The 230686-nt window shown below is 61.3% G+C and carries 204 protein-coding genes, 2 tRNA genes and 1 pseudogene (2 of these 207 running past the window's edge); 67 read left to right on the forward strand and 140 right to left on the reverse strand.

What is annotated here, in order from left to right:
• Together LJE98_RS01910 and LJE98_RS01915 are read right to left on the reverse strand one after the other, a co-directional pair.
• Positions 1-419 carry the beginning of a polyamine ABC transporter substrate-binding protein gene (locus LJE98_RS01910; protein ID WP_229573035.1) on the reverse strand. The gene continues 682 nt to the left of window position 1, outside the view, so only the first 419 of its 1101 coding nucleotides appear in the window; its start codon is at positions 417-419; the stop codon falls past the left edge of the window.
• Between the two features lie 139 nt (positions 420-558).
• Positions 559-1986 carry a helix-turn-helix domain-containing protein gene (locus LJE98_RS01915; protein ID WP_229573036.1) on the reverse strand — a complete coding sequence of 476 codons (1428 nt, stop codon included), beginning with the start codon at positions 1984-1986 and terminating at the stop codon, positions 559-561.
• A gap of 238 nt (positions 1987-2224) precedes the next feature.
• Between LJE98_RS01915 and aceA the strand changes: the two genes are divergently transcribed.
• Positions 2225-3514, forward strand: coding sequence for an isocitrate lyase (gene aceA, locus LJE98_RS01920; RefSeq protein WP_229573037.1), 1290 nt, complete (start codon positions 2225-2227; stop codon positions 3512-3514).
• Between the two features lie 202 nt (positions 3515-3716).
• Complete coding sequence (locus tag LJE98_RS01925; RefSeq protein WP_203019758.1) at positions 3717-3965, forward strand: hypothetical protein; 249 nt, start codon at positions 3717-3719, stop codon at positions 3963-3965.
• Between the two features lie 113 nt (positions 3966-4078).
• Here LJE98_RS01925 and LJE98_RS01930 read toward each other — a convergent pair whose 3' ends face one another.
• From LJE98_RS01930 to LJE98_RS01945, 4 genes are all read right to left on the reverse strand, one after another.
• Positions 4079-4954 (reverse strand): LysR family transcriptional regulator, encoded by an 876-nt coding sequence (locus LJE98_RS01930; protein ID WP_229573038.1) that lies wholly within the window; start codon positions 4952-4954, stop codon positions 4079-4081.
• Between the two features lie 366 nt (positions 4955-5320).
• The gene (locus LJE98_RS01935) at positions 5321-7849 is read right to left on the reverse strand and encodes a methyl-accepting chemotaxis protein (RefSeq protein WP_229573039.1); all 2529 of its coding nucleotides are present in this window, start codon (positions 7847-7849) and stop codon (positions 5321-5323) included.
• A gap of 289 nt (positions 7850-8138) precedes the next feature.
• Positions 8139-8288 (reverse strand): hypothetical protein, encoded by a 150-nt coding sequence (locus LJE98_RS01940; protein ID WP_229573040.1) that lies wholly within the window; start codon positions 8286-8288, stop codon positions 8139-8141.
• Between the two features lie 171 nt (positions 8289-8459).
• Positions 8460-9641, reverse strand: a complete 1182-nt coding sequence (locus tag LJE98_RS01945; protein ID WP_229573041.1) for an NAD(P)/FAD-dependent oxidoreductase — start codon at positions 9639-9641, stop codon at positions 8460-8462.
• 121 nt (positions 9642-9762) lie between these two features.
• Here LJE98_RS01945 and LJE98_RS01950 point away from each other — a divergent pair, with 121 nt between their 5' ends.
• The 5 genes from LJE98_RS01950 to edd all read left to right on the forward strand — a co-directional run bounded on the left by LJE98_RS01950 (position 9763) and on the right by edd (position 16940).
• Positions 9763-11199 (forward strand): glutamine synthetase family protein, encoded by a 1437-nt coding sequence (locus tag LJE98_RS01950; RefSeq protein WP_229573042.1) that lies wholly within the window; start codon positions 9763-9765, stop codon positions 11197-11199.
• A gap of 13 nt (positions 11200-11212) precedes the next feature.
• Positions 11213-12499 carry an NAD(P)/FAD-dependent oxidoreductase gene (locus tag LJE98_RS01955; protein WP_229573043.1) on the forward strand — a complete coding sequence of 429 codons (1287 nt, stop codon included), beginning with the start codon at positions 11213-11215 and terminating at the stop codon, positions 12497-12499.
• Between the two features lie 318 nt (positions 12500-12817).
• Entirely contained in the window at positions 12818-14290 is a 1473-nt protein-coding gene (gene zwf / locus LJE98_RS01960) for a glucose-6-phosphate dehydrogenase (RefSeq protein WP_229573044.1), read from the forward strand.
• Between the two features lie 11 nt (positions 14291-14301).
• Complete coding sequence (pgl, locus tag LJE98_RS01965; RefSeq protein WP_229573045.1) at positions 14302-15000, forward strand: 6-phosphogluconolactonase; 699 nt, start codon at positions 14302-14304, stop codon at positions 14998-15000.
• Between the two features lie 122 nt (positions 15001-15122).
• Positions 15123-16940 carry a phosphogluconate dehydratase gene (edd, locus tag LJE98_RS01970; protein ID WP_229573046.1) on the forward strand — a complete coding sequence of 606 codons (1818 nt, stop codon included), beginning with the start codon at positions 15123-15125 and terminating at the stop codon, positions 16938-16940.
• 173 nt (positions 16941-17113) lie between these two features.
• On the opposite strand, the gene LJE98_RS01975 is transcribed toward edd, so the two are convergent.
• Both LJE98_RS01975 and LJE98_RS01980 read right to left on the reverse strand, forming a co-directional pair.
• Positions 17114-17821, reverse strand: a complete 708-nt coding sequence (locus LJE98_RS01975; RefSeq protein ID WP_229573047.1) for an anti-sigma factor — start codon at positions 17819-17821, stop codon at positions 17114-17116.
• A complete protein-coding gene (locus LJE98_RS01980) occupies positions 17818-18369 on the reverse strand; it encodes a sigma-70 family RNA polymerase sigma factor (RefSeq protein ID WP_229573048.1) in 552 nt (183 codons plus the stop codon). The genes LJE98_RS01975 and LJE98_RS01980 overlap by 4 nt, the downstream gene beginning before the upstream one ends.
• A gap of 267 nt (positions 18370-18636) precedes the next feature.
• Here LJE98_RS01980 and LJE98_RS01985 point away from each other — a divergent pair, with 267 nt between their 5' ends.
• Positions 18637-19422 carry a DUF4394 domain-containing protein gene (locus LJE98_RS01985; RefSeq protein WP_229573049.1) on the forward strand — a complete coding sequence of 262 codons (786 nt, stop codon included), beginning with the start codon at positions 18637-18639 and terminating at the stop codon, positions 19420-19422.
• 111 nt (positions 19423-19533) lie between these two features.
• Here the strand turns inward: LJE98_RS01985 and LJE98_RS01990 are convergent, their stop codons facing one another.
• The 7 genes from LJE98_RS01990 to LJE98_RS02020 all read right to left on the reverse strand — a co-directional run bounded on the left by LJE98_RS01990 (position 19534) and on the right by LJE98_RS02020 (position 28610).
• Positions 19534-20862, reverse strand: coding sequence for a DUF2778 domain-containing protein (locus LJE98_RS01990; RefSeq protein WP_229573050.1), 1329 nt, complete (start codon positions 20860-20862; stop codon positions 19534-19536).
• 518 nt (positions 20863-21380) lie between these two features.
• Positions 21381-21788, reverse strand: coding sequence for a hypothetical protein (locus LJE98_RS01995; protein WP_229573051.1), 408 nt, complete (start codon positions 21786-21788; stop codon positions 21381-21383).
• Between the two features lie 157 nt (positions 21789-21945).
• Positions 21946-23034 carry an ABC transporter ATP-binding protein gene (locus tag LJE98_RS02000; RefSeq protein WP_229573052.1) on the reverse strand — a complete coding sequence of 363 codons (1089 nt, stop codon included), beginning with the start codon at positions 23032-23034 and terminating at the stop codon, positions 21946-21948.
• A 14-nt stretch (positions 23035-23048) separates the two neighbouring features.
• Positions 23049-24704 carry an alpha-glucosidase family protein gene (locus LJE98_RS02005; RefSeq protein ID WP_229573053.1) on the reverse strand — a complete coding sequence of 552 codons (1656 nt, stop codon included), beginning with the start codon at positions 24702-24704 and terminating at the stop codon, positions 23049-23051.
• A 37-nt stretch (positions 24705-24741) separates the two neighbouring features.
• The gene (locus tag LJE98_RS02010; protein ID WP_229573054.1) at positions 24742-25905 is read right to left on the reverse strand and encodes a carbohydrate ABC transporter permease; all 1164 of its coding nucleotides are present in this window, start codon (positions 25903-25905) and stop codon (positions 24742-24744) included.
• 14 nt (positions 25906-25919) lie between these two features.
• The gene (locus LJE98_RS02015; protein ID WP_229573055.1) at positions 25920-27161 is read right to left on the reverse strand and encodes a carbohydrate ABC transporter permease; all 1242 of its coding nucleotides are present in this window, start codon (positions 27159-27161) and stop codon (positions 25920-25922) included.
• A gap of 96 nt (positions 27162-27257) precedes the next feature.
• On the reverse strand, positions 27258-28610 hold the full coding sequence (locus LJE98_RS02020; protein ID WP_229573056.1) for an ABC transporter substrate-binding protein: 1353 nt from the start codon (positions 28608-28610) through the stop codon (positions 27258-27260).
• 279 nt (positions 28611-28889) lie between these two features.
• On the opposite strand from LJE98_RS02020, the gene LJE98_RS02025 reads away from it, so the two are divergent.
• Positions 28890-29915, forward strand: a complete 1026-nt coding sequence (locus tag LJE98_RS02025; RefSeq protein ID WP_229573057.1) for a LacI family DNA-binding transcriptional regulator — start codon at positions 28890-28892, stop codon at positions 29913-29915.
• Positions 29916-29938: 23 nt separating this feature from the next.
• Here the strand turns inward: LJE98_RS02025 and folD are convergent, their stop codons facing one another.
• The 38 genes from folD to flgF form a co-directional block, all read right to left on the reverse strand.
• Positions 29939-30838, reverse strand: a complete 900-nt coding sequence (gene folD, locus LJE98_RS02030; RefSeq protein ID WP_229573058.1) for a bifunctional methylenetetrahydrofolate dehydrogenase/methenyltetrahydrofolate cyclohydrolase FolD — start codon at positions 30836-30838, stop codon at positions 29939-29941.
• Between the two features lie 123 nt (positions 30839-30961).
• Entirely contained in the window at positions 30962-31783 is an 822-nt protein-coding gene (locus tag LJE98_RS02035) for a WecB/TagA/CpsF family glycosyltransferase (RefSeq protein WP_229573059.1), read from the reverse strand.
• A 138-nt stretch (positions 31784-31921) separates the two neighbouring features.
• Positions 31922-32461, reverse strand: coding sequence for a flagellar basal body-associated FliL family protein (locus LJE98_RS02040; RefSeq protein ID WP_229573060.1), 540 nt, complete (start codon positions 32459-32461; stop codon positions 31922-31924).
• Positions 32461-32826 carry a hypothetical protein gene (locus LJE98_RS02045; protein ID WP_112240379.1) on the reverse strand — a complete coding sequence of 122 codons (366 nt, stop codon included), beginning with the start codon at positions 32824-32826 and terminating at the stop codon, positions 32461-32463. The genes LJE98_RS02040 and LJE98_RS02045 overlap by 1 nt, the downstream gene beginning before the upstream one ends.
• Before the next feature lie 29 nt (positions 32827-32855).
• Positions 32856-33410 carry a rod-binding protein gene (locus tag LJE98_RS02050; RefSeq protein ID WP_229573061.1) on the reverse strand — a complete coding sequence of 185 codons (555 nt, stop codon included), beginning with the start codon at positions 33408-33410 and terminating at the stop codon, positions 32856-32858.
• A gap of 33 nt (positions 33411-33443) precedes the next feature.
• The gene (locus LJE98_RS02055; protein WP_370660373.1) at positions 33444-33797 is read right to left on the reverse strand and encodes a hypothetical protein; all 354 of its coding nucleotides are present in this window, start codon (positions 33795-33797) and stop codon (positions 33444-33446) included.
• Between the two features lie 67 nt (positions 33798-33864).
• Positions 33865-34614 (reverse strand): flagellar biosynthetic protein FliR, encoded by a 750-nt coding sequence (gene fliR / locus LJE98_RS02060; protein ID WP_229573063.1) that lies wholly within the window; start codon positions 34612-34614, stop codon positions 33865-33867.
• On the reverse strand, positions 34611-36698 hold the full coding sequence (flhA, locus tag LJE98_RS02065) for a flagellar biosynthesis protein FlhA (protein ID WP_229573064.1): 2088 nt from the start codon (positions 36696-36698) through the stop codon (positions 34611-34613). The genes fliR and flhA overlap by 4 nt, the downstream gene beginning before the upstream one ends.
• Before the next feature lie 108 nt (positions 36699-36806).
• Positions 36807-37073, reverse strand: a complete 267-nt coding sequence (locus tag LJE98_RS02070) for a flagellar biosynthetic protein FliQ (protein ID WP_229573065.1) — start codon at positions 37071-37073, stop codon at positions 36807-36809.
• A gap of 58 nt (positions 37074-37131) precedes the next feature.
• On the reverse strand, positions 37132-37578 hold the full coding sequence (gene flgD / locus LJE98_RS02075; RefSeq protein WP_229573066.1) for a flagellar hook assembly protein FlgD: 447 nt from the start codon (positions 37576-37578) through the stop codon (positions 37132-37134).
• Positions 37569-38018 (reverse strand): flagellar biosynthesis repressor FlbT, encoded by a 450-nt coding sequence (gene flbT / locus LJE98_RS02080; RefSeq protein WP_006726382.1) that lies wholly within the window; start codon positions 38016-38018, stop codon positions 37569-37571. The genes flgD and flbT overlap by 10 nt, the downstream gene beginning before the upstream one ends.
• Positions 38015-38362: a flagellar biosynthesis regulator FlaF gene (gene flaF / locus LJE98_RS02085; RefSeq protein ID WP_229573067.1), complete on the reverse strand. Its 348-nt coding sequence runs from the start codon at positions 38360-38362 to the stop codon at positions 38015-38017. The genes flbT and flaF overlap by 4 nt, the downstream gene beginning before the upstream one ends.
• 36 nt (positions 38363-38398) lie before the next feature.
• A complete protein-coding gene (locus LJE98_RS02090) occupies positions 38399-39463 on the reverse strand; it encodes a flagellar hook-associated family protein (protein ID WP_229573068.1) in 1065 nt (354 codons plus the stop codon).
• A 6-nt stretch (positions 39464-39469) separates the two neighbouring features.
• Positions 39470-40924, reverse strand: a complete 1455-nt coding sequence (gene flgK / locus LJE98_RS02095; RefSeq protein ID WP_229573069.1) for a flagellar hook-associated protein FlgK — start codon at positions 40922-40924, stop codon at positions 39470-39472.
• 21 nt (positions 40925-40945) lie between these two features.
• Positions 40946-42151: a flagellar hook protein FlgE gene (locus LJE98_RS02100; protein ID WP_229573070.1), complete on the reverse strand. Its 1206-nt coding sequence runs from the start codon at positions 42149-42151 to the stop codon at positions 40946-40948.
• A gap of 142 nt (positions 42152-42293) precedes the next feature.
• Positions 42294-42965, reverse strand: coding sequence for a transcriptional activator Rem (gene rem / locus LJE98_RS02105; protein WP_229573071.1), 672 nt, complete (start codon positions 42963-42965; stop codon positions 42294-42296).
• Positions 42966-43245: 280 nt separating this feature from the next.
• A complete protein-coding gene (locus tag LJE98_RS02110) occupies positions 43246-43827 on the reverse strand; it encodes a transglycosylase SLT domain-containing protein (RefSeq protein WP_229573072.1) in 582 nt (193 codons plus the stop codon).
• Positions 43751-45136 (reverse strand): flagellar hook-length control protein FliK, encoded by a 1386-nt coding sequence (locus LJE98_RS02115; protein ID WP_229573073.1) that lies wholly within the window; start codon positions 45134-45136, stop codon positions 43751-43753. The genes LJE98_RS02110 and LJE98_RS02115 overlap by 77 nt, the downstream gene beginning before the upstream one ends.
• The gene (motC, locus tag LJE98_RS02120; RefSeq protein WP_229573074.1) at positions 45133-46449 is read right to left on the reverse strand and encodes a chemotaxis protein MotC; all 1317 of its coding nucleotides are present in this window, start codon (positions 46447-46449) and stop codon (positions 45133-45135) included. The genes LJE98_RS02115 and motC overlap by 4 nt, the downstream gene beginning before the upstream one ends.
• Before the next feature lie 3 nt (positions 46450-46452).
• Positions 46453-47808, reverse strand: coding sequence for a MotB family protein (locus LJE98_RS02125; protein WP_229573075.1), 1356 nt, complete (start codon positions 47806-47808; stop codon positions 46453-46455).
• Positions 47805-48452 carry a GTPase gene (locus LJE98_RS02130; RefSeq protein WP_229573076.1) on the reverse strand — a complete coding sequence of 216 codons (648 nt, stop codon included), beginning with the start codon at positions 48450-48452 and terminating at the stop codon, positions 47805-47807. Before LJE98_RS02130 ends, LJE98_RS02125 begins: the two co-directional genes overlap by 4 nt.
• 264 nt (positions 48453-48716) lie before the next feature.
• Positions 48717-49676, reverse strand: coding sequence for a flagellin (locus LJE98_RS02135; protein ID WP_229573077.1), 960 nt, complete (start codon positions 49674-49676; stop codon positions 48717-48719).
• 305 nt (positions 49677-49981) lie between these two features.
• Positions 49982-50980 carry a flagellin gene (locus LJE98_RS02140; RefSeq protein ID WP_229573078.1) on the reverse strand — a complete coding sequence of 333 codons (999 nt, stop codon included), beginning with the start codon at positions 50978-50980 and terminating at the stop codon, positions 49982-49984.
• Between the two features lie 222 nt (positions 50981-51202).
• Entirely contained in the window at positions 51203-52198 is a 996-nt protein-coding gene (locus LJE98_RS02145; RefSeq protein ID WP_229573079.1) for a flagellin, read from the reverse strand.
• A gap of 402 nt (positions 52199-52600) precedes the next feature.
• Positions 52601-53521 (reverse strand): flagellin, encoded by a 921-nt coding sequence (locus LJE98_RS02150; RefSeq protein WP_229573080.1) that lies wholly within the window; start codon positions 53519-53521, stop codon positions 52601-52603.
• Between the two features lie 237 nt (positions 53522-53758).
• Positions 53759-54496, reverse strand: coding sequence for a flagellar type III secretion system pore protein FliP (fliP, locus tag LJE98_RS02155; protein ID WP_229573081.1), 738 nt, complete (start codon positions 54494-54496; stop codon positions 53759-53761).
• Positions 54493-55008 carry a flagellar basal body-associated FliL family protein gene (locus LJE98_RS02160; RefSeq protein ID WP_229573082.1) on the reverse strand — a complete coding sequence of 172 codons (516 nt, stop codon included), beginning with the start codon at positions 55006-55008 and terminating at the stop codon, positions 54493-54495. The genes fliP and LJE98_RS02160 overlap by 4 nt, the downstream gene beginning before the upstream one ends.
• Positions 55009-55028: 20 nt before the next feature.
• Positions 55029-55748 (reverse strand): flagellar basal body L-ring protein FlgH, encoded by a 720-nt coding sequence (gene flgH / locus LJE98_RS02165; RefSeq protein WP_229573083.1) that lies wholly within the window; start codon positions 55746-55748, stop codon positions 55029-55031.
• Positions 55745-56278 carry a MotE family protein gene (locus LJE98_RS02170; protein WP_370660372.1) on the reverse strand — a complete coding sequence of 178 codons (534 nt, stop codon included), beginning with the start codon at positions 56276-56278 and terminating at the stop codon, positions 55745-55747. Before LJE98_RS02170 ends, flgH begins: the two co-directional genes overlap by 4 nt.
• Positions 56278-57399, reverse strand: coding sequence for a flagellar basal body P-ring protein FlgI (locus LJE98_RS02175; RefSeq protein ID WP_420710080.1), 1122 nt, complete (start codon positions 57397-57399; stop codon positions 56278-56280). Before LJE98_RS02175 ends, LJE98_RS02170 begins: the two co-directional genes overlap by 1 nt.
• The gene (gene flgA, locus LJE98_RS02180; RefSeq protein ID WP_229573085.1) at positions 57396-57872 is read right to left on the reverse strand and encodes a flagellar basal body P-ring formation chaperone FlgA; all 477 of its coding nucleotides are present in this window, start codon (positions 57870-57872) and stop codon (positions 57396-57398) included. The genes LJE98_RS02175 and flgA overlap by 4 nt, the downstream gene beginning before the upstream one ends.
• Positions 57873-57889: 17 nt before the next feature.
• Positions 57890-58678, reverse strand: a complete 789-nt coding sequence (flgG, locus tag LJE98_RS02185; protein ID WP_112240329.1) for a flagellar basal-body rod protein FlgG — start codon at positions 58676-58678, stop codon at positions 57890-57892.
• A gap of 15 nt (positions 58679-58693) precedes the next feature.
• Entirely contained in the window at positions 58694-59032 is a 339-nt protein-coding gene (locus LJE98_RS02190) for a flagellar hook-basal body complex protein FliE (protein WP_229573086.1), read from the reverse strand.
• Positions 59029-59451, reverse strand: a complete 423-nt coding sequence (flgC, locus tag LJE98_RS02195; RefSeq protein WP_229573087.1) for a flagellar basal body rod protein FlgC — start codon at positions 59449-59451, stop codon at positions 59029-59031. The genes LJE98_RS02190 and flgC overlap by 4 nt, the downstream gene beginning before the upstream one ends.
• Positions 59451-59846 (reverse strand): flagellar basal body rod protein FlgB, encoded by a 396-nt coding sequence (flgB, locus tag LJE98_RS02200; protein WP_229573088.1) that lies wholly within the window; start codon positions 59844-59846, stop codon positions 59451-59453. The genes flgC and flgB overlap by 1 nt, the downstream gene beginning before the upstream one ends.
• 75 nt (positions 59847-59921) lie before the next feature.
• Positions 59922-60494: a flagellar protein gene (locus tag LJE98_RS02205; RefSeq protein WP_229573089.1), complete on the reverse strand. Its 573-nt coding sequence runs from the start codon at positions 60492-60494 to the stop codon at positions 59922-59924.
• Positions 60495-60496: 2 nt separating this feature from the next.
• Positions 60497-61888 carry a flagellar protein export ATPase FliI gene (fliI, locus tag LJE98_RS02210; protein ID WP_229573090.1) on the reverse strand — a complete coding sequence of 464 codons (1392 nt, stop codon included), beginning with the start codon at positions 61886-61888 and terminating at the stop codon, positions 60497-60499.
• Positions 61889-61906: 18 nt separating this feature from the next.
• A complete protein-coding gene (gene flgF, locus LJE98_RS02215) occupies positions 61907-62641 on the reverse strand; it encodes a flagellar basal-body rod protein FlgF (RefSeq protein ID WP_229573091.1) in 735 nt (244 codons plus the stop codon).
• A gap of 224 nt (positions 62642-62865) precedes the next feature.
• Between flgF and motA the strand changes: the two genes are divergently transcribed.
• The 6 genes from motA (at position 62866) to LJE98_RS02245 (ending at position 68152) form a co-directional block, all read left to right on the forward strand.
• Entirely contained in the window at positions 62866-63744 is an 879-nt protein-coding gene (gene motA, locus LJE98_RS02220; RefSeq protein WP_229573092.1) for a flagellar motor stator protein MotA, read from the forward strand.
• Positions 63741-64694, forward strand: coding sequence for a FliM/FliN family flagellar motor switch protein (locus tag LJE98_RS02225; RefSeq protein ID WP_229573876.1), 954 nt, complete (start codon positions 63741-63743; stop codon positions 64692-64694). The genes motA and LJE98_RS02225 overlap by 4 nt, the downstream gene beginning before the upstream one ends.
• 60 nt (positions 64695-64754) lie before the next feature.
• Positions 64755-65378, forward strand: coding sequence for a flagellar motor switch protein FliN (fliN, locus tag LJE98_RS02230; RefSeq protein ID WP_229573093.1), 624 nt, complete (start codon positions 64755-64757; stop codon positions 65376-65378).
• Positions 65379-65406: 28 nt separating this feature from the next.
• Positions 65407-66444 carry a flagellar motor switch protein FliG gene (gene fliG, locus LJE98_RS02235; protein ID WP_229573094.1) on the forward strand — a complete coding sequence of 346 codons (1038 nt, stop codon included), beginning with the start codon at positions 65407-65409 and terminating at the stop codon, positions 66442-66444.
• A gap of 179 nt (positions 66445-66623) precedes the next feature.
• Positions 66624-67706, forward strand: coding sequence for a flagellar biosynthesis protein FlhB (flhB, locus tag LJE98_RS02240; protein ID WP_229573095.1), 1083 nt, complete (start codon positions 66624-66626; stop codon positions 67704-67706).
• Positions 67707-67711: 5 nt separating this feature from the next.
• Positions 67712-68152 (forward strand): hypothetical protein, encoded by a 441-nt coding sequence (locus LJE98_RS02245; protein ID WP_229573096.1) that lies wholly within the window; start codon positions 67712-67714, stop codon positions 68150-68152.
• A 7-nt stretch (positions 68153-68159) separates the two neighbouring features.
• On the opposite strand, the gene visR is transcribed toward LJE98_RS02245, so the two are convergent.
• The 13 genes from visR to LJE98_RS02310 all read right to left on the reverse strand — a co-directional run bounded on the left by visR (position 68160) and on the right by LJE98_RS02310 (position 80231).
• On the reverse strand, positions 68160-68909 hold the full coding sequence (gene visR / locus LJE98_RS02250; protein ID WP_229573097.1) for a transcriptional regulator VisR: 750 nt from the start codon (positions 68907-68909) through the stop codon (positions 68160-68162).
• Positions 68910-68919: 10 nt separating this feature from the next.
• On the reverse strand, positions 68920-69669 hold the full coding sequence (gene visN, locus LJE98_RS02255) for a transcriptional regulator VisN (RefSeq protein WP_229573098.1): 750 nt from the start codon (positions 69667-69669) through the stop codon (positions 68920-68922).
• Between the two features lie 267 nt (positions 69670-69936).
• Positions 69937-71631: a flagellar basal-body MS-ring/collar protein FliF gene (fliF, locus tag LJE98_RS02260; RefSeq protein ID WP_229573099.1), complete on the reverse strand. Its 1695-nt coding sequence runs from the start codon at positions 71629-71631 to the stop codon at positions 69937-69939.
• A gap of 159 nt (positions 71632-71790) precedes the next feature.
• Complete coding sequence (gene cheT, locus LJE98_RS02265) at positions 71791-72180, reverse strand: chemotaxis protein CheT (protein WP_229573100.1); 390 nt, start codon at positions 72178-72180, stop codon at positions 71791-71793.
• A 13-nt stretch (positions 72181-72193) separates the two neighbouring features.
• On the reverse strand, positions 72194-72748 hold the full coding sequence (gene cheD, locus LJE98_RS02270) for a chemoreceptor glutamine deamidase CheD (RefSeq protein WP_229573101.1): 555 nt from the start codon (positions 72746-72748) through the stop codon (positions 72194-72196).
• Positions 72745-73134: a response regulator gene (locus tag LJE98_RS02275; RefSeq protein WP_006726293.1), complete on the reverse strand. Its 390-nt coding sequence runs from the start codon at positions 73132-73134 to the stop codon at positions 72745-72747. Before LJE98_RS02275 ends, cheD begins: the two co-directional genes overlap by 4 nt.
• Positions 73134-74180 (reverse strand): protein-glutamate O-methylesterase CheB, encoded by a 1047-nt coding sequence (cheB, locus tag LJE98_RS02280; protein ID WP_229573102.1) that lies wholly within the window; start codon positions 74178-74180, stop codon positions 73134-73136. The genes LJE98_RS02275 and cheB overlap by 1 nt, the downstream gene beginning before the upstream one ends.
• A complete protein-coding gene (cheR, locus tag LJE98_RS02285; protein ID WP_229573103.1) occupies positions 74180-75082 on the reverse strand; it encodes a protein-glutamate O-methyltransferase in 903 nt (300 codons plus the stop codon). Before cheR ends, cheB begins: the two co-directional genes overlap by 1 nt.
• Positions 75079-75549 (reverse strand): chemotaxis protein CheW, encoded by a 471-nt coding sequence (locus LJE98_RS02290; RefSeq protein ID WP_229573104.1) that lies wholly within the window; start codon positions 75547-75549, stop codon positions 75079-75081. Before LJE98_RS02290 ends, cheR begins: the two co-directional genes overlap by 4 nt.
• 4 nt (positions 75550-75553) lie before the next feature.
• The gene (locus LJE98_RS02295; protein WP_229573105.1) at positions 75554-77788 is read right to left on the reverse strand and encodes a chemotaxis protein CheA; all 2235 of its coding nucleotides are present in this window, start codon (positions 77786-77788) and stop codon (positions 75554-75556) included.
• A gap of 16 nt (positions 77789-77804) precedes the next feature.
• Positions 77805-78170 (reverse strand): chemotaxis response regulator CheY1, encoded by a 366-nt coding sequence (cheY1, locus tag LJE98_RS02300; RefSeq protein WP_075641521.1) that lies wholly within the window; start codon positions 78168-78170, stop codon positions 77805-77807.
• Positions 78167-78466, reverse strand: a complete 300-nt coding sequence (locus LJE98_RS02305) for an STAS domain-containing protein (protein WP_113459914.1) — start codon at positions 78464-78466, stop codon at positions 78167-78169. Before LJE98_RS02305 ends, cheY1 begins: the two co-directional genes overlap by 4 nt.
• Before the next feature lie 136 nt (positions 78467-78602).
• Positions 78603-80231, reverse strand: coding sequence for a globin-coupled sensor protein (locus LJE98_RS02310; RefSeq protein ID WP_229573106.1), 1629 nt, complete (start codon positions 80229-80231; stop codon positions 78603-78605).
• 416 nt (positions 80232-80647) lie between these two features.
• On the opposite strand from LJE98_RS02310, the gene LJE98_RS02315 reads away from it, so the two are divergent.
• On the forward strand, positions 80648-81490 hold the full coding sequence (locus LJE98_RS02315) for a Ku protein (RefSeq protein ID WP_229573107.1): 843 nt from the start codon (positions 80648-80650) through the stop codon (positions 81488-81490).
• Positions 81491-81492: 2 nt separating this feature from the next.
• Positions 81493-84087: a DNA ligase D gene (gene ligD / locus LJE98_RS02320; RefSeq protein WP_229573108.1), complete on the forward strand. Its 2595-nt coding sequence runs from the start codon at positions 81493-81495 to the stop codon at positions 84085-84087.
• 9 nt (positions 84088-84096) lie between these two features.
• Here the strand turns inward: ligD and LJE98_RS02325 are convergent, their stop codons facing one another.
• Positions 84097-84903: a Ku protein gene (locus LJE98_RS02325; RefSeq protein ID WP_229573109.1), complete on the reverse strand. Its 807-nt coding sequence runs from the start codon at positions 84901-84903 to the stop codon at positions 84097-84099.
• Positions 84904-85188: 285 nt separating this feature from the next.
• On the opposite strand from LJE98_RS02325, the gene LJE98_RS02330 reads away from it, so the two are divergent.
• Together LJE98_RS02330 and glgA are read left to right on the forward strand one after the other, a co-directional pair.
• Positions 85189-85452: a DUF2934 domain-containing protein gene (locus LJE98_RS02330; protein WP_229573110.1), complete on the forward strand. Its 264-nt coding sequence runs from the start codon at positions 85189-85191 to the stop codon at positions 85450-85452.
• A gap of 128 nt (positions 85453-85580) precedes the next feature.
• Positions 85581-87032 (forward strand): glycogen synthase GlgA, encoded by a 1452-nt coding sequence (glgA, locus tag LJE98_RS02335; protein WP_229573879.1) that lies wholly within the window; start codon positions 85581-85583, stop codon positions 87030-87032.
• A 267-nt stretch (positions 87033-87299) separates the two neighbouring features.
• On the opposite strand, the gene LJE98_RS02340 is transcribed toward glgA, so the two are convergent.
• Positions 87300-87578 (reverse strand): hypothetical protein, encoded by a 279-nt coding sequence (locus LJE98_RS02340; RefSeq protein ID WP_229573111.1) that lies wholly within the window; start codon positions 87576-87578, stop codon positions 87300-87302.
• A 111-nt stretch (positions 87579-87689) separates the two neighbouring features.
• Here LJE98_RS02340 and LJE98_RS02345 point away from each other — a divergent pair, with 111 nt between their 5' ends.
• Complete coding sequence (locus tag LJE98_RS02345) at positions 87690-87998, forward strand: hypothetical protein (RefSeq protein WP_229573112.1); 309 nt, start codon at positions 87690-87692, stop codon at positions 87996-87998.
• 202 nt (positions 87999-88200) lie between these two features.
• Here the strand turns inward: LJE98_RS02345 and LJE98_RS02350 are convergent, their stop codons facing one another.
• Together LJE98_RS02350 and LJE98_RS02355 are read right to left on the reverse strand one after the other, a co-directional pair.
• Complete coding sequence (locus tag LJE98_RS02350; protein ID WP_229573113.1) at positions 88201-88428, reverse strand: hypothetical protein; 228 nt, start codon at positions 88426-88428, stop codon at positions 88201-88203.
• A 63-nt stretch (positions 88429-88491) separates the two neighbouring features.
• Complete coding sequence (locus LJE98_RS02355; RefSeq protein WP_229573114.1) at positions 88492-90183, reverse strand: sensor histidine kinase; 1692 nt, start codon at positions 90181-90183, stop codon at positions 88492-88494.
• A gap of 101 nt (positions 90184-90284) precedes the next feature.
• Between LJE98_RS02355 and LJE98_RS02360 the strand changes: the two genes are divergently transcribed.
• Positions 90285-90560: a BON domain-containing protein gene (locus LJE98_RS02360; RefSeq protein WP_229573115.1), complete on the forward strand. Its 276-nt coding sequence runs from the start codon at positions 90285-90287 to the stop codon at positions 90558-90560.
• Positions 90561-90711: 151 nt separating this feature from the next.
• Here LJE98_RS02360 and LJE98_RS02365 read toward each other — a convergent pair whose 3' ends face one another.
• Positions 90712-90966: a hypothetical protein gene (locus tag LJE98_RS02365; protein ID WP_229573116.1), complete on the reverse strand. Its 255-nt coding sequence runs from the start codon at positions 90964-90966 to the stop codon at positions 90712-90714.
• A gap of 76 nt (positions 90967-91042) precedes the next feature.
• Positions 91043-92887: a malto-oligosyltrehalose trehalohydrolase gene (gene treZ, locus LJE98_RS02370; protein WP_229573117.1), complete on the reverse strand. Its 1845-nt coding sequence runs from the start codon at positions 92885-92887 to the stop codon at positions 91043-91045.
• 196 nt (positions 92888-93083) lie between these two features.
• Between treZ and LJE98_RS02375 the strand changes: the two genes are divergently transcribed.
• Positions 93084-93263: a hypothetical protein gene (locus tag LJE98_RS02375; RefSeq protein WP_229573118.1), complete on the forward strand. Its 180-nt coding sequence runs from the start codon at positions 93084-93086 to the stop codon at positions 93261-93263.
• A gap of 18 nt (positions 93264-93281) precedes the next feature.
• Here LJE98_RS02375 and LJE98_RS02380 read toward each other — a convergent pair whose 3' ends face one another.
• Positions 93282-94376, reverse strand: a complete 1095-nt coding sequence (locus LJE98_RS02380; RefSeq protein ID WP_229573119.1) for a GH25 family lysozyme — start codon at positions 94374-94376, stop codon at positions 93282-93284.
• 235 nt (positions 94377-94611) lie between these two features.
• On the opposite strand from LJE98_RS02380, the gene LJE98_RS02385 reads away from it, so the two are divergent.
• A complete protein-coding gene (locus tag LJE98_RS02385) occupies positions 94612-95175 on the forward strand; it encodes a histidine phosphatase family protein (protein ID WP_229573120.1) in 564 nt (187 codons plus the stop codon).
• Positions 95176-95499: 324 nt separating this feature from the next.
• Entirely contained in the window at positions 95500-96003 is a 504-nt protein-coding gene (locus LJE98_RS02390; RefSeq protein ID WP_229573121.1) for an acyl-CoA thioesterase, read from the forward strand.
• A 55-nt stretch (positions 96004-96058) separates the two neighbouring features.
• Here the strand turns inward: LJE98_RS02390 and LJE98_RS02395 are convergent, their stop codons facing one another.
• Complete coding sequence (locus LJE98_RS02395; RefSeq protein ID WP_229573122.1) at positions 96059-96709, reverse strand: GntR family transcriptional regulator; 651 nt, start codon at positions 96707-96709, stop codon at positions 96059-96061.
• A 323-nt stretch (positions 96710-97032) separates the two neighbouring features.
• On the opposite strand from LJE98_RS02395, the gene LJE98_RS02400 reads away from it, so the two are divergent.
• Genes LJE98_RS02400 through LJE98_RS02420 form a run of 5 tightly spaced genes read left to right on the forward strand, consistent with a single transcriptional unit; the run spans position 97033 to position 103303 of the window.
• Entirely contained in the window at positions 97033-98292 is a 1260-nt protein-coding gene (locus LJE98_RS02400) for an NRAMP family divalent metal transporter (protein WP_229573123.1), read from the forward strand.
• Positions 98293-98314: 22 nt separating this feature from the next.
• A complete protein-coding gene (locus LJE98_RS02405; RefSeq protein ID WP_229573124.1) occupies positions 98315-99079 on the forward strand; it encodes a LamB/YcsF family protein in 765 nt (254 codons plus the stop codon).
• Between the two features lie 22 nt (positions 99080-99101).
• Positions 99102-99908 (forward strand): putative hydro-lyase, encoded by an 807-nt coding sequence (locus LJE98_RS02410; protein WP_229573125.1) that lies wholly within the window; start codon positions 99102-99104, stop codon positions 99906-99908.
• Between the two features lie 7 nt (positions 99909-99915).
• On the forward strand, positions 99916-101517 hold the full coding sequence (locus LJE98_RS02415) for a 5-oxoprolinase/urea amidolyase family protein (RefSeq protein ID WP_229573126.1): 1602 nt from the start codon (positions 99916-99918) through the stop codon (positions 101515-101517).
• Between the two features lie 49 nt (positions 101518-101566).
• Positions 101567-103303, forward strand: a complete 1737-nt coding sequence (locus LJE98_RS02420; protein ID WP_229573127.1) for an acetyl/propionyl/methylcrotonyl-CoA carboxylase subunit alpha — start codon at positions 101567-101569, stop codon at positions 103301-103303.
• A 134-nt stretch (positions 103304-103437) separates the two neighbouring features.
• Here LJE98_RS02420 and LJE98_RS02425 read toward each other — a convergent pair whose 3' ends face one another.
• The 3 genes from LJE98_RS02425 to LJE98_RS02435 form a co-directional block, all read right to left on the reverse strand.
• Positions 103438-103629 carry a CsbD family protein gene (locus LJE98_RS02425; protein ID WP_229573128.1) on the reverse strand — a complete coding sequence of 64 codons (192 nt, stop codon included), beginning with the start codon at positions 103627-103629 and terminating at the stop codon, positions 103438-103440.
• A gap of 175 nt (positions 103630-103804) precedes the next feature.
• Positions 103805-104632, reverse strand: coding sequence for a p-hydroxycinnamoyl CoA hydratase/lyase (locus LJE98_RS02430; RefSeq protein ID WP_147887647.1), 828 nt, complete (start codon positions 104630-104632; stop codon positions 103805-103807).
• A gap of 50 nt (positions 104633-104682) precedes the next feature.
• Positions 104683-106239: an AMP-binding protein gene (locus tag LJE98_RS02435; protein WP_229573129.1), complete on the reverse strand. Its 1557-nt coding sequence runs from the start codon at positions 106237-106239 to the stop codon at positions 104683-104685.
• Between the two features lie 162 nt (positions 106240-106401).
• On the opposite strand from LJE98_RS02435, the gene LJE98_RS02440 reads away from it, so the two are divergent.
• Entirely contained in the window at positions 106402-106914 is a 513-nt protein-coding gene (locus LJE98_RS02440) for a MarR family winged helix-turn-helix transcriptional regulator (RefSeq protein WP_229573130.1), read from the forward strand.
• 64 nt (positions 106915-106978) lie between these two features.
• Here LJE98_RS02440 and LJE98_RS02445 read toward each other — a convergent pair whose 3' ends face one another.
• Positions 106979-108424 (reverse strand): aldehyde dehydrogenase, encoded by a 1446-nt coding sequence (locus LJE98_RS02445; protein ID WP_229573880.1) that lies wholly within the window; start codon positions 108422-108424, stop codon positions 106979-106981.
• 211 nt (positions 108425-108635) lie between these two features.
• Positions 108636-109808 (reverse strand): 4-hydroxybenzoate 3-monooxygenase, encoded by a 1173-nt coding sequence (gene pobA, locus LJE98_RS02450; RefSeq protein ID WP_229573131.1) that lies wholly within the window; start codon positions 109806-109808, stop codon positions 108636-108638.
• A 103-nt stretch (positions 109809-109911) separates the two neighbouring features.
• Between pobA and LJE98_RS02455 the strand changes: the two genes are divergently transcribed.
• Entirely contained in the window at positions 109912-110853 is a 942-nt protein-coding gene (locus tag LJE98_RS02455; protein WP_420710083.1) for a helix-turn-helix domain-containing protein, read from the forward strand.
• Here LJE98_RS02455 and LJE98_RS02460 read toward each other — a convergent pair.
• A complete protein-coding gene (locus LJE98_RS02460; RefSeq protein WP_229573132.1) occupies positions 110840-112444 on the reverse strand; it encodes a sulfatase in 1605 nt (534 codons plus the stop codon). The two genes, LJE98_RS02455 and LJE98_RS02460, sit on opposite strands and share 14 nt — an antisense overlap.
• 131 nt (positions 112445-112575) lie before the next feature.
• Between LJE98_RS02460 and LJE98_RS02465 the strand changes: the two genes are divergently transcribed.
• Positions 112576-113496 (forward strand): lysylphosphatidylglycerol synthase transmembrane domain-containing protein, encoded by a 921-nt coding sequence (locus LJE98_RS02465; protein WP_229573133.1) that lies wholly within the window; start codon positions 112576-112578, stop codon positions 113494-113496.
• Between the two features lie 8 nt (positions 113497-113504).
• Here LJE98_RS02465 and LJE98_RS02470 read toward each other — a convergent pair whose 3' ends face one another.
• Genes LJE98_RS02470 through ribA form a run of 3 tightly spaced genes read right to left on the reverse strand, consistent with a single transcriptional unit; the run spans position 113505 to position 116206 of the window.
• Positions 113505-114263, reverse strand: a complete 759-nt coding sequence (locus LJE98_RS02470; RefSeq protein ID WP_229573134.1) for an FkbM family methyltransferase — start codon at positions 114261-114263, stop codon at positions 113505-113507.
• Positions 114260-115072, reverse strand: a complete 813-nt coding sequence (locus LJE98_RS02475; protein ID WP_229573135.1) for a CDP-alcohol phosphatidyltransferase family protein — start codon at positions 115070-115072, stop codon at positions 114260-114262. The genes LJE98_RS02470 and LJE98_RS02475 overlap by 4 nt, the downstream gene beginning before the upstream one ends.
• A gap of 27 nt (positions 115073-115099) precedes the next feature.
• Complete coding sequence (gene ribA / locus LJE98_RS02480; RefSeq protein ID WP_229573136.1) at positions 115100-116206, reverse strand: GTP cyclohydrolase II RibA; 1107 nt, start codon at positions 116204-116206, stop codon at positions 115100-115102.
• Between the two features lie 161 nt (positions 116207-116367).
• Here ribA and LJE98_RS02485 point away from each other — a divergent pair, with 161 nt between their 5' ends.
• From LJE98_RS02485 to LJE98_RS02500, 4 genes are read left to right on the forward strand one after another with little or no spacing between them, the layout of a single operon-like run.
• Entirely contained in the window at positions 116368-117369 is a 1002-nt protein-coding gene (locus LJE98_RS02485) for a zinc-dependent alcohol dehydrogenase (RefSeq protein WP_229573137.1), read from the forward strand.
• 14 nt (positions 117370-117383) lie between these two features.
• Positions 117384-117782 (forward strand): 6-pyruvoyl trahydropterin synthase family protein, encoded by a 399-nt coding sequence (locus LJE98_RS02490; RefSeq protein WP_229573138.1) that lies wholly within the window; start codon positions 117384-117386, stop codon positions 117780-117782.
• A complete protein-coding gene (locus tag LJE98_RS02495; protein WP_229573139.1) occupies positions 117779-118822 on the forward strand; it encodes a glycosyltransferase family 4 protein in 1044 nt (347 codons plus the stop codon). Before LJE98_RS02490 ends, LJE98_RS02495 begins: the two co-directional genes overlap by 4 nt.
• A complete protein-coding gene (locus LJE98_RS02500) occupies positions 118819-119616 on the forward strand; it encodes a class I SAM-dependent methyltransferase (protein ID WP_229573140.1) in 798 nt (265 codons plus the stop codon). Before LJE98_RS02495 ends, LJE98_RS02500 begins: the two co-directional genes overlap by 4 nt.
• Here LJE98_RS02500 and LJE98_RS02505 read toward each other — a convergent pair.
• The 3 genes from LJE98_RS02505 to LJE98_RS02515 all read right to left on the reverse strand — a co-directional run bounded on the left by LJE98_RS02505 (position 119569) and on the right by LJE98_RS02515 (position 122197).
• Positions 119569-120378, reverse strand: a complete 810-nt coding sequence (locus tag LJE98_RS02505) for a RibD family protein (protein WP_229573142.1) — start codon at positions 120376-120378, stop codon at positions 119569-119571. The two genes, LJE98_RS02500 and LJE98_RS02505, sit on opposite strands and share 48 nt — an antisense overlap.
• A 20-nt stretch (positions 120379-120398) precedes the next feature.
• Positions 120399-120935: a cytochrome b gene (locus tag LJE98_RS02510; RefSeq protein ID WP_229573143.1), complete on the reverse strand. Its 537-nt coding sequence runs from the start codon at positions 120933-120935 to the stop codon at positions 120399-120401.
• 143 nt (positions 120936-121078) lie between these two features.
• Entirely contained in the window at positions 121079-122197 is a 1119-nt protein-coding gene (locus LJE98_RS02515) for a hypothetical protein (RefSeq protein WP_229573884.1), read from the reverse strand.
• Between the two features lie 378 nt (positions 122198-122575).
• On the opposite strand from LJE98_RS02515, the gene LJE98_RS02520 reads away from it, so the two are divergent.
• Positions 122576-123538, forward strand: coding sequence for a transglutaminase-like cysteine peptidase (locus LJE98_RS02520; RefSeq protein WP_229573145.1), 963 nt, complete (start codon positions 122576-122578; stop codon positions 123536-123538).
• Positions 123539-123570: 32 nt separating this feature from the next.
• On the opposite strand, the gene LJE98_RS02525 is transcribed toward LJE98_RS02520, so the two are convergent.
• From LJE98_RS02525 to LJE98_RS02550, 6 genes are all read right to left on the reverse strand, one after another.
• Positions 123571-124227 (reverse strand): ribbon-helix-helix domain-containing protein, encoded by a 657-nt coding sequence (locus LJE98_RS02525; RefSeq protein WP_229573147.1) that lies wholly within the window; start codon positions 124225-124227, stop codon positions 123571-123573.
• 3 nt (positions 124228-124230) lie between these two features.
• A complete protein-coding gene (locus tag LJE98_RS02530) occupies positions 124231-125523 on the reverse strand; it encodes an HlyD family type I secretion periplasmic adaptor subunit (RefSeq protein WP_229573149.1) in 1293 nt (430 codons plus the stop codon).
• On the reverse strand, positions 125520-127673 hold the full coding sequence (locus tag LJE98_RS02535) for a type I secretion system permease/ATPase (RefSeq protein WP_229573151.1): 2154 nt from the start codon (positions 127671-127673) through the stop codon (positions 125520-125522). Before LJE98_RS02535 ends, LJE98_RS02530 begins: the two co-directional genes overlap by 4 nt.
• A gap of 21 nt (positions 127674-127694) precedes the next feature.
• Entirely contained in the window at positions 127695-129047 is a 1353-nt protein-coding gene (locus LJE98_RS02540; RefSeq protein ID WP_306424863.1) for a TolC family outer membrane protein, read from the reverse strand.
• A 538-nt stretch (positions 129048-129585) separates the two neighbouring features.
• On the reverse strand, positions 129586-140769 hold the full coding sequence (locus LJE98_RS02545) for a DUF5801 repeats-in-toxin domain-containing protein (protein ID WP_229573155.1): 11184 nt from the start codon (positions 140767-140769) through the stop codon (positions 129586-129588).
• 319 nt (positions 140770-141088) lie between these two features.
• Positions 141089-141886, reverse strand: coding sequence for an NAD-dependent epimerase/dehydratase family protein (locus LJE98_RS02550; RefSeq protein ID WP_229573157.1), 798 nt, complete (start codon positions 141884-141886; stop codon positions 141089-141091).
• A gap of 147 nt (positions 141887-142033) precedes the next feature.
• On the opposite strand from LJE98_RS02550, the gene LJE98_RS02555 reads away from it, so the two are divergent.
• The 8 genes from LJE98_RS02555 (at position 142034) to LJE98_RS02590 (ending at position 149934) form a co-directional block, all read left to right on the forward strand.
• Positions 142034-142777 (forward strand): FadR/GntR family transcriptional regulator, encoded by a 744-nt coding sequence (locus LJE98_RS02555; protein WP_229573159.1) that lies wholly within the window; start codon positions 142034-142036, stop codon positions 142775-142777.
• Between the two features lie 69 nt (positions 142778-142846).
• On the forward strand, positions 142847-143752 hold the full coding sequence (gene kdgD / locus LJE98_RS02560) for a 5-dehydro-4-deoxyglucarate dehydratase (RefSeq protein WP_229573168.1): 906 nt from the start codon (positions 142847-142849) through the stop codon (positions 143750-143752).
• Between the two features lie 15 nt (positions 143753-143767).
• Positions 143768-144904: a mandelate racemase/muconate lactonizing enzyme family protein gene (locus LJE98_RS02565; protein ID WP_229573169.1), complete on the forward strand. Its 1137-nt coding sequence runs from the start codon at positions 143768-143770 to the stop codon at positions 144902-144904.
• Positions 144904-145782 carry an amidohydrolase family protein gene (locus tag LJE98_RS02570; protein WP_324255812.1) on the forward strand — a complete coding sequence of 293 codons (879 nt, stop codon included), beginning with the start codon at positions 144904-144906 and terminating at the stop codon, positions 145780-145782. The genes LJE98_RS02565 and LJE98_RS02570 overlap by 1 nt, the downstream gene beginning before the upstream one ends.
• 61 nt (positions 145783-145843) lie before the next feature.
• Positions 145844-146818 (forward strand): TRAP transporter substrate-binding protein, encoded by a 975-nt coding sequence (locus LJE98_RS02575; RefSeq protein ID WP_229573172.1) that lies wholly within the window; start codon positions 145844-145846, stop codon positions 146816-146818.
• Between the two features lie 64 nt (positions 146819-146882).
• The gene (locus tag LJE98_RS02580) at positions 146883-147410 is read left to right on the forward strand and encodes a TRAP transporter small permease (RefSeq protein ID WP_229573174.1); all 528 of its coding nucleotides are present in this window, start codon (positions 146883-146885) and stop codon (positions 147408-147410) included.
• Positions 147411-148691 carry a TRAP transporter large permease gene (locus tag LJE98_RS02585; RefSeq protein ID WP_229573176.1) on the forward strand — a complete coding sequence of 427 codons (1281 nt, stop codon included), beginning with the start codon at positions 147411-147413 and terminating at the stop codon, positions 148689-148691. It begins immediately after the preceding gene.
• Between the two features lie 190 nt (positions 148692-148881).
• Entirely contained in the window at positions 148882-149934 is a 1053-nt protein-coding gene (locus LJE98_RS02590; protein WP_229573178.1) for an ornithine cyclodeaminase, read from the forward strand.
• Positions 149935-149950: 16 nt separating this feature from the next.
• Here the strand turns inward: LJE98_RS02590 and LJE98_RS02595 are convergent, their stop codons facing one another.
• Genes LJE98_RS02595 through LJE98_RS02605 form a run of 3 tightly spaced genes read right to left on the reverse strand, consistent with a single transcriptional unit; the run spans position 149951 to position 152532 of the window.
• On the reverse strand, positions 149951-150508 hold the full coding sequence (locus LJE98_RS02595; RefSeq protein WP_229573179.1) for a regulatory protein RecX: 558 nt from the start codon (positions 150506-150508) through the stop codon (positions 149951-149953).
• A gap of 60 nt (positions 150509-150568) precedes the next feature.
• Entirely contained in the window at positions 150569-151291 is a 723-nt protein-coding gene (locus tag LJE98_RS02600) for a response regulator (protein WP_229573181.1), read from the reverse strand.
• Complete coding sequence (locus tag LJE98_RS02605; RefSeq protein ID WP_229573182.1) at positions 151288-152532, reverse strand: GAF domain-containing sensor histidine kinase; 1245 nt, start codon at positions 152530-152532, stop codon at positions 151288-151290. The genes LJE98_RS02600 and LJE98_RS02605 overlap by 4 nt, the downstream gene beginning before the upstream one ends.
• 258 nt (positions 152533-152790) lie before the next feature.
• Between LJE98_RS02605 and LJE98_RS02610 the strand changes: the two genes are divergently transcribed.
• The 6 genes from LJE98_RS02610 (at position 152791) to LJE98_RS02635 (ending at position 158760) form a co-directional block, all read left to right on the forward strand.
• A complete protein-coding gene (locus tag LJE98_RS02610) occupies positions 152791-153807 on the forward strand; it encodes an ABC transporter substrate-binding protein (RefSeq protein WP_229573184.1) in 1017 nt (338 codons plus the stop codon).
• 98 nt (positions 153808-153905) lie between these two features.
• Complete coding sequence (locus LJE98_RS02615; protein WP_420710097.1) at positions 153906-155363, forward strand: ATP-binding cassette domain-containing protein; 1458 nt, start codon at positions 153906-153908, stop codon at positions 155361-155363.
• Entirely contained in the window at positions 155360-156307 is a 948-nt protein-coding gene (locus LJE98_RS02620) for an ABC transporter permease (protein ID WP_229573187.1), read from the forward strand. Before LJE98_RS02615 ends, LJE98_RS02620 begins: the two co-directional genes overlap by 4 nt.
• Positions 156304-157257, forward strand: coding sequence for an ABC transporter permease (locus LJE98_RS02625; protein ID WP_229573189.1), 954 nt, complete (start codon positions 156304-156306; stop codon positions 157255-157257). The genes LJE98_RS02620 and LJE98_RS02625 overlap by 4 nt, the downstream gene beginning before the upstream one ends.
• 21 nt (positions 157258-157278) lie before the next feature.
• The gene (locus LJE98_RS02630) at positions 157279-158190 is read left to right on the forward strand and encodes an SMP-30/gluconolactonase/LRE family protein (protein ID WP_229573191.1); all 912 of its coding nucleotides are present in this window, start codon (positions 157279-157281) and stop codon (positions 158188-158190) included.
• A 399-nt stretch (positions 158191-158589) separates the two neighbouring features.
• A complete protein-coding gene (locus LJE98_RS02635) occupies positions 158590-158760 on the forward strand; it encodes a hypothetical protein (protein WP_229573193.1) in 171 nt (56 codons plus the stop codon).
• Positions 158761-158786: 26 nt separating this feature from the next.
• Here the strand turns inward: LJE98_RS02635 and LJE98_RS02640 are convergent, their stop codons facing one another.
• Positions 158787-159701 carry a sugar kinase gene (locus tag LJE98_RS02640; protein ID WP_229573194.1) on the reverse strand — a complete coding sequence of 305 codons (915 nt, stop codon included), beginning with the start codon at positions 159699-159701 and terminating at the stop codon, positions 158787-158789.
• 194 nt (positions 159702-159895) lie between these two features.
• Positions 159896-160699, reverse strand: a complete 804-nt coding sequence (locus LJE98_RS02645; protein ID WP_229573200.1) for a class I SAM-dependent methyltransferase — start codon at positions 160697-160699, stop codon at positions 159896-159898.
• Between the two features lie 125 nt (positions 160700-160824).
• Here LJE98_RS02645 and LJE98_RS02650 point away from each other — a divergent pair, with 125 nt between their 5' ends.
• From LJE98_RS02650 to LJE98_RS02660, 3 genes are all read left to right on the forward strand, one after another.
• Positions 160825-161955 carry an ABC transporter substrate-binding protein gene (locus tag LJE98_RS02650; RefSeq protein WP_229573886.1) on the forward strand — a complete coding sequence of 377 codons (1131 nt, stop codon included), beginning with the start codon at positions 160825-160827 and terminating at the stop codon, positions 161953-161955.
• A 67-nt stretch (positions 161956-162022) separates the two neighbouring features.
• Complete coding sequence (locus tag LJE98_RS02655) at positions 162023-163087, forward strand: FecCD family ABC transporter permease (RefSeq protein ID WP_229573202.1); 1065 nt, start codon at positions 162023-162025, stop codon at positions 163085-163087.
• Positions 163081-163833: an ABC transporter ATP-binding protein gene (locus LJE98_RS02660; RefSeq protein WP_229573203.1), complete on the forward strand. Its 753-nt coding sequence runs from the start codon at positions 163081-163083 to the stop codon at positions 163831-163833. Before LJE98_RS02655 ends, LJE98_RS02660 begins: the two co-directional genes overlap by 7 nt.
• Positions 163834-163849: 16 nt before the next feature.
• Here the strand turns inward: LJE98_RS02660 and LJE98_RS02665 are convergent, their stop codons facing one another.
• Positions 163850-164476, reverse strand: a complete 627-nt coding sequence (locus LJE98_RS02665) for a YitT family protein (RefSeq protein ID WP_229573205.1) — start codon at positions 164474-164476, stop codon at positions 163850-163852.
• A 4-nt stretch (positions 164477-164480) separates the two neighbouring features.
• Positions 164481-165653 (reverse strand): amino acid aminotransferase, encoded by a 1173-nt coding sequence (locus tag LJE98_RS02670; protein WP_229573207.1) that lies wholly within the window; start codon positions 165651-165653, stop codon positions 164481-164483.
• Between the two features lie 166 nt (positions 165654-165819).
• On the opposite strand from LJE98_RS02670, the gene LJE98_RS02675 reads away from it, so the two are divergent.
• Together LJE98_RS02675 and LJE98_RS02680 are read left to right on the forward strand one after the other, a co-directional pair.
• The gene (locus LJE98_RS02675; RefSeq protein ID WP_229573209.1) at positions 165820-166290 is read left to right on the forward strand and encodes an Lrp/AsnC family transcriptional regulator; all 471 of its coding nucleotides are present in this window, start codon (positions 165820-165822) and stop codon (positions 166288-166290) included.
• Positions 166291-166421: 131 nt separating this feature from the next.
• Positions 166422-168215, forward strand: a complete 1794-nt coding sequence (locus tag LJE98_RS02680) for an alpha/beta hydrolase (RefSeq protein WP_229573210.1) — start codon at positions 166422-166424, stop codon at positions 168213-168215.
• Between the two features lie 47 nt (positions 168216-168262).
• On the opposite strand, the gene LJE98_RS02685 is transcribed toward LJE98_RS02680, so the two are convergent.
• The 8 genes from LJE98_RS02685 to LJE98_RS02720 all read right to left on the reverse strand — a co-directional run bounded on the left by LJE98_RS02685 (position 168263) and on the right by LJE98_RS02720 (position 179097).
• A complete protein-coding gene (locus LJE98_RS02685) occupies positions 168263-169114 on the reverse strand; it encodes a dipeptide ABC transporter ATP-binding protein (protein WP_229573212.1) in 852 nt (283 codons plus the stop codon).
• Positions 169111-169959 (reverse strand): ABC transporter ATP-binding protein, encoded by an 849-nt coding sequence (locus LJE98_RS02690; RefSeq protein WP_229573213.1) that lies wholly within the window; start codon positions 169957-169959, stop codon positions 169111-169113. Before LJE98_RS02690 ends, LJE98_RS02685 begins: the two co-directional genes overlap by 4 nt.
• Before the next feature lie 2 nt (positions 169960-169961).
• Positions 169962-170870 carry an ABC transporter permease subunit gene (locus LJE98_RS02695; protein ID WP_229573215.1) on the reverse strand — a complete coding sequence of 303 codons (909 nt, stop codon included), beginning with the start codon at positions 170868-170870 and terminating at the stop codon, positions 169962-169964.
• Between the two features lie 14 nt (positions 170871-170884).
• Positions 170885-171889 (reverse strand): ABC transporter permease subunit, encoded by a 1005-nt coding sequence (locus tag LJE98_RS02700; protein ID WP_229573216.1) that lies wholly within the window; start codon positions 171887-171889, stop codon positions 170885-170887.
• 165 nt (positions 171890-172054) lie between these two features.
• On the reverse strand, positions 172055-173653 hold the full coding sequence (locus LJE98_RS02705) for an ABC transporter substrate-binding protein (protein ID WP_229573218.1): 1599 nt from the start codon (positions 173651-173653) through the stop codon (positions 172055-172057).
• Between the two features lie 559 nt (positions 173654-174212).
• The gene (locus LJE98_RS02710) at positions 174213-177284 is read right to left on the reverse strand and encodes an efflux RND transporter permease subunit (RefSeq protein ID WP_229573219.1); all 3072 of its coding nucleotides are present in this window, start codon (positions 177282-177284) and stop codon (positions 174213-174215) included.
• A gap of 34 nt (positions 177285-177318) precedes the next feature.
• Positions 177319-178470: an efflux RND transporter periplasmic adaptor subunit gene (locus LJE98_RS02715; protein ID WP_229573221.1), complete on the reverse strand. Its 1152-nt coding sequence runs from the start codon at positions 178468-178470 to the stop codon at positions 177319-177321.
• 24 nt (positions 178471-178494) lie between these two features.
• Positions 178495-179097, reverse strand: coding sequence for a TetR family transcriptional regulator (locus tag LJE98_RS02720; RefSeq protein WP_229573888.1), 603 nt, complete (start codon positions 179095-179097; stop codon positions 178495-178497).
• 191 nt (positions 179098-179288) lie between these two features.
• Between LJE98_RS02720 and LJE98_RS02725 the strand changes: the two are divergent.
• A pseudogene (locus LJE98_RS02725) lies at positions 179289-179532 on the forward strand (transposase); the annotation flags it as partial.
• A gap of 314 nt (positions 179533-179846) precedes the next feature.
• On the opposite strand, the gene LJE98_RS02730 reads toward LJE98_RS02725, so the two are convergent.
• The 6 genes from LJE98_RS02730 to LJE98_RS02755 are packed head-to-tail and all read right to left on the reverse strand — an operon-like array spanning position 179847 to position 187054.
• Entirely contained in the window at positions 179847-181136 is a 1290-nt protein-coding gene (locus LJE98_RS02730; protein WP_229573223.1) for an amidohydrolase family protein, read from the reverse strand.
• 16 nt (positions 181137-181152) lie between these two features.
• Positions 181153-182097 (reverse strand): ABC transporter permease, encoded by a 945-nt coding sequence (locus tag LJE98_RS02735; protein WP_229573224.1) that lies wholly within the window; start codon positions 182095-182097, stop codon positions 181153-181155.
• Positions 182094-183143, reverse strand: coding sequence for an ABC transporter permease (locus LJE98_RS02740; protein WP_229573226.1), 1050 nt, complete (start codon positions 183141-183143; stop codon positions 182094-182096). Before LJE98_RS02740 ends, LJE98_RS02735 begins: the two co-directional genes overlap by 4 nt.
• Positions 183133-184653: an ABC transporter ATP-binding protein gene (locus LJE98_RS02745; RefSeq protein WP_229573228.1), complete on the reverse strand. Its 1521-nt coding sequence runs from the start codon at positions 184651-184653 to the stop codon at positions 183133-183135. The genes LJE98_RS02740 and LJE98_RS02745 overlap by 11 nt, the downstream gene beginning before the upstream one ends.
• On the reverse strand, positions 184650-186059 hold the full coding sequence (locus LJE98_RS02750; protein ID WP_229573230.1) for an amidase: 1410 nt from the start codon (positions 186057-186059) through the stop codon (positions 184650-184652). Before LJE98_RS02750 ends, LJE98_RS02745 begins: the two co-directional genes overlap by 4 nt.
• 8 nt (positions 186060-186067) lie before the next feature.
• Positions 186068-187054, reverse strand: coding sequence for a BMP family protein (locus tag LJE98_RS02755; protein ID WP_229573232.1), 987 nt, complete (start codon positions 187052-187054; stop codon positions 186068-186070).
• 239 nt (positions 187055-187293) lie between these two features.
• Between LJE98_RS02755 and LJE98_RS02760 the strand changes: the two genes are divergently transcribed.
• Together LJE98_RS02760 and LJE98_RS02765 are read left to right on the forward strand one after the other, a co-directional pair.
• Positions 187294-187521 carry a hypothetical protein gene (locus tag LJE98_RS02760; protein ID WP_229573234.1) on the forward strand — a complete coding sequence of 76 codons (228 nt, stop codon included), beginning with the start codon at positions 187294-187296 and terminating at the stop codon, positions 187519-187521.
• Entirely contained in the window at positions 187472-187810 is a 339-nt protein-coding gene (locus LJE98_RS02765) for a tyrosine-type recombinase/integrase (protein WP_229573236.1), read from the forward strand. Before LJE98_RS02760 ends, LJE98_RS02765 begins: the two co-directional genes overlap by 50 nt.
• A gap of 70 nt (positions 187811-187880) precedes the next feature.
• On the opposite strand, the gene LJE98_RS02770 is transcribed toward LJE98_RS02765, so the two are convergent.
• The 10 genes from LJE98_RS02770 to LJE98_RS02815 all read right to left on the reverse strand — a co-directional run bounded on the left by LJE98_RS02770 (position 187881) and on the right by LJE98_RS02815 (position 194007).
• Positions 187881-187956, reverse strand: a tRNA-Phe gene (locus LJE98_RS02770).
• Between the two features lie 195 nt (positions 187957-188151).
• Entirely contained in the window at positions 188152-188364 is a 213-nt protein-coding gene (gene yacG / locus LJE98_RS02775; RefSeq protein WP_229573237.1) for a DNA gyrase inhibitor YacG, read from the reverse strand.
• A 2-nt stretch (positions 188365-188366) separates the two neighbouring features.
• Complete coding sequence (locus tag LJE98_RS02780) at positions 188367-188987, reverse strand: Maf-like protein (protein ID WP_229573239.1); 621 nt, start codon at positions 188985-188987, stop codon at positions 188367-188369.
• A gap of 39 nt (positions 188988-189026) precedes the next feature.
• Positions 189027-189245, reverse strand: a complete 219-nt coding sequence (infA, locus tag LJE98_RS02785; protein ID WP_004435948.1) for a translation initiation factor IF-1 — start codon at positions 189243-189245, stop codon at positions 189027-189029.
• A gap of 143 nt (positions 189246-189388) precedes the next feature.
• Positions 189389-189838, reverse strand: coding sequence for a low molecular weight phosphatase family protein (locus LJE98_RS02790; protein WP_420710098.1), 450 nt, complete (start codon positions 189836-189838; stop codon positions 189389-189391).
• Positions 189839-189855: 17 nt separating this feature from the next.
• Positions 189856-190329, reverse strand: coding sequence for a UPF0262 family protein (locus LJE98_RS02795; protein WP_229573246.1), 474 nt, complete (start codon positions 190327-190329; stop codon positions 189856-189858).
• 4 nt (positions 190330-190333) lie between these two features.
• Positions 190334-191632: a histidinol dehydrogenase gene (gene hisD / locus LJE98_RS02800; protein WP_229573248.1), complete on the reverse strand. Its 1299-nt coding sequence runs from the start codon at positions 191630-191632 to the stop codon at positions 190334-190336.
• 67 nt (positions 191633-191699) lie between these two features.
• A complete protein-coding gene (locus LJE98_RS02805) occupies positions 191700-192137 on the reverse strand; it encodes a DUF2948 family protein (RefSeq protein WP_229573250.1) in 438 nt (145 codons plus the stop codon).
• Positions 192138-192273: 136 nt separating this feature from the next.
• Positions 192274-193566 (reverse strand): UDP-N-acetylglucosamine 1-carboxyvinyltransferase, encoded by a 1293-nt coding sequence (murA, locus tag LJE98_RS02810; protein WP_229573251.1) that lies wholly within the window; start codon positions 193564-193566, stop codon positions 192274-192276.
• Between the two features lie 126 nt (positions 193567-193692).
• Positions 193693-194007 (reverse strand): hypothetical protein, encoded by a 315-nt coding sequence (locus tag LJE98_RS02815; protein WP_229573252.1) that lies wholly within the window; start codon positions 194005-194007, stop codon positions 193693-193695.
• Positions 194008-194161: 154 nt separating this feature from the next.
• On the opposite strand from LJE98_RS02815, the gene LJE98_RS02820 reads away from it, so the two are divergent.
• A tRNA-Thr gene (locus LJE98_RS02820) sits at positions 194162-194236 on the forward strand.
• Positions 194237-194320: 84 nt separating this feature from the next.
• On the opposite strand, the gene LJE98_RS02825 is transcribed toward LJE98_RS02820, so the two are convergent.
• Together LJE98_RS02825 and LJE98_RS02830 are read right to left on the reverse strand one after the other, a co-directional pair.
• Positions 194321-194944 (reverse strand): hypothetical protein, encoded by a 624-nt coding sequence (locus LJE98_RS02825; protein ID WP_229573253.1) that lies wholly within the window; start codon positions 194942-194944, stop codon positions 194321-194323.
• Between the two features lie 51 nt (positions 194945-194995).
• On the reverse strand, positions 194996-195922 hold the full coding sequence (locus tag LJE98_RS02830) for a hydrogen peroxide-inducible genes activator (RefSeq protein ID WP_229573254.1): 927 nt from the start codon (positions 195920-195922) through the stop codon (positions 194996-194998).
• A gap of 263 nt (positions 195923-196185) precedes the next feature.
• Here LJE98_RS02830 and katG point away from each other — a divergent pair, with 263 nt between their 5' ends.
• Entirely contained in the window at positions 196186-198363 is a 2178-nt protein-coding gene (gene katG / locus LJE98_RS02835) for a catalase/peroxidase HPI (protein WP_229573255.1), read from the forward strand.
• Between the two features lie 102 nt (positions 198364-198465).
• Here the strand turns inward: katG and LJE98_RS02840 are convergent, their stop codons facing one another.
• The 6 genes from LJE98_RS02840 to mscL all read right to left on the reverse strand — a co-directional run bounded on the left by LJE98_RS02840 (position 198466) and on the right by mscL (position 206545).
• On the reverse strand, positions 198466-199578 hold the full coding sequence (locus LJE98_RS02840; protein ID WP_229573256.1) for an ABC transporter permease: 1113 nt from the start codon (positions 199576-199578) through the stop codon (positions 198466-198468).
• A gap of 3 nt (positions 199579-199581) precedes the next feature.
• The gene (gene rbbA / locus LJE98_RS02845) at positions 199582-202359 is read right to left on the reverse strand and encodes a ribosome-associated ATPase/putative transporter RbbA (protein ID WP_229573257.1); all 2778 of its coding nucleotides are present in this window, start codon (positions 202357-202359) and stop codon (positions 199582-199584) included.
• A gap of 1 nt (position 202360) precedes the next feature.
• Positions 202361-203431, reverse strand: coding sequence for an HlyD family secretion protein (locus LJE98_RS02850; RefSeq protein ID WP_229573259.1), 1071 nt, complete (start codon positions 203429-203431; stop codon positions 202361-202363).
• A 191-nt stretch (positions 203432-203622) separates the two neighbouring features.
• The gene (gene galE, locus LJE98_RS02855; RefSeq protein ID WP_229573261.1) at positions 203623-204654 is read right to left on the reverse strand and encodes a UDP-glucose 4-epimerase GalE; all 1032 of its coding nucleotides are present in this window, start codon (positions 204652-204654) and stop codon (positions 203623-203625) included.
• A gap of 163 nt (positions 204655-204817) precedes the next feature.
• The gene (locus LJE98_RS02860) at positions 204818-205987 is read right to left on the reverse strand and encodes a pyridoxal phosphate-dependent aminotransferase (protein WP_229573263.1); all 1170 of its coding nucleotides are present in this window, start codon (positions 205985-205987) and stop codon (positions 204818-204820) included.
• A 132-nt stretch (positions 205988-206119) separates the two neighbouring features.
• Positions 206120-206545, reverse strand: a complete 426-nt coding sequence (gene mscL / locus LJE98_RS02865; RefSeq protein ID WP_229573264.1) for a large conductance mechanosensitive channel protein MscL — start codon at positions 206543-206545, stop codon at positions 206120-206122.
• 197 nt (positions 206546-206742) lie between these two features.
• Between mscL and LJE98_RS02870 the strand changes: the two genes are divergently transcribed.
• Positions 206743-210249, forward strand: a complete 3507-nt coding sequence (locus tag LJE98_RS02870) for a PAS domain-containing hybrid sensor histidine kinase/response regulator (protein ID WP_229573266.1) — start codon at positions 206743-206745, stop codon at positions 210247-210249.
• Between the two features lie 101 nt (positions 210250-210350).
• On the opposite strand, the gene LJE98_RS02875 is transcribed toward LJE98_RS02870, so the two are convergent.
• Positions 210351-212066, reverse strand: a complete 1716-nt coding sequence (locus LJE98_RS02875) for a GH32 C-terminal domain-containing protein (protein ID WP_229573267.1) — start codon at positions 212064-212066, stop codon at positions 210351-210353.
• A gap of 160 nt (positions 212067-212226) precedes the next feature.
• Here LJE98_RS02875 and LJE98_RS02880 point away from each other — a divergent pair, with 160 nt between their 5' ends.
• Positions 212227-213258 carry a glycerophosphodiester phosphodiesterase family protein gene (locus LJE98_RS02880; RefSeq protein ID WP_229573269.1) on the forward strand — a complete coding sequence of 344 codons (1032 nt, stop codon included), beginning with the start codon at positions 212227-212229 and terminating at the stop codon, positions 213256-213258.
• Between the two features lie 73 nt (positions 213259-213331).
• On the opposite strand, the gene LJE98_RS02885 is transcribed toward LJE98_RS02880, so the two are convergent.
• The 3 genes from LJE98_RS02885 to LJE98_RS02895 form a co-directional block, all read right to left on the reverse strand.
• On the reverse strand, positions 213332-215545 hold the full coding sequence (locus tag LJE98_RS02885; protein ID WP_229573270.1) for an FAD-dependent oxidoreductase: 2214 nt from the start codon (positions 215543-215545) through the stop codon (positions 213332-213334).
• Positions 215546-215564: 19 nt separating this feature from the next.
• A complete protein-coding gene (locus tag LJE98_RS02890; protein ID WP_229573272.1) occupies positions 215565-216773 on the reverse strand; it encodes an acetyl-CoA C-acetyltransferase in 1209 nt (402 codons plus the stop codon).
• A 192-nt stretch (positions 216774-216965) separates the two neighbouring features.
• Positions 216966-218759: an acyl-CoA dehydrogenase C-terminal domain-containing protein gene (locus LJE98_RS02895; RefSeq protein WP_229573279.1), complete on the reverse strand. Its 1794-nt coding sequence runs from the start codon at positions 218757-218759 to the stop codon at positions 216966-216968.
• Positions 218760-219155: 396 nt separating this feature from the next.
• Between LJE98_RS02895 and LJE98_RS02900 the strand changes: the two genes are divergently transcribed.
• The 3 genes from LJE98_RS02900 to LJE98_RS02910 all read left to right on the forward strand — a co-directional run bounded on the left by LJE98_RS02900 (position 219156) and on the right by LJE98_RS02910 (position 224901).
• The gene (locus LJE98_RS02900) at positions 219156-222974 is read left to right on the forward strand and encodes a peptidoglycan-binding protein (protein ID WP_229573280.1); all 3819 of its coding nucleotides are present in this window, start codon (positions 219156-219158) and stop codon (positions 222972-222974) included.
• Between the two features lie 204 nt (positions 222975-223178).
• A complete protein-coding gene (locus tag LJE98_RS02905) occupies positions 223179-224096 on the forward strand; it encodes a sulfite exporter TauE/SafE family protein (RefSeq protein WP_229573282.1) in 918 nt (305 codons plus the stop codon).
• Position 224097: 1 nt separating this feature from the next.
• On the forward strand, positions 224098-224901 hold the full coding sequence (locus tag LJE98_RS02910; RefSeq protein WP_229573283.1) for a TIGR02186 family protein: 804 nt from the start codon (positions 224098-224100) through the stop codon (positions 224899-224901).
• A gap of 4 nt (positions 224902-224905) precedes the next feature.
• Here the strand turns inward: LJE98_RS02910 and LJE98_RS02915 are convergent, their stop codons facing one another.
• Positions 224906-225406: a winged helix-turn-helix transcriptional regulator gene (locus LJE98_RS02915; protein WP_229573285.1), complete on the reverse strand. Its 501-nt coding sequence runs from the start codon at positions 225404-225406 to the stop codon at positions 224906-224908.
• A 90-nt stretch (positions 225407-225496) separates the two neighbouring features.
• Here LJE98_RS02915 and LJE98_RS02920 point away from each other — a divergent pair, with 90 nt between their 5' ends.
• Complete coding sequence (locus tag LJE98_RS02920) at positions 225497-226051, forward strand: dihydrofolate reductase family protein (protein WP_229573291.1); 555 nt, start codon at positions 225497-225499, stop codon at positions 226049-226051.
• 9 nt (positions 226052-226060) lie between these two features.
• Here LJE98_RS02920 and pdeM read toward each other — a convergent pair whose 3' ends face one another.
• The 4 genes from pdeM to LJE98_RS02940 all read right to left on the reverse strand — a co-directional run.
• Positions 226061-226777 (reverse strand): ligase-associated DNA damage response endonuclease PdeM, encoded by a 717-nt coding sequence (pdeM, locus tag LJE98_RS02925; protein WP_229573890.1) that lies wholly within the window; start codon positions 226775-226777, stop codon positions 226061-226063.
• Positions 226778-226833: 56 nt separating this feature from the next.
• Positions 226834-229353, reverse strand: a complete 2520-nt coding sequence (locus LJE98_RS02930; protein WP_229573293.1) for a ligase-associated DNA damage response DEXH box helicase — start codon at positions 229351-229353, stop codon at positions 226834-226836.
• A gap of 58 nt (positions 229354-229411) precedes the next feature.
• A complete protein-coding gene (locus LJE98_RS02935; protein WP_229573294.1) occupies positions 229412-230050 on the reverse strand; it encodes a YitT family protein in 639 nt (212 codons plus the stop codon).
• Between the two features lie 114 nt (positions 230051-230164).
• A protein-coding gene (locus tag LJE98_RS02940; RefSeq protein ID WP_229573301.1) for a methyltransferase domain-containing protein crosses the window boundary here: on the reverse strand, positions 230165-230686 show its 3' portion. Its footprint extends 417 nt past the window's final position; the window shows 522 of its 939 coding nt (coding positions 418-939); its start codon lies beyond the right edge, outside the window; the stop codon is at positions 230165-230167.

Below are 230686 nucleotides of genomic sequence, written 5' to 3' on the forward strand. Positions count from 1 at the left end.
TTGTAGCCAATGCCCGTCGTGCCCCACATGTAGTTGACGGCATATTCGTTGCCGGGATCATATTTCGACAGACGTTCGCTGACCATCGGCCAGAGATTGGTCAGGTTCGACAGCTTCGACTTGTCGAGCTTCTGGAAAACGCCGGCCTGGATCTGACGAGCAAGGAAAGGCGCCGTTGGCACGACGACGTCATAGCCCGAGCCACCGGCGAGCAGTTTCGTCTCGAGCAATTCGTTCGAATCGAAAACGTCATAAACGACCTTGATACCCGTTTCCTTGGTAAAATCTGCGAGGACGGATTCGTCGATATAGTCGGACCAATTGTAGACGTTGACGACGCGTTCCTGCGCCTGGACAGCCGATGCGATGAAGATCGTCGCCAGGGCCACCGACGCCGTACGGATGAAATGAGCCTTCATTTTTTCTCCTGTTCCAGCTGGGGGAGCGAGGTGCTCCCGATGCCATTCCCGTTGTTTTTTTAAGAGACTAGAAAGGAATTGGACGGGCGACAAGCGAAATCCTTCGCAGTCGCGAATGCTTTTGTCGGCGCGCGCCCGCTCACTGAAAATCGAACGCGGAGAGGCCTGTGACCATCTCGTCGAGGCCGAGCGGGCGGGTCAGCGGGGGCTCCGCTCGAGCAAGACAGCCTGACCGTTCGCAGAGGCGACAGGCCGGGCCGATCGCGATCGGGGCCACCGAGCGGTCGGGAAGCGCGGCCGCATAGGCGACCTCGTCCCGGCTCGATGCGTCGCAGCCGATCAGCAGCGCGGTGCGGCGGATGCGCTCTCCGAAACTGGCCTGTGGGCCCTCCAGCGTGCGCGACAGGGTGAGAAATGCGCTGCCGTCAGGCATTTCGACCTGCTCGACCAGGATCTGCCCCGGCTGAGCGAAAGCGGCGTGAACATTGAGCTTGGGACAGCCGCCGCCGAACTTCGCCTGCGGGAAGCCCGTCGCGCCTGCGCGGCGGAAACGGTTTCCGGCATTGTCGATCTCCATCATGAAGAAGGAGACGCCTGTTGCACCCGGGCGCTGAAGCATGGTCAGCCGGTTGGCCACCTGCTCGAAGGAGACGTTGAAGCGGGCACGCAATACGTCGATGTCGTAGCGGGCGCGGATGGCTGCCGAGAGAAAGGCTCCATAGGGCATCATCAGGGCATGTGCGGTATAGCGCGCCAGTTCGAAGCGAGCGATGCGACGCGCCTCGCCCGAGGAGAGTTCAAGCCCTTCGAGTTCGGCCTGCACGTCTTCGCCGAGAGCAAGCAGCACCACCTCCATCGACACCTCGCGCAACTGGTCGAAGGGCGACAAACGCTCCGAGAGGAAGAGGCGCATGGAGTGGCGGTCGTAGCGGCGACGCAGCGAGGGCATGGCCTGCACGGGAAGCGCGCGCACCACAATGCCGTGGGTCGAACGCAGCCATGTCTTGAGGGCGACCGTGAGATCATCTCCGGCCGACAGGCCAAGGCCGGCATGAAAGGCCTCTGCAGCCTCGTCGAGCCGGGCGAAATAATTCGGCCGGCGTTCGAAGACTTCGCGCACCTCGTCGATCGGCAGGCGCGCACCCGATAGAGACGTCTCATGCCCCTCCCGCGCCAGGAGATCGGCGAGATCCGACAGACGCGCAGCCTGTTCACGATAGGCGCGGTAGAGCTTGATGATGCCGCTCGCGGCATTCGGGGCAGCTTCGGCGACTTCGATCAGTTCCTGATCGCCGGGCAATTCCCCCGAAAGCAGCGGATCGGCGAAGATCTCGCGCAACTGGCTCGTCGAACCACCAGCCTCGCCTTGCAGCTCGTCAAGATCGACCTTGTACACGGAAGACAGCTTGAGCAGCAGCTGGACCGTCAGGGGGCGCTGGTTGCGCTCGATCAGGTTGAGATAGGAGGGCGAAATTTCCAGCGCCTCGGCCATGGCCGTCTGGGTGAGGCCGAGGCCATTGCGAATGCGACGGACACGAGGCCCCGCAAAGATCTTGCGCTCTGCCATTTACAGCTCCTTTACAAGATTTGCCGAAATCAACGCACCGCCCTCTTTGACTGAATTTACAAATTTACACGCTCGCTTTGTCAAAGACAATACAGCGTAACCTCTTTCATCTCCCTGTTTTACCGAATTTTCTGGCCGCATTTTGCGGCGCGATGTAAATATAGTCACACCAGAAGCGGCCAAGCCAACATGAAGAACTTCACTTGGTCAGCACCTAGCAGTGACAGGGAGACACGACATGACTGAATTTTACAACATCGTTCCGAATGCCCCCAAGGGCCGTTATGACGGCATCGATCGCCCCTACACTGCAGCGGACGTACAGCGCCTGCGCGGCTCGGTCGAGATCAAGCATACACTGGCCGAAATGGGTGCAAACCGTCTGTGGCAGCTGATCAACGAAGAGCCTTTCATCAATGCGCTCGGCGCGCTCTCCGGCAATCAGGCCATGCAGATGGTCCGGGCAGGCCTGAAGGCGATCTACCTCTCCGGCTGGCAGGTCGCCGCCGACGCCAACACGGCCTCTTCCATGTATCCCGACCAGTCGCTCTATCCGGCGAATGCCGCACCTGAGCTTGCCAAGCGCATCAACCGCACGCTGCAGCGCGCCGACCAGATCGAGACCGCGGAAGGCAAGGGCCTCTCGGTCGACACATGGTTCGCGCCGATCGTTGCGGACGCGGAAGCCGGCTTCGGCGGACCGCTGAATGCCTTCGAGATCATGAAGGCCTTCATCGAAGCGGGTGCTGCGGGCGTTCACTTCGAAGACCAGCTCGCGTCTGAAAAGAAGTGCGGCCATCTGGGCGGCAAGGTCCTTATCCCGACGGCCGCCCATATCCGCAACCTGACGGCTGCGCGGCTGGCCGCCGACATCATGGGCGTTCCGACGCTGATCATTGCCCGCACCGATGCGGAAGCGGCAAAGCTGCTCACCTCCGACATCGACGAGCGCGACCAGCCCTTCGTCGACTATGATGCCGGCCGCACGGCGGAGGGTTTCTACCAGGTCAAGAACGGCATCGAGCCCTGCATCGCACGTGCGATTGCTTATGCGCCCCATTGCGACATGATCTGGATGGAGACCGGGAAGCCGGATCTCGAGCAGGCGCGCAAGTTCGCCGAAGCCGTGCACAAGGCCCATCCGGGCAAAAAACTCGCATACAACTGCTCGCCGTCGTTCAACTGGAAGAAGCATCTCGACGACGCAACGATCGCCAAGTTCCAGCGCGAGCTCGGTGCGATGGGCTACAAGTTCCAGTTCATCACGCTCGCCGGCTTCCACCAGCTGAACTACGGCATGTTCGAACTGGCCCGCGGCTACAAGGATCGTCAGATGGCGGCCTATTCGGAACTGCAGGAGGCGGAATTCGCAGCCGAGGTCAACGGCTACACCGCGACCAAGCATCAGCGCGAAGTCGGCACCGGCTATTTCGACGCCGTCTCTCTCGCGATCACCGCTGGCCAGTCCTCGACGACTGCAATGAAGGAATCGACGGAAACCGAGCAGTTCCGCCCGGCCGCCGAATAAACCTGGGCAACTGCCCCTCATCTTGATCCTCTCCCCGCTGGCGGGGAGAGGGAGCCCCGAGACCGAGGCACCTGGCAGCGTTTGTCCCCGGCAGCGGGGCGAAGGCGGCAACAGCTCAGGCGTAAAGCGTTGGGCCGGCACGAAGGGCTTTGTTCTCGCATATCAACGTTCAAGAACCCCAGACACCAAGAGGAGAAATGCCATGACACCCCAGACCCGAGTCAAGGAACGCGCCGAAGAACAGTCCTCGGCCATGAGCACCGATCAGCAGGCGATGATCCGCATGTTGGCAAACGACCTGCACCGGCTCAACCATTCGATCATGAAGGCCGTCGATGCCGGCGTCTCCGTCGAGCTCGTCCGCTCAGCCCGCCACCATGGCGGTGACGGCAACTGGGGTGATCTCCTGATCCCCGTCATCGTGACCCAGGGCAGCCATCAGGCGGCCTGATCACGATCTTGTCCCCCGGCCGGCCCCTGACCTCCGGACCGGTTCCCGCACGATGACGGCCTCTGGGGAGGAGTGCCAGTCGTCGTGCGGGTTTTTTCTATCTTCGGGACGTGTCAGCTGCGCGTGCTCGGCCGCTTGCCGGCCAGTATGTCCCGGTGGGACTTGAGGAGTTTTTCCAGCCGGTTCGCGACCACACGGATGTCGGATCTGTGGCGATCATCGTTGTTCATCACGATCCATTGCCGGTGGCGCAGCTCGGGCATGTCCTCGCCGACCCGCTCCAGCGTCGGATCGAGGTCTCCGACGAAACAAGGCAGTACACCGAGGCCCGCACCGGCGCGGACGAGATCGCGCAGGGATCTCGGCCGGTTGACGGTCGCCACAATCCGCTCGGCGGCATTCTGGCGCGGCCAGCGAAGATAGGCTGAAACCGCATTTTCATCGTCCACCGCAATCCACGGCTCCGGGCCGATCCACTCTCTGTTGCGCGCCCGATAGGCGGCATAGGCGACCTCCCCCACCGGGATGGCTGCCAGGTTGGGCTCCTCCGGCTCGAAGGCACGCAGGCCGATGTCGTTTTCCCGATGCGAAAGCCGTGATCTTTGCTCCGCGACATGGAGGTCGATGCGGAACTCGTCGCGCGGCGTGCGGATCATCTGCATGTTCTGGCAGAGAAGCCAGGCGATCCATGTCCCAAGACTGATCCGCACCAGCGACTGCCCGGCCTTGCCGCGGCGCCACTCCTCCACACGCTGGCTGCCAGCCTCCAGTTCGACCAGGTGCTCCAGCAACTGGCTGCCATCGCTGGTGAGGCGATAGCCCGTCTGGCTGCGCAGGAAGAGCTCACGCCCCAGCGCCTGTTCGAGTTCGACCATGCGGCGACCGAGCGTTGCGGCGCTGAGCCCCGTTGTTTCAGCAGCGGCCGAAAGCCCACCCTGTCGGGCGACCGAGAGGAAAAGCTGATAGGAATCCCAGGCAACATCTTTCATGGATGAACGACATAGCACATCATTGGCTGTTCATACATCCAGAAATGGCGAATAGAAAAGGTGACGGCATCAATCTCAGGAGATCCGTCATGCAAGAAGTCTACGCAGCCTTGGCCGTCATCGCGCTGAAAAGAAAGTTGGGTCAGAACGACCAATTGTCGGAAGACGAGTTCTACGCTCAATTTGGCGAAGCTCCCTGGAGCCGCGTCTCGCGGCTCAGCCGCTCCTTGGTCGAGCGGCTGCGGTGGAGACGTGGAACACAGGCGGCATGTCGCCCTGCCCCCGATCCGACCTGCCGTTCGCCCCAAACCTGACGCAACAAAGCCCGGCGCGATGTCCGGGCTTTGTCATTTTGCGAGAGAGAAATCAGGCCGCGCGGCTGGCCGGACGCTGGCGATCTGCCTCGATCCTGAACTGTTGCAGAAGATCCCGCAGCTGATCCGTCTGCGCGGAAAGATCCTGGGTGGCGGCGGTTGCCTCTTCCACCATGGCTGCATTCTGCTGCGTCATCTGATCCATGCGACCCACGGCGCCGTTGACCTCCTGCAGGGCACCTGACTGCTCGCGGCTGGTCTCGGCAATCATCTCAATGTGCTCGCTGATCGTCGCGATCTGGCCGCCGATGCGGGAGAGCACCGTTCCCGTTTGCTGGACATGGTTTGAGCCGCTGGCCACTTCTTCCGCAGAGCGATTGATGAGAGCCTTGATCTCCTTTGCAGCACCGGCCGAGCGCTGGGCGAGTTCGCGGACTTCCTGCGCAACCACGGCAAACCCCTTGCCGGCGTCGCCGGCACGGGCCGCCTCGACCCCGGCATTCAGGGCCAGCAGGTTGGTCTGGAAGGCGATCTCATCGATGACACCGATGATGTTGGAGATCTGGCGCGAGGCGTCCTCGATGCGGCCCATGGCCGAGATCGCGCTGCCAACGACGATGGCGGATTCATCCGCATTCTTCTTGGCTTCGCGGACGACACCGTTGACCGTTTCTGCGCGCTCCGAAGACGACCGCACGGCGGCGGTGATTTCGTCGACGGCGGCGGCGGTCTCTTCGAGCGAGGCGGCCTGCTGTTCGGTGCGGCGCGCGAGATCGAGGGCGGACTGAGCCATCTGGCGGCCGTTGTTCTGGATCTGGTCGACGTTGCCGGCGATCTGTTGCATCGTATCGCGCAGGCGGGAGAGCGACAGGTTGAAATCGTTGCGCAGCTGTTCGAGACGGCCGTGGAAGCGGCCTTCGATCTCGAAGGAAATGTCACCATTGGCGAGACGTTCGAGTGCCTGGGCGAGCTTGCCGACTGCGTGTTCAATCTCCTGGTCGAGCGCCTGTTTTTCCTCATCATTGCGGCGGCGTTCGGATTCCGCCTCCATCTGCTCGCGCTGGCGCTCGGATTCAATTTCGAGCTTCGTATGGGCATTGGTCTTGAAGACGGCGAGTGCCCGGGCCATGGCACCGATCTCATCGCCGCGCTTGTCTCCGACGATCCCAGCCTCGAGATCCCCTTCGGCCAGGCGCTGCATCGACGAGGTGATGCGTGCGATCGGTCGCTGCAGGGTAACGACGAGAGCGATGCCGCCGATGACGGCGAGAAGCACGCCAGCGATGGTGGTGCCGATGGAGATGCGGTTCGCCTCCTGGCGTTCCGTGCCGGCAACATCCTTCTGCAGGTCGGCGAAGGCGGTCAGTGACATCCAGATGCCATCCATGGTGCGGCTGGCTTCGGCAAAGCTTGCATTGCGATCGGCGCTTGCCTTCACCAGTGCACCGGTATCGGCTGTGAGGGAGGCCAGAAGCGGCGTGATGGCGCCTGCCAGGCTATCGTAAAAGGCCTTGTCAGAAATGCTGCCGCCGAGCACAGCGAGATTGTCGCCGATCAGCTTGATCTGGCGCAGAATCGGCTCGCGGGTCTTGTCGTTCTTCACGTTGAGGAAGGTCGCCGTCAGAATGCGCAGGTCGTAGACATCGGCGACAAGCTTGCGGCTGCCGATCAGGATATCGGCGGCCTGTACGGCTCCGGTCTCGACGGCGGCGAACTTCTGGACGGATTCGCTATATTTGGTTGCGGCGCCTGCAGTCAGGACGTCCTGGAAGCCGCGGAAGCGTGAAAGGACTGAGCCTACGGCGCGGCCATTCTCGAGGCTTAGGTCGCCGGTTGCGACCAGCTTCTTGATCTCGTTGATCGATGCGAGGAAGGTCTTGCCCATATCCTTGTGCTCGGACGGCAGGGCGTTGGCGATCTTGCGCTGGGTCTTCACGAGTTCCGGCAACTGCTTCTGCAGGTAGGGGAACTGCTCTTCCGGCAATCCTGCCGCAAAATAGCCCTTGGTCACTTCGGCCAGATGCTTGGCGCCGGCCGAAAGACGCTCGGCCTCCTTCAAGACACCCTTCGCCTCGTTTTCGCCGCCAAGCACGGCACGCTGCAGCTTCTGGGCTTCGTCGGCGACGCGGATCTGCTGCGCCATCAGCCCTTTCAGGTGTTCCTGGATGGAGGCATCCAGCGCCACTTCGGATTGGTAGAGCTGCCAGAGGACATCGATCTTCTCATTGACCGCACCCGTGCCTGCGATCGCCTCGTCGAGAAAGTTGCGCCCCATGCCGTCGGCACCGATCTCGGACAAGTTCTGGGTAAGGGTTGCCTGTTGCGTCGACAGTTCGCCGACGACCGCGCCGCGCGTCTCCTCCGAGGTCTCGTCAAGGAAGCGCGTCATTGCGGCATTCACGTTGCGGAAGCCGTTCAGCGACCGCATCGTGCCATTGGAAATTTCCATGCGCTGCTGGAGGAGGCCCGAGGCGTAGAGGCCCATGAGACCGACCGCAGTAATCGACAGAACAAATGGGAGAACGAAGGCCATGACCTTGGTCGAAATCGAAAACCGCGACAGAATATGATCGATCAACATTGTCCCTCCAAAAGAAGGCAGAGCATCGCTGCTCCACCTCTTAAAAAACTGGACGGCTGCGATTGTTGTCGTCGCCGTCTGCACTCCACTCCGAGAACAAGAGTTGCAGTAAAAGTCTCAAGACCGAGTTAAAGGGCGCCACAGGCGTGGGCGGCCTTGAACAAGCTCATGCACGAGGACAAAAGTGCAGCAGGCACAGCAGATCATCAGACCAGGCGCGGCGGCGGCAGGGCCACAGGAAGACCGGCGGCGATCCGCTTCACCAAGAGGGGGCATCAGGCGATTGAGGTCAGGCGAAGAAGCCGATCGCCAGAGCTGCAAGCGCGCTGACGGCACAAAGGCAGACGATGCTCAGATGGCGAAGGCGGGCACGCTCTTCGTCACGGACGCGGGTGATGGCGATTGCTATGGCGCGAGGCTTGCGGGTCTGACGGTTCATGGGGCGCGGTCCTTGATGCGGCCGGGGAAGGTCATGCCCTTGCGGGCTGTCGCCGGCCAGACCTCATGTCGCGACATTTGAGGATGTCGCACCGGCATTCAGGCAGGATGACCGACGCATGTTAACAAGTCCTGAATTACCAAGGGCAGCTTGTCCGAAACGGGAGCTTTTTCAGAGGCTTTCGCCAACGACATGACCGGAGGCCCAGGCCCACTGAAAGTTATAGCCGCCGAGCCAACCGGTCACATCGACGCATTCGCCGATAAAGTAGAGCCCCGGCACTGTCTTGGCCTGCATCGTGCGGCCGTCCAGCGCGGCGGTGTCTACGCCACCGAGTGTCACTTCGGCCGTTCGATACCCCTCCGAACCTGCAGGCTTGATGGGCCAGCGACGGATACGCTCAGCAAGCGATGACAGCGCCTTGTCGGGCAGGTCGGCGAGTGGCCGCTCCAGCTTGGCCGCATCGGTCAGATATTGGGCAAGCCGCTTCGGGAGTTGCTGGGAAAGTACCGTCTGGACCTGCTGGCGGCCATTCTCGCGCTTGGCCGCCTTCAACGTCCCCAGGAAATCCACATCCGGCTGGAGCGTGAGCAGGATCTCGTCGCCCTCGCGCCAGAAGCTGGAGATCTGCAGGATCGAGGGGCCGGAAAGCCCACGATGGGTGAAGAGCAGCGCCTCCCTGAAGCGGGTCTTGCCGCAGCTGACATCGGCATCGACGGCAACGCCCGCGAGTTCCGACAGTTCGCCCAAGAGATTGGGTTCAAGGGTCAGCGGCACCAGCGCCGGCCGGGTCTCGGTGACGGGCAAGCCGAACTGTTCAGCGAGGCGATAGGCAAATCCTGTCGCGCCCATCTTCGGGATCGACTTGCCGCCACAGGCGACCACGAGGCTTGTCGCGAGGATCGGACCTTCGGTCGTCGCCAGTCGGAAGCCATCCGCCCCCTTTTTCACCTCGGTGATCTCGCAGGAGAGTTTCATCTCGACATGGACCGCCCGCATTTCTTCGAGCAGCATGCGGATGATGTCCCTGGCGCTATCGTCGCAGAAGAGCTGGCCGAGGGTCTTTTCGTGCCAGGCGATCTTGTGGCGGTCGACCATGGCGATGAAATCGGCCGGTGTGTAGCGGGCGAGCGCCGACTTGGCGAAATGCGGATTCTCAGAGAGGTAGTTTTTCGGCCCGGCATGAATATTGGTAAAGTTGCAACGCCCGCCGCCGGAGATACGGATCTTTTCGCCAGGCGCCTTGGCATGGTCGAGCACGACGACAGAGCGGCCGCGCCGACCGGCTGTGAATGCCGCCATCATGCCGGCGGCACCGGCTCCGATGATGGCGACGTCATACTTCCTGGACATACTGCTCTCCCGGGGATCCGCTGTCTGTCTCGACAAACTTATGATCAAAGTCAACGCGTCCCCCTCGCCAAAGGCCAAAGTCTGGCTATGATGGCGAGCATCAACAGCCAACCGGTGAGACATGCCCGCGAAGAAATCCATGATGAGACCCCAGAACGCTGCTTCCAAAAAGGCGACTGTCCCGCCAGATCCCGGATCGAAGCGTGGCGTCTCGAACTGGAAGGAAGCAGCGACCTGGCTCCAGGCCCGCGGCATCGAAGACATCGAATGCATCACGCCCGACCTTGCCGGCGTTCCGCGCGGCAAAATGATGCCCTCGTCCAAGTTCACCTCGAACACCTCGCTGGCCCTGCCCTCGGCGCTCTATCGTCATACGATCTCGGGCGAATATCCCGATGAGACGGAGAACTTCCGCTACGAGCCGCGCGACAGCGATCTTAAATTGCTGCCGGATCTTTCGACGCTCTCCGTCGTGCCGTGGGAGACCGATCCGACCGCACAGGTGATCTGCGATATCGTCGATGTCGATGGCAAAAACGTTTCCTATACGCCGCGCAACGTTCTGAAAAACGTGCTGCGCCTCTATGACGAAAAGGGCTGGAAGCCGGTCGTCGCGCCGGAAATCGAGTTCTATCTCGTCGCGATGAACGACGACCCTGATTACCCACTGCGTCCGCCGAAGGGCCGCTCCGGCCGCTCGATCATCGGAGGCCAGGGCTATTCGATTGCCGCCATCAACGAATTCGACGAGTTGATCGACGACATCTATCACTTCTCGGAGAAGCAGGGGCTCGAGATCGATACCCTGATCCACGAGGAAGGCCCGGCACAACTCGAGATCAACCTGCGCCACGGCGATCCGATCGAGCTCGCCGATCAGGTCTTCATGTTCAAGCGCACGATCCGCGAGGCGGCGCTGAAACACGGGATCTACGCGACCTTCATGGCCAAGCCCATGCAGGGACAGCCGGGCTCTGCCATGCACATTCACCAGTCGGTAGTCGACGCCAAGTCGGGCAAGAACATCTTCTCCAATCCCGACGGGTCGGCCTCGCCGGAGTTCTTCCACTTCATCGGCGGCATGCAGAAATACGTGCCGAGTTCGCTGGTGATGCTGGCGCCTTACGTCAACTCCTATCGCCGTCTGACCCCGGACATGGCCGCCCCCGTCAACAACGCCTGGGGTTACGACAACCGCACGACGGCCTTCCGCGTGCCGGTTTCGGATGCAGCTGCACGGCGTGTCGAAAACCGTCTGCCGAGCTCTGACGCCAATCCCTACCTCGCGCTCGCGGCCTCGCTCGCCTGCGGTTATCTCGGCATCATCAAGGAAATCGAACCGACGGCTGCGGCAGAAGGATCTGCCAATGAAGGGTCCGTGGATCTGCCGCGCGGCCTTCTGGAGGCAGTGGCCCTGCTCGAGGGCGAGCCTGACTTCAACGACGTGTTCGGAGCCGAATTCGTCGGGCTCTATGCCGGCGTGAAGCGCGGTGAGTTCGAGACCTTCATGCAGGTGATCAGCCCGTGGGAACGCGAATTCCTCCTGCTTAACGTGTGAGGGAGTAGACCCCATGACATGGCAAAGCCCGATTGCGCCGGGGATTTCCTGGTATGAGGCAAGTGTGGGCGAGCGGCCGGAATATCCGGCCCTCGATGGCTCCACCTCGGCTGACGTCGCCATCATCGGCGGCGGCTTCACCGGCCTTCAGGCCGCCTTCAATCTCGCCCGGCTCGGCGTCTCGGTGGTTCTCATCGAAGGCGGCCGCTTCGGAGACGGTGCATCGGGGCGCAATGGCGGCCAGCTCGGCACCGGCCAGCGCGCCTCTCCGGCAGAGCTGGAGGCCGAACTCGGCTTCGAGCGGTCGAAGGCTCTGTTCGAGATGGCGGAGAATGCCAAGCACTACCTGCTCGACTTCGCCGAACAGCACGATATCGACATTGAATATCTGCCCGGGCAATTGAACGTGTCCCACAAGCGTGGCGGGGAATCCGACTACCGCCATGAGGCCGAAACCATGGCGGCGCGCTACGGCTATCCGCATATCTCGTTCATGGATCGGGAGGAGACGCATGAGCGTGTCGGTTCGACACGGTATCACTTCGGCGTTCGTGACACCGGCACCGGGCATATCCACCCGCTGAAACTTCTCGTCGGTCTGGCTCGGGTTGCCGCTGCATCCGGCGCCCGGATCCACGAGATGACGCCGGCAAGTGCCATTCGCCAGGCGGGCGGCAAGACCGTCATTGATACGCCGAAGGGTACGATCACGGCCGACCGGGTGCTGATCGCGACCAATGCCTATATCGGCAATCTGGAACCGGTGACGGCAGCCCATGTCATGCCGATCCGGTCCTTCATCGGAGCGACGGCACCGCTCGACCGCTTTCCCCAGGTGCTGCCGGGCTCGGAGGCCGTGGCCGACAGCCGGTTTGTTGTGCGCTACTTCCGCAAGAGCCGTGACGGGCGTCTGCTTTTCGGCGGGCGCGAGGCCTATACGGCCGACAGCCCGCGCGACATTTCCAGCCATATCCGCCGGCAGATCGCGGAGATCTATCCGGATCTCGGAGATATCGAGATTACACATGGATGGGGCGGATCCGTCGGCATCACGCTTCCCCGCAAGCCCTTTGCCCGCGACGTTCTGCCAGGGGTAACCTCGCTTGCCGGCTATTCCGGGCATGGCGTGATGCTTTCCAACTATTCCGGCAAAATGTATGCGGACATGGTGGCCGGCAATGCGCGGGAACTCGACCTGCTCAAAGAGCTGAAGATTCCACCCTTCCCAGGAGGCGCAAGCCTGCGCAAGCCGCTGCTGTTTCTGGCGCTCACCTGGTATGCGCTTCGCGACCGGTTCTGATAATGGCAGCTCGGCGGGCGTGTGCACCGGTGCGCGTGGCAAGCGTCTTCAACGCAGCCGGGTTTGACGGGGCACGCTCTTTTTTCGCCGCCTGTGGCACCATCTTTGCTGCCTTGCCGATCCTTCTCATCCGTTCGGCATGTTCTGTCGCCCGGGCGTCGCGCTGCCGTCGTCCTGGCGTGTGATTCATTGTCGCAGAACAGCGTTCGCCAAGGGTGCCAACGCCCCGCAAAAACAAAATCGCTGCGGTGAGGGTGGCTTTTTTAAATCGATTAGATTAGAATCCGTTCAACGAATTGTCCGAACGAGAGATGCCGCATGAGCAGCCAGATCATCCCCGTTGAACCCTTTGACTATGTCGTCTTCGGCGGCACCGGCGACCTCGCCGAGCGCAAGCTGTTGCCGGCCCTGTTCCACCGTCAGCTCGCCGGTCAGCTGACCGAGCCGACCCGGATCATCGGCGCATCGCGTACTGCGATGACGCATGAGGAATACCGCAAGTTCACGCTGGATGCCCTGCACGAGCACCTGAAGGCCGAGGAGCTGGATGAGGCGGAAGTCGCCAAGTTCCTCGAGCGCATCTACTACATTTCTGTCGACGCCAAGGCGGACCAGGGGTGGGAAGATCTGAAGAAGCTTCTCGACCAGGGCAAGGACATCGTTCGTGCCTTCTATCTCGCCGTCTCGCCCTCGATCTTCGGCGATATCGCCGACAAGATCCGCGACCACAAGCTGATCACCAAGTCGACCCGCATCGTCGTCGAGAAGCCGATCGGCCGTGACCTCGCCTCGGCGCAGATCCTCAACGACACAATCGGCAAGGTGTTTAAGGAAGACCAGATCTTCCGTATCGACCACTATCTCGGCAAGGAGACGGTGCAGAACCTGATGGCGCTGCGCTTCGCCAATGCGCTCTACGAGCCGCTGTGGAACTCGGCCCATATCGACCACGTCCAGATTACGGTCGCGGAATCCGTCGGCCTCGAAGGTCGCGTCACCTATTACGACAAGGCTGGCGCGCTGCGCGATATGGTGCAGAACCATATTCTGCAGCTGCTCTGCCTCGTGGCCATGGAAGCTCCATCCTCGCTCGACGCGGAAGCGGTCCGTGACGAGAAACTCAAGGTCCTTCGTTCGCTGAAGCCGATCACACCTGCCAATGTCGAGAAGCAGACGGTCCGCGGCCAGTATCGGGCCGGCGCTTCTGCCGGCGGTGCCGTCAACGGCTACCAGGAAGAGCTGGGGGCTGCCTCCGACACCGAAACCTTCGTGGCGATCAAGGCAGAGATCAACAATTGGCGCTGGGCCGGCGTGCCCTTCTATCTGCGCACCGGCAAGCGTCTCGCGACCCGGATGTCGGAGATCGTCATCACCTTCAAGCCGATCCCGCACTCCATCTTCGGCGAAAATGCGGGACGCATCGAAGCAAACAAGCTCGTGATCCGCCTGCAGCCGGACGAAGGCGTCAAGCAGTGGCTGATGATCAAGGATCCGGGCCCGGGCGGCATGCGCCTGCGCCACGTATCGCTCGACATGAGCTTTGCGCAGGCCTTCGACGTGCGCAATCCCGACGCCTATGAACGCCTGCTGATGGATGTCATCCGCTCGAACCAGACCCTGTTCATGCGCCGCGACGAAGTCGAGGCCGCGTGGAACTGGTGCGACCCGATCCTCAAGTCGTGGGAAGAAATCGGCCAGAAGGCGCAGGGATACACATCCGGTACCTGGGGCCCGAGCCAGGCCATCGCGCTGATCGAGCGTGACGGCCGCACCTGGCACGAAATCGACTGAGGCCCGAACCGATGGCGCATCAGATGAAGACATTCGAGAACGGGTCCGCCCTTGCGACCGATCTCGCCGAGACCGTGGCTTCGGCCTTGTCCGCAGCGATTGGGCGTCGTGGCGAAGCGACGCTTGCCGTGTCCGGTGGCTCGACCCCCAAGGCTTTCTTCGAAGCTCTGTCGACACGGACTCTCGACTGGGCCAAGGTAAAGGTCACGCTTGTCGATGAACGTTTCGTGCCCGAAGACAATCCGCGCTCCAACCATCTGCTGGTGAAGACGCATCTCCTGAAGAATGATGCTGCGGCAGCGGAATTTGTACCGCTCTACCGTCCCGAGGCAACGATCGAGGATGCCGCAAGGACAGCGTCCGGGATCGTGCCTGGCATGAGCAAACCCTTCGACGTGGCGATCCTCGGCATGGGAACGGACGGGCACACGGCCTCCTTCTTTCCCGGTGGCGATCACCTTGCCGCAGCGCTTGATCTGACGCTGCCGCGCCGCGTCATGACGATGGAAGCACCGGGCGCGGGCGAGGCTCGCCTCACCCTCTCCTTCTCGGCGCTTCACGATGCCGGCCTGCTCGCGGTCCACATCGAGGGTACGGAAAAGAAGGCCGTGCTGGAGAAGGCGCTTGCCGGCACCGACGAGCAGGACATGCCGATCCGGGCCGTTCTCGAACGCGCTCAGACCAGGCCTGAGATCTACTGGGCGCCCTGAGCGGGAGCCCTCGTCTGCCGGAGCGTTTCGGCAGGTCGACGCACCTATGACGAGTTTCATGGCCGAGAAGGCCTTTGCGCGATGTGCGCCTCAGCGCCCGCGCCAGATGAGGAGCCATTCCTATGAGTGCTGATAGCCGTATCGAAGCCATCACCAAGCGGATCGTCGAGCGATCCAAGCCGACCCGTGAAGCCTATCTCGACCGGACCCGCCGGGCGATTTCGAAGGGCGTGCACCGCTCGACCCTGTCCTGTGGCAACCTTGCCCACGGCTTCGCCGTCTGTTCGCCCAGGGACAAGGATGCGCTCGCCGGTGACGTGGTGCCGAACCTCGGCATCATCACCGCCTATAATGACATGCTCTCGGCGCACCAGCCCTTCGAGACCTATCCGGCGATGATCCGCCAGGCCGCGTCCGAAGTGGGTGGCGTAGCGCAGGTCGCAGGCGGCGTTCCCGCCATGTGCGATGGCGTGACCCAGGGACAGCCCGGCATGGAGCTCTCGCTTTTTTCGCGCGATGCGATCGCGATGTCGGCAGCCATCGGCCTGTCGCACAACATGTTCGATAGCTCCGTCTATCTCGGCGTCTGTGACAAGATCGTGCCGGGGCTGATGATCGCGGCCCTCACCTTCGGCCACCTGCCCGCCGTCTTCATTCCTGCAGGGCCGATGACCACAGGGCTGCCGAATGACGAGAAGTCGCGGATCCGCCAGCTCTACGCAGAAGGCAAGGTCGGTCGCGCAGAACTGCTCGAAGCCGAGTCCAAGTCCTATCACGGGCCGGGCACCTGTACCTTCTATGGCACGGCCAATTCCAACCAGATGCTGATGGAGATCATGGGCTTCCACCTGCCCGGTGCCTCCTTCATCAATCCGGGCACCCCTCTGCGCGACGCATTGACGAAGGAAGCCACCAAACGTGCGCTTGCCATCACCGCCCTCGGCAACGAGTTCACGCCGGCCGGCGAGATGATCGACGAACGCTCGATCGTCAACGGCGTCGTCGGCCTGCATGCCACGGGCGGCTCGACAAACCACACGATCCATCTGATCGCCATGGCGCGCGCCGGCGGCATCAAGCTCACCTGGCAGGACATTTCGGAACTCTCCGACATCGTGCCGCTGCTCGCCCGCGTCTATCCGAACGGACTTGCCGACGTGAACCACTTCCACGCCGCCGGCGGCATGGGCTTCCTGATCAAGCAGTTGCTCAAGGCCGGTTACGTGCATGACGACGTGCGCACCGTTTATGGCCAGGGTCTCGCTTCCTATACGATCGATCCGAAGCTGGCCGACGACGGCACCGTGCATCGCGAACCCTCAGCAGAGGTCAGTGCCGATCCGAAGGTCCTGACCACCATCGACAAGCCGTTCCAGGCGAATGGCGGGTTGAAGATGCTGACCGGCAATCTCGGCAAGGCGGTCATCAAGATTTCTGCCGTCAAGCCGGAACGTCACGTCGTCGAGGCCCCGGCGATCGTCTTCAACGACCAGCAGGAATTGCAGGACGCCTTCAAGGCCGGCAAGCTGGAGCGCGACTTCATCGCCGTTGTTCGCTTCCAGGGCCCCAAGGCCAACGGCATGCCGGAACTGCATCGCCTGACCCCGCCACTGGGCGTTTTGCAGGATCGCGGCTTCAAGGTCGCTCTGGTGACGGACGGTCGCATGTCCGGCGCATCGGGCAAGATCCCGGCGGCGATCCATCTCACGCCAGAAGCCGTTGATGGCGGCCCGATCGCGAAGATCAAGAACGGCGACATTGTCCGTCTCGATGCCATAGCCGGAACACTGGAAGTTCTGGTCGATGCTGCCGAGTTCAACGCCAGGCCGCTTGCCACGACCAATCTCGACGACAACGAGTTCGGCATGGGCCGGGAACTTTTCGCCAGCTTCCGCCGCATTGCGGGTCCGGCAGATCAGGGCGCCAGCGTTCTCTTCTGACGTCTTCGTCGCTTCATGGCAAAAAGGGTCGCAGTCAAACGCGGCCCTTTTTCTTTGCGTTCCGACGGGTTCGGTCACGGGTCGGCGACATTGCCATCGACCGTTGACAGCATCGAATTGGCACTGCTGCTCAGCCCCCGGCGTCAGCCCGGCGGATGCCGGACCTTTCATTGTCAGGGACGCGGTGCCTTGGCGAAGCCCTTGCCGACGATCGGCCCCGTTGGTTTGCCCGTGGGCGAACCTCCGAACGGTTCCACCGTGATCTCATAAAGCTGCTCTTCCGCCGGCCGTGGCAGATCCGGACCTGACAGTGTCGCAGTCTCCCAGCCATCGAGCACTCCAAGCGAGACCGGGCCGGTGTCGGCCGATGGCAGCGTCCAGAGCTGCAGCGAGCGATCATCCGCCACCGCCAGATCAATGAGCGGGACCACCTTGGCCGTGTCGTTGCCGAAGTCCTCGATCATGACCACCGGCTCCCCCTCGGCATTCATCAGGATCGCGACGACCTGCGGCTCAAGCCGGGTCATGGTGGTGTAACCCAAGACCGCCACGAGCAGGACAGAGGCGGCCACGGCCGACATGGCGATGGCGCGCCAGCGGACCAGACGGTTGTCGTTTGCGGCAACTGGATGGGGGCCTGCAATTCCGGGCTTGCCCGCTGTCCCGAGCTTTGCCTCTATACGAGACCAGAGGTCTGCCGAGACCGTGGCTGTCGGACCGACCAGGTCGAGTTCGAGGAAGCGGTCGCGTGCTTCGCCAACCGCTCGTGCCAGAACAGGATCGCTCTCCAATTCGTTGTCCACGGTCCTGCGGTCGTGCTCGTCCATCAATCCGAGGACATAGGCATCAGCGCGTTCTGTCGGGGTGTGCCAGGTGCTCATGCCATGCACTCCCTGAGCGCCGAGAGCGAGCGTCTGATCCAGGCCTTGGCCGTGCCAAGCGGCAGCTTCAGGCGCCCAGCGATCTCGCCGTGGCTATAGCCGGAGACATAGGCCATCAGTACCGTTTTGCGGCGCAGGCCATCCAGTCGCCCCAGACAAGAGCGCAGGCGGCTTGCGGTATCCAACTGATCGAAGAGATCGGTATAAAGCGCATCCGCCCCCTCATCCTGAAGGCGCTCGATGCTCTCTGCATCCGCGAGATCCTCCCGTCCGCCGTTCCGCAGTGCGTTGAGCGAGCGCGAGCGGACAACGGCGAAAATCCAGCCACGCGCCGAACCCCGGGAGGGATCGTATTGCCAGGCCTTGTTCCAGATCTGCAGGAAGGCTTCCTGGACGATTTCTTCCGCCAGATCGTGCCGCCGAAGGATCCTTTCCGCAATGGTGACCATGCGGGCCGCTTCGCTGCGGTAGATCATGGCGAGGCCGGCGCGATCTCCCGCAGCACAGGCTCTCAGCGCCGCACCGAGCTCGTCTTCGTCATTCCCCATCCCGCATCCTTCCAATCTGCTCTGCGGAAAGTAGGCATTGCTGAAGATTTGGCAACCGGGCACAGGCGTTCCGGCTGACTGAACGGCTCTCGTCATCACCATTTCCATCATTGTCTCCTTCATCTTCCCGACACGCGAGACGGGGGCTCCGGATGCAGCCGAGAAAAAATTCTTCGAGTGCTGCATCCAATCGGCCGTCGCCGCGTGTCTAGGGTTCAGGAGGCACCAGAAGGGTGTCGCCGCACCATTCAGACGGGAGAAGTTTCCATGACCAGCATCCGTATCCTCAGCCTTGCTGCCGCAACCGCACTCACAGCCTTCGGCGCGCAGGCAGCCCAGGTCGTCGGCCTTGCGGGCGACAAGACGCTCGTGATGTTCGACACAGCCAATCCTGAGGTCTCCAAGAGCATGGACGTGACCGGCATTGATCGGCTCGTGGGCATCGACTACCGCCCAGCCAACAAGACCATCGTCGGCGTGACCGCCGACAATGCCATCGTCACCATCGATCCGGAAACGGGTGCCGCCACTGAACTCGCCAAGATGGACAAGCCGCTGACAATCGGCGATGCGCCTGTCATCGTGAACTTCAACCCGGCTGCCGACCGCATACGCTACATGACCGGAACGACCAATCACCGCGTCCATCCCGACACGGGTGCGGTCACAGTCGATGGCAGCCTCGCCTTCGAAGAGGGCGACATGCACAAGGGCGAAACACCGAATACGGTTGCTGCAGCCTATACCAACTCCCTCGGCACGCCTGAGAAGACCGCGATGTACAACATCGATGCCACGATCGGCGCCCTGATCCAGCAGACCAAGCCCAACGACGGCACGCTGAAGGCGATCGGCAAGCTGGGCATCGAAGGCAGCCCGCAGACCTACGCCTTCGACATTGAGGCCGGTGCCGACGGCATGAACACCGCATGGCTGGTGGCTGACAGCACGCTCTACACGGTCAATCTGGAAACGGGTGCGGCGACCAAGGCCGGCGACATCTCGGGTGCACCTTCCGTGATCAAGTCGATCACGGTTGTCCCGGCGATGTAAGCTTCTGAGGTCGACAGGCAAAGCTACAGCCTGCCGGCCAAGCAAGCGTCATCCCGAGATCGGGAGCGTCAAAATTGGGCCTCCGTGTCGATGACACGGAGGCCCTTTCTATTAAATCATCGCCATGTATTTCGGCAGATCCCGCATGCTCGGGACCACGATCAATGTCTGTACATGTCCGCGCTTATAGGCGTTCAGGAAGCGATTATAGTCTTCAAACACCACGCAGCCGGAACTGTCTCCGCGACGGCGGAGCAGATAGGTGTGGGTGAGGAAGCCATCGCGATTGTACATTTTCGCATCGCCGACCGGGTTCATGCGGATCGCCTCGATGCCATGGAAGCGTGCTTCGCGCATCCGCAGTTTGTAGACATTCGGCGGCGTTGGTCCGTAGTTCTTCACATGCACGAATTTTGGATTGTCGCGCATATGGCCGCGGCCGGAATGGGCCTTGAGCTTTTCGCCGTTCGGCATGTGCACGACCGAATCCTCGATCACATAGACGGCGATGCGGCTTCCGGGTCCGGGAAGGCTTTTCTTGCGGCTGAACAGGCCCCCTGCCCCGTCATCGGTGGTCACCGGATTGTCGGGCTTGGCATAGGCCAGCATGTTAAGCAGCGTCTTCTTCGGCTTATCCGGCGTGCGGGTAGCGGAAGGCGCCTCTGGGGCCGGCACGCGCTCGGCCTGCGGCTTTGCCTGTGGCTTGGCGCCGGGGACCGGACCGTCATCCGGAAGAGCGCCGTGATCCTCGACTGCCGGCTCGGAGAGAAGTTCCTCGAAGGGCTCCTCGCGTGGATCGGCGACGGCCATCATCTCCGGCGCGGATGGTACTGCGGCATAGCCGAGGGCGGCCGGCATCGCGGCGGACGCTTCCTGGGAGATCGAGGCCGTGACGACAGGGTCGACATCATCGACGCCGCTACGACGATCATGGGCAGCGGTTGCGAGTGCTGCCTGCTGTCGGCCCGCTTCAGCCTGCAAGAGGGCATCACGCAGAACCGCAAGCGCCTGAGGCCCCGTCACGCTCTCGACGCGGGCGAGAAGCAGCCGGTCCGACTTGTCGACTTCAGCAAGTCGCATGGCGGCCGGGAGCATGAGAAGGCCGAGATGGTCGGTTGCGGCGATCGCTTCGGCGAAACGATTGTGCATCTGTTCGAGAGCAACAAGGTTCGCTCCCTTCGTCTGTGCCGCCTGCGACGCCAGCGGCTTGACAAGGGCGAGATCCGGCTTCGGCAGGTTGTGGCCCGCCATGGTCGGAACGTCGATGGTAGAGGAGGAAAGGCCCTTGAAAACGGCAATACTTGCGGTGCCCCAGAAGAGGCAGGCAAGGCCGATGCCCAAGAGCGTCGGCATACTCGAGCCGCGCTTCTTTGCGCGCGACTTCGTCGTTTGAACGGCGACGCCATTGCCGCCGGTGACCTTAGGGGTCGAGGACGCCATGTTACTGAACTCGCTTACCAAAAACTCTGGGAGCCGGCGACATAGCAGCAGAAGCCGGCTTTACTGGGACAGGGTTGTGGCAATGCCGTCCTGTCGACTGTCCTAAAGAATGAAGAAGTTTGGTAACCAAGAGGTTTACGCCCGGCGCTTTATGTCACATTCCGAGCGCCCGCCGCAAAACAGTATCAAACGTGACGGGTTAATCCGCCGCCCGCCCTCAGGTTCTGGTCCGCGATAGAGGCCGGAACAGCGGATGCAAGAAGAGCGGCAGCGGCGGCGTTTTGCTCGCTGCTGTCTTGTCGCTTCATCGACACGCCCTCGCGGCGCTCATCGGCCGCCGGCCGGCTTGCCGATCAGTTCGAACAGGTCATTGTTCATCCAGCCTTCTGACAGGACAGGCTATTCCTCTGGCGGATGTGTCTGGAAGATCGACGGTCCTGAGCGGAATGACCAGTCAGAAATGCAGAAGGCCGGTGCAGCCTTCGCCACACCGGCCTTCTGGAGCTCATAGGCGCTGCTTACCAGCTGCGGACGTCGAGGACGCGATCCTTGTGCGCCGGATGGGTCGAGAACACGAAAATTCGGTCCAGTTCCTTCTGCGTCAGCAGCCGCAGGAAGCGGATCTCGGCCGTGTTGTTGGCAAAGCTCTTCATCAGCACCGCACCAACCTTGTTGATGCGGGCATCGGGGATGTCGAGATAGAATTGCTGGGGCAGGTTGACCTGAGTGACCAGCGCGACCACCGCTCCGCTCAGCGAAATGCGAATTATATCGCAGCGCCGCGCCGCCATGTGCGACATGCCGTTCTCGGTGTATTCGAGCCGCCCGGCATTCATCGTATCCTCCATGCGATACCGGTTTTCCCGGTCGTACATGAAGGATTCTTCCTTCTTCAGGAAATGAGATCCGCCACTCGCCGTCCTCATCGTTTCTGCCCTCGTCTTTTGTCCACTGTTATGGACAAAAGGCTAGCAGCCACAACTTAACAGTCGGTGTTGGCGCAGGGTGCAGATCTAGCCACAGAAAAGCCCTGCCATCGGTAAGGATAACAGGGCCTTAAAGTGTCACTTTGTGACGCTGTGGTCAACGACGATAGGTCTGGCCCGCAGCGTCGAAGAGATGAAGCTTGGTCTTGTCGGCGGAGAAGCGCAAAACGGCGCCCTTCTTCACATCGACTATGCCGGGGAGCTTGACGACGACCGGCTCTTCTTCCACCGGGCCCTGAACATAAAGGAGCGTCACTTCACCGAGTGCTTCGACGATATCGACCTTGCCCTCGAAGAGGTATTCACCGTCCGCCGCAATCGCCAGGTCTTCCGGACGGACGCCGAAGCTCGCAGCCTTGCCCTGTTCCGAGGCCGATGTCGCGACATCCACAGCCACTTCCGAACCGTCCTTGAGCGTGATCTTCGTTACATCTCCCGTTGTGGTCACGGTTGCCGGCATGATGTTCATCGCGGGTGATCCGATGAAGCGTGCGACGAAGAGGTTCTGCGGACGCTCATAGAGTTCGAGCGGAGGGCCTACCTGCTCGATATGCCCGGCCGAGAGCACGACGATCCGGTCCGCCAGCGTCATCGCCTCGACCTGGTCATGCGTGACATAGATCATGGTGGTATCCGCCATCTGCTCGTTGAGCTTGGCGATCTCGATGCGGGTCGCAACGCGAAGGGCGGCATCAAGGTTGGACAGTGGCTCGTCGAAGAGGAAGACCTTGGGATCACGGCAAATGGCGCGGCCAATGGCAACGCGCTGGCGCTGGCCACCCGAAAGGGCTTTCGGCAGGCGGTCCAGATAGGGTTCGAGCTGGAGGATCGCCGCAGCCGACGTGACGCGGCGATCGATCTCCTCCCGGCTTTCGCCGGCGATCCGCATGCCGAAGGCCATGTTGTCGTAGACCGTCATGTGCGGATAGAGCGCGTAGGACTGGAAGACCATGGCGATGCCGCGCTTCGAAGGCGGCACATCATTGATGAGCTGGCCGTCGATATACATCTCGCCGCTCGTGATGTCTTCAAGCCCCGCAATCATGCGCAACAGCGTTGACTTGCCGCAGCCCGACGGTCCGACAAAGACGATGAACTCGCCTTCCTTGATCTCCAGATCGATGCCATGCAGGACCTTGACCTGCCCATATGCCTTGCGGATGTCCTTGAGAACCAGACCCGTCATGCTTTCCTCCCCTGTCAGGCGTGACGCGCGAAATAGGCGCCCCAAGCCGGCAACTCTACATTGTTATCTTTGACTGTAGCGGCAAACCCATGGCCTTCGAGCGCAATCCACTCGCCGCTCGGCAAGGCGATCGCGGCCTCTTGCGCATTCATGTTGAAGATGCAGAGCAGCTTTTCATTGCCGAAGGCGCGGGTATAGGCCAGCTGGTCTTCGCCGGTCTCGTGGAACGAGATATCACCCTTGGCGAAAGCCGGATACTGGCGCCGGAAGGTCAGGAAGCGGCGATAGTGCTCGAGCACCGTGTCAGGCTTGCCGACCTGGGTATTGACCGCGCGCAGGACATGTTCGACCGGGATCGGCAGCCAGGTCTTCTGCGCCGTCGAGAAGCCCGCCTGCAGCGCGTGGTCGTCCCAGACCATGGGCGTGCGGCAGCCGTCGCGGCCCTTGAATTCCGGCCAGAACTGGATGCCGTAGGGATCCTGGAGATCTTCGTAGGCAATATCGGCTTCGGTCAGGCCGAGTTCCTCGCCCTGATAGATGCAGACCGAGCCTCGCTGGGTCAGCAGCACCGCCGAGATCATCCTGGCATAGGCTTCGCGGTCGAGGACGCTGGCGCCCCAACGCGATACGTGGCGAACGACGTCGTGGTTGGAAAAGGCCCAGCAGGCCCAGCCTTCGGGCGCTGCGGCCGCAAACGCGTTCTGGGTATTGCGCACGACTTCGGGCGTCAGAGGCTCCGGCGCCAGGAATTCAAAGGCGTAGCACATCTGCATCTTGTCGTCGCCGGATGTGTATTCGCCGACGATCTCGAGGCCGCGCTGGCTGTCTCCGACTTCGCCGACCGCAGCGATCGCCGGATACTCGTCGAGCAGAGCACGGAACCGCTTCAGGAAGGCGATGTTTTCCGGGCGGTTCTTGTCGTAGATGTGTTCCTGGAAGTTGTAGGGGTTGACGGCGGGTGCTGTCGAGGCATTGCGGCGCTCGGGTGCAAGCGCCGGGTTGTCCCGCAGCTCCTTGTCGTGGAAATAGAAGTTGATGGTGTCGAGACGGAAGCCATCGACGCCGCGGTCGAGCCAGAAACGGGTGGCGGCGAGCAGCGCGTCCTGCACTTCCGGATTGTGGAGGTTCATATCCGGCTGCGAGGTCAGGAAGTTGTGCAGGTAATACTGCATGCGGCTCGGATCCCACTGCCAGGCGGAACCACCGAAGATCGACAGCCAGTTGTTCGGTGGCGTGCCGTCCGGCTTGGAGTCCGCCCAGACATACCAGTCGGCCTTTTCGTTCACGCGGCTCGACCGGCTCTCGACGAACCAGGGATGCTGATCGGACGAATGCGACATGACGAGGTCGATCATCACCCGGATATTGAGGCGATGAGCCTCGGCGATCAGGCCGTCGAAGTCCGTCAGAGAGCCGAACATCGGATCGACATCGACATAGTTCGACACGTCGTAGCCGAAGTCCTTCATCGGGGAGGTGAAGAAGGGCGAAATCCAGATCGCGTCCGCACCAAGTTCGGCGATGTGCGACAGACGGGCGGTGATGCCCTTCAGGTCGCCGATGCCGTCGCCGTTGGAATCCTGGTAGGAGCGCGGATAGATCTGATAGATCACCGCGCCGCGCCACCAGTCCTTGTCGGGCGTCATGACGGGATTCGAAACTGCACTCATTTAGCTATTCCTGTTGGCTTGGTCTGTCGCCCCGGCCTCAGCCACCCTTGACCGAACCGGCAAGGAGGCCACGGACCAGGTAGCGTTGCATGAAGAAGAAGACGAGAAGCGGCACGGCAATCGATACGAAGGCCGCCGTGGCCAGAATCTCCCAGTTGCCGCCGCGCGTGCCCAGAAGCTCGACGATCTGGTTGGTCATGACCGTCGTCTCACCCGTCGCATCGATCAGGAAGACCTTGGCGACCAGCAAGTCGTTCCAGGTCCAGAGGAACTGGAAGATGGCAAAGGAAGCGAGGGCCGGGAAAGAGAGCGGCAGGATGATGCGGGTGAAGATCTGGAAGTCGGTCGCACCGTCGACCTTGGCGCATTCGATGATGTCGCGCGGGAGCCCGACCATGTAGTTGCGCAAGAGATAGATGGCGAGTGGAAGGCCAAAACCCGTATGGGCGAGCCATACGCCGAGGTAACCCTTGCCGATGCCGATCGAGAGATGCAGGCGCAGGAGCGGAATGAGCGCAAGCTGCAGCGGCACGACGAGAAGCGCGACGACGGCCGCGATCAGCAGTGCACGCCCCGGAAACTCCATCCAGGCCAGGGCATAAGCAGCGAATGCGGCGATGACGATCGGGATGACGGTCGCGGGGATGGTCACTGTCAACGTGTTGAAGAAGGCCTTCGCCATGGAGTCGGTGGTCGAAGCGGAAAACAGGACGGTCTGATAGTTGCCGAGCGTAAATTCCGGCGGCAGTTCTGCCGTCACGAAGATGCGCTCGCCGCGGCTGCCAGTCATCTCGGCATCGCTTTCCAGGCGGTAGTCACCATTCGCCTGCAGGGTCACACGACCATCGTCGCCCATGTCGGCGGTCGCACCGGGTTCGTACTCGCTGATGGCTCGAGAGGACGTACCCCAGGTGGAGATTTCCGCTTCGGCGGAGGCGCCGCCTTCACTCAGAACATTGCCCTCGATGATCCAGAGGTTCCCCTCCTGACGCTGGGTCGACGGATCCGCCGTTCTCAACACCAAGTTCTGCTCCTGCGAAAAGAGCGAGCTCCACCAGCCGCTGGTCGCGATCTGGTCCGCGGTCCGGAACGAGGAGATAAAGAGACCTGTGGTGGGGAGCAACCAGAGAACAACGAGCACGGCCACCGAAAGGTGGACGGCCCAGACGAGACTGGATTTTTTGCCTGCGACTTTAGCCATGATCCCGCCTCCCCTCAGCGCATTTCTTTTCGAGCGTTGTAGACATTCCAGACCAGGATCGGCAGCACCAGCAGCATGATGACCATGGCGCTGGCCGAGCCGACGCCCCAGTCATTGGCGCGGAACAGCTTGTCGAACATGTAGTTGGCCAGCACCTGCGTTTCCCACTGACCGTTGGTCATGGCAAAGACTATGTCGAAGACCTTGAGGACCACGAGAGTGATGGTCGTCCAGACGACAACGACGGTGCCCATGATCTGGGGGATCTTGATCTTGAAGAAGATCTCGAAGTCGTTGGCCCCGTCGATGACCGCTGCCTCGATCGTTTCCTCCGGGATGCCGCGCAGGGCCGCCGAGAGGATGACCATGGCAAAACCGGTCTGGATCCAGATCAGCACCACCATCAGGAAGAAGTTGTTCCAGAAGGAGATGGTGAGCCAGGTCTGGGGCTGCCCATAGGGATAGTCGAATGTCAGGACGGAATAGATGGAGACCAGAGCCTTGTAGCCGAGCCAGGCCGCTGCAAGCGTCACGATGATACGGACGACCACGCCGAAGGCAGAACTGCCGCCCCGACGGCCGACGCCGCCGGCCAGGGGTCGCAGGAGCTGGTAGACACCGTAGATGATGAAGGCCATGAAGCCTGCCAAAAGCAGCGCCGGCACGATCCGCAAGACGATGATGGCGCCGATGCCGCCGTCGAAGGAAAGCCAGAGGGCATTCAGGATGCCGATCTGCTCTTCACCGGCGGGGCGCGTATCGTAGACGAGCTTGAAAATAACGGATGCACCGACGAAGGAAATCGCCATCGGCATGAAGATCAGCGACTTGGCAATGTTGCCCCATGAAATGCGGTCGGTGAGTTGGGCTGCAAGAAGACCGAAAGCTGTCGACACCGCCGGCACAACGGTCAGCCAGAGAAGATTGTTGCTGATCGCTTCCCAGAATTTCGGTTCGCCCATCATGCGTTGATAATTGTCGAGGCCGACAAAGGCGCCGCCGAGGTTGCGGTCCGTGACGGACAGCCACATCGTGGCGACAACCGGATAAGCGAGATAGAGGCCAAGAGCGAAGACCGCAGGAAACAGGAACAACCAGGGTCGAACCATATTGGCGCGGTTGATGTTGCGCCCGGCATGCTCACCCTTTGCGGGGAACAGCACCCTGTCGACGAACATGTTCGACAGATAGAAATACCCGATACAACCACCGACGCCGATGACGATCGTGATCAGAGCCTGCAACGCCGGATTCATGATGACCTCCCCCTCCGCATGCCTTCTGATTGTTTTTGCGAACGCCCGGGCCACAGTGGCCCGGACGCTCGGTATGCGGTTCTGCTCTGCGGCAGATTACTTGATGCCGTCCCAGGACGCCTGGATCGACTTTGCTACATCTTCGGCCGACTTGCCACCGACAAAGTCCACCATGCCGGTCCAGAAGCTGCCGGCACCGACAGCGCCCGGCATCAGGTCAGAACCGTCGAAGCGGAAGGTTGTTGCCTGCAGCAGGATGTCGTTCATCTTGCGCACGGTCGGATCGGTGAAGACTTCCGTGTTGACGCCCTTGTGGGGGGTCAGGAAGCCCTTCTGCGCCATCCAGACTTCATGGGCGATCGGCGACTTGAGGAATTCGACGAAGGCGCGGGCAGCCTTGCTGTCCTTGGTGATCGTGAAGGTGGTACCGGCACCGAGAACCGGGCTGCCGAGATCCTTTCCGGCATAGGCGGGGAAGTAGAAGAAGTCCGCGTCTTCACCCACGGACGTGCCTTCGGGGAAGAACGACGGGATGAACGATGCCTGATGGTGCAGGTAGCACTGCGGCGGCGATGCGAAGAGGCCCTTCGGGCTGTCACGGAAGTCGGTCGACGCGACCGCACCGGCACCACCGACGACGAACTTGTCGTTGTTGGCGAACCAGCCGAACTCGTTAATGGCGTTGACGACGATCGGATCGTCGAACTTCAACTCGTTCGATACCCACTTGTCATAGTCTTCCGGCGACGCGGTGCGCAGCATCATGTCCTCGACCCAGTCGGTCGCGGGCCAGCCGGTGGCAGCACCCGAGCCGAGACCGATGCACCAAGGCGTACCGCCATCGGCGGCAATCTTCTCGGTCAGAGCCTTGAGCTCTTCCATCGTCTTGGGCACTTCATAGCCGGCGTCTTCGAAGTTTTCCGGCGAATACCAGACGAGCGACTTTACATCGGTCTTGTAGGGGAAGCCGTAGAAGGCCTTGTTGCCATCCTTGCCGGCATAGGTGCCGAGATCGACCCAGGACTGACCGGCAGAGTAGTTGTCCTTCAGCCAGGACGCGTTTTCAGCGCCGAGGTCGGTCAGGAAGCCGCGCTTTGCCATGTCGGATGCGAGGCCAGGCTGCGGGAAGATTGCGATATTCGGGGCGGAGCCAGCTTCAAGGTCGACGACGATCTGCTGTTCGAAGCTGTCGGAGCCGGTGTAGCGAACATCAGCGCCGGTTGCGGCAGCAAAGTAGGCCAGCACGCTTTCGACGAGCACCTGGTCAGGGCCGAGCCAGGGGCCAAAGATGGTGATCTGCTCGCCATCGAGCTGTATCTTCTTCAATTCCTCGAAGCTCGCCCAATTGAACTTCGCATCTTCGCCCGGAGCAAACTTGAGTTCCTGCGCGGCAGCTGTGCCGGCCACGAGCGCGGCAGCCGCCACGGTCATCAAAAACATCTTCTTCATGTGATTTACCTCCCATCACATCGGACGGCCAATCGTCCCTGATCAGCGCATGATCCTCAAAGCGCTTTGGCCCCTATTTCATCACATTGGGTTCTATCGGGAGTCAAGGGGCTTTTGGGGAGTTGCCGCAATTAGACGCACAAGGCCGCCCGCTCTGAGGCAAATGCCTCATCGGCGTTCAGATTTCGCTTGTCGCAAGGCCAGCCTCTGCGCCATATTCGAAGCGCTTTGGTCGAAGACGGAGGAGGTTTTCGCCCGGGTGAGGAGAGGAAATCCGCAGTGAATCTGAAAGAACTGTCCCAGATGCTCGGGCTGTCGCAGACGACGATCAGCCGCGCACTCAACGGCTATCCCGAGGTCAACGAGGACACACGGCAACGGGTATTGAAGGCAGCGAAGGAAACCGGCTATCGGCCGAACCGCGCCGCCCAAAGGCTCGCGACCGGCAAGGCCGGATCCATCGGACTGATCATGCCGATTTCCCCCGACCACAGCTCAGACATGCATTTTGCCGAATTCCAGAGCGGTCTCGCCGAGGCTTCGATCGAACATGACTTCCATTTCGTCATCATGCCGTCGCGGGCCGAAGACGAGGAGCAGGCCATCCGCTGGCTGGTGGCGAGCGGCAGTGTCGATGGTTATTATCTCGCCTATATCCGGGAGAGGGATCCCCGGATCGCCATGGCCAAGTCGCTCTCCCTGCCCTTCATCGTGCATGGCCGCTCCTTTGGGCTCGACCTCGACTATCCCTTCCTGGACGTCGACAATGAAGGCGCCTTCTACGATGCCACGCGCTTTCTCCTGCAGCTCGGCCACACGCGGGTGGCACTGCTGAACGGTCAGGCAGATCTCGATTTTGCCTGTCGGCGCCGGCACGGGGCAGAGAAGGCACTCGCCGAAAGGGGGCTGATCCTCGATCCGCGCCATACGCGACACAGTTTCATGAGCGACGAGCAAGGCTATCGCGGCATGAAGGAGATCCTGGCCGGCCCGGCCCGGCCGACCGCAGTTCTGTGTGCCAGTACCGTGCTGGCGCTCGGCGCCGTCAGGGCGATGAACGAGTTGGGGCTGAAGCTTGGCACCGACATCTCGCTGATCGCACATGACGACGAATTGCCACTGCTGAAGCCGGAAAATTTCTCGACCCCGCTGACGACGACCCGCTCATCGCTGCGTGCAGCGGGGCTGCGGGTGGGCGAACGCCTTATCGCGATGATCCAGCAGAGCGAACCCGCGCCCCCCGCACAGGAGTTATGGAAGGTGGAACTGGTGGTGCGGGCTTCGACCGGGCCAGTGCCTGCCTGACCGGTTCCGCGTCAGACGCTCTATCAGAAGCTGGGCGCTGCGACACCGGCCCGACGATGCGCGGCGATCACGGTGTTGGCCATCAGCATGGCGATGGTCATTGGGCCGACGCCACCTGGAACCGGCGAGATCGCCTTGGCGACCGGTTTGCACTCGGCAAAAGCGACGTCGCCGACCAGCTTGAACTTGCCCTCGCCCTTTTCGGGAGCCGCCACCCGGTTGATGCCGACATCGATGACGGTGGCGCCAGGCTTCAGCCAATCGGCCTTCACCATTTCGGCACGGCCGACGGCTGCGACCAGGATGTCGGCTTGGCGGGCGAGTTCGGGCAGATCCCGGCTTCGCGAGTGGCCGATGGTGACAGTCGCATTGGCATTGAGCAGAAGCTGCGCCATCGGCTTGCCGAAGAGGTTGGAGCGACCGATGACCAGCGCATTCAGGCCCGACAGATCCTTGCCATGGATCTGGCGCACCAGGATCATGGCACCGGCTGGAGTGCAGGAAAGAAGACCGGTCTTCAGGTCGCCGGTCGCGAGCTTGCCGGCATTGACGATGTGCAGACCATCGACATCCTTTTCCGGTAAAATCGACTGGATGACCTGTTCGCTATCCAAATGTTTGGGAAGCGGCAATTGCACCAGGATGCCATCGATCTCGGCATCGGCGTTGAGCGACGCGACCAGTGCCATCAGGTCTTGCTGCGCCGTATCTTCGGGAAGCGTGTGCTGGATCGAATTGAAGCCGCACTGCTTTGCCATTCGACTTTTCGCGCCGACATAGGCGTGGCTTGCCGGATCATTGCCGACAATGACGACCGCGAGACCGGGCTTGCGGTGACCGGAGGTCTCCAGCCCGCTTGCCGCTGAGGTTACCGCTTCGATCACCGAAGCGGCGGCTGCCTTTCCATCGATTACCGTGGTCACTGTGCTCAAATCCCCGTCTTCAACTGGCAGCAAGCTAGCGCCAACGCAGGGGCACCATTTGCCTGTCCCCGTCCTATGCTGTCAAATTGCGGCATATTGCAAGGCAGGACCTGCCGGTTTTGGTCAGCCGAGCGGTGCCGGCGGCTGGCGCAGCCTGTGGCTCAGGACATGACCGAGGAAGACGGGAATACCGAGGATGTAGCGCCGCCAGAGGCGGTTGGGTTCAAGCCACAGACGGTAAAGCCATTCCAAGCGCAGGTGGCGGACCCAGCCCGGGGCCCGCGTCACCCGGCCGGAAACGAAATCGAGCAAGGCGCCGACGCTGATCACGACACGCGCATGGTCTGCGGTGAGATGTCTGTCGACCCATTTTTCCTGCAAGGGTGTTCCCATGGCAACCAGCAGCAGGTCGATGCGGGCCATCTCGATGCGCTTCAGGATCAGCGCCGGATCGGCGCGGTCGAAGTAGCCGTCCGAAATCTCGATGAACTCGTGCCACGGCGTATGCTTGCGGAAATTGACCGCAGCGGCCTGCAGCACCTGCGACGTCGCGCCAAGCAAACCGATACGCAGCGGTTTTGCGATGAAGGTCAGGGATGCCGGAACGAAATCGGTGCCGTTGAGATTGGCCCTGAAGCGACCGCCATGGATGAAGTGCGCAGCAATATCCACGCCGATGCCATCGGGCAGAACAAGGCAACGCCCCAGAACCTCGCGATATTCAGGGTCCCGCACCATGACATTGGCATTGTTCGCATTGAGGAATGCGATGTGCGTGAACCCCTGCTGCGAGGTCAGCTTCTGCTCGATAAGTGCCAGGGCCTGATTCCAGCCGAGATCGTGCACCGGCATGCCGAGAACCGGCAGAACGGGAACCACCGGTTCATCGGCGGCGAGCAAGGTTTCCGCCGATTGTTTATAGGCTGACGATGAAGAAGCTGGCATGACATGTCCCGAGGATCGATCCACCGGACACTAGCGATCAGAACTGAAATCCAAGTGAAGAACGACAGCGAATTTGTCGGCTTCGCGTCAGTCCAATGTTAACCACCACGACCAGCTGGCTGGCCCTGATCAGAACCGTCAGTGGCCGGAAGATGCCGGCTGCTCGTCAAGCTTTTCGCCCTCGACCACGGTCGTCGTCTCCATCGGCCTGGAGCCACCGTCTGCCGACTTGCGGGCCGCTTCCTTGGAGACGTAATCGAGCTGCTCGATGAGGACCTGATCGACCATGCCTTCGCCGAGGCGTGCATTCATCTCCGTCTTGATCTTCTCGCGGAAGTCGTTGACGTCGAAGCTCGAGACATTGCCGATGTCGACCATCTTGTTGCCGACGAGCAATGTGAACAGCTGGTCGGTCATCAGTTCGGTCGTGGGCAAGGTTTGTCCTTTGACCTTTTCCTTGTCCATCATGAAGGAAATGCGGGTGAGGAAGTAGCCGGTGACATCACCGCCCCCGATGACGGGGATGGTGATCGGCTCGCCCCGGATCAATTCCAGCGCCGCCTTCTTGGCGTCTTCCTCGCTCGGGCCGGCCGGGGCTGTCGCCAGGTAGATCGAGCCATAGACGGCTCCCAGCGTGACGATGCAGACCCAAAGGCCGATTCCGAGTATCTTGCCCATCAGAACTCGCTGAACTGGAACTGTTCCTGAGAATAGGTGCCGTCACCATCGGCATCGCGAACCGCATTCTTCAAGAGATCGGCGACGGCGCGAACTGCCGAAAGATGGGCCTCGACACGACGGGCGTTGAGTGCGAGCTTTTCCTTGAGGACATGGAGCTGCTCGACGTAGTTGACGGCGAATTCGCGCGGATCCGTATCACGGAAGAGCATGGTGAGCTCATAGAGGCACCGGCTCTTGTGCGCGTTCGAGACCTTGAAATCGAATTCCGGATCCTTGCCAATCCGCTCGTTCTCATTGTCGATGATGCGCTCCAGGCGGCTCAGCACCGTCTTCACGCGGTATTCGCTCGAAACAACTTCCATGAAATCCTGCCCTGTCTTTCGAAATTCGATCAGTTTTTGGTGTCAGCGCCGGCACCCAGGGTGCGACGCTCGAGATCCGTTACCCAGCTCATGGCCAGCCCGCGGTCCGTTTCATCGGTCGCGGCGTTGACGCCCTCCTGTCCGCGCACGCGCTGGAGTGCCTCGTCATACATCTGCTGTGCGATGCCGACGCCGCCGGCATTGGCGATGGTCGAGCCCAGCTGCTCGGCCATCATGCTCTTCCACATCTCGCCGGAATTGCCCTTGCCGTAGACTTCCTCACTCTCGTCCGGAAGCATGCTCTGGACGAAGTTGGTCAGATAGACGGCTTCGAAATCGCGATAGATCTTCGGTGGCTTGCCGACGTCTTCCGTCTTCTCGGCCATTGCCTCGGTCCGCGCTGCATTGGTGGTCCGGTTCAGGATATCGACGGTAGCGCCAAAGCCCGCGCCCTTCTCGGCGAGACTGGTCGCCATGAAGTTTGCACGGTTGGTCTTCAACTGTTCCTGGGCGGCTGCGACTTGCGCCGGGTCAGCGGCGCGGACCACGTCCAGCACCAGATCGCTCGGAGGAGATATGGCCAAGGTGATATCCTCGTTTTCGGTTCGAGGCGACTATCACTCCTGAAGCTTGCTGGAGGCTGGTGTGGCAAATTGCAGATCGATCAGGTCGTAGATCGCGTCATCGTCCCGCTGCCGTTCCTCGTGATCGCGCGCATCCTTCATGTTTTCCTCGAGACGGTCGCCCTTGGCGCGCTCGCGCATGAGCTTCATTTCCTGAACCTGCTGGAGACCGTGCAACTGCTTGTCCGTGTTGGACAAGCGATCGAAGCGATCGGCATAATTCTGCGCGAAGAGCCTGTGCAGCGGCTCAAGAGAGCCGATCGCGTCCATCACGGTGTCCATCGACCGCGCATTTTCCTCGATGCGCTGGGCGGTGATGCCGAGATCACTTTCTGCCATGCGCTCCATATGCCGCTGCACTGCCACGAGGCGCTTCAGCTTGTCGGATTTCTTGTTCGGTCCCAAGGCGCCCTCCTCAGAAGTTGAAGATCATCGGGAAATTCTGGGCAAACTGCATGACCATGGCCGCGATGGTGAAATAGACCAGCAGGAGACCACCCAGGAGAAGGTAGGGCGTGGAGATGTAGAAGACCGGCACTTGCGGCGCGAGCTTGTTCACCAGACCAACGGCGACGTTGAACATCAGTCCGAAGATCATGAAGGGGCTCGCCAGTCGCAGCATCAGCATGAAGGTCTGGGACAGGGTGTCGGTCAGCGTGATCAGCATCTTCTGGCTGTCCGGCATGCCGCCCAGAGGCATCACTGTGTAGGAATCGACCAGTGCCCGGAACACGACATGATGGAAATCCATCATGAAGAGCAGCAGCAGACCGCCGAAGGAAATGAGGTTGGTCATCTGGTTCTCGGACGTGTCTTCGAGAATATCGGTGGCGCCAGGCGTGTTGAGGCCGATCGCCATGGACACGACAGAGCCCGTGAACTGCAACCCGAGCACGTAGAGGCGCGGGACCAGACCATACATCATGCCGATCAGAATTTCGGCGACGATGACGCCGACGAGTGTGGCTCCGCCGACGGAGACACGCGGGTAAAGCGCGTCGAACAGCAATGGCGTCATTGCCATGGAGACCGCGAATGCCAGGAAGAACCGCACCGTCATTGAGATGCGGGCTGAAGAGAAGCCCGGCAGGGTCATGATGCAGGAGCCGATGCGACAGAAGATCGCAAACAGCACCAGCACAGTCCCCTGCGGGTCAGAAATCATGAAATGGAGCCCAAAATCTTGATCTCGATGCCCTTGGCCAGTTCCACATGGGAGAGAACAGGCAGCGTGGCAAAGAGTCGTTCGATGATCATGCGGACATAGGACCGCGTTTCGGGCGATGTGACAAGAACGAAGGGCAGGCCGCGGTCCATGAATTCACGGATAACCTGACTCGCCTGTTCGGAAAACTCTTCGAGGCTGCGCGGATCGATGTCGAATTCGACGATTTCGCCCTTGGCATCGCGCTTCAGCGCCTGGTGGAAGACGAGGTCCCACTTCGAGCCCAGGCGGAGGACACGCAGGACGCCGTTGTCGGTCAGGTCGCCGCAAAGCTGCTGGGCCATGCGGACGCGCACGTGCTCGACGATCTGCTCGGTCTTGCGAACATGCGGCGCAAGTTCGGCGACGGCTTCGAGAATGAGGTGCAGGTTGCGGATCGACACACGTTCGGCCAAGAGCAGCTTCAGGACTGCCTGCAGGCCCGAGTAAGACATGTGCGACGAGCAGATTTCGTCCGCCAGCTTCTTGTATTCGGGATCGAGGCGATCGATCAGCACCTTGACGTCCTTGTAGGACAGAAGCTGCGGCAGGTTGTTCCGGATGACTTCCGAGACATGGGTCAACACGACCGAAACATTGTCGATGGGATGGAAGCCTTCGCGCTTCAATTCCTCGGTGAAGGTCTCCAGCACCGAAACTGCCGGCATGCCGAAGGCGGGTTCGCGGATCTCGTCACCGGGAACCTTCGGTTTGCGGCCGGAGCCGGTGACAACGAGGACTTCGCCGACACGCAGGTTGTTCGAGGCGACCGTCGTGCCATGAATGCGGATCTGGTAGGCCTTCTCCGGTATGGCGATATCGTCGGTGACCTTGATCTCGGGCACCACGAAGCCGTACTGGCTGGCGAACTTCTTGCGCATCTTGCCGACGCGGAAGGCGAGCTCCTGGTGGGCGCCGAGGAGACGCGTCGAGACGAGCTTGCCAAGTGCGAGTTCGATTTCCGAGGTCTTCAGGACCGACTTGACCGAGTCCTTTTCGGCTTCCTTGCTCTGGATGACCTTCTTTTCCTCGTCCTCGCGCTTCAGCTTGCTCTCGGCCTCGAGCTGGCGCGGAATGAACCAGGCGCCGAAAGCCATGATACCACCAAGCAAGGTGAACGGGATCAGAGGCAGGCCCGGCACAATCGCGAGCGCACCCATGAGAGCAGCCGCGACGAACAATGCGCGCGGGTAGCCGCTCAGCTGATTGACGACGGCCTGGTCGGTCGAGCCCGGCGTGCCGCCGCGTGAGACCAGAAGACCGGCAGCGAGCGAAACGATCAGTGCCGGGACCTGGGAGACGATACCATCGCCGACGGAGAGCTTGACGAAGACATCGGCTGCTTCGCCAAGTTCCATGCCGTGGCGGAAGTAGCCGATGATGATGCCGCCAGCGACGTTGATGGCGGTGATGATAAGGCCGGCAATCGCATCGCCGCGGACGAATTTCGAAGCACCATCCATGGCACCGAAGAAGGAGCTTTCCTGCTCCAGTTCGCGACGTCTGTGCTGTGCTTCCTTCTCGTCGATGATGCCTGCGGACAGGTCGGCGTCGATCGACATCTGCTTGCCGGGGATGGCGTCGAGGGTGAAGCGGGCGCCGACTTCGGCGATACGCGTCGCACCCTTGGTGATGACGATGAAATTGACCGTGATCAGGATCAGGAAGACGATCAGACCGATGACGAAATCGCCACCCATGACGAGCGTGGAGAAGCCTGCGATGACGCCGCCAGCAGCCCCATGCCCCTCGTGACCGTGGGTCAGGATCACGCGCGTCGTCGCAATGTTCAGCGACAGGCGGATCATGGTGGCAATCAGCAGGATGGTCGGGAAGGACGAGAAGTCGAGCGGTCGCTGGATCCAGAGCGACACCATCAGGATGAGGACGGACAAGGCGATCGAGAATGCGAGTCCGACATCGATCAGGAATGGTGGAATCGGCAGGAAGAGAATGCACAGGATCATCACGATCCCGAACGCGAATCCGATGTCACGCCCGCTGGGGCTCACCTTCGGGATTACGAGTGCAGGTGGTTGCGCCATGTCCATTCCATCTCTTCATGAGAAGTCATCCGGAAGATCATACTTCCGGCAGTCTGCTTCCGAGAGATAGCGGTCGAAGCTTGCGCGAGGGTGTCAGACCGGTCAGCGCTAGAAGCCGGACTGTATTCGCGAAAAGACGAGGGTCGTGAAGAGATTGATCTGCGCACCGACAAAGGGAGCGGATATGCCGATGGTGATCATGATCGCGAGGATCTTCGGCACGAAGGTCAAGGTCATTTCCTGGACCTGGGTCAGCGCCTGGATCAGGGCGATCGTCACGCCGACGATCATGCCGGCGGCAACGGCCGGCCCCGAGGCGATGATGATCGTCCAGATTGCTGCCTGCAAGATGTCGAGAGCGTCTGCCTCATTCATGAGACGATATCCTTTCGGAGCGGCGAATCATACCCTCCACTCCGAAAGGCCTAGCATATCAGGAGTCGGTCGTCGTGGTGCTTGCTGTGCCGACGCGAACTCCAACCACAATCGGGATTTCCTTGCCGTCGGTTGTCGTCGCGACCATCGTGTCCGTATAGACGCGCACAGAGGCCACGACGCCCGTGGTCTTTTCATCGGCACTGGTGATCGTCTTGCCGATGTAGGAGGAGGCATTCGTCAGGGCGTTACCGGTGATGAGAGTCTCGAGGTTCGAGTTCATCTGGATCGACTGCTCGACCTGCGAGAAGGTCGCCAGCTGCGCAATCTGCTCGCTGGCATCCATCGGATCGGTCGGGTCCTGGTTCTTCATCTGCGCGATCAGAAGCTTCAGGAAGCTATCGTAATCGATCGATGCCTTCTCGGCAGCCTTGCTCGCCGTGCTGCTGCTGGCCGACGAAGTCGTCGTGGCCGCAGTGGTGGCGGCTACACTGTCTACCGCCATGGTGCGATCTCCTTACGGATCTGCTCGATCGTTGCCGGCGCCATTTCCTGATTGTTCAGGATACGGTCTTCAATCGGATAAAGCTGGCGGATCGCTTTCAGCGCGTCGAATGCTCGGCCTGACGACACCATGCCGTCGATGCGCTTCAGTTCAGCGAGAATTTCTTCGTTCTCGAAGCACGACAGCAGCATGATCACCGACTTGCGGAACATCGCGAGCGACTGGTCCTTGCCTTCCGGATTGATCAGCATCATCTGGGCGATGAAGTAGAGCTGACGCAGGGGCGTGGTCGCCTGTTCCGGCTGCAGAACGTGGTTCTCGAGCAGGAAGGTCACATCGTTCAGGAACTCGAGGGCAACCTTGCGGTCGACGCGCAGAACCGCTCCGTTGATAAAAATACGTTCGCCCGACTTGAGCGAGATGCGCAAAGTGCTCTTCATTTAAGTCCATCCCTGATGATGGTTGTCACGTCGATGATGCCCTGGAAGTTTTCCGACTCGCGCTTGCGGATCCGGTCACACTCTTTCAAAATCCAGATGGCGATGGAAATCAGGTTGGCGCGGACTTCCTCGCCCAACTGGTTTTCGGGGTTTTGCAGATCTTCGATCAGCCGGACCCAGACCCGGCGAGTATAGAACAGAGCCTCGATCGCCTCGCGGGAATAACCCTTCTTCTCCCGTGCGGCGCTCAGAAGCTGGATGCAACGGTCAAGGGCCTGCCGTTCACGCTCCTTGGCGTCGGCGACGCCATCTTCCATAATTTCGGCATATGAGAACTGGTACATTCAGTTGCCCTTCAGTTTCATTTCACCCTTTGCTCATCAAAGGTAGTTGACAAGGCTCAAGCCCTGGATCCTCGCGGTCAGGGTGTAAGATGCTTCCACCATGGAAAGCAGAGAGTTAACGCGAGTCGAGGCTTCGTACGCATCTACTTCAATCTTGCTCGACAGGCTGGTCTCAATGATATCGACCTGGATCCTCAGCGAGGCATCTGCCTTCTCGACGCGGTTTTCCGATAGACCGAGTTCAGAGCGGGTAGCGTTGATGCCCGAAATCGCGCGACCGGTGTAATCAATGGCCTTGTTGATCGCGACGGAGACTGCATTGGCGGGAGCGCCAATCGTCATCAGTTCCTTTGTCACGATGGCTGCGAGCGCGAAGTAACGAAACCCGTTTTCATTGGCCGACGTCGAGGTCTGGACCGTCTCCGACTGGGAGATCCTGCTTGTCATCGCCTGGTCTGTGGCGTTCGACCAATCCGTATTCCAATCGGCTCCGGTGTACATTGGCTCAAGTACGGAGCCGATGAAATCTTCCATGCTCGGGGCCGCGCCGCTGGCGGCGATCGTTGCCGTGCCAACCGTATCTGTCGGCGGAAAGCCGAAGTAGGTGGTAAAGGCGGCATCGAAGGCGATCTTTGCAGGAGATGTGTCGGTGTATTCCTGGATCGGCTTGACGTCGGTATTGATGCCGGAAAACAGGAATTCGCCATTGGCGGCCTGATTGGCCATGCTGGTCATCGTCGACAGTGAGTTCGACACGGTCATGACCGTCGTGTTGATCGTGTCGCTGTTGGACGATCCGGAGATCGTGATCAACGCGTTGTTCATCTCTTCCGCAGCGGTCGCCATCTGCTTCAGCGCTTCCTGAGAGGCCGAAAGCCGCTGGGTCGCGATCGAATTGTTGTTGATCATCGAGGTCAGCCGCAGGCTCTCGCGATTGAGGTCGACGACCGTCGATGTCTTGCTGCCCAGCTCCGCGCCGATATCGGCGTAAAAACCGGTGCTGACTTCCTGCTGCGCCTTCAGAAGTTCATTCTGCGCCTGCCTGATCGTCAGGCGCATGGATGTCTGGGTCGAGAGATTGGATACGCTGGCCGTCGACATCAGGGATTACCCCGCCATTTCGAGAACGGCCTTGAGCATCTCGTCGACAGTGGAGACGAGCTTGGCCGCGGCCTTGTAGGACTGCTCTACATCGAGCAGCAGCGAGAGTTCTTCGTCGAGGCTGACGGCCGTCTTCGAAGAGTAGGTCTGGAAGGTCCGCTCATAAAGCGCCTGCTTGTTTTCGTTGGCCGTCGTGGCATTCGATCGCAGCTCTTCGAGCCAGCCGATCGAGTTGCTGGCAAAGGACAGGACGCTTGCGTCGGTCTTCAGGTCCGCATCGGCGGAGAAGCTGCGGTTGGCCGCCAGCTCGTCCACATAGGCGTTGATGAGGTCGGTGTAACCGGACGAGCCATCCACGTTCTGGACATAGGTGGCCCCGTTGATGCCACCGTCGCGGATCAGCATCGGATCACCGCCGGCATCGGAGCGTACCGCCGTATTGACGCGAATGAGGGCGGCGAGACCAGGCTCGACCGTGCCCGTTGCCGGGATCGTGCCACCCGGCCAGGTGAACAGGCCGGGCAGTTCACCACCGCCACCAATATCGGTTTCCTGGAAGGCTTCGATCAGGCCACGCGCAATTTCATCAAGCTGGGTCTGGAACGTGGGAGCAATCACATCGCGGATCTGGACCAGCGAGGCCAGCGACCCCTGGCCATCCGTGTTTCCGCCGACACCCGCCCGCACTGCCGTACCGTCGATGTAGATCGCATTGCCGGTGACGGTGGAATCGTAGGTATAGGTGCGCACGAAGCTGACTTCGCGCGGATCGGTTTCGAACAGCGTCGTGCCATCATAGGTGTAGAGGACCATGTCGCTGTTGTCGCGCATGTTCACGGAGACACCGACGATCGCGGAGATCTCCTTGAGGAGCGTGTCACGCCGATCGAGATAGTCGTCGGCATTGCCGCCGGTGGCTGTTTGCCTGACGACCGTGTCGTTGACGATCTTGAACTCGGCGAGCAGCTTGTTCAGCGTATCCACCTGCTCGAACATCTGCGCATCCGTGTCTTCACGGAGCTCCTGCGTCGTGGTGGTTGCGTTGTTGAGCGAGTTCACCACATCGATCGCGTCCGTCACGACCGTCGAGGCAAGTGCGTATTCGCCCGGCGATGCAGCAAAGGACTGAAGGCTACTCTGAAGGTTGGCGAGATAGGCCGACGGCGACAGTTCGTAGTCATTGCCGCCGAGCGCATCGGAAAGCGTGGTCAGTCCGTCGAGCAGCGTCGACTGCGCACTTTGCTGCGCAGTCGAGGATGACATCTGCCGCAACAGGGCCATCTGCTGCGACCGCTCGTTCTGTACACTCGAGAAACCGTAAACGGTCTGCACCACCACTGCATCACGGCGAACATAGTTTTCGTTGCCGGTGTTGGCGATGTTCGTCGAAATCACGGAGGTCTGCTGAGCCGTATTCCGGAAAATCGAGTTGGCCGTATTGAGCGACGATGCAAGCGACATAGGACTAACCCACTCTTTCGATTATCTCTTCAGGTTGACCAGGACTTCCATCAACTCGGAGCCCGTCTGGAAAACCTTGGAGTTTGCGGTGTAATTCCGCTGTGACTCGATCATGGCCGTAAGCTCTTCAGCGACGTCCACGTTGGAGTCTTCGAGGGCACCGGACAGGATTGTACCGAAGCCGCTCGACCCGGCGTAGCCGAGGATGACGACACCCGAATCGTTCGACTGGGTGTACATGTTGCCGGCCACCGGATTGAGGTTGTCCGGGCTCTGGACGCTTGCGAGAGCAACGCGGAACTTCGGCACCAGGTCGCCGTTCTCGTATGCGATCGAGACAATGCCCTTGTCGTCGATCTCGTAGCCTTTGACCTTCGAAGCGGCGTTACCGTTGACTTCGCCTTCTTCGACCGAGAAGTCGGAGGCGAGCTGGGTCGTATTGCCGATGTCGAGGGTGATGTTCTCTACCGTGGCGCCAGCAATGTTGTAGGTCAGGATATCGAGCTGCTCCGGAACCGGATTGATCAGGTTACCATTGGTGTCGAACTCAAGCAGGGTCGGCGTTACGACCGTGGTTCCGCCATCAGCTTCTACAGCGGACACTTCCCACTGGTTGTCGGCCAGCTTTTCATAGGTAAACGTGATGAGTCGGCTCGTCCCCTGGCTGTCATAGACCTTCAAGGACGTGGTCTTTTGCTCGCCAACAGCCAGCGAATTCGGCAGATTGACGTTCAGGGCGCCCGTGGTCGATGCGACAGCAGAGATGCCGGAGCCCGAAAGGTCCACTGGCTCAAGGCCATCGAAGCCGTTGACGACGATGGTCGGATCGGCAGTCGAATCGTACTCGTATCCCTGAAGCGTATAGCCCGCCGTATTCTTCAGCGTACCATCCTCTTGCAGGACGAAGGAGCCAGCGCGGGTCATGTAAGGGGTACCGTCGTCACCCTTGACGATGAAGAAGCCGTCGCCGTTGATCGCGAGGTCAGTCGTCGAGGTGGTGTAGCTGAAGGTGCCCTGGCTCGAGATCGAGTAACGGACATCCGTCTCGACACCGCCAGAATTGTAGGCGCCGTTCGTGGCCGGCAGAATCATGGACGAAAATTGCACCGAGGCCTTCTTGTAGCCGACGGTGCTGGAATTGGCGATGTTGTCAGCGACAGTGCTCAGCCGGTTCGACTGGGCATTCATGCCGGAGACACCCGTTCGCATGGTTCCGTAAAGGCTCATGTCAAAATCCTCGTTTTGTAGTCAATGGGGAGAGTATGAGGTGGGCCTTGCGTGAAGCTGTCTGGCTGGAAAGCCCCGCTGTTTTTCCGCCGCGTCACGCCGAAAAAACTACGGCCGCACAAGGGCGGCCGCGGTGTCGAAATCAGCTCCAGTCGATGCAGTAGCCGAGGAAGCGTTTGGAATCGACGGGATCGAAACCGAGCTTCTTGCGCAGCTTCTTGCGCAGCTTGGAGATGTGGCTTTCAACGACGTTTTCTTCGACTTCCTCATCGAAAATGCCATAGATCGCGTTGAAGATCTGGGTCTTTGAAACGCGACGACCGCGGTTGGAGACCAAATATTCCAGGATGCGGCGCTCGCGGCGCGGCAGCGGGAAGGGACCGCCAGCGATCTCGGGATCGCGACCGTCGGAAAACACCTTGATCGGTCCGATTTCGGTGAAGTTGGTGATAGCCCGCAGACGACGACGGATCGCGGCGGCACGCGCCAGGATCTCCCGCGGATGAACAGGCTTGCGCACGACATCGTCGACGCCGCAGTCGAACAGTGCCAGAGTGGCCTCGAGGGAAGGTTGATCGCTTACAGCGATCACCGGCGCCTGCGTCCGGTCACGGATCGCCCTCGGCAATTCCAGGGTATGCTCGCCCTGGCCAAGCAGGAATGCTTCGACGGCAGCGATGTCGCTGTCTGCCGCCGTATTGACCCATTCGCCGAACTCGCGAGGGTCGAATCCGGTCGAGGGAATTCCCTCGCGCCCAAATAGTGATGTGTATCCGTCTTTCACGAGCTCACGCTCATCTACCACGACGATCATTCAGCCGCCTCCGAATCAGTGTGGTGTTTCGATGCACCATGGGTACGAATCGGGGGATTCATGAACAACTAGGAGAACTTAACCATAGTAATTAACGATTGATTAACCATTCGGTGCCGATTTGAACTAGATATAGTATCCACTGGCTGGATCTGGCACAAAATTCCGGTGGAAAAGTTAACGCAAGCTTCGCACAAGGTCTTGCCAGCGCCTTGTTCATCGCAGTGTTGCCACATTTGGCAAATCGGCACAATCAAGGCTGTCAATCAATCAGGGATTGTTATTCACCGCAAAATTGTCGCGCATTAGGTGTCCAGTTTCCGTAGCCCGTGGCGACGAGATTGGCAATCACGCGACAGACATAGCGCTTTTGCGCGGGGTCATTGTTCGGCCCCGCATGGTAGCGCGCGACTGCCATCGTCCAGGTCTCGTGACGACCATGCAGATCGCTGAGGAAGCGGGCGGCATATTCCACATTGCGCCGCGGATCGAACATGGCTTCGACGCTGGTGAAATGCTCCCCGTGGAAGTGCTGGTTGATCTGCATGCAACCCACATCGATCAGAACCGCCCCACCTTGCCTGGCGCTCTGGAAGGCTTGCAAGGCATCTTCCAGGCCATCGAAATAGTGCGCCTTACCCTCAACGTTCATAGCATAGGGCTGCAGGCTCCCCTTGCGCCCGGTCTCCGTCAGACCGACCGAGTAGAGGATGCCTTCAGGGATACCATATTTGGCCGCTGCAGCGCTGATGGCACCTTCACAGGCACCGCGGCTGGCTTCAGCCTCAGAGATAAAGCTGACCAGCGCGAGAACCGCCAGCGTCGGAAGCTGCGGTATCCTTCGCTTGAACCACGCGCTCATCTGCTGCCCTCGCTCCGTTTCCTGCGGTTTCGCCACGCTGCTGCCGTTCACTTCCACCCTGGTTTCCCGGCTGGGGGGCCTGCTGGCCGGATTGCTGGCCCTGGGAGGCGTTCTGGCCGCTGTCGGCGCTGCGATCGGTCGAGGCGACCTGCATGTTCACCTGGACCTGATCCACAACGAGCCCCTGTGCGCGCAGCGCCTTGAGGATGTCGGTCTGGTCATTGGTCAGCTGGCGCAGGGCCGCCGGGTTGTCGACCGTCAATTGCACGCTGAGCTCCTCGCCCGAGAGGCGCAGGGTCGCCGTGACGCTGCCGAGCTCGATCGGTGTCATCTGGAGTTTGAGCGTGTGCACGACCTTGCCCTGACTGGACTGCGCTGCAGCATTGGCAAGCTCCGACCCCGGCGACATGGCCGAAACCCATTCGCCATCACCGATCATGGCTGCGGTGATCGACGCTGCATTGGTGGTCGAAACCGGGGCAATGTAGCGGCGGCTGTCGATGACGTTGACCGTCTCGACCGCCTTTTGCTCGGACTGTTCGGGACCGTTTTTGCCCTCACCGCGCAGCAGGAGGGGCTGCCCCTTGCCGTCCGCCCTGACGAAGCGGAAATCCCGCTCGCCGTCGGACCGTCCGCCTTCCGAGTCGGACGCGTCCGCCTGGTCACCGGCAACAGCATGAATGAGCAAAGCATCCGCCATCTTCAGCTTCGGGTCGTCCTTGTCGGTCTTCTCGCTCGTCGCCTTGACGTCATCAAGACCCGACTTCACAGCGTCACCGCCGGCCAGCAACTTGAGCAGGTCGATGAGATCGGGGGTCTGCGTATCAGCCTGGACGTCGTCGGCCGACCCGGGATCTGCCGTTGTCTGCTCGCCCTCAGAAACCTTCTTGTCACGGACCGCCGCCACGACTTTGGCAAGCTCTGCCTTCAGCTTCGGATCGAGCCCCTCGATCTCGATCGAGGGTGCATCACCGTTCTTATCCTTGCCCTTGGCTCGCACCGCTGCCAGGAGCCGGGCCAGTTCATCCACCGAGATATCGTCGGGCAGCCCCTCGAGTTCGGTTGCGAGTGTATTGCCGATGTCGACCAGCGGGCGCTTGGCCTTGGCCTTCGCGGCATCCGTGACCTCAACCTCGGACGGCTCGTCGGCGGCGGTCTCCTTGTCGCGCGCACCGCGATCCTTTTCGCCTGAACTCGACAGGACCTTGGAGAAACTGCCGCCATCTTCAGCTTTGTCGCTGCGGGCGTGACCTGTCGATGCGGCACTGTCCGGTAATCTGGGGGCTGAGAGTGCGTCCATCATGGTCATGGGCCTTCTTTCTTGAGAAGATCGTCAATGGCGTCGAGCTTGGATCGACCCGAGTCGACAAAGGTACGCAGTTCCGGGTCGATATTCGCCCGCTCGCCAGACGGAACAGTCGTTTGGGCTGCGGCGGGCTCGGCCTGCGCAGATACGGGCAACGGTGTCGTTTCCGATGGCTGGGCGAAGGGATCCTGGAGATCCGGATCAGCGTCCGCAGCCTGGCTTTCACCTTGCTCAATGAGCGGTGTCGGTTGTACTGGCGGGCTCGGTTGCGGCTTGCGCAGCACCTGCTTTGCCACGGTCTCGGCCGCCTGGCGCAAGGCCCGGTCACGTGGCGAGAGCGCCTCTTCCGGGATCTGCATCAAGACAGCCATGGCGTCGTCGACGTTCTCCGTCGGTACTCCCACCAGGCTCCCGTACAGATTGGCGAGCGCGTCTGCCCCTTCCTCGCTGCCCGAAAGCAGCCTGGCTTGGTCGGAGGCCATCGTCGCCAGTTCCTTGCGGCCGGCGATGGCTGCTTCGCGCGCGACGCGCAGATAGACTTCCCGACGCCGGTCGACATCCATGTATCCGAGGGTCGCCTCGATATCCTGCGGCTTCAAGACCTCGTAGTGTTCCACGACGAAGCGTACAAAAAGATCCGCGAACTGGCTGGCATAAGGAGAATAGAGAAAGCGGCGCGCATAACCGTTGGCGTAGAGCGAGGCCTTGCCGACGATCTTGGCATCGACAGCGACCGCAAGGGAACGTCGCAGGGCCGCCTCTTCGACAATGGTGCCCGGCGCCGTCAGCCGTGCCCAGTCGTAGAATTTCAACGCGGCTGCAGGATCCTTGGTCAAGGTGACGTTGCCAGCCACAAGCGCGAGATAGGGACCGATCTTGGCGTTCTTGTACTCGCTTGCGATGTCTCCGAGGCTCTTGGCGATCAGTGTGCCCTTGCCACTCAGATACTTGCGAAGCGCGTCGCTCACGCGGTTGTCGAAATTGCCGTCGATGTCGCGTGCGACGAGATATTCGAGTGTCGCCGGGTTGCCGCCGCTCATGGCATAGATGAGGGCAGCATCCACATTGCGCGGATCCTGATAGACCTTGGAATCCGCCGTGCGCAGCCGGTCGTCGATCGTGCCGAGCATGAAGCGCTGCATCTCGGCTGCCGAATGATCTCCCCGGACGACCGTGTCCTGGACGAATTGCAGCGAGCGCAGCATCCGATAGGGCTCGAGCGTGTCATCTACCGTCTGCGCATGGCCAAGCGATCCGACCGCGAGAACGGTCAGGCCGGAAAGCAGCAGGCGGAGGGACAAGCGCCGGATCGCCATAGGTTATCCCTGCTCTGCTTCGATGAGGATCTCGATGCGGCGGTTGGAATCGGCCAGCGGATCGTCCGGCACCTGCAGGCGCCGGTCAGCAAAGCCGGAGACCTGCTCGACGCGACCTTCGCTCAGCCCGCCGCGCACCAGCATGTAGTAGGCGCTATGGGCCCGCGCCATGGAGAGACGCCAGTTGTCGTTCTCGGTGCCCTTGAACTGTCGACCGTCAGTATGTCCGCGAATGACAATCCGGCCGGACTTCTCCTCCAGTATCTTGCCGAGCCGCTCCATGGCGAGCACCAGCTCGCGGCGCGGGACGGCAGAGCCGACATTGAACATGGCAGCATCGCTCTGATCGCTGATCGTCACCAGAAGCCCGCCTTCGGCCGGCGTGACGAGGAGACCTTCGGCGAGCTTGCCGGCGCCGCCGCCGATCGCCTGTTCGATCTGTGCCTTGAGCTCATCCGCGGCGGCGAGCTGCACCTTGAGCTGCTCGTCGGTCGTCGGGTCCATCTCGACGATTTCGGGCTTGTCCTGTGTGTCCTCACCGGATTGATCGGCCTTGCCGACATCGCTCTTGTCAGCCTGGTTTTCAGCCGGCTTTTCATCCGTCAGCGCCTCAGCGGGCGTAGTCTCGATCTGCGGCTTCTGACCCGGAACGACCAGTGCGATCTGCTGATCCGGCTCGGTGGACGGCTCGGCAGGATCGACAGGATCGGCAATCTGAGGCGCAGCGGTTTGGGCCTGTTCCGCCGGTGTCTGGGCATCGGTCGGCTCGCCCGGCGGACCATTGGCGGTCTGCACCTGCTGGGTCCAGAAGTCCGGATCAAAAGGATCGCGATAGGCTTCCCCGCCCTGAGCGCCGGTCGAGGGACCGGAATCGGCGGCACCACCCTCCCCCTTAGCGCTTACATTGGCCTGCTGGCCTACTTCCTGGGCGATTTCCGCCAGAACCGAATAGGGGTTTTCGAAGAAGTCAGCCTCGGAATAGTTGGCCTCATCGCCCGAGGATGCGGTCTGGTCGTCACCGGTCGCCGCAGCCGAGCCAACCTTGTCCTCGTCTTCGTCTACCTGCGAGCGCTCTTTCTTCTCTTCACCCTCACTGGTCTCAACCGGCTTTTCCAGCCCCTTTTCCGTGGGCTTTTCATCCGAGAGCTTGATGGGGTTGAAGTAACTTGCGACCGAGGCCTTGGTTTCCTCATTGGCGGCATTGACCAGCCACATGACGAGGAAGAAGGCCATCATCGCGGTCATGAAGTCGGCATAGGCGATCTTCCAGGCGCCGCCGTGGGCGCCATCGTGGTCACCCTTGTGACGCTTGACGATGATGATCTCGTTCTTGCCGTGATGGTGGTTTTCTTCACTCATGCCAGAACTTTCTTCAGGCTCGCCGTAAATGCAGAAATGCGGGTCACGAGAGCGGCCTCACCGAACTCGGCCGTCAGGTCGAGATCTTCATCCTCCGTATAGCGAAGCAAGCTCGTATGTTCGGGCATGTCCGCCTGGAGTTTTTCGAACAGGAGGCGCGGCCCCTTCACTTCGATCTTGCCCGCCTCGCCAGCGGCAATCGCGGCCTGCAGAAGCGCGGCGAGATCCTTCACAGCCTTGTCGGCGAGCGCCTCACCGATCACAGGCGCAAGCGCAATCGCCGCCTGCTCACTGACGGCAAGCGACAGTTTCTGGATCACATCGGGCAGTTTTGTCGCGAGGATCTCGGCAAATTCGTCGCGCAGCTTCTGATCACGTTCGGCAAGGGCCTGGGCATGGGCGATCTCCGTGGCCTGTCGGTCCACTTCCAAACGGTCTGCCGCTGCCTTTTCGCCCGCTTCGTGCCCCTCGGCATAGGCTTCGCGTCGGATGGCCTCTGCATCCAGCGGCTCAGGCTCCGGAAGGGCCGGAAAGTCCATGTCGAACGCATCCACTGACGGCATGTCGAAAGTCGGCGCCGATGGTGCCGGTGGCACTGTCGCGGTGGAAAAGTCCTTGAGGTAGCTGGCCAGACGCATGCTCATCAGCAATCGCCTCCATCGGCGACAGTTCGGGACCCGCGAATGCGGCATTGCACGAGAAGAAGATCAAACATCAGCATGTCCCGTACGCGTTCTTTCATCTTCCAGGATCGGTCGAAGCTCATTCGGCACGGATCGACGCAGTGGTGCCTCGTGCTCTCCACCAAGCTAGGGGCTCAAACTTGCGCGAAGATGAAGGTGTTGTGCGCGACCCGCGCTAAACCGGCACGAAGACGCCGGATGTCCTCACATCCGGCGTTTCACGCTTTACCGCTGGAAGAGCGTCAGGAGCTTTTCGGCGCTGCTGTTGGCGATCGAAAGAGCCTGGATGCCGAGCTGCTGCTGGGTCTGCAGCGCCTTCAGGCGTGTCGATTCCTCGTTCATGTCGGCATCAACAAGACGGCCGATGCCCTTGTCGATCACGTCCATGAGGTTCGAGACGAAGTTGTCCTGCATCTCGATGCGGCTGGTGATCGCGCCGAGGGTAGCGGCGGCATCGGTCAGCTGCTGGATGACGTTATCTACGACAGAAATCATGTCGGCGAGCGTTTCGGTGTCGGTATTGGTGTCGATCGCGATTTCAGTGCCGGCAGGGGCTGCGCCCATGTCGAGGAGGTAATAATCGCGGACGCCGGTCCCGGTGTTGCGCAGGACGTCGGCATCGATCGCCTTGGTGAGGAAGCCCTGCGACGGGTCCTGAATGTCGATCAGGACGGATTCGGCCGTATCGAAGTCCAGCGTCGTGACCTGCACGCTGCCATCTGCGCCACGGACGAAGGACGAGACAACCTGCTTGGTGCCAAGGGGCGCAGCATTGGTGTTGTATAGCCAGTTCTCGCCGGAGAAGGAGGCAGACTGCGCGGCCGAGATCAGCTGATTTTTCAGCTGCGTCATTTCCTCGTTGATCTTGTTCTTGTCGACGCCCGGTTCGCTGGCTGCAACCAGCTTCGCCTTGATCGTGGACATCACGTCAACGACATTGTCGAGCGCCGTATAGGCGGTATCGACGGTTGCCGCACCGAGGCCGAGCGCGTCGGAAACGGTCGAGAGCGCCGCATTGTCGGAGCGCATCGTGGTGGCAATGGACCAATAGCCGGCATTGTCGGCTGCCGTTTCGACCCGGTAACCCGAGGAAACGCGTCGCTGGGTCGTCTCGAGGTTGTTGTCGATCGAACGAAGCGTCTGCAGCGCCGCCATGGCGGCCGCATTGGTCATAATACTGGTCATGCTTGGTGCCCCTAAGCGTTCAGGACTGCGCATCCGGCGGTTCGCCGGGAAAACGGGAGGGCATCATGCAGAACGCGCCTTTGCGCGATCCCCGTCACTGTTAACAAATCGTTAACAGCGGCAGTTAACAAAGAGACCGAGGCCATGGCAAGGTATCGACTTCTCTTTTGTAGTCGAAACGAAATTCGCAAAAGTTTCGCGCAAGGCCCAAACGAAAATCCGCGCCTCTTGCGAGGCGCGGATTCACACCGATGGCATCCGACACTGTCAGGGCGGGACGAAGTCGCCCCTAGCCAGAGCGCCGCTTACTGACGGAAGAGTGTCAGAATGCTTTCGGAAGAGGAGTTGGCGATCGAGAGCGACTGGATGGCCAGCTGCTGCTGGGTCTGCAGCGCCTTGAGGCGGGTCGATTCCTCGTTCATGTCTGCGTCGACGAGGCGGCCGACGCCACTGTCGATCGAGTCGGTGAGGGCTGCGACAAAGTCTTCCTGCATGCCGATGCGCATGGAGATCGAACCAAGAGCCGCTGCAGCACTGGTCATCTGCTGCAGGCCATATTCGACGAGCGAGAGGGCTTCCTGCATACCGGCAGTCGTCAGGCCGGTGATATCAAGCTGGTCGATGGAGACACCGGCGATTTCCGCTGCTGCGGCACCTGTGGCCCCATCATTGTCCCAGTCGACGAAGGCGTCGAAGGTGTCAGAGATGCTGCCGAGAATACCGGAGTTGTAGTCGATCAGGCCGTTTACATCACCGCCGAACAAGACAGTCATGCCGTCGGCTGTCGTTGCATCGAGGGAATAGAGCGTCGTGGAAACCGACACATTGCCGCTCGAGTCGCGGATGAAGCCCGAGACAACGGTCACGTCGATGGGGGCAGTCGCGGTATCTGCGCCGGTTGCGACCCAGTTCTGACCGCTGAAGCTTGCCGATTCAGAGATGGAGCGCAGCTGTTCCTGCAGCTGGTCGATTTCTTCCTGGATCTTGTTCTTGTCGACGCCTTCTTCGGTGGCGGCGACGACTTTCGCCTTGATTTCCTTGACAACTTCGATTGCGCTTTCCATGGCGGCATAAGCGGTATCGATCTTGGCGGCGCCGAGGCCGAGTGCGTCCTGCACGGCAGAGAGCGCCATGTTGTCGGAGCGCATGGTGGTCGCAATCGACCAGTAGGCGGCGTTGTCGGAGGCTCCGCCGACACGCAGACCGGAGGATACACGCGCTTGCGTGTCCTGCATCTTCGAGTCGATGGAACGGAGGGTCTGGAGTGCAGCCATCGCTGCGTTGTTCGTCAAAATGCTGGTCACGGTCGTGTCCCTTAAATGGCTAGATTTGGGGACATCCCGGTCTCTCCGGGAACGATGACGCGGCCTAATGCCCTTAACCAGTTCTTCGTCTTGGTTAACTCATCGTTACATGATCCCTTCTAACGGGCGTATGGTTAACGGATGGTTAAGCGGATCTGAAAAATCTGTTAAGACGCAAAAAGCCGCCCCGGAGGGCGGCTTCGATGCTGGATCTCTTCAGTCTTAACGGAAGAGCGAGAGGATGACTTCCGAAGAAGAGTTGGCGATCGACAGCGACTGGACAGCCAGCTGCTGCTGGGTCTGCAGTGCCTTGAGGCGGGTGGACTCTTCATTCATGTCCGCGTCAACCAGACGGCCTACGCCCGAGTCGAGCGAGTCCGACAGCTTGTTGACGAAGTCTTCCTGCAGGTCGATGCGCATCGAGATCGAGCCGAGGTCGGCACCAGCGCTGGTCATGAAGGCCAGGGCCGCATCAACGAGCGTCAGGGCTTCAGCCATGGCTGCGCCGTCGAAACCATTGATGTCCAGCGTGTAGACAGACATGCCAGCTACGGCAGTCGCTGCAGCGTCAACACCGCCGACGGTCGAGTCGAAGTCGGTGGTCGTGTAGTCTGCACCCGTCGCGCCGAGGATACCGGTCGCGGTGTCGATTGCACCGGCCGCGTCACCGCCGAACAGGAGAGTCATGCTGCCGGCCGTCGTTGCGTCGAGCGTGTAAGACGTGGTCTTGACGGCGACGTTGTTGCTGGCGTCGCGGACGAAACCGGATACGACAGTCACGTCGACAGAACCGGTCGATGTATCGGTACCGCCAGCGATCCAGTTTTCACCGCTGAAGGATGCGGAGTCGGCGATGGACTTCAGCTGACCCTGCAGCTGCGTGATTTCTTCCTGGACCTTCGCCTTGTCGACGCCTTCTTCGGTGGCGGTGACCAGCTTGGCCTTGATTTCCTTTACGACGTCGATGGCGGATTCCATACCGGCATAGGCGGTATCGATCTTGGAGGCGCCGAGGCCGAGGGCGTCAGACACGGCGGACAGCGCCATGTTGTCGGATTTCATCGTGGTGGCGATCGACCAATAGGCAGCGTTGTCGGAGGCTTCGCCGACGCGGAGACCGGACGATACGCGGGCCTGGGTGTCTTCCATGCTGCTGCCGATCGTGCGCAGAGTCTGGAGTGCCGACATGGCGGCGACATTGGTAAGAATGCTCGTCATAGTAGTAGTGCCCCTTGAATGGCTGACTGAGAAGGGACATTCCGGTCTAACCGGTAACGGCGCACAGCATCATGCCTGCTAACTGGCTGAATTGTATGAGTTAGCTCGCCGTTTCGATAGGCCTAGATAAAACTATCAAGGTTAATGAAGGCCTAAACGAAATCGGGAACCGGACATTTTTTGAAAATATTTGCAACCTTCGCGCGTGCGCGCGCGTAGCAGATTTTGTTTAACAAAACGGAAAGGCCGTATTCGTTTCCGAATGCGGCCTTTGCCTTGCCTCGTGTCCGGATCAGCCTCCGGAAATTGAAGCTTTCCCTTCGCGCACCTCTGGTCAGCCACCAAGGCATATTGGCGTCGGGATAGTCTAGCCGGTCCTTGCGGACCGACTTGTTCCAGCTCTTAGCGGAAGAGCGACAGGATGTTCTGCGAGTCGCTGTTGGCGATCGAGAGTGCCTGGATTGCCAGCTGCTGCTGGGTCTGCAGGGCCTTGAGGCGGGTCGACTCTTCGTTCATGTCAGCGTCCACCAGACGACCAACGCCCTTTTCGATGGCGTCAGACAGCTTCGCGGAGAAGTCTGTCTGGAGGTCGATACGCGAAGACAAGGAACCGAGCTTTGCGCCGGCGCTCGTCATGCTTTCGAGTGCCAGGTCGACAGAGTAGAGGGCGTCACCAAGGTCATCGGTCTCAACGTCGAGATCGAGAACAGAGATCTGGGTGTAAGTCGTGGCGCCGACGGTCACGGTGGCACCGACCTTGTTCAGAATGCCGGAGTCGGCATCGATCGTTCCCGCCGTCGCTTCCGTGTACAGCATCGAGGTGGCGTCAAGGTCATAGTCAGTCTTCTTGACGCTGACGTTGCCATCGGCATCGCGAACGAAGCCAGACACGACGGTTTTCGTGGCGTTGGCCGTGGATACGAGCCAGTTTTCACCGTTGAACGACGAGCTGGAGCCGATGGACTTCAGCTGATCGATGAGCTGAGTGATTTCTTCCTGGATCTTGCCCTTGTCGACGCCTTCTTCGTTGGCGGCGACAACCTTTGCCTTGATTTCCTTGACCACGTCGATGGCCGATTCCATACCGGCATAGGCCGTGTCGACCTTGGCTGCGCCAACGCCGAGAGCGTCGGTAACGGCGCCAAGAGCCATGTTGTCCGAACGCATGCCGGTCGAGATCGACCAGTAGGCAGCGTTGTCAGAAGCCTTGGAAACCTTCATGCCGGTCGAGATGGAATTCTGCGTGGATTCCATGCTGGAAGCGATGGAGCGCAGGGTGGAAAGCGCAGACATTGCGCTGGAGTTGGTCAGAATGCTGGCCATGTTATTTTGTCCCTTAAAACGAGATACAATTGGGGACATACCGGACTAAAAACTTACCGGTCACGAACGTTCGGCGTCATGCCTTTTTGGTATTTTTCGTTGCTACCAGACCCGTCGTGCGAGAACCAAACTCGCAGTCATTCCTTGCCAACACCTTAACCGGAGGGGGAGACTCCGGGGTTGAACAAACCCATGGTAAAGAAGGGGATAATGGGTGCGGAAGAAACGTCCCGGCCGTTAAGCAAATGACCGGACGAGGCTGCCGACCAGCAGGTTCCAGCCGTCGATCAGGACGAAGAACAGGATCTTGAACGGCAGAGAGATCGATGTGGGCGGGAGCATCATCATACCCATAGCCATGGTGATCGTGGCGACCACCATATCGATCACCAGGAAGGGCAGGATGATCAGGAAACCGATCTCGAAGCCGCGGCGGATTTCCGACAGCATGAAGGCCGGGATCAGCACGCGGTAATCGACCTGGCCATCGACGATCGTCGCCTGACCGCGCTCATTGGCGATATCGACGAAGAGCGCGAGATCCTTGTCGCGCGTGTTTGCCGTCATGAATGTGCGGAAGGGCTCGGCGATCAGGGCGACGGCCTGGGCTTCCGTGATCTGGTTGCTGAGAAGCGGCTGGACGCCGTCACGCCAGGACCGGTCCATGGTGGGCGCCATGACATAGAAGGTCATGAAGAGCGCCATACTGGTCAGGATCATGTTGGAGGGGGTGGACGCGAGTCCCATGCCGGAACGCAGGATCGAGAACGCGATCAGGAAACGCGGAAAGCTCGTCACCATGATCAGGATGCCAGGTGCGACCGACAGCACCGTGAGCAGACCGAATGTACGAATGATCCACGCCGCCACCGATCCATCGATCGGGGTGTTGAAGATATCCGTCGGGAACTGCTGGGCCACAGCCAGTTCCGGCGCCATCATCATGATAGCGACGAAGATGAGAAACCGAATCATTCGATCACGAGCGTTCTGAACATCACCTTGGATACGCGGCCTTCGGAGCGCAGGTCAACTCGCTCCTGAACGTCATCCTTGAGATATTGAAAGCCTCGTGGACCTTCGACCTGCTGCAGCGACACTGTGCGCAGGTAAGCCATGATGTCCTGATGCACGTCCTCGGCGATCTTGACGTCCGGCGCGCCGTTGAACATCAGCGCGACCTCAAGACGAATCCAGTTTTCCGAGGGGTAGGCAAGGTTGGTGGTGATCGGCTCGAGCGCGACCACGCCGTTGGCCTCGGTGGAGATTGGCGGAAGCCCCTCCTCGTCCTTTTTCGCCTCGCCTTGCTCGCCAGCCGCCGCTTCGGCGGCCTTTGCCGCTTCATCGGCCTGCTTCACCTGGGGGGCCAGCATGTTGCCGATGACCCAGCCGCCACCGCCACCGACCGCAGTCAGTACGACGAGGGGAATGACAAGTGCCATCAGCCCGGACTTCTTCTTGCCTTCGCCTTCCTGAGGATCTTCCATTTGCTTTCCCCCGGGCCCGGTCAGAAGGGTGAGTAGATGTCGACGACCTGCTGGCCGATCGGCGGCTGCTGCACCTCGGTCAGACGGCCACGGCCACCATAGGAGATGCGCGCTTCGGCGATGCGATCATAGGAGATCTCGTTCTCGGCATCGACATCCTGCGGACGGACGATACCGGCGACGTTGAGGATGCGCAGTTCGTGGTTGACGCGCACTTCCTGGGAACCGCTGATCAGCAGATTGCCATTTTCGAGCACACCGGTCACGACGGCTGCGACGAGCAGGTTCAGCTTTTCCGAACGCTCGGTCGAGCCCTTGCCTGACGAACTGGTGGTCGAATCGGTGGAAAGGTCACCGGTCGTTCCTGTGTCGGTCGAGAAGCCGAGGAAGTTCGTGATGTTCGCGCCCCAGGTAAGTCCGGTGTTGTTGTCGCGGCTGCGATCGGTCTCGTTGCTGAAGGAGGCCCGGTCGTTGATCTCGATATTGACCGTGAGAATATCCCCGACGTTGAGCGCGCGGGCATCCTTGAACAGCGCAGACTGGCTGTCGCTCCAAAGCGAATAGCCGCTGGCCGTCTGGGCCTGCTGCTTCGGATACATGGCCATTTGCGGCGTCTGGCTGTAGCGCAGACCGGACCCGATCGGGCTCATGGAAGGCGCGTTGCCGATTTCCTTGATGGTCTGGCTCTGGCAACCAGAGAGGAGGAGAACGGCCAGCAGAGCCGGATAGCGCTTCATCATGACGGGTCCTTCGAAGTATTGGGGTCGCCGGCGCTCGACATGATCGAGGCGACTTTCGCCGCCTTCTCCGGGCTCATCTCGGTCAGGATCAGGCTCGACTGACGCGGCGGCAGTTTCATGATGATGGCGGCAGCCAGAATGACGTTCGTCTCCTCCAGCTGCGGGGCGGCCGCATCCGGTGCCATCTTCTTGTAGATCTCGACGAGCTGGCCTTCGGCCTGCTTCATGAATTCGTTCCGGCGCCCCAGCCAGTCCTCGTATTCGACGCGGCGCTGCTCGAGGATCGCGATCCGGCTATCGACATCCGCCTGCAGCTTTTCCAGCTCCTGCTTCTGCAACAGATAGCGCTGGTCACGAGCGGCATCGGCGATTCCGGTGCAGAACTGGCGGATTTCGGCTTCGGTGGCGCTTTCCAGCGGCTGTTGCTGGCCGACGGCCGTCTGCACGAAAGACGGCAGTGTGGCTATGGCGAGCACGACGGCGGCGTTGCGCAATGCTGTGCGGACTAAACGGGTGTGGCCGGACTTCATCATTGCAGGACAAGCTCCGCTTGAAGCGCACCGGCGGACTTGATGCCCTGCAGGATCGCAATGATGCCATCCGGCTTGACGCCGATGCTGTTGAGGCCGCTGACGAGTGTTCTGAGATCAGGGCCATCGACGATGGCGATCTTGTCGCCTTCCTTTTGCACCGCGATGTCGGTCTGCGGCTGTATCGCCGTCTCGCCGCGCGAGAATGGCTCCGGCTGGATGACCTGCGGGCTCTCCTGCACCTGGACCGTCAGGGTCCCGTAGCTCACCGCAACGCGCGAGACGCGGACATCTGCACCGATGACGATGGTGCCGGTCCGTTCGTTGATGACGACGCGGGCCGGCGAATCCGTTGCGACCACCAGATTCTCGATATCCGCCATCAGGCGTGCGAGATCGGCAGTACGCGGCTTCTGGATCACGATTTCCTGGCTGTCGCGCGCTTCGGCGATTGGTGCCCCGTAATTTGCGGCAGCATAGGCGTTGATGGTGTCGGCGACGCGCAGGGAGGTGGTAAAATCGGCATTGCGCAGCTGCAGCACGAGATTGACGCTGTCCTTGAATTTGGACGGCAGTTCGCGCTCGATGATCGCACCCGTCGGAACGCGCCCCGAGGTGGTGATCCCCTCCTGAACGGAGGCGGCATCACCCTGGGCGTTGAATCCGGAGACCACGACCGAGCCCTGGGCGACGGCGTAGATCTGGCCGTCAGCACCGGTGAGAGAGGTCATGACAAGCGTGCCGCCGCGCAAGGATGTGGCGTCGCCCAGCGAACTGACTGTCACGTCGATACGGCTGCCAGGGCTCGCGAAGGGCGGCAGATTGGCGGTCACCATGACTGCGGCGACGTTCTTGGCATTCGACTGGCCGCCCTGGGTCGAGATCCCCAAGTTCTGCAGCATGGCGCGCATGGACTGGTCGGTGAAGGGTGAGGAGCGCAGGCTGTCGCCACTTCCCTGCAAGCCGACCACGAGGCCATAGCCGATCAGCTGATTGTCGCGGCCGGACTGGAGAGAGGCGATGTCCTTGATGCGCGAATTGGCACTGAGCGCCGGCTCGAAGGGAGCCAGGACCAGCGCCAGCGCACAGAATGCGATCCGCATGGGTGCGTTCAGTCTCATTTTGCCATCACCTGTACGGTACCATCGGCCATGACCGTGCCAGAGACGATCGAACCGGAATCGATATTACGGACCTTGACGACCTGGCCGACGGAGGCATCGGTCAGGGGCGTTCCACTCGCGCTGATGAGCATGGAGCCGATTGCAAAGGTCAGGCGGACACTGCTGCCGCGCTTCACCGCAAACGCTTCCCGCAGGCCATGCACCGGGATGGTTCGCCCGGGGAGCAAGGTGCGCTTTGCGACCATGCCGACCACTTCCTCGCGAACACGGGCATAGCCGCCCGCCAGGTTCGGATTGGTCACGGCAACAACGTCGAGCTGTTCGGAGGAAATGGTTTCGCCCGGATAGATCACCTGCTTGGGGATCACAGCCGTGTTTTGCGCCAACGCAAAGCCAGCGGTGAAGCCAAAGGTTGCGGCGGCGATTGCCGCCGCCCGCAGGGCATGTCCGATTTTCTGGCGAAACCTCATGTTTGCCTCCAGTTGTCTTACTTGAGGTTCTTGCTGACGATCTGAGCCATCTCGTCGGCAGTGGTGATGACCTTGGAATTCATCTCGTAGGCGCGCTGAGCGGAGATCATGTCCGTGATCTCCTTCACCGAATCGACGTTCGAGGCTTCCAGGTAGGACTGCTTGATGTAGCCGAAGCCCGGATCTTCCGGCGCGCCGACAATGGCGGCACCCGAAGCGGCGGTCTCGGCAAAGAGGTTGTCACCGAGCGGCTTCAGGCCGGCTTCGTTGACGAAGTTGGCGATCGTCAGCTGCCCGAGGTCGGTGTAGTCCGCATCGTTGCCGATGCGGGCCTGTACCTGACCGGTCCGGCTGATGACGACTTCGCTCGCATCCTGCGGGATGGTGATCTGCGGCGTGACGAGGTAGCCGTCGATGGTGACGAGCTGGCCTTCCGCATTCATGTTGAAGGCACCCGAGCGGCTGTAGAGGGTCGCGCCATCCGGGCTTTCGATCTGGAACCAGCCGCGACCGATCAGGGAGAGATCGAGTTCGTTACCGGTCTGGGTCAGCTGGCCCTGGGTATGGATGTTGCGGACAGCGGCCGTCTGGACACCGAGGCCGATATTGGCACCTTCCGGCACGATGGCCTGATTGGCGCGGTTCGGCACGCCCTGGGCGCGCTCCGTCTGATAGAGAAGGTCGGAGAACTCAGCACGCGCCCGCTTGAAGCCGGTCGTGTTGATGTTGGCGATATTGTTCGCGATGACTTCGAGGTTGGTCTGCTGGGCGTCCATACCCGTGGCTGCGATGGCGAGCGCTCTCATAGTTTGGTACCCCTGCTAGATCTGCATTTTCGTGATGTCGAGATAGGCGTTGACGAGCTTGTCGCGGAAGGCGATTGCCGTCTGGAGTGACTGTTCGGCCTGCATGACCGCATCGACCACTTCGCGAGTGTTCGCCTTGCCCATCAGGCCGTCGAACGAGGTCTGCTCTGCCTGCTTCAGATCGCCTGCGGCCTGCGCCGCCATGTTGTTGAGCGCCGACAGAAAGGTCTCGCCGGTGGACGTGCCGGGAGTCGTGCCCTCTGCAGTCAGGCCCTTGGTCGAAAAGGAGCTCGAAAGCGAATCCAGGCCGTTCATGCCGGAAAGAGAGCTGGTCTTGGTGATGGATTCGATCATTGTGAGGCCTTCAGCAGCGCTATGGTCTGGGAAATCATGTCGCGTGTCTGCTTGATGGTCTGCAGATTCGCTTCATAGGAGCGGTTGGATTCGCGCATGTCAGCCATCTCGATGAGGATGTTGACGTTCGGCATCTTGACGATGCCGCGCTCGTCCGCAGCCGGGTTGCCCGGGTCGTATTCCTCGATGAAGTCAGCGAAGTCGACGCCGAGTTTCTTGACCTCGACAGTCTGGGCGCCGCTCGCGCGGTCAAGCTCTGCCCCGAAGGTGATCGTCTTGCGGCGATAGGGATCGGCACCAGGCGTGTCGCCGGTCGTGCGGGCGTTCGCAATGTTTTCCGAGACGATACGAAGGCGTGTCGACTGGGCCTCGAGCCCGCTTCCCGCAACCTTCAGACTTGCCAGCAATGGATCAGTCATCAGCGTTTCACCGTCATTAGCATCATGCGATGGAAGGAGGACATCAGCGAAGTGTTGAGTTCATGGTTGCGCTTGATTTCGCCCGTTTTTCTCAACTCGTCCGACAATGCGACGGTGTTGCCGGATTCCTGGATCCCGATCTCGTTGTTGAGATCCTCGTCCTCGACGGCGATGTTGCGGCTGGAGAAATCGTTGGATGCCATGTGGCCCGGCTGAGTCACGGCCATGCCCTGCACCATGCCGGTCTTGTCCAGAACCGCGCTGAAGGGCGTGATATCCTTGGCCGCGAATTTCGGCGTGTTGACATTGGCGATGTTGGTCGCCACGACCTGCTGGCGTACCGAAAGCCATTCCGCCTGTCGGGAGGCCAGCTCGAACAACTGGATGGGATTCATTCACATCACTCCGTCTATTACTGATCGGAGCCTAGGGCACTAATCTTGCGTGGGACTTGCCCGCCCCACACTTCTTCAATTGTTTTGCACGACCTCGCCGGCGGAGGTGACGATGACCCACTTGCCGTCGCGCTGTTCGAGGGTCGCGACACGGCTGTTGTCCGGCAGGATGGAGCCGACACGGACGAGATACATGCCGGCCTTGTCCTCGATCAGTGCGCGGCCGTTCGCGACATGCAGCAGGCGGAACCCGCTCTTGCCCGGAAAGGGCTGGGATGCTCCGGCGTCAAGACCCATCGGCTCTTCTCGGCCCAGGGTCGGCACGGTGGCAGTGACGATCTGGTCAACCTGGGTCTCGACCTCGGATTTGGCTTCACCGTCTTCGTCGTCACGGTCGACGAGCGCAAGGGGCGAGACGCTGAACACATTGCGGCCCGGACCTTCGGGCAGGTCGCGGGTCCGCTCCCAGTCGGCAACCCGAACCCCGAACTTTTCTTCATTGAAGAAGACATACCAGGGGAAGAAGGCGGCGCCACAAGCGAGCGCGATGCCGGTCACGGCCAGCACCCGGTCGATGGTGGGGATGCGCCGACGGGCAAAAGCCGGCCGGATCGGCGCCACGGGCTCGTCAGCATCGAAATCGGTCATGGTCAGCCCCTTTGTCTCATACCCTGCCCGCCACTTGCGGCCGCCTTGAGGGCGTTTGCCAGATCGGCATAGGCATCGAGCGCCGGCTTTTCGCCGGGTGTCTGCTTCAGAATGTCGTAGATGACCGGCACCTGCTTGATCGCCATGTCGAGATCGGGATCGGAGCCGTTTCGGTAGCCGCCGATGAGGCGGAGGTCGCGGGTTTCCTCGAAACGGTGGATCAGCGCCTTGAGGCGCGATACCAGCTTCTCCTGTTCCGACGTCCAGGCCTTGCGGGCGAGACGGGAAATCGAGGTCAAGGGATTGATCGGCGGGTAGCGGCCTTCGTCGGCCAGCGCGCGATCAAGGACGATGTGCCCGTCGAGAATGCCGCGTGTCGAGTCGGCGATCGGATCGTTGTGATTGTCGCCATCGACCAGGATGGAAATGATGGCCGTAATCGTGCCTGCCCCTTCGGCGCCCGGTCCGGCGCGCTCAAGCAGGCGCGGCAGCTCGGTGAAGACGGAGGCCGGATAACCACGGGCAATCGGCGGCTCACCGGCCGCCGTCGCGACTTCGCGGATCGCATGGGCGAAACGGGTGACGCTGTCGACGATAAAGAGCACGTTCTGGCCCTTGTCGCGGAAATGCTCGGCGATGGTGATTGCAGTGAGCGGCGCCATCTTGCGCAGCATCGGGCTCTCATCGCTCGTGGCGACCACGGCGATCGATTTGGCCATGTTGTCGCCGAGCGTGTCCTCGATGAATTCGCGCACTTCACGGCCGCGTTCGCCAACGAGAGCGATGACGACCTTGTCGAAGGCATCGGCACGGGCGAGCATAGAGAGGAGCGTGGACTTGCCGACGCCGGAACCCGCAAAAATGCCCAGGCGCTGGCCGAGGCAAAGGGGCGAGAAGATGTCGATGGCGCGAACGCCTGTCTTGAAGCCGGTCTCGACGCGGCTGCGCGTCATGGATGGTGGCGCGGTCGTGGAAATCGGCCGCCGCTCAGGTCCCGGCGCCAAAGCCGGTCCATTGTCGATCGGATCGCCCAGAGCATTGATCGTTCGTCCGCACCAGCTGTCATCTGGTGCCACGCGGAATGCGCCCTTGCGGATCACGACATCGTGGATACCGATCGGCTCGCCGGGTTCGATGGGGCAGACATAGCAAACATCCGGTTCGACGCGGACGACCTCACCCAGATGAATGCCGGTCGAAGACCGGTGGGCGACGAACTCACCGAGGCGCACATGCCGGGAAAGGCCTGTGACCGTATAGTGCCCGGCTGCGATTGTGCGCACATGCCCGCCCTGGGTGACGGAATTGGCCGGTCGGGAATAACGCTGCGCCAGGGCCGCCAGTTGTCCGAGCTTCTGGGACAGTTGAAATTCGTCGGTTGTCGGCGCAGTCATGATGTTCCGATCTCAGGGTCAGTTGCTGCCGCCGAGGACCTTGATCGCCTCGCTCATTGTGCTTTCGCTCGAGCTGATCAGTGCGCTGATAGCCTCGAAGGCGCGATTGATCTGAATGAGCTGGGTCATCTCGCCGATGCCGTTCACATTCGAGTTCTCGACATAGCCCTGAAGAATCGAGATTTCCGGGTTGTCGACGACCGGCTGGGGGTTGTCGGTCGTCGTCACGCCGCTGTTTTCGAAGCGGAGAAAGCCGTTGCGCACGTCTGCCGTGAACACGCCGAGGGTGGCGACCACACGACCGTCCTGCATGATCTGTCCGCTTGCGCCAACTTCCGGGGGGCCGCCCGCTCGATTGAGCTGGATCGGTGCGCCGCCGGCGTCGAGTACCGGATAACCGCGGGTCGAAACGAGTGCACCAGTGTCGGTCATCGTGAAACGGCCGTCACGCGTCAGGACCTGGCCGACCGGGGTGTCGATCGAAAACCAGGCATCACCCTTGATCGCGAAGTCGAGGACGTTGCCTGTTTCCATCAGTTCACCGGTCTTGGTGGACAGATAGTCGTTGCCCTGGCTGACGAAGGCCACCTTGGCATTGATGTCGTTGCCGGTCCGGCTCAACATCTCGTCGAATTTCACATCAGTCGAGCGAAAACCAACCGTGTTCACATTGGCCATGTTGTCGGCGACCGTGGTTAGACGGCGCTCGAGAGCCATCTGCGACGACAGGGACACGTAAATTCCGGATTGCACCGTTTTGCCTCCGTGGGTGAAGAATATCAGCAAGTCATGATTTAACGCAGGTAGCCTACGCTCTATCCACTCTTCTTGCGGCAAAAGGCTTGCGCGAAACTGTCGGGAGATCGCTTGCGCGTCCGGGGGAAGATGCGGGGCCGAATCTGGCTCCGATGTTCAGCCTCACGCAAGGCAGGCGCTCTATCGCTTACCGTGAAGAGTAACGTTCGGGTGCGGGCAAAATGAACTTAATCATCGGTTTCATCATAACACTGGGCTGCGTTCTCGGCGGCTTCATGGCCATGGGCGGCCATCTGGATGTTCTCATCCAGCCGTTCGAGCTCGTCATCATCGGCGGCGCCGGGATCGGCGGCTTCATCATGGCCAATCCGATGAAGGTGATCAAAGACACCGGAAAGGCGATGGGCGAAGCCTTCAAGCAGACGGTTCCCAAGGAGCGCGACTATCTCGACGTGCTCGGTGTCCTCTACTCTCTCATGCGGGACCTTCGCACCAAGTCGCGCAATGAAATCGAAGCGCATATCGACAATCCGGATGAATCCTCGATCTTCACGGCGGCTCCGAACCTCCTGAAGAACAAGGAGCTCACCGCGTTCATCTGTGACTATGTCCGTCTGATCATCATCGGCAATGCCCGCAGCCATGAGATCGAGGCGCTGATGGACGAGGAAATCGAGACCATCCATTATGACAAGATGAAGCCCTACCATGCCATGACCGCCATGGGCGACAGCTTCCCGGCGATCGGTATCGTCGCGGCGGTTCTCGGCGTCATCAAGGCCATGAGCAAGATCAACGAATCGCCTGAAGTTCTCGGCGGCCTGATCGGCGCCGCACTCGTCGGCACCATGCTTGGCATCTTCCTGTCCTACTGCCTCTGCAACCCGATCATCTCGCAGATCAAGATGGTTCGCACCAAGCAGCACCGGCTCTACATCATCGTGAAGCAGACGCTTCTCGCCTATATGAACGGTTCGGTCCCGCAGGTTGCACTCGAATACGGCCGCAAGACCATTTCCTCCTACGAGCGTCCCTCGATCGACGCCGTCGAGCAGGAAATGATGAACCCGGGCGGCGGCGGTGAAAGCAAGGCAGCCTGATCATGACGGAAGCACTCACGGAAACACCACCACGCATGGATCGGGCTCTTCTGGCCAAGCTGACTGGCGGGCTCGGTGATTCCCATACCGTACAGAAGCTGTGCGCCGATTTCGGACAGCTCTACATAGAATTCCTGCCCGACGTCTTCCACAGCGAGACGGGGCTCACCATGCAGGTTCACTATAACGGCCACGAAAGCGGCCTGATGATGGATCTCATCGCCGACCTCGGCGACAACGTCTCGCTGACCAATGGACAGCTGCGCAACTGGTCTCCGAACTTCGTGCTCGCCTGCGGCAACAGCTTTGTCATCACGCTCATGGAGAACCTGCTCGGCGCCCTGCCCGAGACGATCCAGGAGCCGATCGAACGGCCCCTTTCGCAGATCGAGCTCGACCTGGCCGTGATGGTCTATGACAAGATTGCCAATGTCCTGCGTTCGGGTGTCAACGCCTCGGGCGGCTTTGAGCCGCTCCTGGAAAAGGCACACAATGCAGAAGACCATCCCAAGCCGGACGAGGACCACATCGACGAGTATGGTGTGACCATCAAGCTCGGCATCACGCTTGGAACTGTCGAATCCGAGTTCTACCTGGTCGTTCCGCAGAAGGCGCTGCTGAAGACCGTTGTGACCATGCCGAAATCAAAGAGCCAAACCAGCAAGTCGAAGAAGGAATGGCAGGAACAGATCGCCGAGCAGGTGCGCCGCTCCCATGTCACACTGGAGGCGCGGATCCAACTGGACACGCTGACGCTTGCCACCGTCTCGCGGCTGATTGCCGGCGACGTCATTCCCTTCCGTGAAAAGGGCGACGTCATGGTCGACGTCAGTGCCAACGGCAAGGATCTCTACCGCTGCGAATTCGGCCGGGCGGGCGACCGCTACACCGTGCGGGTAAAGGACAATGTGAGCACCGAAGATGAAATTCTAAAGCATTTGATGAGCTAGACATTTCCCGGGCTCGACCCACGGCAGCTTGAGGCAAGTTTCAAGAGGAATAATGAATCCATGGCAACGAAGAAGACAACCCCGAAAGATGACGACGCGCTGGCGATGCCGGGCGCGAGCGACAGCGATTTCGACCAGGCCGTCGATGATCTTCGCGGCGTTCTGAAGGCCGATGCCGACGGTGGGCTGGGCGAGTTCGGCGCTGATCTCGGCGATTTCGGTGGCCTCAAGGACGATCCGCTCGCAGCGTTCGAGTCCGATTTCGGTGGCAGTGCAGCCGCGGCGCCCGCCGATGATTTCGGCCTGGGTGATTTTGGCGGCTCCAGCGATCTGGGCGGCAGCAGCGATTTCGGCGGATCGAGCGATTCCGCTGGCGACAACGCCTTCGGCGGCTCGACCGGCAGCCAGCAGGAGCCGGGCAGCGGACTGAGCGCCAATCTCGATCTGATCATGGACATTCCGATCGAGGTCCAGATCGTGCTCGGATCGAGCCGAATGCAGGTTTCCGGGCTGATGAGTCTCGAAGAGGGCGCCATCATCGCTCTCGACAAGAAGATCGGCGAGCCTGTCGAGATCATGGTGAACGGCCGACGCATCGCGCGCGGCGAAATCACCGTTCTCGAGAACGACGATACGCGATTTGGTGTCAAACTGATTGAAGTGATGGCCACCAAGACATCCTGACCCATGATGGGCCAGAGAGGACAAGACCATGATGGACTTTGACGATTTTGGCGGCCCTTTAACCGGAAAACCGCTCTCCCAGGCCGATAAGGCAGCCGCCGTGCTGCTGGCCATGGGAAAGGGCGTCGCCGGGAAGCTGCTCAAGTACTTCACGCAGGCCGAGTTGCAGACGATCATTGCGTCTGCGCAGACGCTTCGCACGATACCGCCGGATGAACTGACGCTACTGGTCAACGAGTTCGAGGACCTCTTCACCGAGGGCGCCGGCCTGATGGACAATGCGAAGGCCATCGAGAGCATTCTCGAGGAAGGCCTGACGCCGGAAGAAGTCGACGGCCTGCTCGGCCGTCGTACGGCGTTCCAGGCCTATGAAGCCTCCATCTGGGACCGTCTGCAGGACGCCGATCCGGACTTCATCGCGCGGTTCCTGATGCGCGAACATCCACAAACCGTCGCCTATATCCTCTCCATGCTGCCATCCTCCTTCGGAGCCAAGGTGCTGCTCAAGCTACCGGAGAGCCGTCGCGCCGATATCATGAACCGTACGGTCAACCTGAAGAATGTCAGCCCGAAGGCGGCCCAGATTATCGAGAACCGGGTCCACGACCTGATCGCAGAGATCGCGGCAGAGAAGAATTCGACAGGTTCGGCCAAGGTCGCGGACCTGATGAACGAGCTGGAAAAGAGCGAAGTCGATACCCTGCTTACCTCGCTGGAATCGATCAGCAAGGAATCGGTCAACAAGGTTCGTCCGAAGATCTTCCTCTTCGAGGATCTGCTCGTCATGCCGCAGCGCAGCCGAGTGCTGTTGCTCAACGACATCTCAGGCGAAATCCTCACCATGGCGCTGCGGGGCGCCAGTGCGGAAATCAAGGAATGCGTGCTGGCCTCGATCAGCCCTCGTTCGCGCCGCATGATCGAATCGGATCTGCAGGCGGGCACGGCCGGTATCAATCCGCGGGAGATTGCGATCGCCCGTCGCGCCGTCGCCCAGGAAGCAATCCGCCTCGCCAATGCCGGTCAGATCCAACTCAAGGAGACAGAAGGCGAAACACAAGCCGCCTGATCCGTCGCCTCTGTTGAAAACAGTCACGTTTCTTCACCCGCCGATTGAACCTCAATCGGCGGGTGTTTACGTTCACGACGCCGGAATAGAACGGCGAGCCGCCGGCAAGAGGTCCGGCCGGCGCGATCAGCCAGGGCATCGATCCCGCCCCGTGCAAGCCTTCAAGGATGGCAGCGGTCATGGCCGAGGATGACGACAAGGACAGCAAGACCGAAGACCCGACCGAGAAAAAGCTTCGGGACGCCATGGAAAAGGGAAACGTGCCAAGCTCGCGCGAGGCGCCGATCTTCGCGACTGCGCTGGGTTTCTACCTTTATGCAGTCTTCTTCCTACCGGGCGCCATCACACGGCTCGGGCAGTCGCTGAAGGATATCTTCGAGCGACCCGATCAATGGTATCTCGGCACTGCCGTCGATGTCGTATCGCTCTTCACCCATATCGGCTGGGAAATCGCAGCGTTCCTGGCGCCGATGCTGATCATGCTGATCCTCTTCGGCGTCACGGCCAATGTCGCCCAGAACATGCCCTATTTCGTGCTCGAACGAATCAGGCCGCAGCTCAATCGAATTTCCATCGTCAAAGGATGGAACCGGATCTTCAGCAGCCAGGGAATGGTGGAGTTCGCCAAGTCGATCTTCAAGATCGTCGTGCTCTCCGTCATCATGGTCTTCTCGCTGCGCAGCGACTATTTCGGCGTGATCGACGCGATGTTCTCCGACCCGCAGGTGATCTTCGTCAAATTCTCCGAGATCCTGAACAAGATGATGGTCATCGTCGTGATGGCGACGGCTCTTCTGGCGGCCGTGGACATCTTCTGGACGCGTTACCACTGGTACGAACAGCTGCGCATGACCAAGCAGGAGGTGAAGGACGAATACAAGCAGGCCCAGGGCGACCCGATCGTCAAGGCACGCCAGCGTTCAATTGCCCGGGACCGCGCAAGACGACGCATGATCGCAAGCGTTCCCCGTGCCACGCTGGTGATCACAAACCCCACGCATTTCGCCGTGGCGCTGCGCTATGTTCGCGAGGAAGGCGACGCTCCGGTGGTCGTTGCCAAAGGCCAGGATCTGGTCGCACTCAAGATTCGCGAGATCGCGCGCGAAAACAACATTCCCATTTTTGAGGACCCGCCGCTTGCCCGCTCCATGTTTGCGCAAGTCTCGGTGGATAGCGTCATTCCGTCAGTATTTTACAAGGCAGTCGCAGAACTCGTGCACCGGGTCTATGCGTCCAAGGCCCCACAGAGACGGATACGTTAGGCCCGATGAAGAAGTGCTCCTTTACCGATCAGCGTGAACGCATCGTGGCAGAGGCGATCAGCCCCGTCGCAAGCGAATTGCGCCTTCTCGACGCTGCCGACCTCATTTCACTTCTGCGTTTTGAACTTTACGGCAATCTCTCGGACCTCGTCTCCTCCGCTGCCGAGCTGTACTTCCATCCCGGTACCGTGGTGTTCGGCTCTGGCGGAGATTACCGCCTCGAATGGGGCGGCCCGCCGGAAATCGTACTCGATATCGAGATCAAGCCGCGCGGCATCACAATCTACTCGCAGCTCACGCTGACGAACGAACAGGCCGGGCTCGACATCAAGCATATCGCGTTCCACGAATCCTGCGGCGATCCGGACGCCAATTCGCGCATGCTCGAAGAGCGCCTGAACGAGGCGCGTTTCGTCAAGGGACAAGCGTCCCCGCTCTACGGATAAGGTCTTGTCAGGTGATGTAGCCGAGGCGAATCGCCTTTGCGATTGCCTGGATGCGATTGACCGAATCGAGCTTGATCGTGGCCGAACCGAGATAGGCGTTGACGGTATGGACCGACAAGCCGAGACGCTCTGCGATTTCTTCACTGATCCGACCATCGCCTGCGAGCTGCAGGCAGGCGATTTCACGTTCGCTCAAGGTCTCCGACGGGGCTGCACGGCGTTCGTCGAGCGACAGGATGTCCGTCATGACCTTGTAGCAGCGACTGTGCACCGCCAGGATGACTTCTCCGGGCAGATCGGCGCCGCCGATCGTCGGGAACACGACATATCCGTTTCCGACGGCTCCCAGCCGGACGGGGAATGCAATGCCCGAATGCGACAGGAGACGTTCAGGCAGTTGCACAGCAAACGGGGTGAAATCCGAGGCATCGAGGAAGCTCGTCTTTTCTTCCGCGCTCCAAAGCACCGGTAACGTCGAGGTCTCAATATGGGCGAGCAAGGCGTCCCCATAGGCAGCAACGAACGCATCGCGACCACTGCTGAGGCCACCGCTCCAGTTCTCGAATTCCGGGTCGAGGCGTCGTTTGTGTGGCAGGCTGGCACCCGCGATGCGGAAAGCCGCAAAGCCGCGTGCATTGAGCGATCGCTGCAGGGATACGAGTTTCGGGAAGATGTCCGAACGAGACGTCACAGGGCGCTGGCCAGACCAAGTTGCATCTTCGAGGATGGATCCGCCTGGTCTCGTGGTAGTGGCCATTCCTGCTCCCTTAGACAAGATTGTTGCGAACCGCGTAGGCGATCGCTTCCGAGCGCGTTTTTGTGGCGGTCTTGCGCATCACGCTCGTGATGTAATTGTTGATGGTGTTGCGCGAGATCCCGAGGATGGTCGCAATCTCGTCGCTCGTCTTGCCCTCGGCAATCCAGAAGAGGCATTCCAGCTCGCGGTCCGTCAGATCGAAGTCGCGGTCGCTCTTGTGGCCCTTGTTCGCTGAAAGGCTGAGGGCATAGCCCGAGAGCAGGCCGACTTCGCGCAGTCGTTCGGGCGAGAGCACGTAATCCTGGGGAAAGAGCAAGATCAGGGCCAGCCGCGTGCGCCCGACATTCATGGTGACCGTGCAATACTGCCGGCTTGTCCCGACAGGCACATGGGCGTCGTCGGGAAGGATGGCGTATTTCGGTTGCAGTACAGAAAGGCACTTCTCAAGTTCCGTGGACTGGGAGTAGCTGGTCGCCAGTTCGCTTTCCAGACGGCGGACGAGGTCGAATGGCCAGTCGGCCGCCACCACGAAATCCAGCCCCTCCTCCTGCACAAGGTCGTAGCGCGCCAAGAGGTGATGGGAAGCCCCGACGTACTCACAGAGAACCCGGAGACATTGTCCCATATTGCCCGAAAGCGCCGGTGTGGCCAGCTTCCGGATCAGTGCGTCCTTCGACGAAGAGCCATTTTGCGGATTTTCCTCCAAGCCGGATGCACGCCCCCGTCTCTCTTGGCCCTTCGTTGTCAGCTCGGCATCCATTCAACGTGCCCCTTTGAAGTGACGGCCTTGCATTTTCGCAGTCTTCGCCTCGTCAGCCCGATGGCGACTCAGTGACCCAGCAATCTCCATCACCGAATCATGTTCACTCTAAAATATAAAGTGGCAAAGGTCACAAGTGTCCGCTGTATTGCGGGACGGCCTGAAGCATGCCTCTCCAAGCCCGATGATGCAATCCCGGATGCATATGGGATTACAACGCAAAACCGCGCCCAGTGGGCGCGGTCGGTACTGACTTCTTCTTGGCGATCAGGCGGCGTTGTCCACAGCCCATTTGCGAAGGATCTTGGCGGCGCGCTCTTCCGAGATTTCCACCATGCGCGACAGGCGCCGCTCGGGACCTTCCTTGACCCGGCGGTTGAAGCCTCCATTCGGATCGTCGTCCATGGTCAGCAGGTCGTCGGTGGAGTCGAAACCGAAGTCGGAACCGAAACCATCCATGAGACCGCCGCTTGCAGCGCCACCGATCGCGGGCGAAAAGTCCGGGAGCTCGAGGCCGGCGGCCTGTTCGCCGATGCCTCCGGCAAGTGCCGTGTCTGCGGTGCCACCGCCGGCGGTGCGGATCATCGGACGGATACCCATCCAGACGATCAGGAAGGCGACAGCGACGAAGGCGAGCGAATTGATGATGCCAGCGGTGTTGCGGCTCAGGATTTCCATGAAGCCCGGACCGGTCGCCGACTCTTCCAGCAGCTGATTCTCCAGGAAGTCCATCGCCGTCAGTGTCACGACATCGCCGCGTTCGCCGTCGAGGCCGGCCGCAGAGCTGACGATCTTCTGCATTTCGGCGAGATAGGCGTCGATCTTGGCCTGATCGACGGGTTCCCCGACCATCTTGGCAATGCGCCCGCGGTTGACGACGACAGCGATCGACAGCTTTTCGACCGTATAGCTGTTCTTGACCGTCGCCACCGTCCGGCTGTTGATCTCGTAGTTGGTCTGCTCTTCCTTCTTGTCCTGCTCGTCGGAGGACTGAGGACCGCCACCGCCGGCTTCCGGTGCCGCCTGGGGAATGTTCTGCTCGACTGTCGCTGCCGTGTCGGACTGACGCTGCTGTGACTTCTGCTGCTCCTTCGTCACGCGGACAGATCGTTCCACACGTGATTCGGGATCGTAGATGGTCTCCTGGATCTGCTGGCTGTCGGTGTTGATCTGCGCCGTGACACTGGAACGGAAGTTGTCCATGCCGAGGAAGGGGGCGAGCGCCTTGTCGATGTTGGTCTCGATCTCGCGCTGGACCGACTGAACCACACCGAGCGAACGGGAGGCTTCGCCACCCGTTTCGTCGCCGGCGGCCAGGAGCTGTCCGGTGGAATCGAGAATCGTCACATCCTCGACGTCGAGGCCCGGCACGGAGGAGGCCACCAACTGGCGAATGGATGCGGCGGCCTTGCGTCCGGCATCCGAGGAGGCGCGAACCATGACCGAGGCTGTGGGGTTTTGTTCGCCCCGTCGGAAGTTGCCGATATCCGGCATGACGATGTGGACGCGTGCTGCGGCGATACCCGAGATCTGCTGGATGGTGCGTGCGATTTCACCTTCCAGAGCGCGAACGCGGGTCACTTCCTGCATAAAAGAGGTAAGGCCGAGCGAGCCAACATTGTCGAACAGTTCGTAGCCGGCATTGGCGCTGTTGGGCAAACCGCGCTCTGCGAGCAGAAGGCGAGCTTTGCTGGTCATGCCGGCGCGCACCATGATGCTCTGGCCATCGCTGCCGGTCTCGAAATCGATACCCGATTCAGCCAGCGCGACGCTGATCTGGTTCAGATCGATCGGTTCAAGGCCGACGTAAAGGGTCTCGTAGGAGGGTTTGTTGACGTAAAGGGCGCCGGCAATAATGATTGCGAATGAAACAACGGCAACACCGGCCATCGCCAATATCTTCGCTTGCCCCATCGCCGCGAAGTTTTTTGGTATCTGAAGTAATTGATTTAACAGATTCATTCTGTCTCGCACCATCTACAAGAAGGTTCTGGGCGTTTTTGCCCTTGGCGCGACAATAGAAATCGAAACTTGTGCGAGCGTTTCGCGAGGCGGGAGGCCGAATTCATTTCAGCCATTCGCAAACCGGGATCTGCGGCCCTATCCGTCCTTCAGGGACGATTAGAAGAAGTCGAAGTCTCCACCCGCCTGGACGAGCGGTTGGGAATGGCCGTGGCGCAGGCCGGCGCCGAGCGCCTTCTGCATGTCGGCAAGCTTGACGAGGCTCAGCGCCGTCGTCATGTCGATCATCCAGTCCGACGGTATCGTCCCCGTGATGGTGTCGACGAATTCCGCGAGCCCGCGCGCCTTCTGCACGGCGAGATCGATACCCTGCAGGACCTTCAGGCTGTCCGGATGTTCCAGGATTGTCGGGCCACCGAGCTCAAGCAGGTGCGGCTCCACGCGCTCGATCAGATAAGCCACGTCGTGCAGCTCGCTGACGATGCGCATGAGGATTTCCGGAAGCTCTTCCCGGGTATCCTGATTTCCCGCCAAGTTTTCGTTTTGCATCCGATGTCCAGTACTAGAAGAACTCGATTGAATTTTCCACCGGCCTCGAAACAGGAACCGGACGCTGCTCCAGCGCCACCGTCTTCTGCGTTTCTGCGCCTGTGAGCGGATACTGTCTTGCCCGACCGCTGACCGGCCAGAATTCCAGTTTGCGGCCGTGATCTCCACCCGTCGAGGATCCGACCACCTTGATGCCTTCGTCGCGCAGGAATTGCTGGGCGAAGGCTGCGTTCTGTTCGCCGACATTCGAGAACGTCGCAATCGTCTTGGCCCCCCCGAAGACCTTGGCCTCAAGACGATCCCTGCGGGCGCCCTGCTTCAGCAGGCCATTGATCAGAAGCTCCATAAGGTGAACCCCATAGCGGGTGGCATCGCCGCCACCTGCCCCCGGCACCGCCGATCCCGGCAGGAGAAAGTGGTTCATACCACCCACTCCTGCAATCGGATCCCGAATACAGGCAGCAACACACGAACCGAGGATGGTCGACAGAACCACGTTCGGGTCCTTGCTGACTTTCCACTCCCCTTGGATAATATGGACGCGCTTTGCTGCACTGTCTTCAGTCATTTTAGGGCTCCGAATACAGCCTCGATGGCTGCCTTCATTTTTTCAATGGTAAAAGGCTTCGCCAGGACGTTGTTGGCACCCAGCTGTGCGGCCTTCTGCACCAGCGCCCGGTCGCCCTGCGCCGTCAGGATGATGAAGGCAGCCTTCTTCGTGTTCGGATTGGTCCGCACGGCCTGCAGAAGACCCAATCCATCCATCTTCGGCATGTTGAAGTCCGAGATGACCAGATGATGGGGCTGTTGCTCCATGATCTTCATGCCCTGCTCGCCGTCACCGGCGGCAGTGATCTGCTTGAAGCCGAGCTGGGTCAACGCATCGCTGAGCAGGAGGCGGCTGGTGACCTGATCGTCGACGATCAGAACTTTGATTTTTTCGGCTAGGGACATTATTCGATACCTTCTTTTCGGGCGGCAGTGAGTTTGAGGATTTCCTCTCCAATAGAGGTGAGGGGTAGTTGATGCTCGACTGCGCCCAGCTCATGGGCGACTCGGGGCATCCCATAGACCACACAGGTCTTTTCGTTCTGGCCGATAGTTCGTGCACCGGTGTGACGCATCTTCAAAAGGCCCGAGGCGCCGTCGCGCCCCATGCCCGTAAGAATCACACCGACGGCGTTCCGACCGGCAAGTTCTGCAACTGAATCGAACAACACGTCGACCGAGGGTCGGTGACCGTTGACCGGCGCGCGCTCAACCAGGCGGCAGCATGGCGCAGAGGCATTCGCCACCTGGAGATGTCGATCGCCACCCGGCGCCAGGTAGATCTTGCCGATCTCGAGCCGTGCACCGTCCGTGGCCTCCTCCACGACAGGTGCGCAGAGCCGATTGAGCCGCTCGGCAAAGCTCTTGGTGAATGTCGGCGGCATGTGCTGCGTAATCACCGTCGGCGGGCAATTGCGCGGGAATTTCTGCAAGACCGCGATCAGGGCCTCCACGCCGCCCGTAGACGAACCGATGGCCACGATCTTGCGTCCAACCCGGAAGTCTGCCGCCGGCGCAACCGGTGCAGGATGGCCATGCGAGGTGGGGCTGTGACGGTGCTGCGAACGCGCCGCGGCCTTGACCTTCTCGGCGAGCTCGCCGAAGGGACGCGCATCGCCCGGCTGAGGCTTGGCGACACAGTCGAAGGCGCCGATCTCCAGCGCGGCAAGCGTTGCTTCGGCGCCGCGATGGGTCATTGTCGAGACCATGATCACCGGCATCGGACGCAGTTTCATGATCTTCTCGAGGAACTCGAGGCCGTTCATGTTCGGCATCTCGATGTCGAGGGTGACGACATCGGGATTGAGCTGCTTGATCGCGGCGCGGGCCTCCATCGCGTCGCCGGCCTGGCCGATGACGCTGACATCGGGATCCTGGCTGAGGACGGCCGTGATCAGTCCACGCATGGTGGGGCTGTCGTCGACAACGAGAACGCGTGCAGGTGCCGCCATTATTTGCGCCCTCCGTTCTTGCCCACGTAGCTGTAAGTCGTGATCCCGATATTGTCGAAATCGTTCTTCGAGTCGCCCGAAACACGCTCCGAATGACCGATGTAGAGGTGACCGCCGACCGGCAGAAGATCCGCAAAGCGGGTCCAGATCCGCATCTGGGTCGGTTCGTCGAAATAGATCACGACGTTGCGACAGAAGATGACGTCGAACTTGCCCTTGAACGGCCACTGCGCCATCAGGTTCAGTTCATTGTAGGTGATCAGCCGCTTGAGGCGCTCATCGACCTGATACTTGCGGCGGCCGCCGATCTCGACCTCCTTGAACCACTGCTTGCGCGTGGCCGGGGAGACGCTTTCAAGGGCCTGCTCGTCGTAGGCGCCCTGACGGGCGATCGCCAGGATCTTCGGGTCGATGTCGGTCGCCAGGATCTTGAAGTCATAATCGAGCACGTTCGGGAAGGCCTGGAAGACCGTCAGCGCGATCGAATAGGGCTCCTGGCCATCGGAGCTTGCGGCCGACCAGATGCGGACGCGGCCACCGGACTTCGCCCGCTGGACGAGACCGGGAAGGACCTCGTCGCGCAGGTGCTCGAAGTGATGGTTCTCGCGGAAGAACCGCGTGAAGTTGGTGGTCAGATGCGACAGCATTTCCCGACGCTCGGCTGCACCTTCCGGCGACGAGACGAGCTGGCAGTAGGCGCGGAAGCCCGAGAGGCCGAGATTGCGGATGTGCTTGGACAGGCGCGAGTAGACGAGCGACGCCTTGCTGTCGTTCAGCGCGATGCCCGCATCCGAGTAGATCATGGCAGCAATCTCACCCAGATCCCGCCGGGTCAGCGGGTATTCCCCACTGGCCAGGACTTCATCGTCCGATTGACGGGATGTGCTCATTGCGAATGTCATGCAGCCTCGCTTTCGGCGGCTTCGTTGAAAAGTGCAGCAAGCTCGACCAGGCAGATCATCCGCTTGTCGATGGCGAGAATGCCACGGGCATATTGTCGTTCGAGATCGGAGGAGACCTCCGGCGTCGGCTGTATGTTGTCGTCGTCCACGGTGAGGATGTCCGATACGGCATCCACCAGCAGACCGACGATCCGAGACTTGACCTGCGCCACGATGATGACGTGACGGGCGGTCGGTTCGGCGGGCTTCATGCCCAGGCGCAGAGACAAGTCCATGATCGGCAGGACGGCTCCACGCAGGTTTATGACGCCCATGACATAATGTGGCGAATGCGGCAGTGGGGTTGCCGGGGTCCATCCCCGGATCTCCCGCACCGACATGATGTTCACGCAGAACTCCTGATCGCCAATACGGAAGGCGATGAGCTCACGGCTACCCTGCATCAAGTTTTTGACCGCATACGACATACTATTACCCTGCGACGGCTAACGACATTTCCTGTTTGAGGGACTGACCCCGCGAGGCGGCGACGACAGCATCCACGTCGAGGATGAGCGCGACGCGACCATCACCGAGGATGGTTGCGGCAGCGATACCCGGAACATGGGTGTAGTTGGCTTCGAGCGACTTGATGACAACCTGACGCTGTCCCTGGATGGCGTCGACCATCAGAGCGCGCTGGCCGCCGCCTTCCGATTCCACGAGGAGGGCTACACCGTCGATCGGGTTGGCCTGCGTGCCGCGGAAGTTGAGGATCCGCCCGACATCGACAAGCGGGCAGAAGGAATTGCGGATCGAGATCAGGCGCTGGTTGGCGCCGAACGAGTGAATGTGCTGTGCCTCCGGCTGCAGCGTCTCGACGATCGCAGTGAGCGGTACGACAAGTGTCTGACCGGCAACCGTGACCACCATGCCGTCGAGGACGGCGAGCGTCAGCGGCAGGCTCATGGTGAAGGTGGACCCCTGGCCGGGACGGGAGGTGATCGAAATGCGGCCGCCGAGTGCCTGGATCGAGCGCTTGACCACGTCCATGCCGACGCCGCGTCCGGAAATGTCGGAGATCTTGTCGGCCGTCGAGAAGCCGGGTGCGAAGATCAGATTGTCGATCTCCTCGTCCGTCAGGTTGGCATCGGCCGCGATCAATTCGTTGTCGATCGCCTTCTGGCGGACGCGTTCTCGGTTGATGCCTGCACCATCATCGACGAGTTCGATGACGATACGGCCAGAACGATGCTTCGCCGTCAGCTTGATCGTGCCTTCCGGCTCCTTGCCGGCGGCCGCACGCTTCTCGGGGCTTTCAATGCCGTGGTCGACAGCATTTCGGATCATGTGAGTCAAAGGCTCGGCGAGCTTGTCGATGACCGTCTTGTCGACTTCGGTGTTTTCACCCTCAGTGACGAGGCGGATCGACTTGCCGACCATATCCGCGACTTCGCGGACGATACGCGACATGCGCTGGAAGACCGGCTTCACCGGCTGCGCGCGGATCGCCATGACCGAGTCCTGGATCTCACGGGTGAGCTGCTGCAGCTCTTCGAGACCCATATTGACGGCGGATGTGCCGGTGGCGTCGTTCTCGATGACGCTCTGGGACAGCATCGCCTGGTTGATGACGAGTTCGCCGACAAGGTTGATCAGGCGGTCGACGCGGTCCAGATCGACACGAATGGTCTGGCCGGCGGCGTTGTTGGCCTGGGCGGCTGCGGCGGCTGCAGCTGCGGCCGGCGTTTCCTTCTTCTCAGGCTTGGCGGCAGAGGCAGCCGCCTTCAGGACGCTGGTCGCCGTGTCTGCGGCCTCAACGGCAGCAGCGACAGTCTGGTCGGGGGCATCGGATCCGTCGTCGAGCGCAGACAGGTCGAAGGGAACCGGGACCATCGGAAGTTCCTCGGTGACGGCGGCAGCTTCAGGCTCACGGAGCTTGATATCGAGGTCGCAATCCCACTCTGCGAATTCGAAGACCTGACGAATGCCTTCCTCGCCCTTTTCCGCCTTGATCTGGATCGTCCAGTCGAAATAGGCGCCTTCGGGATCGAGATCGTCGAGCGGCGGCAGGTCTTCCATGTTGCAGTTGATGCTCATCTCGCCGAGACGGGAGAGATCACGCAGCAGGAGGGCCGCTTCGTTGCCCTTGGAGTAGAGTTCACGGCGCGGCTTGAAGGTCACGTCGAAGGTCGAGAGGCTCTCGTCCTGCTCTTCGCCGCCAAAGTCGTCAAACGTGAAGGGGATCGGCTGGAAGCCGCTGTCGTCGCTCGGGGCGGCAGCAACGGGCGCGGGCGCCGCCGGCTTGGCGGCCGCAACAGGCGCTGCCGACGGGGCTGGCATGTCTCCGTTCGCCAGTGCTTCCAGTTCCTTGACGAGACCGCTGGAGCGGCTTTCGTCGACGCTACCACCATCGCGGGATGCGGTGACCAGGTCAGCCAGAACGTCGGCCGACTTGAGCATCACCTTCATGACCTCGGGGCCGGGCTCCAGCTTGTTGGAACGAACGCAATCAAGAGTCGTCTCGAAGACGTGCGCGAAGGCGACCAGGTCATCGAGACCAAAGGCGCCGGCGCCGCCCTTGATGGAGTGAACCGCACGGAAAACGGCATTGACCGTTTCCGGATCGCGATCCCCATCATTCATTTTCAGAAGACCGGATTCCAGTTCCGCAAGCTGCTCCTCGCATTCCTGGAAGAAGATCTCTTTGATTTCGTTCATATCCATAGGAGAAAATCCCGGCTTAGGCGGTTACACGCTCAATGGCATCGATCAGTTTGGTCGGATCGAACGGTTTGACGATCCATCCGGTCGCACCAGCCTGGCGGGCGCGGTTCTTCTTTTCCGCATCGCTTTCCGTGGTCAGAACCAGGATCGGAACCGCGCGATACTTTTCGTTCCGACGGACCCCCTCGATGAAGCCGAAGCCGTCGAGACGCGGCATGTTGATATCGGTCACGATGACGTCGGGATTGCATTCCTCGAGCACTTCCAGGCCCTCGATGCCATCTTCGGCCTGGATGGTCTCGAAGCCGGCATTGTTCAGGGTGACCAGAAGCATGTTTCGAATGGTTCTGGAGTCATCCACGGTGAGCACTTTTTTCTTCATTGCCGGATCTCCTTAGCGAGCAGATGGTCGATGTTCACGCCAATCAGTTGAAGGGTTTTGAGGAAAGCCTCGGAGGCCTTTCCATACGAGAAGGGATGCTTGTCGGCTTCCCAGGCCTTGGCTGCGGCCATCAGGACCTGCACGCACTGGGCGCCGACACGCTCGACGCCAGAAGCATCGATCGTCAAAGGAGCACCACGCATCGAGAGAATATTGGCCTTGAGATTGGAAGCCTCGTTGAGGTCCAAGACCGCGGCCAGCTTCAGGGCCTTCTGCTCGCCTTTCTTACTTGCCATCATTTCTTTCCTTGTGTCCCGAAGGCTGCGGCAACCAGACTCCGACCTGGAGCCCGGGAGAACCATTCCCCCGGAAAGAGTGCCGAAATTCCCGCCCTTAGCTTTCGTGTATATCGCATGGTGGTAAACAATCCCCTCATCCGACGAGCCCGGCGATCTGGGCCGCGAAGCCGAAATCGACGTCTGCGTCGTCAGAAAGGTCGGCGATCGAGGCTGCCGGTGCTGGCGTCAGTTGGTCCCGCTGAGCCGTTAGCTGAACACGCCCGACCGGCACCTTCGGCGCGCGCGTCTGACGCTCGATGTGGAATTCGCGGATGGTCGCGCCGAGCTCGAGAATGACCTTGTGGAGATCGTCGGTGCCTTCGCTCGATTGGCGGGCGAGGACGGCTGTGTCTGCGATGTCCGAGCCGAGGCTGGCAACCGTTCCAGCGATGCCTGCGAGTTCGCTCGCCTGGCGGTCGGACCGGGCTGCTATATCGGAGACCGTGCCGCTGATGTCCCCCACCTGCAGCACGATGTCGGCGATGGCACCCTGGGTCTTCGCCACCATGTCGACACCGGCAACGACCTGGCTCTTCGTGGTGGCAACGAGTGTCTTGATTTCGCGGGCGGCATCTGCCGATCGCTGTGCCAGCGCACGGACTTCCTGGGCAACGACGGCAAAGCCACGCCCACTGTCACCGGCGCGGGCCGCTTCGATCCCCGCATTCAGCGCCAGGAGGTTGGTCTGGAAGGCGATCTCGTCGATCGCACCGATGATGTGCCCGATCTGTTCGGCGGAAGCCTCGATGTCGGCCATGGCGGAGATCGCCCGACCGACGACATGACCGCTTGCTTCGACCGAGCCGCGGGTCGCAGCGACGGTCGCTTCGGCGCGCTTGGTCTGGCCGGCGCATTCGCGGACGCTTGATGTCAGTTCATGGAGGGCATGACTGGTTTCACCCAGCGCACCAGATTGATCTTCGGCGCGACCGGCATAGGTGCGGGCCGTCTCGGCCATGCGGCCGGTCGCCTCGCGGACATGGGCGAGCTTCTCCTCGGAGGAAAGGAAGGCCGTCTGCAATTGTTCGATCGCCTCGTTCATGCGACCGGCAAGGTCAGCATAGGCTTCCGGGACATCGGCTCCCGTGCGCACGGTGAGATCCCCCGATGCCAGGCCATCGACGACGGGACGAAAGATACCCTCGAATTCGGCACGGTCGTGTTCACGCTGGGCCGCGAGGTCGCGGTGGTGCTTGAGGCGCAGTTCGTTGAAGCGCAGGGACACGGCGATTTCGACATCGACCATGACCAGCCGGACAAGCGCCGCGACGAGATCGGTGACTTCGCGCTGACGCCGGCGGCTCGATGGGAGAAGCCCGGAGCCGGAGGTCTCGGCGAGCGCGGAGGTGACCAGATGTTCCAGCACCACCGCATGCCCTGCAACATGCCAGCGCGGATCGAGGCCCATGCGGCTTTCGCTGTCGGAGAGAACCTTCACCCGCTCGGCATAGAGCGCATCAAAACGGGCATCGGTGAGCACATCCCAATGGGACGACAGGAGATCGTGGAGCCGGTCATACTGGCGCTCGCTGGTGAAAGCACGGGCCGCGTCCGGCGAGCTTTGGAGACGCTGGAAAAGGTCTCTCAGTGCCGTTTTGAGGGGCTGGGAAAGGATATGACGGTTCTGACGGAGCAGATCACACTGAGCCTCGTCCAACCCGGCAAAACGCAGCCGGTCGCGCAGGCTGCCTGCCTGTGATCCCGTCGGCCGCTCCGTGGACATGCTCTGACCTGTCATTCGTCCCGCACTTGGCCACCCCTCGAGGGTGAACCTTCCGTGTCCGGGGTTCCTGCAGTCAGGGATGCGGTCGTGCGGGCACGCGGGTTTGCGATCCCACTGCCGTCCGCATCATGGTCTGCCGGTTCACCGAACTACTTCCATGAGAAATACAGACCGGACCAGAACCGGTACGACGGGATGGCGTCATGCCCGAAGGAAACTCCATTGCGAGTCCCACTCCGACGTGTCCAGCAATCTTTATGGTTAATTCCTTGCTTGAAGGTTAATGAATTCTCGCCGTCAAACCACAATCACTAATATGAGAGACCTGTTTTATGTTTCCGTTCGCGGGCTTTCCAGCGCCTGGGGAACAAAGGCGATGTGCTCCTCGTTGCGGCGGAAAGCGACAGGAGTTCAGCGTGAGCATACGAGCCATCTGGAAAGGCCATCTGTCGATCGGCGATCTAAGCTGCGCCGTGGCGCTCCATTCCGCCGTCAACGCATCGGAACGCACGACATTTCATATCATCAACCGCGATACCGGGCACCGGGTTCGACGAGAATACGCAGATGCCGATACCGGCCGCCCGGTCGGCAAGGATGACCTGGTCAAGGGGTATGATACCCCGGAGGGGCAGACCGTGATCCTAGAGCCCGACGAGATCCGCGAGGCTGTGCCGGAAAGCGACAAACGGCTGGAACTCGCAACATTTCTGGCTTGTGACGAGATCGACACCCTTTACCTGGAACGTCCTTATTTCCTGGCACCGGCCGACCGTAAATCCGTCGAGCCCTATGCTCTGATCCGTGAGACCATGGAGGCGCAAGGGGTGGCGGCGATCGCGCGGACGGTTCTTTTCCGCCGGCTCCGCAGCGTGCTCATCCGGCCGCAGGGGCAAGGCCTGATCGCGACCACACTCAACTATGACTACGAGGTCCGCGATCCAGCCGAAAGTTTCGAGGGGATTTCGAAGGTCAAGATCGAGACGGAAATGCTGGAGCTTGCCCGGCACATCATCGGCACCAAGATGGGCGAGTTCGATCCGGGTCGCTACGAGGATCGCTACGAAGCCGCCCTCACGGAGCTGGTGAAGGCAAAGATTGCCGGTCGCAAGCCGAAGAAACTGCCGAAGCGGAAGTCAGAGAACGTCACCAGCCTGCTCGACGCGTTGCGCAAGAGCGCAGACACAGGCGCGGCCAAGACGCCACAGCGGCGCAAGGCACCGTCGGGCAACACGACGCGTCAGAAGAAGGCGAGCTGAACATGTCGCTCTCCGAATATCGCCGCAAGAGAGACTTCAAGGCGACGCCGGAGCCAAAGGCCGCGAAGCCGAATGCGAAAGCGGGCGGCAACAGTTTCGTCATCCAGAAGCACGCAGCCAGGCGCCTCCACTACGACCTGCGGCTGGAAATGGACGGTGTGCTCAAGAGCTGGGCGGTCACGCGCGGGCCGAGCCTCGTGCCCAGTGTCAAACGCCTGGCAGTGCATGTTGAGGATCATCCCCTGACCTATGGTGATTTCGAAGGCGTGATCCCGCCTGGCCAATACGGATCCGGCGAAGTGATCGTCTGGGATCGCGGAACCTGGGAGCCCCGTCACGATGCAAAGAAGGGATACAAAAAGGGTCATCTGGAATTCACCCTGAAGGGCGAGAAGCTCGGCGGCCATTGGCATCTCGTGCGCATGGCCGGCAAGGAGGGCGAGACGCGGGAAAACTGGCTGCTGATCAAGGGCGAGGACGAGGTGGCGCGCGAGGCAGGCGATCCCGACATCGTGGAGGAGATGCCGCTTTCGGTCAAAAGCGGGCGGCCCGTCGAGAGCTTGAAGGGTGACCAGAAGGCCGCCGTCTGGAATTCGCGCAAGAGGGATACCACGAAGGCGAAGGACACTGCCACGCGTCGCCGCGCCACCAAAAGCGATCGCGTGCCGAAAGGCGCCAAACCCGGGGAAATGCCGGACTTCGTGCCGCCGGCACTCGCGTCACTGGTGAAGACCGTGCCGAAGGGCGATCGCTGGCTGCACGAGATCAAGCTGGACGGCTATCGCATCCAAGCCCGCATCGAAAACGGCGAGGTCAAACTTCTCACCCGTACGGGTCTCGACTGGACCGACCGCTTCGGCGATCGTCTGCCCGCAGCGCTGAAGGCGCTTCCGGTGCAGGCCGCATTGCTGGACGGAGAAATCGTCGTCGAAGGCGGCAATGGCAGCAGCGATTTCTCCCTGCTGCAACAGGACCTCAGTGACGGACGCTCCGATCGCTTCACCTATTATGCCTTCGACCTGATGCATCTGGACGGACAGGATCTGACCGGTGTCGCTCTGCGTGATCGAAAGGAATTGTTGGAAGAGCTGGTCGGCGGTCCCACTCCGCTATTGAAGTATTCTGCGCATTTCGACGAAAGCGGTGACCTCGTCCTCAAACATGCCTGCCGTCTCAGCCTGGAAGGCGTCATTTCGAAAGTGGCCAACGCACCGTACCGGCCGGGACGCGGCCGGGATTGGGTCAAATCGAAATGCACGGCGCGGCAGGAACTGGTGATCGGCGGATATGTGCCCTCGTCTGTCTCCGACAAGGCAATCGGCTCGCTGGTCATGGGAGTGAACGAGGCCGATGGCCTGCGGCATGTGGGACGTGTGGGCACGGGCTACTCCCAGAAGGTCGCGCGGCAGGTCTTCGAGAGGCTGCAGTCGCTCATTCGGGACAAGAGCCCATTCAAGGACAAGCTGACTGGCGTCGAACGCAAGGATGTCGTCTTCCTCGAGCCGGAACTGGTGGCGGAGATCGAGTTCCGCGGCTGGACGGGCGACGCCCATCTACGCCATGCCTCCTTCCGGGGGCTCCGGGAGGACAAGGCTGCGCGGGAGGTGGTGCTGGAAACACCGGCCACGACATCGAAATCTGCAGGCTCCTCGAAGGAAACACGTCCGGCCGCATCTACAAAGAGCAGCGGCGACAGTCTGCGCGCGGAAGGCCGGCGCATTCCCCTCACCCATCCCGATCGCCTATATTGGCCCGAAGCCGGGGTTACCAAGGAAGGATTGGCGGATCACTATGCGCTGGTCTGGCCGCGCATCGCGCCCTTCATCGTCGACCGCCCCCTCGCACTGCTGCGCTGCCCGGAAGGACATGAGAAGACCTGTTTCTTCCAGAAACACGACTGGCGCGGCATGCGCAAGGAGATCGTCACGATCCGGGACCCGAAGGACGATGAGGCGCTCGTCGGTATCCGCGACCTCGACGGACTGCTGTCGCTGGTGCAGGGCGCAGCGCTCGAAATCCATCCCTGGGGCTCGCGGGCCGGCGATCTGGAGCGACCCGACATGGTCAATATCGACCTCGATCCCGGGCCGGATGTCTCCTGGGAACGAGTGATCGCGGCCGCCTTCGAGGTGCGCGATCGCTTCACCGAGCTTGGGCTCACCGGCTTTGTCAAGACGTCGGGAGGCAAGGGGCTGCATGTCGTCGCACCCCTCAAGCCGAAAGCCCAATGGCCCGAGGTGAAGGCCGCGATGAAGGCGCTGGCCGACGGCATGAGCGCCGACAGCCCTGCCGACTACGTCTCCACGATCAGCAAGGCAAAACGCAAGGGCAAGATCCTCATCGACTATCTGCGCAATGGGCGAGGCGCCACCGCAGTCGCTCCCTATTCCACCCGCGCACGGGCGGGAGCCCCTGTCTCAATGCCGCTCTCCTTCGACGAACTCGGACCCGCAATCGGCTCGAACCATTTCACAGTCGAAAACGTGCCTGCGCGCTTTGCGGCGCTCGAAGTCGATCCGTGGGAGGATTTCCGCACGGCGGAGGCACCGCTCAACGCCAAGGGCAAGGGCAAGGGCAAGGCACGGAAATCACGCTGAGCAAGGCCATCAACGCTTTGCCGGCTTCTTCTCGGAGGCGAGGCTACGGCGAAGGGCTTCCATGATGTCGATGACATTATCCTTGCGCTCGGGTGCGGAGGACTTTTTCGGCTTGGCCCGCTTTGGCGTCTTCGTGCGGTTTTCGATGATCTCGTGGAGGCGTTCCTCGACCGGGTCACGCACCAGCTTCGGATCCCAGGGGCGCAGGCGTGCCTCGACGAGTTTCTTCATCATCGTCTTTGCGCTGCGGGCCGACGGCGCTTCTCCTGCTCCCTTGAAGAGGGACGCGGCGTCGCGGACTTCCTCACCATAGCGAAGCGTCCAGACCACCATGCCCTCGTCGCGCGGCACCAGCAGCACAGCATGTTCGCGGCGATAGAGCACGAGGCGGGCTATACCGCCGGTATCGGTCTTGCGCATCGCCTCGCGGATGACGGCAAAGGCCTCCTCGCTGACCTTGTCCGCCGGGGCCAGGTAATGGGGGCTGTCATACCAGACCCAGCCGATGGAGTTGCGCGGCACGAAGCTTTCTATGTCGATGGTGCGCGTGCTTTCCAGCGCGACCTCGTCGAGTTCCTCATCCTCAAAGAGCACATAGTCGTCCTCGGCCCGCTCATAACCCTTGACCTGATCCTCATCGTCGACCGGCTTTCCGGTGTCGGCATCGACATAGCGGCTGACAACACGGTTGCCGGTCTTGCGATTGATGTTGTGGAAACGGAGCTTGGCGCTTTCGGTCACGGCGGGTGTCATCGCCACGCGACAGGTGACGAGCGACAATTTCAGGTAGCCCTTCCAGAAGGCGCGCTGCGCCATGTGTCATTCCCTCCGGCTTGCAATGTTCTGCAGGACTGCCCCGGGAAACGCCAGGGAGGCAGAACTGTTCCAGACCACGATCAAATCGGCAGTTGCAGCGGGAACCGTTTGCTCTTCCTGGCGTTCCTATCTTGCCAGTTCCCCTCGAATGACGAGCCGGGGATCCGCCGGTGATATTGGGCATCACCGACTGATCCGACCGGGGAGCGGCGGGTGCGACGAGACCGCGCTCCGCCGAGATCCGATGGTGTGAGAACGGGCAAGCGGCGACGACGGAGAATTGCCATGTCTGAACGAGACTATGACTGGATTGCCCGCAGGGCATACTCGCTTTGGGAAGAAGAAGGGCGCCCCGATGGGCGGGACGAGGCGCATTGGCAGGCCGCACTCAGGGACTGGGAAACACTGCAGGCCGCCGCAACAGAGACGACAGAAAAATCCGGTCGGCGCATCGCACAGGCGCAGCTCTCCGCGGCTGAAGAAGGGCTCGTGATCACGGAAAAACCGGTCTCGCCGGTTCGCAATTCAACACGAAGCCGGAAAGGGTGAGCAAGGTGGCCGGAGTCGATCTTTCGCTTGCACTCAGCCGGGCGCAATTCATCCAGCGGGTGCGGGACGCCTATCACCGGGAGGAGGACGAACTCCGTCCACGTCGCCCCTCCCCGACCCGCGTTCCCCTGCATGTGCTTGCGGTCACTTCGGAAATCTATCCGCTGGTGAAGACAGGCGGGCTCGCCGACGTCACCGGCGCGCTTCCAAAAGCGCTGTCTGCCTTTGGCATCGCCACACATACCCTCGTGCCAGGTTATCCTTCGATCCTCGCGCTGGCACGACTGCATCCCCCGCTTATGGAATTCGACGATCTGCTCGGCGAGAAGGCGACGCTGCGGCATCTCGAAATCGACGGCCTCAGTCTGTTCGTGCTCGACGCGCCGGCTCTCTACGACCGGCCGGGCGGCCCCTATGTCGATGAAAATGGCGTCGACCACGCCGACAACTGGAAACGTTTCGCCGTTCTGTCGCTGGCCGGTGCCGAGATTTCTGCCGGTGCATTGCCCGGCTGGCAGCCGGATCTGGTTCACACGCACGACTGGCAGTCAGCCCTGACGTCGGTCTATCTGCGTCAGATGGGCTCGGCCGTTCCAGTCGTTCTCACGATCCACAATCTCGCCTTCCAGGGCCAGTACTCCGCCTCGCTGCTGCCCTATATCGGCCTGCCGCCGGAGGTCTATTCAGTCGACCAGATGGAGTATTTCGGCGATATCAGCTACCTCAAGGGCGGCCTTGTGACGGCCGATCACATCACGGTGGTCAGTCCAACCTATGCTCGCGAAATCCTGTCGCCAACATTCGGCATGGGCCTCGACGGGGTCCTGAATACGCGCATGGACCGACTGCAGGGCATCGTCAACGGGATCGACAAAGAGATCTGGAACCCTGCGACGGACCCATACTTGCCGTTCCGCTACGACGCAAAGACCGTACGCAACAAGAAGAACAACAAGGCTCTCCTGCTCGAACGCTTTCACCTCGAACCCGGCGATGGACCGCTCTTTTCGGCTGTCACACGGATCACCTGGCAGAAGGGCATGGACATGCTGGCCGAGGTGGCCGACGAGATCTTCCACTGGGGTGGACGGCTGATCGTGCATGGTCAGGGCGATCATGACATCGAGGATGCGCTCAAGGCGACGGCTGCCCGCTTCCCGGGACGCATGGCCGTCTCGGTCGGCTTCAACGAGCCGACGGCGCATCTCATTCATGGCGGTTCGGATGCAATCATCCAGCCGTCGAGATTCGAGCCCTGTGGCCTGACGCAGCTTTATGGCCTGCGCTACGGCTGCGTGCCGGTCGTATCCCGTACAGGTGGCCTGTCTGAAACGATAATCGACGCCAATGATGCCGCCATCTCGGCCAGGGTTGCAACCGGGTTCCAGTTCCATCCGGTGCGCCCGGAAGGACTTCGCCACGCGATCCGGCGAGCGGCCGAGGCCTATGGTGACAAGCGCAAGTGGGCGCGGCTGCAATTGCAGGCCATGCGAGCCGACTATTCCTGGGATCGCAGTGCCGAAAGCTATGCCGAGGTCTATGGCCGGCTGACGGAAGGGCGGGCCCTGCTGCGCCATTGAGGCAGGCCGACTACCGGATGGCAATGAAGCGAGAAGGGCCCGGAGGATCTCCGAGCCCTTTTTTCGCAACATCCGGAATAGCGTTCATTAGGCGATCGGTCGCCCTGCTGGGCGTTCAGCGGCTCCGGCCAAAGCTGTCGGATTACTTCCCCCTCGTAACCGAGCCACGTGGCCCGGCGTGCCCGCCTTGCGCCGACGGATTTGACGGTGTCCTCACCGAGTGGCCAACAGTGCCACCTTGGCGGATCACAGCCGTCTCGGCGCGATTCATCGCCAGTATTCTCCTTGCTGCTCGCCTTTCGGCGGGACGCGTTCGCGCATCGCGATGGTGCGTTCCAGCGCAGCGATGTCCTCACTGGTGGCGGAAACGGGATCTTCCGCGATCGCCTCCAGCACAGCCGGATCAATGGCCCCGGAACGGATTGCCATGCGCAGGGTCTCCCGCGTCTGGCGTTCCGCCTCCAACTGGGCAAAGAGCGCGATGATCAGCCGATCGCGCGGATCGGGGTGGGGACGCCAGCGTGGCGGACGGACCGTATGCGGCATGATCCTCTCCTTCAAGCGGAAGAATTCGTTCTTGGAGGAAACAATTGGGGCCGGCCAATGTTCCCCACTTAGAGGCTTGTGCGCAAAAGGAGATATCCGGTGGAGAACGATATGAAATCACTCGAAGCGAGGATCAACGCCCATCGGGAAATCCTCGTTTCGATTTTGAGCGAGGTGCTCGCGACGCCCGACCGCGTGCCAGAACTGCTGCGCAATCTCGAACAGGAAGTCGTGCTGCGGGATGGCTCTGAAGATCCAGGCGCCGAGCCTTCAGCCGGAATCGGTCGAGGCCACGAGAAAGGCGAAGCGATCCGTGAGATCCTTGAAACCGCTAAGGCGCGCGCCGCAGCGCTTCGTCGATCCTCATCGGATCTCGGCGAGCCCAACGGCTTCACCCAAGCTTTGACGGAAAGGAGATAACAATGATCCGGAAATTCCTGAATGGTCTCTTCTCCCGCGTGCGCAGAGTCCGACGACCGGACACAGGCCCAACTGATGACACCCAGGTCGCACTGCCGCGGCGCGCAGACCTTCCGCTTCGGGAACGATCGCGCTCGCTGGTCGCGGTGCCTGCCCAGATCAACGGGGCTTGCATGGGTTCCGGCAAGTTCTGAGATTGGCTTCAGTCGCCGGACTTGTCGCGAATGTCGAAATTTGCGTCCCAATCCTTCGGGGGATTTTCCTTACCCGGCGGCCATTTGTTGACAGTCGCATCTTCAGAACCCGTGATCACGGTCGGCTTGGCGCTGACGACACCGTCGCTGTGCCTGCCTGCCTGGGTTCCGGCATACTGACCATCTGCATCCTTGTGGATGCGACGTGTCCCTTTGTCCTGATCTTCCGCGCTCATCACTTTGCTCCTTGGCTGATCCACGGGATTGAACCCGTCTGAGAGGACAAAGGTTCCGGGAGCCTAGTCGTTCGTGCCGACCGTGAAGGAAGATAGCGGGGCGACCAGCGTCCAGCGAAGGCCCTTCGGGTTGAAATCGACGGTGACCTCACCGGCAAATGCGCTTGCGGCATGTCGTTCGATGACTGTCGAACCGAAGCCGCGCCGGGTCGGTGTGACCACTGCCGGACCATGAAGTTCCGTCCAGGTGAGGCGCAGACGCTGCTCTTCGCCTTCGGCCTCCGGCTCCACCATCTGCCATTCGATCATCAGTCGTCCTTCCAGGACGGAGAGTGCGCCGTATTTGACCGAGTTGGTGGCGAGTTCGTGAAAAACGAGGCCCAGATTCTGTACCGCATTCGCATTCACCAGAAGTTCCGGCCCACGCTTGGAGATCCGGTCGAACGAACCCGTGACGGTCGTGAGCTGCAGTTCGACCAGAGAGGCGAGCGGGATCCCGGCCCATTGTTGTTTGGCGAGCGCCTCGATCGACTGAGCCAATCCGGCGAGACGTCCACTGACTGCGCGCTGGAATTCCTCCACGTCATCCGTCCCGCGGGCAAGTTGGCGCATCATGGCCTGGACCAGCGAGAGTATGTTCTTGGTGCGATGAACAAGCTCCTGCAGGATAAAATGTATCCGCTCCTCCGCCTCGGCCCTGTCGAAAGATGCGTTGGACAAGGCGACCGCGACCTGGTTGGCCTCGGTGATCTTGGTGCGTTCGGGCGAGACGATCTCGCCCTTGCCGATGCGTTCGGCCATGGAGGCGATCTTGCGGATCGCCGAGCGCAGGTGATGGGCCGCGACGAATACCACGAGCATGATTAAGGCGAGGAAGATCACGCTTCCGGCAAGCAGGCTCTTCCAGAGTTCAATGAAGGATCCCTGGAGGCTGTCTGCCGGTCCCCAGACCAAGGCATGCCACTGCCAGCCCGGCAGCTTTGCATAACCCAGGAGATATTGTCGGCCGTCCTTGTAGAACACCGCGCTGCCATTGGCGCCGTACATCAGTTCCAGCCGGCTTTGATCCATGGCTGTACCGGCAGTCTGCCGTTCTGCTCCGTTCGAAACGACCACGCGTCCCTCTTTGTCCAGAAGCGCAGACGTCCAACCGGGCGGCAGTGCATCGCGAGAAGCCAGGTCCTCGAAGCTTTCCGCATCTTGGGTGAGCACGACGGCATCGGTCCCCTGTGGACCGCGCTCGGCGAGCGGCATCGTCAGATTGACGACCCAGCGCTGGCTTGTGGCGCCGAAAAACACGTGGGACAGCTCGACCTTTCCCGAGCGAAGCGCTGATGTAACCGAGCCCGGATTGGCCATCGGTGGGAGCGGCGCGCCCCAGGGCATGCGGGTGTTCAGGACTTGCAGGCCATCCCGGCGCGCCAGAATGACATAAAGCGAACTCTCTTTCAGGCTTTCGAGCACCCGTGCGTGAAACGCCGGCAGATCGCCCTGTTGTAATTCCACCGATTTTGCAACGAGCGCCAGCGTGGTTTCCATGTCTGCGAGCTTGCGCTCCACACCCCGACTGATGGTTTGCGCATCCTGGGCGGCATCTGCACGCAGGGTGCGGAACTGCGATCGCTCAAGCTGAAGCAGCAGGAAGACCACGAATGCCAGAAGGGGCAGGGTCGCCAGGATCGCCATCGTGGCAAGATAGGAACCAATCGAAGCGGTGGGGAAGAGCCCCAGGAACAGTCGGAGGGGGCGTCTCATCGTCCAGACCTCCCGATGCACAGGTCCGGTTCGCCAATCTTATTGTCGAACCAATTGGCCCGCTCCGCGTTGGAAAGAATATACCGACAGAGGAGGTTACCATGGTCTTCAAGCCGCAGACATTTCACGGGGAAAGGCCCGTTGTCACGGACGAAATACCGGTTGACGCGTCGCTTGAGCAACGCGTGGCTGACGCACTTGCAACGAGCGAAGGCATAGGTGCGGAAATGCTGAAGGTGGTGGCCAGCGGTCGCGAGATCTTCATCATCGGAGACGTTGGCAGCCGCGAGGAAATGGATCGGGCTGTCCAGGTTGCACTGTCCGTACCCGGGGTCGAAAAGGTCACGGTACACATGCATGAAAACGGAGCACCGTAGACCGGCCGGGCCGGCGCCGATAGCGACATCCAGACTGCGGTCATGGTCATGCAGTCCGCGCGTCGATAAACGGCGCACCCTGCTTCCCCTTCGTACCTCTGCGTCTGATGACGTCACTTACATTCCGATTCAGTTGGCCAGACGCCTGACGTCAGGCGCGACCATCCGTTCCGGTATTGCCTTCCGGGCTCCAGGCCTGCGCAATGCCGGCCACCTCGAGCATATGCCCGCGCAAGTCCTGCTGTCGGATAACAGTGAGCTTGCGTTGGGCTCTCTGGCTTTCCAAATGCTGGCGGGCAGCCTCAACGGCGAGCCGATAACTGGGATAGACTGCCGACTGGCCTTCTTCGGATAAGAAGCACCAACCATTCGCCTGAGGGACGATGTCACAATAAACCAGAGTCATGCCGCACTCCTCCTGATGGCGACCAAACGACCAAGCGGGCCTTTGGTTCCCTCCGATAAAATTTTTTCCGGCAATCTCAGCCGCAAACGACAATCAGAGAGCCGGGCGGGAATTCGGACAGATCCCGAATGTCTGCCTCGGCAGAAGGCGGATGAACATGCACGGTCTTGCCATGCGTGGGAGGCAATGTGATCCGGCTCTCTCCGAAATTGCCGCGCAACTGCCATCGAAATTCACCCAATTGCCAGTCGATCGCGAGCCGACCGTCCTCGGCCAAGAGCATATGCCCCACGTCCCCACCCACGTTCTCCAACAGAGGCATGAGGTGACGACGCCGTTTCTCCAGCAGAGCTCGGAAAGCGGCTCGGGCCGCCCTTCCCGTCTCGGTCTCTGCCTCTTCCCATTGAAGCTTAGAGGTTGCGAAAGTCGCAGGCGCATTTGGATCCCGTATCTCATCCGGCGACATGTCGTCTGTCCCGAAGTCGCGGGCCTGCTGCAGCCGCTCCTCCGGATCGGTCTCTCGCAGAGCTTCGGGGTAGTCGCGGAAGAAGAAGAAGCGGCCCTTTGATCGGAACTCGTCGCCCATGAAGAGAAGCGGGATTTGCGGTGCGAGCAGGAGCATTGTCAGCAGTCGCTCGCCGAGATCTTCCTCTATCAGGCTCCAGAGGCGCTCACCGCGTCCACGATTGCCGACCTGGTCGTGATTTTGCAGAAAGTTGACGAAGGTGACCGGTGGCAGATGACCGCTCGGCTCTCCGAGAAGCTCGTCGCCCTTGCCGTCGGCCCGTTCCCCCTGGAGAGCGAAGCCCGTGGCGAGCGTCTTGGCAATCCTCGGCCAGAAATTGGTCGAGAAAGCGCGGTAGTGACCACAATGCTCCGCCGTCGCCCAGGCGTGAACCAGATGGTGGTATCCGTCGTTCCAGACACCATCATAGAGCGGAGTGGAGTTGTCCTCTGCCCGTTCATGCAGTCTCGTGATATTGCGGTTGTCTTCCACAACCAGATGGACATGGCGCTCCGGAAACATCTGGCGAACGCGCAAAGCGAGGTCTTCAGTGAACTGGACGCTCTCCTTGTCCTGCTCGATCTGGTCGGCAGCATCGAGGCGCAAACCGTCGAGCGCGAACTCCTCGATCCAGTAAAGCGCATTCTCGATCATGAAATCGCGCGTCGCATCTTGCGATACATCGGGACGAGGCCCCCATGGCGTGCCTTCGCCGAGAAAGAACGCGGGCGCATAGACATCGAGATAATTGCCGTCGATCCCGAAGTGATTGTAGACGACATCGAGCATGACCATCAGACCGAGGCCATGGGCGGTGTCGATGAATGACTTCATGTCATCAGGCGTGCCATAGGCGGGGTGTGGGGTGTAGAGGAGCACGCCATCATAGCCCCAGCCACGCGCGCCACCGAAAGCGGCGACAGGCATAAGCTCGATCATGGTGATCCCAAGATCCGCAAGCACTGCAAGCTTTTTCGCTGCGGCTGCGAAGGTACCCTCTTCTGTGAACGTCCCCACATGCAGTTCGTAGATCACAGCCTCGGACCACGGGCGACCGGACCACGCACCGTGACGCCATCGGTAGGCGGTGGGATCGACCAGAACCGAAGAGCCATGCACGTCGCTCTCAAGGCCGCGGCCCGCGGGATCGGGGACCGCCATTCCATCCGGCAGGATGAAGGCATAGGGCGTGCCGGGTGCCAGGTTGTTGACGAGAAGCTCGAACCAGCCGGCACCCGTCGGCATCATCGGTACGAGTTCGTCCGCGAGGCGCAAGCTAACCGTTTCCACAGCCGGCGCCCACAGGCGAAACCGCACCTCACCGGCGGCGGTATACTCCGCTCCGCAGCTTCTCGAAAACACCCGGTATTCCTGTTCGAACGGTACACCGTCAGCCACTGGCTGGGACTGGTCCATCTGTCTGATCACCTCTGCTGATCGCTGGAGACGAACAAACCTCGAATGTTGAGAAAGGTTCCGGCCGGCAAACCGCGGCTTGGCAAGGCAAGTCCTTCAGAAGTCTTCAGGAACAAAGCGTCGGCATCGGGCTTTTTAAACGCAAAAGGCCGATTTCACCGCATCCTGCGGTGGACGGTAAACAGGGAGACGATCGATGTCCGTCAATGATCCATCATCGCCATTCGACGACCAGCCCCCCATGCCGGCCCCGACCTGGGCGCCGGAGGTTCCGGTCGAAGAACCTAAGCCGGATGTGCTTCCGGACGAACTGCCGAACCCCAATCCGGACGAGACGCGTGATCCGCCCGTGACCGAACCCGGCATCGGTATCTGAACCGATGGAACGCGGGCCTCAGCGGAGGCCCGCGACCCGCTGCCAGCTCTTCTTGCCGGCCACCCAATTCTGCCAGTCGGAAACCGATCCGTAGAAGACGTTGAGATCGATCTTTCCGTTTACCCCCTGGGACAGGCCCGAGCCGGAATACTGCCAGAAGACCCACTTGCGATCCGGATAGATCTTGGACGGGTGCGCGGCAACCGAACGAAGCCAGAAGGGGTAGTCCAGAAACTGACCCCGCAGATTGTCCTTGTAGAAGTCAGGCGCCGTGTAGATGACCGGGCGCTTGCCATAGTGTCGCTCGAGGCGGTCCATGAAAACCTGCATCTTCTCGCGCGCCTTTTCCGGCGACAGTCGGAAGCGGCAGCTCGATTCCCCGTTGTATTCGACGTCGATGACCGGCGGCAGGGCGTCCGGATCACGCGGCACGTTGCGGATAAACCAGTCCGCCTGCTCGGAGGCGACACGGCACCAGTAGAAGAAGTGGTAGGCTCCACGCTTCACACCGGCTTCCTTGGCCCGTTTCCAATTGGTGAGGAACATGGGATCCACGTGATCCCCGCCATCCGTCGCCTTGATATAGGCGAAGTTCGCCCCCTGGCTGCGCAGCTTCGGCCAGTCGATGTCGCCCTGCCAGCGAGACACATCGACGCCATGCACCGCGTGATGCTTGGGCTTCACCTTGCCGAAGTTCATCGGCTTCGCATCGCTGAAGCGCTGGTTATAGACCCGGTGACGCCCTGTCGAACGGGCAGCGGGCTCCTCCGGTGCGGCGAGCGGGGATACAGGCGGTGCAAGCATCGCGACCGGGCGCTGATCCGGGACCGGCATCCCAGCCGTCATTGGCGAGGTTTCGAAATGAGCCTGATTGGGCGTATCTCCTGCCCAGGCAAGAGCATGAGGTTGTCCATTGTCATTCGCCGCAATCGACCCTGTCTGCTCGTCCACGGCCACGGCAGGAACCGGGGCCATCGAGGCGGACTGGACCGGTTGTGCCTTCGGCGCGGTCTGGGATTGCAGCTTCAACGCGTCGATCGGGCTCGTGCGCGCACTGCAGCCGACAAGCACCAGACAGCCGATGAGGAGCGAGGGAATGACCTTGGAACGCATGGCACACGGACTCGAATACTGGGGCCGGGCGCATGCGGAGGCGGACACCCGGAGCTTCTGGGAATTGCTAACAAAGCTTTACCGGGAAAAAGTGAATGCAATCTTTACGAGTCAGCCCGGTACAAACCGGACGCCGATTGTTCACGGATATGTGCGGTCTCCTGCCAATCCCCGGCGTGCCGCTTTCCGTATCCACATTGAACCTGACAACTCGATTTGCGAGCGAAAGTTGCCCATGCTGCAGAGACGTTCCTTTCTTCTCTCGTCCCTTTTCGCTCTTGCCGGCGGCGGCGCCGCTGCCGCGGATCACTGGCAGGCGTTGCGCTCGGGTGACGCCTTCGTGCTTCTCCGACACGCGATCGCGCCGGGAACTGGCGATCCCCCGGAGATGCGCATCGGCGCTTGCGAGACGCAACGTAATCTGTCCGCAGACGGCCGTGCCCAGGCGGAGCGGACCGGACGTCTCTTCCGCGACAAGGGGATCAGCCGGGCTCGCGTGTTTTCCAGCCAGTGGTGCCGATGCCTCGATACGGCGACCCTTCTCGACCTCGGACCCGTTTCAGAGCAGCCGCTTCTCAACTCCTTCTTCAGCAGTCGAGCAAGCGGGAGGGCGCAGACGGAAGCCTTGAGGGCCTGGCTGACGAATACCCGGCTGGAGGGACCACGCGTGCTCGTCACGCATCAGGTGAACATCACCGCGCTCACTTCCGTCGTGCCACGCAGCGGCGAACTGGTGTTCGCCACAATCGACGCGGGTGGGAGCGTGGACGTGATGGCTCGGCAATCCGCCGGGGCATGACTGGCAAAGGATTGCGGTCGAAACTGGAAACCGCCCGTGATGAAAGCTCTTGCAAAAAGCTTAGGTGTGGCAAAAGTCCGCACATGCCCCGGCGAACACGGCCGGCAGGGATCCGGCGGATTGATCATTCTCGAAAGCCGGGCTTTCAGGGAGTCTAAAATCCGCATCGGTCGAAGGCGGGACCGGTCTCTCCGCCGCCCCCCGTGCATCGCTGCCCAATCAGCCGACAAGCAACCCAACGGGGCTCCTCCGCTCTTCTCGGCTTGAAGTCCTGCCGCCGCGCAATATGGTTGCCGGAGGAAGACAATCTGCCTTGGGGGCCGCATGGAACAGACACACGACACGAGCCAACTCGAAATGGTGGTTCTGATGACACCCGATATGGCGAATTTCTCCGGCAAGGTGCATGGCGGGGCCCTCCTGAACCTTCTGGATCGTGTCGCCTATTCCTGTGCCTCGCGCTATTCCCAGCAATATGCGGTTACGCTTTCGGTCGATCAGGTCGTGTTCCGCCAGCCGATCCATGTCGGCGAACTCGTGACTTTCCGAGCTTCGATCAACCAGGCCGGCCGAACCTCCATGGAAGTGGGCATCCGGGTTGAGGCTGAAGACATTCGCAGCGGCGAGCGACGCCACACCAATTCCTGCTATTTCACCATGGTCGCCGTGGATGCCGAGGGCAGGCCCACCGCCGTGCCGCCCTACAGGCCGCAATCCGAAATGCGCAAACGCCGGCAACGGGCGGCCGAAACCCGCAGGGCGTTGCGTCTCGAATTCGAGGCCCGCTTCAAGGAAGCGAGCGAAAGTGGCGACCACGCGCGCGCGTGACCCGAACTTGAGCCTGCCCTTCTGAAGCCCACCAGGGGGTCGCAGGTCGCCTCGGCTAGATCCGGGAGAAGGCAGCCAGAACCGTGCGTTCGGACTGGAGAAGATAAACCTCCAGCGCCGCTGCCGCTCCCTTCGGATCGCCTGCTTCAAGCTTTTCGAGAATGGCGGCGTTCATTTCCACATAGGGGGCATGCAGCAGTTCCGGCTCCTTGAGCAGACCGAAGCTCAGGCGCAGTTCGGCAGCAATCTGGGCATAGAAGCCGTTCAGCCGCTGGCTATCGGCGAGATCGACGATCGCCGCGTGGAATTTCATGTTTTCGCTGCCGACGGCCGTCCAGTCATTCACGTCGCTCGCGGCGCGGGCTGCATCGACAGCTGAGCGCATGCGCGGGACGGCAGGGTGATTGGGATAGGCATTGGCCAATGCCTGACACTCGACGAGGCGGCGTACGCGGTAGATGTCGATGATCGAGGCCATGCTCGGGGTTGCGACGAAGACGCCCCTGTTTGGCTCGTGCTGAAGCAGACCATCCTTGGTCAGCAGTCGGAAGGCCTCTCTCAGCGAATTGCGTGAAACCTCGAAATCCGCGCTGAGGGCCGCCTCCGATAGGCGTTGGCCGGGTTTCAGCTCTCCACGGATCAGTCTGTCGCGAATTTCTTCCGCCAGCCGTGGCGCCAAGGCCGCCGTCGTTTCCGTCTCTGCCATCGGTTTCCCCAGGTGACCGGATCATCCGGCGCGTCTTCTTGGACCATCTCCGCCGTGACGATCGACGAAGAACTCCGCTGCCTTATCATCCATGTGCGGAATCGCAGCAAGCAGGAGAGCCAAAAGCGGCCAAAAATTGTTCCTCAAGGTTCGATTTCGCACAGCGGAGCATCAAACCGCACAAGTTTAAGGCAGAAAGGTAGAACGAAAAAATAAAATTGTTGAACAATATTGACAGAATTGTGAAACCACGAGACGTTACTCTCGCAGGTGAACAACAAGCTCCGCGCCAAAGCCGGGGTCAGGTCAACCAAGAGGGAAACATGGAACAGACATCAACATCGGCCACCGAGGCCGCACCGGGCGGCATGTCCGCCAAGACGCGCCGGGGCGCCCTGATCGCCGCGATCTTCCTGATGGCGACCTCCGCCATCGGCCCAGGCTTCATTACCCAGACAGCCACGTTCACCGCCAAGCTCGGCTCGGCCTTCGCCTTTGCGATCCTCGCTTCCATCCTCATCGACTTCGTTGTGCAGCTGAACATCTGGCGGATCGTCACGCTAACGAAGATGCGCGCCTCCGACATCGCGAATGCAGCCATTCCCGGCACCGGCTATGTGCTCGCCATCCTGGTGATCGTCGGTGGCCTGTTCTTCAATATCGGCAATATCGGCGGTTCCGGCCTCGGCCTCAACGCGCTTCTCGGTCTCGACCCCAAGCTGGGCGGATCGATCAGCGCCTTGATTGCGATCGGCATCTTCCTGTCCCACCGCGCAGGCGTCGCGATCGATCGCGTCATCGTCGTCGCTGGCCTGTTCATGATCGTCCTGACCGTCTACGTGGCCTTCGTCTCGCAGCCGCCAGTCGGCGACGCCTTCTTCCAGACCTTCCTGCCAAGCACGATTGACTTTGCCACGATCACGACGATCGTCGGCGGTACGGTGGGCGGCTACATCACCTATTCCGGCGCGCATCGTCTGCTCGACAAGGGCACCGTCGGCATTGAAAATCTCGGCGCCGTCAACCGCGCGGCCCTGACCGGCATCGCCGTAACCGGCGTCATGCGCTACGTGCTGTTTCTCGCCATCCTCGGTGTGGTTGCCGGCGGCGCGATCATCGACGTCACTGGCAAGGGCGCCAATCCGGCTGCCCAGGCTTTCCAGGTCGCTGCCGGCGATGTCGGCATGCGCATCTTCGGGGCCATCTTCTGGGCAGCCGCGATTACCTCGGTCATTGGTGCGGCCTATACTTCGGTTTCGTTCGTTACCGTGTTCAACAAGGACATGACCGAACGTGCCCGCAATATCGCGACGGTAATTTTCATCGCCGTCTCGCTGTTCTTCTACATCATCATCACGACACCCCCGGCCCAGATGCTGGTCTTCGTCGGCGGCCTGAACGGGCTCATCCTGCCAATCGGCCTTTCGATCTTCATCTATGCCGCCTGGGCACGCTCCGATCTGATGGGTGGCTATCGCTATCCCCGCTGGTTGCTGATCCTGGGAGCGCTGACTTGCGCGCTCACCTGGTACATGGGCTACAAGTCGATCGGACCAATCTTCGCGCTGCTGACTGCGGCCTGAGAACGACAACAGGGAGGACGACATGACTGCCATCGATCTGAACAGCGACCTCGGTGAAAGCTATGGCGCCTGGGCCATGGGCGACGACGAAGCGATGCTCTCGATCGTCTCCAGCGCCAATGTCGCCTGCGGCTTCCATGCCGGCGATCCCGTCGGCATCTGGAAGACGGTGAAGGCCGCCGCCGAGCGCGGCGTTTCGATCGGGGCGCATGTCTCCTATCCCGATCGCGTCGGCTTTGGCCGGCGCGACATGGATGTCACTTCTGCGGAACTGACCGCCGATGTCATCTACCAGATCGGCGCCCTGAAAGGCGTCGCGGCGGCAGCCGGCGTTGCCGTCGGTTACGTCAAGCCGCATGGCGCGCTCTATAACCGGATCGCCCATGATGCCAAGCAGGGACAGGCCGTCATCGACGGCATCCGGGCCGTTGATCCCAAGCTCGTCATGATGGGGCTCGCGGGGTCGCAGATCCTGGAACTTACTCGATCTTCCGGTCTCGCCGTGGTGGCCGAGGCCTTTGCAGACCGCGCCTACACGCCTTCCGGCTCGCTCGTGTCTCGGCGCGAGCCGGGTGCCGTTCTGCATGATGCCGGCCTTATCGCCAGGCGCATGCTGCAGCTGGCAAAAGAGGGCACGATCGAGGCGATCGATGGCTCGACCATCAAGATCGACGCGCAATCGATCTGCGTCCATGGCGACAGCCCCGGCGCGGTCGCCATCGCACGGGAAATCCGGCAGGCCTTCGAGAAGGATGGCATCACCGTGCAGTCCTTCCTGAACCGCTGAGCATCACCGAGGAGAGACTTGAATGATCGATCTCGACACCTTGCGCCATGTCGATACGACCGACGCGCGCGCCGCCCGTGAACGCTATCGCGCGGGTGCCGTCGAGCCGACCTCGGGCGTGGCACCGGGCTTCACCCAGGCGAACATGATCGTGCTGCCGCGCGACTGGGCCTTCGACTTCCTGCTCTATGCCCAGCGCAATCCGAAAGCCTGCCCGGTGCTCGACGTGTCCGATCCGGGCTCGCATGCGACCGTGCTCGCCAAGGGCGCAGACTTGCGCCGCGATGTGCCGCTCTACCGGATCTGGCGGGACGGCGTGCTTGCCGAAGAAGTGACGGATGCGACCGCAGCCTGGGCGGAGCATCCCGATCTCGTCAGCTTCCTGATCGGCTGCAGTTTCACCTTCGAGACACCGATGATGGAGGCGGGCATCGACATCCGCCATATCAGCGACAAGTCGAACGTGCCGATGTATCTGACCAATCGTGCCTGCCGCCCGGCGGGACGGCTGCATGGCAATCTGGTCGTCTCGATGCGACCTATCCCGGCGTCTCGCGTCGCCGATGCAGCGACCATATCTGGCCGCTTCCCGGCCGTTCACGGCGCTCCCGTGCATGTGGGTGCACCGGAAGAACTCGGAATTGCAGATCTCGGCAAACCCGAATTCGGCGATGCGGTGCGGATCGAAGCTGGCGAAGTGCCTGTCTTCTGGGCCTGCGGGGTCACACCCCAGGCTGCCGTGATGGCATCCAAAGTCCCATTTGCCATCACCCATGCGCCCGGGCACATGTTCATCACCGATATTCCCGATTCCGCCTATCACGCCTGAGGCTCCGATGCGCTTTCTCCCCGTCAGCCTGACCGTCCTGATTGTCGAGTTGAAAGATCTCGACGAGACGCTCGCTCTTTTTGCCTCATTGGAAGCCGATCCGGTCGATGGCATCATCGATATCGTTCCGGCGGCGCGCACGCTGATGATCCGGTTCCGTCCAGAGATGCTGACCGGCGAGACGCTTGCCGCAGCCATCGCCCATCGCGACCTCTCGGCCAGGATTCCGCCATCCGACATGCTGGTCGAGGTCCCCGTCACCTATGACGGCGAGGATCTGCACGATGTGGCAGAGCTGACAGGTCTATCCGTCGCAGAGGTGATCGAGCGGCATACGGCGAGCGAATTCACGGTCGCATTCTGCGGTTTTGCACCCGGCTTCGGCTATCTCGTCGGCGGCGATCCGGCATTGCAGGTACCGCGCCGGCAGAGCCCGCGCACGAAGATCCCGGCAGGATCCGTGGCGCTGGCCGGTGCCTTTTCCGGCGTCTATCCGCAGGCAAGCCCTGGTGGCTGGCAAATCATCGGCACCACCCCGGTGAAGATGTGGGATCTGACGCGTGAGCCGCCGGCACTTTTCCAGCCGGGCTACCGCGTGCGCTTCTTCGATCTGGCCAAACGCGCTCAGTCCACAGTTGCGGTGCCCGCTTCATTGGTAATCGAGACCCCGGCGGCCAAGCATGCGGCGTCGACCACCATCAAGGTCACGGCGGCGCCCATGCCGGCGCTGGTTCAGGATCTCGGCCGCTTCGGCCAGACTGGCCAGGGCGTGTCATCCGCCGGCGCGCTCGACCAGGGCGCATTTCGGGCAGCAAACCGGGTCGTCGGCAATCCAGTCGAGGCCGCCTGCCTGGAAATCACGCTTGGAGGATTTTCGTTCGAAGTCTCGGGCCCCACGCTCATGGCGCTCACCGGTGCGCCCTGCCCACTGACCATCCGCGACGTCAAAGGCCGCGTGATCGAGGCTGAGAGCTATCAGCCCGTCTCGCTGGAAAAGGGCGACACCGTCACGCTCGGCTTTGCACCCAGCGGTGCGCGCAGCTACCTTGCTTTTCGCGGCGGTCTCGATGTGGCTCCGGTGTTGGGTAGCGCTTCTTCGGACACGCTGGCCGTCGTCGGTCCCGATCCGGTCGGTGTGGGTGCGGTGCTCGCGATCCGCCCAGCCAGTCGCAGCCTCTCTCCCGTGTCACTCGACGAGAGCCCCGCTTTCGACTATCCCGCGCCTGGCGAGGTCGTCATTCTCGACGTCGTGATGGGGCCGCGCAGCGACTGGTTCACCGGACGGGGAATCGAGACCCTGGCGCGTCAGATCTTCGATGTCACACCCCAGTCGAGCCGGGTCGGAATCCGGCTTTCCGGCGCAGAACCACTTGAACGCAAGGACAAGGCGGAGCTTCCCAGCGAAGGCACAGCCACAGGCGCCATCCAGGTGCCGCATAGCGGGCAACCGGTGCTGTTTCTTGCCGACCATCCGCTGACCGGCGGCTATCCCGTCATCGGCACGGTCGCCGAATATCATCTCGATCTCGCCGGTCAGATCCCGGTAAACGCCAAAATCCAATTCCGGCCCATCACGCAATTCGCCGAAATCACGCCCGCCAAGGCATGATTTCGTGCCGACGATCATGGCAGCCGACCAGAGACATGAGGAGACCCCGATGAAGAAAGTGCTGATTGCCAATCGCGGCGAGATTGCCGTGCGCATCATCCGCGCCTGCCGCGACTACGGGCTCCAGTCCGTCGCCGTCTACGCCGATCCCGATATGGACGCTCTGTTCGTCACCCTGGCGGACGAGGCCTATGGTCTTGGCGGCAGCCGTCCGGCGGAGACTTATCTCGACATCCAGAAGCTCATCGACATCGCACGGCGCTCCGGCGCCGACGCCGTTCACCCAGGTTACGGCTTCCTCTCCGAGCGGGCGGAATTCGCCCGTGCGGTGCAGGAGGCAGGGCTCACCTGGATCGGCCCGGACCCGCATGTGATCGAAGCGCTCGGCGACAAGGTGGAAGCGCGGCGGATCGCGCTTTCCGTCGGCGCGCCGCTGGTGGCCGGCAGTGAAGGCCCGGTCGAAACGGCCGAAGAGGTCGTGGCCTTCGCGAAGGAATACGGGCTTCCCGTTGCGATCAAGGCCGCCCATGGCGGCGGCGGGCGTGGCCTCAAGGTCGCCTGGAAAATGGAAGAGGTCGCCGAACTCTATCACTCCGCCGTGCGCGAGGCGAAGGCCGCCTTCGGACGTGGCGAGTGTTTCCTCGAACGGTTCCTCGATCGCCCACGCCACATCGAGGCGCAGGTTCTAGCCGACAAGCACGGCAATGTGCTGGTGCTTGGCACCCGCGACTGCTCGCTGCAACGGCGCAACCAGAAGCTCGTTGAAGAGGCGCCGGCGCCGTTCCTGAGCGACAGCCAGCGTCAGTCGATCCATGAAGCCGCCGCCAAGATCTGCGCGGCTGCTGGCTACTCAGGAGCGGGCACGGTCGAATTCCTGCTCGGCGTCGATGGCACGATCTCCTTCCTCGAAGTGAATACCCGCCTGCAGGTAGAGCACCCGGTGACCGAGGAGACGACCGGGATTGACCTCGTGGTCGAACAGTTCCGGATCGCCGAGGGCAAGACGCTCGAGGTGTTGGAAACCCCTGCCCCGCGCGGTCACTCGATCGAGTTCCGCATCAATGCCGAAGACCCCGGCCGCGGCTTCCTGCCGACGCCGGGGGAAATCACCCGTTTTGATCCTCCGTCGGGGCCAGGCGTGCGGCTGGACACGGGCGTCGTCAGCGGGTCGACGATCCCCGGAACCTTCGATTCCCTGATGGCAAAGCTCATTGTGACAGGCGCGACGCGTGCGCAGGCGCTGGCCCGCGCACGCCGGGCATTGGCGGAGTTCAAGATCGAAGGGGTGGCGACCGTTCTGCCCTTCCACCGCGCTGCGATGGAATCCAGCGACTTCACCGGTGAAGAGGGTTTCCGCGTTCACACGCGCTGGATCGAAACGGATTTCGCCGAGACGCTGGCATCCGCTCCCCGGCCTGAACCGCTTGGGGATACGTCCCTGATCCGCACCCATGTGGAGATCGACGGCAAGCGCCATGAGCTGGGCATCCCGGCTGTGTTGCTTTCAGGCCTCGGCAACCTTGCCGGCGGCGGTGCGAATGCAGCCGGACAGACAACGGCAAATACCGAGGATGTCGACAGCGTCACCGCGCCGATTTCCGGCACGCTGCAGGCTTTCAAAGTCGAGGATGGGACCGAGGTACGGGCCGGCGACCTGATTGCCGTCATGGAAGCTATGAAGATGGAAACCCAGGTGACGGCCAGCCGCGCCGGTCGGATCCGGTTCAAAGCCGAAGCTGGCGGCTATCTGCAAGTGGGCCACGAGATTGCGCGCTACGAGGGTTAAGCCAAGGCCACAACAGAGCGTTGGCTTGGCCCGGCCGCGTGCATCGGGCGCACACCCTGCATCATGCGGACGGGATAGCGCTCAAACGACAAAAGGCCCGCCTAGAGCGGGCCAATTGTTCAAACTCTGAAGTGTCAGGCCTTGTCGACGACGTTCTTCACCGCGTCCTTTGCCTCACCCTTGGCCTGCTGGCCGTGGCCTTTGGCCTCCTGTGCGGCGCCCTTGGCTTCAAGGCTCTGATTGTCTGTCGCGTCGCCAACGGCCTGCTTTGCCTTGCCGGCCAGTTCATTTGCATTGCCGGAAATCTTGTCGGATGTGGAACCCATAATCGTTCTCCTTGTTTGCGGTACCGCGCAGATTTCAAGTCGCTATCCGGTCATCATGTGCCGGGAAAGTCCGTCTCAAGCTGCTCGACGATCCGCTTACATCTACAATGCGCGAGGACGGCGATCGTTCCAGTGACGCCCTGAGGCGCCACCATACTTTGGGCCCGACAGGCGATCAGCGCTTGTAGGCGCCGAGGCCGGGGCGGTAGGTCTTGTCGTCGAGGAACTGCTTCAGGCCCTCGGCGCGCCCATTGCTCTTGTCGAGGAAGAGCATCTGCTCAAGCTTGGCATAGATATAATCGTCAGCCTGTTCCCAAGGCATGTTTCGCACCCGCTTAAAGGTATCCTTCGCCGCCTTCAGGACGGTGGGGTTCTTTTCCAGCAGGCTTGCGCACAGGGTGCGGACGCGCGTTTCCAAATCGGCCAGCGGTACGGATTCGTTGACGAGACCCATCTCGCGGGCTTTCTGGCCGCCGAAGGTCTCGCCGGTCATGATGTAGTAGAGCGAATCCCGGTGGTTCATGACCTCGGCCACGGCGCGGGTGACATTGCCGCCCGGCAGGATGCCCCAGTTGATTTCGGAAAGACCGAAGGTGGCTTCATCCGCCGCGATCGCGAGGTCGCAGGAGACGAGTGGCGTGAAAGCCCCGCCGAAGCACCAGCCATTGACCATGGCGATGGTCGGCTTTTCGAAATACATCAGTCGGTTCCACCAGCCGCCGGACTGACGGCGACTCTTGAGAACGGCCGCACGGCCCTTGCCGTCGTTCTCACGGAAGTATTCCTTGAGGTCCATGCCGGCCGACCAGGACTGGCCGGCGCCGCGCAGGACGAGGACGCCGCAGCGGTCATCCGCTTCGAGTTCGTCCAGCACTTCCAGCATGCGCATGTTCAACTTCGGGTTCATCGCGTTGCGCTTCTCCGGACGGTTCAACGTCACGAAGGCGATGCCGTTGTCGAATTCGACCAGAACCGGATCTGGCGTGGTGTTCGTATCAGTCATGACTGGCTCCTTGAGGCATTGCTTGGGACGTGGTGCCCATTTTTCCGTGTTCAGCTTGGGGCATGGGTCTGGCGCAGGATATGTTTCTGCGCCTTGCCGGATGCCGTTCGCGGGATCTGGTCGAGAAAGACGATGCGGGTCGGACGTTTGTAGGTGGCCAGTCGCTCGGCACAATGGGCAAGAATCTCTTCTGCCGACGGGCTCCCGGCTTGGGCCACGATGAAGGCGACGCCGCATTCCCCCCATTTCGGATCGGGCAATCCGACGACTGCGACATCGCGCACCTTCGGATGCGCCCCGATCACCGCCTCGATCTCCGCCGGGAAGACGTTTTCTCCACCGGAAATATACATGTCCTTGAGGCGATCAGGCACATGGATCACGCCGCCCTCACCCCGGCGCCCGAGGTCGCCGGTGCGGTACCAGTCACCGACGAATGCACGGGCCGTCTCGCCAGGCTTGTTCCAGTAGCCGGGCGTGACAGAGGGCCCCTTGACCCAGATCTCACCGACCTCACCGTCGTTTACATCCTGCCCGTCTTCGCCGACCAGACGGACGGCAAGGAGCGGTGCGGGAAAGCCCACACTTCCGGGATGCCGTGCGACCGCATCCCGATCGAGCGGCATGTGGATGGCCGTACCAGCCTCGCTCATGCCATAGCCGTTAACGAGCGGAATGCCGTCTGCAAGGAAGGCTTCGATCAGGGCCGGAGACAGCGGCGCGCCGCCGATGAAGATTGCCTGGAGCGCCTTCAGTGCCGTCGGATCCCAGCCGGGGGCGCTGCGCAGCGCAGACGCCATCTGGGGCACTGCGAAGTAATGCGTGACGCCGAGGTCGGGATCACCAAGGACCGCAAGCGTCCTGTCGGGCAGGAAGCGGTCAGAGATCACCAGTCGCCCGCCCATCATCAGCGCCGTGCGCCCGATGGCGACAAGCCCGATGGTGTGGAAAAAGGGCAGGTCGCAGAGCGACACTGACCGGCTGGTGACTTCACCGACAAGGGCGAAGTTGACCGCCGACGCAAAGGCATTGCCCCGTGTGATGACCACACCCTTGGGGCTGCCTGTCGTGCCTGATGTGTAAAGCATGATGCAGGGTTTGTCGGCGTCGAGCGCCACCGGTTCGGCGCGCTCGGCGTTCGCCACCATCCGCGCCCATCCTTCCGCGCCCTCGACCGGAATGGCTCGCGGCAACGGCTCGGCGATCTGCGCCAGCACGTCGGAAAAGTCTGCTTCATGAATGAGAAGTGCTGGATCGCAATCGGCAATGATTTGCGAAAGTTCGGCTGCACCGAGCCGCCAGTTCAGCGGTACGAAAACCTGACCTGCACGCTGGCAGGCGAGGCAGGCGACGATCTGGTCGATGGAATTGCGTCCGAGAAAGGCAATACGCTGCGAGAGCGGTCGGCTGCCGACAATCTGGGCCAGCAGGCCGGCTGCGCGGGCGACGGCGTCGTCCAGTGACTGGTAGGTCTCGGAACGGCCGGTCGCGACCTCGTAGGCGGCCGGGCGATCCGGACTGACCAAGGCGCGATGGATCAAGGGGTCGTCCGTCTCCAGACCGACGGACCCAACAGCCGCTGCTGTCGACTGAATTCCAGGCTGCATTTCGTTCTCCTCATCGCCACCCATCCGGGCCTCCTTGGCGAATTGTATGCTTCACATACTATTTTGACGATTCTGGTTTGACAAGCCGAATTTGACTGTTGCAGTCGAAAGTGATCATGAATAGTTCCGCAAACTCGATGCGGCATGACTGGAAGAGAAGCCATGACCAGACATAATGACCTGAAGCCGGCGAATGACGACGATGTTTTCGAAGTCGGCTCCCCGCTGCGCACAGGACGCCTCAATGAAATTCTCGGCTTCCATTTGCGCATGGCCAATGTCGCCATCTACCAGGACTATTCGGCTGCCATGGGAGATCTGGGGCTGACCCAGAAACAGTTTGCCGTGCTCGAGCTGATCGCGGCCAATCCCAAGGTCAGCCAGATCGACATCGCCAATCAGCTCAGCATGGATCGTGCCACGATGATGGCGCTGGTCAACCGGCTGGAGGGGCGCGACCTCCTGGTGCGCAAACCTTCATCGGTCGACAGGCGGCGTCAGGAACTTCTCCTGACGGCGAACGGCATCGAGGTTCTGAAACAGGCACGCAACATCCAGGAACAGCACGAATTGCGCTTTACCGAGCGGTTTTCGCCCGAAGAGCTCGAGATTTTCATCGACAGCCTGAAGCGCATCTATTCCGACATCTTGCCTGTTCTGCCCCAGTCGGACTGAGCGTCACTCCCAGACATTCCAGACAGAAACGACCGCCCGAAAGCGGTCGTTTCGATTTTCATGATCAGAACGGGTAGTGCTGGTTCGGATCCTCGATGGTGATCCAGCGCAGTTCGGTGAACTCGGTGATCGCCGCCTTGCCGCCGAAGCGCCCGTAACCACTGCCCTTGACCCCGCCGAACGGCATTTGCGGCTCGTCGAACACGGTCGGGCCGTTGATGTGGCATATGCCGGACTCGATGCGCGCAGCGACTGCCAGCGCGCGGCGGATGTCGCGGCTGAAGACCGCGCCGGACAGGCCGTATTCGGTGTCGTTGGCGACGCGGATTGCCTCTTCCTCATCCTTCACACGGATGATCGGCTTGACCGGGCCAAAGCTCTCTTCCTGATACATGCGCATGTCTGGCGTCACGTTGTCGAGCAGGGTCGCTTCGACGACGCTGCCTTCGCGCTTGCCGCCAGCCACGAGCTTGGCGCCCTTGGAAACGGCATCAACGATGAGATCGTCCATCTTCTTGGCCGATTCCAGGCTGATCAGAGAACCGAGCACGACATGGCCCTTCGGGTCCCCCGCAGGGAGCTTCGAAGCCTTGGCGGCGAGCTTTGCGACAAACTCGTCGGCGATCTTATCGTCGACGATGATGCGCTCGGTCGACATGCAGATCTGGCCCATGTTCGCGAAGGCGCCGAAGGCAGCCGCATTCACCGCCGCATCGATATCGGCGTCGTCGAGAATGACCAGCGGCGCCTTGCCACCGAGCTCCAGCAGGGCCGGTTTCAGGTTGCGTCCGCAAAGCTCCCCGATGATCTTGCCCACCTTGGTGGAGCCGGTGAAATTGACACGCTTCACCGCCGGATTGGTGATCAGCGCTTCGACGATCTTGGCTGCATCTTCAGGTGCATTGGTGATGACGCTGATGGCGCCCGACGGGAGACCTGCCTCGACCAGGCACTGGGCGATCAGGCGATGGGTGCCCGGGCATTGCTCGGAGGCCTTGAGGATCACGGTGTTGCCGCAGGCGAGCGGCATGGCGACAGCGCGCGTGCCGAGGATGATCGGCGCGTTCCACGGCGCAATGCCAAGGCAGACGCCCACGGCCTGGCGCATGCCCATCGACAGCGAACCCGGCTTGTTCGACGGAATGACCTCGCCGGAAATCTGGGTGGTCATCGAGGCCGCCTCGCGCAGCATGCTGGCGGCGACCATGACATTGAAGGCACCCCAGTGGCCGGTCGCGCCGGTCTCGGCAATGACGAGTTCGGAGAACTCGGCCGTTTTCGACTCCATGATGTCTGCGGCCTTCAAGAGGATCTTGCGACGCTCCCCCGGGCCGGTTCTGGACCATGCCGGGAAGGCTGCAGCGGCCGCATCGACGGCCGCGGCCGCATCTTCCAGACTGGCGGCGGACGCCGTGGTCGCGACTTCCTGAGTAAAGGGATTGATGCGCGTGAAAGTCCGCCCGCCTGCGGCAGACGTCTCCACGCCGTTGATCAACAGCGAAACATGCATGTTCACGATAGAAACTCCTCCTGTGTTGTCAGCACCAATGAACCGGGTGGCGGCCGGTTGTCATTCCCGCCCAACCAATGATCTCGGATCGATTCCCTCCGGTCCCAGCGACGGTTCTGCATACGGCACCATCTCCCGTGGCCCTGTCATTTTTGTAAGTCTAGCAAACAAATATTGTTTGACAAGAGTCTTCGCGTGGCCGTCGGAACGGTCAGTAGGGCAAACCTACATAGTTCTCGGCCATGGCCGTGGATGCCGCGCGAGAATGGGTCAGATAGTCGAGTTCGGCTTCCTGGATCTTCTGCCCGAAGTCGCCCGTATCGGGGAAACGGTGCAGCAATGTGGTCATGGACCAGGAGAAGCGCACTGCCTTCCAGACACGCTTGAGTGCACGAGGCGAATAGGCGTCCAGCGCGGCATCGGATTTTTCCTGATAGTGCTCCAGCAGGCCTTCGATGAGGTAGTACACGTCTGATGCCGCGAGATTGAGCCCCTTCGCGCCCGTCGGCGGGACGATATGGGCCGCATCGCCGACCAGGAAAAGCCGACCGAAGCGCATGGGCTCGGCGACGAAAGAGCGCAGTGGTGCGATCGATTTCTCGAAACTTTGACCCGTCACCATGGCCTCGGCGTGATGGGCCGGCAGGCGGCGGCGGATCTCATCCCAGAAGCGCTCGTCCGACCACATCTCGACCGTATCGTCGAGCGAGCACTGGACATAGTAGCGACTGCGGGTTTCCGAGCGCATGGAACACAGGGCGAAACCACGCGGGTGATTGGCGTAGATGAGTTCGTGATTGACCGGCGGCACATCGGCGAGGATGCCAAGCCAGCCGAACGGGTAGATCTTCTCGAAGGTCTTGATCGCATCGTCCGGCACCGCCTTGCGGCTTGCGCCATGAAACCCGTCGCAGCCTGCGATGAAATCACAGTCGATGCGATGACTGACGCCATCCTTCTCATAGGTGACGGAGGGATGATCTCCGGCAAAGCCGGAGGGCACAACATTGGCAGCGTCATAGATCGTCACGCCGCCATCACGCTCGCGACGCTCGATCAGGTCGCGCGTCAGCTCCGTCTGACCATAGACCATGACTCGCTTTCCGCCGGTCAGGTCGAAGAGATCGATGCGATGATCGCGGCCGTCAAAGGCCAACGAAAAGCCGTCATGCGGCAGACCTTCGCGGTGCAGGCGATCGCCAACGCCAGCGCGATCCACGAGGCCAACGGTACCTTCTTCAAGAACACCGGCGCGAACGCGCGAGAGGATGTGGTCCTTGCCAACGCGATCCACGATCACGTTGTCGACGCCAGCATTGGTCAGGAGCTGTCCCAGAAGCAGGCCGGAAGGGCCTGATCCGATGATGGCAACCTTGGTCCGCATGTCTTTCTCCCGCTGCGCACTGAAATTGTGTTTCGACAAATTCTGGTGCGACGGGCAGTCCACCACAATGGACGGATCATGTGTTTTGTTGCACAAATCGAACATGATGCAACGCACTTCTCAGCCAGGTGATTTAATCCCGACCTATGACCTCTATGGCGAAGATGACCCGTCGGGCTCGCGCTTTTGGGTGCACTGCGAAACGATTGCGGCCAGAAGCGCCCTCCATCACTGGGAAATAGGCCTGCATCGACACGAGCGTTACTTTCAGATCCTGCTGGTGACCGGTGGATCGGGCGACGCCATCTTCGACGGAGAAACTGTGCGTTTCGAACCGATGTCTCTCGTGACCGTTCCGCCGGCAGTCGGACACGGGTTTCGCTTTTCACCTGATATCGAGGGTTATGTCTTCACCTTTCTCGCGAGCCGCCTGCCCGTCCGTCCAGGGGAGCCGAGTGCCTTCGGCGACTTTCTTTCGGCGCCTCGGGTCACGCGCCTGCTGCAAGAGACCGGTGAAGGTAAGTTGATCATCGACCAACTCCTGCGGGTCGCCACCGAATGGGAGGGACGGCTGACCGGCCGAACCGTGCTGATGGAGGCGGGTCTTGCGGCTTCACTCGCGCTGACCGCGCGGATCGCCGCGCATGACCAGACGGAGGCCGAAGGTACGGACGAGAATGACCGCAGGATCGAAGCCTTCTCGGCGCTGCTTCACCGGGAAGTGCGCAATCACCGGCCCGCATCCTTCTATGCCGGCGCACTTGGCATCACGCCGACGCATCTCAACCGGGTGCTGAAGGCAAAGACAGGTCTCGGGACGCAGGATCTGGTGGCGCGACGGCTGATCGAGGAGGCGCAAAGGGAATTGCTGTTCACACCGGGCAGCGTCAAGCAGATCGCCTTCCGTCTCGGCTTTTCCGACCCTGCCTATTTCTCACGATTCTTCAGCCGCCAGACCGGCATGACACCCGGCGCCTGGCGGCGGCAGGAACAGACGCGGATTGGATCGCGCAACGATGAACCGGGCGGCATCAGGGAGCGCTGAAACGATCGATCAGCACCTGTCGCATCTCGTCCATCCGCCACTCGCGGGTCTGTGCTTCCGGAAGCATGCCAGCCGTGAAGCCTTGGGCTTCGAAACTCTCGACAAGGTCTCTGTCGGCCGAGACGACATGGATCGGTACGGCGCGTGACGCATTCGGCCCGGTGATGATGTTGGCTGGCTGGTGATCGCCCAGGATGACGAAGACAGTGTCACGGCCGAAGCGCGCCATATAGCTGCCGAGCGTCTCAAGCGAATAGTCGATCGTCTGGATGTACTGACGGCGCACACGCTCTGGATCGGCCCAAACCACGGATGGCGGATCACCGCTTTCCGCCTGCGGGTTGAAGATCGTCCCGTCACCGACCTCCGCCCAGTCGACGAGCGTCGGGACCGGGGTCCAGGGCGCGTGGCTGGAGATCAGCGCGATTTCCGCCATGACCTTCTCCCCTGCGGCGTGGGCCGGGCCACGGCCGAGGCGTTCGAAAGCCGCAAGCGTGTATTGGTCCGGCATCGTCACCCAGTTGAACGGTTCGCCGCGATATTCGAGATCGGCCGCAGCCAGGGTCTGGCGGTAGCCATAATAGGCCGCCTCCGGCCAGTCCATGGTGATCGCCGGCATGGCCGCGACACTCTTCCAGCCAGCTTCCGAGAAGAGGCGATTGAGGCTCGGCTGGCTGCTGATCATCAGCCGGTCGTAGCGGGCCTGACTGTCGATCCAGAGGCCCGACAGGAGCGTGCCGTGGGCGAGCCAGCTCAGACCGCCGACGGTGGGTGAGGTTGCCCAGGCGCTGGCCGAGGCCAGCCCAGCGCTCTGGATCTCCGCCTGGACACTTGCCAGACGAGGCCGTGTCGTGTCGGCGTAACGCGGATCCTCCAGGGCCGACCGCCCATAGGACTCGACGAAAAGGAAGACGACATCCATGTTCTCGACACCGGCGAACAGCCTTGCACCCGCACGCGGGCCCTCGCCCTTGGCCAGCGCCGCTTCGAAGACATGCATGTCCTCGACGGACTTCACGATGAGTGCAAGCCGGGTGCGGAGATAGGTGGGTATGCGCGCCTCGATCCTGGGCGTGCCCATGAAGGTCGCCAAGCCGCCAAAGAGCGTGACGGCTGCCAGGAATATCACCAGCCAGGAGCGGGCTGGCCGTGGCATTGCCGCAAGCCATCGCGCGGCCGCCAGGAAGAGGACCAGGACCAGCGCAAGACCAAGAAGTGCTGTGACCACACCAGTCAGAGCCGTGAGCGTTCCGACCGTGCCGGATATCAGGTTCCAGCCATCCACCAGCATCTTGGCATCGAGATAGGGATTGAACGGCCGCTCAAATGCAGACTTGGTGCCGATGTCCGCGATTTTGAGGAACAGGATCGTCAGAAGCAGAAGCCCACTGAGAAGAGCGCTCGGCTTGCGCAGACGGCGGGGCACGACGAGCAAGAGGAGCATCAAGAGCGGCCATTCGAGCGGCAGGCGCAAGAAGGCGTTCCATCCGATGGCATCTGGATGATCCGGAAGGGTAAACGCCAGCCAGGCGATTACCGATACGAGCACAACGCCGAGATAGGGACGAATGTCGGTTGCCGGCTTCAGCATCGCGCAAGGCTCCCCGGCCCAACCTGGCATCCATTGCGCAGACGCGGTTTTCTCGGCATGGAAGTCCGTCGGATCAATTCTTGCGTATAGGTCTTCGACAGATCATTTTCAAACGACGGAAGTCTCACCATTTGCCCCTGCTGCGCCTCCTTGCTGCCCTCGCACTCGTTGCCTTTCTGGCATTCCTGATTTCCGGAACGGATTTCGAGGCCCTGAAAGATGGCTTCAAGCAAGTATCGGCGGCACATGTGATCGCCGGTCTCATGCTCGTCCAGATCCAGATCGCCGTCTCGGCTCTGCGCTGGCGCTTCACGGCCGCGCGGCTCGGTGAGGCCATGTCCCTGCCGCTCGCCGTCAGCGAATATTATGTTGCAAGCTTTCTCAATCAGACCCTCCCCGGCGGGGTGGCCGGCGATGCCGTCCGCGCCTATCGGATGCGAAGTGAAGGACCCGGCGGCTGGAAACGGCCGACAAAGGCTGTTCTGTTCGAACGACTGTCCGGACAAATGGCCTTCTTCGTGCTGGCCCTGGGCGGCCTCTTCATCTGGCCACAGGTTCTTGGCGGCGAGGATGCGGGCCGGCTCTCGCTTCACATCGCTCTCGGCTTCATTCTCGTTGCCGCCGCAATCGGTGGCGGCATGAATGTCATCAAGCGACGTTTCTCGTGGATCGGGCAACTCGTAGACGAGGTGGGCGCCGTCTTCGTTCGCGACGGGGCACTGTTCATTCAAGCAGGCATGAGCTTGCTGATCGTTGGCACTTATGTCGCGGGCTTTTTCCTTGCAAGCGATGCGGTCGGAGCGCCGCTTCCCTGGACGGCAGCGCTGACCGTCATTCCGCTCAGCCTGATCGTCATGCTGATACCCGCCGGCATGGGCGGGTGGGGGACCCGTGAAGCAGCCGCGATGGCGCTTTGGCCGCTCATCGGCGCCACGTCGACCGAGGGGCTTGCGGCCAGCATCGTTTATGGCGGCCTGTCGCTCGCCGGCGCCCTGCCGGGACTTGCAATCCTCACGCTCGAAACGATCCGTGGCAAGCCTCGCCGAGCCTGACGACGCGATCATTGCCGATCGAGCCGGGCATAGACGTCGCCCGAGGCACCCTCTGTCGGCATCTGCGAGAGTTCGACGAGCAATTCGTCCGCCGTTTTCCAACGCTCGGACACGAAGCGATGCCGTTCTCCGACGACGCGGTTGAATCTATAGGCTCCCAGGCCCATCAATCGGTCGATTGCATTGGAGGCAACCGAGGGCATTGCGGGAATGTATTCAAAGGCGATCAGCGGGATCGGTTTCGTGAGACCGTGGAGAATTTCCGCCTCGGCGCCCTCAACGTCGATCTTGCAGAAGGCCGGTAGTCCGTATTTCGCGATCAGGTGGTCGAGCGTCACCATCGGGACCGTCACCTTGCGATCCCAGACGACCTGCGAAAAGCCCTTGCTCTGACCGACGGTCTCGACGAAGCGGCTGGAAATGCTCGTCACCGTCGGATGACGGCTCGAGATCAGCAGATCAATCTCACCCGCCATGCGCCCCACCGCCACGCGTTCGAAGCCGGTCAGGTGCGCGGCAAAGCGGCGCTCGATGAATTCGGCAAAGGCCGGCTGCGGCTCGACTGCAACCACTTTCGCCCCAAGGGAGAGCAATGTGCTGCTGCGGCTGCCGACGTGGGCGCCGATATCGAAGACGAGTTCACCGGGTTTGACGATGGAGCTGTAGAACCGGCGCAGTGCCGAGCGCCGCCAGGGCTGGCCGTAATAGACAACCAGCGAGCGCGCCAGCCCGAGGGACGTCGAGAAGCGGTCAACGAGGCCCATCATGCTTCGGCCGGCTGGCGCAGGAGGAAGACGATGTCCACGGCAAAGGAATAGACAAGCGCGACAAGGGCAGCCGCTGCGATTGCCGTGGAAAACGGCGGCGCCACGAATGGCACCAGGATGATGCAGAGCGCCGCGATCTGAAGCACACAAATCAGTTTGCGCCTGAAGGATGGGAAAAGCTCGCCATTCAAGCGCGGCAAGACCCAGCCTAGGGCTACAAAGCCGTAACGCAAGAGGCCGATCAGCAGCACCCAATGCCCCGCCTTGTCCAGGATGGTCGCCGCCAACGAGAGCACCAGAATCAGGAGTGCATCGACTTCCATGTCGAAGCGGGCCCCGAAGGACGATTCCTGGCCGTAGCGACGGGCGAGATATCCATCGACGCCATCCAAGGCGAGGGCAAAGAGAACCACACCGACAAGCGTCCAAAGAGCGAGCTCAACGGTCGCCAGACTCTCGAAACAGATGATGGTTGCGAATGTCAGACTGACGAGGGAGGCCCGGAACGCCGTCACCAGATTGGCATATCCGAAGCGGCGATGCGGATGCGCCGGCAGAGCATAGATGACCAGGGAAAACATCAGTGCGAGCGACACGATGACGAAGGCGACGAAATCCCATCCCACAGGCAGAACGAAGGAGGCAAGCACCGCAACGACGCCCGTACCAACAAACAGTCCGGACAGGATAGCAAGCGTATCGTTCAGGAGGCCGCGCCGTTCCAGCAGACGCGAGGCAAAAGCCGATCGGCTTACACCCCATGATCCGACGAAATCAACGCCGCCAAGCCGTTCCGGCTCGCTTGCCATCTGCAATCCTCCCTGCCCGCCTGAATATTATTCTGCAGCGACCAGCGTTGCCAGGTCCATCAGGTGGCCGGCACGCAGGGTCTTGGTACGCAGGTAGTTCTCGTTTTCCGCAGTCACACGCCCCGTGACCGCCGCCCGCGCCTCGACCTCGATACCGCCAAGCTCGAGGCCGGCGATCTTGGTCGGGTTGTTGGTGTAAACGGCGACCTTCGAGATATCGAGCAGACGCAACATGGCGACCGCTGCCTCATAACGTCGGTGATCTTCCGCAAGCCCGAGTTCAGCATCGGCATCGATCGTGTCCAGACCCAGGTGCTGATAACCATAGGCGCGCATCTTGGCGCCGATGCCGGTGCCGCGCCCTTCCTGATCGAGATAGAGCAGGACGCCGCCGCCAGCCTGCTTGAGAAGCGCCAGGCCGTTGCGAAGCTGGTCACCACAATCGCATTTCAGCGAGCCGCAGAGATCACCCGTGATGCAGGAGGAGTGAATACGGATCGGCACCGTCTTGGACACATCCGGCTTGCCGACCACGATCGCCACCTGATCCTTCTGCGCGAGACCGCCACGGAAGACAACGAAATCGGCATCGCCGAGATCCTTGAGCGGGACCCGGGTGCGCACAACCATGTCAAAACGCTGGCGCGCCGCATCGGCGCCCTTCAAGCGGCTTGAGGCGATTTCGCAGCATCCGGCGAAACGATCGTGGATCTGCGTGACGTCAGCCAGGACCATGGCCGGCAGCAAGAGTGCCAGACGTGCAAGCTCGGCAGACTGTGTCGCCAAGGCATCTGCCGGCTGCCAGAGTGCCGGCTTTTCCGCGCCGATTGCATAAGCGAGGCGCGACGCAGTATCGAAGGAAAGACCGGCAAGCGGCGTGACCACATCAAGGTCCCTGCCGATACCGAGGCGGCTCGCGCGGGGCGCAGTCAACAGAAGGCCGTGACGGTTCTCGGTGACCGGAGCGAACTGGTCGAAAAGGGAGGGCGCAACGCAATCGAGCGCAAGAGCCGCAATCTTCCTATCACCCTCGCTGATCACCACTGGACGGCCATAACGAAGCTCCGATACCGCACGTTCAACTTCGATCGCAGCGGTAGGGAACTGGAAAGCGGGCTGGCTGGATTTCGACATGAGGCATTCACTCCCTAATCAGTGGCAAGCACTACGCCTCAACTCCGGCGATGGTTTGCGCATCCGTCATAAAATTAATTTGATGACGGTTACGGAACCAAATGCTCTGTGCCGCAATACGTTCCACTTGTGGTATATATCTAGTGCGCGGGGGTCGCAGTGTGAAGCTCGAAGCAAATGAACAGACCGTAGCCGAAGGGGAAGCAGCCTCCGCGCTGTGGATTGTAGCGCCTGAACTCTGCCAGCTACGCGAGGAGCGGATTGCCGAGCCCTCACCGACCGACGTTGTCGTGCGTACGCTCTACAGCGGGATCAGCCGCGGGACGGAGGCACTTGTCTTTCGTGGCCTCGTGCCTGAAAGCGAGTTCGAGCGGATGCGCGGGCCGCATATGGAGGGTACCTTCCCCTTTCCGGTGAAGTACGGCTATGCGGCCGTCGGGCAGATCGAGGCGGGGCCTTCGCATCTCGTCGGCAAAGAGGTCTTTGCCCTTTTCCCGCATCAGGACAGGTTCGTTCTTCCCGCAGAACAGGTGACCGTCCTCCCCGACACGCTGCCAGCGCAGCGGGCAGTCCTTGCGGCCAATATGGAAACTGCTCTCAACATCGTCTGGGACGCCGGCATTCAACCGGGCGATCGCGTCGCCGTCTTCGGCGCCGGGGTGGTTGGTTCACTCGTCGCCTATCTTGCATCCCGTATCATCGGCACCGAAACGACCATCGTCGACCGCGATCCGACGAGAAGGGAGCTGGCAACCGCTCTCGGCCTGACGTTTTGCGAGGCGGACGCCCTCGATGGCGAATTCGACGTCCTGGTGAACGCGACCGCCTCGGCCGAGGCCTTGCAGCAGGCCATTGCCCATGCGGGCATGGAGGCAAAGATCATCGAGGCGAGCTGGTATGGGGACAGGGTGGTGCCGATCCCGCTTGGCGGCGCCTTCCATTCGCGCCGGCTCTCACTGGTGAGTTCCCAGGTCGGGTCTATCCCGGCCATGCGACGCGCGCGCTGGACCTATGCGCGGCGCATGGCAAAGGCGCTCGAACTGCTGTTCGACCCGTGCCTGGATCGCCTGATCTCCGGTGAAACTGATTTTGCTGAACTGCCCGCCGCTTATGCTCGTATCCTGTCCGCACAAGACACACTGTGCCATCGCATCCGCTACTGAAGAAAAGAGAGCTCATGTTCGCTGTTGAAGTTCGAGACCATATCATGATCGCCCATAGCCTGCCGCGCCCGGTTTTCGGCCCGGCCCAGGGGATGCATGGGGCGACATTCGTCGTCGATGCGGCATTTTTCACCAAGGACGTCGACGAGGATGGCCTCGCCGTCGACATTGGTGCAGCCACGACCGTGCTGTCGGAGGTTCTGAAGCCGCTCAACTATCAGAACCTCGACGAAGTGGAGGTCTTCCATGGTAAGGTGAGCACGACGGAAGTGATCGCCAAGCACATCTTCGACCAGCTTGCCCTGGCCGTTTCCGACAAGCGTCTCGGCCCCGGTAGCCACCGGATCTGCCGCCTCAAGGTGATGCTGCATGAATCGCATGCGGCGCGCGGCTGGTACGAGGCGGATCTTTGAGCCGTTCGCTGATATTCGCCTATCCGGGCGATCTCTCGCTGAGAACCGGCGGTTATGCCTATGATCGCAAGGTGACAGAGGGCTTGAGATCACTGGGATGGACAGTCAACCTGATGCCGCTCGGTGACGGTTTTCCGGTGCCTTCAAAAGCGACGGTTCAAAGCGCGAGCAAGATGCTTTCGGCTCTGCCGGACGAAACGCTTGTGGTGATCGACGGACTTGCCTTCGGGGTTCTCGATGCCTGGGCTACGGCGGAGGCCGCACGCCTCAAGATCGTCGCACTGGTTCACCATCCGCTCGCGCTCGAAACCGGGCTTTCCGAGACTGAGCAGACGAGGCTCCGCACAAGCGAACGGGCGGCACTCTCCTCTGCTCGTCATGTGATCGTCACCTCGCCGATGACGGCCCGGGAAATTTCTGCGAACTATGGCGTCGAAGCTCCGCGCATCACCGTGGCGCTGCCCGGGACAGCGCGTGCCGAATTCGCTCCTGCCGACAACTCGGTCCCAAAGATCCTCTCGGTCGGCACGCTGTCGCGCCGGAAGGGGCATGACATTCTGCTTTCGGCGTTGAAGTCGATCGAGGATCTCGGTTGGGAAGCAACGATCATCGGCAGCAAGACACTCGACCCGGCGACCGGTGTCGAACTCTCACGCCGGGTCGACGAACTGGATCTGACCGACCGTGTGCAGCTTGCTGGCGAAGTCGACGATCCGAAAGGCTACTTCGCCGGCGCAGACATTTTCGCGCTTGCCAGCCGCTACGAAGGCTATGGCATGGTCTTTGCCGAAGCGCTTTCTCATGGTCTACCGATCGTCGCATGCAAGGCGGGCGCTGTGCCGGATGTCGTGCCTGCAGACGCTGGCATACTCGTTTCGGTAGACGATGCAGATGCCTTTGGCCAGGCGCTCCGTCGCCTGCTCACCGATCCAGACGAGCGGCAGCGGCGGGCCATTGCCGCACGGCAGGCGGGCGCGCAGCTGCCGGATTGGCCAAAAACGGCACAGATCATCTCCGACACATTGGACAGGATATCATGAGCGGCTTCGACAAGGACTGGCTGGCACTGCGCGAACCCGTCGATCTGCGAGCACGGGCGTCGACGCTGGTCGAGGCGATTTCAGGACATCTGGGAAGTATCGGGCAAGCTAAGATCCTAGACATCGGCTGCGGGACCGGGTCGACCTGGCGCAGCCTGACCCCACATGTTCCGGATGACACGCGCTGGACCCTCCTCGACTACGACCCTCTGCTGCTCGCAGAGGCGGAACGCCGCATCGGCGTGAGGGACACGGTGTCGTTTCGACAGTTCGATCTCAACGAGGTAGAATTGCTCCCGCTCTCGGATGTGACCTTGGTGACGGCATCCGCACTCTTCGACCTGTGCTCCGCCGATTTCTGCAATCGTTTCGCCCAGACGCTTTCTCGAAGCGGGACCGGGCTCTATGCCGCCTTGAACTATGATGGCGTGATGGAGTGGACTGTAAAGCACGCGCTTGACGAACAGGTCGCGGCGGACTTCAACCGCCATCAAAGGTTCGACAAGGGCTTTGGGCCAGCCCTCGGTCCCGATGCTACGGAGTATCTGAGGCATTGCTTCGAAAATCTCGGCTACAGCATCTCTGTCGGCACCAGCCCCTGGATCATGGGCCCGGACGATGCGGCGCTACAGACGGCCTTCCTTGAGGGCCTGGAAAAGCCATTGGCCGAGATTGGCACCCTCACCAGGCAGGATATCAGATCCTGGATGGACTTCAGGCTGGAGAAAATCGCGGATGCCGGCAGTTCATGCGTGGTCGGCCACACGGATATCCTCGCCCTGCCGCATCGCTGAGCGGGCTGAGGACTTGAGGTCGCAGTCAAAGAGGATATCGCTGCCCAGGGCGTAGACCCTGGCTTCTGGCCGATAAGCGCTGGTGAGCTTGTCGATCGGCGGCAGCGCGATGCCGGCAGGGCCGGATCCGATGATGAGCGGCGCGATCGCCACATGCAACCGATCGACCAGCCCGGCCTCGATGAAGCGGGCAATGGTACGGGCACCACCTTCGACCAGAATGCGGCTGAGCCCGCGATCGGCGAGTGCGTCGAGAATATCGCAAGGGTCAAGCCCCGCCTCAGTCCGCGGGACCCGCAGCACATCGGCGTTATGGGATCGTTCCGGTGCATCGGCTCCCTGGATCAGGATGACCGGGGCGCCGCCGTCCCGAAACAGGCGCTCCTCACCGGTCAGTTCGGCTCGACAGTCTATGACCACACGGACGGGGTTGGGTCCCTTGACGGCGCGGACCGACAGGCGCGGGTCGTCGCATTTCACGGTCCCGACACCGACGATGACGGCTTCCACCAAGGCGCGACAGCGATGCAGATGGGCAATCCCGTCGGGGCCGGAAATGTCGCGGGCATCGCCAGACGGGGTAGCGACGCGCCCGTCGATAGACTGCCCGACCTGGGCAAGGACAAAACGACCTTCGGCTGCTGCCATCGGCGCATAGAGCGCCATGGCGGCTTCGGCCTCATCCGGGGCAGTCTTGCCCAGGCTTCCGCGCATGGAAAGAAGCCGTGCCCAGAGCTGGTCCGTCATGTCGATCTTACGCATGGAGATCCTGTCCCGAAGACTTACAAAATTCGATAAAGCGTGTCGTCACGGCGAATGACGTGGTGGAATACCACTGCTGCAAAATGTAACGCGAAGAGGGCCAAAAGGATCCATGCGCTCCAGCCATGGATCGCCGAGAGGACGAAGGCTATGTCAGGCGTCTTGCCGATCGGGCTCCAGACGGTGAAAAGGCCGAACCACTCGAGCGGGAATCCATGGGCGTTCGTGGCGAGAAAGCCGGAGATCGGCATGACGATCAGAAAGACATAGAGCAGTCCGTGCACGAGATGCGCCACCGCTTTTTCAAGGGCTGGCGCCTCGATCAGCGGGGCGGTACTTGTCAGCCGGGCACCGATCCGAACCAGCATGACCCACAGGATAAGAAATCCAAGGCTTTCGTGCACGAGATAGAAATCGAGCTTCACGTCCTCCTTGACGAAGCCGATCATCAAGCCGAGGGGCCAGGTGGCAAGGACAAGTCCTGCGATCAGCCAATGAAGGATCCGCACTCGTCCGGCATAGCGCTGCTCGTCACCTGTCAATTGCACGCTGCTCATCTGCCCCTCCTTCAATTCCGAACCGCCCGGATCACGAGCATGCCCGGCCGCGTCCGCTATCGTCACCCATACCAAGCATGGGTCTGTTTTACGATAATGTAAACGGAGGATGGCGCACAACGGATCAGGCTACACCGAAGTAATCAGAGTGTAGGTGGCGCCTTCTGGAAGAAGACATAGGAGCCTTTGGCTACCTTGAAGATATCGCAGTTGCGCCGGATCTTGCGCTCGCCCTCCAGGCGGAAGACACCCAGCGAGCCGGAAAAGCCGTCAGGCGACATCAGGCGTTCCGGTGCGAACGCCACCTTTCCCCAGCGCCCTGCGAGCCCGATCGACATGGCCATGGCATCGAAACCATACCCGGCTTGCGCCGAGGCGGGCATGCCATAGCTCGACATGAAGCGATTGCCGATCCGCGACTGCACGTTCTGGTCATAGCGGCAGACGATACTGCCGGTGAGCTTGGGCTCGTTCAGATCCTGAGGCGTCAGCACGGCGCTTGCGACGATACGGCGCCCGGGGCGCGGCGGCTTGGCAGCATCTGCTTTCTTCAGAACTTCGCCAGGCGACTTGACGCCTGGCATCAACACGACCATGTCGGCCTTGCTCCAGGAAGACAGTGCCTTCGAGGGCAATGCACCACCGGCAAGCTCGATGATCGGCTCTACCTTGGCTCCGAAGGCCTTGATCTGGGCGGCAATACGCTCTGCCTCAAGCTTTTCGGCCGGACTGGCTGCGAGGATCACGGCATGCGTGGCCCCCTCCGCCATGGCGAAGGACGCGCTTTCGATCAGACTGTCTGCCGGGCTGGATACGAAGGCATAGACATTCGGCGGACTTGGCACGTCATTGGTCTGGAACGCGATCATCGGCACATCGAGGCCACCCAGACCGCGCTGGACAAGCTCGAATTCCGCCCCCCGGGCCGTGGTGATGATCAGCGACACCTGCTGATGGGCGAGCGTCTTTGCAGCCGCCTCGATGGCTTCCGGCTTGTCCGTAGTTTCGAGCAGCGTCAACGTGACGACATCGGAGCCCAACGTATTGACGGCGAGGGCTGCGCCATCGCGATATTCGCTATCTGCCTGTCGGCTTGGCTGGTCGGCACGCCGAACGCCCAGATAGGCGACTTTCACCGGACCCGACCCCAGCGTCTGATTGTAGAGCCCGGTATTGCCAGCGACCGGTGCCGCGCCTTCGGCAGCGGAGGGCTTGAAATCGTCGGTCTGACATGAGGCAAGAGCGGCAAGCACCAAGACCATCGTCCCGGCGCGTAGAAGTCTCCGCGTGGCTTTTTCTGATTTCACCATGATCACAGCTACGCTTTGCTCCCAATCCCAGCCGGGACCGTAAGCATTGGACTTGCCTTGCGCAAGGGTGAAGGCGTTCCATATCTGGGCAGATTGCCAAGATGGTAACCGTCCATGCATCCCGGATTATTTGGCTGGGACAGACATGGCCTGGAGGCTCCGCCGCCTTCCGCACAAGGGCCTGGCATCAACTTGGTAAACAGATGACTTCCTCGATCCATTGCCTTTTAATTTAATACACCGACTGATGTTTAAATTATAGTATTCACGTATAGGAACCAATAATTCAAGCAATGACGCTATTCTTCGAGCAACAATCGGAGAATAGCGATGCTCAACAACAATAAAAACATTATCGCAGCCTCGGCCCTCGCAGCGGTCTCCCTGCTTTCCTCACATGCGACAGCAGCGCCGATCCTGCCGGGATCACTTTCCTCCTACTCCACGGTTGCTCAGACCCTCGTGCTCGGCATGAGCCCGCTGGCAGCCTCCTTCGGCCAGACCCTGAGTGATCGGATCGTGAACGGCTGGATAGAGGCAGGTCGCCAACTCGATCGAGGCGTGACGTTCGACGCCGTCGCGCTTCTGCCCAATGACAAGACATTGTCGACCAGCGCCGTCATCCCTGCACCGAAGCCGTCACATTCCAAGCGGACAGGTACACAGGCAGACGACGTCTTCGGCTCCATCGCCATTCCCTTCAAGAAGCTGGGCGCACTGAAGAAGGCAGCTCCGACCTTCGCCGAGATCGCCAAGGGCAGCGCCCTCGAATGCGGTGGCAAGAACTGCTTCGATTCGCAGGCTATCGTGCAGCGCACGTCTGCGGGGAGCGGCATGTCGTCTGTCCGTGACAAGCTCAATCTCGTCAACCACGCGGTGAACCGGCGGATCACGTACCGCAAGGACATCGACAGCCACGGTCGTCTCGATCAGTGGTCATCGCCGTCGCAGACCCTGAAGTCGGGCTTCGGCGACTGTGAGGACTATGCGCTTCTGAAAATGGCTGTTCTCGAAAGCCAGGGCATTGCACTCAAGGACATGACCGTCGTGATCCTCTACGACAAGAAACGGCATTTCTATCACGCAGTCCTGTCCGTCGAAGTCCAGGGCACGCATTACATTCTCGACAACATGCGAGATCAGGTGCTGGCCGACAGCAGGCTTCCGGATTACCAGCCGCTCTTTTCGATCTCCAATGGCCGGGGCTTTCTGCATGGCACACGCACGAAGGGGAAGGCTCTGGCCATGAAGAGCTTTGACAGCATCGCTCCGGGAGAAGGTGGAGACCTCTGACAGCGAGGCAGATGCCCCGCGCTCACTGACGGTCAACCGCGGACGACGTAGCCGATCACCATCTGCTTCTGGTGGCTTGGCGCCATGGCCAGGTTCATCTGCCCGGTCAATTGCTTGCCGGCGCAGGTCGCCGTGAAGCCTGTGGTCACCATCTTGCCCTTGCCGGCCAGGCCAAGGATCGCCTCATCGATCTGTGTATCAAGAACGAACCTGAAACCAGACGACAACTGCGCGATATTGCCGAGCACCAGTCGCTGCTTCAACATTGTCATGAAGGGTTCGTTGAAGAACTGGATCTTCTTGTCTTTGGTGAGCACGATAGCAGGCGTCGGACAGGCCTGTATCAGCGTGTTGAGGTTTTCCGTCGAATAGACGTTTTCCATATGCGCCAGCCGGCGCCACATCCAGCGGAAGGCAACGACCCGCAACATGGAGGCGAGATTGCTGTGGCCTCCGACCTGGGCGGCAGCCTGTTCGACGACATCACCAATGGACTGGCGGGAACCGTTCAGGAGCCAGGACAGGCCGTCCCAATAAATGCTCTCAAGGCGGATGCCGCGCCGGACACCGCCCCGTCCAACGACTGCGCGGAACTTCGGCTCGGCATCGCTTTCCTCGACATGCTGCATCGCTGCCGGGTTGAGATCGACCTGATCCGTCTGAGCCAGATGCCGCTCCGAGAACGTCATGGCTCACCGTTCGGTCAGGGCGACGGATTGCGCCTTGTTGATCGGTTTCATGAGATAGCTCAGGATCGTCTTGCGACCTGTCATGATTTCGGCTGTCGCAACCATGCCGGGGATAATCGGATAGGCCTTGTCGCCCCTGATGAGTTCCGACACGTCTGTCTTGACGTGGACGAGATAGAAGGTCTCGCCCTTTTCCTTGTCGACGATGCTGTCGGCCGAGACGTTGGTGACCTCGCCCTCGAGACCACCGAAGATCGAGAAATCGTAGGCGGACACCTTCACGATCGCTTTTTGACCCCGCGTGATGAAAGCGACGTCACGGGGTGAGATCTTCGCCTCGATGAGAAGCGTGTCCGCCGTCGGGACGATGCCCGCGACGACCGTGCCCGGATCGACATAGGCGCCGATCGTATTGACCTCCAGCGTGTTGACGATGCCATCAACCGGAGAGCGGATATCCGTCCGACTGACGCGATCGGTGGCACCGCGGATCGTTTCGTCGATGACCGACAGTTCGGCGAGGGTCTGGGCCTTTTCCGTCAGTGCCTGCTGACGCAACTGCAAGGCGAGCTCTTCGACCTGGAGGCGCGCCTCTTCGACGGCGCCCCTCAGGCGCTCGAGACTTTCCTGATAGACGGTGATCTGACCACGCTGGTCCGTCAGTTCCCGCTCGATCGCGATCAGCTCGGTCTGCGCCACAAGGCCCTTCTTTGCGAGTGGGCTCATGAGATCAAACTGGCGGGTCGATTGGGTGATATTCTGCTCCAGGCGCACGATATTGGCCTGGGCCTCACTCAATTCGTTCTCGCGCTGGCGCACACGCTCGCGCAGCACACCCGCCTTGTTGAGGTAGCTCGCCTTGTTCGCAGCAAAGAGCCGCTCTTCGTTTTCGCAGACAGCGCTGGCAACGGTTTGCACATCTTCCGGACAGACGAATGCAGCGTCGTAACTGCCCGCCTCTTCGAGAGCCAGACGTGCGATCTTGGCGCCGAAAGCGCGCGCCTTGGCGACGGATTCGCCCAGGGACGATTCCGTCGTCGTGTTGTTGAGCTGAACAATGAGTTCGCCCTTGCGAACCACCTGGCCGACCTGGACCGCGATGGTTTCGACAACGCCCGCTTCGGAGGACTGGATGATCTGTGTCTTCGAAACGGGGATGACCTTGCCTTCGCCGCGGGCGATCTCGTCGATTTCGGCGATGGCCGCCCAGGCGAGGAAAATCACGATGAACGCCGCCACCAATGCGACGATCATCCTGGCCATGAATGGCGGTGTATCGGCGATCGGGCGGCTCATGGCTTCACACCCTTCTTCTGCATGGCTTCGATCACCTGCTTCTTCGGACCATCCGCGACGATCCGTCCCTTGTCGATGACGATCAGGCGATCGACGAGATCGAGCATGGTGAAACGATGGGTGGCGATCAGCAGTGTCGTGTCCTTGTCGAAGGCCGAGGACAGGCGGTTGATGAGATGCCGTTCGCTGGCAAGATCCATTGCGCCGGATGGTTCATCGAGAAAGACGATCTTCGGCTTTGTCAGCAGCAGGCGGGCAATCGTCATCGCCTGCTTCTGACCGCTGGATAGATTGGAGCCACGCTCGCCCACAGGCATGTCGAAGCCGCGCGGATGGCGCGAAACGAACTCCTCCACGCCGGTCATCCGGGCCACTTCGAGCAGTTCTTCATCCGTGGCATCGGCCCGACCGATCAGCAGGTTTTCCTTCACGGTCCCGGAGAAGAGATCGGAGGATTGGCCGGCAACAGCGACTGCCGATCGAACTTCGGACATGTGATACTGGCGAATGTCGACGCCATCGATCAGCACGCGGCCTTCATTCGGCATGAAAAGACCATCCAGCAGGCGACCCAGCGTCGTCTTGCCGGATCCGATGCGCCCGATGATGCCAACCTTCTCACCCGGGGCCACGGTGACCGACAGCTTGCTGATGACGGGATAGTCCGAGCCCGGATATTGGAAGGTCACGTCCTGGAAGCTGAAACCTCCGTGCTTGATCTCGCGGTTGACGAAGCCGACCGTCGAGGGCCGGTCTTCCGGCTGCTCCATGACCTGATCCAGGATCCGGAGCGACAGGGTCGCCTGGCGGAACCGCGCGAGCGTCATGGCGATCTGCCCCAAAGGCGCGCCAGCGCGGCTGGCCAGCATGACCGTTGCAATGATCGCCCCCATGGCAAGCCGTCCCTCCGAGAATTCGTAGGTGCCTGCAATCACGATGAGAACGCTGACGATCTGCTGGTTCAGCGCCGTCAGGTTGATCGCGTTGGTCGAGATATGCTTGATCTCTTCGCTGGTGCGGCTCGAATGCTTCATCAATTCCTGCCAGCGACGCAGCATGGTCGCTTCGGCGCGCAGGCTTTTCAATGTCTCGATGGTGGAGATCGTCTCCACCAGAAGCGACTGACGTTTCGATGCTTCGTTGGAGGCGGCTGCCATGCGATGGCCGATCTGCGCCTGGGCACGAAAGCCGATGGCGATAGACAGGAGCAGAGCGACGGCCGGAATGATCGCGAGCCAGCCGGAGATCAGGTAGATGACGATCAGGAAGATGAAGACAAAGGCCGTGTCGATCATCAGACCAATCGTGTTCGAGGTGAAGAATTCACGCACGAATTCATACTGCATCACGCGATTGGCATATTCGCCGGTCGACATCGGCCGCGAGGCGAGCGTGGTGTTGAGCACCTTATCGAAGATCATCTGCGACAGCCTGAGGTCGGCATTGCGCCCGGCATGATCGATGAGTGCCGCCCTCGCCTCCTTCAGCAGATAGTCGAAGATATAGGCGACCATGATGCCGGCCGCGAGAACCCAGAGCGTCGGGATCGCCTTGTTCGGCAAGACCCGGTCGTAGACATTCATGGTGAAAAGCGGCGAGGCGAGCGCTATCAGATTGATGAACAGAGCCGCCACGACAACGCGCAGATAGGTGCGCCAATAGGGGATGAGGGCGCGCACGAGCCAGTGGCGTTTTTCGATCCGATCAGCGGCGCCAATCTGCGCCTCTTCGCTGTCGTTGCGATAATAGAGCGTGAAGGCAAAGGCCGCCTCGGGTCCAAGTGCCAGGAGTTCCTGATGGCTCAGGCGACTGGCTGCCGTCCCTTCGCGGACGTCCAGCGTATAGATCCCGTCATCGCTGACTTCCAGCAGCGGCAGCGTTCCGCCGTCCTTGAGGACGACGATGGCCGGGCAATCGAAATCATTCTCGCGGATGGCTCTCACGCCGATCTGCATGACCTGGAGACCAATGCGCTCGGCGACATGCTCGACATCGTCGAGTTCGAGCGACTCGACAATTTCGTCCGGCAAACCAGAGAACAATACGGTATCGGAGCTGGGCCGGCCATAAAACGCGGCCACAGCCTTGAAGGACGCACGAAAGCTCAGGCGGGCACGAGGGCCCGCCGGTTCGATCAACGAATTTAACATGTCATCCTATTGGATGGGCGTTTACTGAAGCGGCGCCAGGAGGTCCATCGGAATTCCCGCCTTTTGCCGCGGATCCCGCTCGACATAGGCCCCATTCGGGGTCGTCTTCACGGAGAACTCATTGCGTGCATAAGCGTCGGCTTCGCCGACAGCCTTGACGTTCATCGTCTTCAGCAGCGAACCGGACGCTGCCAGGATCTTGTATTCGGCAAAGAGGGCGGCCACACGGGCCGTCTCTGCGACGATGCTGGTGTTGAAGCGCGTATTCTGCGCGTCAAGCACGTCGAGCAGCGACCGCTGGCCGATCTTGAACTGCTCGCCGTAAGAGGACACGAGCTGTGCATTCTGCGACGACTGCGAGCTCAGGATCTGCGAAAGCTCGCCGCGGCTTCTGCGTTCATTCCAGGCCGAACGGATCGACTCTTCGATCTCGCGATGAACCTGGTCGGACGCATAGCGCTGCTCGCTGGCTCGGCGGATCTGTTCCTGCTCGCGCGCCTGGTCGATGCCGCCGCGATAGAGGTTCCAGCGCGCCACGAGGCGAACCTGAACGTCATTGGTATTGCCCTGGCTGGAACCGACGTCGTTGCCGACGCTGGCACGACCTTCGAGATCGACGGTCGGTGCGTAGTTGGAGCGCGCGGCCCGGACGGCTGCGTCCGCCGCATCGATGTCGGCGCGGGCCGAATAGATGCGCGGATTGTTGGACTTGGCCGTCGCAATCGCATCATCGAGCGAACGCGGCAGGAACTTGCCGACGGAGGCCGGAACCTTCGCATTGGTGATCGGCTCGCCGACAGTCTTCAAGAAGCGGATCTTGGTCAGTTCCAGCTCTTCCTGCGCTTCGCGCAGACGGGCGCGGGCGGCATCGAGACGTTCGCGACCCTGAAGCGAATCCACTTCGGTCAAAGCGCCACCGGAAATGCCCTGGTTGATGTCGCCGAGGATGCCATTGTGGAAATCGACATTCTGCTTGGCAACGCCGACGATCTTCGCCTGAAGGATGTATTCGAGATAATCCTGGACGACCTGCAGCGCGACCGTTTCGGACCGCTCCAGCACGCGGAAAGAGGCGCCATCGACGCGCGAGGCCTGCTGATCGACCTGGGCCCGACGTCCGCCGCCATCAAGCAGGCGCTGCGTCACGGTCAAGCCGACTTCGGAATTGTTAAAAGTCTCGTAGTCCCGCGTCAGCGTTCCCGTGCTGTCGTTGGACAGCCGGCGCTTTCCCACGCTCGCCTCAAGATCGACGGAGGGCAGGTACAGGCCGCGCGCCTGGCGCAATTCGAATTCGACCGCCTCGCGGTTCTGGACCGCTTGCGAAATCTGCGGATTGGTCGTGAGTGCCTTCTGGATGGCCTCTTGCAACGACATGGCGCTCGCAGGCGTCACGGACGCAATGGCGAAGGCTGCCGAGGTGTACAGAGCCGCGAATAAAGTCTTTTTGGTCAACAACTGAGTGCCCCTACCCAAATCTTCCTTGGGCAAACATATAACCGGCACGGCCATCAGTGGGAAGTCCAATCGTCCTGTCTAAAAGATGCACCCAAATTTGATCTGTGGGAAACAAATGCATGCGCGCACTCATTTGGGGGAATGATATACTCAAAATGGAGTAGGAAATCCCCCAATTTCCACGATTTAATGCTGAATCGCGCGATTTCATTCGCCATGGGCCCGGATTAACCCTGAAAGCAGGTTCCCGGGTCCCCTTGCTGAAACGTTAAAGTTCCGGAGCACTGTCTCCCAGACGCAACAAGGAAAACGCGACTAAATCGCCCTCACGCCACCTCTGGACTGTCCCAGAGTGAGTCTTTCCGCAAATCCGCGAAGTAAATGTGGTCAAGCAATCGAGGTAAAACAGAAAGGGCGCCGAAGCGGCGCCCTTTCCCTCTTGAAAACACTATGTGTTTCAGTCGTGCACGATGGTCGACGCGTGCTTGTCATCGAACAGGATCTTCACGGCGGTGTCATGGTTGTGAAGCACGACCACATCCTTCCAGGTATCGACGCCGGTCTGGACGCTGACGGTGGTATTGCCGTCCTCGACCGTTGTGCGCAGATGCGAGGCGGCGGTTTCAGCCGTCGCCTGCTCACCCAGCAGGCTGTCGAGCAGCGCCGTGACGTCGAGCACATCACCTTCCTCAGTGCTGAAATCGGTGATGACGTCGGCCACGTCGAGTTCGCTGAGCGCGGTCTCGTCGAAGACGAAGGTATCGGCGCCGGCCCCGCCGGTCATGAGCACCTGCCCCATGCCGCCATGCAGAATGTCGTCACCATCGGTGCCAATCACGGTCAGGGCGTCGGACATGTCCGAGCCGAAGATCGTCTCGAAGCCGACTTCGACGAAATTGCCGGTCGAGCCATCGGCAAAGGTGAATTCACCCGCGGCGAAGATCGTCTGGTCATCCTCCGTGCCGCCGGTCTGATCGGTCGTCAGCGAGATGCTGGTGACACCATGATCGGTGAGGCTGGAAAGCTCGCCTTCGTCACTGACACCGTTGTTGTTGGCATCAACCCATATCGAGAGCTTCTCGAAGGCGGCATCATTTGCGTCGATCTTGCCGTCACCATTCAAGTCGAGCGAAGCGAGAGCCGCCACGCCGCTGGCATAGGCGCCGCCATTGAAGTTCGGCGTGAAGATTTCCGAACCGTTGTCGATCAGGCCATTGCCATCGACATCATAGGCGAGGATGCCATCGTCGCTGGTCCAGGCAATCTGGTCCGCCTTGCCATCGGCGTTGATGTCGAAGGTGACACCATTGTCGATCGAGGAGAAGGCGAAACCGTTCTTGTCGAGGTCGAGGATGATGGGGTCGACCTGGCCATTGGCGACCAATGTATTCAGGTCGCTGATCGTCACATCCGCAAGTCCGATCAACATATCTCGCTGCGGATCGGGGGTGTCTCCGACCTGCTGATAAATGAAGGTATCGTCCGCATTGCCTTCCAGGAAGTCGGTCTTGAACGCTACCGTTGTTCCCGCTTCACCGAGATCATTGCTCTGCAGATACTTGGCCACCGCTGCCAGTGTTGCGTTTGAGTTTATTGAGATCAAACCCCCGCTGGAAGCGCTATAGAAGGTGATAACCCCGTTGGTTATTGAATGATACGATACAGTGACCGGACTTGACAAGAAACCTGTTGAACCGACTGCATCTGCGCCATTCACCCGACCGACAGTATTGGCGGCCACTATCGGTGTCACTGGCAGATCCAGTTTGTCTATGTTCTTGAAGTCGACAACCGTATCATAACCTGAAACGGAACCCGCACTGAAGATCGTACCGAGGGATAGTGAGGTAGCACCCGAGTCGCCCGCATCAAACTTGAAGGTGTCGGGTCCATTGCCGCCGGTTAGTCGGTCGGCGCCGAGACCGCCGTACAGGATGTCGGATGCATTTCCACCGTTGAGCGTATCGTTACCAGCACCTCCAACGAGAACATCTTTGCCATTGCCGCCCTTGATCGTGTCATCCCAGTCACCTCCGACGGCGATGGAATCACCGTTCCCCGTCTCAATAGTTGAGCCGAAGACACGCGTCAGCGACGCCGTAGCAGGTGAGGATGTCCCCCCGTTGCCATCGGATACCGTGTACTGGAACGAGCCACCTGGATCGGCGCCGAAGAAGAGAGTTGAACTATCAGTATAGGTGGTCGTCGTGCCAGTGTCGTTGACACTGTCAAATAGTGCCGCCGAACCCGGAACAGCGGAAACAGAAAGTACATCTCCGGCGTTAGGATCGCTGTCGTTCAACAAGAGCACCCAATCCGGGATCTTCGTATCGTACGAGTTTATGTAAATCGCCTCACCGACGACAGTGGGCGCAGCATTGTTGGCGATACCTGTAACAACCCAGGAAACCTCAGCCGGAGTAGCCGCTGCGCCATCTGACACCTGGTACGATACGGTCACGGTTGTCTGTGCTCCCGCCGCGAGGGAAGCATAGGCCGAGTGCGTCGGATCAAGGGTGAAACTCTTGGTCGCCACATCATAGGTCACGCCGGCAGGCAAGGCGGCGATATTGATGACCGACAATGGGGAGCCTTCCGGATCCGTTGCATTCGCGAGCGCGTTCAGGGTAGATGACACCCCTCCTTCAGTCACCGCTCCTGTGACGGCTCCACTCACGACTGGAGCGTCATTCGTACCATCGATGATGAAGGATACGTTTATCGATGCAACCGCGCCTTTGCTGTCTTGAACTGGGACAGTGAAGGTTTCCTGCGGATGGTCGTTTACGCCAAGGCTGTTAGCAAGGCTGTTATTCAGCACATAGGTGATCGTGTTTGTCCCTGCACTAAGGGTCGCGACACCATAAGCCCCAGTCTTTGTCCAAGTACCGTCGTTGCCAGCGGTCCAGCCGCCCGTGGACAAGGCATTTGCATCATACGAAGCGGTCCCATCCACATCATCGATCGTAAGCGTTGCCGAAGAGGACGCAACGCCGGCCTGCTGGTAACCTTCTTCCACAAGGTGAACGGGCACCGACGCCGAGATAGTGGGAAGATCATTCGTGCCGTTGATCCCGATTTCGACGATCTGCGTGTCCGTAGCACCCGAACTGTCGGTGACCGTGATCGTGTATTTGAGAACCAACCGTGTGTTCGCGGCAAGGAAATCAAATGCCTGATTCTCGCTGTCAAATTTCCAGGTCAGGCTGCCGCTTGTCTGGCTGCCGTCAAGAACTGTGCCTGGGGTCACCTTGAAATAACTGTTCAGTTCTTGGTGTGTGAGATTGGTCCCGTAATCCGGGCCCGAAACCTCAAGGAAAGTAACTGCTGCCGTAACGACATCTGTCACGTCAACATCGGTAACTGTCAAAGCTCCCGTCGCCGCCAAGCCGGCATCGGTTTCATGCAATTCGGATGCGGCGCTATCTCCGGATGCCACCGTGATGACCGGAGCATCATTCGTACCCGTAACGGTAACTGCGATGTCCTTGGTGATCGTGTCGTTGTCGCCGTCCTTCACCGTATACGGGATATGCAGGACTACCGTCTGACCTGCGGCAAGTGCATCGAAGGCGGCGCCCGGCACGATCGAGATCTTGTTGGTGCTCGGGTCGAAGGTGACAGACGGCGTGCCGAGTGTGACACCGGATGGCCCGTCGCTCAGGGTCACAGCACCGATGGAAAGTGCCGTACCGGTCGTGTCCGCTCCGAAGGAGAAGTGTGTTCCCTCCGTAAGCGCGATCTCGATGCTCTGGTTTTCGTCCATGACGGATGTCAGGTCGATCGCAGTCGGCTCGCTATCATTGACATTGATCGTGAACGGCTGGTCGACATAGTCACCATCGCCATCGAACACGCGTGCCACCAGATTGAGCGCCAGCACGTCATCGTTCGAACCAAGGTGATCCAGATTCTGGAACAGCGTGGTTGCGAAGCTGCCGGGATGAAGTACGGCAACGATGAAGACTGGATTATCAGCCGTGCTGCCAGCTTTAAATGCCACCAGCTCCTGGTCGACACCGTTGGTCGTGCGAACGATATACTCGAGCGGAACACCATCCGATGTCAGGTTCGAATTGATGATCGGCTGGCCATTCAGGGTACCGATTTCAACATGAGTGCCCTTCTTGTCAGCACCAACGCTGACATTGAGGTCTCCGAAATCGAAGCTCACGGTCGGCAGACCGGTTTCAGAGAGAGACCCTACTTCAGCAAGGCCTTTCGCCATTGGCGTGTCGTCGTCGACATTGACCCAGATGTAGCCAGGAGCGACATCGCCATCGCCATCCGTAACGTCGTACTTGAACTGGAACTGCACCTCGTTTTCATCGCCACCCTTGACGTGATCGATCGGAGCGTTCTGGGTCAGCGTGTACTGGCCAGTCAGCGGATTGAGCACTGCGGTGATGACGAGCGTGTTACCCTGATAGACCTGCATGGTCTTGCCATCTGCGGAAACAGTCGAGGCAAAGTCAGCCTGATTGCCGCCGCCAGTGACGGAAATCCCCGTCCAGGCAATGCCTCCCGGACCGTCAGCACCGAAGCTGTGCTTCAGCACATTGGTCGTGTTGGCAAGACCGTGGTCGCCCGCGCCGCCGGGGTTGCCGCCAGAAAGCGTGTCGTCGTTGAGCCAGGCTGTCGTGCCGGCGCCACCAGTCGGCGTGTCGTCGTCGACATTGACCCAGATGTAGCCGGGGGCGACATCGCCGTCACCATCCGTGACATCATACTTGAACTGGAACTTTACCTCGTTTTCGTCACCGCCCGGCAGGTGATCGATCGGTGCATTCTGGGTTAGTGTGTACTGGCCCGTCAGAGGATTGAGCACTCCGGTGATGACCAGGTTGCCAGCCTGGAAGACCTGAAGGGTCTTGCCATCTGGGCTGACACTGGAGGTGAAGTCGGCCGCATTGCCGCCGCCAACCACGGAGATGCCCGTCCAGGCGATACTGCCGGCACCATCCGCACCAAAGCTGTGCTTGAGAACGTTGCTCGTATTGGCAAGCCCATTGTCGCCAGTACCACCGGGATTGCCACCGGCGAGAGCGTCATCGTTGAGCCAGGCGGTCGTGCCGGCGCCACCAGTCGGCGTGTCGTCGTCGACATTGACCCAGATGTAGCCGGGGGCGACATCGCCGTCGCCATCCGTGACATCATACTTGAACTGGAACTTTACCTCGTTTTCGTCACCGCCCGGCAGGTGATCGATCGGCGCATTCTGGGTCAGCGTGTACTGGCCCGTCAGAGGATTGAGCGCTCCGGTGATGACCAGGTTGCCAGCCTGGAAGACCTGAAGGGTCTTGCCATCTGGGCTGACACTGGAGGTGAAGTCGGCCGCATTGCCGCCGCCAACCACGGAGATGCCCGTCCAGGCGATGCTGCCGGCACCATCCGCACCAAAGCTGTGCTTGAGCACGTTGCTCGTATTGGCAAGCCCATTGTCGCCAGTACCACCGGGATTGCCACCTGTGAGAGCGTCATCGTTGAGCCAGGCGGTCGTGCCGGCGCCACCAGTCGGCGTGTCGTCATCGATGTTTACGGTGAGAGTGCCTGTATCGACGTCCCCATCCTTGTCGGTCACCCGATACTGGAAGGAAACTTCAAGATTGTCCTCAGTGCCGGAAACCTTGTGATCGACCGGTGCAAGCTGCGTCAGCTGATAGGCCCCAGTGGATGCATCGATGATGACTGCCTTGAAGACCGGTACGTAAGTCCCGTTCTGATCCTGGGTAATCGTCATCGTCTTGCTGTCTGCGGACAGCTCGAACCAGAAACCGTAGGGGATGGTGAGTCCGTTCGGCGCCCACAGCACGGATGCCGTCCCATCTGCACCGCCGCTATGGGCCAGGATTCCGGTCAGGACCGAGGTTTCGACATCATCGCCGGTGCCACCAGCATTGCCGTATGCCAGGGCGTCATCATCCAGCTGGATTGTCGCGTTGGCGCCCGCCTTCGGAGTGTCGTCATCAACGTTGAAGTTCAACGTGCCGGTGGCCACATCGCCGTCACCATCGGTCACGCGATATTGGAAGCCGATCTGAACGTTGTCTTCCGTGCCGGGCATCGTGCCCTGAGAATGCATCACAGGGGCAAGCTGCGTCACTTCATAGGCGCCCGTCAGCGTGTCCGTGATCACGGCCTTGAACACAGGCACGTAACTGCCGCCCTGGTTCTGCGTGATGGTCATCGTCTTGCTATCAGCAGACAATTCGAACCAGAAACCATAGGGAACATTGATGCCGTTCGGTGCCCACAGGATGGAGGCGACGCCATCAGCACCGCCTTCATGCGACAGGGTTCCGCTCAGTACAGCCGTCTCGACATCGTCAGACGGACCGCCCGGATTGCCACCGGCCAAGGCATCGTCATCGAGCTGGATGAGAGCGTTGCTGCCAACAGTCGGACCGTCGTCCTCAAACACGATCTTGTTGCCGATGGAGACGGACTTGGTGACGGTGTCACCGTCGAAGTCCTTGACGGAGAAGACCGCAGAGATCTTGCCGGTAAGGTCGATGCCTTCGTCAGCATTCCCGGTGTTCGGGTGCTTCAGCGACATGTACTGGGCAACCGAGACACCACCATCGGAGTCGATGGCGATCGCGAAGGCTGCCACGCCCTGTGCGCCGCCGACGCGGCCGACAACCAGGCCGCCTTCCAGGAACAGCACGATGTCCTGGCCAGATGTCGTCTGCACGCCAGAAGCGGCATTGTCGATCTGCAGGGTCAGCGACTTCGTGACATTTTCGTCCGCACCCGTGACGTAGGAGAGGTCGACAACGTCATCCTTGGCAAAAATCGGAGACTGCAGCATGTCGATATCGGAGCCGACACGCAGGACACCCGCGAACTGAGCCGCAACAGTCTGGCTCGTCGTGTCGTCGTTCTGCCTGTAGTCCGTCTCGTCGATCGTGACTGTGCGGTCCGTCCAGATCGCCACTTCCGGGACGTCATCGACGACATTGATCGTCAGCTTGCCCGTCAGGTTGACGGTATCGCCATCACCATCCTTAGCGTCGATGATCGCACCGAAGTCGATGCCCGCGAGCGAACCAGAGGCGCCGTGCAGGGCCGTGTTTTCGGCACCGCCGGCGACATGGTCGAGCTGGTCATACTGGCGGTAGACGAAGTCGCCGGTCTGCGGATCGAGTTCGAGCGAGAAGACCGGACGGTCGAAGATGCTGTCGAAGGCAGCGCTGTTGCCACCATTGACATAGGCCAGGATCGCATTGCCGAAGACCTGGTAGGACAGGTCTCCGCCCTTCGATTCCAGGCCAAGCGTCATCATGGTCGCTGCCGCATTGGCCGCCAGCAAGTAGCCACCACCGGCAGCTGCGCCATCGGCACCGAAGTTCACGACAGAGCCGATGGAACCGCGGACCGTTGCCGCAAAGCCGAGGCCGAGCAGAGCCAGTTCGCTGTCACCATCCGGGCTCGTGCCCTGGGACTGTGCATTGTAGAGGTCATCTTCGTCGGCGGTCTTGGTAACCGCTGCACCGGATACCACCGGACCATCGTCTTCGAACTGGATCCGATCACCGACGGCAATCTCGCTCACGGCCTTGTCGCCATCAAAGTCGGTGACGGTCAGGACGGCGTTGATCTTGCCGGCCAGAGTCTGAAGGACTGTGGACAGGTTGCCATCGGCGGCGTCGTTGTGTTCGTCGTGGTCTGCCGGATCGTCATGCCTGATCGAGACATACTGGACCAGGGAAAGCGTGCCGTTGTCCGAAAGGTGCAGCGCGAAGGCGGCCGGGTCGGAGGAGTTGACCGATGTGTTGCCGTCCGACGGGCTATCGTAGCGCCCCACGATCAGATCGCCTTCGAGGAACAGCATGATGGAGCGACCTTCGGTGGTCATGAGACCGGAGGCGAGTCCGTTGGAGCCGTTCAACTTCAGAGACCAGTCGACCTTGACGTCGTCATCTGCACCGCCGTCGATGTCAGCAGCGACGAAGTTCGTCTGCCGGGCATATTGCGCCGCCATGTTCGGGTCGGTGCCCTTGTTGGCGACAGTGTTGAACAGCGAGAGCGAGTAGCCGAGATCGTCGTTCTGCTGGCCGGAGGTCTCATCGACCACCAGCGTTGCACCGGTGTTGCGAGCAACAGCCTCCGGAACATCGTCCCTGATGGTGACCGAGAAGGCGCCCTTCAGCACCACGCTGTCGCCGTCGAAGTCGGTGACCTTGATGATCGAGCCGAAGTCGATCGCCTCGACATCACCGCGGGGCAAACCGTCCTGCAGGTCGGTGTTTTGCCCCTTGCCTGTATCGTGGTCGAGCTGGTCGACAAGCTCGAAAGTGTAGGAACCATTTTCGCCCAGCGTGAGCTTGAAGACGAGGCGGTCGCCATTGTCATAGCTGACACCCTGATGCGGGCCGGCATTGTCGAAGGCGTAGAGGACACCGTCGCGGATATCGTAGCTGAGTTCCTGCCCCTTGGACTTCAGGCCGAGCGCCTCCAGAGCGTCACGGGCTGCGTCTTCGTCGACAAACGAGAACTTCACCGTATCGTCAGCGCCGCCCTTGACGAGGCCGGCGAGCGAACCATCGATGAAGGCACCGCCATAGCCGTTCTGGCCCGGACCACCGGTCCAGGACCCATCACTCTCGCCATCGGCAGGGCTCGTGCCCAGAGACTGGCTGGTGCGGATGTCGTCTTCGTCAACAGTGCGGGAGATCTTGGCACCGCTCAATTCCGGAACATCGTCCCTGATGGTGACCGAGAAGGCGCCCTTCAGCACCACGCTGTCGCCGTCGAAGTCGGTGACCTTGATGATCGAGCCGAAGTCGATCGCCTCGACATCGGCGCCGGGCAGACCGTCCTGCAGGTCGGTGTTTTGCCCCTTGCCTTTATCGTGGTCGAGCTGGTCGACAAGCTCGAATGTGTAGGAACCATTTTCGCCCAGCGTGAGCTTGAAGACGAGGCGGTCGCCATTGTCATAGCTGACACCCTGATACGGGCCGGCATTGTCGAAGGCGTAGAGGACACCGTCGCGGATATCGTAGCTGAGTTCCTGCCCCTTGGACTTGAGGCCGAGAGCCTCCAGGGCGTCACGGGCTGCATCTTCGTCGATAAACGAGAACTTCACCGTGTCATCTGCCCCACCCTTCACGAGGTAAGCCAGCGAACCATCGATGAAGGCACCGCCATTGCCGTTCTGGCCCGGACCACCGGTCCAGGACCCATCGCCCTGGCCATCGGCAGGGCTCGTGCCCAGAGACTGGCTGGTGCGGATGTCGTCTTCGTCAACAGTGCGGGCTTCCGTCTTGCCGCTCAGTTCCGGGATATCGTCCTTGATCGTGATGACGAGCTTGCCGTCCAGCGGAATGCGGTCGCCGTCGCCGTCAGTCGCCTGGATGATCTTGCCGAAGTCGAGATTTTCGAGTGTCCCGCCGGCCTTGGTCGCAAGAACCGTGTTCTCGGCGACGTCACTATCCTTGACGTGGTCGAGCTGGTCGTAAAGGCGGAAGACGAATTCACCCGTCTGCTTGTCGAGCTGAATCGACATTACCGGCCGATCAATGAGGGGCTGGAAGCCGCCGAATGCATTGTTCACATAACCGACGATCGCGCCGTTGATGGTGGTGAAGACAACTGAAGAGCCCTTCGAAAGAAGGCCCATATCGTTGAGTTTCGAGATTGCATCCGACGTGAAGCTGAAACCGCCGCCTGCCGCTGCGCCATCCGCACCGAACGAGACGCTTGAGGCCAACTCGCCTGAGACGGTCGAGGCAAAGCCAACGCCCAGGAGCGCCGGAAGGCTCCGGCTGTCCTCGCCGTTTTCCTGGTTGAACGGATCCGAACCAATCGAAAGACGGTTCTTGATGTCATTCTCCGCAACCGTCAGAGCAACTGCGGACACCTCAGCGATCGGGCTGTCGTCGTTGACGGTGACCGTGAAGCTGGAGGAGGCGGTATCGCCATCGCTGTCCTGCACGGTGAAGGCAAAATCAATCGCGATATCATCCTCGGTGGACGTATCCGGATGATCGATGTTGCCGACCAGATTGAACTCGTATGTGCCATTCGTGGCAATGTCGGAGACCGAGACGATGAAGACGGGTTCGCCGGAGTATTCCGGCATATTGCCGGCGAGTTCCGTTTCCGAACCCTCCCCCTCGAAAGCCGCGACCTTCGCGTATTGCGGCTCGCCGATGTACGGCTTGTAGGCGACGATGGTCGTGCCATCCGCAGAGATGGCATACTGGAGGGTCACACCATCCGACTTCAGACCCTTCAAAATCAGCGCATCAAGCGTCGATTGCGTGAAGGCCACACCGCGATCGCCGGTCGCACCGGTCAGGCCGGCATTGCCGCCTGTATTGCCATTGTCTGCACCCCAGTTGATGCCCAGCGAACCAGCCGCATAGGCGCCACCGGAAGACGGCTCGGACACTTCGAACAGCCGGGCCACGTCTTCCTTCGGCGGGAGGCCATCGCTATCGCCTTCGCCGTCAATGTTGCCGTTGTAGAGATAATCCTCATCCACGGCACCCGCATCGGCTTCACCGAAGGTCGGCGCATCATCCATGACGTCGATGCTGAAGGAGCCCGTAACGATGTCGCCGTCGAGGTCGGTCACCGTGTAGGTGAAGCTGAGGCGCAGCAGGTCGTCGAGATCATCCTGGGTTCCATCGGCGCCGGCATCCGGATGGTCCAGCTTGCCGATGAGCTCAAATTCGAACGCCCCTGTCTCGCGATTGGTGATCGTGAGCGTAAAGACGAGGGTGCCTTCAGAATCGCGGCCTTCGAGTGCAACGAAGTCGAGATCGGCTCCATCGGCCGGAGCAGCGAAGCTCGTGACCGTGATCGGACGACCACCGGAGGTGAAGCCTGTGAGGATCTGCGGGCCAAGGCCTTCCTCGTCGACATTGATTGCGCCGGCAAAGTTGACGCGCGAGATGGTGCCGAAATCCGGACCTGGATTGAACGGAAGAATGCCGGTGATGATCTGGTTGCCGGTGTCGTCGTCAGCAATGACCGCTTCGTCGTAGATAAAGGGCTCGGTCAATGCGATTTCGAGCGGGATAGACGGCGTACCAGAGCCGCCGAAGATTGCGTTGCCCAGCACGTCATCGCCGAAATCGGTGTCGCCGAGCAGATCGGCCAGCGCCAGATCTTCCGGGCCGGCGTCGATCGGATTGTCGGTGAAATTCCGGCTACTGGACGGGCTGCCCTGTGCGCTGAAGGTGCCATCAGGACCAGCCGCAACGTTGATGTTGGAGCCCTCGAGGGCCGCGAAGAGCGCGACCTGTGGCAATTCGACATCGCCGATCACGAATGTCGGGATGTTGGCAGCGCCGCCGAGAACGACGATCTCCGTGCCGTCCGCGAGGACCAGAACCAGATTGTCGCCTTCGACCGCGAATTCGAGATTGTCGAGTTCGATGCCGGCCGGCAGCGTTACGACGTTTTCGGCATCGGGCGAAATCTCGCCCGGAATGACGGCAGCGGCCGTTTCGACCGGAGCCTGGGCGGGAAGGCGATCGGTGCGTCCAGTGTCAGGCGTTTCGGCCTGGGCAACCTCAATGCCGTCTACGGTCTCACGAACGAAACCCAGATGCTGCTCGACCGCAGAGTCAAATTCGTCAACTGCGGAAGTATTGTCGATGCTGGACAGACGCGGATCTTCAATAGACATGGTTACTCACCCCTTAACTTGTTGACCGCAGTTAAATCCAGACCGGGGGGTGAGTGCAACGCTTTCTTAACTCTAATGACATAACTGGTTATGCTTCGAGCGACCATTATTGAAAAAGAAGTTAATTTCGGGCCGAAAAACGCTTTTATTTCTGCATTTTACTAAAATTTTAGTGATTACTCATGTGTTGCCGGCGATGTCGCTGCCGGATCTGACTTCGAGTGAAATATCGCTCGTCCGACCGATGTGCTCCCCTGACAGACAGCAAAAAGCCGGGCTCTACTGAGAACCCGGCGCACTCAAAACCAGACTTCAGGTTTTAGTCTTCTGCGAAGATCGGATCGCTTACAAAGGGGCCGCCCTGGTAGATCGCCACCACTTCATCCGGCTTCGGCCTTGGGACCGCCGCATCGATCTCTGCACGGAAACGCTCGGCATTGTCCTTCGGGTGCCATCCGAGATAGGAGACGTGGGAATTGTCCCACCAGCGGGTGTCATTGTTCGAACATCCCCAGATGACCGGGCAGCCGAGGCGGGGAACGCGGAAGATGCACTCGATCATCGCGAGAAAGTCGTCGTGGCTCATCCAGGTGGCGAGCATGCGGTGGTTTTTCGGCTTCTCCATGCAGCTCCCGATCCTGACCAGGGCGGTCTCCTGACCGAACTTCTCGAAATACATGCGGGCCAGCGCCTCGCCGAAGCATTTCGACACACCGTAGAGACCATCGGGCTTCAACGGCACGTCCTGGTCGAGGTATTCGTCTTGGCGGTAATAACCGATCGTGTGGTTGGAGCTGGCAAAGAGAATTCGCGGCATGCCGTTTTCGCGGGCCGCCTCATAGAGATTGTAGAGGCCCAGCAGATTGGCATTCATGATCTTGGAGAACTTGTCCTCCACCGAGATGCCACCAAGATGAATAATGGCGTCGCAGTCCTTCACCAGCCTGTCCACGGATGCCCGATCGCCCAGGTCGCAGAGCATGGCCTCTTCATGAGCAGCCAGATTTCCCAGTTCGACGATGTCCGAAATCCTGACGATTTCCGCGAGCCCCTTCAACCGCCCTCGCATCGCGCTACCCAGTCCGCCGGCAGCACCCGTCAGCAATAGTCTCTTCACCGCGTCTTCCTCCCTGGTATGACTTATCAACTTATCATACAGGTTGCCCTGACCCGGTCAATATCGTAAACCTTTCGTAGACAGAGTAGGAATGCTGACCCTCGCGAGAGGGTTTGCAGTCGGCATGGAATCGGCGGGGGGCACGGAATGGCAATGCAGGCGAGAAACGAGGCAGGCGCTGGAACGCTGGTGCAGCGACTGGGGGACAATCTGCGGAAGGCCATCGTCGGAGGGCAATTCCCACCAGGCAGCAAGCTGCCGAGTGAGGCCCAACTGTCCGAGGCGCATGGCGTATCCCGCACCGTCGTGCGCGAAGCAATCGCTTCGCTCCGCGCCGACCGACTGGTCGAGGCGCGTCAGGGGGCTGGCGTCTTCGTCCTCGCCCAGACCGAGCCCCCACCTGCCCCGCTTCTGGTCGGGAATGTGGATCCGGCCCGCGTTTCCTCAATGATAGAGCTTCTGGAGCTGCGCACGGCTGTGGAGGTAGAGGCGGCAGGCCTTGCAGCGCTTCGCCGTTCTCCGGCGCAGGAAGAGGTCATCCTGGAGAAGCACTACGCCGTTCGTGCCTGTCTCGAGGCGGGGCAATCGACGACGGAGGCCGACTTCGCCCTGCATATCGCCATCGCAGAAGCGACCAACAACCCTCGCTTCCGGGAGTTTCTGGCCCTGATCGGCAAGAGTGCCATCCCGCGCGCCGCCTTGCGAGACGAGGACAGCGAGGACGACCAATCCGGCTATCTGCGTCTGATCGATGCCGAACATGCCGATATTGTTGAGGCCATTTCGTCTGGCGACGAGGAGGCTGCACGCGATGCCATGCGCCGGCATCTGCGCGGCAGTCAGGGCCGCTACCGGGCTCTGCTGCGAGAACAACGCCAACCTGTACGATAACATTTGACATGAGCGCGTGGAATATGTACGACAACTTGGCCTGAGGAGGCCAAGAGAGGACATTCGACCATGACGCCGCAAGAAATAAAGGTCGCGCTCGGCGCCGGCCTGCTCTCCTTCCCTGTCACGCATTTCGATGATGACGGGAATTTCAAGTCCGACAGCTATGCGCAGCATGTGGAATGGCTGTCTGGTTTCGATGCGCCGGTCCTGTTTGCGGCTGGCGGCACGGGAGAGTTCTTTTCGCTGACGCCATCGGAAGTTCCCCGCATTGTTGCCGCCGCCAAGGAAGCAGCCGGCAAGACGGCGATCGTGTCGGGCTGCGGCTATGGCACCGAAATCGCGATCGAGATTGCCCGCTCCGTCGAGAAGGTCGGCGCGGATGGCATCCTGCTCCTGCCGCATTACCTGATCGATGCGCCGCAGGAGGGCATGTACCAACACGTCAAACGGATCTGTCAGTCCGTCGGCATCGGCGTCATGGTCTACAATCGCGACAATTCGATTTTGGGCGTGGAAACGCTGCAGCGGCTGTGCGACGAGTGCCCCAACCTGGTCGGTTTCAAGGATGGCACAGGCGATATCGGCCTCGTACGCCAGATTACGGCGACCATGGGCGACAGGCTCACCTATCTCGGCGGCATGCCGACCGCGGAACTCTTTGCGGAAGCCTATCTGGGTGCCGGCTTCACCACCTATTCATCTGCCGTCTTCAACTTCGTGCCCGGTCTCGCCGTGGAATTCTACAAGGCGCTGCGCGCTGGCGAACGTGAACGCTGCGAGACAATTCTCAGAGACTTCTTCTATCCCTTCATGGCGATCCGCAGCCGCCGCAAGGGTTATGCGGTTTCGGCGGTGAAGGCCGGGGTTCGCCTGCAGGGTTTTGCTGCTGGCAAGGTACGCCCGCCCCTCGACGACCTGACGGCGGAAGAAGAAGACATGATGGCCCAGCTTATCGCCCCCTGGAAGCGCTGAGCGAGGACGCACCAGATGAAAATCGTCGAGGTTCGCACCCATATTCTCGAGCACAGGCTCTCGGTCCCGTTCCAGAGCGCGTCCATGCGCTTCGATCGGCGTGCTCATGTGCTCGTCGAGATCGTCTGCGACAACGGGCTCACAGGCTGGGGCGAATGCCTTGGTCCGGCGCGACCGAATGCGGCGGTGGTCGCGGCCTATCGCAACTGGCTGATCGGCATGAACCCGCTGGAGACCGAGAAGATCTGGGCCGTTCTCTACAATGCACTGCGTGATCAGGGGCAGCGTGGCCTGACACTGACCGCCCTTTCCGGCATCGACATTGCGCTCTGGGACATCAAGGGCAAGCATTTCGGGACCTCCGTTTCAATGTTGCTCGGTGGCCGGTTTCGCGAAAGCGTCAAGGCCTATGCGACCGGAAGCTTCAAGCGCGACGGCGTCGACCGGGTCGAAGACAATGCACGTGACATCGCGCTCTATCGTTCGCAGGGTTTCCACGCTTCGAAGATCAAGGTCGGCTTCGGCATCGAGGAAGATCTGCGCGTCATCCGCGCCGCCCGGGACGCCGCGGGATCGGACATGCGTCTAATGGCGGATGCCAATCATGGTTATGGCGTTCTTGAAGCCATCGAATTCGGTCGCCGTGCGGCAGACTATGGTCTCGACTGGTTCGAGGAGCCCGTCGTGCCGGAACAGCTCGCCGCCTACCGCGAAGTGCGTGCCAAACAACCGATCCCGGTGGCCGGTGGCGAAACCTGGCAGAGCCGCTGGGGCATGCGTGAGCCGATCGAGACCCGCGCAATCGATATCATTCAGCCGGATCTTGCCGGTGTCGGCGGCTTCACCGAGGCCAAACGCGTGGCTGATCTCGCCGCCCTTCATGGCGTGCGTGTCGTCCCGCATGTCTGGGGCACGGCCGTGCACATCGCAGCCGCCCTGCAATTCCTCGCGGCCATGGTGCCAGACCCCGTTCGGGTCAACCCGATCGAGCCGATCCTGGAATTCGATCGCACCGACAATCCGTTCCGTCAGGCCGTCGTCAAGGAGCCGATCGAACACGTGAACGGGGTGGTTACCATTCCAAACGCACCCGGCCTCGGCATCGAGATCAACCGGGATGCGCTTGCCGAGTTCAAGATGAGGGACGAATGATGAGCCTAATCCGCCCCCTCTCCGGTCGCAAACCCGCAATCACGCTTCCCAAGGGCGCGATCGACACCCAGATGCATGCCTACATGCCAGGCTACCCAGCCGTGCCAGGCGGCCCGAACCTGCCGGTCGGCGATCTGCCGACCCCTGAGCAGTATCGACAGTTCATGGACTGGATCGGGATCGATCGCGTGATCGTCACCCAGGGCATGGCGCACCAACGGGACAACGCCAATCTCATCGCCAGCCTCGAACGGTTCGGCGACATCGCCTGGGGCGTCGCAAGCCTCGATGCCGGTACCAGCGAAGCCGAACTCGACCGGCTATCGGCGGCGCGCGTCCGGGGCGCGCGCATTATGAACCTGCCGGGCGGCGCCACCGATCTGACCAAGCTCGAAGAGGTGGATGCGATCGCCGCCAGCCGCGACTGGATGATCGCCGTCCAGTTCGACGGCAGTGACATACTCGACCATGAGGAACGACTTGCGAAACTGAAATCCCGCTGGGTGCTCGACCATCACGGCAAGTTCTTCTGTGGCGTGACGCCCGAAAGCCCACAGGTTCAGGCGACCAAGCGGTTGATCGACGGCGGGCGCTGCTGGTTCAAGTTTGCCGGCGTCTATGAATCGTCAAAATCCGGCGCCCCCGAATTTGCTGATGTCGCGGCTGTGGCCCGCGCTATCGCGGCGTATGCGCCGGAGCGCATCGTCTGGGGGTCCAACTGGCCCCACAATATGGCGCGCGCCCAGGCAGACTATCCTGATGACGTCGCGCTCACCGACACCGTGCTCGGATGGCTGCCCGATGATGCCGCCCGCAAGCGCGCGCTCGTCGACAACCCTGAAGAACTTTTCGGCATTCCACCTGCAGGAGACAGGTAGCCGAATTGCATTCCGTCGAAACGGGAGGTTTCGGCGGCTTAATCAAAGAGGAGGAAGACCAATGAAAACTGCCGCAATGCTCAGCCTCGCCATGGGGCTTACCCTCGGCGCTGGCGCCGCCTTCGCCCAGGAAATCACCCTGCGCTCCGCCGACATCCATCCCGACGGCTACCCGACGGTCGATGCCGTGAAGTTCATGGGCGACCTGGTGAAAGAGCGCACGAACGGCCGCATCGTCATCCAGGTGATGAACAATGCAGCCCTGGGTTCGGAAAAGGACACGATCGAGCAGACCCGCTTCGGCGTGATCGACATGAACCGCGTCAACAGCGCGCCGTTCAACAATCTGGTACCGGAAACGGTTGTCTTCGGCCTGCCCTTCCTGTTCCGTGACACCGACCACATGCACAAAGTGGTGGACGGCGAGATCGGCGACGAAGTGCTGGCTGCCTTTGAGCCGCATGGTCTGATCGGGCTTGCCTTCTACGATTCCGGCGCGCGATCCTTCTATTCGACGAAAAAGCCGATCCAGAGCCTGGCCGACCTCAAAGGCATGAAGGTTCGCGTCCAGCAGTCCGATCTCTGGATCGCGATGATGGAAGCCTTCGGCGCCAATCCGACGCCGATGCCGTTCGGCGAGGTCTATTCGTCGCTCGAAACCGGCGTGGTTGACGCGGCCGAGAACAACTGGCCGTCGTATGAATCCTCGCGCCACTTCGAAGTTGCCAAGAACTATACGCTCACCGACCATTCGCTGACGCCGGAAATTCTGGCCATTTCGAAGGTCACCTGGGACAAGCTCACTCCGGAAGACCAGAAGGTCATCCGGGAAGCTGCCAAGGAATCGGTCGGCAAGATGCGTGAACTGTGGCAGGCCCGCGAGAAGGCATCGGAAGAAAAAATCCGCGCATCCGGTGCCAACATCATCACGCCTAACAAGGATGAGTTCGCGGCCGCAATGCAGCCCGTCTATGACAAGTTCATCACGGATCCCAAGATGAAGGACCTCGTCGAGCGCGTCCGCGCCGTCAAGTGACATGCCATACCGGCCGCATCCCAGATGCGGCCGGTTTTCGTTTTTGCGGATTTCGGAGGAATCCATGTCGCGTTTCATGCAGGCCATTCGACCCGGGCTCCGGTGGCTGAGCCTCGCCTGCCTCTATCTTGCCGGGACGGGCCTGGTGCTGATGACCCTGATTATCGGCTGGCAGGTTTTCGGCCGCTACGTCCTCAACGATACGCCGAGCTGGTCTGAACCGCTTTCGCTGCAACTGATGTCCTGGTTCATCCTGCTGGGTGCTGCCGTCGGTGTGCGTGAAAGCGTGCATCTGGGGCTGGATATCGTGCGCTACAACATGTCGCTTCGCGTGCAGCGCCTGATGGATCTGGTCAGCCTCGGGCTGATCTGCATCTTCGGCGGTGCAATGTCCTACTATGGCACGCAGTTGGCCGCGGGGACCTGGACGGCGCGGATCCCGGTCCTCGGATGGCCGGGCGGGATCGACTTCATCCCCCTGATCGCAGGTGGCGCGCTGATTTCAATCTTCGCGCTCGAACGTTTGATCGACACGTTTATTGCCCCGGTCGCCGCCATGTCGGACGATGCGGCAAACGCCGAGGTGCTCTGAATGGCCTATTCTATCCTCTTTGGCACATTCGCCATCCTGATGGCGCTCGGCATGCCCATTGCTTTCTGCCTCGGCGTCGCGTCGCTGGCGACGGTGCTCTATCTCGGCATCCCACCCATCGTGATCTTCCAGCAGCTGAATTCCGGCATGAACATCTTCGCGATGATGGCAATCCCGTTCTTCATCTTCGCGGGCGACCTTATGGTCCGCGGCGGGATCGCCTTCCGGCTTGTGCGCTTCGCCTCCGGCTTCGTTGGCCATTTGCGCGGCGGCCTCGGACAGGTCAACATCGTATCCTCGATGCTCTTCGGCGGCATTTCGGGATCAGCCGTGGCCGATGCTTCAGCCATCGGTGGCCTGATGGTGCCGCAGATGGCCGCGCGCGGCTATGATCGCGGCTATGCCGTCAACGTGACGATCAGTTCGGCCTTGATCGCCCTTTTGATCCCGCCGTCGCACAACATGATCCTCTATTCGATCTCCGCGGGTGGCACGGTGTCGGTCGCAGACCTGTTCACGGCCGGCATCATTCCGGGCATCCTGCTGACCATCGCCCTGATGATCACGGCCTATGTCGTGGCACGCAAACGCGGCTATCCCGCAGAGCCCTTCCCGGGCTTCGGCAAGCTGCTGGTCTTCTTCTTCGCCGCCTTGCCGGGGTTGCTGCTGATCGCAATCATCTTCGGCGGCGTCCGCTCAGGGGTGTTCACCGCCACTGAAAGTTCCTGCATCGCCGTCCTCTATGCCTTCCTCGTCGCGATCTTCGTTTATCGGGAGCTCAACTGGAGCGGCTTCGTGGAGGCCATACTGGGAGCCGTGAAAACGACCTCGCTTGTTCTTCTCGTCATCGGCATGGCTGCCGCCTTTGCCTGGCTGATGTCGTTCCTGCAGGTCCAGCTCACGCTCATCCAGCTGGTCAAGTCGATCTCGGACAATCCGATGGTCGTACTCTTCCTGATCACGATCGCGCTGCTGGTGCTCGGCACTTTCATGGACATGGCCCCCCTTGTCATCATCACCACGCCGGTCTTCCTGCCGATCGTTCAGGCCTTCGGCATCGATCCGGTCCATTTCGGTGTCATCATGATCCTGAACGCTGGCATCGGGCTGATCACGCCGCCCGTGGGCACGGTGCTGTTTGTCGGCTGTGCCGTCGGCAAGATCTCGATCCGGGAAGCGATGGAGACCGTCTGGCCCTTCTTCGGAGCCTGCGTCGCGGTTCTGTTGATGGTGACATTCATCCCGGAACTCTCCCTGTGGCTTCCCGCGCAGTTCAAGTGACTTTCCGTCCTCCCGAAGAAGACGTCTTGCAGGGGCTTCGGCCCCTGCTTTTTTTCGCGATAGCTGACACTATGCGCCATCAGTGATGTCATTTTGCTCGCCAGATTGCGCATACTGTTAGATTATCGCCGTTTCGAGTTGCTGAGAGCATCGCTAGACTGGCCTCAGCTTCCTCTTCAATCGGTGGATCATGACAGCGCCAGCCCCTTCGGAAAAAGCCCTCGTCCCCTTTGTCAGCGTCGAGAACATGATGCGGCTCGTGCACCATATCGGGATCGAGCGGGTACTGAACGAACTCACCGACGTTATCGAAGCGGATTTCCGCCGCTGGGCGCTTTTCGACAAGACACCGCGAGTCGCCTCGCATTCGCGGGAAGGCGTGATCGAGCTGATGCCGACCTCTGACGGCGAGATCTATTCGTTCAAATATGTGAACGGCCACCCGAAGAACATGGCGGAGGGTCTGCAGACGGTCACCGCCTTCGGTCTGCTCGCCGACGTCTCGACCGGCTATCCTGTCCTATTGACGGAGATGACCCTGCTGACCGCGCTCAGAACGGCAGCAACGTCTGCCATGGCCGCGCGCCATCTGGCACCCAAGGGTGCCACCACCATGGCGATGATCGGCAATGGCGCCCAGGCGGAGTTTCAGGCGCTGGCGATGAAGGCCGTGCTCGGGATTACCCATCTGAGGCTGTTCGACATCGATCCGAAGGCAACAGACAAGACCATCCGCAACCTTGAGGGCTCTGGCCTTCAGGTCACGGCCTGCACGACGTCACAGGCCGCGATCGAGGGTGCGCAGATCATCACCACCTGCACGGCCGACAAGCAGTATGCGACAATCCTCACCGACAACATGGTGGGGGCCGGTGTGCACATCAACGCGATCGGCGGAGACTGCCCCGGCAAGACCGAGCTGCACCGCGACATTCTTTCCCGCGCCGACACATTCGTGGAATACCCGCCGCAGACGCGGATCGAAGGCGAGATCCAGCAGATGGATCCCGACTATCCCGTTACCGAACTCTGGCAGGTCGTGACCGGCGAGGCCGAGGGTCGGCGGAACGAGAAGCAGATCACCCTGTTCGATAGCGTCGGCTTCGCGATCGAGGATTTCTCGGCCCTCCGCTATGTGCGCGAACGTGTCCGCAACACGGCCTTCTACCAGCCCGTGGACCTTATTGCCGATCCCGATGATCCGCGCGACCTGTTCGGCATGCTCCAGCGAGCCCGGGACTGAGAGCAGGCCTTCCGGCTCACGCCGGGCGAACCAGGATTTCCTCGGCTTCCTCCCCATCCATGGCAAGCACGCGCTTTGCCAGATCGAAGGCAAAGCCCTGGCGGGCGAAGGAGGCGATCTCTTTACTCCAGCGGGCGTCGTCGGCTGCGATACCCGGCCGGCGGAAGGGGCCAAAAGCCTTTTTGCGGGCATAGACGACAGCTGAGCGCAGATCGTCCGCGTCAACAAGCACGGCCTCGACGATACTACGATCAACCCCCTTCTCGGCCAGTTTTCGGGCAATCGCGCGCTTGGAACGGCCGCTGCGCGCCGCCGAATTCGCACGGATCTCGGCATAGTTCTGGTCGTCCAGCGCCTTCATGTTGCGCCCGAAGGAAAGGGCCGTCTCCGCCAGCGCGTTCAGCTGGCCTTCACTGATATCCTCGAACTTGCTGCGCGCCTTCCGCCTGATTGCGTCCGCAAGTTCGCGTTCCGTCATCATGCGCTTGGCGAGCCGGTAGGCAGCCGAGTTCTTTGCCCAGGCCAACATGCGTGGCGTGGGCTGATCTTCCGTGGCGTTCGACTGTTCGTCCATGGGTCCGGTTTTTCAACTTCGCGGGGGATCGTCAACAGCCATCTGGATCCTCTGGGTCGCTCAGTGAGACCGCAGCCATTCCGCAAGCTCGGCTTCGGCGCGCTCCAGGGCGCTGTAGTTCAACAGCTTGCGCAGAAGCGCGACCGTCACCGCCCGGGCGCGCAGATTGAACCGCCCCTCATCACTGTCCTCGACCGACATCTGGTAGACGTCGAGTTTCTCGTAAAGCTGCTGCAGGCGGTTCTGGACACTGCGGATCGACAGGCCACGGCGCCGCGAAATAGTGCGATCCGTCAGGCCGAGCGCGATATCGACGAGGATCTCGTATTCGCTGTCGCTGAAGCCCCTGACCTGACCAAGGCTCTTCTGCTGCATGCCGCGCACCTCGCGGTCGATGACGCATTGCGCCTCAACGAAGATGCTGCGCAGCGCGAGCCTCAGGCGCTCGTCGGAGGCTGATTTCAGCACGTAACCATAGGCCGCACCGTCCGGGACAATGCGGGAGACGCCGCGCACATAGGCCTCGTCCGAATAATTCGACCAGAAGAGGATGCGGGTATCCGGTCGCTCCTTCCAGATGGTGCGCGCAGCCTCGATGCCGTTGCGGGCGTTCATCTGCAGGTCCATGACGACATGGGCGGACTTGTGGTCGCGCGCCAGGCGCTCGCCTTCCACCCCGTTTCCGGCTTCGATGACCTTGTCGCATTCGGGAAGAGCAGCACAGACCGCCTCCAGCAGATAGGACCGATGCAGCGGATCGTCTTCGACGATGAGAACCTTCACTTCACGCCCTCCAGCAGTCCTGCCCGGGCGAGGGAGAGCGGCATCTGTACCCGCATAGCCGTCCCCTTCCCGTCGCGTGCGGCCCCCAGCGTCAGCTTGGCCGAAATCAGGCGCGCCCGCGTCACCATGTTTTCAATGCCTCCACCGGCACGTCGGGGCGACCGCGGGAGGCCCTGCCCGTCATCTGCCACCTCGATGGTCAATGCGTTTGCCGCGCTCTTCATCTTCAACTCAAGAACATTTGCCTGAGCATGGCGCACGGCATTGTTGACGGCTTCCTGCGTGATACGGAACAGGGCGATGCGGACCGACTGGTCGATTGTGTCGATCAGACCGTCGGTATCGTCGCTGAGGCTCCAGGCAAGTCGGGAGCCGTGGTCGCGTACGGCGCGGTCAAGATGGTTCTCGATGGCATGGGCGAAACCAAAGAGCTGCAAAACCGAGGGCTTGGCCTCCTCGATGATTTCGCGAAGACCCTGCATGCAGTGCTGCAGGCCGCGTCCAACCGGCTCCAGCGCCTCGCCCTTGACCTCCCCTTCCTGCATCAACCGGTCAATGCGCCGCGACAGGCGGGTGAGATCGGCCAGCGTCTGATCGTGGAGATCCATGCCGATGCGCTGACGCTCACGTTCCAGCGCTTCGGTAAGGCTCAAGGCCCCGGCCCGCAAGCCTTCCTCCCGCGCCCGTGCCTCCGCTTCGACAATCGCCGATTGCTTGGCCTGTTCGGCAGCTCTGAGCGCGAAGAAGTAGGGCGCCAGCAGGTCGGCGATCGACTGGGCGTTGGCCACGTCTTGCTCTGTGTAGAAACCGACCGCATGCGACGAGCAACTCAGCGCGCCAATCACTTCACCGCCGACCTTCAGCGGCACATGAATGCGGCTGCGCAGATTGTGTTCGAAGATCGGGCGGGTGAAGGGCGTGTCGACGTGGTAGCGCGTCTCTTGCTGGGCATCGGCTGTCAGGAGGAAGTCGATCTCCCCCCAGAGCAGGGCTCTGATCGGACTGCTTGCCACTGGCGCGGGTGTGGTTTGCCCCCAAAACGTATCGAGGCCTGTTTCATAAGCCGTGTGGTAGAGGCCATTGACCATGGTGATGCAGACATCGAGGTGGTCATGCGGAACGATGTGCGATACTTCGACGCCCACGGCCTTGATGGCAGAGCGAAAATCGAGCTGGCCGGCCAGGAGCCTGGATATGCCGAGATAGTGATCGAGCAGCGCTGACGGCGCGATCTTGAGCATGATGTCCTCCCCGCGGCCACTCCCACGGCCACATCTCCTTCATAACACATCTCGAAAGGGTGGTCGTCTTGCGGAATCCCGCAAGACTTTGCGTAGATCCCGCAAACGTCCTGCCGCGCTCGACCTGTACAGATGTCGCCGTTCGCTCCATCCTGATCCTGCCGAGAAGAGGAACTCGGCGGGGAATTCAGACCGGGCCACGTCCGGCTGTTTGGAGGAAACCGGGGCCAAGAGCGCCGGACAACAGGGAGTGAGATCATGAAGACCAGCAGAACCCTTCTGGCGAGCGCGGCACTGTGCCTTCTCGCCACATCCATGCCCGCAATGGCCGACACTTCGGGCAAGAAGATTGCCCTGTCGAACAACTATGCCGGAAACTCCTGGCGCCAGGCCATGCTGACCAGCTGGGAAAAGGTGACCGGCGAGGCCGTCAAAGCCGGACAGGTCGCAGCAGCCGACGCCTTCACCACCGCCGAAAATCAGGCGACCGAGCAGGCCGCCCAGATCCAGAACATGATCCTGCAGGGTTATGATGCGATCGTGATCAATGCCGCTTCGCCGACGGCTCTCAACGGTGCCGTCAAGGAAGCCTGTGATGCCGGCATCACCGTCGTCTCGTTCGATGGCATCGTGACCGAACCGTGCGCCTGGCGCATCGCGGTGGACTTCAAGGAAATGGGTCGCAGCCAGGTCGAATACCTTTCCGGCAAGCTGCCGCAGGGCGGCAACCTGCTCGAAATCCGCGGCCTCGCCGGCGTCTTTGTCGACGACGAGATCTCGGCCGGCATCCATGCCGGTGTCGAGCAGTTCCCGCAGTTCAAGATCGTCGGCTCTGTCCATGGTGACTGGGCACAGGACGTCGCCCAGAAAGCTGTCGCCGGCATTCTGCCCAGTCTGCCGGAACTCGCCGGTGTTGTGACCCAGGGCGGCGACGGCTACGGGGCCGCACAGGCCATCGCATCTGCCAACCGCCCGATGCCCGTGATCGTCATGGGCAACCGAGAAGACGAGCTGAAATGGTGGAAGGAACAGAAGGATGCGAACGGCTACGAGACCATGTCGGTCTCGATTGCGCCCGGCGTTTCCACGCTTGCCTTCTGGGTCGCCCAGCAGATCCTCGACGGCAAGGACGTGAAGAAGGACCTCGTCGTACCCTTCCTGCGCATCGATCAGGACAACCTTGAAGCCAACCTGGCCAATACCCAGGCCGGCGGCGTTGCCAATGTCGAGTATTCGCTCGAGGACGCCCAGAAGGTGATCGCTTCCGCCATGTAATCGACCGGAAACCTCCCCAGACCGTCCGGCCTTCGGGTCGGGCGGTGTGGGGGACATCCCTTGGCGAACGAAGCAAAGAGTGAATCAGTATGAGTGTCATGCTCGATAAGGGCGATGGACGGCCTGTCGTCAGCGTTGCCGATGCAAGAGTGAGTTTCGGCGCGGTCAAGGCGCTTGACGGCGTCACGCTGGAGATCGGCGCGGGAGAGTGCATCGGCCTGGTCGGCCATAACGGTGCGGGGAAATCCACTATCGTCAATGTCATCAACGGCGGATTGGCCCCGCATGAAGGCGCCATTCAATATGGTCACGGCAGCGGAGGCCACAGCATCAATGCGGCTCGCGATGCCGGTATTCGCTGCGTCTTTCAGGAATTGTCGCTCTGCCCAAACCTGACGATCGTCGAGAATACCCGGGTCATGCATCGCAGTCTGAAGGGCTGGGGCTGGCGCAAGCGGGGCGCTGCCCTGATCGAGAGCAAACTCGAGGAAATCTTTCCAGGTCATTCCATCGACTGCCACGACGCGGTCGGCTCACTGACCATCGCGGAACGCCAGATGGTGGAGATCGCGATCACGTTCTGTGAGATCGGCAGTCCTGTCCGTCTCGTCATCCTCGACGAACCGACTTCGTCGCTGGACGCGCGCCTTGCCGAGCAACTGCTCGCCTATGTCGAGCGCTTCGTCCGGGACGGTGGCTCTATCCTCTTCATCTCGCACATCCTCGGAGAGATCCTGTCGGTCTCAAGCCGCATCGTGGTGATGAAGGACGGCAGGGTCGTGAGCCAAAGACCGGCTGAGGAGTTTTCGGAACACGGACTGATCGAGGCGATGGGCAGTGTGGTGAAGTCGCGCGAGGCGCGCACGAACGTGCAGAAGACGAGTACCGCTAGCGTGCTTGCCGCACCGCCGGTGCGCGGACGCGGCCTCCCCTTCCAGGCAATGAAGGGCGAGATCGTCGGTTTCGCCGGTCTCGGCGGCCACGGCCAGACCGATATGCTGGTCGGCCTCTTCGAATCCCGGACCGGTAACTGGCTGCGGGCCGGCAACCCTGAAGTTGCTTTCGTCGCTGGCGACCGGGCGGTCAACGGCACCTTCGCGCTGTGGAGCATTCTGAGAAACCTCAGCATCGGCATCCTGCCGGACCTGTCGCGGCTGCAGACCCTGGATTTCACACGGGAAGAGGCGCTGGGGCAGACCTGGAAGGACCGGATCGGGATCCGGACACCCGACATGAACAATCCGATCCTTTCGCTTTCCGGCGGCAATCAGCAGAAGGTTCTTTTCGCACGGGCCCTGGCCAGCCGCGCACCCGTGGTTCTGATGGACGATCCTATGCGTGGCGTCGATTTCGGCACCAAACAGGAGGTCTATGCGATCCTTCGCCGGGAAGCCGATGCCGGGCGAACCTTCGTCTGGTACTCGACCGAAATGGACGAGGTCTGCCTCTGCGACCGCGTCTACGTGTTCAACATCGGCATGATCGTTGCCGAACTGACAGGCGACGATGTAACGGAAGAAAACATCCTATCGGCTTCATTTCAGGAGGCCGCATGACGAAGTTCCTCTCGGGCGACGGCCTTCGCCTCCTGATCCCTGCACTCTCGCTCGTCGGTTTGCTCGCGGCCATTTTCTATCTCCAGCCGCGGGCGATGAGCTATACCGGGCTCAACCTTCTGTTCAATCTGGCCGTCCCGATCGCACTGGCGACGATCGCCCAGATGTTGATCATGACGGTCAACGACCTTGATCTCTCGATGGGCACCTTCGTCAGCTTCGTCGCCTGCGTGACGGCGACCTTTCTGCAGTCGTCCCCCCTGCTTGGCGTCGTCATTCTCATGGGGGCGATCGGAGCCTATGCCCTTATCGGCGTGCTTATCCACCTCAGGGACCTGCCATCCATCGTGGTCACCCTCGGCATGAGCTTCGTCTGGGGCGGGCTCGCAGTGCTAATCCTGCCATCGCCTGGCGGCGCGGCACCCAGCTGGATCCGGGCGATCATGACCGTCAAGCCGCCGCTTGTCCCCATGGCGATCGTCGCCAGCGTTCTGATCGCTGTTGTCAGCCACTACCTGATCATGCGTTCATCCTTCGGCGTGGTTCTCCGCGGGGTCGGCGGCAATCCACGATCAGTCGCTCGGGCCGGATGGTCGATCATCGGTGCCCGCGCGGCGGTCTATGGCCTTGCGGCGTTCTTTGCCGTCCTGGCCGGCATGGCGCTGGTGGGGCTGACAACGTCCGCCGACGCCAATATCGCACTCCGCTACACACTGCTCTCCATTGCCGGCGTCATCCTCGGCGGCGGCGAATTCGTCGGCGGGCGTGTCTCGCCGATCGGTGCCGTCATTGGCGCGCTGACGCTGACGCTCGCGGGGTCTTTCCTTTCATTCCTGCGGATCTCGCCAGACTGGCAGATCGGCGCGCAAGGTGCGATCCTGATCCTTGTCCTGACGCTGCGTCTTGCGCTTAACCGCGCAGAAGGCAGGAAGGGGAAATCATGACCAAGTTCATTTCCACCCTTTTTGCCCGAACCTGGATCTGGTCCTTTATTGCAACGGCCTGCGTCTTCCTGGTGACCATTCTCTTCACGGGCGGGGCGAGCACCGTGGGACTTGCCCAGGCAGCGCTGACCTTCGGCGCCTTTTCCGTGCTGGTCGGTCTCGGACAGATGCTGGTGATCACGCTTGGCCCCGGCAATATTGACCTTTCGGTTCCCGCGAACATGACGCTCGCCGCGACGGTTTCGCTGAAGGTGATGAATGTCGAGAACAGCATGATCCTGACGGGCCTGCTGGTCGCGATCGGCGTCGGACTGGCGATTGGTCTGGGCAATTACACACTGATCAAGCTACTGCGCATACCGCCGATCATCGCAACACTGTCGATGAGCTTCATCGTGCAGTCGACGGCGATCTGGACGAATCGGGGGCTTCGCATCAAGCCGCCAGGCTGGCTTGCGGACTTCACCACCTCATCGACTATTGGCGTACCGAATGTCGCGCTCGTCGCCTTCGTCCTCTCGGTCATCGTCTGGTACGTGATCAACCGCACGGTCTATGGCCGCTCGATCGCTGCGGTCGGCCAGAGCATTCGCGCCGCCCGCATGGCCGGCATACCGATCGACGGCACGCGGCTTGTCACCTACCTGCTCTGCGCCGTGCTTGCCGCCCTGTGCGGCTACCTGCTGGCCAGTTTCTCCGGCGGAGCCGCCCTCAACATGGGCACGGAATATCTCCTGATGTCGATCGCCGTCGTCGTCATCGGCGGCACGGCGGTTGCCGGTGGAAACTCGAATGTTCCGGGGATATGGGGCGCCTCCCTTTTCATGTTCCTGGTCGTTTCGATGCTGAATACCTATGGCTTCGGAGCAGGCATACGCCTCATTCTCACCGGTCTCATCATCATCGCCGTCATCACGCTGCCGACCACGCGCAGCACCGGAAAAACCTGAAGCTATGTCAGGACTGTCCCCATGGAAAACCCGATCTACGAAGTACGAGACCCCCGCTTTTGCGATTTGCTTGTTTCCAGCGCCGCCCTCGACGAGCTCTATACGGGCTGCCGATGGGCCGAGGGACCGGTCTGGTTCGCCGATGGCGGCTATCTGCTGTTCAGCGACATTCCAAACAAGCGGGTTCTACGCTGGATCGAAGGCGCTGGAACCTCGGTCTATCGCGCGCCGTCACATTTCATCAACGGGAACACCCGCGACCTGGAAGGACGGCTCGTCTCGTGCGAACACGGCGGACGCCGCGTCATCCGCACCGAGATCGACGGCACGATCACGACGCTCGCCGACCGCCATGCCGGCAAGCGGTTGAATTCCCCCAACGACGTGGTGGTGAAATCGGACGGCAGCATTTGGTTCAGCGACCCGTCCTACGGCATTCTCTCGGATTATGAGGGCTACAAGGCCGATGAGGAGCAGGCGAGCCGCAACGTCTACCGGCTTGATCCCGCCACCGGCGAACTCACCGTCATGGTTGACGATTTCCTGCAACCGAATGGCCTCTGCTTCTCGCCGGATGAGCGCCTGCTCTACGTCGCCGATTCCGGCGCCAGCCACAAGCCAGATGCGCCGCGCCAAATCCGTGTGTTCGATGTCACGGATGGGAAACGGCTGACGCATGGCCGGGTCTTTGCCCATATCGACAAGGGCATTCCTGACGGCATACGGACGGATGTGGAAGGAAACCTATGGTCGAGTGCTGCTGACGGCGTGCATTGCTTCCATCCCGACGGCACGCTGCTCGGCAAGATCCTGGTGCCGCAGACGGTTGCCAACCTGACCTTCGGCGGGCCGCGCAAGAACCGCCTGTTCATCACCGCGACGACCTCGCTTTATGCGATCTACACCACGACGCGGGGGGCGCAGGTGCCTTAAATCGGATCTCGCGTTGGCGGCTGCGCTTCGCCCGGCACCAACTGCAGTCTTACGTCCTCGACGCGGTATAGGCACGCCTTCTGGCGGACCCCCGAGCCTGTGCTGCTCCTCGAAAGCCGCCACCTCATCATACGGCTTGACGGCTTCGACCATAGTGCCGGCAGGCGGTCAGAGCGGGCCGTATCCGTCACCAGCGCGAAGCTGCAAGTCCCGGCGCGCGAGTGGCAGCCGAGCCGGACGAGAAACCACCGGAGACGACGTCCGCGCCCAACACCGAGCGATCCGGGCGCGATTGATTACGGCATTCATTGGATGAGGGAGACGCGGCGCTTGTGGTCCCTGCGCGATCATGGCAGGAAGCCAGACGAAGGCCTGACAGACAGAATGAGAGAACCCAGAATGTCGAACGTCATCAAGTTCGAGCGTCCGCCGGAGAACAAGCCGCCGAAGCCGAAGAAGGCGCTTTCCCTGACAGCGCGCAGAATCCTGATCTGGGCCGGCATTGCTGCCGCATTCCTTCTTGCCTGGGGCTATTTCACCTTTTTCGGCGCAGGTGCCACGCCCGCCTGAGCGGTCTCAACCTCCTTACACCGCCCTCATCCGCCTGTGGCCGCATCCGCCACCAGTGCGCCGCGAGCGCCGATCACCCTCGACGCAAGCAGTGCTCCCGCCGTGATCGCATCCGGAGTGGACGCACCGCGCAGTTCGGCAGCGAGGTAACCCGCATTGAAGCTGTCTCCGGCAGACGTCGTGTCCACCACCCGCTCGGCCTTTGGAATGGACAGAGTGCCTATCACGCCATCACCGCCCTGATAGGTCACGTCTCCTGCGCCATTCTTGACGATCACGCGCCGCGCGCCTTCAGCGACATAGCGTTTGACTGTGGCTGCGGGATCGCTGTCGCCGAACCAGGTCGCTTCGTCATCGAAGGACGGCAGGCAGAGGTCGCTGATGGCTGCTGCGCGGTGGATCCATCCGCGCATGATTTCGGCATTCTCCCAGAGACGGGGCCTGAGGTTGGGATCGAAGACGACGGTGCCGCCGCGGCCGGCGAACTGGCGCAATGCCTCGATCAGCGCAATACGATCCTGGTTCGCCAGAATCCCCAGCGTGATGCCAGACCAATAGGCGACATCGGCACCATCAAGCGCGCGGATCAGAGCCGCGGGATCGCTGGCCAGCTGTCTGGCTGCACTGTCGTTGCGCCAATAGGTGAAGCTGCGCTCCCCATCCTTGAGCGTGATATAGTAAAGCCCGATGGTTTTGTCGGCGAGTCGGCGAATGTGGTCCGTCCCAATGCCTTCAGCATTGATGAATTCCACCATCCGGTCGGAAAGCCCGTCCGTACCGACGGCAGAGACGTAGTCGATCTGCCAGTCCGGTCCCAGGCTCCGGCGCAGGTAGTAGGCGGTGTTCAGCGTGTCGCCCGCAAACCCCATGCCGAGTGTGCCGGGCGCACCGGTTTCCGAAAGCTCCCCCATGCATTCGCCTATCGACGCGATCCGTGCCATGCCTTGCCCTCTCCGTTGTCCATATTCCGCTTAGCGCGCCAGGCAGCCGCAGTCGACGGGGTACCCGCAAAATCTTGTGAAGGGCCCGGTCAGTTTCATGAACTATCGACGAGGGACTGGATCCCGCGGTTCGAACCACTGCAGCGCGCCTGAGAGAGACGATTGCGCAGACCTAGAGGACGGAGAAGCCCCCGTCACTTCTCGGCACAAATGGCGTAACGGTGCTGCGTCGCCCGCTCGAGCCCCTTGAAGAAGGAGAAATTCTCGCGCTGCGCCCGGTGGATCGCCGACATGTCCCGGTCGATCGTGACCTTGGAGAACCCGGCCTCCCTCAGCAGGGCCGCTACAGCGTCGGCATGCGCGCCGTTGGAGAAATGCACGCGAGAGAGAATGCTGCTATGCGTCGCCGCCATCTCGGAATTCGGTGCGCCATGCATCGCATCCCCGGCGAGACCGAGACGGCCGGCCAAGGCCGTTAACCGCTTCACGAGCCTGGTCAGAATCGACGTGTTGACGAAGTCGCCGTCGACGATCAGCACCTTGCCGCCTGCTTTGAGCACCCGGTGCCACTCGCGAAAGCAGGCAAGCGGATCGACGAGGGTCCAGACGAGATGACGGTTTGTGATCACGTCATAGGTGTCGTCGGATTCCATGGTCCTCTCGGCGTCTCCCATCAGGAAACGGATCTGGCGGCCACGAGCCTTGGCCTTCGCGCGCGCCCGTTCGAGCATGGGCTCGGCCCAATCCAGTCCGGTGACCTTGAAACCAACATCATCCAGAAGGTGGGAGATCACAGCCGTGCCACAGGCGAGATCGAGTGCAGCCCGCCCCTCTCCCGGACCGAGGTGCTTGCGCAACAGCGCGTGCCAGGCTGCCCTCTCGTCTTCGGAGAAGATCTCGTGACCGGGCTGGCTGTCGAAGGTTTCGGCCCTGAGGGACCAGTAGGCCTTGATCTCATCGCGCAGGTCACGGTTTGAAATAGTGCTAACGGCTTGCATAGGCTGGATCTTTCGCAACGGGTCGATGAGGCTGGAACACTTCTAAAAGATATTTCTTGACTGTTAAAGTCATAAAATCATAGTTCACCCCACAATCACAAGCAGGAGAACTGATCGTGTTCAAGATGGAGAAGGTGGCGTCTGCCGCCGCGATTTCGCTCGTCCTTTTTTCAGGCGTCGCGCTGGCTGGCGAGACGGTCAAGATCAAGGACATCGCCGGCCGTGAGGTGGAAGTCAGCGTTCCCGTGGAGCGCGTCATTCTGGGCGAAGGTCGTCAAATCTACTTCACCGCGGCCCTCGACACCGACAATCCCTTCGGCCGCGTCATCGGCTGGCGTGACGACTTCAAGAAGGCCGATCTCGACGGCTACAATATCTACCTGAAGAAATATCCGGAGATGGAAAAGATCCCGACCTTCGGCGGCATGAAGGACGGCACTTTCGATATCGAGCAGGCGGTCGCGCTGAAACCCGATGTCATCATCATGAACACGGAAGCCAAATCCGCGACGGAAGAGAGCGGCTACATCGAGAAGCTTGCTGCCGTCGGCATTCCGCTCGTCTATATCGACTTCCGCGAAAAGCCGATGGAGCACACCGATGATTCCATGCGCATCATCGGCAAGCTCTTCGGCAAGGAAGAGCGCGCCGAGGAGTTCGTGAAGTTTCACGACGCGCAGATCGCCCGCGTCACCGACGTCCTCGCCGACCAGGCGGACCTCAAGAAGCCGGTCGTTTTCATCGAAAGAGCCGGCGGCTATTCGGACGATTGCTGCATGTCCTTCGGCAACGAGAATTTCGGCAAGATGGTCGAACTCGCCGGTGGCGTGAACATGGCGAAGGACTTCATTCCGGGCACCTTCGGGACCGTCAATCCGGAGCAGATCATCGCCTCGAACCCGGATCAGGTCATCGTGACCGGCTCCAATTGGGAGCTCTATGTACCCAGCGGCAAGTGGGTCGGCGTCGGCCCGGGTGCCGATGAGGCGGAAGCCGCCCGCAAGCTCGCCGAACTGATGAAACGCCCCGGCTTCACGGACATCAAGGCGGTGACGGATGGCAATGTGCACGCCATCTGGCACCAGTTCTACAACAGTCCCTACCAGTTCGTGGCCGTGCAGCAGATTGCCAAGTGGCTGCATCCGGACCTGTTTCAAGACCTCGACGCGGACGCGACTTTCAAGGAAATGCATGAGCGCTTCCTGCCGGTCGATTATCACCCCGGCTACTTCGCCTCGGTGAAGACCGGTTCCTGATACCGATCCGGCCGGCGGACAACCGCCGGCCGCCTGCGCTCAAGGGCGTGAGAGACAGGAAGAATTCATGGCTACCACCGTCGAAACGGCCCACCCGGCCTCAAGCGACACCTATCGCAGCCTCACGGCAAAACGCCTGGCGATCCTCGCCGGGCTTTCACTCTGCCTGGTGCTGTCGGTTGCGGTCGACATGGCCTATGGACCCGCACGCTATACGCTGTCCGAGGTCATCTCGACGATCTGGGACCCTGCCTCAGCCGGGAACCAGTTGCGTGTGGTGATCTGGGACATCCGCATGCCGATCGCGCTGATGGCGGTCACCGTCGGAGCATGCCTGTCGTTGGCTGGCGCGCAGATGCAGACGATCCTTGCCAATCCGCTCGCCTCCCCCTTCACGCTCGGCATTTCGGCAGCTGCCGGCTTTGGCGCAGCGCTCGGGCTGGTCGCCGGTGTCGCCGTGTTCCCGGCGGCCGTGCAATACATGGTGCCGATCAACGCCTTCCTGATGGCGATGCTCGCTTCTCTCTTCATCTATGGTGTGTCGACCATGCGCGGCGTCACCGTGGAAACCATCGTGCTGCTCGGCATAGCGCTCGTCTTCACCTTCAACGCGCTGCTGTCACTGCTCGAATATCTCGCCTCGGAGCAGGCCCTTGCGGCCGTGGTCTTCTGGACCATGGGCTCGCTGACCAAGGCGACCTGGGGCAAGGTGGCCGTGACATTCGCAGTCCTCGTCTTCAGCGTTCCGCTGTTTGCGCGCCGCGCCTGGGCCCTGACGGCGCTGAGGCTTGGTGACGACAAGGCCGCCTCCTTCGGTGTCAACGTCCGCTCGCTCCGGCTCCAGACGATGCTGCTCGTCAGCCTGCTGGCGGCCATCCCGGTCTCCTTCGTCGGCACGATCGGTTTCATCGGACTCGTCGGTCCGCATATCGCGCGCATGCTGCTCGGCGAAGACCAGCGGTTTTTCCTGCCCGGCTCCATTCTCTGTGGCGCGCTGCTGCTTTCCGTGACGTCCGTGGTCTCGAAGGTGCTGATCCCCGGGGCGATCATGCCGATCGGCGTGATTACAGCACTCGTCGGGGTGCCCTTCTTCTTCTCCCTGATTTTCACCAACAGGAGACGCGCATGGTAGCGCTCAGGCTCGAAGCGGTGGGTGCACAGTATGGCCGCCACCGCGTCTTCAGCGACATTACCACCGGAGACATTGCAGGCGGCGTGCTGACAGCCGTCATCGGCCCCAATGCTGCGGGCAAGTCGACGCTGTTCAAGCGGATTGCGGGCCTGCTCAACGGAGACGGCGTGGTCCATCTCTCCGGCGAGGAAAGCCTTCGGCCGATCTGTTACATGCCGCAGGATACCGGCGCCAATGCGGTGCTTACCGTCTATGAAAGCGTGCTGCTCGCCTCCAAGCAGGGATCTGGCTGGAAGGTCGCCGATGGCGAGCTTGAGGAGATCGACCGCATCCTGGCTTCGTTGAGGATTTCAGACCTCGCCTTCCGCGACCTCGGCGAGCTCTCCGGTGGCCAGCGACAACTGGTTGCCATCGCCCAAGCGCTCGTGCGCAAGCCGGAGGTTCTGCTGATGGACGAACCGACGTCGGCGCTCGACCTTTTCCGGCAGGTCGAAGTCTTGCAGTTTACGCGCGATCTGGCACGCCGGAGCGGGATCGCGGTCCTGATCGCCCTGCATGATCTCAATCATGCCATGCGCTACTGCGAACACGCGCTCGTGGTCGCAGATGGGCGATTGATCGCGAGCGGTGCGACTTCAGATGTGATCACCCCGTCCCTGCTTCGAGATGTGTATCGGGTCGATGCGCGCATCGAGGCCTGCACGCAAGGCCGACCTCTCGTCATCGTGGACGCGGCTCTGGCATAGACCAGAGGTCGCAAACTCAGCTCAGCCCCACGTAGCGACCGGGCTTGTGGTTGATCGCCAGGATCAGATTGGCAATGGCAGCGCCCAGAACGGACAGGGCGAGCCGGTCTGCCGGCAGGACGAAGAAGGCTGCGGCGAGGATCGTCAGATCCACGCCGAGCTGGAAATATCCGGCGCGCAGGCCTGTCCTCTCCTGGAGATACATGGCCAGGATGTTGATGCCGCCAAGGCCGGTTCGATGCCGGAACAGCATCAGCAAGCCCGTTCCGATCAAGCCGCCACCGATCACGGTGGCATAGAAGGGATCGAGATGGGAGAAATCAATCCACTGACTGTTCAGCTTCGACAGGATGGAGACCAGTGCCACGGCCGTGAAGGTGCGGAGCGTGAAGGCCCAGCCCATGCGTTTCACAGCGAGGATGTAGAAGGGCAGGTTGACGACGAAGAAGATGAGGCCGAAGCCCCAGCCGCTGACATAGGACAGCAACAGGGCGAGGCCCGCACTCGAGCCGACCGTCAGCATGGTTTCGGTATAGATCAGAGTTCCCAGCGAGACGAACATGGTGCCCGAGATCATTGCGAGCACGTCTTCATAGAGGCGATGGCGCTCGGCGCCCGCCTGGATTGCGGTTGTCGTGGTCATGATTTCAGCCCAGAAGTGGTTTCAGCACGGTTGCAACGCGCGGGATGTCGGCACTCTTCAGACCCGCGATATTGATGCGACCGGAGGTCGGCATGTAGATTCCGTGATGCTTTCGCAGCGACATGACGTCGGCTTCCTTGAGCGGCAGGAGCGAGAACATACCCTGTTGTTCGGCGATCTGAGGCGCCAGTTGCCAGCCGTCACCAAGTGCCGACGCGAGCTCACGGCGCAGGCCGTTCAGACGGTCTCGCATCGAATTGAGTTCGGCCATCCAGTCCTGTCGGAGGCTCTCGGTCGCGAGAATCGTGCGAACGACCGCAGCGCCGTGATCGGGCGGCATCGAATAGCTGGTGCGGGCCATGGTGACCAGGTTCGAGCGGGCGATGTCCGCAGACTCCTGTGTCTCGGAGACTGCAAATATGGCGCCGGTGCGCTCGCGGTAGATGCCGAAGGACTTCGAGCAGGAAACGGCAACCAGCGCTTCCGGCGCCGCCGCGATGATGGTGCGCAGTCCGGCCACGTCTTCTTCGATGCCCGCGCCAAATCCCTGATAGGCGGAATCGATCAGGGGCACGAGACGTCGCTCTGCAATCACGGCGGCCAGTTCGTCCCACTGCGCAGGCGTGAGTCCCGCGCCGGTCGGGTTGTGGCAGCTGGCATGGATGAGGACGGCATCACCGCGCGGCGCGCTGCTCAGCGCCTTCATCATGCTGGCGAAGCGTACATCCTGGGTCGGCACGTCGAAATAGGGATAGGTTTCCACGTTCAGGCCGGTCGCGCCGAAGATTCCGGCATGGTTGGGCCAGCTCGGAAGACCGAGATGGATACGGCCGCTGCCGGCGCGGGCAATGAGTTCCGAAGCGAGGCGAAGAGCTCCCGAACCGCCGGGCGTCTGGACGCCGGCCGCGAACCTGCCATGACCCTTGCCACCGACGAGATCCCAAAGCAGCTCCAGAAACACGCGGTCGCCTTCCGGCGCAACATAGGACTTGCTCTCCTGCTTCTCCAGCAGCTCCCTTTCCGCCGCCTTGACCGAGCGCAGGATCGGCGTTCGGCCCAGATCGTCACGATAGACCCCGACTCCGAGGTCGATCTTGTCCGCTCGCTGATCGGCGTTGTAGAGCCCGATCAAGGCAAGCAGAGGGTCGTTGGGCTGGGAGGCAAGCTTGTCGAACATCAGGGACCTTCGTCGATGAGCGGTTGAGTTGCAGAAGAGATACCAAGTTTCGGACGCAAAGTCTCAGCGGATTTCAATGATCAGCCGTCCACGAAGAATGATCCATTGCCGAACACGGAGAGAATGCGATAGAATATTGCGCAACAGCGTGAAAAAGAGCGGTTTAATGGAAGCCAGCCCAGTCCCTCTCGACAAGATCGATCGCCGGATCATCGCCTGTCTGATCGAAGATGCGAGCCTGAACAATGCGGAACTGTCCGAGAAAGTCGGCCTGACGGCGGCGCCCCTGTCCCGGCGGCTGGCGCGGCTCTATGCGAGCGGCATCATCCGCCAGACAATCGTCATCGACCCGCCGAAAGTCGGGCTTGGTCTGCAGGCCTTTGTCGAGATCACTCTGGATCGCACGACGCCGCAGGTTGGCGAACGCTTCATCGAGCATGTGGGCAAGCTCGCCCAGGTCGTGGAGATCCACGCTGTGGCAGGTGATTTCGACTTTCTCCTGAAGATTTCCGTGCGCGACATGGCGGACTACAAGCGGCTGATCTGGCAGGAATTCGATCGCCTTGCCGAGATCAAGACCATCCGGTCGACCATGGTGTTCGACAGTCCAAAGACCTCCTTTGGTTATCTTCCCTGACTAGGTCAGAAGCTGCCGAGCGACACAGGGCGGCGGGTGGCATTTTCCGTCCCGTTTTGCCGGTGTGTTAAGAGATTTTGTCCAATGGTGAGAATTGGGGACGATCCCACTCGTCCACAGACGGTTCAGCCATGGTAACTTCAGTGACGCAATCCGAGCGCGCGCGCGCAAATTCAGGCATAGCCAACGATGCTCCGGCATCCGTTGCCGTTCCGGTGGCGATGGATGGTATGCTCGGTCATCTGCATCCGGCATCAGGGCAGACTGGCGTCGTGTTCTGCGCGCCCTGGGGTTTCGACGCACTCTGCACGGCCAAATTCCACCGTCTCATTGCCGCTGACCTTGCGCGACGGGGATTTCCCGCGATCCGCTTCGACTATCCCGGCGAGGGCGATTCCTTGCCGGTCGACGAGGGCGCAACCTTCGAAACCTGGGTCGCTGGCTCGTTGCGCGCCGCTCAGGAATTGCGTGCCCGGACAGGCTGTCACCGGATACTCTACTACGGCATGGGTATCGGTGCGGCGGTCGCACTTCGCGCCGGACAGCAGGATGATACACTGGCCGGCTATGTGCTCGCGGCATCTGCCCTGAGCGGCCGGCGGTATCTGCGCGAAACGGCATTGCGCGAGAAGGTCATCGAGGACGGGCTCAGCATCGATTTCGGCTATCCGGAGGGCTCGACCGCGCTCGCCTCCTTCATCATGGACCCGCGGCTTGCAACAGATCTGAAGGCTCTCACTGTAGGCATCGACGGCCTGCCCGCCGGATTGCCGGCCCTCGTTCTGGCACGTCCCGAAAACACAGCCGATCTTGAACTCGCCGAAAAGCTGACCAGCTCTGGCGCTGCAGTCGAGTCCATCGATTTCAAGGGTTATGGTGCGATGCTCGACGGGGTCGTGACGTCGCCAATGCCCATGGCGCTCATTGATGCGATCGGCGACTGGGTCAGCCGCAGTTTCCCCCAAGGCACCGGTTCACATGCAGGGCAAGCCACCATCGGCAACGCGCCGCCCGTTCTTCAAACTGACAGATTTCGCGAACGTCCGGAGATTGTCGAGTCCCGTCTGTTCGGCGTCTCCTGCGCGCCCCTGCCGGGCGCAGAGACGGCCGTGATCGTTCTGCTCAACATGGCCTATGCGCCGCATACGGGCTGGGGCCGCATCTGGGTCGATACCGCACGCACGCTCGCGCAACGGGGTATCGCGACGCTGCGTGTCGATCTTTCCAATATCGGCGAAAGCCCTGCGGATCCGCAAGGGGCGGAGCAGGTCGTCTATTCCCCAAACCAGCTCGCAGACGTGCATGCCGTCGTCCGCCACGTGCGCAGCGTCACGGAAGCGCCAATCCTGCTGGCCGGTATCTGCAGCGGCGCACACTCGGCCCTTTACGCTGGCGCTGTTAATCCCGATGTGGCTGGCATCGTTTCGATCAACCAACTGAGACTTGTGCTCGACCCGGACGAGGATGTCGATACGCTTCTGATGGCGGGGGCCCGCCCCCTCAGCGATTACAAGCGCCGCGCCTTCAGCCTGAGCACCTACAAGCGTATCGTCAGTGGCGAGGTCAACATTCCAAAGGCGGCGGCGAACATTGCCAGCCATGCGCGAGACAAAATCCTGGGCCGCATCTCGCCCTATCTTGGCAGGTTTACCAAACTCGGCCGGATGCGTGGCGAATTGTTCGGCCTTTTGCGACGACTGGAAAGGCGGAAGGTGCCGGTCACTTTCATTTCCTGCCGCACCGATGGCAGCCTCGACCAACAGAAGCTCTATTTCGGCAAGAGATTATCCGGACAACGCGCATTTCCGGGCCTGAGGCATATCCTGCTGGAAAACGCCGATCATACGCTCAGCCCGCCCTCCGTCCGGGAGCATGTCATCGGAATCCTGGCCGAGGCAGCCGAGCAATCCACCAAACGGGGATGATCGCGAGAGGGAGTGCCAGAACGCCCCCCTCCCGCGTTGCCAAACAGTCAGCCAGCAGCGACCAGCTTGCGCTTCGCCATGCGGGCGCGGATCGATTCGACGTCGGCGCGGGGCGTCGCGGCGAAAAGTGTGCGGGTGTATTCATGCTGCGGATCCGAGAAGACCGCGTCACGCGTGCCGTATTCGACCGCCTCACCGTAATACATCACCATCACCTCGTCGGCGATGTAACGCACGACGGAGAGGTCGTGGCTGATGAAGACATAGGTCAGGCCGAACTCTTCCTGCAGGTCAGCGAGCAGGTTCAGCACCTGCGCCTGGACCGAAAGGTCAAGTGCCGAAACCGGCTCGTCGAGGACCAGCAGTTTCGGATTGAGCATCAGAGCACGAGCGATCGCGATACGCTGGCGCTGGCCACCGGAGAACATGTGCGGGTAGCGGTTGTAGTGTTCCGGCCCCAAGCCGACCTTGACCAGCATTTCGGTTGCGCGCTCGCGCCGCTCGGCCGAGCTCATCCTGGTGTTGATCAGCAAGGGTTCGCCGAGCACGTCGCCAATCTTCTGGCGCGGATTAAGCGAGCCATAGGGGTTCTGGAAGACGATCTGCACCTTCTGGCGCATCTCGGCGGTCAGATGCCCCGGACGCAGGTCGACCTTCTGGCCGTCGATCAGCAGTTCACCGGCCGTCGGCTCATCGATGAAGGTCAGGATGCGGGCAAGGGTCGACTTGCCGCAACCGCTTTCGCCAACGATGGCAAGCGTCTTGCCCTTGTCGAGCTTGAAGGAGACGCCCTTCACCGCGTGGACGATCTTGTCTTCCTTGAAGAGGCCCTGCGGCACGCGGTAGTCGCGCTTGACGTCACGGATTTCGAGCATCGGGGTTTGTGTTTCCATGGTCATGCGGCACCTCCTGTTTCAGCGGCGGCCAGGAAGTCGGAGACCGTGGTCAGGCGGTCGCCCGTGGCATTTTCCGGCAGGGCCGAAAGCAGCGCACGGGTATAGGGGTTCTTCGGACTTTCGAAGAGCGAGAGCACGTCGGCCTCTTCCATCTTCTTGCCCTTGTACTGGACGATGACGCGGTCTGCGGTCTCCGCCACCACGGCCATGTCATGGGTGATCATGATGAGCCCCATGCCAGTCTCGGCCTGGATCTGCATCAGGAGGTCGAGGATCTGCTTCTGGATTGTCACATCGAGCGCGGTCGTCGGCTCGTCTGCGATCAGGAGCTTCGGATTGCAGGCAATCGCAATCGCGATCATCACGCGCTGGCACTGGCCACCCGACATCTGATGCGGGAAGTGGTTGAGCCGCTCGGCCGGATCAGGCAGGCCGACCAGCTCGAAGAGTTCGACGGCGCGCTCGTGGCGCTCCTTCTTGCCGAGGCCCATATGCAGACGCAGGACTTCCTCGATCTGGAAACCGACGGTGAAACATGGATTGAGGCTCGCGACCGGCTCCTGAAAGATCATGGCCACGTCCTTGCCAATCAGCTTGCGCCGTTCGGCGGCCGAGATCTTCTGGATGTCGCGACCCTGGAATTCCATCTTGTCGGCGGTGATTTTCGCTGTCCATGGCAGAAGCCCCATGACGGCGAGCATGGCGACCGATTTGCCGGAGCCGCTTTCGCCGACGATGGCCAAGACTTCGCCCGGCTCGACCGACAGCGAGACGCCGTCGACCGCCTTGAACCAGCCGCTGGCCGTCTCGAACTGGACGGTGAGGTTCTGGATATCGAGAAGTGCCATGATCAGGACCTCTTCAGCTTGGGATCGAGCGCATCGCGCAGGCCATCACCCATGAGGTTGATGGCGAGAACGGTGATCAGGATGGCAAGACCCGGGAAGGTGACCACCCACCAGGCGCGCAGAATGAATTCACGCGCTTCGGCGAGCATCGTGCCCCATTCGGGAGCCGGCGGCTGGGCGCCCATGCCGAGGAAGCCGAGGGCAGCTGCATCGAGGATGGCGTTCGAAAACGAAAGCGTTGCCTGAACGATCAGGGGCGCCATGCAGTTCGGCAGGATTGTCTTGAACATCAGACGGAGGGGGCTTGCCCCGGCGAGCCGTGCGGCCGTCACATAGTCGCGCGTTTTTTCCGACATGACCGCTGCGCGGGTCAGACGGACGAAATGCGGCTGCAGCACGAGCGCAATCGCAATCATGCCATTGGTAAGGCCCGGGCCGAGGATCGCGACCAGCACCAACGCCAGCAGGAGTGAAGGAAAGGCCAGAATGATATCCATCAGGCGCATGATCGCGGTATCGAGCCAGCCACCGTAATAACCGGCGATGACGCCGATTGCGATGCCGGTCGTCAGCGAGAGCGTGGTGACGAACACGCCGATGAACAATGAATATTGCGAGCCGTAGATCAGGCGCGAGAGAATGTCGCGGCCAACCGGATCGGTGCCGAGCGGAAAGCTCCAGCTGCCGCCTTCGAGCCAGGCGGGCGGCATAAGTACGGCTTCACGATACTGCTCGAAAGGCGAATGGGGTGCGATGACGCCGGCGAAGACGGCGACCAGAACGAGCGCGACGAAGACGACGAGGCCAATGACGGCGCCGCGGTTTTCGGAAAAGTAGAACCAGAATTCGGCCAGCATCTGGCGGCGCATCTGAGCGCTCGAAACCGGCTGGCTTATTGATGTCTCTGCCATGGGAGTTTATCCTTCTAGTGGCGGATGCGCGGGTTGATCAGGCCGTAGAGCAGATCGACGATGAGATTCACGATCATGATGATGCCGGCGATCAGGAGGAGGCCTCCCTGGATTACCGGGTAGTCACGGCGGAACACACTGTCGACCATCCACTTGCCGATGCCGGGCCAGGAGAAGATCGTCTCGGTCAGGATCGCACCGGCCAAGAGAACACCGATCTGCAAGCCGATCGTGGTGATGACCGGAATCATGGCATTGCGCAGCGCATGCAGGCTGACGACGCGGAAGGGCGAGAGCCCCTTGGCGCGGGCAGTCCGGATATAATCTTCCGACAGGACTTCGAGCATGGCCGAGCGCGTCTGCCGCGCAATGACGGCGAGCGGAATGGTGGCGAGCACGATCGTCGGCAGGATCAGATGGCTGACGGCCGAGGTGAAGGCGCCTTTCTGGCCTGACAGCAGCGAGTCGATCAGCATGAAGCCAGTGACCGGCGGGAAGTAGAACATCAGCGAGATGCGCCCAGACACCGGTGTCCATTGAAGGATGCCGGAGAACAGGATCATCAGCAAAAGGCCCCACCAGAAGATCGGCATGGAATAGCCGACAAGCGCGATGCCCATCATCGTCTGGTCGAAGAAGGAGCCGCGCTTGATCGCCGCGATGATGCCGGCGGGAACGCCGATTGCGACGGCCAGCAGGATCGCGCAGAGCGACAATTCGACGGTTGCCGGGAAGAGCGCCAGGAACTGGTCGATGATCGGGCTCTTCGAGACGATCGAGGTGCCGAAGTCACCTGTCACGACGCCGCCGAGATAATCAAAATACTGGACCACCATGGGGCGATCGAGACCGAGTTGTGCGCTGATCTGGGCGTGGCGCTCGGGCGACATGACACGTTCGCCGGAGAGAAGCGCAACCGGATCGCCCGGCAGAAGCCGGATGAAGGCGAAGGCAATGATCGAGACGCCGATGAAGGTCGGGATCAAGACGGCGAGCCGTCGCAGGAGAAAGCCAAACATGTGTGAGACCTGTTGTTTTAAGGGAGGTCGAACCACGGCCCCAAGGCCGTCTGCGGTTTGCCCGATACGCCCCATCCGGGCTTTCGAGCATGACGCGAGATTGCTCTCGTATCAACGACAAACGCCGCGGGCCAAGGCCCGCGGCGAAAGAATTGCGCGTTTCGATTACTCGGCGATGTCGACGTCTTCGAAGGTGAAGTCGCCAAGCGGGCTCTGGACGAAGCCGGAGACTTCCTTGCGCATCGGAACGACCGAGAGCGAATGGTCGATCGTGGCCCAGGGCGCTTCGCGCTTGAAGACGAGCTGTGCCTCTTCGTAGAGCTTGGTGCGCTCAGCCTGGTCAGACGTGACCTTTGCCTTCTTCACCAGTGCGTCAAACTCCTCGTTGCACCACTGAGCGCGGTTGTTGCCGCCGACGGCAGAGCAGCCGAGCAACGTGTCGAGGAAGTTGTCCGGATCGCCGTTGTCGCCGGTCCAGCCGAGCATGACGGCACCGTCACGATCCTTGGCCTTCGAGCGATCGAGATACTCGGCCCACTCGTAGGAGACGATCTCGACGGTGACACCGATCTTGGAGAAGTCGTCCTGGATGATTTCAGCGGCGCGACGTGCGTTCAGCATGTACGGGCGCGAAACCGGCATTGCCCAGACCTTCATCGAAAGGCCGGAGACGCCAGCGGCTTCGAGTTCCTTCTTGGCGGCGTCCAGATCGTAAGCGTCGTCCTGAGTGGCCTCGTTGTAGGACCACATGGTCGGCGGGATCGGGTTCTTGGCCGGTGTTGCCATGCCCTGGAAGACGGCGTCGACGATGGCTTCCTTGTTGATCGCCTTGTTCAGCGCCTTGCGGACTTCCGGCTTGTCGAACGGAGCCTGCGTCGTGTTGTAGGCGAGGTAAGCCACGTTCAGGCCCTCCTGCTCCATCACGGTCAGGGCCGGATCGGACTTCATGGTCTCGACGTCGGCTGCATTCGGAAACGGCATCAGGTGGCATTCGCCAGCCTTGAGCTTCTGATAGCGAACGGCGGCATCGGTGGTGATTGCGAAGACCAGATCGTCGATCTTCGGTGCGCCACCCCAGTAGTCGGCGTTCTTCTTGTAGCGGATGACGGCATCCTGCTGATAGCCGACGAAGGAGAACGGACCGGTGCCAACCGGCATCTGGTTCAGCTGCTCCTTCTTGCCTTCAGCTTCGAGCTTGTCGGCATATTCCTTCGAAACGATCGAGGCGAAAGGCATTGCGAGGTTGGCAAGGAACGGCGCTTCCGGCTTGTTCAGCGTGATCTTGACGGTCATGTCATCGACCTTCTCGATCGACTTGATCAGTTCCGGGAAGCCCATGCCCGCGGCATATTCCCAGGACGTGCCGGCAACATACTGGTTCCACGGATGATCGGCCTTCAGCTGGCGATCCAGCGAGAAGATGACGTCGTCGGCGTTGAATTCGCGCGACGGCGTGAAGAATTCGGTCGTGTGGAACTTGACGCCCGAACGCAGCTTGAAGGTGTATTCGGTGCCTTCCGCGTTGACTTCATAGCTTTCAGCCAGGCCGGCTTCAGCCTGGGTCGTGCCAGGCTTGAATTCCATCAGACGGCTGTAGATCGGATGCGCGGAGGCGTCGAAGGTCGTGCCAGCGGTGTACATGCCGGGATCGAAGCCTTCCGGCGATCCTTCCGAGCAGTATACGAAGGTCTTGGCGCTGGCGGCACCCGACAGGAATGTGGCGGCAGCAAGCGCTGCAGCGGCAAGAGCGAACTTGGTTTTCATGAGCAGTCTCCCAAAGGCTAAGGACGAGCGTCCTCGCCGGTTCTTTTGGTCCCGCGGCGCGTGGATCGCGCCCGTTTTCTGTGAAGGTCGCGTTATCAACCCAACCCTCCCGCGATCGACGGCCGCCATGCCTCACGTCGTATTCTGACTAGCGGCAAGGATCGTCCGTCGGATCACTGCTGCAGTGTCATATCGGCTTGGTATGCGTTGTAAAGAGAGATTCGGCTCAATTCTGACATCGAATTGGTCTGCTTTTCGCCGCAATCGGCTACCGTCAGCTCATATTTTCCAAAACAGGCAAACGGACTGATCAATCATCGAACATTAGCGATTCTAGAGAATGCAGGAGAATCAATGCATCACAAGATGCTGCGTCGCAAAATGGCAAGGCCGATCATAGGGGCGGGCGCTGTCTAACAAGCCGTTGGAAATTTATCAACCAGTCAAAAAATTCGTACGATCCAGAGCCTGGCGTCATCGCAGCCCGTGCCGCCTTAGCGGTCTGCCTGATGGAGCGAAAGGAGGAGGGGCTTGGGGAACCCCTCCCCCTCCTTTTCGGTCACGCTTTGTGGGGAGAGCGACCGAAGAAGAAGGCATAGGCAGCCGGCAGGACCAGGATGGTCAGCACGGTTGCAACGAGGATGCCGCCCATCATCGCGTAGGCGAGCGGCCCCCAGAAGATACCGCGCGAAATGGGGATGAGCGCGAGCACTGCCGTTAGCGCCGTCAGCATGATCGGCCGGAAACGCCGAACGGCAGAGCCGATAATCGCTTCCCGTCGCTCCATGCCTGCCGCAATGTCCTGGTCGATCTGGTCAATCAGGATGATCGAGTTGCGGATGATGATGCCAAGCAAGGCGATGACACCCAGGATCGCGACGAAACCGAAGGGTGCGCCGGAGATGAGAAGTGCAGCGGCAGCTCCGATGATCCCGAGCGGCCCCGTGGCGAGCACCAGCATCGCCTTGCCGAAATGCTGCAGCTGAACCATCAGCAGCACCACGATGACGAGGAGCATGATGGGCGCTTTCGCGGCAATCGAGCTCTGGCTCTCGGCGCTGTCTTCCGCACCACCCTGGATCTCGACGGAATATCCGGGGGGCAAGCCGTCGCGGAGCGATTGCATGTCGTTGAACATGCGCAGGGCCTCGTCGTTCGACTGGACACCATCCGGCACGGTTGCACGTACGGTGACGGTCGGGAGGCGATTGCGGCGCCATTCAATGCCCTGTTCCAGCTTCGGCACGACCTTGGCGATCTGCGACAAGGGGATGAAGGCCCCGAGATCCGTCGGCACATAGATCGAATTGACGGCGCTGAGCAGGCGACGGCTTTCTTCCGGTTCGCGGGCGACGATCGAGATTGTCTCCTCGCCGGCTCTGACATCGGCAAGTGGGGCGCCGCTCATCGTGGCCTGGAGCATCTGCCTCAGACGCTGCGATGAAACGCCCAGGGCGCGGGCACGGTCCTGATCGACGACCAGCGTCATGGCGGGGACCGGCTCCAGCCAGTCGTCATGCACGGCCTGAAGCAACGGGTTCTCACGGAAGCGCGCCTTAACCAGATCGGCGATGCGGCGAACCTCGTCGCGCTCAGGACCACTGACGCGCATCTGGACGGCCCAGCCGGTCGGCGGACCGAGGAAGAGGCGATCGACCTTGCCGCGCACTGCGGGAAATTCCTCGGCCAGCGTCAGGCGAAGCTTCGTGATCAGGCGCTCCCGCGCCTCTTCGTCTCTCGCCATGACCAGAAGCTGGGCATAGTTCGGGTTGCGAAGCTGCTGGTCGAGCGGCAGAAAGAAGCGCGGCGCGCCTTCTCCGACATAGGTCGCGACAAAGCGCTGATCTTCGTCGTCCAGGATGGCGGTCTCCAGACGCCTGGCTTCGGCCTCGACTTCCTTGATCGAGGTTCCCTCGGGCAGCCACATGTCAACAAGGATCTCCGGACGCGAAGACTGCGGGAAGAAGTTCTTCGGGATGAACTGGAAGGACCAGAGGCTGACCGCAAAGACGGCCAGCGTCGAACCGATGACGATGATCCGATGCTGGACGGCCCAAGCGACGACCGCGCGCAGTCGACGATAGAAGGGCGTGTCGAAGGCATCATGATGGTCGCCGACATGTTTCCTCTGCTTGAGGATCATGTAGCCGAGCCAGGGCGTGAAATAGACGGCGACAAACCAGGAGATGATCAGGGATATGCCGACCACATAAAAGAGCGAGCGGACATACTCGCCGGCTGTTGATTCCGCAAAACCGACGGGGATGAAGCCGGCCGTGGTGATCAGAGTACCGGTCAACATCGGGAACGCGGTCGACGAATAGGCGAAACTTGCCGCGTCCAGCTTGTCGAGCCCCTCTTCCAGCTTTCGCTCCATCATCTCGACGACGATCATGGCATCGTCGACCAGCAGTCCGAGCGAGATGATGAGTGCGCCGAGGGAGATGCGCTGCAGGTCAAGGCCGAACTCGTACATGACGGCAAAGGTGGCGGCGAGAACGAGCGGAATGGCAATCGCTATCACAAGCCCCGATCGCCAGCCGATCGACACAAAGGAGACGACGAGAACGATCAACAGAGCTTCGCCGAGCGCCTTCATGAACTCGGCTACCGCTTCACGTACGACTTCGGGCTGGTTGGAGATCTGCGAGACTTCGAGGCCGATCGGCAGGGTGCTCTCGAACCGCTGCAGCGTTTCCTCCACCGCATCGCCGACATCGGTCACCTTGAAGCCCTTGGCCATGACCACGCCAACCTGGACAGAATCCTGACCGTTGAAGCGGAACTTGCGCTGATAGGGATCTTCGAGCCCCTCGGTGACGGTCGCGATATCACCGAGCCGCGTCACCTGGTTGCCGGATTTCAATCGAAGTTCGCGAATGTCTTCCGCGGCCGAAAAGCCGCCATCCACCGATATGCGCACCGAACGGGACCCGGTATCGATCGACCCGGTCGCATCGATCGCGTTTTGCCCGGCAAGCGCATTCTGGAGATCGGTGAAGGTGAGGCCTCGTTCGGCGAGCGCCTTGGAAGAGACCTCGATGAAGATCTTCTGCGGTTGATCTCCCAGGATCACCGCCTTTTCGACACCCTCGGTCGAGAGCAGGACGTCGCGGGCCTGGATCGCATGCTGCTTGAGCTCCGGATAGCTGTAGCCATCGCCGGTCAGTGCATAAAGCGTGACATAGGTGTCGCCGAACTCGTCATTGAAATAGGGGCCGAGCAAGCCCTCGGGCAGCTCGTTTTCGATGTCGCCGACCTTCTTGCGAACCTGATAGAAAGCATCGGCCACGTCATTGGCATCGGTGTTGCCCTTGACCTGCAGGGTGATGATGGCCGAGCCCGGTCGGGTATAGGACTTCACCCAATCGAGATATGGCGTTTCCTGCAGCTTGCGCTCTATCTTGTTGACGACCTGATCCTGCATGTCGGTCAGGGACGCGCCGGGCCAGAAGGCCTGGACAACCATGACGCGGAAGGTGAAGTCGGGGTCTTCCTTCTGGCCCATGCGCATGAGGCCGAAGAGGCCGGTCAGGATGATCAGACCGAAGAGGAAGCGGGCAATGCTGGGATGGCTTATCGCCCAACGGGACAGGTTGAACGAGCCCGGTTCGACAGGAGAATGGTTCATGATATCTGGATCCCGAAGGTAAAGGTCGCTGGGCTCAACGGGTCGCGGAGTCGGGCGTCACACTGCCAGGCTCCGCTGCGGCCGCACGAGACAGGTCCTTGTCTGCAAGCCGCACCTTCATGTCTTCCGCCATGAACTGCGTGCCGGCGACCACAACGAGATCGCCAGACCTCAGACCTGCCGACACCTGAACACCGGTATCGGAGAAAGTATCGACCGTGACAGGCCGCGCATGGACGGTGGCGTCAGTCCGGTCAACGGTCCAGACCGTGGGCTGCTTGGCCGCGTCCTGGGTCAGCGCGGAAAGCGGCAGTTCGAAAAAATCCTTGCCGGACGGAGCCAGCGCCGTGACCCGCGCCGTCATGCCCAGCAGGATCTGCGGATTGTCCGGCAGCGAAATCCGAACCGCAAAGGTGCGCGAAGTGGCATCGGCACTCCCGGCCACTTCCCGGACGATCCCCTTCGAGGCGAGGCCATCCTTCGACCAGAAGCCGACATCAACCTCCTTGCCGGGCGCAAAGGCGAAAATCTCGTTCTCTGGCACAGCCATGAGGACTTCCTTTTCGCCATCTGCAGCCACCGTCACCACGGGACTGCCGGCGGCAACAACCTGACCCGCATCCGCGCTGATCGCGGTGACGATGCCTGTCTTGTCGGCCTTCAGCTCGCCATAACCAACCTGGTTTCGGGCCTGCTCCAGCGAGGAGCGTTGGCTATCCCTCGTGGCCAGTGCCTGATTGTAGGTCAGTTGAGCCTGTTCGAGCTGCGCCTTGGTCGTCACCTGCTGACGGTAAAGAGCATCGGCACGTTTCAGGGCGAACTCCGCCGTTTCCAGCTGGCGTTCGGCAGCCGCGAGGCTCGCTTCGGCGCTGCGCATCTGGAGCTGGTAGTCGGTGACGTCGAGGCGCGCCAGCACGTCGCCGGGCACGACGCGATCACCGATGTCGACGAGACGCTCGATGATCTTGCCGGCGACGCGGAAGCCGGCAGCGGCTTCGCTGCGGGCCTTGACCGTTCCCGAGTATTTCAGCTCCCGGTTCGAGGATGGGGCGGAGACCTCGATCACCTTGACAGGACGCAGCGTCGGTTCCTTGGCAACCTCTGCGCCCCCTTCCGAGCAGCCTGCAAGGCCGAGGGTGAGCAGGAGGGGCAACGAAAGCATGGATACGCGGAAATTGGCGGACATTGTGGTTCCTCCCCCGACGGGGTGTCAGGCCTTTAGGGCGCGGATGGCGAATTCGGTCAGTTCTTCCGGCTTGGCGCGATTGTCCTTGCCGATACATTGCGCGACCAACTGGGGATGGTGAAGCGGCGAAATCGCCGCTCCAAAACAGCGTGCGATATGGACAGCATCGCCTTTCGCGAATTCGCCCTTTTCCATGCCGTCTTCGATGATCCGGGCGAGGATTGCCTGGATTTCGTCGATATGCTTGTCGATGACGCCCCAGCTTTGCTCGATGGCCACGACCGCCATTTCATGGACCTTCTTTTCGTCCATCATCGTCGTGACCGTGAACTGGAACTGTGCCATCGCATAGCGCCGCAGACGCTCTTCGGCGCTCAGGGGCATGGCGGCAAAATCTTCCGCGATCTTCAGACTCTGTGCGAGCAGACGTGCGCACACGCCCTCGAGCAACTCGCTCTTGGAGGCAAAGAACCGGTAGATATTCGCCGGCGACATGCCAAGGTCCTTCGCCACATCGGCGACGGTCGTCTTGCTGTAGCCGTAATGGCGAAACTGCGCCTCCGCGGCCTCAAGAATGCGCGTGGCCGTATCGGCAGTATCGGTCGATTGAGGAGCGTTTTGGTTCATCATGATTTACGACTGACGTTTTTCAACTTTCGTCATTCGTAACTCGCAAATCGCCATCAGTCAATATGCGGGTAAGGAGGCAGGCTCCAATTTGGGGAAGCCTGGCAACCCGCTCGCATCCGAGAAGTGACCTACGCCACTGACATTCCTCTAGAATTTTGTAGAGCCCATCACATCAATTAGACGGACGGATGAAGCGTTCACGGTTCACGGAAGAACAGATCATCGGGATATTATAGGAGCAGGAGGCGGGCGCGAAGACGGTTGATGTCCGCCGCAAGCACGGCATCTCGGATGCAACCTTCTACAAATACAAGGCGAAGTATGGCGGCATGGACGTGTCCGATGCGCGCAAGCTGAAGTCGCTAGAGCGAGAATTCCAAGCTGAAGAAGCTGCTCGCCGAGGCCATGCTGGACGACGCGATCCTGAAGGATGGTAGCGACTCGGGTCGTGCCGGAAACTGGGGCTCGTCGGTTCTTGGGGCCGCTTCCGATACAGGCAGTCTCCCCGATCTCCCAGCTACGAGAAAAAGACACGAGCGCACGACATGAAAGAACTCGTCGATGGCCAGAAGCTTGGCAACGTGCCAGCGTCGCATAATGCTCAATAACATCATGTCGATATTCCAGGTCCCCCGCTAAAGAGGGTGCGTGAGGGTTCACTCCAACACCTTGTCACTTCGTTGAAAAGCTAGACCCACAGCCTCTATGCGATCTATCTCAACGGGACCGGTTACAGGCGGTCCCGTTCAGACCTTCGGCACATAATCAAGACCCGGGTCAATGCGAGCTGGACGTCCCGCCAGAAACAGCTCGCCGATACGCGGCGCGCTGCGCGAGATGACTTTGCCGCCCTTGACGACGCAGAGCCGGGTTGGCTTCAGCCTGAGCGCCTCGATCACGTCGGCCGCCTGCAGGATCACGAGGTCCGCCTTGCACCCCACCTCAAGGCCATAACCTTCGAGGCCCATTGTTCTCGCCGAATTGACGGTCAATGCGTCAAAGATCTGCTTCTTGTCCTCGATGCCACCCATCTGCGCCACATGAATCGCCATGTGACCGACTTCGAGCATGTCGGCGGAGCCCATGGAATACCAGGGGTCCATGGTGCAATCCTGGCCGAAAGAGACGTTGAGCCCGGCCGCCATCAGTTCGCGCACGCGGGTGAGCCCGCGCCGCTTGGGATAGGTGTCGTGCCGGCCCTGCAGCATAATGTTGATCAACGGATTGGGAATGACGTTGATCTCAGCCTCGGCCATCAGCGGGATGAGCTTCGAGACGTAATAGTTGTCCATGGAATGCATGGAGGTCAGATGCGAGCCAGCGACCCGGCCCTGCAAGCCATGGCGGATGGTCTCGGCAGCCAGCGTTTCGATGTGGCGCGACATTGGATCGTCGGTCTCGTCGCAATGGATGTCCACTGGCAGGCCGCGCTCTGCCGCGAGCCGGCAAAGTGCTTCGAGCGACAGCCGCCCCTCGCCCATCGTGCGTTCAAAATGCGGAATGCCGCCGACGATGTCGATGCCCATGTCGAGCGCGCGCTCCAGCGATTTCGCCCCCTCGGCCGCGCGGTAGTAGCCGTCCTGCGGGAAGGCCACGAGCTGCAGCGTGATATAGGGCGCCACCCGCTCGCGTACCTCGATCAGGGCTTCCGCCGTGACCAGCCGCGGGTCGGAGGTATCGACATGGCTGCGGATGAAGAGCAGCCCCTGCGACACGGCGAGATCGCAGTAGCGCAAGGCACGTTCAACCAGGGCCTCCTTCGTCAGCAGTGGTCGCAATTCGCCCCAGAGCGCAATGCCTTCGAGGAGAGTGCCGGATACATTCATCCGCGGAAGCCCGAGCGACAGCGTCGCATCCATGTGGAAATGCGGATCGCAGAAGGGTGGACTGACGAGGCGGCCAGTTGCGTCGATGTCCTCGCCGGCGACAGCGTCAAGATGTTTCTCGATGGCGGCAATGCGCCCGTCGGCAAGCCCGATATCAAAACCCTGGCGGCCGTCAGGCAGATTGGCGTTTCGCACGATCAGATCGAACATGAGAGAGCTCCTGGCTTCAGCGCTCGCCGCGCCGGTAGGGTTGCATCAGTGCCTGGGGAACGCGGGCGCGGCGCGCCATGACGGCGAGTGCCCCGATTGACAGGACATAGGGGATCATCAGGAAGAGCTGGTAGGGCACGGTTCCGCCAAGCGTCGTTTGCAGGCGCAGCTGGAAGGCGTCGAAAAAGGCGAAAAGCAGGGCTCCAATCAACGCCCGCTCCGGCCGCCACGAGGCAAAGACCACCAGTGCGATGCAGATCCAACCGCGCCCCTGCACCATGGTCGGGAAGAAGCTGTTGAAGGCCGAGAGCGTGAGGAAGGCCCCGGCCATGCCCATCAGCGCGCTGCCGGCCATGACGGCGCCGTAGCGGATCACCATAGGGTTGATACCCTGAGCTTCGGCGGCATGCGGGTTTTCGCCGGTCATGCGGATCGCAAGTCCGAGCGGCGTGCGGAAGACGACATAGGCAAGAACGAGCGCGAGCAGGATGGCGAGATAGGTTGGCGGTGTCTGGACAAAGAAGGCCGGACCAACGAAAGGCAGGTCACTCAGGCCCGGGATCGCAATCGGCTGGAAGGGCTGGATGGTCGGGGGCGTGCCGGCGACCGGCACCAGCAGGCGGAAAACGTAATAACTGAAGCTCGAGGCAAAGAGCGTGACTCCAAGGCCGGAGACATGCTGGGACAGTCCAAGCGTGACCGTCAGCATCGAATGGAGCAGGCCGAACACGGCCCCGGACAGTGCCGCAACGAGGAAGCCGGTCCACAGGTCCGCCCCGTTATAGACGGCGAGCCATCCAATCATCGCGCCGAAGGTCATGATGCCCTCGATGCCAAGATTAAGTACCCCTGCCCGCTCGCAGAGCAGGGCACCGAGCGTGCCGAGAATGAGCGGGGTGGCGATCCGCAGGACCGCGCCCCAGAGGCCGGCAGAGGCGATGATATCGACGACCTCGTTCATCGGCGGATCCTGTACTGAGTGAAGAAAACGGCGATCAGCATGGTGAGAAGCGACAGCGCGACGATGACATCAGCAATGTAGCTCGGAATGCCCATGCTGCGACTCATCCCGTCGGCGCCAACGAACATCGTGGCGGTAAAGAGTGAGGCGAGTACGACGCCGAGCGGATTGAGATTGGCGAGCATGGCCACCACAATGCCGGAATAGCCGTAACCTGGCGACAGATCAGTGGTGACATAGCCCGTCACGCCCATGACCTCGACGGCACCGGCCAGACCCGCAAGTCCACCGGAGAGGCAGGCGACGGCAACGAGGGTGCGGCCGAGCGGGACGCCGGCAAAGGTCGCAGCCTGGGGATTGAGACCAGCGGCCCGGGACTGCATGCCGAAGACCGTGTGCGACTGGACGAAGGCAAGCACGACAGCGAGCACCACTGAAATGACGAGGCCAAGATTGAGCCTCGAACGGGCCAGCAGCTTGGGCAGCATGCCGGCATCGGCGACCGGCTGCGATTGCGGCCAGCCAAAGGCCATGGGATCCTTCAGCACCGTGTCGATCAGCATTGAGACGAAAAGCACAGCGACGAAATTCAGGAGAAGCGTCGTGACCACCTCGTCGACCGAAAAGCGCAACCTCAGCCAGAGCGGCACAAGCAGCAGCAACATGCCCGCCACCGCCCCAAGGACAAGCAGCACGGGGATCTGCAGGGCCGGCGGCCAGTCGCCGACCAGCTGCGAGCTCACCGCCGCGACCGTGATCGCGCCGATATAGAGCTGCCCCTCGGCACCGATATTCCACAGGCGCGCCCGAAAGGCGACAGCCGCCGCAAGCCCGGTCAGGATCAGCGGTGTCGCCCGCGTCAGGGTCTCGGTGGCGGAGAGCCGGGAGCCGAAAGCGCCCTTGACGATCCCCCAATAGGCCTCCAGGACCGGCGCCCCGGCGAGCGCGATCAGCCCACCGGCAATTGCCAAGGCCGCAACGATGGCGATCAGCGGTGTCGCCACCACGAGCGCCACCGAGCGATGTTCGCGCCGCTCAAACCGCATGGACGACCTCTTTTTCCCATTCGCCGGACATCATCAGGCCAAGCCTGCGCGCCGACGCTTCCTCTGCCGGGATCGGCGGCGAGAGCCGACCGCCGACGATCGCCTGGATGCGATCGGCAAGCGCCATGACCTCGTCGAGATCCTCGGAAATCAATAGAACCGCCGTTCCCTGCCGCCGGGCCTCCAGGATACGTTCATGGACGGCTGCCACGGCACCTTCGTCGAGCCCGCGGGCCGGCTGGGCCGCGAGCAGGATGCGTGGGCGATTGATCAGGTTGCGGCCGAGAATGAGCTTCTGCATGTTGCCGCCGGACAGGAGCCGGATGCGGCTCGCCGGGCTACCGCCGCGCACATCGAACTGGTCGATGATGCGCTGGGCAAGCGCCAGGCCGGCGGCGCGCTGCACGAGGCCGTTTTTGGAAAAATCCGCCAGCCGCTCGAGCACGACATTCTCCCAGATCGCCATCTCGCCAATCACGCCGTCCTTGTTACGGTCCTCGGGGATGCGGCCAATCCCCAGGGCTACGGCATCGGCGACCGAGAGCGCGCCGACTGCCTCGCCGAACAGCAGCAGGTCCCCAGAGGTCTTTGCCAGCGTACCGGAGAGTAGTTGAGCAAGGTTTGCCTGGCCATTGCCGGACACGCCGATGATGCCGAGCACCTCGCCGGCCCGTAGCCTGAAATCGATTGCCTTCAGCCGGTCGACCCCACCGACACGGACGGTGAGGGCCGCGGCCTCGAGCACGATATCGCCGGGCGTGGAGGGCTCCCGCACCGGCCGCGTGACGGTGCGCCCGACCATGAGCTCGGCAAGCTCGGCCTTGCTCGTCTCAGCAGCCAGGCGTTCCGCGACACGCCGCCCACCACGGAGCACCACGATGCGGTCAGCCGTCGACATCACCTCGTCCAGTTTATGTGAGATGAAGATCAGCGACAGCCCCTGGGCAGCCATGTCCTTCAGTGTCGAAAAGAGCTGCTCTGCCTCGATCTGGGTCAGGACGGCGGTCGGCTCGTCGAGCACCAGAATCCGGGCATCGTTATAGAGGGCCTTAAGGATCTCCACCCGCTGCTGTTCGCCGACCGAGAGATCGCCGAGGCGGGCATCCGGATCGACCTTCAGGCCGAAGCGGTTGGCGATCGAGAGCAGCCGGGCACGGGCCTGCGTCCGACGAGATCGGAACGACCAGAGGCTTTCGGTGCCGGTTGTGACATTTTCGAGGACTGTGAGGTTCGGGGCGAGCGAGAAGTGCTGGTGGACCATGCCGATCCCTGCGCGGATCGCGGCACGCGGCTTGCCTGGTGCCAAGTCGCGGCCATCGACGCGAACGCGGCCGGCATCGGGTACGTAATGGCCGAACAGGATGCTCATCAGTGTCGTCTTGCCGGCACCATTTTCGCCGAGAAGAGCGACGATTTCGCCCTTGCCGAGGCTGAGGGAGATGTCGTCATTGGCGAGCGTCTGGCCGAACCGTTTGCTGACACCTGATATTTCGAGAACGGGGGTGTTCATGCGTCCAATCCTGCGATGGGAAAGCGATGCTGCCAGCGGCCATCCTGCTCCAGCACGGCAGCGAGCCGCAAGAGCAATGCATCTGCCCCCATCGGGGCGATCATTTGTACCGGCAGAGGGAGAACGTCCTGGTCGGCTCCGAATGGGAGCGTGATCGCTGGAAAGCCGGAGGCATTGGCCAGCGCTGCCAGCGGCGCAAAGGCCGCCATGCGCTCGAAATGCAGGTCGGTGTCGACATGATTACTCGGAAAGCTGCCTACCGGCAGCGGTGCCGTGGCCAGCATCGGCGCAATCAGGCAGTCCAGATCATCGAACAGCCGCCACAGATCGCGGCTGACCCTCACCATGGCATTGAGGCTCTGCCAGAGGCTACGGGCCGACAGGGCAAGGCCCCGCTCGATCACGGCCTGCGTCAGACGCTCGGTCCGGCTCGCATCGAGATCAAAGCGCGTGATCGTCTCGGCGAGATTGATGCAGACGATATCGACGAAGGCCTGGCGACTGGTCGCGGCGATGTCCTCGATCTGGCTGAAAGCGACCGGCACCAGGACATGACCGTCGCGTTCGAGCCGGCGCGCGGCCTCCTCGACCACGGTGGAGCGCTCGGGTTGGGTCGGATGGTCGGAACCGGTCGCGGTGAGAACACCGATGCGCATCTGCCCTTCAGGAGCATCAGCCAAAGCAACTGGTGGAGATGGACCGCGGGCATGTCCGCCAAGGACCGCAAGAATGGCCGCAGTATCGCGCACCGAACGGCAGACGGCCAGTTCGGTCGCGATTCCGCCCAGGTGATTGCCGAAATGCGGGCCGGCCGGCATCAGGCCACGGCTGGGTTTCAGACCGACCAGACCACAACAGGCCGCCGGCACCCGGATAGAACCGCCGGCATCCGTGGCATGGGCGATCGACACGATCCCGGCCGCCACGGCCGCGGCCGCTCCGCCGGACGAACCACCGGCGGACAGAGCTGGTGCGAGCGGATTGCGGGCAATCGGACCGATCTCAGGTTCGCTTGCAAGTGACAGACCGAATTCGGGGCTGGTGGTCAGGCCAAAGAGACAGAAGCCGGCGGCGCGGAACCGTGCCGCGAGATCGGAATCGACGTGACCGCCGCGACGCTCAATGAGACGGGAGCCAGCCGCGACTGGAAATCCGGCGAAAGGACCGCCGAGATCCTTGGCGAGCGTGGGCACTCCCCCAAAATTCATGACCCGGCTGTCAGGATCTCCTGTCGATCGGGCAGCAAAAATACGGGCGGTTTCCAGCCCGCGCTCCGCGTCGATATGGGCGATCGCGCCGAATTCCCGGTATTGGTCCGCGGAGGCAAGAGCAGCCTGCATGGCCTCGATGGCGGAGAGGCGACCGGAGCCGATCGCCTCTGCCAGATCCGTTGCGTCTGAACGCATGGATGGGCTTACTTCGGCTCGTCCATCACTTTGGGAACTTCGAATGTGCCGGCTTTGATTTCGGCACGCTTGGCCTCCATCGCCGCTTCGGCGTCGGCCGGAGCCGTACCCTTGACATAGACGATGTCGCTGCCGCCTTCCTTCATCAGGCCATAGGCCGTGTAGTCTCGACCTGTGGGCTTACCGGCGGCAATGTCGGCGATTGCAGCATTGAGGATCGGGCGGAAGTTCCAAAGGGCGTTGGCGAAGACGGTTTCCGGATAACGTGGGGTATAGTCGATCAGCGAGCCGATCGACTTGATGCCACGCTCCTTGGCGGCATCGGCTGTACCAATGCGCTCGCCGAAGAGAATGTCGGCGCTGGCGTCGATCTGGGCAAGACCAGCCTCGCGCGCCTTCGGCGGATCGAAGAAGGTGCCGATGAAGGTCACGAGGTGCTTGGCATCCGGATTAACTGCCTTGACGCCGGCGGCGAAGGCATTGATCAGCATGTTGACTTCCGGGATCGGCATGGCGCCGACCGAGCCGACGACATTGGACTTGGTCATCTTGCCGGCCAGCATGCCGGCGAGATAGGCGCCGTCGAAGTTCCAGGTGCCGAAGACGCCGAAATTGTCCCCGGACTGCTGGCCGCTGGAGCCCATAACAAAGGCCGTCTCGGGATAGTCGACCGCCACTTCGCGGGCTTGTTTCTCGACCGGGAAAGTCTCGCCGATGATCAGCTTGGCGCCCTGCTCGGCATATTCGCGCATGGCGCGCGGATAGTCGGTGCCAGACACGCCTTCGGAGAAGACATATTCGATCGCTCCTTCGGCCGCAGCATCCTGAAGCGCTTTGTGGAGCACGGAATTCCAAGCATTTTCAACGGGCGAGCCGTGAACGCCCGCCACCTTGATCGGTGTCGCGGCACGCGCTGTGGGAATGAAAGTCGAAGCACTCAGGGCAAGACCCGACGCAAGAATGCTGCGCCGGGAGATCAGGATCTCTCTGGACATTGGCGGTTCCCCATTTTTTTACCAATTGGTTTAAAGGGGTAAGCCAAGCCTAAAAAAGTGTCAAGGACGAGTCTTGTGCATAAAATAGACAAAGCGGTCGGATCGCTCTGACTCCGGAAGCCAGAAATCGTTTATCGCTGGTCCGGAAATGTAGGGCGGCTTGTCAGCAGGAGGCATGCGGCAACCTGACAAAAAGGGCTCGCCTGTTCGAGGGCTGCCTTGGAGCTTCCCCGGCCCATATGAAGCTGCCGATCGCGCTGATGATGTTCTATGCGCTCGATTCGCAGGATGCAAGCAGCCTCCCCAGGTCGGCGATGTCGGATGCCGGGCTCGACACTCGCCGCAACAAGACCGGACGGCCGATTTACCTGCCACTGCTCGAACCCGTCGCCGAGGCAGTGGCGGGGGAACCTAAGCATGACGCCGTCACTCTGTGCGCCAACAGCCGGAGTCTGCCCTGGACCTAATAATGGCTTCAGTACCAACTGGATCAAGCTGAAGGGCAAGCTCGAAGCGGAGGGTGCCATCCAGCCGGACCTGACATTGAAGGGGCTAAGGCACACCGTCGCGACCATTCTTGCCGAGATGGGCCGGGACCACGGCACGATCGCGCTGGTGCTTGGCCACGCCACCGAGGCGATGGCAAAGCACTATTCGAGACGCGCCGACATGACCCGGCAGGCGACATCGGTCGTTGCGGATTTCGGGGAGGAGCTGAACAAACGGAAAACGAGAGTTGTCAAACCGGGTGGCTGAAACTGTCAAACCTTAGAAATCAAGGAGATCGAAAATGTCCGAAAACAATAAATACATCAAGGGCTTGGAATGGTGCCCGGAGGCGGATTTGAACCACCGACACGCGGATTTTCAATCCGCTGCTCTACCAACTGAGCTATCCGGGCATCTCGGCTTGTTTGCAAAGCCTGCCGGTCTTTCTCGAAGACCGCCGGGGTATATCCCCGGGAGCGAGCGGGGTTATAACATCTTGTTCGGCCATGTCCAGCGCCTTGCGGCACTTTTTTGAAGAAGATGTGAAAATGGCTGAAAAGCAAACGAGAACAAGAGGATCGCGAGAAGCCCGAAGGCTCTCGTCGCGGTCAGAAGTGGCCGTCGTCCTCGGCTTTGGACTCGTCGTCTGCCACCGGAATGGCATAGGAGCCTTTCAGCCAGCGAGAGAGGTCGAGATTGCGGCAGCGGTCCGAGCAGAAGGGATAGTTTTCCCGTGTGGAGGGACGGCGGCATTCGGGGCAAGGCAGCGCCTTGCGCAGCGGCTCGACCTTGGCGGTCTGCTGCTGGTCTCCTCGCGCCATCGTCAGCCCTCCGTCCAGCCCGTATGCACGCCATAGCCCTCGCCCGAGAGCATCTGCAGCGTCTCGAAGAGCGGCAGGCCGACAACATTGGTGTAGGAGCCGACAATCTTCTGAACGAAACTGCCAGCGATCCCCTGGATGGCATAGGCGCCGGCCTTGCCGCGCCATTCGCCCGAGGCGAGGTAACATTCGATGTCGTAGCCCGAGAGGCGCTTGAAGCGCACCTTGGTCTCGACGATCTTCTGACGCAGCTTGCCATCGGGGGCGATCAGGCAGACGCCGGTAAAGACCCAGTGGCTGCGGCCGGAGAGAAGATGCAGCGCCGAAGAGGCTTCCTGCATCAATTCCGCCTTCGGCAGGATACGGCGCCCCACCGCCACCACTGTGTCGGCGGCGAGAATGTAGCTGTCGCCCCAGGTCAGGTCCTTGCGCACCTGCTGATGGGCTGCCCTTGCCTTGTCCGCCGACAGGCGCCGGGCGAGCGAGCGCGGATGCTCCGACTTCTTCGGCGCCTCGTCGAGATCCATCGGCATCAGGCGCGCGGGCTCGATTCCTGCCTGTTTGAGCAGGTCAACGCGGCGCGGCGACCCGGAGGCCAAAATCAGCTTCTGTCTCAATTCCATCCGAACGCGCTCCTAAAGCCTCACGTCAAAGGCCAGGGCTTATTTGAAGCGGTAGGTGATACGGCCCTTGGTCAGGTCGTAAGGCGTCATCTCGACCAGGACCTTGTCGCCTGCGAGAACGCGGATACGGTTCTTGCGCATGCGCCCAGCGGTATGGGCGATGATTTCATGTTCATTTTCGAGCTTCACACGGAAGGTGGCGTTCGGCAGCAGTTCCGTGACGACGCCGGGGAATTCGAGGACTTCTTCTTTAGCCATAGAGTGGTTGTCTTTCCTGGGGTGTTAAAGCGGGACGCACGATGGGTCCCGAAAATGTGGGCGGAAACTACACAATCGCCCGGCATTTGTGAACCTTGTAGATTCGGCTTTTGGAATTTGTTTCAAGGGGGCCGAAACCGCCGCTAATCCGGGACCAGAACCAGCCTGTCGCGGATCAGCTTCGTCAGGCGATCGCGCACGTCGCGGTAGGCGGTCAGACGCTGCTCGCGAGTGCCGGTCTCGACCGTTGGATCCGGCATCGGCCAGTACTCCACCTCAACGGCGGAAGAGCGCGTGAGTTCGAGCGCCGCGTGATGCGCTTCCGGCGTCAGTGTAACGACGAGATCGAAGTAATCGTCCGCCATGTCTTCCAGCGTCTGGGGCTGGCGACGACCGAGCGAGAGGCCAATCTCTTCGAGAACGACATCGACGAAGGGATCCCGTTCGCCCTTTCTCACCCCGGCAGACGCCACCCATGTTCCGGACGGCAGCAGATGTCTGGCGATGGCCTCGGCCATGGGACTCCGGATGACATTCTGGCCGCACATGAAGAGGATCGCTCCCGGCCGCGACGGACGGCGGCCCCGAAACATATCCTCATCCATTCCGCCTATCCCCGCCAATAGAGCACGCAGACCAGCGTAAAGAGACGGCGGGCGGTGTCGAAGTCGATCTTGATCTTGCCCGAGAGCCTGTCCATCAGCGTCTGCGAGCCGTCGTTGTGAATGCCGCGGCGCCCCATGTCGATCGCCTCGATCTGCGAAGGCGTCGAGGAGCGGATCGCCTCATAATAGCTCTCGCAGATCATGAAGTAGTCCTTGATGATCCGCTGAAGGGGGGTCAGCGACAGGATGTGGACGGCGACATCTTCACCAGCTTCCGTCTTGATCGAGAAGACGAGCTTTCGGTCGACCAAAGAGAGGAAAAGCCTGTAGGGCCCGCCGGAATGGCCGACCGGCTCGAAGGTGTTTTCCTCGATCAGGTCGAAGATGGCGACGGCCCGTTCGTGCTCGACATCGGGGGTCGAGCGCCCGATGGTCTCGTCCAGCACGACATCTGAGAGCCGGAAGTCGCCCGCCGCCATTTTTCTAGTCCCCGAGATTGAGTCGGATGGCGACAGAGCGGGCATGGGCTTCAAGCCCTTCTGACTTCGCCAGCGCAATCGCTGCCGGTGCCAGCTGTCGCAGCTGATCCGGGCCGAGGCGCAGGATCGACGTGCGCTTGACATAATCCAGCACCGACAGGCCCGAGGAAAAGCGGGCCGAGCGCGCCGTGGGCAGAACGTGGTTCGAACCGCCGACATAATCGCCGATCACTTCGGGCGTATGGCGGCCGACGAAGATGGCGCCGGCATTGCGGATGCCCGAAATCAGGGGTTCGGGATCATCGACTGCGAGTTCGAGATGTTCTGCTGCAATGCGGTTGGCGAGCGGGATGGAGTCGTCCAGCTTCGCCACCTTGATGATCGCGCCGAAATCGCGCCAGCTGGCCGAGGCGGTCTCCGCCCGGGGCAGCGATTTCAGCTGCCGCTCGACTGCGGCCTCGACAGCCTCGCCAAGCGCGCGGTCATCGGTGATCACGATGGACTGCGCGCCCGGATCGTGCTCGGCCTGGGCGAGAAGGTCGGCCGCCAGCCAGTCCGGGTCATTGTCCTTGTCGGCAATGATGAGGACCTCCGACGGGCCGGCGATCATGTCGATACCGACGGTGCCGAAGACCTGACGCTTGGCAGCCGCGACATAGGCGTTGCCCGGGCCGACAATCTTGCCGACAGGGGCGATCGTTTCCGTGCCATAGGCAAGGGCTGCGATCGCCTGGGCGCCGCCGATGCGGTAAATCTCGGTGACGCCGGCAATGCTGGCTGCCGCCAGCACCGTCGGGTTGATGGCGCCGCCGGTTGCGGGCACGACCATGACGACACGCGGCACGCCTGCGACCTTCGCCGGCAGCGCATTCATCAGCACCGAGCTCGGATAGCTCGCCGTGCCGCCCGGCACATAGAGGCCGACGGCATCGATCGCTGTCCAGCGCGAGCCAAGGCCGACGCCGATTGAATCCTCGTAGAGATCGTCCTTCGGCATTTGTCGGGCGTGGTGGCGCTCGATACGCTCGGCTGCAAGCTTCAAGGCGTCTACCAGTTCGGGCGCGGTGGCGGCCAGGGCTTCCGCAATCTCGTCCGCGGTCACCTGCATCGGGACCGTTCCGAAATCCACACCGTCGAACCGCTTCGAGTATTCGGCCAGCGCCGCGTCTCCCCGCACGCGCACGTCGGCGATGATCTTGCGCACGGCGTCATTGACGTCGTCGGAGACTTCACGCTTGGTCGTCAGGAAGGCCGCAAAACGCGCCTCGAAATCCCCCGATGCCTGATCCAGCCAGATTGCCACGCCCCGTAATTCCCTCTCAGCATTTCCATTTCGACGACGCCGTGACGTCCACGCGTCGCAAGCCTCTTCAGCCCGCCTCGTGCTCCGGACGCGCCGTCGTTTCCCACGCGCCACCGGTATCGGCGAGCTGGGCCTCGATGCATTCCACTTCAAGCGCGATCGTGCCGCCCCCGGCAAGCAGGAGTTCAACCACGCCATCAGGCCCCTCGCCCTTCGGCGCATAACGGATCGCGAGGAGGCTCATGACCTCGTCGGACTTGCTCCGATCGAAGCCGATCGAGCGCACGGCCTCGACACGCTTGAAACTGAGACCCGCGCGGCGACGCTCGAAGCTCTTCGTGGCACGCGCCGCCTTTTCCCAGACAAAGCGATTGGCCGCGAGCGAGAACAGGCCCGAGCGGGCCGAGAAGTTCAGGTCGCCGACCTTGAACACGGCGTCCTGCATATGGGCCGAGATGATCGCGAGATCATCGGCATCGAGCGCCAGGAGCTTCAAGTCCGTCATGTCACCTCACAGTATCGCCTTTCGGCGGTGCCCGTCGAATTTCATGCTTTCGACATAGGTTGCGGCTTGTCCAGTGGCAACGGGGCAAAAAGACTTTTCGCCCCGTATCGCTGCGAAAGAGGTCGCGTGAAGCCGGTCAGTCGCTGATCCGCTCGACGATGGCGCCGCAGCGGGTGAGCTTTTCTTCCAGGCGCTCGAAGCCGCGGTCGAGATGGTAGACACGGCTGACCATAGTCTCGCCTTCGGCAGCCAGACCACCGATGACGAGAGATACCGAGGCGCGCAGATCGGTCGCCATGACCGGAGCGCCGCGCAGCCGGGTCACGCCTTCGATTCGGGCCGTCTGACCCGAGAGCGTGATCTTGGCGCCGAGGCGGGCCAGCTCCTGCACATGCATGAAGCGGTTCTCGAAGATCGTTTCGGTGACATGCGAGATGCCGTTTGCACGGGTCATGAGCCCCATGAACTGGGCCTGGAGGTCTGTGGGGAAACCGGGGAAGGGTTCCGTGACGATATCGACCGGGCGAATTGCATCGCCATGGCCAATGACGCGGATGCCGCCGTCAACGGCCGACACTTCGGCACCGGCGCGACGGATTGCTTCGATCGCGGTATCGAGGAGCGAGATGTCGGTGCCCGACAACGTCACGTCACCGCCGGTCATGGCAACCGCCATGGCATAGGTGCCGGTCTCGATGCGATCGGGCAGGACCCGATGACGTGCGCCGGAGAGGCTCGTCACACCTTCGATGGTGATGGTGGACGTGCCGGCGCCTGAAATCTTCGCGCCCATGGCGTTCAAGCAATTGGCAAGATCGACGACCTCGGGCTCGCGCGCGGCATTGCCGATCACGGTCGTGCCACGGGCAAGTGAGGCCGCCATCAGCATGACGTGGGTCGCGCCGACCGAAACCTTGGGGAAGGTATAACGGGCGCCGATCAGGCCACCCTTCGGCGCCTTGGCATTGATGTAGCCGCCGTCGATTTCCATTTCGGCGCCGAGCGCGGTCAGGCCCTCGATGAAGAGATCGACCGGGCGCGTGCCGATGGCGCAACCGCCCGGCAGCGAGACGCGAGCCTGGCCTTCGCGGGCAAGCAACGGGCCGATGACCCAGAAGCTGGCGCGCATCTTGGAGACCAGTTCGTAAGGTGCCGTCGTGTCAGCCACGGTGCGGCAGGTGAAATGCACGGTGCGAGAATAGGAACCGTCCTGGTGTTCGCGGCGACCATTCACGGCGATATCGACGCCGTGATTGCCGAGTATCCGGATCAGGCCTTCGACATCGGCGAGATGCGGCACGTTTTCCAGCGTCAGCGTGTCGGACGTCAATAGCGAGGCGATCATCAGGGGCAGCGCTGCGTTCTTGGCGCCCGAGATCGGGATGATCCCGTTCAACGCATTGCCACCAACAATCCTGATGCGATCCATAAGAGCCTGCGATACGGGCGAGAGGTGCCCGCCTTTCCTTGAGAACGTGTGAGAGGTAGCCAATCCGGCGAGGCTGGCTCTTTAGACGAAAACCATGAGCGGTTCAATTAAAGCTGCAACGCTCGGTTAATCACCGGGTTTGGACGAATTTGCGGCAGGCGTGGAATTGTCGGGCAACCCTTCACCGCCCTGCCCTTCTGCAATCACATCCACCGACGCTGGACGCGCGGCCGGCAGCCCCACCCCGTCCTCGGCTTCGCCGGCGCGTCGCGCCCGCGATTGCTGCTTGCGACGGGCAAGATTCTCACGCAGTTTCGCCGCCGCCCGCTCGCGCCGCCGTGTTTCAGCATCGGAGCGCGCAGGTTTTCCCCGATCAGCGAGCGGCGCGCCCTCGATCGGGCCATCATCCGCTTCACCTTTGTTTTCCGGCTCATTCGTCATGAGCGGGTGATAAACGATCGGAGCAAAATCGCAAAGTCCCTTCCAACCCTGTCACAAAACTTGCCACCCCGAGCGCTTTACGGCTTGCGCTGCCCGAAACTCTATGGCAATAGGCGCCTCGTTCCGGGCCGACCAAACGCGTCGCCCGCCAGATGCTGCTATAGCTCAGGGGTAGAGCACTCCCTTGGTAAGGGAGAGGCCGAGAGTTCAAATCTCTCTAGCAGCACCATTCCATCCCGCTTATCTCCAGTCGACTTATCTGTACGGCTGTCGCCCTTAGCCTCGGACCGAGCGTATCGTCTCTGCAGCACGGTCAGTCGAGTCCCGCCTGTTTCTCGACCATACGGGCAATCGCCCGCCTCTCGGCCCTGGTCCGGATCTGCCGGGAAGTCATTCGGGCAGGCAGAAGGACGATTTCATCGGCTTTGTTGCGGTCCAGGTTGAACGTTCTTTCGGCGGCCGCAAGCCGGTCGTGCCAGGTGTAGCTTCCGACCACCAGGATGGTGAGAGAGCTGGCTGCGGCGAGTTTGTGCCCGGCATCGTCTTTTCCGAGCAGCGCCGAGAGCAGTTCATCGAAGGAGCCGAGGTCGAGAAAGTCGCCGCTGCGCAACGGCCCCTGAACGAGTTCGCTGCGCCTGTCCGACGGCGCAAAGCCCGTGCGATCAAGCTCGCTCAAGGAATAGGTTTCCTCTCCGTCCGGGAAGGACAGTCGCAAAAGAACCGCCTGAACGAAGATAATCTCGGGGCTCATATTCGTCAGGATGCAACGGGCGGCCGCCGTATGGCCGCCTCCCCTGGTGATCAGGATCTTTGGCCGGATCTGGTGCCTGTAGCTCGAATAAAAGAGTTGCAGATAAAGAACCCACACACCCAGCATGGCCAGGCTCGAAAGAGCCGATAAAACGCCGTGATTTTCTTCCAGCCAGGTCCACATCATCCGCTCCCTCTCTGGGGCGAACGTTGCCGGAGAGCGAAAGTTTCGCATGAATCATGAAGATGTCTCCATGATGCGCAGTTGCAGTTGCAGGGCCTCCGCCGTTCCCCGCACCACATCCGCCACTTCGATCAACTGTTTTGCGATCGGGCTCGTCTTGCGCCAGATCATGCCGATCCTGCGCGACGGTTGCGGGTGCTCGAAGCGGGCGATGGAGACATCGGCGGAACGCGTCTCCACCTTCATGGCAATCTCGGGGATCAGCGTGACACCGATGCCGGCGCCAACCATCTGGACAAGGGTCGAAAGCGAGCTGCCGTCCAGGATTTCGCGCGGACGCACGGCACCCATATCGCAGAAGGAAAGCGCCTGATCGCGGAAGCAGTGCCCCTCCTCCAGCAGGAGGAGACGCATCTCGCGCAGCATCTCGCCGCTGGGAACAGGCTTGTCGGCATCGTCCTTTGGGCGGACGAGGACGAAATTCTCCTCGAACAGCGGCATTTCGGTCATCGCCGGCTCCGAAACCGGCAATGCCACGATCGCCGTATCGAGCCGCCCCTCCGACAACTCCTGCAAAAGCTTCGGGGTCACGCTTTCGCGGACATGGATGTCGAGATCGGTATTCTTGCGGGTGAGAGCCGAGATCATACCGGGCAGCAGATAGGGAGCAACGGTCGGAATGACGCCGATCCTGAGGCGTCCGACGAGATGCTTGCGGTGGGCGCGGGCAAGATCGCCCAGTTCATCAACGGACCGCAGAATATCGCGCACCCGCAGGAGAAACTCCTCACCGAAGGCCGAGAGCCGCAGCTGGCGGGCGGCGCGCTCGAACAGTTCGGCGCCCAGCGCTTCCTCGAGTTCCTTGATCTGCACCGACAAGGCTGGCTGGGAGATCGAGCAGGCTTCCGCCGCCCGGCCGAAATGGCCGTGACGCGCCAAGGCATCGAAATATCGCAGCTGCCGAAGTGTAAAATTGATCATAACCTAATCCTATGGAACTGATCACAATTTCCAACTTACATTAATCGATGTGCTTTGCTAGAACAATTCCAGATGATGTCGGCGGCCGCCTTAAGGGAGGCGGTTCAACTGCTTTCGTTTCTCGAGAGAACAGGCAGGCGACGGATCAGGCGGGACGGTGCAATGTCCTGCCGCCAGTTCATCGGCTTGTGATGTGGACGTGCTCTTGCAGAGCCTCTCAGCAATTCGATTCTGGATAAGCGGGTTCTTCAAGGAGGTACATCATGGATACCCTGAGCAACAATGGCGCCGGCAAATGTCCGGTGATGCATGGCTCCAATACGGAAAGCGGCGCAACCGTCATGGCCTGGTGGCCGAATGCGCTGAACCTCGACATTTTGCATCAGCACGATGCGAAGACCGACCCGATGGGCAAGGGCTTCGACTACCGTGAGGCCGTCAAGCAGCTCGACGTCGCAGCGCTCAAGGCCGACATGAAGGCCCTGTTGCGCGACAGTCAGGAATGGTGGCCAGCCGACTGGGGTCACTATGGTGGCCTGATGATCCGCCTTGCCTGGCACTCCGCCGGCTCGTATCGCCTGGCCGATGGCCGCGGCGGCGGCGGCACCGGCAATATCCGCTTCGCGCCGCTCAATTCCTGGCCTGACAATGCCAGCCTCGACAAGGCCCGTCGCCTTCTCTGGCCGCTGAAGAAGAAATACGGCAACAAGATTTCCTGGGCCGACCTCATCCTCTTCTCCGGCACCGTCGCCTATGAGGACATGGGCTTGAAGACCTTCGGCTTCGCCTTCGGCCGCCCCGACATCTGGGGTCCGGAAAAGGACGTCTACTGGGGTGCTGAAAAGCAGTGGCTTGCCCCCTCCGACAGCCGCTACGACGATGTGACCAAGCCTGACACGATGGAAAACCCGCTCGCCGCTGTGCAAATGGGTCTCATCTATGTCAACCCGGAAGGCGTGAACGGCAAGCCTGATCCGCTCGCAACGGCTGCCCAGGTGCGCGAAACCTTCGCCCGCATGGCGATGAACGACGAGGAAACCGCGGCCCTCACCGCCGGTGGCCACACCGTCGGCAAGGCACATGGCAATGGCGATGCGCAGGCACTCGGCGTCGAGCCGGAAGCCGGCGAACTCGACAACCAGGGCCTTGGCTGGCTGAACCCGAACCAGAACGGCAAGGCGACCCTGGCCGTCACCTCTGGCATCGAGGGTGCGTGGACCGCCAATCCGACCGTTTTCGACATGGGCTATTTCGAGCTGCTTTTTGGCTATGACTGGGAACTCACCAAGAGCCCGGCCGGTGCCCATCAGTGGCAGCCGATCGGCATTACGGAAGAACACATGCCGGTCGATGCGACCGACCCGTCGATCCGCCGCATGCCGATGATGACCGACGCCGACATGGCGATGAAGGTCGATCCGGCTTACCGCGCGATCTGCGAGAAGTTCATGGCGGATCCGGCCTATTTCCAGGACACGTTTGCTCGCGCCTGGTTCAAGCTGACCCACCGCGATCTCGGCCCACGCGTCCGCTACATTGGCCCGGAAGCCCCGACCGAAGACCTGATCTGGCAGGATCCGATCCCGGCCGGCCCCGTCAACTACGATGTCGGTGCCGCCAAGGCGAAGATCGCCGCGTCCGGTCTCTCGATCGCCGAGCTCGTCGCCACCGCCTGGGACAGCGCTCGTACCTATCGCCAGTCCGACATGCGCGGCGGTGCAAACGGTGCCCGCATTCGTCTGGCCCCACAGCGTGACTGGGAAGGCAACGAGCCGGCCCGTCTCGGCAAGGTCTTGTCCGTGCTCGAACTGATTGCCGAAGACTTCGGTGCCAGCGTCGCCGACATCATCGTGCTGGCCGGCAATGTCGGCATCGAGAAGGCCGCCAAGGCTGCCGGTTACGACGTGACCGTTCCCTTTGCTGCAGGCCGTGGCGACGCCACCGCCGAGCAGACGGATGCCGCAAGCTTCGCTGCGCTCGAGCCTCTGGCAGACGGCTTCCGCAACTGGACCAAGAAGGACTACGTTGTCAGCCCCGAAGAGATGCTGCTCGACCGTGCACAGCTCATGGGTCTGACCGGCTCTGAGCTGACTGTCCTACTCGGCGGACTGCGCGTGCTCGGCACCAATTACGGCGGCACCAAGCATGGCGTGTTCACCACCCGCGAAGGCCAGCTGACGAACGACTTCTTCGTCAACCTGACCGACATGGGCTTCACCTGGAAGCCGACAGGCAAGAACTCCTACGACATCTGCGACCGCAAGACCGGTGAAAAGAAGTTCACCGCAACCCGCGCAGACCTCGTCTTCGGTTCCAACTCGGTCCTGCGTGCCTATGCGGAAGTCTACGCACAGGACGACAACCAGGAGAAATTCCTCAAGGACTTCGTCGCCGCCTGGGTGAAGGTGATGAACGCCGACCGCTTCGACCTCGAAGTCTGAACCTTGCGACGCTAGAGCTCGTGCGCGAGCCTTAACGACCGCCAGAGCAAGCCGGAGATGCCGCCGCATCTCCGGCTTTTTCGTGGTCTGGACCTCGACCTGTCAGCGCAGGAATGCGCGGAAGCGCTTGAGCGAGAGAACGAAGAAGACGGCAGAGATCGCGACCAGCGCCAGGATCTGTGGCCAGACGACACCAATGCCCGCGTCGCGAAACAAGACCGCCTGAGCCATGATGACGAAATGGGTGTTGGGCGCCGCCGACATGATCCACTGGATCACCTCCGGCATGCTTTCACGCGGGGTCATACCGCCGGACAGGATCTGCAGCGGCAATAGAACCAGCATCAGCAAGAGCCCGAACTGCGGCATCGAACCGGCCACTGTCGCCAGGAAAATACCCATGGAGGTGGCAGCGACCAGCTGCAGGATCGCTCCGACCAGAAAGAGGGACATCGATCCCCGCAGCGGGACATCGAGAGCGGCTTCCACGACGACAAAGAGGGAAAAGACGGTCGCCAGAAGCACGACGAGACCCATCGACCAGATCTTGCTTAACATGATCTCGGCGGGTGTTACCGGCATGACGAGAAGATGTTCGATTGTGCCATGTTCCCGTTCGCGGATGAGGGCCGCTCCCGTCAGGATGATCGAGAGCATGGTCACCGCCGAGATGACCTCATTGATCGCGCCGAACCAGCCCTTGTCGAGCTCAGGGTTGAAACGCGCCCGCAGAGACAAAGACACTGTCGCCCGATCCTCGGCCTCTCCCCGGTTGAGGAAATCCGTCACCTCCCCGGTGACGATCTCCTGGATGTAGCGACCACCGGAAAAAGCCTGGGTCATCTGCGTGGCATCGATGTTGAGCTGGATCTGCGGGCTTCGTCCGGCCAGAAGATCGCGCTGGAATTCCGGTGGAATGTCGAGCACGAAGGTGTCGAGGCCGGCGTTCATGCGCGGGTCTATCTCGGTGGAGGCGATCATCTTCGGTGGCAGGAAATAGGGCGGATAGAGCGCGCTTTCGATCCGAGCCGACACTTGCGAGCGATCCTCATCGACGATGGCGACCGCCGCCTTGTTCAGCGTTTCCGGTTCGGCCGTTGCGGCCGTGTAGATGTTCAGCGTGAAGGCATAGACGATCAAGAGCATCAGGGCCGGATCGCGTACGAGACCGCGAAGTTCCTTGATGCCGAGTTCGAAGATGTTTGCCAGACGCATGGTTCACGCCGCCTGCTTCTTGAGGAGATGGGTGCCGGCGACAAGCAGCAGAGGTCCAACGATCGCCAGCGCCAGGAGTTGCGGGCCGAGATCGACGAAGGTCAGCCCTTTTGAGAAGACGCCGCGGGAAATGGTGACGAAGTGGCTCGCCGGATAGATCTGGCCGATCAGAGCGCCTGCCCCCTGCAATGCCGAGACTGGCGAAAGCATGCCGGAAAACTGAACCGCCGGAATGATGGTGAGCAGCGTGGTTCCGAAGATCGCCGAGATCTGGCTCTTCATGAAGCTTGAGAGCAGGAGACCAAGCGCCGTGGCGGCGAAGACATAGAGAAAGGCACCCAGTGCCAGAACGGCGAAGCTGCCCGTCAGCGGCACCTGGAAGCCGAAGACGGCAAAGGCTGTCAGCATCAGGAAGTTCAGGAAGGCAATGCCGATATACGGCAGCTGCTTGCCGAGCAGAAATTCCAGCCGCGTGACGGGCGTGACATAGAAGTTGATGATCGAGCCGAGTTCCTTTTCCCGCACCACGCTCAGCACCGAAAGCATGGCCGGGATCAGCATCAGGAGCAGCGGAATGACGGCCGGCACCATGGATACCAAGCTCTCCAGGCCAGGATTGTACCGATAGCGGATTTCGATCTCGAAAGCCGCCGCCAGTGCTTCGTCGCCGTAGAGTTCGCGGGCCTTTCGGGCCAGCCAAGTCGCGTGCATGCCCTGGACATAACCAGACACGGTCTCGGCACGCGACGGCATTGCGCCGTCGATCCAGGCGCCGACCTCCACGCTGCGGTTGCCACGCGCAAGGTCTCGGCCAAAGCCGGGCGGAATTTCGATGGCGAGACTGATGTCGCCGGAACGCATGCGCCGATCGAGTTCTTCGTAGCTGGCAATCGGTGGCCGCTCGATGAAATAACGCGAGCCGGCAATCTCGGCGACATATTCGCGGCTCAGCACTGTGTCGTCGCGGTCGAGTGCTGCAAAGGTGAGGTTCTCGACGTCAAGGTTGATGCCATAACCGATGACAAACATGAGGATGAGGCTGCCGACCATGGCAAGCGTCGCACGGATCGGGTCGCGAACGAGCTCGAGCGCCTCTCGACGGCTGAAGGCCAGCAGGCGGCGCCGATCGAGGAGAGGCCTGCGTCGTCTTGCGGCTGGCATCTCGGCTGTCGGGGATCCCGGCTGATGTTCGTCCTGTCCGACGGCGAAACTGGGCGTGGCTTCTTCCCCGATCGCAGTCTCCAGATACTGGATGAAGGCCTGTTCCAGGTCCTGCGCCTTGCAACCTGAAACGATCGCCTCGGGCGCATCAGTCACGAGTACCCTGCCGGCATGCATCAGCGAAATGCGATCGCAGAGTGCCGCTTCGTTCATGAAGTGTGTCGAGACAAAGATCGTCACACCGTCGCGCCGGGAGAGATCGGCGAGCAATTGCCAGAAGCCGTCACGCGCCACCGGGTCGACGCCCGAAGTCGGTTCGTCGAGGATCAAGATATCAGGCCGATGGATCAGTGCGACGGCCAGGGAAAGACGCTGGCGCATGCCAAGCGGCAGGGCGTCCGGCCACTCATCCAGCACCCGCGCAAGGCCGAAGCGCGCGGCAAGATCTGCAATACGTGGCTCGATCTCGGCTGCGGTCATGCCGAACAACCGGCCATGCAGTTCCAGATTCTGACGCAGCGTCAGCTCGCCATAGAGCGAGAAGGCCTGGCTCATGTAGCCGACACGACGGCGGATCGCGATGTCCTTGGGATCGACGAGATGGCCGAAGACCTCGGCTCTACCTTCGCTCGCGGCCAGCAGCCCCGTCAGCATCTTCATGGTCGTCGTCTTGCCGCAGCCGTTGGAGCCCAGAAAGCCAAAAATCTCGCCGCGCGGGATCTGAAAGCTGACGTTATCAACGGCCGTGAAGTCGCCAAAGCGCATGGTCAGGTTGTCGGCCCGAATCGCAATCTCATCCTCCACACCCACCTGTCGAGAGGGGATGTGCAGCGGTTCTGCGCGACCGCGCTTGTCTGCGGGCAATAGAGCGACAAAGGCAGCATCGAGTGTACCGGCTCCGGTCCGGGTAAGAAGTTCAGCCGGCGTTCCCGTCGCCAGGATGCGGCCTTCATCCATGGCGACCAGCCAATCGAAACGCTCGGCCTCCTCCATATAGGCTGTCGCCACGACGACGCTCATTCCAGGCCGCTGCGCGCGAATGCCGTCGATCAGCTCCCAGAATTGCCGGCGCGACAGCGGATCGACGCCAGTGGTCGGCTCGTCGAGGATGAGAAGATCCGGATCATGGATCAGGGCGCAGCAGAGGCCCAGCTTCTGCTTCATGCCGCCCGACAGTTTACCGGCCGGCCGATCGGCGAAGGCTGCAAGGCCCGTTGCATGCAGCAGGCCCGAGATCCGATGTTCCCGTTCACCACGAGCCTGGCCGAAGAGCCGGCCGAAAAAGTCGACATTCTCGAAGACCGAGAGCGTGGGGTAGAGGTTCTTGCCCAAGCCTTGCGGCATGTAGGCAATACGCGGGCAGGATTTCTGGCGATGGGAGGCACGCGCCATGTCGCCACCCAGGACCTCGATCCGGCCCGCCTGAATGGCGCGGGCGCCGGAGACGAGCGAAAGCAGGCTCGACTTGCCGACACCGTCTGGTCCGATCAGACCGACCATAAGGCCGGCGGAGACGTCAAGCGAGATGTCCCGCAGGGCTTGCGTCTTGCCATAAGAGAGGCCGACGCCGTCGAGCCGTATGACCGGATCCCCCCTCAGCGTCTCCAAAACCCCGTCCATTTCACTGCACCAGGTTTGTGGTCAGGCTTTCGGGCCAGGGGGCTTCGGAATCGAGATTGACATAGGCAATGCCCGGCAGCCCCGTCTTGACCTGCTGGATATATTTCTTGAGCAGAGGTTCCGGGATCTGCGCCTTGACCCGGAACATCAGTTTCTCGCGTTCCTCGTCGGTCTCCACGGTCTTCGGGGTGAACTGTGCAACATCCGCGACGAAGCTGATCCGCGCCGGGATGGTATACGCGGCGGCGGCATCAAGCACGATGCGGGCTTCGCTGCCGAGCGCGATACGTCCGACCTCTGCTGTCGGCAGGAAGAAGGCCATGTAAACGTCGGAGAGATCGACAATGTTCAGCACCCGGCCGCCAGCACCCAGGACCTCGCCGAGTTGAGCCACGCGATATTGGACACGACCGTCCCTCGGCGCACGCAGCGTGCTGTCTGCAATATCTGCCTCTATGCGCTCAAGGGCAGCTGCCGCTGCGGCGACAGCTGCTTCAGCGTCGATCACCTGGGCGCGCGCGCCGCCGATCGCGGCCTCGGCGGCCGACACCTGAGCCTTTGCCGCTGCGAGCGCCGCGCGTGCACCTGCGGCTGCGGCCTTGTCGTCATCTGCGACCTGCTGGCTGGTCGTCCGGCTTTCAATCAGGCGTTCGGTCCGGGCAAGCTTGGTTTCGGCAGCACTGAGTTGCGCCTCGCGTTGCGCGACGGTCGCGAGTGCCGCCTCACGCTCTGCCAGTCTCTGGTCGACAACGCTGCCCGCCGTATCGACGGCGACCAGTGCCCGGCGGTGCTCCGCCACCGCCTGCCGGCGGCCCGCATCGAGCTGATCGGTTTCCATGACGGCAAGCACCTGCCCTGCCGTGACGAAATCGCCCTCGCCGACGAGAATGTCCTTCACCCGACCGCCGGTCTTGGTGGAGATATCGATCTCGACCGCCTCGATGCGGCCGTTCCCGTGGGCGATATGCTCGGGTAGGCCATCGCCTTCATAGGTCTTCCAGCCGTAGTAAGCGCCACCGCCTATTACGACCACCAGCAGGGCGGCCAACCAGCCGCTCGGGCGCTTCGCCATCAGCCATCTCCATGATCCGTCTGACACGCCGGGCCCCAGTCCCGACGGCCTTTCCATAGTCATAGGCGGCAAGGCCGCAGGCCAACTTGATCCACGTCAATTGGAGATTGCTTCGGACAGCGCGATCTGCTCGCCAAAACGCCACCCCGGCAAGCCGGGGTGGCGTCTCTCTGGCGCAACGAACCATGTATTCAGAAGCCGCTGGCGAGCTTGCGGCGGAGATCCTTGATATCGGGCATGGCGATTTCCTCGAGGCGGCGCTCCCAGGACAGGGCCGTGTCCACGATGACACCGAGGTCATCATAGCGCGGCACCCAGCCGAGAACCTGTTTGGCCAGCGTCGAGTCGGCGACCACGAGCGATGCGTCACCCGGACGACGCGGAGCATAATCCACCTTGAAATCGACATTCGTGGCGCGGCGCACGGCCTCGACGATGTCGAGGACCGAATAGCCCTTGCCATAACCGCAATTGGCAACAAGGGGGCCGCCGCCTTTCCGCAGGTAGCGGAGCGCCTGCAGGTGAGCATCGACGAGATCGTTGATGTGGATGTAGTCCCGCACGCCCGTACCGTCAGGCGTATCGTAATCCGTACCGTAGACCGACATATAGGATCTCTTGCCCAATGCCGCCTCGCAAGCGACCTTGAGGAGATGCGTGGCACCCGCCGCCGAATTTCCAGCGCGGCCCTTCACGTCTGCACCGGCGACGTTGAAATAGCGTAGGGCAACATAGCAGAGACCATGGGCGCGCGCCGTGTCGCGCAACATCATCTCGCTCATCAGCTTCGACTGGCCATAGGGCGATTCCGGACGCAGAGGGGCGTCCTCACGCACGGGCAGCGGCTTGTCGGGCAGCCCGTAGACTGCAGCCGTCGAGGAAAAGATGACCTTGTCGATGCCGGCCTTCACCGCTGCTGACAGAAGACGCCGAGTATTTTCGGTGTTGTTCTCGTAATAGGTCAGCGGATCGGCAATCGATTCCGGCACCACGATCGAGCCGGCGAAATGAATGATCGCCTCGATCTCGTTTTCAGCGAAAATCTGTTTCAGGACCGTCGGCTTGGCAATGTCGCCCAGATAAAAGCGCGCACCCGGCGCTACGGCCCAGCGAAATCCGGTGGACAGTCGATCAACGACGACAACATCCTCCCCCGCGTCGAGCAGAGCCCAAACCATGTGGCTGCCGATGAAGCCTGCGCCCCCCGTCACCAAGATCGCCATGACAGTTCTTCCCGTTGTTCTTGTTATCGGGAGGAAAGCACGTGCTTCTTACGGAGTGCTTATGAATCGCACCCAAGCCTCTGAAATAGCTTGTCTATCTGGATTCATCGTTAAGCGGCTCTAAGCCGTTTCATTCAAATTTTAGCGACCCGCCAAACCTGTCTCAGAGCGCCTTGATGTAGCTGCCGAGACGCTCGGCGGCGTCCGCGATATGCGCGGGATTGCGCAGGAAGCAAGCCCGCAAGAAGGGCAACCCTCCCTCGCCAAATGCCGTTCCCGGCGCCATTCCGACTCCGGTCTTGTCGACGATGTCGAGCGCTGCCTGTCTGCTGTCGGTGATGCCATCGATCTTGAGGAAGGCGTAAAGCGCACCTTCCGGCTTCAGTGTCTCGACCCTGTTGGTGGCAATCAGGGCATCGCAAAGGATGTCGCGCGAGGCCATGGCCCTTGCAATGTTCTCGCGGACGAAATCGTCACCCTGATCGAGGGCGACGACGGCTCCGCGCTGCATGAACTGGGCGACGCCGGACGTCGAATACTGAATGAGATTTTCCAGCACCTGGCCGAGTTCCGGCGGGGCCACGATCCAACCGACACGCCAACCGGTCATCGACCAGTTCTTCGAGAAGGAATTGGCGAAAATCACCTTGTCGCCCTCCGTCATCACGTCGAGAAAGGAAGGGGCTCGCTCGGCGCCACCGTAGTAGTAAAGCGCATAGATTTCATCGGCGAGAATCCAGATGCCGTGGCGTCGGGCAATTTCCAGAATCGCCTTGAGGTCTTCGCGGCTTGCCGTCCAGCCTGTCGGGTTGGACGGCGTGTTGATGAAGAGTGCTCTGGTCTTCGGGGTAATCGCCTTTTCCAGACGGTCCAGATCGAGGACCCAGCGTCCCTCCGTGAAGGAAAGTGGCACGCAGACCGATTTGGCACCCGCCAGATCGATCGCGGAGACGATGTTCGGCCAGCAGGGCGAAAGATAAATCATCTCGTCACCCGGCGAGGTGAGAGCCTGTACGGAAAGCGCGATCGCCTGCATGCCTGACGCCGTGAGGTAGAAATGCTCGACCGGCAGGTCGGCGCCGAAGTGGCGTTGGTAGTAGCGCGAGAGAGCCTGCCGCAGTTCGGGAATGCCGCGCTGCCAGGTGTAGAAGGTTTCCCCACCGAGCAGGGCATCGCTTGCGGCACGATTGATAAAACCCGGCGTCGGAAGATCGCCCTCACCAGCCCAGAGTGGAAGCAGACCATCGCGGCCGCGCGCATAGTTGATGATCTCGACGATACCGCTTTCCGGTGCGGCGAGTGCGCGGGGGCTGAGGCTGTCCAGCAAGGGCATCGGGTCTTCACTCCTTCGATCGGTGTGCTTTGTCTAGCCGATCAATGGACAAAAATCCCATGATATTCCTTGAGGACAGGATCGATCCTGCTGATAGGTTCCCCGCCCGCCAAGCGGACGAGGAACGGCGGTTCAGCGGGTCTTGAGGAGATCGCGGATCTCGGTCAGGAGCTGAACGTCGGCCGGTGGCGGCGCGGCTTCATCGGCCACCATTTCTTCCTTCTCCATCGACTTGCGCAGCGCATTTACGCCCCTGACCATGAGGAAGATGATCCAGGCGAGGATCAAGAAGTTGATGGCGACGGTGATGAAATTGCCATAGGCGAAGACCGCGCCCTGCTCGCGGGCTGCCGCCAGCGAGTTTGCCGTGACATTGCTGCTCAACGGTATGAAGTAGTTGGAGAAGTCGAATCCACCGAAGATGACGCCGACGATCGGCATCACGATGTCTTGTACCAGCGAATTGACGATGAGGCCGAAGGCCCCGCCGATGATCACGCCGACGGCAAGGTCCATGACGTTGCCGCGCGCGATGAATGTCTTGAATTCCTGTAACATTGTCCCCTGCTCCTTTGTGGTCCGGACCCGTCCGGGCGACGGTTGCCCGCGTTATGGTTAATCAATCTTCACGTTTTCGGAAATGGTAAATCGGCACATTCCGATGTCAGGGTTTCGACTAAGGTCAATGATGCGAGCGATTTCAAAAGGCCGAGACTTGCCCTAAGGTTCCGTCCGAGGATGTCGAGGAGGAGAAGGTGTTCCCAGGCTGGATCATCGTAGCGTCGGCACTAGGCTACCTGCTGTTCCTGTTCGCCGTCGCCAGCTTCGGCGACCGCAAGACCCGTGTGCACGGCGTTCCCGCCGGTGGCCGGCCTGTGGTCTACGCCCTCAGCCTGGCGGTCTACTGTACGTCCTGGACCTATTTTGGCGGGGTCGGACTGGGGGCGCAGTACGGCCTCGAATTCATGGCAATTTATATCGGGCCGATCCTGATGTATACGCTGGGCATGCCGGTCCTGAGGCGGATCGTCGAGCTCGCCAAGACGGAAAAGATTACCTCCGGGGCCGATTTCGTCGCGGCGCGCTACGGCAAGAATCCCGTCGTCGGCATGCTGGTGACGGTGATTTATCTCGTCGGCATCATTCCCTATATCGCCCTCCAACTAAAAGCGGTGTCGAGCTCCGTCGCTGCCGTCATGGATCCGACGGCCTACGGCATCGGCACAGGCAATCTCTATTTCATTGACCTGCCGCTGATCGTCGCCTTCATTCTCGCCTGTTTTGCCGTGATCTTCGGCACGCGCCATACCGATGCCACTGAACACCAGGACGGCCTGATTCTCGCCATTGCGATGGAGTCGGTGGTCAAGCTGGTCGCCTTCTGGACCCTCGGCATCTTCGTCATCTGGACGATGTTCGACGGCCCGGCCGATCTGTGGCAGAAGGCGACCGAGAGCGAGGCCGTCATGGCGGCGCTCACTCATGAGACGCCAGCCAGCCGCTGGATCCTCCTGATCGCGCTCTCGGCGTTTGCCATCATCATGCTGCCCCGCCAATTCCACGTCACCGTGGTGGAAAATCGGACACCGCGAGAGTTGAAGCTCGCCGGCATTCTGATGCCGATCTACCTGATTGCGATCAATATCTTTGTGCTGCCGGCTGCCATCGCCGGGATTCTAGTCTTCGGTGGCACGGGCGATGCCGACCTTTACGTGCTGTCGCTGCCGCTGCAGGCAGAATCAGGCTTCGTCTCACTGCTCACTTTCATCGGCGGCTTCTCGGCGGCGACGGCCATGGTCATCGTGGCCTCCGTGGCACTTGCGATCATGGTGTCGAACGACATGGTTCTGCCGATCTTCCTGCGGCACAAGCTCCTGGGACGACCGAGCCAGCGGGAAGATTTTGCCAAGACGCTGCTGCATATTCGCCGCACCGCAATCTTCGGCGTCTTGCTTCTCGGCTATGTCTATTACCGCTCGGCCGACAACACGACCGGCCTCGCCAAGATCGGCCTCCTGTCCTTTACCGCCATCGCCCAGATCGCGCCGGCCATGTTTGGCGGGTTGATCTGGCGGCGGGCCAATGCGCGAGGTGCCATTGCCGGGCTCACGACCGGGTTCCTCGTCTGGGCCTATCTGCTGTTCCTGCCCAGTCTCGGCACCGAGGATCACTCGTGGATCGCGTCCACGGTTCTCGGCTTCCTCCTGCCCGGGCTCTCCATGTTCGAGCCGCAATATGCGGATCCCCTTGTCAATGCGACGATCTTCAGCCTGTTGATCAACTCGCTCGCCTTCGTCATCGGCTCGCTCAGCCGCAATCCCCGTCCTGTGGAACGTATCCAGTCGGCGATTTTCATCAAACGGCAGCCGCGTTCCAACTTCGCGACGCGTGGCTGGAAAACCAGCGTCGCGGTCGGCGATCTCAAGGCCGCAATCGCGCGCTATCTCGGAAACGAGCGCATGGAGCGCTCCTTCCGCTCCTATGAGCAGACAGTGGGGCACAAGCTGGCGGATGACAGTCCGGCGGACATGACCTTCATCCATTTCTCCGAACAACTTCTCGGCAGCGCCATCGGCTCCTCCTCGGCTCGTCTCGTCCTTTCGCTGATCCTGCAAAAGGCCGAGGATCCGTCTGCCGATACGGTCTGGCTGCTCGACCAGGCATCCGAGGCACTGCAGTACAACCAGGACATGATGCAGACGGCGCTCGCCCAGATGGAGCAGGGTATCGCGGTCTTCGACGCCTCCGATCGGCTGACAATCTGGAACCGGAGGTTCCGAACGCTGCTGGATCTCCCGGAACACGTTGGCCAGGTCGGGTTTCCGTTGCTCGACATGATCGCGATGCTGTCTCAACGGGGCGACGTACCATCCGGCGACACGCAGGCGGTGATCCGCAGTTTCCACCAGTTCGACAGCCCGTTCCAGATGGTGCTGGCCGGCGGCAAGCGGATCATCGAGGTCCGCTGTAACCTGATGCCGGACAAGGGTCTGGTTGCAACCTTCAGCGACATCACAGCCCGCGTGGCGGCGGATCAGGCCCTCAAACAGGCGAACGAGACGCTGGAACAACGCGTGAGCGAACGGACGGCCGAACTCACGCGGGTCAACCACGCGCTGGCCGAAGCGCGAGCGGCTGCCGATGAAGCCAATATCGGCAAGACCCGCTTCTTCGCCGCTGCGGGCCACGATATCCTTCAGCCGCTCAATGCCGCCCGTCTCTACTCCTCCTCATTGGTGGAGCGATTGGGCGTGTCCGAAAACAGTGCCCTGGTCGAGAACATCGATTCGGCTCTCGAGTCGGTCGAGAGCATTCTCGGCGCCGTGCTCGACATTTCACGCCTCGATACGGGTGCGATGAAACCGCGTTTCTCCAGTGTGCCCCTGAGCAACCTGTTGCAGCGTATCGAAACCGATTTCGCGCCCATGGCGCGGGAGAAAAACCTGAAGCTCGTGGTCATGCCGACGACGCTCTCGGTGCGCTCCGACCCGACGCTGCTGCGACGTCTCGTGCAGAACCTCGTCTCCAACGCGATCAAGTATACGCCATCCGGCCGGGTCGTCGTCGGTGCGCGGCGCCTGGGCGACAAAGTGGTGATCCAGGTGACGGATTCCGGTATCGGCATTCCGCCCTCCAAATTCCGCACCGTGTTCAAGGAGTTCGCCCGCCTGGAGGAGGGCATGCGCTCAGCCTCCGGTCTCGGGCTCGGCCTTTCCATCGTCGACCGCATCGCCAAGGTCCTGCAGCACCCGGTCGAACTCTCGTCACAGCCCGGCAAGGGTACGACCTTCAAGGTCGTGATGCCGGTCGACATCGCCAAGCCTGCTGCCAAGAGTGTCTTGCCGCTCGATGGCGGCAGTCGCACGACGCCATCGCTGCAGGGCTTCCGCGTTCTGTGCATCGACAACGAGCCGAAGATCCTCGAAGGCATGCACCTCCTGATCTCCGGCTGGGGCTGTAGCGTCGAATGCGCAGGCTCGATCGCCGAGATGGACGACATCCTGAAATCCAGCCAACCGCCGGATCTCGTCATCGGCGATTATCACCTCGATGACGGGAGCGGCATCGGCGCGATCCTCAGACTTCGGGCGCTGACCAAGACCGATGTACCGGCTCTGCTCGTGACCGCCGACCGTTCGGCCGAGGTGCGGGCCGAAGCGGAACGTCATTCGATCACGCTGCAGCACAAACCTGTCCGGCCCGCTGCTCTCAGGGCCTTCATCACCCAGATCTCGTCACAGCGACGGGCTGCCGCTGAATAATTCCAGTAGCCGACGACCGACACTTTGCCGGCCCCGTTCGACTTTCGGCAAACCTATTCTGCGCTCGTTGACAGGCCAATGACAGGCGATGCGCCGGGATGTCAGAGCCTCAGAGACCAGACAGTGGCGTTGCTGACGACACCTGGCTCGGCGACGAGCCTGATTTCGCGCACAGGCTCGAAACCTGCAATCCGCTTGGTCCCGGTAATCCGGCCATCATCGGCGAAAATTTCGAGCGATCCATAATCGACAAAGATGCGCAGGCGGCGGGCATCGGCACCTCGCGCAAGATAACGCGGCCCCGGCGGCTCGTCCGGACGATCGAGATAGCCGTGCAGGATCTCCAGCCCCTCGTCATGCTGGACAATCGCGAGGCGGATATCAGGGTGATCGAGTTCCAGCCGGAATGCGCCGCCCGCTTCCGAAAGCTCGAAGGCGATCTCGGCGGCGCCGGTGGGCAGGACAACCGACTGGCCGCTCGACAGGCGCGTTCTGTCGAGCATGCGGGCGCGAAGACTTTCGGCAGCACCGATGGGCGGGGTCAGCAGCGTGTCGCCGTCCAGAACCAGATGGCGCGGCAGGGTCATTGCCGAAGGAAAATCGATGCTGGGTCCCGTATCGGCCCAATTGCCGAGCCAGCCGATGCCAACCGGTGTTCCTCCATCGACAAAGGCCTGGAAGGCGTAGTTGTCAGTGCCGAAATCCAGTTCCCGCCCGAAGGACTTGGCAAAGCTTCTGCCATCGAACCAGCCGATGTCGATCATGGTCAGATTGCGCCGGCCTGTCTCCTTGTCTTCGCCATTCATCAAGCCGTAGATCAGCGCCCAGCGGGTTGCGGGATCGCGGTGGTCGCCGCCGATCGGGAGGAGGCAGGGGCATTCGAGCGCCGAGGTCTCAAAGCGGGTTTCGGTGTAAAGTTTGCCGACATAGGTCCAGCCACCGGCTGCCGTATTGTCTTGTGTCTCATAGAGCAGGATTACGCCGCCCCCTGTGCTCTGGCTGCCGAGCAGCATCTTCCAGAGACCGTCCGGCCCTCGAAACACGTAGGGATCGCGGAAATCGAAGGTGAGGCCTTCGCCATCCGGTCGATGGGGCAGGAAGACTTCCGCGGCGCCCGCGCTGAACAGATCCGTCGATATCGCCGTGAGCTGGATCTCCTGCTCCGGCGTGCGGTCGGCGATCTTTTCGGTGAAGAACACCCTGATTCCGGGACTATCGGTGCGCGCGATCGCTGAGCCCGAAAATGCGCCACCACGCTTGTCGGGCCTGACACTCAGTTCCTCCGACGGGAAGAGGAAGACCGGCAGGTGGCGCCAGCGCAGATAGTCCGAAGAGACGGCATGGCCCCAGTGCATGTTGTTCCAGATCCGGCCATGCGAATAATGCTGATAGAAGAGATGCGGCCGTCCGCCGAAGCGGCCGAAGCCGTTGGGGTCGTTCATCCAACCGAAGGGCGGGCGGAAATGATAACCGTAGGGCAAGTCCGGCGGCTCATTGGATGGGTTGGTATGGATGACCGCAATGCCGGTTTCAAGCACGTCTGATGGCGTGAACCAATAGGCGACCGAGAGCGACGTCACCGCCATGTCGTAGGCCAATGTCACCGTACCACCGCCGAAGACCTGGTAGATGCGGAAGGAGTTCTCCTCGGCATTCGAAGCCTGCACTTCGCCGAACTTGCCGTTCGAACTGTACAAGGACACCGCCCCTGGTTCATCCGGCGTCACGGCCTTCAGCCAGAGATGCAGCACAGCGTTTACAGGAAGTTCGACTTCGATGGCCCTGTAGTGATCCGGTATGGCGGTCGCTGTCGTCATGCAGGTTTCCCTTCTTTTCTTTCTAGGCCAGCGCTCAACGGGACGAGCTACGTGGCTGTTCCATGCTTGCCTGTCACAGAGGCTTCAGAAAACCGTCACGGGCGCTTCATCCGAAGCACCTAATGCGGCAGGAACGATATTGTAGATCGGAGCCCTGCTCATGCGTCTCGCGGTTCTCGTCCCTGCCCTGCTGCTCTCCCTCGTTACCGGGGCCGCCAGTCTCGCGCCCCTCCCCCCGTCGAACCGGGCGGCCCTCATACATGACCGCCTTGTCCAGGCTAATCTCAACCGCGACCATATCATGGTCGTGGCCCATCGTGCAGGGTGGAAGAAGGATGGTCTTGCCGTCCGGGCCGAAAACTCCTTCGCGGCGATCGATCATGCTGCATCAACCGGCGTGGAATTGGTCGAGCTTGACGTGCGCCGATCGAAGGACGGCATGCTGGTCATCATGCATGACGAGACACTGGACCGAACCACGACCTGTCGCGGCAAGGTCGCAGACCATACGCTTGCCGAACTCAGGTCATGCCGGCTGATTGTGGAAGGTCAGCAAACGCTGACCGAGGAGCGTGTCTTTACGCTGGAAGAGGCAATGCTGCATGCGCGCGGCCGGATCCTGATCAACATCGACAACAAGCTTGAACCGGAAGCCCTGGTCGAGGTCGCCGATCTCGCGCGCAGCCTCGACATGACGGAGGGCGTTTTGCTCAAGCTCGCAGTCTGGAACGCGGAAAGGTTGCAGCTTGCCCGAGACATCCGCCATGCAATTGGCCCAGACATCGCCTTCATGCCGATCCTTGCCGACGATGCCGTGACCGAACCGGCCTTCATCGACCGTACACAGTCGGCGCTCGGAGCACCCGCTGCGGAGCTTGTCCATTGGTACCGCGATGCCATGCAACCCATCACCACGGATGGCGGACCGCTGCTGTCGCCGCTCGCACGTGCCGTTGCAATCCGCAATGATGCACATCTATGGATCAACACCTATCCGATCGCCGATCGTCCGGAGGGCATGGTCGCCGGCGGGCGCGGCGACTATCTCGCGCTCTCGACAGGCCGCCCGGAGGATGTCTGGGGCTTCTTTGTCGAACGCGGCGTGACGATCATCCAGACGGACGAACCGGATGCGGTCATTGCGTGGCTCGATCGTCAGGGATTGCGGCGCTCCTATGAACTGACGAACTGAGACCGACTACACGACCCGAAATAGAAAAGGCGGCTCGAAAGCCGCCTTTTCCAATGCATTCACATCCCCAGGCTCAAGCAGCCTTTGCGGCTTCACCATAGGGGTCAAAACGGCCGTAGAAGGTCTCGCCCTTGGCTGCCATGTCCTTCAGGAGCGGCGTCGGGGTAAAGTGCGGGCCGTATTGCTTGGCGAGGCGTTCGCAGAGGCTTACGAAGGTCTTCACACCCATTCCGTCGATATAGGACAGCGCCCCACCGGTGTAAGGTGCGAAACCGAAGCCCAGGATGGAGCCGACATCCGCTTCGCGCGGGTCGGTGACGATGCCTTCTTCGACTGTGCGGGCGGCTTCCAGTGCGATGGTCGCGAGGAAGCGTTCCTGCAGCGTCTTGACGTTGACGTCATCCGGCTTCTGCTGCGGATAAAGGTCCTTCAAGCCCGGCCAGATGTGCTTCTTGGCCGGCTTTGCGGGGTAGTCGTAGAAACCCTTGGCGTTCTTGCGGCCAAAACGCTCTTCCTTTTCGACCATGCGGGCAACCAGCTCCATGTGGCGCGGATCGACTGCCTTTTCACCGAGATCGGCAACGGTGGCCTTCAGGATCTTGTAGGAGAGATCGATCGCGACTTCATCGTTCAGTGCGAGCGGACCGACCGGCATGCCGGCGAACTTGGCCGCATTTTCGATCATGATCGGCGGCACGCCTTCGATGAGCATGTTGTAGCTCTCGGCCATGTAGCGCAGGACACAGCGGTTGACGAAGAAGCCACGGGTGTCGTTGACGACGATCGGGGTCTTCTTGATCGCAGCAACGTAATCGAGTGCCACGGCGAGTGCCTTGTCGCCGGTTTCCTTGCCGAGGATGACTTCGGTCAGCATCATCTTCTCGACCGGCGAGAAGAAGTGGATGCCGATGAAATCGACCGGACGCTTGGAGTTGCCGGCAAGACCCGTGATTGGCAGCGTCGACGTGTTGGAGGCAAAGATCGCGCCTTCCGGCAGCACGGCCTCGACCTTCTCGATGACGGCCTTCTTGACATCACGGTCCTCGAAGACGGCCTCGATAACGAGGTCGGCATCGGCCAGCGTGCCGTAGTCGTCGGACGGGGTGATCAGCGACAGGAGCTTGTCGCCATCGTCCTTGGTCAGCTTTCCCTTACCGACAGCGCCGGCGACCAGACCTTCGGAATGGGTCTTGCCCTTGCCAGCGGCCTCCATGTCACGATCGATCAGCACCACATTGATGCCGGCTGCGGCCGTGACATAAGCGATCGAGGCGCCCATGAAGCCGGCGCCGACGACACCGACCTTCTTGATCTCGGACTTCGGCTGACCAGCCGGGCGGCGGGCGCCCTTGTTCAGCTCCTGCATCGAGACAAAAAGCGAGCGGATCATCGAATAGGCTTCGGTGGTCTGGACGATCTCGGTGAAATAACGTTGTTCGATGCGCAGGCCCGTGTCGAAGGGCACCTGCAGGCCTTCATAGACGCTCTTCAAGATGGCAAGTGCTGCCGGATAATTGCCGGCGGTTTCACGGCGCAGGATCGCGGAGGCAGCCGGCCAGAGCTGGGCGGCAGCCGGGGTCCAGATACCGCCGCCGGGAACCTTGAAACCCTTTTCGTCCCAGGGGGCGACCGGCTTCAAACCGTCCTTGATCATCTGCTTGGCAGCATTGATCAATTCGCCGGGCTCTACGACCTGATGCACCAGGTTCATGGCCTTGGCGCGAGCGGCCGACAGTGTCTGACCGGTGGTCATCATCTGAAGGGCGTCCTGCGTGTTGGCGAGACGTGCCACGCGCTGTGTGCCACCGGCACCGGGGAAAATGCCGACCTTGACTTCCGGCAGGCCGATCTTGACCGACTTGGCGTTCGACGCCACGCGGCCATGGCAGGCAAGCGACAGCTCGGTCGCGCCACCCATGCAGGTGCCATTGATCGCCGAGACCCAAGGCTTGCCATTGGTCTCGATCTTGCGCCAGAGCCAGGTCATGCGACCGGCGGCGTCGAAGAGCTTCTGGACGGCGGCGGCCGGGTCCTTGGCCTTTTCTTCTTCGAGCATGGAGAACATGCCCTTGATCATCGTGAGATCGGCACCGCCCGAGAAGGAGGACTTGCCGGACGTGAAGACCACGCCCTTGATGCCGTCATCGGCAACGGTCTGGTCGAGGATCTTCTCGATCTCGTCCATGACTTCGACGGTGAAGACGTTCATCGACTTGTCGGGCATGTCCCAGGTGACGAGGGCAATGCCGTCTGCGTCGGTCTCGATGGTGAAGTTCTTGTAAGTCATATCTTACTCCTCCCGGAAATCAGACGCGTTCAATGACGGTGGCAGTGCCCATGCCAGCGCCGATGCAGAGGGTGACGAGGGCCGTGTTCAGATCGCGGCGTTCCAGCTCGTCGAGCACCGTGCCGAGGATCATCGCGCCGGTGGCACCGAGCGGATGGCCCATGGCGATCGCGCCGCCGGCGACGTTCATCTTCGAATGGTCGACCTCGAAATGCTGCATGAAGCGCAGCACGACGGCGGCGAAAGCCTCGTTCAGTTCGAACAGGTCGAAGTCGGAGATCTTCATGCCGGTGCGCTTCAGGAGCTTTTCGGTCACGTCAACCGGGCCCGTCAGCATAAGCGCCGGATCCGAGCCGATATTGGTGAACGCACGGATGCGGGCGCGGGGCTTCAGGCCCATCGATTCTCCGCCTGCCTTGGAGCCAACCAGAACAGCGGCGGCACCATCGACGATACCGGACGAGTTGCCAGCGTGGTGGATGTAGTTGATGCGCTCGATTTCCGGATGGGCCTGGATGGCAACGGCTTCGAAGCCGCCCATTTCGCCGGGCATCTGGAAGGAGGGATTGAGGCTTGCCAGCGACTGCATATCAGTGCCGGGGCGCATGTGTTCGTCGCGGTCGAGGATCACGAGACCGTTGCCGTCCTTTACCGGGATGACCGACTTGGCAAAGTTGCCGGCAGCCCAGGATGCGGCCGAGCGCTTCTGGCTTTCGACGGCATAGGCGTCGACGTCGTCACGGGTGAAGCCATATTTTGTCGCGATCAGGTCGGCCGACACGCCCTGCGGCATGAAATAGCCGGGAAAATTGACCGAAGGGTCCATGTACCAGGCGCCGCCCGACATGCCCATACCGACACGGGACATGCTCTCGACGCCACCGGCGATGACGATGTCGTCCGAGCCCGCCACGACCTTGCCGGCCGCAAGATTGATCGCGTCGAGGCCAGACGCGCAGAAGCGCGAGATCTGGATGCCGGGGGCGGAAAAGTCATAGCCAGCCTCGAAAGCAGCCGCCTTCGGGATGACGGCGCCAGCCTCCATGACCGGGTCTACGCAGCCGAAGATGATGTCGTCGACGGTCGAGGTGTCCAGGCCGTTGCGGTCGCGCAGGGCCTCCAGCGTCTTGGCGGCCAGACGCGGCGTCGGCACTTCGTGCAGCGATCCGTCCTTCTTGCCGCGCCCGCGGGGCGTGCGCACGTGGTCGTAAATGAAGACTTCAGTCATCGTCTCTCTCCCTTGGGCGCACGGGGCGCCTTGATCTTGACGGGGCGACGCCCCTCATCCGCCTGCCGGCACCTTCTCCCCGCAGGCGGGGAGAAGGAGGAACCCTCATAGGCCGCGTGGACCGTTACCCATGCCGCCGCGGCCGCTTCCGCTCTCCCCGCATGCGGGGAGAGGGAGGGTGAGGGGCAAAACTCAAAACGCCTCGGCGGCCATTTCCATCAGGCTGTCGGCACCGGTTTCGATGCGGGCCTTGCGCAATGCCGTCTCCGGCATGATCTTTTCCATGTAGAAGCGGCCGGTCAGCAGCTTGTTCTTGTAGTAGTCGGCATCACCGGATCCTGCGGCGAGGTTCTCGTTCGCAGCCTTGGCCATTTTCGCCCACATATAGCCGAGCACGACGAGGCCAAAAAGATGCATGTAGTCGGTCGAACCGGCACCGGCATTGTCGGGCTTTGCCATGGCATTCTGCATGAACCACATGGTCGAGGCCTGCAGGTCGTTCAAACCCTTCTTCAGGCTCTTGGTGAAGGCCGAGAGGTTCTCGTCCGAGCGGTTTTCTTCGCAGAAATCTCCGATTTCCTTGAACAGCGCCATGACCGCACGACCGCCGTTGAGACCGAGCTTGCGGCCGACGAGGTCGAGCGCCTGGATCCCGTTGGCCCCTTCGTAGATCATGGCGATGCGCGCATCGCGGACATACTGGCTCATGCCCCATTCTTCGATATAGCCGTGGCCGCCGTAGACCTGCTGGGCCATGACCGCATGATCGAAGCCCTTGTCGGTCAAGACACCCTTGAGGATCGGCGTCATCAGGCCGAGCACGTCGTCGGCAAGCTGCTTCTCCGTGGCATCGCCCGAGCGGTGCGCGATGTCGGACTTGAGCGCCGTCCACAGCGTAAAGGCGCGACCGGCTTCGTTGAAGGACTTGATGGTCAGCAGGGCACGGCGAATGTCCGGGTGAACGATGATCGGATCGGCCTTCTTCTCGGGCGCCTTGACGCCTGACAGAGAGCGGCCCTGGATGCGCTCGCGCGCATAATTTGCAGCGTTCTGATAGGCGATTTCGGAGATCGACAGGCCCTGAAGGCCAACGCCGAGGCGGGCTTCGTTCATCATGACGAACATGGCCGCCAGGCCCTTGTTCTCGGCGCCGATGAGATAGCCGGTCGCCTCGTCATAGTTCATCACGCAGGTGGCATTGCCGTGGATGCCCATCTTGTGCTCGATCGCACCGCAGGTAACGGTGTTGCGGTCGCCCACCGAACCGTCGTCGCCGACCATAAATTTCGGCACGATGAAGAGCGAGATGCCCTTGGTGCCCTCAGGTGCACCCTCGATACGGGCAAGGACCAGATGGATGATGTTGTCCGACATGTCGTGTTCGCCGGCCGAGATGAAGATCTTCTGGCCGGAAATCTTGTAGGAGCCGTCACCGTTCGGCACGGCCTTGGTGCGCAGGAGGCCGAGATCGGTGCCGCAATGGGGCTCCGTGAGGTTCATCGTGCCGGTCCAGACACCCTCGACCATCTTCGGCAGGTATTTCTGCTTCTGCTCGTCGGAGCCGTGCTCCAGGATCGCGGCGATCGCGCCCTGGGTGAGGCCCGGATACATCATCAGCGCCATGTTGGCCGACGACATGTATTCACCGACCGCCGAATGCAGGATGTAAGGCAGGCCCTGGCCGCCGTATTCGGCCGGCACTGCGAGACCCAGCCAGCCGCCCTGACAGTAGGCGTCATAGGCCTGCTTGAAGCCCTTCGGCGCCTTGACCGAACCGTCATCCGAACGGACGCAGCCTTCCTGGTCGCCGGAGAGATTGAGCGGGAAAAGCTGCTCTTCCGCGAGCTTCGCCGCCTCACCGACGATCGCCTCGATCATGTCGGGGGTCGCGTCCTCGAAACCCGGCAGGTTGTTGTACCGCTCCAGGCCAAGCACGTCGTTGAGAATGAAAAGCGTGTCGTTCACAGGGGCCTTGTAGACAGGCATCGGTCATCTTCCTCCAAAGACTTCGGTTCCGACGGGATCGGACTGTTCTGGCTTATACAAATAATTGACGTGCGCGTAAACGTCAAAATTTCCAGGCGCGGCATTTTCGCCCGCTCGTCTGGATGACACCCTCCCCTTGCCAAACTCCCATACGCCGCTTGCGCGGGGCAGGAGCGCAGCTTGATCGATCGGGGCTCCTTCATGTTTTTCAGCACATGATTAACGGCTTGTTTACCATGTTTCATGAATGGTTGCGTTTGAAAGCTGGTGATCCATCCGTGATTCCAACGTCGCCTGCGCGCTTTAACGCACAGCGCCTCGGCCGAAGCGAAGATGGACCACTCGGACGCATTCGGACGGCATGATCCGCCCGGCATCATCGAAGCGAGCAGAACCATGAACGGATCGCGATCTGAGACGCAAAGGCCCGGCAGCCCATCCTCCCTGGATGCGTTGAGTCGCACCATTGAAGGGCTTGAGGCGCGGATCGAAGGACTGATCGGCCAGCAGGCCGCTCGCAGCCGCGGGTTGGACGAGCCAGCATCGCGGCCCCTGCCCGGCCGCCGCGCGGACGATGTGCTGCGCAACGAGCGCGATCAGCGCCCGGATCCGCTGGCTGAAATCCGTCAGCGCCAGCGCGCACTCGAAGAGGGCCGCAGTCGGGGTGGTGATCGCAGCCTCTACAGCCGCAGTGAGGAGCAGCCGGCACGCCCGCCGCTGCGCCAGCCCCTGCCGCCGCTTTCCGACCCGCTGCCATCCTATCCGGCACGCGCAGCCGCTCCGGTCGCTGTTGCCGCACGCGCCAGTGACGACATTGCCGAAGCGTTGAGCGGGCTGCGCCGGGAGCTCAAGCAGGACATTGCCGAAAGCCTGTCGCACGAGATCGCCGGCCTCCGCAACGAAATGCGCTCCTTGCGCGCACTGGCCGAAGAAAGCCGGCCGCGGGATGACCTGCACCAGGATATCGCCCGGCTCGCCGAGAGCCTCCAGCGGCTCGAAGGCGTGAAGGCACCCGGCACGGACGGACTGCGTGAGGACTTCAACGAATTGCGCTCGCTGATGGACGGTCTGGCGCGCGAGGATTCCATGCGCCGCATGGAACGCCGCTGGGACGATGTTGAAGTGCGCCTCGATGGGCTGGACACCGGTGCCATGCGTGACGAGATCATCCGCATCGCCGACCGGCTTGACGACATTAAGTCCCAGCTCGGCGGCATAGGCGATACGCGCGCCATTCGCGCACTCGAAGAGAAACTGATCACAGTCGCGGCGGCACTTGAACACATCGGCGCGCATATCGACCCGAACGAGCGCATGGTGATGGAGCATTTCTCCTCGCTCGACATGCGCCTCGACGAGATCACCCGGGCAATCGCCGCCGGCAGCCGCAACAGCGGCCCGGGCAATGACCCGGCCACGTTCCACCGCCTGGAAGAGCGGCTCTCCGGCCTTGCCCGACAGATTGAAGGCCTTTCGGAACACCGCGCGCCGCAGAACGACGCGTCGTTCGAGATGGCGGAACGGCTGGAACTGCTCACCGCGCGGATCGAACAGCTGTCGGCCGAACAGGGTGCCGCGCGCCTGGAAGAGCGTCTCGACCAGATGTCCTACATGCTGGAACGAGCGCAAACGCCGGTGCCGGCTCCGGAACTCACCGGATATCTCGCCGACATCTCGCGCAAGATCGACGCGCTCGACAGCGGTGCCGGCAATGATCGCCTTGCCGATCGGCTCGAAAACCTTGCACAGCGGATCGAGGAACTGGATGCGCCGCAGCCGGTCGCCATGTTCGACGACAGCGCGCTTCGCAACCTTGAGGATCGGCTGAATGCCGTTGTCGACCGGCTGGAGGAAACGAATTCTTCTGGTTCGGCCAGCGAAAGCGCCAGCCTCCGGGGGCTCGAAGACCAGATCGCCCACCTCTCCGCCCTGATCAGCCAGCCGCCGGCTCAGAATCCCGAGGTCGCAGGCCGCATCTCCGCGCTTGAAGACTATGTCGCGACCAGCGACGAATACATCATCGAAGCCGCCCGCCAGGCAGCCGAGACTGTCATGGCCAACTTCGCGCATCGCTTCCCAGCCGGCAGCCAGGCAGAGTCGGCGGACATTTCCGCGCTGACGGCGCTGTCGGAGCATCTGAGGCAGCTTGAAGACCATACGCGCCATTCCGAAGAGCGTACCCACCGCACCTTCGAAGCGCTGCACGACACGCTCGTCCAGATCGCCGGACGGCTGGATGAGCTGCATCATCTGGGCCAGCCGCAGGAGGCGGCTCCGCTTTTTGCCCAGTCTCCGATCGCCCCGGCGCACGCTTCACGCGCGGACGAAAGCGCCGTCCCCATGGCACAGCAGACGCCGCGCATGGTCGCAGAGCCGGCCGCAGAGGCCATGCATCCGATCGATGAGGAACTGCTCGCGGCTGCCGATGATTTTGCCCAGACCATGACCGCGCTGCCGGTCATCGATGCCGCACGCGAGAAGAAGGCGACCAAGCCGAGCCTGCTTGCCGGCCTCGGCAAGAAGCTGATTCCGGGCAAGAAGGCCACCAAGGCCGTTGCAGAGGCGCGTCAGACGATCGACCCCGCTCCCTCGCTCGATCCGGTGGACCTGCTCCCGCCTGACGATGCCAACGAATTGCTGGAGCCGGGCTCGGGCGCTCCGGACGTGCGCAAGATCCTGGAACGCGTTCGCGCCAGCCAGCAGGCCACAAAAACCAGCACATCCACCGAGGACAGCGGCGACAGGACCGATTACATCGCAGCTGCCCGCCGTGCTGCCCAGGCAGCAGCCATGGAGATGGACCGCGCCCAGAAATCAGCGCCCGCTGCCAGCAAGACGCTGTCCGATGTCAAGGCCAAGTCGAGAGCGGCTGGCCCCTCCCTCTTCGCCCGGTATCGCCGTCCGATCCTGATGGCCGTCGGCGCCATCCTGCTTGCCGCCATGGCCATGCCGCTGGTCAACACCCTGACCAGGAGCGAAGCCCCTCCGGTGGTCGAGGACGTGGCTCCGGACGAGACGAGCGAAATCGCGCCCATCGACCAGCCCGTCGACACCGCGCAGACGACCGCGCCGGCCATTGCCGAACTTGCAGCACCGGGCGCCGAGGCGGTCAACAGTGACGCTCCGGCCAAGATGCAGGCAGAGCTCGCAGCTGCGCCGTCGGTGGCAACGCCGGATGCTTCTCGCGCAGCGCCGGTCGGCGCCTTGATGGCCCCCGTTTCGGGCACGCCCGCCCAGAGCCTCGAAACGACAGCCTCTGCCCCGGTCGCCGCCACGCTTGGATCGGCGCAACCTCAGACGGCAGAAGCGACCAAGGTCGTGGTCGCCGAAGAGATCACGGCTCAGGCTCCTGCAGCGGACATCATCGTTCCTGCAGACATCACGCCACCCTCGCTGTCCCTCGCCGCCAAGAATGGCGATCCGCTGGCGCTTTTTGAAATCGGCGCGCGCTATACCGAGGGTCGCGGCGTGAAGAGTGATTTTGCCGAAGCGGCCAAGTGGTACCGCATGGCGGCTGACAAGCGGCTTGCACTCGCCCAGTATCGCCTCGCCAATTTCCTTGAAAAGGGGACGGGCGTCGCGCCAAACATCGATGAAGCAAAGCGCTATTACGAGATGGCGGCCAATGCCGGCAATGCCAGCGCCATGCACAACCTTGCCGTCATCTATGCTTCTGGAAAAGACGGTGCGCAGGACTATGCCAAGGCGGTGGAATGGTTCACCAAGGCTGCCGACTACGGCGTCTCCGACAGCCAGTTCAACCTCGCCATCCTCAGCGCACGCGGCAACGGCACATCGCAGGATCTGGTGACGTCCTACAAGTGGTTCGCAATCGCAGCCAAGGGTGGCGATAGCGACGCCGCCCAGAAGCGCGACGAAGTGGCCAATGCACTCAAACCCGATCAGTTGGAGCGCGCTCGCGCCGAAGTCGATCTCTGGAAGGCCAAGGAGCTGAACCCAGACGCCAACTCGGCCAATACCCCGGACGAATGGGCGGGCAAGGGCCTGAAAACGGCCAGCGTCGACATGAAAAAGGCGATCCGCAACATTCAGGCGATCCTGAACAAGAACGGCTTCGATGCCGGCACGCCCGATGGCCTGATGGGCGCCAAGACCGTCTCGGCGATCAAGGCTTTCCAGACCTCCATCGGCGAGCAGCCGACCGGACAGGTGACAGACAAGCTGGTGACGGAGTTGCTCGAACGCAACAAATGATGCGACTGTCATAAAAGACCGCGTTTGACGGTCTATGAGGGGCTGTTGAATTGACTTGGCAGCCTCTGAGGCGCAAGAAAGAATTCGAACGGTAGCAAGTGCGATCAAGGACTTGCGACCGCCCAGCATGAAAGCCAGCAAGGGCTCAAAGGCCCGATAGCGACCGCGCCAGAGAGTGCGGATACCTGCATTTGAGGTCCGAAGGTGACGATCTATCTGCCGATCGCCGAGTTGTCGGTCAACGTGTTCATCATCCTCGGCATGGGCGCGGCTGTCGGCTTCCTATCGGGAATGTTCGGCGTGGGTGGCGGCTTCCTGATCACACCACTCCTGATCTTCTACAATATTCCGCCCGTGGTCGCCGTTGCGACCGGCGCAAACCAGGTTGTCGCCTCATCGGTATCGGGCGCCATTTCGCATTTCCGGCGCGGAACGCTGGACATGAAGCTCGGCACTGTCCTGCTCATAGGCGGCCTCGTGGGAGCGACGATCGGCGTCTTCATCTTCTCCTGGCTGAGACGCCTCGGCCAACTCGACCTGATCATCTCATTGCTCTACGTCGTCTTTCTTGGCACGGTCGGCGGACTGATGCTGGCAGAGAGCCTGCGGGCGCTGCGGCGTGCGGCGCGCAACGAAGCGCCCCCCTTGAAGCGACCCGGCCAGCACAACTGGGTGCACCGCCTGCCCTTCAAGATGCGCTTCAAGAAGTCGAAGATCTATCTCAGCGTCATTCCCATCCTGGCGCTCGGCTTCGGCATCGGCATACTGACCTCGGTGATGGGTGTCGGCGGCGGTTTCATCATGGTGCCAGCCATGATCTATCTGCTGCGGATCCCGACCAACGTCGTCGTCGGCACGTCGCTGTTCCAGATCATCTTCACCACCGCCTACACCACGATCGTCCAGGCGGCGACCAACTATTCCGTCGACATCGTGCTTGCCTTCGTTCTCATGGTGGCCGGTGTCATCGGCGCGCAATATGGTGTGCGGGTCGGACAGAAGCTGCGCGGCGAGCAGTTGCGTGCGCTTCTCGGCCTGCTCGTTCTCGCCGTCGGCGTGCGTCTTGCGATCGAACTCGTCGTGACACCCGACGACTTCTACTCGCTGGCGATCGGAGGCTGACATGAGAACGTGTCTGCTCGCCCTCATGCTTTCCGCCTTCATCGGTCTTTTTGCGCCGGCTGTGGCGCAGGATCCGCTGACGACGCAGCTTGCGGAACGCGAAGGCATGGATATCGGCACTTCGACCAGCGAAATCGCGATCACCTCGGATTTCTCCGGCGCCGATCTCACCATCTTCGGTGCCCTGACCAGAACCGACCAGCTTCTGCTTGCGATCGGCCAATATGACGTCGTGGTGATGCTTGAAGGACCGCGTGACTGGACCACCGTACGGCGCAAGGAACGTCTCTTCGGCATTTGGGTCAACCGTACCTCGCTGACCTTCGAACAGATGCCGATTTCCTATTCGCTCGCCAGCACGCGACCGGTCGAGGAAATTGCGGCCGACGATGTGCTGACATCCCTGGGGATCGGCATCGACCACCTGGCGCTGACGCCCACGGGCTTCATCAGCAACGCCGCCAATCTGGGCGAATTTCGCGATGCGTTCCGCCGGCTGAAACAGACGGGCGGGCTCTACCAGCGCGACACAGGCGGCGTGCGCTTCGTCTCATCGAGCCTCTTCAAGGCGACCCTTCGTTTGCCTGCCAACATCCCGAACGGCGTACACATGGTGCGTGCCTATCTCTTCAAGTCCGGGGAGTTCATCGCGGAAAAGGAATTGCCTCTGCGCGTGATCAAGACCGGCCTCGAGGAAGCGATCACCGAAGCCGCCCACCAGCAGCCGTTGACCTATGGCGCCTTTGCCGTCGTGCTGGCGCTGATCACCGGCTGGGCCGCGAGCCTACTCTTCCGACGGGATTGAGGGCTCACCCGGCGGCCATGCGTGCCTTGAGGTCGAGATAGGCTTCCGTCAGTTCGCGCAGTACGTCGCGGGCTCCGGCCTCGCGCTCGGCGCCCAGATGGATCACCCTGAGCTCTGCCATGAAGGCTTCCCAGAGCGGCGCGCCGCCACGTTCGAGAATTTCGGCGCGGACAGCCAGATCTTCGCTGACCGGACGGTGCTTCCGCCCCCAGGCGCCCATCATGGCGAGCATGGGAACCAGCTGGATGGCAGGTTCGGTCAGGGTATATATGCCTTTTTGGCGATGTGTCGGATCGTCGGCGCGAACAAGTAGCCCCTGGGCGACGAGACGCTTCAGCCGATCGGCCAGGATGTTCGAGGCGATACCCTCTTCGGAGTTCTGCAAGAGTTCGCGGAAATGCCGGCGGTTTCCGAACATCACGTCGCGGATGACGATCAGGCTCCAGCGATCGCCCAGCACTTCCAGCGTCAGATTGATGGGGCAGCCCGAACGTTGCGATGTCATTTCCCGCCTCCCGAAACTGATTGCGTCTTGCCACCAGTTGCGCTACCGATCAACCAGTTTTAATATGCAATCGGTTTTGGGAGGACTGGGATGCGTAAGCTGATTGGCTGGAACCTGATGTCGCTGGACGGATTTTTCGAGGGAGAGACGCCCTGGGACCTGTCCTTTCACCACACCGTCTGGGGAGAGGACCTGCGCCGCTATGCAGTGTCCCTGGGCGAGGAGACCGATTTCATCGTCTTCGGTCGCAAGACCTATGAAGGCATGGCCGCCCACTGGCAGGAAACGTCGGAAGAGCCTGAGATCAAGGCCTATATGAATGCCAAGGCCAAGGGTGTTGCCAGTCGAGGCTTGAAGGAAGCGCAGTGGAACAACACGCGCGTTCTGTCGGATGCTGTTTCCGACCTGCAGGCGATGAAATTGCTGCCGGGCGAGACCATTTTCGTCTTCGGCAGCGCAGAGTTGCAGCACACTTTGCTGGAGGCGGGACTGATGGACGAGATCCGGATTTGCCTGGCGCCCGTGCTGCTCGGAAAGGGCAATCCGCTGTTCAAACCGGGCTTTGAAAAGAAGCTGGCGCTGCTCGAGGCGCGGCCGGTCGACACCGGTGCCGTGATCCTGCGCTATGCGGTCAAGCCGAACTGAACGGCAAGCTCAGCCGAGGAGGTTGCCGAAGCGCACCGAATAGATCCGGTCGCGGCCGAGAAGGTGTGCGATCAGCTCCGTGCGGGCGAAGAGGCCTGTGAAGGCCTTGTGGCGAAGGTCGAGGCCACCCGTTGTGACGCCGAAGGATGGCATGACCATGCGCAGTCCGTCAGTCGCAAAGCACGGGCGCCGAACTGATTTTTCACGGCGGCGGACGGTGGCGGACGGGTGAAGATGACCGGCCACCTCGCCCTTGCCATGGGCGAGCGACGGCTCGTGACGAAAGGTGAGGCCAGAAAGCGAGAACTCATCCATCGACGCCCCTGGCAAAGCGGTGGTGCCATCCGGATCATGATTGCCGTTGATCCAGACGATCTCCCGTCCACCGGCGAGGCCCAGGATCATTTCCCGGAACACGGAGGGCATCAGGGCCGAACCGACGCGGTCGTGGAAATTGTCACCCAGACTGATGATCGTCGCCGGCTGGAAGCGCGCAACCACACTCTCCAGCAGGCGCAGCGTGGCAAGCGTGTCATAGGGCGGGAGCAGCTGACCTCGTCTGGCGAAAGCAGCCCCCTTTTCGAGATGCAGGTCGGACACGACGAGGGTGCGGTGATCGGGCAGGTACATGGCGCCGGTGAGATCACAGACTGCGGCCACGCCCGAGACGGCAATCTCGGTCGTCGTCTCCACTGTCTCGATCGGCGCAAGGCGCCTCGCCATCATACCCGTCATTTGCTCATTCCGCAGTGCCCGGTGCCGTCATAGCCGCTCCGCATGGTTCACGCCATGGCTTCGGCGATCAGATCGTCTGCCGCCATGGACAGTACATGTTCCTGGGCCTCTCCCGCCACGGGTTCCTTGCCGATCTCCAGCATCACGGGTACGGCGAGCGGCGAAATCTGGCTGAGGCGCTTGTGCAGGATATGCCCTTTGATTCGCTCCAGCATATCGGCAAGGCGGGCGATGTCCAAAAGTCCGGCAGCGGCATCCTGTCGCGTTGCCTGCATGAGGATATGATCCGGCTCGTGGGTACGCAGCACGTCGTAGATCAGGTCGGAGGAGACCGTCACCTGCCGGCCTGATTTCTCCTTGCCGGGATGACGTTGCTCGATCAGGCCGGCAATCACGGCGCAATTGCGGAAGGTGCGCTTCAGCATGAAGCTCTCGTCAAGCCAGGTCTCGAGATCGTCGCCCAGCATGTCCTGATCGAAGAGGTCTGCGAGGCTGAGTGCTCCCCGCGCGATCAGCGAGCCCATGTCCTCCAAGGCCCAGATTGCGAGTGCATAATCCGTCGCGACGAAGCCCAAGGGCTTTGCCCGCATGCGCTCCAGCCGGCGGGTGAGCAGCATGCCGAGCGTCTGGTGCGCCAGCCGGCCCTCGAAGGCATAGATCACCATGTAGAAGCGCTCGCCGCGCGGGAAAGTCTCGATCAGCAAATCGCCGCGCTTTGGCAGAACCGACTTCTCCGCCTGCAGCGACAGCCAGTCGCGCACCTGATCGGGCAGGCTAGAACGACGCCCGGGATCGTCGAGCATGGCGCGAACCTGCTCGGCGAGATAGGTCGAGAGCGGGAATTTGCCGCCGGCATAGGCCGGGATCTTCGGATCCATCGAGAAAGCGTTCGACACGAGGCACTCATTGTCCCTGATACCCTCGAAGCGCAGCACCTTGCCGGAGAAGAGGAAGGTATCGCCCTGGGTCAGCTGCTCGAAGAAATACTCCTCGACCTTGCCGAGCGTCATGCCGCCGCGACCGATCGAGCCGAGATGGTTGCGCTTGACCAGCCGGACATTCAGCATGGGCATCTCGACGATGGTGCCGAGGTTCAGGCGATATTGCTGGGCGACCTGCGGGTTGGAGACGCGCCATAAACCGTCGTTGCGGCGGCGGATGCGGGCGTAGCGCTCGTAGGTTCGGAGCGCATAGCCGCCGGTCGCGACGAAATCGACGATGCGAGCAAAGGTCTCACGCGGCAGGGAGGCATAGGGCAGCGCCGTCGTCACCTCGCGGAACAGCTCTTCCTCGTCGAAGGCATCCGCACAGGCCATGCCAAGCACATGCTGGGCCAGCACGTCGAGCGAACCCTCTCCGACCGGGGGCGTGTCCTGTGCGCCGATATAGTTCGCATCAAGAGCCGCCTGGCACTCCATCACCTCGAATCGATTGGCCGGCACCAGGATTGCCCGCGACGGCTCATCCATGCGGTGGTTTGCGCGACCGATACGCTGGGCAAGCCGGGAGGCACCCTTGGGCGCACCGACATGGATGACGAGATCGACGTCCCCCCAGTCGATGCCAAGATCGAGGGTGGAGGTCGCAACGACAGCCCGCAACCGGTTCTCGGCCATGGCCGCTTCCACCTTGCGGCGTTGCGAGACATCGAGCGAGCCGTGATGCAGCGCGATCGGCAGGTTGTCATCATTGACCGTCCAGAGTTCCTGGAAGAGCATTTCGGCCTGGGAGCGGGTGTTGACGAAGAGCAGCGTCGTCTGAAAGTCCTTGAGGATCCTGTAGATCTCGGGAATGGCATAGACCGCGCGATGCCCGGACCACGGAATGCGATCCTCGGTTTGCAGGATGGTGATATCGGGTCTGGCGCCGCCCTCGACCGTGATCAGACCAGCCGCCGCCTCGCCCTCCTCCGGCTGGGCGACCAGCCAGCGGCGCAGGTCCATCGGTTGCGCGACGGTCGCGGAGAGGCCGATGGTCTTGAGACCGGGGGCGAGCTTCCTCAAGCGCGCGAGACCGAGCGACAACAGGTGGCCACGCTTCGAGGTGACCAGGGAATGCAGCTCGTCGAAGATGACGTAGCGCAGATCCTTGAAGAAGCGGGCAGCATCGGAATGGGAGAGCAAGAGCGCCACCTGCTCCGGGGTCGTCAGAAGAATATCCGGCGGATTGGTCTTCTGCCGCTGGCGCTTGTGCGCCGGGGTGTCGCCGGTCCGGTTCTCGATCGTGATCGGAAGTCCCATCTCGGTGACGGGCTTCATCAGGTTGCGCTCGACATCGACGGCAAGCGCCTTGAGCGGCGAGATGTAGAGCGTGTGGATCCCGGTGAAGCCCTCCCCCGGTTTCTTGCGCCCGCGCTCCGTCAATTCGGTCAGCGACGACAGGAAGCCGGCGAGCGTCTTGCCCGCGCCGGTCGGGGCGATCAGCAGAAGGCTTTCGCCACCATCCTCCCCAGATCTCGCCCGGGCCAGCAGCTCCAGCTGATGGTCACGCGGCTGCCAGCCCTTTTCACCGAACCAGCGGAGGAAGGGGGCAGGCAGAAGGGAATGGGTGGAATCAGCTGTCGTCACCGCCCCAAGGTAGTGGACGGACACCGAAAGAGAAGAGGCGAATGCACCCCCCCGGGCATCATCGCAGCGCGATGTATCGATCCGAGCGGTGATTGATCGCAAGGAACAGGTTCAGCACTACGGCACCGATCACCGAATAGAGCACCACCGAGGGGCTGACGACGGCAAAGGCCAGCGCCATGACGCAGAGGTCGAAGACGAGCTGTACGAGGCCGGCGCGGATGCCGAAGCGGTCCTGAATATAGACGGCGAGTATGCCAAGGCCGCCGAGGCTGGCGCGATGGCGGTAAAGCGCCAGCAGGCCGAAGCCGAGCAGCAGGCCACCGAGAACAGCCGCCCAGACCGGTGCGATGCTCTGGATGACCAGGAAGCGGCTTTCGATTTCGACGATAAAGGAGGTGAGGCCGACGGCCACGAAGGTCTTGATGGTGAAATCCGAACCGACTCGACGCAACGACAGGATGTAGAAAGGCAGATTGAGCAGGAAGAAGAGAAGACCGAAGCTCCAGCCGCTCCAATAGTGCAGGACGAAGGCGAGACCGGCCATGCCGCCAGTCAAAAGGCCAACCTGCGCCAAGAAGTAGAGGCCAAGTGCGGCGATGAGACTACCGGCCACGAGGCCCTGCAGATCTTCCGCAGGTGTGTGGCGGGTCGGATTCGAATTCCAGATTCCCAGCATGCTCGTCAACTGCGCCATCTCGCTCTCCAGAACTGACCTCCCAAGTGCAAATGGTACCCGAGACCCCCTGGAAAACAAGGATGATAGGTCAGCAAAGCTGACCTATGAGGCAAATCGCAAGAAAGCTGCTTCTCAGCCTATTCGGCTCGCAAGAAACAGAATGCCGAAGACCGGTTCTCCGCCATCCATGCGAATGGTGGTCCGGGTCAGAATAAGCACATCGAAGCCATTTTCAGCGAGACGCTGCCGAACATGCTGTTCGGTATGGGCATAGCGCAGGCTCGGCGCCAACAGAAACCCGTCTCCCTTGCCGGCATCTTCGACCGAAAATGCGAAAAGCGCACCAGGTTTTGCAAGCCGACCCGCCAGCGTGAAGGCATTGGCGAGATCGCCGAGATACATCAGCACGTCGGCAGCGGAGATGAGGTCGCAACGGCCTTCTGCGAGGCCATCGTCGAAAAGTCCTGAACCAGGCGGATCAAGCGAGAGGTCGGACTTGGCCAGGAGATCGTAAAGGCCCTTTTCCTCAGCCTTGGCCAGCATGTTAACCGAGAGGTCGAAGCCCTCGAGGCGAGTGACCCTGTCGCGGATCTCAGCGCCGAAGAGGCCTGTACCACAGCCGAGATCGGCGACAATCTCGAAGTGCCGGTCGGC

The organism is Rhizobium sp. 'Codium 1' (assembly GCF_020889605.1).
Lineage (GTDB): Bacteria > Pseudomonadota > Alphaproteobacteria > Rhizobiales > Rhizobiaceae > Allorhizobium > Allorhizobium algae.

Coding starts and splice junctions, on each gene's coding strand:
- LJE98_RS02275 (WP_006726293.1), bottom strand. CDS start 73,134: ATGTCCCTAGCCGAAAAAATCAAAGTTCTGATCGTCGACGATCAGGTC.
- LJE98_RS02390 (WP_229573121.1), top strand. CDS start 95,500: ATGGAACAGACACACGACACGAGCCAACTCGAAATGGTGGTTCTGATG.
- LJE98_RS02710 (WP_229573219.1), bottom strand. CDS start 177,284: ATGAACCATTCTCCTGTCGAACCGGGCTCGTTCAACCTGTCCCGTTGG.
- LJE98_RS02590 (WP_229573178.1), top strand. CDS start 148,882: ATGACAGCGCCAGCCCCTTCGGAAAAAGCCCTCGTCCCCTTTGTCAGC.
- LJE98_RS02670 (WP_229573207.1), bottom strand. CDS start 165,653: ATGTTCGACAAGCTTGCCTCCCAGCCCAACGACCCTCTGCTTGCCTTG.
- pgl (WP_229573045.1), top strand. CDS start 14,302: ATGGCGCATCAGATGAAGACATTCGAGAACGGGTCCGCCCTTGCGACC.
- pobA (WP_229573131.1), bottom strand. CDS start 109,808: ATGCGGACCAAGGTTGCCATCATCGGATCAGGCCCTTCCGGCCTGCTT.
- kdgD (WP_229573168.1), top strand. CDS start 142,847: ATGACGCCGCAAGAAATAAAGGTCGCGCTCGGCGCCGGCCTGCTCTCC.
- LJE98_RS02445 (WP_229573880.1), bottom strand. CDS start 108,424: ATGCATGTTTCGCTGTTGATCAACGGCGTGGAGACGTCTGCCGCAGGC.
- LJE98_RS02610 (WP_229573184.1), top strand. CDS start 152,791: ATGAAGACCAGCAGAACCCTTCTGGCGAGCGCGGCACTGTGCCTTCTC.
- LJE98_RS02035 (WP_229573059.1), bottom strand. CDS start 31,783: ATGCCAGCTTCTTCATCGTCAGCCTATAAACAATCGGCGGAAACCTTG.
- LJE98_RS01980 (WP_229573048.1), bottom strand. CDS start 18,369: ATGGGGAATGACGAAGACGAGCTCGGTGCGGCGCTGAGAGCCTGTGCT.
- LJE98_RS02525 (WP_229573147.1), bottom strand. CDS start 124,227: ATGACGTTCTCGGAGCGGCATCTGGCTCAGACGGATCAGGTCGATCTC.
- LJE98_RS02110 (WP_229573072.1), bottom strand. CDS start 43,827: ATGAGCGCGTGGTTCAAGCGAAGGATACCGCAGCTTCCGACGCTGGCG.
- LJE98_RS02595 (WP_229573179.1), bottom strand. CDS start 150,508: ATGGACGAACAGTCGAACGCCACGGAAGATCAGCCCACGCCACGCATG.
- LJE98_RS02515 (WP_229573884.1), bottom strand. CDS start 122,197: ATGGTCTTGGTGCTTGCCGCTCTTGCCTCATGTCAGACCGACGATTTC.
- ligD (WP_229573108.1), top strand. CDS start 81,493: ATGTCGCTCTCCGAATATCGCCGCAAGAGAGACTTCAAGGCGACGCCG.
- LJE98_RS02145 (WP_229573079.1), bottom strand. CDS start 52,198: ATGACGAGCATTCTTACCAATGTCGCCGCCATGTCGGCACTCCAGACT.
- LJE98_RS02580 (WP_229573174.1), top strand. CDS start 146,883: ATGTCGCGTTTCATGCAGGCCATTCGACCCGGGCTCCGGTGGCTGAGC.
- LJE98_RS02310 (WP_229573106.1), bottom strand. CDS start 80,231: ATGTCCACGGAGCGGCCGACGGGATCACAGGCAGGCAGCCTGCGCGAC.
- LJE98_RS02005 (WP_229573053.1), bottom strand. CDS start 24,704: ATGAGTGCAGTTTCGAATCCCGTCATGACGCCCGACAAGGACTGGTGG.
- LJE98_RS02440 (WP_229573130.1), top strand. CDS start 106,402: ATGACCAGACATAATGACCTGAAGCCGGCGAATGACGACGATGTTTTC.
- infA (WP_004435948.1), bottom strand. CDS start 189,245: ATGGCTAAAGAAGAAGTCCTCGAATTCCCCGGCGTCGTCACGGAACTG.
- LJE98_RS02330 (WP_229573110.1), top strand. CDS start 85,189: ATGTCTGAACGAGACTATGACTGGATTGCCCGCAGGGCATACTCGCTT.
- LJE98_RS02740 (WP_229573226.1), bottom strand. CDS start 183,143: ATGCGGTTTGAGCGGCGCGAACATCGCTCGGTGGCGCTCGTGGTGGCG.
- LJE98_RS02585 (WP_229573176.1), top strand. CDS start 147,411: ATGGCCTATTCTATCCTCTTTGGCACATTCGCCATCCTGATGGCGCTC.
- LJE98_RS02160 (WP_229573082.1), bottom strand. CDS start 55,008: ATGGAAGATCCTCAGGAAGGCGAAGGCAAGAAGAAGTCCGGGCTGATG.
- fliN (WP_229573093.1), top strand. CDS start 64,755: ATGGCAACGAAGAAGACAACCCCGAAAGATGACGACGCGCTGGCGATG.
- LJE98_RS02205 (WP_229573089.1), bottom strand. CDS start 60,494: ATGACCGATTTCGATGCTGACGAGCCCGTGGCGCCGATCCGGCCGGCT.
- LJE98_RS02455 (WP_420710083.1), top strand. CDS start 109,912: ATGATGCAACGCACTTCTCAGCCAGGTGATTTAATCCCGACCTATGAC.
- LJE98_RS02755 (WP_229573232.1), bottom strand. CDS start 187,054: ATGTCCAGAGAGATCCTGATCTCCCGGCGCAGCATTCTTGCGTCGGGT.
- LJE98_RS02415 (WP_229573126.1), top strand. CDS start 99,916: ATGCGCTTTCTCCCCGTCAGCCTGACCGTCCTGATTGTCGAGTTGAAA.
- visN (WP_229573098.1), bottom strand. CDS start 69,669: ATGGATGCCGAGCTGACAACGAAGGGCCAAGAGAGACGGGGGCGTGCA.
- LJE98_RS02125 (WP_229573075.1), bottom strand. CDS start 47,808: ATGAGTGAAGAAAACCACCATCACGGCAAGAACGAGATCATCATCGTC.
- LJE98_RS02720 (WP_229573888.1), bottom strand. CDS start 179,097: ATGAACCAAAACGCTCCTCAATCGACCGATACTGCCGATACGGCCACG.
- flgK (WP_229573069.1), bottom strand. CDS start 40,924: ATGTCGCTTGCATCGTCGCTCAATACGGCCAACTCGATTTTCCGGAAT.
- LJE98_RS02575 (WP_229573172.1), top strand. CDS start 145,844: ATGAAAACTGCCGCAATGCTCAGCCTCGCCATGGGGCTTACCCTCGGC.
- LJE98_RS02545 (WP_229573155.1), bottom strand. CDS start 140,769: ATGTCTATTGAAGATCCGCGTCTGTCCAGCATCGACAATACTTCCGCA.
- LJE98_RS02795 (WP_229573246.1), bottom strand. CDS start 190,329: ATGGCGGCGGGCGACTTCCGGCTCTCAGATGTCGTGCTGGACGAGACC.
- LJE98_RS01945 (WP_229573041.1), bottom strand. CDS start 9,641: ATGTCCAGGAAGTATGACGTCGCCATCATCGGAGCCGGTGCCGCCGGC.
- LJE98_RS02750 (WP_229573230.1), bottom strand. CDS start 186,059: ATGCGTTCAGACGCAACGGATCTGGCAGAGGCGATCGGCTCCGGTCGC.
- treZ (WP_229573117.1), bottom strand. CDS start 92,887: ATGGACCAGTCCCAGCCAGTGGCTGACGGTGTACCGTTCGAACAGGAA.
- LJE98_RS02365 (WP_229573116.1), bottom strand. CDS start 90,966: ATGACTCTGGTTTATTGTGACATCGTCCCTCAGGCGAATGGTTGGTGC.
- LJE98_RS02760 (WP_229573234.1), top strand. CDS start 187,294: ATGAAGCTGCCGATCGCGCTGATGATGTTCTATGCGCTCGATTCGCAG.
- fliI (WP_229573090.1), bottom strand. CDS start 61,888: ATGACTGCGCCGACAACCGACGAATTTCAACTGTCCCAGAAGCTCGGA.
- LJE98_RS02555 (WP_229573159.1), top strand. CDS start 142,034: ATGGCAATGCAGGCGAGAAACGAGGCAGGCGCTGGAACGCTGGTGCAG.
- LJE98_RS02850 (WP_229573259.1), bottom strand. CDS start 203,431: ATGGCGAAGCGCCCGAGCGGCTGGTTGGCCGCCCTGCTGGTGGTCGTA.
- LJE98_RS02880 (WP_229573269.1), top strand. CDS start 212,227: ATGCGTCTCGCGGTTCTCGTCCCTGCCCTGCTGCTCTCCCTCGTTACC.
- LJE98_RS02890 (WP_229573272.1), bottom strand. CDS start 216,773: ATGACTGAAGTCTTCATTTACGACCACGTGCGCACGCCCCGCGGGCGC.
- LJE98_RS02675 (WP_229573209.1), top strand. CDS start 165,820: ATGGAAGCCAGCCCAGTCCCTCTCGACAAGATCGATCGCCGGATCATC.
- LJE98_RS02475 (WP_229573135.1), bottom strand. CDS start 115,072: ATGGCAAGCGAGCCGGAACGGCTTGGCGGCGTTGATTTCGTCGGATCA.
- flgA (WP_229573085.1), bottom strand. CDS start 57,872: ATGAGGTTTCGCCAGAAAATCGGACATGCCCTGCGGGCGGCGGCAATC.
- LJE98_RS02015 (WP_229573055.1), bottom strand. CDS start 27,161: ATGAATCCGGCGTTGCAGGCTCTGATCACGATCGTCATCGGCGTCGGT.
- LJE98_RS02170 (WP_370660372.1), bottom strand. CDS start 56,278: ATGAAGTCCGGCCACACCCGTTTAGTCCGCACAGCATTGCGCAACGCC.
- LJE98_RS02340 (WP_229573111.1), bottom strand. CDS start 87,578: ATGCCGCATACGGTCCGTCCGCCACGCTGGCGTCCCCACCCCGATCCG.
- LJE98_RS02045 (WP_112240379.1), bottom strand. CDS start 32,826: ATGGAAGTTGTTTCGAGCGAATACCGCGTGAAGACGGTGCTGAGCCGC.
- LJE98_RS02000 (WP_229573052.1), bottom strand. CDS start 23,034: ATGACGGGTCTGGTTCTCAAGGACATCCGCAAGGCATATGGGCAGGTC.
- LJE98_RS02020 (WP_229573056.1), bottom strand. CDS start 28,610: ATGAAGAAGATGTTTTTGATGACCGTGGCGGCTGCCGCGCTCGTGGCC.
- LJE98_RS02570 (WP_324255812.1), top strand. CDS start 144,904: ATGAGCCTAATCCGCCCCCTCTCCGGTCGCAAACCCGCAATCACGCTT.
- yacG (WP_229573237.1), bottom strand. CDS start 188,364: ATGGCGCGAGGAGACCAGCAGCAGACCGCCAAGGTCGAGCCGCTGCGC.
- LJE98_RS02540 (WP_306424863.1), bottom strand. CDS start 129,047: ATGTCGTTGCAAGAGGCCATCCAGAAGGCACTCACGACCAATCCGCAG.
- LJE98_RS02685 (WP_229573212.1), bottom strand. CDS start 169,114: ATGACCATGGAAACACAAACCCCGATGCTCGAAATCCGTGACGTCAAG.
- LJE98_RS02375 (WP_229573118.1), top strand. CDS start 93,084: ATGTCCGTCAATGATCCATCATCGCCATTCGACGACCAGCCCCCCATG.
- LJE98_RS02360 (WP_229573115.1), top strand. CDS start 90,285: ATGGTCTTCAAGCCGCAGACATTTCACGGGGAAAGGCCCGTTGTCACG.
- LJE98_RS02915 (WP_229573285.1), bottom strand. CDS start 225,406: ATGACATCGCAACGTTCGGGCTGCCCCATCAATCTGACGCTGGAAGTG.
- LJE98_RS02705 (WP_229573218.1), bottom strand. CDS start 173,653: ATGAAAACCAAGTTCGCTCTTGCCGCTGCAGCGCTTGCTGCCGCCACA.
- LJE98_RS02665 (WP_229573205.1), bottom strand. CDS start 164,476: ATGACCACGACAACCGCAATCCAGGCGGGCGCCGAGCGCCATCGCCTC.
- LJE98_RS02395 (WP_229573122.1), bottom strand. CDS start 96,709: ATGGCAGAGACGGAAACGACGGCGGCCTTGGCGCCACGGCTGGCGGAA.
- LJE98_RS02875 (WP_229573267.1), bottom strand. CDS start 212,066: ATGACGACAGCGACCGCCATACCGGATCACTACAGGGCCATCGAAGTC.
- flhB (WP_229573095.1), top strand. CDS start 66,624: ATGGCCGAGGATGACGACAAGGACAGCAAGACCGAAGACCCGACCGAG.
- LJE98_RS02730 (WP_229573223.1), bottom strand. CDS start 181,136: ATGTTCGATCTGATCGTGCGAAACGCCAATCTGCCTGACGGCCGCCAG.
- fliR (WP_229573063.1), bottom strand. CDS start 34,614: ATGATTTCTGACCCGCAGGGGACTGTGCTGGTGCTGTTTGCGATCTTC.
- katG (WP_229573255.1), top strand. CDS start 196,186: ATGGATACCCTGAGCAACAATGGCGCCGGCAAATGTCCGGTGATGCAT.
- LJE98_RS02900 (WP_229573280.1), top strand. CDS start 219,156: ATGAACGGATCGCGATCTGAGACGCAAAGGCCCGGCAGCCCATCCTCC.
- LJE98_RS02470 (WP_229573134.1), bottom strand. CDS start 114,263: ATGATGGGCCTCGTTGACCGCTTCTCGACGTCCCTCGGGCTGGCGCGC.
- LJE98_RS02090 (WP_229573068.1), bottom strand. CDS start 39,463: ATGTCGACGGCCAGCGTATCCAATCTCTCGACCCAGACATCCATGCGC.
- fliF (WP_229573099.1), bottom strand. CDS start 71,631: ATGAATCTGTTAAATCAATTACTTCAGATACCAAAAAACTTCGCGGCG.
- LJE98_RS01930 (WP_229573038.1), bottom strand. CDS start 4,954: ATGAAAGATGTTGCCTGGGATTCCTATCAGCTTTTCCTCTCGGTCGCC.
- flgB (WP_229573088.1), bottom strand. CDS start 59,846: ATGAATCCCATCCAGTTGTTCGAGCTGGCCTCCCGACAGGCGGAATGG.
- flgD (WP_229573066.1), bottom strand. CDS start 37,578: ATGGCGGTAGACAGTGTAGCCGCCACCACTGCGGCCACGACGACTTCG.
- LJE98_RS02805 (WP_229573250.1), bottom strand. CDS start 192,137: ATGACGGACTTGAAGCTCCTGGCGCTCGATGCCGATGATCTCGCGATC.
- LJE98_RS02885 (WP_229573270.1), bottom strand. CDS start 215,545: ATGACTTACAAGAACTTCACCATCGAGACCGACGCAGACGGCATTGCC.
- LJE98_RS02420 (WP_229573127.1), top strand. CDS start 101,567: ATGAAGAAAGTGCTGATTGCCAATCGCGGCGAGATTGCCGTGCGCATC.
- LJE98_RS02425 (WP_229573128.1), bottom strand. CDS start 103,629: ATGGGTTCCACATCCGACAAGATTTCCGGCAATGCAAATGAACTGGCC.
- rem (WP_229573071.1), bottom strand. CDS start 42,965: ATGATCGTCGTGGTAGATGAGCGTGAGCTCGTGAAAGACGGATACACA.
- LJE98_RS01935 (WP_229573039.1), bottom strand. CDS start 7,849: ATGTTGATCGATCATATTCTGTCGCGGTTTTCGATTTCGACCAAGGTC.
- fliP (WP_229573081.1), bottom strand. CDS start 54,496: ATGATTCGGTTTCTCATCTTCGTCGCTATCATGATGATGGCGCCGGAA.
- LJE98_RS02130 (WP_229573076.1), bottom strand. CDS start 48,452: ATGAGCATGCGTCTGGCCAGCTACCTCAAGGACTTTTCCACCGCGACA.
- LJE98_RS02400 (WP_229573123.1), top strand. CDS start 97,033: ATGGAACAGACATCAACATCGGCCACCGAGGCCGCACCGGGCGGCATG.
- cheY1 (WP_075641521.1), bottom strand. CDS start 78,170: ATGAAGAAAAAAGTGCTCACCGTGGATGACTCCAGAACCATTCGAAAC.
- LJE98_RS02345 (WP_229573112.1), top strand. CDS start 87,690: ATGAAATCACTCGAAGCGAGGATCAACGCCCATCGGGAAATCCTCGTT.
- LJE98_RS02635 (WP_229573193.1), top strand. CDS start 158,590: ATGTCGAACGTCATCAAGTTCGAGCGTCCGCCGGAGAACAAGCCGCCG.
- LJE98_RS01925 (WP_203019758.1), top strand. CDS start 3,717: ATGACACCCCAGACCCGAGTCAAGGAACGCGCCGAAGAACAGTCCTCG.
- LJE98_RS02325 (WP_229573109.1), bottom strand. CDS start 84,903: ATGGCGCAGCGCGCCTTCTGGAAGGGCTACCTGAAATTGTCGCTCGTC.
- LJE98_RS02815 (WP_229573252.1), bottom strand. CDS start 194,007: ATGACGAATGAGCCGGAAAACAAAGGTGAAGCGGATGATGGCCCGATC.
- LJE98_RS02040 (WP_229573060.1), bottom strand. CDS start 32,461: ATGGGCAAGATACTCGGAATCGGCCTTTGGGTCTGCATCGTCACGCTG.
- flgC (WP_229573087.1), bottom strand. CDS start 59,451: ATGACTGATCCATTGCTGGCAAGTCTGAAGGTTGCGGGAAGCGGGCTC.
- LJE98_RS02305 (WP_113459914.1), bottom strand. CDS start 78,466: ATGGCAAGTAAGAAAGGCGAGCAGAAGGCCCTGAAGCTGGCCGCGGTC.
- cheB (WP_229573102.1), bottom strand. CDS start 74,180: ATGGCGGCACCTGCACGCGTTCTCGTTGTCGACGACAGCCCCACCATG.
- LJE98_RS02100 (WP_229573070.1), bottom strand. CDS start 42,151: ATGAGCCTTTACGGAACCATGCGAACGGGTGTCTCCGGCATGAATGCC.
- LJE98_RS02655 (WP_229573202.1), top strand. CDS start 162,023: ATGGCTACCACCGTCGAAACGGCCCACCCGGCCTCAAGCGACACCTAT.
- LJE98_RS02700 (WP_229573216.1), bottom strand. CDS start 171,889: ATGTTTGGCTTTCTCCTGCGACGGCTCGCCGTCTTGATCCCGACCTTC.
- LJE98_RS02695 (WP_229573215.1), bottom strand. CDS start 170,870: ATGGCAGAGACATCAATAAGCCAGCCGGTTTCGAGCGCTCAGATGCGC.
- ribA (WP_229573136.1), bottom strand. CDS start 116,206: ATGTCGAAATCCAGCCAGCCCGCTTTCCAGTTCCCTACCGCTGCGATC.
- LJE98_RS02910 (WP_229573283.1), top strand. CDS start 224,098: ATGAGAACGTGTCTGCTCGCCCTCATGCTTTCCGCCTTCATCGGTCTT.
- LJE98_RS02715 (WP_229573221.1), bottom strand. CDS start 178,470: ATGTCCGCCAATTTCCGCGTATCCATGCTTTCGTTGCCCCTCCTGCTC.
- LJE98_RS01950 (WP_229573042.1), top strand. CDS start 9,763: ATGCCCGCGAAGAAATCCATGATGAGACCCCAGAACGCTGCTTCCAAA.
- LJE98_RS02615 (WP_420710097.1), top strand. CDS start 153,906: ATGCTCGATAAGGGCGATGGACGGCCTGTCGTCAGCGTTGCCGATGCA.
- flhA (WP_229573064.1), bottom strand. CDS start 36,698: ATGGCGCAACCACCTGCACTCGTAATCCCGAAGGTGAGCCCCAGCGGG.
- LJE98_RS02630 (WP_229573191.1), top strand. CDS start 157,279: ATGGAAAACCCGATCTACGAAGTACGAGACCCCCGCTTTTGCGATTTG.
- LJE98_RS02780 (WP_229573239.1), bottom strand. CDS start 188,987: ATGGAATTGAGACAGAAGCTGATTTTGGCCTCCGGGTCGCCGCGCCGC.
- cheT (WP_229573100.1), bottom strand. CDS start 72,180: ATGCAAAACGAAAACTTGGCGGGAAATCAGGATACCCGGGAAGAGCTT.
- LJE98_RS02530 (WP_229573149.1), bottom strand. CDS start 125,523: ATGAGCCGCCCGATCGCCGATACACCGCCATTCATGGCCAGGATGATC.
- cheR (WP_229573103.1), bottom strand. CDS start 75,082: ATGACATTCGCAATGAGCACATCCCGTCAATCGGACGATGAAGTCCTG.
- LJE98_RS02640 (WP_229573194.1), bottom strand. CDS start 159,701: ATGGCACGGATCGCGTCGATAGGCGAATGCATGGGGGAGCTTTCGGAA.
- LJE98_RS02070 (WP_229573065.1), bottom strand. CDS start 37,073: ATGAATGAGGCAGACGCTCTCGACATCTTGCAGGCAGCAATCTGGACG.
- LJE98_RS01955 (WP_229573043.1), top strand. CDS start 11,213: ATGACATGGCAAAGCCCGATTGCGCCGGGGATTTCCTGGTATGAGGCA.
- cheD (WP_229573101.1), bottom strand. CDS start 72,748: ATGACTGAAGACAGTGCAGCAAAGCGCGTCCATATTATCCAAGGGGAG.
- edd (WP_229573046.1), top strand. CDS start 15,123: ATGAGTGCTGATAGCCGTATCGAAGCCATCACCAAGCGGATCGTCGAG.
- rbbA (WP_229573257.1), bottom strand. CDS start 202,359: ATGGACGGGGTTTTGGAGACGCTGAGGGGGGATCCGGTCATACGGCTC.
- LJE98_RS02505 (WP_229573142.1), bottom strand. CDS start 120,378: ATGCGTAAGATCGACATGACGGACCAGCTCTGGGCACGGCTTCTTTCC.
- LJE98_RS02895 (WP_229573279.1), bottom strand. CDS start 218,759: ATGCCTGTCTACAAGGCCCCTGTGAACGACACGCTTTTCATTCTCAAC.
- LJE98_RS02535 (WP_229573151.1), bottom strand. CDS start 127,673: ATGTTAAATTCGTTGATCGAACCGGCGGGCCCTCGTGCCCGCCTGAGC.
- LJE98_RS02790 (WP_420710098.1), bottom strand. CDS start 189,838: ATGTTTCGGGGCCGCCGTCCGTCGCGGCCGGGAGCGATCCTCTTCATG.
- LJE98_RS02355 (WP_229573114.1), bottom strand. CDS start 90,183: ATGAGACGCCCCCTCCGACTGTTCCTGGGGCTCTTCCCCACCGCTTCG.
- LJE98_RS02295 (WP_229573105.1), bottom strand. CDS start 77,788: ATGGATATGAACGAAATCAAAGAGATCTTCTTCCAGGAATGCGAGGAG.
- LJE98_RS02190 (WP_229573086.1), bottom strand. CDS start 59,032: ATGATCGAATCCATCACCAAGACCAGCTCTCTTTCCGGCATGAACGGC.
- LJE98_RS02860 (WP_229573263.1), bottom strand. CDS start 205,987: ATGCCCTTGCTGGACAGCCTCAGCCCCCGCGCACTCGCCGCACCGGAA.
- LJE98_RS02620 (WP_229573187.1), top strand. CDS start 155,360: ATGACGAAGTTCCTCTCGGGCGACGGCCTTCGCCTCCTGATCCCTGCA.
- LJE98_RS02380 (WP_229573119.1), bottom strand. CDS start 94,376: ATGCGTTCCAAGGTCATTCCCTCGCTCCTCATCGGCTGTCTGGTGCTT.
- LJE98_RS01985 (WP_229573049.1), top strand. CDS start 18,637: ATGACCAGCATCCGTATCCTCAGCCTTGCTGCCGCAACCGCACTCACA.
- LJE98_RS02680 (WP_229573210.1), top strand. CDS start 166,422: ATGGTAACTTCAGTGACGCAATCCGAGCGCGCGCGCGCAAATTCAGGC.
- LJE98_RS02840 (WP_229573256.1), bottom strand. CDS start 199,578: ATGCGTCTGGCAAACATCTTCGAACTCGGCATCAAGGAACTTCGCGGT.
- LJE98_RS01995 (WP_229573051.1), bottom strand. CDS start 21,788: ATGAGGACGGCGAGTGGCGGATCTCATTTCCTGAAGAAGGAAGAATCC.
- flaF (WP_229573067.1), bottom strand. CDS start 38,362: ATGTACCAGTTCTCATATGCCGAAATTATGGAAGATGGCGTCGCCGAC.
- LJE98_RS02500 (WP_229573140.1), top strand. CDS start 118,819: ATGAGCGGCTTCGACAAGGACTGGCTGGCACTGCGCGAACCCGTCGAT.
- LJE98_RS02150 (WP_229573080.1), bottom strand. CDS start 53,521: ATGGCCAGCATTCTGACCAACTCCAGCGCAATGTCTGCGCTTTCCACC.
- LJE98_RS02175 (WP_420710080.1), bottom strand. CDS start 57,399: ATGAGACTGAACGCACCCATGCGGATCGCATTCTGTGCGCTGGCGCTG.
- LJE98_RS02510 (WP_229573143.1), bottom strand. CDS start 120,935: ATGAGCAGCGTGCAATTGACAGGTGACGAGCAGCGCTATGCCGGACGA.
- fliG (WP_229573094.1), top strand. CDS start 65,407: ATGATGGACTTTGACGATTTTGGCGGCCCTTTAACCGGAAAACCGCTC.
- flbT (WP_006726382.1), bottom strand. CDS start 38,018: ATGAAGAGCACTTTGCGCATCTCGCTCAAGTCGGGCGAACGTATTTTT.
- LJE98_RS02430 (WP_147887647.1), bottom strand. CDS start 104,632: ATGACTGATACGAACACCACGCCAGATCCGGTTCTGGTCGAATTCGAC.
- LJE98_RS02605 (WP_229573182.1), bottom strand. CDS start 152,532: ATGCTCAAGATCGCGCCGTCAGCGCTGCTCGATCACTATCTCGGCATA.
- mscL (WP_229573264.1), bottom strand. CDS start 206,545: ATGTTACAGGAATTCAAGACATTCATCGCGCGCGGCAACGTCATGGAC.
- LJE98_RS02660 (WP_229573203.1), top strand. CDS start 163,081: ATGGTAGCGCTCAGGCTCGAAGCGGTGGGTGCACAGTATGGCCGCCAC.
- LJE98_RS02565 (WP_229573169.1), top strand. CDS start 143,768: ATGAAAATCGTCGAGGTTCGCACCCATATTCTCGAGCACAGGCTCTCG.
- LJE98_RS02690 (WP_229573213.1), bottom strand. CDS start 169,959: ATGGCACTTCTCGATATCCAGAACCTCACCGTCCAGTTCGAGACGGCC.
- LJE98_RS02935 (WP_229573294.1), bottom strand. CDS start 230,050: ATGGCGCAGTTGACGAGCATGCTGGGAATCTGGAATTCGAATCCGACC.
- LJE98_RS02625 (WP_229573189.1), top strand. CDS start 156,304: ATGACCAAGTTCATTTCCACCCTTTTTGCCCGAACCTGGATCTGGTCC.
- LJE98_RS02745 (WP_229573228.1), bottom strand. CDS start 184,653: ATGAACACCCCCGTTCTCGAAATATCAGGTGTCAGCAAACGGTTCGGC.
- LJE98_RS02290 (WP_229573104.1), bottom strand. CDS start 75,549: ATGTCGTATGCGGTCAAAAACTTGATGCAGGGTAGCCGTGAGCTCATC.
- LJE98_RS02245 (WP_229573096.1), top strand. CDS start 67,712: ATGAAGAAGTGCTCCTTTACCGATCAGCGTGAACGCATCGTGGCAGAG.
- LJE98_RS02765 (WP_229573236.1), top strand. CDS start 187,472: ATGACGCCGTCACTCTGTGCGCCAACAGCCGGAGTCTGCCCTGGACCT.
- LJE98_RS02650 (WP_229573886.1), top strand. CDS start 160,825: ATGGAGAAGGTGGCGTCTGCCGCCGCGATTTCGCTCGTCCTTTTTTCA.
- galE (WP_229573261.1), bottom strand. CDS start 204,654: ATGGCGATCTTGGTGACGGGGGGCGCAGGCTTCATCGGCAGCCACATG.
- LJE98_RS02350 (WP_229573113.1), bottom strand. CDS start 88,428: ATGAGCGCGGAAGATCAGGACAAAGGGACACGTCGCATCCACAAGGAT.
- LJE98_RS02135 (WP_229573077.1), bottom strand. CDS start 49,676: ATGACCAGTATTATGACCAATGCGGCCGCCATGGCGGCGCTGCAGACG.
- LJE98_RS02410 (WP_229573125.1), top strand. CDS start 99,102: ATGATCGATCTCGACACCTTGCGCCATGTCGATACGACCGACGCGCGC.
- LJE98_RS01975 (WP_229573047.1), bottom strand. CDS start 17,821: ATGAGCACCTGGCACACCCCGACAGAACGCGCTGATGCCTATGTCCTC.
- flgH (WP_229573083.1), bottom strand. CDS start 55,748: ATGATGAAGCGCTATCCGGCTCTGCTGGCCGTTCTCCTCCTCTCTGGT.
- murA (WP_229573251.1), bottom strand. CDS start 193,566: ATGGATCGCATCAGGATTGTTGGTGGCAATGCGTTGAACGGGATCATC.
- LJE98_RS02435 (WP_229573129.1), bottom strand. CDS start 106,239: ATGCAGCCTGGAATTCAGTCGACAGCAGCGGCTGTTGGGTCCGTCGGT.
- pdeM (WP_229573890.1), bottom strand. CDS start 226,777: ATGATGGCGAGGCGCCTTGCGCCGATCGAGACAGTGGAGACGACGACC.
- LJE98_RS01940 (WP_229573040.1), bottom strand. CDS start 8,288: ATGAACCGTCAGACCCGCAAGCCTCGCGCCATAGCAATCGCCATCACC.
- LJE98_RS02385 (WP_229573120.1), top strand. CDS start 94,612: ATGCTGCAGAGACGTTCCTTTCTTCTCTCGTCCCTTTTCGCTCTTGCC.
- LJE98_RS02115 (WP_229573073.1), bottom strand. CDS start 45,136: ATGACCATGATGGACGCACTCTCAGCCCCCAGATTACCGGACAGTGCC.
- LJE98_RS02830 (WP_229573254.1), bottom strand. CDS start 195,922: ATGATCAATTTTACACTTCGGCAGCTGCGATATTTCGATGCCTTGGCG.
- LJE98_RS02490 (WP_229573138.1), top strand. CDS start 117,384: ATGTTCGCTGTTGAAGTTCGAGACCATATCATGATCGCCCATAGCCTG.
- LJE98_RS01915 (WP_229573036.1), bottom strand. CDS start 1,986: ATGGCAGAGCGCAAGATCTTTGCGGGGCCTCGTGTCCGTCGCATTCGC.
- LJE98_RS02825 (WP_229573253.1), bottom strand. CDS start 194,944: ATGATGTGGACCTGGCTGGAAGAAAATCACGGCGTTTTATCGGCTCTT.
- LJE98_RS02055 (WP_370660373.1), bottom strand. CDS start 33,797: ATGGAGCGCATGGCAGAAAGTGATCTCGGCATCACCGCCCAGCGCATC.
- zwf (WP_229573044.1), top strand. CDS start 12,818: ATGAGCAGCCAGATCATCCCCGTTGAACCCTTTGACTATGTCGTCTTC.
- flgG (WP_112240329.1), bottom strand. CDS start 58,678: ATGAGAGCGCTCGCCATCGCAGCCACGGGTATGGACGCCCAGCAGACC.
- LJE98_RS02920 (WP_229573291.1), top strand. CDS start 225,497: ATGCGTAAGCTGATTGGCTGGAACCTGATGTCGCTGGACGGATTTTTC.
- LJE98_RS02735 (WP_229573224.1), bottom strand. CDS start 182,097: ATGAACGAGGTCGTCGATATCATCGCCTCTGCCGGCCTCTGGGGCGCG.
- motA (WP_229573092.1), top strand. CDS start 62,866: ATGAACTTAATCATCGGTTTCATCATAACACTGGGCTGCGTTCTCGGC.
- LJE98_RS02010 (WP_229573054.1), bottom strand. CDS start 25,905: ATGGCTAAAGTCGCAGGCAAAAAATCCAGTCTCGTCTGGGCCGTCCAC.
- aceA (WP_229573037.1), top strand. CDS start 2,225: ATGACTGAATTTTACAACATCGTTCCGAATGCCCCCAAGGGCCGTTAT.
- LJE98_RS02460 (WP_229573132.1), bottom strand. CDS start 112,444: ATGCTGAAGCCGGCAACCGACATTCGTCCCTATCTCGGCGTTGTGCTC.
- LJE98_RS02405 (WP_229573124.1), top strand. CDS start 98,315: ATGACTGCCATCGATCTGAACAGCGACCTCGGTGAAAGCTATGGCGCC.
- visR (WP_229573097.1), bottom strand. CDS start 68,909: ATGGCCACTACCACGAGACCAGGCGGATCCATCCTCGAAGATGCAACT.
- motC (WP_229573074.1), bottom strand. CDS start 46,449: ATGGCGATCCGGCGCTTGTCCCTCCGCCTGCTGCTTTCCGGCCTGACC.
- LJE98_RS01990 (WP_229573050.1), bottom strand. CDS start 20,862: ATGGCGTCCTCGACCCCTAAGGTCACCGGCGGCAATGGCGTCGCCGTT.
- LJE98_RS02645 (WP_229573200.1), bottom strand. CDS start 160,699: ATGCAAGCCGTTAGCACTATTTCAAACCGTGACCTGCGCGATGAGATC.
- LJE98_RS02520 (WP_229573145.1), top strand. CDS start 122,576: ATGCTCAACAACAATAAAAACATTATCGCAGCCTCGGCCCTCGCAGCG.